Annotated in this window: 149 protein-coding genes; 70 read left to right on the forward strand and 79 right to left on the reverse strand. The window is 58.9% G+C overall.

What is annotated here, in order from left to right; all coding sequences use genetic code 11:
• Positions 1-195 precede the first annotated feature (195 nt).
• The 4 genes from F2P67_RS25720 to F2P67_RS25735 all read right to left on the reverse strand — a co-directional run bounded on the left by F2P67_RS25720 (position 196) and on the right by F2P67_RS25735 (position 6,190).
• Positions 196-564, reverse strand: a complete 369-nt coding sequence (locus F2P67_RS25720) for a DUF6124 family protein (protein ID WP_166225513.1) — start codon at positions 562-564, stop codon at positions 196-198.
• 427 nt (positions 565-991) lie between these two features.
• On the reverse strand, positions 992-1,876 hold the full coding sequence (locus tag F2P67_RS25725) for a hypothetical protein (RefSeq protein WP_166225516.1): 885 nt from the start codon (positions 1,874-1,876) through the stop codon (positions 992-994).
• 323 nt (positions 1,877-2,199) lie between these two features.
• Positions 2,200-4,611, reverse strand: a complete 2,412-nt coding sequence (locus F2P67_RS25730) for a glucose/quinate/shikimate family membrane-bound PQQ-dependent dehydrogenase (RefSeq protein ID WP_166225519.1) — start codon at positions 4,609-4,611, stop codon at positions 2,200-2,202.
• A 217-nt stretch (positions 4,612-4,828) separates the two neighbouring features.
• On the reverse strand, positions 4,829-6,190 hold the full coding sequence (locus F2P67_RS25735) for a carbohydrate porin (RefSeq protein WP_166225522.1): 1,362 nt from the start codon (positions 6,188-6,190) through the stop codon (positions 4,829-4,831).
• A 300-nt stretch (positions 6,191-6,490) separates the two neighbouring features.
• Here F2P67_RS25735 and F2P67_RS25740 point away from each other — a divergent pair, with 300 nt between their 5' ends.
• Together F2P67_RS25740 and F2P67_RS25745 are read left to right on the forward strand one after the other, a co-directional pair.
• Positions 6,491-6,721 carry a VF530 family protein gene (locus F2P67_RS25740; protein ID WP_016773359.1) on the forward strand — a complete coding sequence of 77 codons (231 nt, stop codon included), beginning with the start codon at positions 6,491-6,493 and terminating at the stop codon, positions 6,719-6,721.
• Between the two features lies 1 nt (position 6,722).
• Positions 6,723-7,370: a Pr6Pr family membrane protein gene (locus F2P67_RS25745; protein ID WP_166225525.1), complete on the forward strand. Its 648-nt coding sequence runs from the start codon at positions 6,723-6,725 to the stop codon at positions 7,368-7,370.
• Between the two features lie 166 nt (positions 7,371-7,536).
• Here the strand turns inward: F2P67_RS25745 and F2P67_RS25750 are convergent, their stop codons facing one another.
• Together F2P67_RS25750 and F2P67_RS25755 are read right to left on the reverse strand one after the other, a co-directional pair.
• A complete protein-coding gene (locus F2P67_RS25750) occupies positions 7,537-8,310 on the reverse strand; it encodes a siderophore-interacting protein (protein WP_166225528.1) in 774 nt (257 codons plus the stop codon).
• A complete protein-coding gene (locus F2P67_RS25755) occupies positions 8,307-8,882 on the reverse strand; it encodes a PadR family transcriptional regulator (protein ID WP_166225531.1) in 576 nt (191 codons plus the stop codon). Before F2P67_RS25755 ends, F2P67_RS25750 begins: the two co-directional genes overlap by 4 nt.
• A gap of 548 nt (positions 8,883-9,430) precedes the next feature.
• Here F2P67_RS25755 and F2P67_RS25760 point away from each other — a divergent pair.
• The 6 genes from F2P67_RS25760 (at position 9,431) to F2P67_RS25785 (ending at position 16,413) form a co-directional block, all read left to right on the forward strand.
• A complete protein-coding gene (locus tag F2P67_RS25760) occupies positions 9,431-9,919 on the forward strand; it encodes a CS1 type fimbrial major subunit (RefSeq protein WP_166225534.1) in 489 nt (162 codons plus the stop codon).
• Positions 9,920-10,026: 107 nt separating this feature from the next.
• Positions 10,027-12,549 (forward strand): CS1-pili formation C-terminal domain-containing protein, encoded by a 2,523-nt coding sequence (locus tag F2P67_RS25765; RefSeq protein ID WP_166225537.1) that lies wholly within the window; start codon positions 10,027-10,029, stop codon positions 12,547-12,549.
• Positions 12,550-12,589: 40 nt separating this feature from the next.
• Positions 12,590-13,825, forward strand: coding sequence for a hypothetical protein (locus F2P67_RS25770; RefSeq protein WP_166225540.1), 1,236 nt, complete (start codon positions 12,590-12,592; stop codon positions 13,823-13,825).
• 37 nt (positions 13,826-13,862) lie between these two features.
• Positions 13,863-14,603 carry a molecular chaperone gene (locus F2P67_RS25775; RefSeq protein ID WP_166225543.1) on the forward strand — a complete coding sequence of 247 codons (741 nt, stop codon included), beginning with the start codon at positions 13,863-13,865 and terminating at the stop codon, positions 14,601-14,603.
• A 48-nt stretch (positions 14,604-14,651) separates the two neighbouring features.
• A complete protein-coding gene (locus tag F2P67_RS25780; protein ID WP_166225546.1) occupies positions 14,652-15,161 on the forward strand; it encodes a CS1 type fimbrial major subunit in 510 nt (169 codons plus the stop codon).
• Between the two features lie 61 nt (positions 15,162-15,222).
• Positions 15,223-16,413, forward strand: a complete 1,191-nt coding sequence (locus F2P67_RS25785; RefSeq protein ID WP_166225549.1) for a hypothetical protein — start codon at positions 15,223-15,225, stop codon at positions 16,411-16,413.
• Between the two features lie 61 nt (positions 16,414-16,474).
• Here F2P67_RS25785 and F2P67_RS25790 read toward each other — a convergent pair whose 3' ends face one another.
• The 3 genes from F2P67_RS25790 to F2P67_RS25800 form a co-directional block, all read right to left on the reverse strand.
• Positions 16,475-21,613, reverse strand: coding sequence for an NEL-type E3 ubiquitin ligase domain-containing protein (locus F2P67_RS25790; RefSeq protein ID WP_166225552.1), 5,139 nt, complete (start codon positions 21,611-21,613; stop codon positions 16,475-16,477).
• A gap of 105 nt (positions 21,614-21,718) precedes the next feature.
• Positions 21,719-24,826, reverse strand: coding sequence for a transglycosylase domain-containing protein (locus F2P67_RS25795; protein ID WP_166225555.1), 3,108 nt, complete (start codon positions 24,824-24,826; stop codon positions 21,719-21,721).
• 260 nt (positions 24,827-25,086) lie between these two features.
• Positions 25,087-25,545: an REP-associated tyrosine transposase gene (locus F2P67_RS25800; protein ID WP_166225560.1), complete on the reverse strand. Its 459-nt coding sequence runs from the start codon at positions 25,543-25,545 to the stop codon at positions 25,087-25,089.
• A gap of 606 nt (positions 25,546-26,151) precedes the next feature.
• On the opposite strand from F2P67_RS25800, the gene F2P67_RS25805 reads away from it, so the two are divergent.
• The 4 genes from F2P67_RS25805 (at position 26,152) to F2P67_RS25820 (ending at position 31,373) form a co-directional block, all read left to right on the forward strand.
• Positions 26,152-27,573 carry an amino acid permease gene (locus F2P67_RS25805; protein WP_166225563.1) on the forward strand — a complete coding sequence of 474 codons (1,422 nt, stop codon included), beginning with the start codon at positions 26,152-26,154 and terminating at the stop codon, positions 27,571-27,573.
• A gap of 147 nt (positions 27,574-27,720) precedes the next feature.
• Positions 27,721-29,226 carry a glucosyltransferase domain-containing protein gene (locus tag F2P67_RS25810; RefSeq protein WP_166225566.1) on the forward strand — a complete coding sequence of 502 codons (1,506 nt, stop codon included), beginning with the start codon at positions 27,721-27,723 and terminating at the stop codon, positions 29,224-29,226.
• Positions 29,227-29,367: 141 nt separating this feature from the next.
• Entirely contained in the window at positions 29,368-29,709 is a 342-nt protein-coding gene (locus F2P67_RS25815) for a GtrA family protein (RefSeq protein ID WP_246226559.1), read from the forward strand.
• On the forward strand, positions 29,706-31,373 hold the full coding sequence (locus F2P67_RS25820; RefSeq protein WP_166225572.1) for a glycosyltransferase family 39 protein: 1,668 nt from the start codon (positions 29,706-29,708) through the stop codon (positions 31,371-31,373). Before F2P67_RS25815 ends, F2P67_RS25820 begins: the two co-directional genes overlap by 4 nt.
• Here F2P67_RS25820 and F2P67_RS25825 read toward each other — a convergent pair.
• Together F2P67_RS25825 and F2P67_RS25830 are read right to left on the reverse strand one after the other, a co-directional pair.
• Positions 31,282-32,901 (reverse strand): FMN-binding glutamate synthase family protein, encoded by a 1,620-nt coding sequence (locus F2P67_RS25825; RefSeq protein ID WP_166225575.1) that lies wholly within the window; start codon positions 32,899-32,901, stop codon positions 31,282-31,284. The genes F2P67_RS25820 and F2P67_RS25825 overlap by 92 nt on opposite strands.
• A gap of 37 nt (positions 32,902-32,938) precedes the next feature.
• A complete protein-coding gene (locus tag F2P67_RS25830; protein WP_166225578.1) occupies positions 32,939-33,739 on the reverse strand; it encodes a helix-turn-helix transcriptional regulator in 801 nt (266 codons plus the stop codon).
• 179 nt (positions 33,740-33,918) lie between these two features.
• Between F2P67_RS25830 and F2P67_RS25835 the strand changes: the two genes are divergently transcribed.
• From F2P67_RS25835 to F2P67_RS25845, 3 genes are read left to right on the forward strand one after another with little or no spacing between them, the layout of a single operon-like run.
• The gene (locus F2P67_RS25835) at positions 33,919-34,353 is read left to right on the forward strand and encodes an NUDIX hydrolase (RefSeq protein ID WP_166225581.1); all 435 of its coding nucleotides are present in this window, start codon (positions 33,919-33,921) and stop codon (positions 34,351-34,353) included.
• 24 nt (positions 34,354-34,377) lie between these two features.
• Positions 34,378-35,016 carry a LysE family translocator gene (locus F2P67_RS25840; RefSeq protein WP_166225584.1) on the forward strand — a complete coding sequence of 213 codons (639 nt, stop codon included), beginning with the start codon at positions 34,378-34,380 and terminating at the stop codon, positions 35,014-35,016.
• Positions 35,017-35,018: 2 nt separating this feature from the next.
• On the forward strand, positions 35,019-35,528 hold the full coding sequence (locus F2P67_RS25845; protein WP_166225587.1) for a GNAT family N-acetyltransferase: 510 nt from the start codon (positions 35,019-35,021) through the stop codon (positions 35,526-35,528).
• Positions 35,529-35,614: 86 nt separating this feature from the next.
• On the opposite strand, the gene metR is transcribed toward F2P67_RS25845, so the two are convergent.
• On the reverse strand, positions 35,615-36,532 hold the full coding sequence (metR, locus tag F2P67_RS25850) for a transcriptional regulator MetR (RefSeq protein WP_166225590.1): 918 nt from the start codon (positions 36,530-36,532) through the stop codon (positions 35,615-35,617).
• A 204-nt stretch (positions 36,533-36,736) separates the two neighbouring features.
• Between metR and F2P67_RS25855 the strand changes: the two genes are divergently transcribed.
• Together F2P67_RS25855 and F2P67_RS25860 are read left to right on the forward strand one after the other, a co-directional pair.
• Positions 36,737-37,771 carry an alpha/beta fold hydrolase gene (locus tag F2P67_RS25855; protein WP_166225593.1) on the forward strand — a complete coding sequence of 345 codons (1,035 nt, stop codon included), beginning with the start codon at positions 36,737-36,739 and terminating at the stop codon, positions 37,769-37,771.
• Between the two features lie 134 nt (positions 37,772-37,905).
• Positions 37,906-43,521 carry a dermonecrotic toxin domain-containing protein gene (locus F2P67_RS25860; RefSeq protein ID WP_166225596.1) on the forward strand — a complete coding sequence of 1,872 codons (5,616 nt, stop codon included), beginning with the start codon at positions 37,906-37,908 and terminating at the stop codon, positions 43,519-43,521.
• 20 nt (positions 43,522-43,541) lie between these two features.
• Here F2P67_RS25860 and F2P67_RS25865 read toward each other — a convergent pair whose 3' ends face one another.
• The 11 genes from F2P67_RS25865 to F2P67_RS25915 all read right to left on the reverse strand — a co-directional run bounded on the left by F2P67_RS25865 (position 43,542) and on the right by F2P67_RS25915 (position 56,124).
• Entirely contained in the window at positions 43,542-43,871 is a 330-nt protein-coding gene (locus F2P67_RS25865; protein WP_166225898.1) for a GlpM family protein, read from the reverse strand.
• A 20-nt stretch (positions 43,872-43,891) separates the two neighbouring features.
• Positions 43,892-45,220, reverse strand: coding sequence for a two-component response regulator AauR (aauR, locus tag F2P67_RS25870; protein WP_166225599.1), 1,329 nt, complete (start codon positions 45,218-45,220; stop codon positions 43,892-43,894).
• The gene (gene aauS, locus F2P67_RS25875; protein WP_166225602.1) at positions 45,217-47,118 is read right to left on the reverse strand and encodes a two-component sensor histidine kinase AauS; all 1,902 of its coding nucleotides are present in this window, start codon (positions 47,116-47,118) and stop codon (positions 45,217-45,219) included. Before aauS ends, aauR begins: the two co-directional genes overlap by 4 nt.
• A gap of 251 nt (positions 47,119-47,369) precedes the next feature.
• The gene (locus tag F2P67_RS25880) at positions 47,370-48,104 is read right to left on the reverse strand and encodes an amino acid ABC transporter ATP-binding protein (RefSeq protein WP_007927141.1); all 735 of its coding nucleotides are present in this window, start codon (positions 48,102-48,104) and stop codon (positions 47,370-47,372) included.
• Positions 48,101-48,772, reverse strand: a complete 672-nt coding sequence (locus tag F2P67_RS25885) for an amino acid ABC transporter permease (RefSeq protein ID WP_166225605.1) — start codon at positions 48,770-48,772, stop codon at positions 48,101-48,103. The genes F2P67_RS25880 and F2P67_RS25885 overlap by 4 nt, the downstream gene beginning before the upstream one ends.
• Positions 48,772-49,518 (reverse strand): amino acid ABC transporter permease, encoded by a 747-nt coding sequence (locus F2P67_RS25890; protein WP_166225607.1) that lies wholly within the window; start codon positions 49,516-49,518, stop codon positions 48,772-48,774. Before F2P67_RS25890 ends, F2P67_RS25885 begins: the two co-directional genes overlap by 1 nt.
• A gap of 193 nt (positions 49,519-49,711) precedes the next feature.
• Positions 49,712-50,638 (reverse strand): glutamate/aspartate ABC transporter substrate-binding protein, encoded by a 927-nt coding sequence (locus tag F2P67_RS25895; protein ID WP_166225610.1) that lies wholly within the window; start codon positions 50,636-50,638, stop codon positions 49,712-49,714.
• A gap of 339 nt (positions 50,639-50,977) precedes the next feature.
• Positions 50,978-52,513 carry a glycerol-3-phosphate dehydrogenase gene (glpD, locus tag F2P67_RS25900; RefSeq protein ID WP_166225613.1) on the reverse strand — a complete coding sequence of 512 codons (1,536 nt, stop codon included), beginning with the start codon at positions 52,511-52,513 and terminating at the stop codon, positions 50,978-50,980.
• A gap of 328 nt (positions 52,514-52,841) precedes the next feature.
• The gene (locus tag F2P67_RS25905) at positions 52,842-53,597 is read right to left on the reverse strand and encodes a DeoR/GlpR family transcriptional regulator (protein WP_016986643.1); all 756 of its coding nucleotides are present in this window, start codon (positions 53,595-53,597) and stop codon (positions 52,842-52,844) included.
• 95 nt (positions 53,598-53,692) lie between these two features.
• The gene (glpK, locus tag F2P67_RS25910; RefSeq protein WP_166225616.1) at positions 53,693-55,195 is read right to left on the reverse strand and encodes a glycerol kinase GlpK; all 1,503 of its coding nucleotides are present in this window, start codon (positions 55,193-55,195) and stop codon (positions 53,693-53,695) included.
• Between the two features lie 77 nt (positions 55,196-55,272).
• Positions 55,273-56,124 (reverse strand): MIP/aquaporin family protein, encoded by an 852-nt coding sequence (locus tag F2P67_RS25915; RefSeq protein WP_166225619.1) that lies wholly within the window; start codon positions 56,122-56,124, stop codon positions 55,273-55,275.
• Between the two features lie 361 nt (positions 56,125-56,485).
• Here F2P67_RS25915 and ybaK point away from each other — a divergent pair, with 361 nt between their 5' ends.
• Positions 56,486-56,956, forward strand: a complete 471-nt coding sequence (gene ybaK, locus F2P67_RS25920) for a Cys-tRNA(Pro) deacylase (protein ID WP_166225622.1) — start codon at positions 56,486-56,488, stop codon at positions 56,954-56,956.
• Positions 56,957-57,053: 97 nt separating this feature from the next.
• Entirely contained in the window at positions 57,054-57,836 is a 783-nt protein-coding gene (locus F2P67_RS25925; RefSeq protein WP_166225625.1) for a PhzF family phenazine biosynthesis protein, read from the forward strand.
• Positions 57,837-57,955: 119 nt separating this feature from the next.
• On the opposite strand, the gene F2P67_RS25930 is transcribed toward F2P67_RS25925, so the two are convergent.
• Positions 57,956-59,065 (reverse strand): ABC transporter ATP-binding protein, encoded by a 1,110-nt coding sequence (locus F2P67_RS25930; RefSeq protein ID WP_166225628.1) that lies wholly within the window; start codon positions 59,063-59,065, stop codon positions 57,956-57,958.
• Positions 59,062-59,982 (reverse strand): ornithine carbamoyltransferase, encoded by a 921-nt coding sequence (gene argF, locus F2P67_RS25935; protein WP_166225631.1) that lies wholly within the window; start codon positions 59,980-59,982, stop codon positions 59,062-59,064. Before argF ends, F2P67_RS25930 begins: the two co-directional genes overlap by 4 nt.
• A gap of 405 nt (positions 59,983-60,387) precedes the next feature.
• Here argF and F2P67_RS25940 point away from each other — a divergent pair, with 405 nt between their 5' ends.
• The 3 genes from F2P67_RS25940 (at position 60,388) to grxD (ending at position 63,356) form a co-directional block, all read left to right on the forward strand.
• Positions 60,388-60,678, forward strand: a complete 291-nt coding sequence (locus F2P67_RS25940; RefSeq protein ID WP_166225634.1) for a hypothetical protein — start codon at positions 60,388-60,390, stop codon at positions 60,676-60,678.
• 133 nt (positions 60,679-60,811) lie between these two features.
• Positions 60,812-62,917: a molybdopterin oxidoreductase family protein gene (locus F2P67_RS25945; protein ID WP_166225637.1), complete on the forward strand. Its 2,106-nt coding sequence runs from the start codon at positions 60,812-60,814 to the stop codon at positions 62,915-62,917.
• A 97-nt stretch (positions 62,918-63,014) separates the two neighbouring features.
• Positions 63,015-63,356, forward strand: a complete 342-nt coding sequence (gene grxD / locus F2P67_RS25950; protein ID WP_166225640.1) for a Grx4 family monothiol glutaredoxin — start codon at positions 63,015-63,017, stop codon at positions 63,354-63,356.
• Between the two features lie 132 nt (positions 63,357-63,488).
• On the opposite strand, the gene bfr is transcribed toward grxD, so the two are convergent.
• Positions 63,489-63,965: a bacterioferritin gene (gene bfr / locus F2P67_RS25955; RefSeq protein ID WP_166225643.1), complete on the reverse strand. Its 477-nt coding sequence runs from the start codon at positions 63,963-63,965 to the stop codon at positions 63,489-63,491.
• A gap of 199 nt (positions 63,966-64,164) precedes the next feature.
• On the reverse strand, positions 64,165-64,383 hold the full coding sequence (locus tag F2P67_RS25960; protein ID WP_003227725.1) for a bacterioferritin-associated ferredoxin: 219 nt from the start codon (positions 64,381-64,383) through the stop codon (positions 64,165-64,167).
• A 313-nt stretch (positions 64,384-64,696) separates the two neighbouring features.
• On the opposite strand from F2P67_RS25960, the gene F2P67_RS25965 reads away from it, so the two are divergent.
• On the forward strand, positions 64,697-65,299 hold the full coding sequence (locus tag F2P67_RS25965; protein WP_003227723.1) for a peroxiredoxin: 603 nt from the start codon (positions 64,697-64,699) through the stop codon (positions 65,297-65,299).
• Between the two features lie 74 nt (positions 65,300-65,373).
• Here the strand turns inward: F2P67_RS25965 and rnt are convergent, their stop codons facing one another.
• Together rnt and pyrC are read right to left on the reverse strand one after the other, a co-directional pair.
• Complete coding sequence (gene rnt / locus F2P67_RS25970) at positions 65,374-66,051, reverse strand: ribonuclease T (RefSeq protein ID WP_007916667.1); 678 nt, start codon at positions 66,049-66,051, stop codon at positions 65,374-65,376.
• The gene (pyrC, locus tag F2P67_RS25975; protein ID WP_166225646.1) at positions 66,048-67,094 is read right to left on the reverse strand and encodes a dihydroorotase; all 1,047 of its coding nucleotides are present in this window, start codon (positions 67,092-67,094) and stop codon (positions 66,048-66,050) included. Before pyrC ends, rnt begins: the two co-directional genes overlap by 4 nt.
• Positions 67,095-67,254: 160 nt before the next feature.
• On the opposite strand from pyrC, the gene F2P67_RS25980 reads away from it, so the two are divergent.
• Positions 67,255-68,163 carry an OmpA family protein gene (locus F2P67_RS25980; RefSeq protein WP_166225649.1) on the forward strand — a complete coding sequence of 303 codons (909 nt, stop codon included), beginning with the start codon at positions 67,255-67,257 and terminating at the stop codon, positions 68,161-68,163.
• 129 nt (positions 68,164-68,292) lie between these two features.
• Positions 68,293-69,510, forward strand: a complete 1,218-nt coding sequence (locus F2P67_RS25985; protein WP_166225652.1) for an argininosuccinate synthase — start codon at positions 68,293-68,295, stop codon at positions 69,508-69,510.
• A 100-nt stretch (positions 69,511-69,610) separates the two neighbouring features.
• Here the strand turns inward: F2P67_RS25985 and F2P67_RS25990 are convergent, their stop codons facing one another.
• The gene (locus tag F2P67_RS25990) at positions 69,611-70,213 is read right to left on the reverse strand and encodes a hypothetical protein (protein WP_166225655.1); all 603 of its coding nucleotides are present in this window, start codon (positions 70,211-70,213) and stop codon (positions 69,611-69,613) included.
• A gap of 422 nt (positions 70,214-70,635) precedes the next feature.
• Here F2P67_RS25990 and F2P67_RS25995 point away from each other — a divergent pair, with 422 nt between their 5' ends.
• On the forward strand, positions 70,636-71,262 hold the full coding sequence (locus tag F2P67_RS25995; protein WP_166225658.1) for a response regulator transcription factor: 627 nt from the start codon (positions 70,636-70,638) through the stop codon (positions 71,260-71,262).
• Between the two features lie 87 nt (positions 71,263-71,349).
• Here the strand turns inward: F2P67_RS25995 and F2P67_RS26000 are convergent, their stop codons facing one another.
• The 8 genes from F2P67_RS26000 to metG all read right to left on the reverse strand — a co-directional run bounded on the left by F2P67_RS26000 (position 71,350) and on the right by metG (position 78,363).
• Complete coding sequence (locus F2P67_RS26000; protein WP_166225661.1) at positions 71,350-71,529, reverse strand: PA3496 family putative envelope integrity protein; 180 nt, start codon at positions 71,527-71,529, stop codon at positions 71,350-71,352.
• Positions 71,530-71,637: 108 nt separating this feature from the next.
• On the reverse strand, positions 71,638-72,276 hold the full coding sequence (nth, locus tag F2P67_RS26005; RefSeq protein ID WP_166225664.1) for an endonuclease III: 639 nt from the start codon (positions 72,274-72,276) through the stop codon (positions 71,638-71,640).
• Positions 72,273-72,854: an Rnf-Nqr domain containing protein gene (locus tag F2P67_RS26010; RefSeq protein ID WP_166225667.1), complete on the reverse strand. Its 582-nt coding sequence runs from the start codon at positions 72,852-72,854 to the stop codon at positions 72,273-72,275. The genes nth and F2P67_RS26010 overlap by 4 nt, the downstream gene beginning before the upstream one ends.
• Positions 72,851-73,456: an RnfABCDGE type electron transport complex subunit G gene (locus tag F2P67_RS26015; protein ID WP_166225670.1), complete on the reverse strand. Its 606-nt coding sequence runs from the start codon at positions 73,454-73,456 to the stop codon at positions 72,851-72,853. The genes F2P67_RS26010 and F2P67_RS26015 overlap by 4 nt, the downstream gene beginning before the upstream one ends.
• Entirely contained in the window at positions 73,453-74,436 is a 984-nt protein-coding gene (locus tag F2P67_RS26020) for an RnfABCDGE type electron transport complex subunit D (protein ID WP_166225673.1), read from the reverse strand. Before F2P67_RS26020 ends, F2P67_RS26015 begins: the two co-directional genes overlap by 4 nt.
• Entirely contained in the window at positions 74,423-75,631 is a 1,209-nt protein-coding gene (gene rsxB, locus F2P67_RS26025; RefSeq protein WP_166225676.1) for an electron transport complex subunit RsxB, read from the reverse strand. The genes F2P67_RS26020 and rsxB overlap by 14 nt, the downstream gene beginning before the upstream one ends.
• Positions 75,628-76,197, reverse strand: a complete 570-nt coding sequence (locus F2P67_RS26030; RefSeq protein ID WP_166225679.1) for an electron transport complex protein RnfA — start codon at positions 76,195-76,197, stop codon at positions 75,628-75,630. The genes rsxB and F2P67_RS26030 overlap by 4 nt, the downstream gene beginning before the upstream one ends.
• Positions 76,198-76,311: 114 nt before the next feature.
• Positions 76,312-78,363 carry a methionine--tRNA ligase gene (gene metG / locus F2P67_RS26035; protein ID WP_166225682.1) on the reverse strand — a complete coding sequence of 684 codons (2,052 nt, stop codon included), beginning with the start codon at positions 78,361-78,363 and terminating at the stop codon, positions 76,312-76,314.
• Between the two features lie 337 nt (positions 78,364-78,700).
• Here metG and apbC point away from each other — a divergent pair, with 337 nt between their 5' ends.
• Positions 78,701-79,795: an iron-sulfur cluster carrier protein ApbC gene (gene apbC / locus F2P67_RS26040; protein ID WP_008079385.1), complete on the forward strand. Its 1,095-nt coding sequence runs from the start codon at positions 78,701-78,703 to the stop codon at positions 79,793-79,795.
• Positions 79,796-79,928: 133 nt separating this feature from the next.
• Here the strand turns inward: apbC and F2P67_RS26045 are convergent, their stop codons facing one another.
• Entirely contained in the window at positions 79,929-80,687 is a 759-nt protein-coding gene (locus F2P67_RS26045) for an SDR family oxidoreductase (protein WP_095181795.1), read from the reverse strand.
• A 164-nt stretch (positions 80,688-80,851) separates the two neighbouring features.
• Between F2P67_RS26045 and F2P67_RS26050 the strand changes: the two genes are divergently transcribed.
• The 4 genes from F2P67_RS26050 (at position 80,852) to groL (ending at position 84,373) form a co-directional block, all read left to right on the forward strand.
• A complete protein-coding gene (locus F2P67_RS26050; protein WP_166225685.1) occupies positions 80,852-81,583 on the forward strand; it encodes a HugZ family pyridoxamine 5'-phosphate oxidase in 732 nt (243 codons plus the stop codon).
• A 65-nt stretch (positions 81,584-81,648) separates the two neighbouring features.
• Complete coding sequence (locus F2P67_RS26055; RefSeq protein WP_166225688.1) at positions 81,649-82,125, forward strand: FxsA family protein; 477 nt, start codon at positions 81,649-81,651, stop codon at positions 82,123-82,125.
• A 257-nt stretch (positions 82,126-82,382) separates the two neighbouring features.
• A complete protein-coding gene (locus tag F2P67_RS26060) occupies positions 82,383-82,676 on the forward strand; it encodes a co-chaperone GroES (RefSeq protein ID WP_003227685.1) in 294 nt (97 codons plus the stop codon).
• Between the two features lie 50 nt (positions 82,677-82,726).
• The gene (gene groL / locus F2P67_RS26065) at positions 82,727-84,373 is read left to right on the forward strand and encodes a chaperonin GroEL (protein WP_166225691.1); all 1,647 of its coding nucleotides are present in this window, start codon (positions 82,727-82,729) and stop codon (positions 84,371-84,373) included.
• Positions 84,374-84,452: 79 nt separating this feature from the next.
• Here groL and F2P67_RS26070 read toward each other — a convergent pair whose 3' ends face one another.
• Both F2P67_RS26070 and F2P67_RS26075 read right to left on the reverse strand, forming a co-directional pair.
• Positions 84,453-85,196: a phosphatase PAP2 family protein gene (locus F2P67_RS26070; RefSeq protein WP_166225694.1), complete on the reverse strand. Its 744-nt coding sequence runs from the start codon at positions 85,194-85,196 to the stop codon at positions 84,453-84,455.
• A gap of 54 nt (positions 85,197-85,250) precedes the next feature.
• Complete coding sequence (locus tag F2P67_RS26075) at positions 85,251-87,200, reverse strand: LTA synthase family protein (RefSeq protein WP_166225697.1); 1,950 nt, start codon at positions 87,198-87,200, stop codon at positions 85,251-85,253.
• A gap of 203 nt (positions 87,201-87,403) precedes the next feature.
• On the opposite strand from F2P67_RS26075, the gene colR reads away from it, so the two are divergent.
• The 5 genes from colR (at position 87,404) to F2P67_RS26100 (ending at position 91,133) form a co-directional block, all read left to right on the forward strand.
• On the forward strand, positions 87,404-88,087 hold the full coding sequence (gene colR / locus F2P67_RS26080) for a two-component system response regulator ColR (protein ID WP_065258608.1): 684 nt from the start codon (positions 87,404-87,406) through the stop codon (positions 88,085-88,087).
• The gene (locus tag F2P67_RS26085; protein WP_166225700.1) at positions 88,077-89,351 is read left to right on the forward strand and encodes a sensor histidine kinase; all 1,275 of its coding nucleotides are present in this window, start codon (positions 88,077-88,079) and stop codon (positions 89,349-89,351) included. The genes colR and F2P67_RS26085 overlap by 11 nt, the downstream gene beginning before the upstream one ends.
• A gap of 162 nt (positions 89,352-89,513) precedes the next feature.
• The gene (locus tag F2P67_RS26090) at positions 89,514-90,182 is read left to right on the forward strand and encodes a class I SAM-dependent methyltransferase (RefSeq protein ID WP_166225703.1); all 669 of its coding nucleotides are present in this window, start codon (positions 89,514-89,516) and stop codon (positions 90,180-90,182) included.
• 4 nt (positions 90,183-90,186) lie between these two features.
• Complete coding sequence (locus tag F2P67_RS26095) at positions 90,187-90,903, forward strand: lipopolysaccharide kinase InaA family protein (protein ID WP_166225706.1); 717 nt, start codon at positions 90,187-90,189, stop codon at positions 90,901-90,903.
• A 2-nt stretch (positions 90,904-90,905) separates the two neighbouring features.
• Entirely contained in the window at positions 90,906-91,133 is a 228-nt protein-coding gene (locus tag F2P67_RS26100; protein WP_166225709.1) for a hypothetical protein, read from the forward strand.
• 182 nt (positions 91,134-91,315) lie between these two features.
• On the opposite strand, the gene F2P67_RS26105 is transcribed toward F2P67_RS26100, so the two are convergent.
• From F2P67_RS26105 to F2P67_RS26150, 10 genes are all read right to left on the reverse strand, one after another.
• Positions 91,316-94,342, reverse strand: coding sequence for a multidrug efflux RND transporter permease subunit (locus F2P67_RS26105; RefSeq protein WP_166225712.1), 3,027 nt, complete (start codon positions 94,340-94,342; stop codon positions 91,316-91,318).
• A 13-nt stretch (positions 94,343-94,355) separates the two neighbouring features.
• On the reverse strand, positions 94,356-95,504 hold the full coding sequence (locus tag F2P67_RS26110) for an efflux RND transporter periplasmic adaptor subunit (RefSeq protein ID WP_166225715.1): 1,149 nt from the start codon (positions 95,502-95,504) through the stop codon (positions 94,356-94,358).
• A 260-nt stretch (positions 95,505-95,764) separates the two neighbouring features.
• Positions 95,765-96,865, reverse strand: coding sequence for a DUF1513 domain-containing protein (locus F2P67_RS26115; protein ID WP_166225901.1), 1,101 nt, complete (start codon positions 96,863-96,865; stop codon positions 95,765-95,767).
• A gap of 14 nt (positions 96,866-96,879) precedes the next feature.
• On the reverse strand, positions 96,880-97,944 hold the full coding sequence (locus tag F2P67_RS26120; protein WP_166225717.1) for an imelysin family protein: 1,065 nt from the start codon (positions 97,942-97,944) through the stop codon (positions 96,880-96,882).
• A 27-nt stretch (positions 97,945-97,971) separates the two neighbouring features.
• Positions 97,972-99,399 (reverse strand): di-heme oxidoreductase family protein, encoded by a 1,428-nt coding sequence (locus F2P67_RS26125; RefSeq protein ID WP_166225720.1) that lies wholly within the window; start codon positions 99,397-99,399, stop codon positions 97,972-97,974.
• A 276-nt stretch (positions 99,400-99,675) separates the two neighbouring features.
• Positions 99,676-101,022, reverse strand: coding sequence for an imelysin family protein (locus tag F2P67_RS26130; protein WP_166225723.1), 1,347 nt, complete (start codon positions 101,020-101,022; stop codon positions 99,676-99,678).
• Between the two features lie 138 nt (positions 101,023-101,160).
• Complete coding sequence (locus F2P67_RS26135; RefSeq protein ID WP_166225726.1) at positions 101,161-103,212, reverse strand: putative bifunctional diguanylate cyclase/phosphodiesterase; 2,052 nt, start codon at positions 103,210-103,212, stop codon at positions 101,161-101,163.
• Positions 103,213-103,552: 340 nt separating this feature from the next.
• On the reverse strand, positions 103,553-104,149 hold the full coding sequence (locus F2P67_RS26140; RefSeq protein WP_003227660.1) for a superoxide dismutase: 597 nt from the start codon (positions 104,147-104,149) through the stop codon (positions 103,553-103,555).
• Between the two features lie 345 nt (positions 104,150-104,494).
• On the reverse strand, positions 104,495-105,097 hold the full coding sequence (locus F2P67_RS26145; protein WP_166225729.1) for a LysE/ArgO family amino acid transporter: 603 nt from the start codon (positions 105,095-105,097) through the stop codon (positions 104,495-104,497).
• 5 nt (positions 105,098-105,102) lie between these two features.
• A complete protein-coding gene (locus F2P67_RS26150) occupies positions 105,103-105,504 on the reverse strand; it encodes an ACT domain-containing protein (protein ID WP_166225732.1) in 402 nt (133 codons plus the stop codon).
• A 97-nt stretch (positions 105,505-105,601) separates the two neighbouring features.
• Between F2P67_RS26150 and F2P67_RS26155 the strand changes: the two genes are divergently transcribed.
• The 4 genes from F2P67_RS26155 to F2P67_RS26170 all read left to right on the forward strand — a co-directional run bounded on the left by F2P67_RS26155 (position 105,602) and on the right by F2P67_RS26170 (position 109,540).
• Positions 105,602-106,501 carry a LysR family transcriptional regulator ArgP gene (locus F2P67_RS26155; protein ID WP_166225734.1) on the forward strand — a complete coding sequence of 300 codons (900 nt, stop codon included), beginning with the start codon at positions 105,602-105,604 and terminating at the stop codon, positions 106,499-106,501.
• A 96-nt stretch (positions 106,502-106,597) separates the two neighbouring features.
• Positions 106,598-107,590, forward strand: coding sequence for an NAD-dependent epimerase/dehydratase family protein (locus tag F2P67_RS26160; RefSeq protein ID WP_166225737.1), 993 nt, complete (start codon positions 106,598-106,600; stop codon positions 107,588-107,590).
• Positions 107,591-107,716: 126 nt separating this feature from the next.
• Positions 107,717-108,571, forward strand: coding sequence for an ATPase (locus F2P67_RS26165; RefSeq protein WP_166225741.1), 855 nt, complete (start codon positions 107,717-107,719; stop codon positions 108,569-108,571).
• Positions 108,572-108,691: 120 nt separating this feature from the next.
• Positions 108,692-109,540, forward strand: a complete 849-nt coding sequence (locus F2P67_RS26170) for a cache domain-containing protein (protein ID WP_166225744.1) — start codon at positions 108,692-108,694, stop codon at positions 109,538-109,540.
• 125 nt (positions 109,541-109,665) lie between these two features.
• Here the strand turns inward: F2P67_RS26170 and F2P67_RS26175 are convergent, their stop codons facing one another.
• On the reverse strand, positions 109,666-111,183 hold the full coding sequence (locus F2P67_RS26175) for a DHA2 family efflux MFS transporter permease subunit (RefSeq protein WP_166225747.1): 1,518 nt from the start codon (positions 111,181-111,183) through the stop codon (positions 109,666-109,668).
• A 79-nt stretch (positions 111,184-111,262) separates the two neighbouring features.
• Positions 111,263-112,456 carry a 4-hydroxybenzoate 3-monooxygenase gene (gene pobA, locus F2P67_RS26180; RefSeq protein WP_166225750.1) on the reverse strand — a complete coding sequence of 398 codons (1,194 nt, stop codon included), beginning with the start codon at positions 112,454-112,456 and terminating at the stop codon, positions 111,263-111,265.
• A 178-nt stretch (positions 112,457-112,634) separates the two neighbouring features.
• Between pobA and F2P67_RS26185 the strand changes: the two genes are divergently transcribed.
• Complete coding sequence (locus tag F2P67_RS26185) at positions 112,635-113,519, forward strand: helix-turn-helix domain-containing protein (RefSeq protein ID WP_166225753.1); 885 nt, start codon at positions 112,635-112,637, stop codon at positions 113,517-113,519.
• A gap of 149 nt (positions 113,520-113,668) precedes the next feature.
• Here F2P67_RS26185 and F2P67_RS26190 read toward each other — a convergent pair whose 3' ends face one another.
• Positions 113,669-113,845 carry a hypothetical protein gene (locus tag F2P67_RS26190; RefSeq protein WP_166225760.1) on the reverse strand — a complete coding sequence of 59 codons (177 nt, stop codon included), beginning with the start codon at positions 113,843-113,845 and terminating at the stop codon, positions 113,669-113,671.
• A 63-nt stretch (positions 113,846-113,908) separates the two neighbouring features.
• Entirely contained in the window at positions 113,909-114,814 is a 906-nt protein-coding gene (locus tag F2P67_RS26195) for a LysR family transcriptional regulator (protein ID WP_218583439.1), read from the reverse strand.
• Between the two features lie 114 nt (positions 114,815-114,928).
• On the opposite strand from F2P67_RS26195, the gene F2P67_RS26200 reads away from it, so the two are divergent.
• Entirely contained in the window at positions 114,929-115,807 is an 879-nt protein-coding gene (locus F2P67_RS26200) for an MBL fold metallo-hydrolase (protein WP_166225762.1), read from the forward strand.
• A 45-nt stretch (positions 115,808-115,852) separates the two neighbouring features.
• Positions 115,853-116,467 carry an NAD(P)-dependent oxidoreductase gene (locus tag F2P67_RS26205; protein ID WP_166225765.1) on the forward strand — a complete coding sequence of 205 codons (615 nt, stop codon included), beginning with the start codon at positions 115,853-115,855 and terminating at the stop codon, positions 116,465-116,467.
• Positions 116,468-116,661: 194 nt separating this feature from the next.
• Here F2P67_RS26205 and F2P67_RS26210 read toward each other — a convergent pair whose 3' ends face one another.
• On the reverse strand, positions 116,662-117,543 hold the full coding sequence (locus F2P67_RS26210) for a LysR substrate-binding domain-containing protein (protein WP_166225768.1): 882 nt from the start codon (positions 117,541-117,543) through the stop codon (positions 116,662-116,664).
• A gap of 142 nt (positions 117,544-117,685) precedes the next feature.
• Here F2P67_RS26210 and F2P67_RS26215 point away from each other — a divergent pair, with 142 nt between their 5' ends.
• The 6 genes from F2P67_RS26215 (at position 117,686) to F2P67_RS26240 (ending at position 125,085) form a co-directional block, all read left to right on the forward strand.
• Positions 117,686-119,323 carry a 5-guanidino-2-oxopentanoate decarboxylase gene (locus F2P67_RS26215; RefSeq protein ID WP_166225907.1) on the forward strand — a complete coding sequence of 546 codons (1,638 nt, stop codon included), beginning with the start codon at positions 117,686-117,688 and terminating at the stop codon, positions 119,321-119,323.
• Positions 119,320-120,771: an aldehyde dehydrogenase family protein gene (locus F2P67_RS26220; RefSeq protein WP_166225771.1), complete on the forward strand. Its 1,452-nt coding sequence runs from the start codon at positions 119,320-119,322 to the stop codon at positions 120,769-120,771. Before F2P67_RS26215 ends, F2P67_RS26220 begins: the two co-directional genes overlap by 4 nt.
• Positions 120,772-120,988: 217 nt before the next feature.
• Positions 120,989-122,092 carry an extracellular solute-binding protein gene (locus tag F2P67_RS26225; RefSeq protein WP_166225774.1) on the forward strand — a complete coding sequence of 368 codons (1,104 nt, stop codon included), beginning with the start codon at positions 120,989-120,991 and terminating at the stop codon, positions 122,090-122,092.
• Positions 122,093-122,261: 169 nt separating this feature from the next.
• Positions 122,262-123,170 carry an ABC transporter permease gene (locus F2P67_RS26230; RefSeq protein ID WP_166225777.1) on the forward strand — a complete coding sequence of 303 codons (909 nt, stop codon included), beginning with the start codon at positions 122,262-122,264 and terminating at the stop codon, positions 123,168-123,170.
• Positions 123,167-124,015: an ABC transporter permease gene (locus F2P67_RS26235; protein ID WP_166225780.1), complete on the forward strand. Its 849-nt coding sequence runs from the start codon at positions 123,167-123,169 to the stop codon at positions 124,013-124,015. Before F2P67_RS26230 ends, F2P67_RS26235 begins: the two co-directional genes overlap by 4 nt.
• Positions 124,016-124,029: 14 nt before the next feature.
• On the forward strand, positions 124,030-125,085 hold the full coding sequence (locus F2P67_RS26240; protein ID WP_166225783.1) for an ABC transporter ATP-binding protein: 1,056 nt from the start codon (positions 124,030-124,032) through the stop codon (positions 125,083-125,085).
• A 225-nt stretch (positions 125,086-125,310) separates the two neighbouring features.
• On the opposite strand, the gene F2P67_RS26245 is transcribed toward F2P67_RS26240, so the two are convergent.
• A complete protein-coding gene (locus F2P67_RS26245; RefSeq protein WP_166225786.1) occupies positions 125,311-126,240 on the reverse strand; it encodes an AraC family transcriptional regulator in 930 nt (309 codons plus the stop codon).
• A gap of 337 nt (positions 126,241-126,577) precedes the next feature.
• Here F2P67_RS26245 and F2P67_RS26250 point away from each other — a divergent pair, with 337 nt between their 5' ends.
• The gene (locus F2P67_RS26250; protein WP_166225789.1) at positions 126,578-126,931 is read left to right on the forward strand and encodes a putative quinol monooxygenase; all 354 of its coding nucleotides are present in this window, start codon (positions 126,578-126,580) and stop codon (positions 126,929-126,931) included.
• Between the two features lie 43 nt (positions 126,932-126,974).
• Positions 126,975-127,217 (forward strand): hypothetical protein, encoded by a 243-nt coding sequence (locus F2P67_RS26255; RefSeq protein WP_103305532.1) that lies wholly within the window; start codon positions 126,975-126,977, stop codon positions 127,215-127,217.
• A 4-nt stretch (positions 127,218-127,221) separates the two neighbouring features.
• Here the strand turns inward: F2P67_RS26255 and F2P67_RS26260 are convergent, their stop codons facing one another.
• Positions 127,222-127,851 carry a flavin reductase family protein gene (locus tag F2P67_RS26260; protein WP_166225792.1) on the reverse strand — a complete coding sequence of 210 codons (630 nt, stop codon included), beginning with the start codon at positions 127,849-127,851 and terminating at the stop codon, positions 127,222-127,224.
• A 258-nt stretch (positions 127,852-128,109) separates the two neighbouring features.
• On the reverse strand, positions 128,110-128,385 hold the full coding sequence (locus tag F2P67_RS26265; protein WP_166225794.1) for a hypothetical protein: 276 nt from the start codon (positions 128,383-128,385) through the stop codon (positions 128,110-128,112).
• A gap of 342 nt (positions 128,386-128,727) precedes the next feature.
• On the opposite strand from F2P67_RS26265, the gene F2P67_RS26270 reads away from it, so the two are divergent.
• Positions 128,728-129,483, forward strand: coding sequence for a COG4705 family protein (locus tag F2P67_RS26270; RefSeq protein WP_166225797.1), 756 nt, complete (start codon positions 128,728-128,730; stop codon positions 129,481-129,483).
• A 121-nt stretch (positions 129,484-129,604) separates the two neighbouring features.
• Here the strand turns inward: F2P67_RS26270 and F2P67_RS26275 are convergent, their stop codons facing one another.
• From F2P67_RS26275 to F2P67_RS26310, 8 genes are all read right to left on the reverse strand, one after another.
• The gene (locus tag F2P67_RS26275) at positions 129,605-130,924 is read right to left on the reverse strand and encodes an MFS transporter (protein WP_166225800.1); all 1,320 of its coding nucleotides are present in this window, start codon (positions 130,922-130,924) and stop codon (positions 129,605-129,607) included.
• Between the two features lie 321 nt (positions 130,925-131,245).
• Positions 131,246-132,577 carry a sigma-54-dependent transcriptional regulator gene (locus F2P67_RS26280; protein ID WP_166225803.1) on the reverse strand — a complete coding sequence of 444 codons (1,332 nt, stop codon included), beginning with the start codon at positions 132,575-132,577 and terminating at the stop codon, positions 131,246-131,248.
• Positions 132,577-134,337, reverse strand: a complete 1,761-nt coding sequence (locus tag F2P67_RS26285) for an ATP-binding protein (protein WP_166225806.1) — start codon at positions 134,335-134,337, stop codon at positions 132,577-132,579. Before F2P67_RS26285 ends, F2P67_RS26280 begins: the two co-directional genes overlap by 1 nt.
• Positions 134,338-134,478: 141 nt before the next feature.
• Entirely contained in the window at positions 134,479-137,202 is a 2,724-nt protein-coding gene (locus tag F2P67_RS26290) for an RHS repeat domain-containing protein (protein ID WP_166225809.1), read from the reverse strand.
• A 28-nt stretch (positions 137,203-137,230) separates the two neighbouring features.
• Positions 137,231-139,867, reverse strand: coding sequence for an RHS repeat domain-containing protein (locus tag F2P67_RS26295; protein ID WP_343045183.1), 2,637 nt, complete (start codon positions 139,865-139,867; stop codon positions 137,231-137,233).
• Positions 139,868-139,922: 55 nt separating this feature from the next.
• A complete protein-coding gene (locus F2P67_RS26300) occupies positions 139,923-142,736 on the reverse strand; it encodes an RHS repeat domain-containing protein (RefSeq protein ID WP_166225815.1) in 2,814 nt (937 codons plus the stop codon).
• Positions 142,737-142,749: 13 nt separating this feature from the next.
• Positions 142,750-147,249, reverse strand: coding sequence for a SpvB/TcaC N-terminal domain-containing protein (locus tag F2P67_RS26305; protein WP_166225818.1), 4,500 nt, complete (start codon positions 147,247-147,249; stop codon positions 142,750-142,752).
• 189 nt (positions 147,250-147,438) lie between these two features.
• Positions 147,439-148,962 carry a fumarate hydratase gene (locus F2P67_RS26310; protein ID WP_003205127.1) on the reverse strand — a complete coding sequence of 508 codons (1,524 nt, stop codon included), beginning with the start codon at positions 148,960-148,962 and terminating at the stop codon, positions 147,439-147,441.
• Positions 148,963-149,426: 464 nt separating this feature from the next.
• Here F2P67_RS26310 and F2P67_RS26315 point away from each other — a divergent pair, with 464 nt between their 5' ends.
• From F2P67_RS26315 to F2P67_RS26325, 3 genes are all read left to right on the forward strand, one after another.
• Positions 149,427-150,533 carry a GGDEF domain-containing protein gene (locus F2P67_RS26315; protein ID WP_166225821.1) on the forward strand — a complete coding sequence of 369 codons (1,107 nt, stop codon included), beginning with the start codon at positions 149,427-149,429 and terminating at the stop codon, positions 150,531-150,533.
• Positions 150,526-151,461, forward strand: coding sequence for an iron-sulfur-binding ferredoxin reductase (locus tag F2P67_RS26320; RefSeq protein WP_166225824.1), 936 nt, complete (start codon positions 150,526-150,528; stop codon positions 151,459-151,461). The genes F2P67_RS26315 and F2P67_RS26320 overlap by 8 nt, the downstream gene beginning before the upstream one ends.
• 225 nt (positions 151,462-151,686) lie before the next feature.
• Positions 151,687-152,436 carry an enoyl-CoA hydratase-related protein gene (locus F2P67_RS26325; protein ID WP_166225827.1) on the forward strand — a complete coding sequence of 250 codons (750 nt, stop codon included), beginning with the start codon at positions 151,687-151,689 and terminating at the stop codon, positions 152,434-152,436.
• A gap of 246 nt (positions 152,437-152,682) precedes the next feature.
• On the opposite strand, the gene pyk is transcribed toward F2P67_RS26325, so the two are convergent.
• Complete coding sequence (gene pyk / locus F2P67_RS26330) at positions 152,683-154,134, reverse strand: pyruvate kinase (RefSeq protein WP_166225830.1); 1,452 nt, start codon at positions 154,132-154,134, stop codon at positions 152,683-152,685.
• Positions 154,135-154,305: 171 nt separating this feature from the next.
• Between pyk and F2P67_RS26335 the strand changes: the two genes are divergently transcribed.
• Together F2P67_RS26335 and F2P67_RS26340 are read left to right on the forward strand one after the other, a co-directional pair.
• The gene (locus tag F2P67_RS26335; protein WP_166225833.1) at positions 154,306-154,692 is read left to right on the forward strand and encodes a tetratricopeptide repeat protein; all 387 of its coding nucleotides are present in this window, start codon (positions 154,306-154,308) and stop codon (positions 154,690-154,692) included.
• Between the two features lie 232 nt (positions 154,693-154,924).
• Positions 154,925-155,284, forward strand: a complete 360-nt coding sequence (locus tag F2P67_RS26340; RefSeq protein WP_166225836.1) for a PilZ domain-containing protein — start codon at positions 154,925-154,927, stop codon at positions 155,282-155,284.
• 114 nt (positions 155,285-155,398) lie between these two features.
• Here the strand turns inward: F2P67_RS26340 and F2P67_RS26345 are convergent, their stop codons facing one another.
• Positions 155,399-155,767 (reverse strand): DUF6124 family protein, encoded by a 369-nt coding sequence (locus F2P67_RS26345; protein ID WP_166225839.1) that lies wholly within the window; start codon positions 155,765-155,767, stop codon positions 155,399-155,401.
• 457 nt (positions 155,768-156,224) lie between these two features.
• Here F2P67_RS26345 and F2P67_RS26350 point away from each other — a divergent pair, with 457 nt between their 5' ends.
• The 4 genes from F2P67_RS26350 (at position 156,225) to F2P67_RS26365 (ending at position 172,637) form a co-directional block, all read left to right on the forward strand.
• Complete coding sequence (locus F2P67_RS26350; RefSeq protein WP_166225842.1) at positions 156,225-160,142, forward strand: hypothetical protein; 3,918 nt, start codon at positions 156,225-156,227, stop codon at positions 160,140-160,142.
• A gap of 167 nt (positions 160,143-160,309) precedes the next feature.
• The gene (locus tag F2P67_RS26355) at positions 160,310-165,025 is read left to right on the forward strand and encodes a Tc toxin subunit A (RefSeq protein ID WP_166225845.1); all 4,716 of its coding nucleotides are present in this window, start codon (positions 160,310-160,312) and stop codon (positions 165,023-165,025) included.
• An 82-nt stretch (positions 165,026-165,107) separates the two neighbouring features.
• A complete protein-coding gene (locus F2P67_RS26360) occupies positions 165,108-169,259 on the forward strand; it encodes a Tc toxin subunit A-related protein (RefSeq protein WP_166225848.1) in 4,152 nt (1,383 codons plus the stop codon).
• 78 nt (positions 169,260-169,337) lie between these two features.
• On the forward strand, positions 169,338-172,637 hold the full coding sequence (locus F2P67_RS26365; RefSeq protein WP_166225851.1) for a hypothetical protein: 3,300 nt from the start codon (positions 169,338-169,340) through the stop codon (positions 172,635-172,637).
• Positions 172,638-172,660: 23 nt separating this feature from the next.
• Here F2P67_RS26365 and F2P67_RS26370 read toward each other — a convergent pair whose 3' ends face one another.
• Positions 172,661-173,992: a DUF58 domain-containing protein gene (locus F2P67_RS26370; protein WP_166225853.1), complete on the reverse strand. Its 1,332-nt coding sequence runs from the start codon at positions 173,990-173,992 to the stop codon at positions 172,661-172,663.
• On the reverse strand, positions 173,989-175,035 hold the full coding sequence (locus tag F2P67_RS26375; protein ID WP_166225856.1) for an AAA family ATPase: 1,047 nt from the start codon (positions 175,033-175,035) through the stop codon (positions 173,989-173,991). Before F2P67_RS26375 ends, F2P67_RS26370 begins: the two co-directional genes overlap by 4 nt.
• Positions 175,036-175,348: 313 nt before the next feature.
• On the opposite strand from F2P67_RS26375, the gene F2P67_RS26380 reads away from it, so the two are divergent.
• The 6 genes from F2P67_RS26380 (at position 175,349) to F2P67_RS26405 (ending at position 183,766) form a co-directional block, all read left to right on the forward strand.
• Positions 175,349-176,812, forward strand: a complete 1,464-nt coding sequence (locus F2P67_RS26380) for an efflux transporter outer membrane subunit (protein ID WP_166225859.1) — start codon at positions 175,349-175,351, stop codon at positions 176,810-176,812.
• Positions 176,813-176,830: 18 nt separating this feature from the next.
• Positions 176,831-177,646 (forward strand): MipA/OmpV family protein, encoded by an 816-nt coding sequence (locus F2P67_RS26385; RefSeq protein ID WP_343045184.1) that lies wholly within the window; start codon positions 176,831-176,833, stop codon positions 177,644-177,646.
• 13 nt (positions 177,647-177,659) lie between these two features.
• Positions 177,660-178,778: an efflux RND transporter periplasmic adaptor subunit gene (locus tag F2P67_RS26390; RefSeq protein WP_166225862.1), complete on the forward strand. Its 1,119-nt coding sequence runs from the start codon at positions 177,660-177,662 to the stop codon at positions 178,776-178,778.
• Positions 178,779-178,781: 3 nt separating this feature from the next.
• A complete protein-coding gene (locus F2P67_RS26395; protein WP_166225865.1) occupies positions 178,782-181,838 on the forward strand; it encodes an efflux RND transporter permease subunit in 3,057 nt (1,018 codons plus the stop codon).
• 64 nt (positions 181,839-181,902) lie between these two features.
• Positions 181,903-182,592 carry a response regulator gene (locus tag F2P67_RS26400; protein ID WP_166225913.1) on the forward strand — a complete coding sequence of 230 codons (690 nt, stop codon included), beginning with the start codon at positions 181,903-181,905 and terminating at the stop codon, positions 182,590-182,592.
• 52 nt (positions 182,593-182,644) lie between these two features.
• A complete protein-coding gene (locus F2P67_RS26405; RefSeq protein ID WP_246226562.1) occupies positions 182,645-183,766 on the forward strand; it encodes a sensor histidine kinase in 1,122 nt (373 codons plus the stop codon).
• A gap of 33 nt (positions 183,767-183,799) precedes the next feature.
• Here F2P67_RS26405 and F2P67_RS26410 read toward each other — a convergent pair whose 3' ends face one another.
• Genes F2P67_RS26410 through F2P67_RS26425 form a run of 4 tightly spaced genes read right to left on the reverse strand, consistent with a single transcriptional unit; the run spans position 183,800 to position 188,190 of the window.
• Positions 183,800-184,963, reverse strand: coding sequence for a DUF4350 domain-containing protein (locus F2P67_RS26410; protein WP_166225871.1), 1,164 nt, complete (start codon positions 184,961-184,963; stop codon positions 183,800-183,802).
• On the reverse strand, positions 184,960-186,504 hold the full coding sequence (locus F2P67_RS26415; RefSeq protein WP_166225874.1) for a DUF4129 domain-containing protein: 1,545 nt from the start codon (positions 186,502-186,504) through the stop codon (positions 184,960-184,962). The genes F2P67_RS26410 and F2P67_RS26415 overlap by 4 nt, the downstream gene beginning before the upstream one ends.
• A complete protein-coding gene (locus F2P67_RS26420; protein ID WP_166225877.1) occupies positions 186,491-187,468 on the reverse strand; it encodes a stage II sporulation protein M in 978 nt (325 codons plus the stop codon). Before F2P67_RS26420 ends, F2P67_RS26415 begins: the two co-directional genes overlap by 14 nt.
• On the reverse strand, positions 187,465-188,190 hold the full coding sequence (locus F2P67_RS26425; RefSeq protein ID WP_166225880.1) for an RDD family protein: 726 nt from the start codon (positions 188,188-188,190) through the stop codon (positions 187,465-187,467). Before F2P67_RS26425 ends, F2P67_RS26420 begins: the two co-directional genes overlap by 4 nt.
• A gap of 181 nt (positions 188,191-188,371) precedes the next feature.
• On the opposite strand from F2P67_RS26425, the gene sbcB reads away from it, so the two are divergent.
• A complete protein-coding gene (gene sbcB / locus F2P67_RS26430; RefSeq protein ID WP_166225883.1) occupies positions 188,372-189,802 on the forward strand; it encodes an exodeoxyribonuclease I in 1,431 nt (476 codons plus the stop codon).
• Between the two features lie 98 nt (positions 189,803-189,900).
• Here the strand turns inward: sbcB and mvaT are convergent, their stop codons facing one another.
• Entirely contained in the window at positions 189,901-190,278 is a 378-nt protein-coding gene (gene mvaT, locus F2P67_RS26435; RefSeq protein ID WP_108591331.1) for a histone-like nucleoid-structuring protein MvaT, read from the reverse strand.
• A gap of 338 nt (positions 190,279-190,616) precedes the next feature.
• Here mvaT and purU point away from each other — a divergent pair, with 338 nt between their 5' ends.
• Both purU and F2P67_RS26445 read left to right on the forward strand, forming a co-directional pair.
• The gene (gene purU / locus F2P67_RS26440; protein ID WP_166225886.1) at positions 190,617-191,465 is read left to right on the forward strand and encodes a formyltetrahydrofolate deformylase; all 849 of its coding nucleotides are present in this window, start codon (positions 190,617-190,619) and stop codon (positions 191,463-191,465) included.
• A gap of 86 nt (positions 191,466-191,551) precedes the next feature.
• Positions 191,552-191,746 (forward strand): hypothetical protein, encoded by a 195-nt coding sequence (locus F2P67_RS26445; RefSeq protein ID WP_166225889.1) that lies wholly within the window; start codon positions 191,552-191,554, stop codon positions 191,744-191,746.
• On the opposite strand, the gene gpgF is transcribed toward F2P67_RS26445, so the two are convergent.
• The 3 genes from gpgF to gpgS are packed head-to-tail and all read right to left on the reverse strand — an operon-like array spanning position 191,712 to position 194,597.
• Positions 191,712-192,710 carry a glucosaminyl phosphatidylglycerol flippase gene (gene gpgF / locus F2P67_RS26450; protein ID WP_166225892.1) on the reverse strand — a complete coding sequence of 333 codons (999 nt, stop codon included), beginning with the start codon at positions 192,708-192,710 and terminating at the stop codon, positions 191,712-191,714. The two genes, F2P67_RS26445 and gpgF, sit on opposite strands and share 35 nt — an antisense overlap.
• Positions 192,707-193,483: an N-acetylglucosaminyl phosphatidylglycerol deacetylase gene (gene gpgD, locus F2P67_RS26455; protein WP_166225895.1), complete on the reverse strand. Its 777-nt coding sequence runs from the start codon at positions 193,481-193,483 to the stop codon at positions 192,707-192,709. The genes gpgF and gpgD overlap by 4 nt, the downstream gene beginning before the upstream one ends.
• On the reverse strand, positions 193,476-194,597 hold the full coding sequence (gene gpgS / locus F2P67_RS26460; protein ID WP_178120961.1) for an N-acetylglucosaminyl phosphatidylglycerol synthase: 1,122 nt from the start codon (positions 194,595-194,597) through the stop codon (positions 193,476-193,478). The genes gpgD and gpgS overlap by 8 nt, the downstream gene beginning before the upstream one ends.
• Between the last annotated feature and the right edge of the window lie 247 nt (positions 194,598-194,844).

Genomic DNA, 194,844 nt, shown 5'->3' on the forward strand with positions numbered 1-194,844 from the left:
TGGTGGTGGTGGTGGTGGTGCGAGGAGGGAGCCAATTAGGGCTTTAGAACTTGAGTGCGACTCGGTATCTCACGTCGGCGTACCTCTCCCAAACAACGCGGTCAGTCCCCTCTCCCTCCGGGAGAGGGCTAGGGTGAGGGCAGCGTCCTGATTGACCCACCACAAGCCTGACTCCCGCAGAGACCTCATCCGAATTTACGCCGGATATCGACTGACCTCGACATTATCCAGCACCCGATTCACCGCCAGTTCCGCCAGCATGATCACCTGCTGAATCCCCAGGATCCGATGCCGCTGCGGCGTATCGACAAAAGCCGCTACATCACTGGCCATGACACTGGCGGTGGCCAAAGACTCACAGGCATGGGCCAACAGAGTTTCATCGTCCATGTCCGGGGAGATCTGAAACATCTGGCTCGGTCGGCGGCCAGGGCATTTTTTTGGAATGGGATTGAAATGGTGGTCGAGGGCGCGCTCGGCGGTGTCGTGGAGCTTCTTTGAATCGGCGGATTCGTAGGACGAGGTGTCGTCTGTTTCTGGCGGGTTTGGTGTTGGCTTTTTCATGGTGTAAACATCACCGCGACGCGATAACGGGTGGTAGCTGCACACAGGTTCGCGTACTTAGCCATTCGCCAGTATCGGCATGCCCGAAGGCATTCTCCGCACAACCATCTTCAAACCAAACGAATAGAGCCAGAGCGCTCCAGTTTGGGTCAGCGATTATGCATCAAATCGAATGGGCTACACGGGCCGAGATGCCCGGTCGCCGAATTTGAAGCGACTTCGAGAGCTTATCCACCCGAATTCCGAGGCACGACCAACCCACCCCGTTGGAAAAAACGTCAAAAATGCCTTCGTCTGCAATGCACGATCTACAGTGAGGGCCAGCTCGCTTTCGATCGGGCACTTTCATTTAAGAGAATTTTGAATATTGGAGCGTTATCCTTCGCAAAAATATCTAGTTAAACGCCAGATTTAACTTGGCTCAGAACTAGGGGGCTACTACGCTGTTATCGGTTTCGGAGTGCATCTGATCCACATTGTCCAAGGACTTATTAAGCTCCTCAAGAATTGATTTGGATTCGTCGACCATATGTTGGCTTACTGATGGGTCTGCTCCATGGATTATAGCGTTTCTCAAGGTGATCAAGTTTTTTAGGCGAGAAAATAATTCATTATTGATTTTTTCCCTGCGTAACAGGATCTCAGCAAGCCGGGTATTTGAAGTGTGTTTGTTGTATTTTTTGTTAGAAAAGTCAGTCGTAAGAACGGGGATGTTGGTTTTTGTGTTTAAAATAGATTCTATGTTGTTATAAGATTTGAGAAACTCTGACAAGTCTCCTTGCATTGTTTTTACGTTGTGTTCGGGATCGATTTTGTCTTGAAGGGCTTGGCTCGCAGCTTGGATATTGCCGGGTCCGACAATATCTACAACAAAGAAAGCAATGGCTACAAAAGAAATAGCAAAGAAAGACTGGCTGAAATTCATAAGGTACGTGAGGGGTTCGGTGTTTTTTGAGTTTTCCTGTGCAATAACTAGATTTGTTAGAAGGATCGTAAACATCACGAGAGCGGTAATCACTGCCAGTTGCCAGAAGTATCTACCCTCTAGTTTCTCAATGGATTTGGCTCGAGTTTCGTCGCTTCGTGCTTCGCGGTTCAAGTCACCACGCAAAAAGATATACCCCGTGAGGGTTAAACCGTAGACAGCCGCTAGTACCTGAGCAGATGTAGAGTATAGGTACATGATTTGATTCTCGGTGAGCTCAAATAATGCATGATTCAGGCCGAAATAGGTCGAAGCACAACAAGAAATAAACAATAAGAGAATTATTGTAAGTAGCACGACTGTGTTAGGGATTGAGTGCAAGCGCATGTGACGTCCTTGATTGGGGTATATCCGTAGTTAGGGAGAGATGAAAAAATACGAAAATTTAAAGGTTCTGATGCGCTATTCCTTGGAACTATGCGGGGCATTATGCCATTACTCGTGAGCCTAGGCGACTTGCCATTAGACGTGAGTATGGGCACGGATTACGGTCCCAAGCGACACACCATCAGCATGGTTGTATCAAGCGAAAATGAGCGAAAGATTTTGTCGCTCGTTCCCACAGATTTTTAGTGTTGTCATAGACCCGGACGCAAAAAAAGGCGACACCCCTCACAGGGCATCGCCTTTCTCTTTACCGCCGCTAAAACTTATTCCGGCAGTTTGTACGCAATCACGTAGTCACCCATTTTGGTGCCCAGCGAACCGTGGCCGCCGACAACCAGCAGGACGTATTGCTTGCCGTCCTTGCCGGTGTAAGTCATCGGCGTCGCTTGGCCACCTGCTGGCAGACGCGATTTCCACAGCTCTTTACCGGAGTTGACGTCGTACGCGCGCAGGTACTGGTCGAGGGTGCCGCTGAGGAAGCCGACGCCGCCAGCGGTCACCATCGAGCCGCCCATGCTTGGGACGCCCAGGGTGAAGCCGATCGGGATGGGCGAGCTGTCGCGGCTGGTGCCGTTTTTGTGTTTCCACACGACTTTGCCGGTGGTCAGGTCGATACCGGCGACGTAGCCCCAGGCCGGGGCCTGGCACGGTACGCCGAATGGCGACATGAACGGGTGCATGATCACCGCGTAAGGCGCGCCGGTGTTCGGTTGCACGCCAGCGGTTTCGCTCTCGCGTTTGCTGCCGGCCGCGACTTTCTCGCGTGGCACCATTTTCGAGACGAAGGCCATGTAGTTCGGGCTGGTGAACAGCATCTGGCGAACCGGATCGACCGACACGCCGCCCCAGTTGAACACGCCGACGTTACCCGGGTAGATCAGGCTGCCCTGTTCCGACGGAGGCGTGTATTGGCCTTCGTAACGCAGTTCCTTGAACTGGATGCGGCACAGCATCTGGTCGAACGGGCTCGCGCCCCACATGGCTTTTTCGGTCAGTTCCGGGGCCAGCAGGTTGAGGTCCGAACGGGCCTGGGTCGGTGCGGTGTGGTCGCCTTTCACGGCGCCTTGCGGTACCGGGATTTCGCGGATCGGGATGATCGGCGTGCCGTCACGACGGTCGAGGACGTACAGGCTGCCCTGTTTGGTCGGGGCGATCAGCGCAGGTTTCACGCCGTCGGCGGTTTTCATGTCGAGCAGGGTTGGCTGGCTGCCAACGTCCATGTCCCACAGGTCGTGGTGGGTGAACTGGTAGTTCCAGCGCACTTTACCGGTGGCCAGATCCAGAGCAACGACACCGGCGCTGAATTTCTCGGCGCCCGGGGTGCGGTCAGCGCCCCACTGGTCTGGAGTCTGGTTGCCCAGTGGCAGGTAAACCATGCCGAGTTTTTCGTCGACGCTGGCCAGCGACCACATGTTGGCCGAGTTGCGGCTGTAGGTTTCGCCCGGTGCCAGAGGCTCGGTGGCGTCTGGCTTGTCGCTGTCCCAGTTCCACACGAGGTGGCCGTCGCGCACGTCGAAGGCGCGGATCACGCCCGATGGCTCGTTGGTCGACTCGTTGTCGGTAACGTGACCGCCCATGATCACCAGATCACGGGTAATCGCCGCTGGCGAGGTGGAGTAGTAACCACCGGCGGTGAACGGGCCGATGCCTTGGGTCAGGTCAACCACACCGTTTTTGCCGAAGCCTTCGCAGATCTTGCCGGTGTCGGCGTTCAGGGCGATCAGGCGCGCATCAGCGGTTGGCAGGTACAGGCGACGCGGGCAAGCCTGAGCAACGGCTTTACCGGCTTCGGAAATCACTGCGGAAGCAGCGTTTTCAGTTTTGGCATACGCAGCTTCGTCGTAGTACGACACGCCACGGCAGGTCATGTGCGCGAAGCCTTTGAAGCCGACCGGGCTCTTGATCTGCGGGTCGAAGCGCCACAGTTCCTTGCCAGTGTCCGGATCCAGCGCGAGCACTTTGCTGTGCGCGGTGCAGGCGTAGATCATGCCGTTGGCTTTGAGCGGGGTGTTTTCGTTGGTCAGCTCGACCGGATCATCCGCCGTTGGCAGGTCGCCGGTCTGGATGCGCCAGGCTTCTTGCAGCTTGCCGACGTTGGCCGGGGTGATCTGCTTCAGCGGCGAGTAACGGTCACCGAACTCGCTGCGGCCGTAGGCCTGCCAGTCGCCATCGGGCATGGCTGGCGCAGTGCTGGTCATGTCCGCGGTGTCGCGGCCCAGTTCGCCGAAGGTTTCGCCCGGGTGGGTGAACAGGCTGGCCAGGGCAGTGACGCCGGCCAGAACCACAGCCACGGTCAAGCCGCCAGTGCCCATCGGCGCAGGGCCATTGAGCAGCAGTGGACGACGGAACCACGGCAGCAGCATCACGAAGCCGAGGACAAACCACAGAGCCAGACGCGGCACCAGTTGCCACCAGTCCAGACCGACTTCCCACAGCGCCCAGACGGTGCTGGCGAACAGTACGATGGCGTACAGGCCCAGCGCCGCGCGACGGCGCATCAGCATCAGAATGCCGGTCAGCGTGATGCCGATACCGGCCAGCAGGTAGTACAGCGAGCCGCCGAGCATGCTCAGCTTGACCCCTCCGGCCAGCATGGCCAGGCCCATCAGTAGAAGCAGAATGCCGAGCAGGCTCGGTAGCAGACGGCCCCGACTCGAAGCACTTTCGGTGCTCATAGTGTGATTCTCCGTGACGTTTATGTAGTCCCGCGCTGTAGTCACTGTAGATGACGATTTGGCACGGGCATGGTTCAGATAAAAACTTGTCTAGCTAACGAATTTCATTTGTGGGAGGGGGCTTGCTCCCGAAAGCGCTGTGTCAGATAGCTGGTGTGTTGGCTGACACGACGCATTCGGGAGCAAGCCCCCTCCCACAGGAGAGCAGCGGTGTTGTTTAGAACGAGGACTGGATCTTGATCCCCGCGATCAGCGCGTCGTCGACCTTGTCCACGCCGCCCGGGTGGCGGATGTATTGCAGGTTCGGGCGCACGGTCAGCCAGTTCGTCACGTGCACGCCGTAATACAGTTCGGCGCTGTATTCGGTGTCTTGTGGCGGCAGAAACGATGGATCGTCGTAGTCGTAAACAGCGTGGGTCTGATTGGTCGCTTCGGCGTTTTTGCGGTAGGCCGGGTTGACGTGCACGCGGGCCAGGGCAAAACCGATGTCGTCTTTGGCGCGGGCGTCGAACGGGCCTTTGTAGGTCACGCCGGCCTGCACGTAGTTGTCGATGGCGTTGGTTTTCTTGTCGTGCATCGTGCCGTTGGCGAATACGCTCAGACCACGCGAGTTGTCGCTGGCGACGCTGGTGATTTGCTGCTGAATACCCAGCCACACGCCGTGTTTGCTGGAGGCGCTGCGATAGGCTTCACCGCTCAACGCTGCCGGTTGGCCGTTCTGATCTTTATAAGCATCGGTGGCCTTGGCGTTGCTGTAGTAGTAACCGGCGCGGTATTCGCCTGGCAGGCCGTTGAGTTTCGGCGTCCACACCAGTTCGATCGGCAGGATCGCGCCCTGGGTGCCGCTGCCGCTGAGTTTGAAGCCGTTGCCGCGATCGAGGTTCGACGGGTTCTGCTCATAGGCGCCGACCTGTGCGTACAGCTCTGGGGTCAGGTGATATTTGACACGCAGCGCCCATTGGCTGACCGGCCAGTTGTACCAGATGCCGCCGACCCAGTTGCCGACCTGCGAGCCGCAGAAGGCCAGGTTCTGGAAGTCGCACGGGAAGCTGTTGAAGTCTTCGCCTTCGCCGAAGCGGCCGACCTTGATATCAAGTTTCTGATCGAAGAATTTCTGCTGGTACCACATCTGTGTCAGGCGCGTGGTCTGGCCACGGCCCCAGACTTCCTGGGCCGAGGTGAAACCACCGACGCGCGGATCGTTGATGCGATCGTTGCTGATGTTGTTGCCGCTGCGCTTGGTGATGGTCAGTTGAAACTCGGCGTCGTCCCAACCGAGGATCTTTTGCAGATCCAGGTGCGTGCCGAGGCCGAACTGATCGCTGTAGCGTGCAGTGCGGTCGTGGTCATAGCCACCGTGCAGGTTGCTGCCCATTTCCCCGGTGTAATCGAGTTTGAAGTCGTAGCCTTTTTCCGAGAGTTCGGTGCGTGTGCCGTTCCAGTCACCGAGCATGTACGGTGATTCGCTGTCGAACGCGGGTGCGGCTTGAGCGCTGGTGGCGAGGCTGAGGGCGGTGCAGCCGCCAATCAGGCGCAGGGCTGAGATAGCGCTGTCTCGGGAGAAGGAAAAATCGGGCATGGATAAGTCTTTTTTGGGTGTTTTTCGGGAGCGCGCTGAGTGCTTCAATAAGTCGCAGGCAGTGAAGCGATTCAGCAGAAGGGCGGCAGGATAATGATCTGTTACAAAAAGACAAAGGCCTTTTGTGAACATGCAGCGTTTCGTATTCGGTAACAGTGCGGCAAACGGGCGCATTGTGAGGCGTGTCGCCGGCTGCGATCTTTGCAGGTTGACCTACATTTGAAGGAAGCCCTTCCACCGGCTCACCCCCTCGGCTAAGGTGCGCGGCTTCTGCATTTTCACTTCGCCCAAGGGCCTGGCATGAACGAACAATCCCCCGATCCACTGCACGGCGTCACCCTCGAACAGATTCTCAACGCACTGGTGACCCACTACGAATGGTCGGGGCTGGCCGAGCGCATCGACATTCGCTGCTTCAAGAGCGATCCGAGCATCAAGTCGAGCCTGACGTTTTTGCGCAAAACCCCGTGGGCGCGGGAGAAGGTCGAACGGCTGTACGTGAAGCTGATGCGCACCAAGCGACCGCTCTGAAATGGACGCCGTCCTGCGGCGACGCCTGATCACCTGTGCAGCCGTGCTCGGCTGGGCCGGGCTGGGTATCCAGCTTTACCTGATTTTCTTCGCGCGCCTGAGTGTCGGCGCCAGTCTGCTGGGCGGGCTGGTGAGTTTCTTCAGTTACTTCACGGTGCTGACCAACACGCTGGTGGCAACGGTGCTGACGTGCGCGGTCACGCGACGTGAGTCCGCTGCACGAGGCTGGTTTCTGCAACCGTGGGTGAGCAGCGGGGTGGCGGTGAGCATCGCCGTGGTCGGCCTCGCCTACAGCATTTTGCTGCGGCATTTGTGGCACCCCGAAGGCTGGCAGTTTCTCGCCGATGAACTGCTGCACGACGTGATGCCGCTGCTGTTTCTCGGCTATTGGTGGTTGTGCGTACCCAAGGGAACCCTGCGTCTCTGGCACCTGCCGCTGTGGCTGATTTATCCGCTGGTGTATTTCATCTACGCCTTGCTGCGCGGGCATTTGCTGGGCGCGTATGCGTATCCGTTCATTGATGTGGCGATGCTGGGTTATCCACAGGTGTTCATCAATGCCGGGGGGATATTGGTGGGGGTTGTGGTGATTGGGTTGGCGGTGATTGGCCTGGACCGTTGGCGCGCAACCCGATCTGCAGATCAGTGAGAAACTTGTGGCGAGGGGATTTATCCCCGCTGGGCTGCGAAGCAGCCCTGAAATCTGCAACTGCGGTTTACCTGATACAACTCATTGAATGTTTTGGGGCCGCTTCGCAGCCCAACGGGGATAAATCCCCTCGCCACAGGTAATCATCGACAACAGGGGGGCTGTGTCAAACCTCTTCAGCGCGCCAGTAGCCGACCGCTTTGATCAGTTGCTCATCCAGCCCGTGCTCATCGATCAGCACCCGGCGAATCTGCCGTGAAACCTTGGTCTCCGTCGCCACCCACGCATACAGATTGCCTTTAGGCACCTGCAGCTGTTTCACCGTGGTCAGCAGATTGTCCTTGCCGCCCTCGCGCAGCACCCAGATCACATTGACCTGTGCCGCGCTCTCGAGCATTTGCTGTTCCTTGCCGTTCTCAACTTCGATCACCACCAATGCCTTGCGATTGGCTGCCAGGCCTTCGAGGCGTCGAGCGATGGCGGGAAGGGCGGTTTCGTCGCCGATCAGCAGATAGCTGTCGAAGATGTCCGGCACGATCATCGAACCGCGCGGGCCGCCGATGTGCAGGAATTGTCCGGGCTTGGCCTGCTCCGCCCAGGTCGAAGCAGGGCCATCGCCGTGCAGCACGAAGTCGATGTCCAGCTCAAGTTTGTCGAGGTCATAGCGGCGCGGGGTGTAGTCGCGCATCTCGGGCGTCGGGCCGTCGTTCTTGCCGCCGAGCACCATGGTCTCCAGCGCGGCGGTTTGCTCGGCGTTTTGCGGAAACAGCAGCTTCACGTGATCGTCCGTGCCCAGGCTGATGAACCCGGCCAGTTCCGGCCCGCCGAGGGTGATGCGGCGCATGCGTGGGGTCAGGTCGACCACGCGCAGCACTTCGAGTTTGCGGCGTTTGATTTCGTGCATCACGCGGTGAATGGTTTGGCTATCGACTGCAGTCATTCGGCTTTCTCCGGGGCAGATTGAACGGCGGGGCCGTCGACGATGGCTTTGGCGGTGTCGTTGAGCAGATCGCGTACACGCAGGATTTCCTCTGCGCTCCAGCGACCGTGGTGCATTTGCAGGGCATGGCGCAGGTTGTGCACCGCCTCGTGAATTTCCGGCGGACGGTCATGGCCGCGCAGCGAGCGCTTGCTGACATCGATGCGCATGCGCACGCCGTCCAGCGCCACAGCTTGTTCGCTAAGGGATAAACGTCCGGCGTCGGTGACGCTGTAGCGTTTTTTGCCAGCCTCGGCATCGCCGGTGATCAGGTCGCTTTCTTCAAGGAACGTCAGAGTCGGGTAGATCACGCCGGGGCTTGGGCTGTAGGCGCCGTCGAACATGGTTTCGATCTGGCGGATCAGGTCATAGCCGTGACACGGCTGCTCGGCGATCAGCGCCAGCAGCAACAATTTCAGATCGCCCGGGGCGAAGACGCGCGGGCCGCGGCCGCCGCGTTCGCGGCCGGGCCGTTTCTCGAAGCCGTCGCGGTCGTCGCGTGAATCTCGGTGGTGGGAATGATGGTCTCTCATTTTTGCTTTCTCTCTCGTCGTGTTTAGATACAACTTAAGATATATCTTTACCGCTGAGCAAGTGCAATCGACCAGCGGTCATCCAGCAGGCAAGCGCCTGGAGTGGCTCCGGAAAAGGTCTCGGTGAGGGCGAAATTCTTGTCTTTTCTTTCGCCGGAAAAAATAAGCAGGTATACAGAAAAAGTATTATTTGGTTAATTACTCTAATGTGCTTAGTTAAACCTTTGTATTCGGGGTGTGTAGTAAGTTTCTTACGGAAGTCGCGGTTTCAATTTAATAGTTGAAACAGGATTGATGTAGGGAAGGTCTGACAGTTGGTGTTTTGAATTATTAAAAAAATGCTATTTTTCTTGCAATTAAAAAGGGCGCTTTACTACAACTTCGCAGGAAACGGACTGCTTACTTTGTGGTGGGATTGGGTAATTATTCCTCGGCGTTGAAAGTTCAACTTCTTACGTGTCCGGAAGGCAGCTGGTCTTCTTCAGTGATGGCGTGAAGAGTCATTGGCTTTCAGCCCAATCCCACAACGAAATGACAGGACGTTAATCATGTTCAAGCAACTTGTACTTGCCACCCCTCTGGCTATTCTGGCGCTGAGTTCTTCGGTTGCCTTCGCAGCAGAAGAGGAAAAGACCACCATCAACATCACTGCCGATATCCCGAGCAAAGTGTTTCACGCCCGGCCAGTCGATCCACAATTCGGTAAAGCCGAGCAGATGATCTACCAACTGGGTCTGGGCACGTTGACGCCGGTGACCGGTACCTACGACGTCCAGCACACCAACGGCGCGGTCGGCGCGTATGTCGAAGGTGGCCCGCAGCCGCTTTACAACGGTTCGAATACCATCGCGCTGACTTACACCTTCAACGGCAAAGTACTGACCGGCGCTTCGCAGGAAGTCGTCGGCGATAGCGAGTCCAACGGCGGCATGCGTACCGACTTGGTCATCCGCGCTGCCAAACCGACCGACGGTCAATATGGCCTGTACACCGCCAACCCGGTGGTGATGTTCGACGCGTTGCCGCGTATCCCGTAAGCGCTCGTTGATTACTGCCTGTCATGGGCAAGTAGTGTTTCCGGTCGACGGGCAACAACAGTCGGTCGACCGGAGTTTGGTGCCTATAACAATCGAGTATTGAGTACATGTTCCCGATGACGCCCATCGCGGCGGCGCTAGCACTTTTTTTATGTGCCAGTGCCGTGGCAGCCCCAAATGCAACAACACATACGCCGCGCAGTTTGCTTGCCCAGGCCAAAGGGTTGCCGGCCGAGTTCGAAGAGCACTTCTTTGATGTTCCACTGGCAGTGCGGGTGGAACTTGATCAGGCCTTTCTAGGGGAGGCGATGATCGTATTGTCACGTGACGATCGAATAACCCTGGTGGAATTTACCGACACCGCCGACAGCAACTTCAGCGCATCTGAACGGGATGTCTGGGGTGACTATCTGAAACCCGGCGTGGCTTTGGGCGCCTGTCAGGGCAGTTGCCCGGAGCAAATGCTGGCGGTGCATTACAACCTTGAAAACTCGCTGGTGTCGATCGTGACGCGAAACGCCGAACGCGATCCGCAGGCGCAGCGTTTCTATGCCTTGCCCGAGGGCGGCAGCAGCGGTTTGATCCTGCGCAATCAGCTCAACCTGAACGGTGGCCAGGATCAGGATCTCGGCGGCCGTTACGGATTGGAAGCCAGCAGCAGCCTGGGCAACTGGACGCAAGCGGTGAACGTGCAGTTGTCGCGTCTGGGCGGTCTGGACAATGAGCTGTACCACGCCGTTTACGAGCTGTATTCCCAGCGCGAACTCGAAGGCAACTTCCTGCGCCTGGGCTTTTTCACCCCGAACGCCGAAGGTCTGACACGCCAGCCGCGCACCTTCGGCACCAGCCCGGACACGGCGGTCGGCGTGATGTACGGCAGCTCCGACAGCCTTGCCATCAACAACCCGAAACCGGCGGTGTACCCGATTTACGTCACCGCCAATCGTCAGGGATCGGTGGAAATCTACCGCGACGGCCTGCTGATCAACACGCAGGCAATGCCCGCCGGGTTGCAGACCCTCGACACCCGGCCCTTGCCGGGCGGGATCTACGAGGTGGAGGTGCGTTTGATCGAGGACGGCCAAATCACCTCCAGCACCCAGGAGCTGGTCTACAAGCCGAGCAACTGGCGCAACCATGACGAGCGCTGGCGCTACAACCTCTTCGCCGGACGCGAGTCGAAATTGTGGAGCAACTGGGACGATCAGGCCGACGGCGAGATGACGGCCGGGGCGGCCTTCAACTACCTCCTGCACCCGCGGGTGATCCTTGGTCTGACCGGGCGCCAGGTCAGCGACAGCCTGCAGTTGGGCACGTCGGTGGACTGGGCGGTGGTCAACAATGCCAGCCTCTATGCCAGCGTTTACCAGACCGAGGATTACGGCACCGGCGCCGACGTGCAGGGCATGTACTCCTACGGCAGCGGCAGTGTCATGGCCAATTACACCCGCAGTTGGCTCGATACCCAGCGCCTCTACGACACCTTGCCCGACGGCACTCGGGTCCGTCAGCGCAACGTGTTTGTCGGCCAGACCAGCAACGCCTCGTTGTCCCTGAACCACCGCTTGAGCAGCAAAACCTCGCTCAACGCCCGGGTCTCGCACAGCGAAGGCAACACCGAAGGCATGGGCCTGGATCTGGGCTGGACTCAGCGCACCGTGTTGCTTGGCAGTGACGCCAACTGGCGTCTGTCGCTGTTCGATCGACCGGGCAGTTTCAGCTCGGGCGATGACCGTAATCGCGGCGTAGACCTGAGCCTGAGCATCGCCCTCGGCGCACCCGGTGAACAACTGTCCGGCAGCATCGGCTCGCGCACCGCCCGGGAAGGCGGGCGCGACAACAATGCCTCGCTCACCTATCGCAAAGACCTCAAGGACCACGTTTTGCAAAACGTCTCCGCCACGGTGCTGGGCGACACCTACGGGGTAGGCCTGTCGACGATGGCGTCGATGCAGACCGATCAGGTCAATGGCGACGGATTCCTCCAGCGTTCGTCCTATAACAACAACTTCACCGGCGGCCTTAACCTCAACAGCACCGTGGCCATCGGCGCGCAAAAAATGGTCATGACCAGCCAGTACTCGCGGGACGGCGCCGGGATGATCATCGACGTCGAGTCGGACATTCAGGACATTGCCTTGCGCGCCGACGACCTCAGCGGCGGCAGTGCGATGTTGCGTCCGGGGCGCAATTTTGTGCCGATCACTGCCTACAAAAGCAGCTCCGTGAGTTTCGACTTCGAAGGCACCGATGTCCCCGCTGCGACCATCCAGCCGCCGCGCTCGTCCTACCACCTGAACAAGGGTGGCGTGGACTACCGCAAGATCCGCGTGATGAAAACCCTGACTGTGCTTGGTCGTCTGGTTGACCCCAAAGGGCAGCCGCTTAAAGGGCATCACATCATCAACCACGCCAGCCGTGGCGTGAGCGAAGTCGACGGTTTCTTCTCGATGGAAATGAATGCCGGCTCACCGACGCTGGAAGTGCGTCAGGGCAATCAGTTGCTCTGCCAGTTCCGACTCGATCCGGACGCGGCGCGGGTTGAAAACAATGTGTTGATGATCGGGGATTTGCGGTGTTCGCCGGATACGTTGGCCGGTGCAGTCGAAAACAACGAAGTGGCGATTTAACGGGGGAGCGAACGTGCACGCGTCTAGAACAGTGAAGTGTTTGACTACACATTCGATATTGCTCGCAGCGTTACTGGGTTGTTCGACGATCGCGAGTGCACTCGTCAAGGACATTACCGCTACGTTTCGTCCCGATCCTGCCAAGCCGCATGAAAACAGGTTTCTCAATACGACAGCCAATGAAGGTTACTGCAGTAGATATCCGGGGGCGTGCGAGTCATTCAAGATATTCAGTTTGCAACTGCCGATAAAATTTTCTTCGAACTCGCCGATTCAGGCTAATCATGGTAATCCGCGCCAAGGGGCGATGTTTAAGGTGCCGGGTAACTGGCGGTCGCTACAGGTTATTAATCTCGAGAACCAACAGACGGAAACCGTGGAGGTTCGAATAGCAGGAATCGGTGCCTTATGGAGAACCAGTAGAAGCGTCAGTGAGTTGGTTGGCATTGAGGAAGACAGATGGACCGAAGCCCACCGACTGCTGTGGGATTCGGCAAGTTGGTTGTATCCACCCCCGCCCTGCGGAATCAGCAACTCTGGCGATTGGGGGCCCAAACATTATGCGTCATTCTGGCTGACACCCAATAAGGCCGTGTGTGCCAAGCAGGCATTGTTTGATATTGCGGACTTCTCTTATGACTACATTGATTTCGCTTACGAACTTCGAACGCCAAATCCGTTAGGGATGTCCAGCGGAACCTACAGTGGAGAAATGCACTACACCGTCGGCCCCTCCATGGACTTTGATATGGGCGATGTGATGTTTCCTGATGACAATAAAATTCTGCTCAATTTCAAGCTCTATGTTGAGCATGTTTTAAAGGTTGAGATTCCGCCGGGGGGCAATAAGGTCGAGTTGGTTCCTGAAGGAGGTTGGCAGGCATGGCTGCAACACACTCGCAAACCGACACGCTTGTTTCGTGATCAGACGTTTAACCTCTGGGTTTCTTCAAATTTCAAAATGACCCTGGAGTGTGGGTTAAACATCGGTAATACCTGTGGCCTGGAAAGTCCGGATCATCACCAAGTGCCATTGGATATTCTGGTCAGTTTGCCCAGTGGTTTGACTGATGTTGCCGGAAATCCGGTAAACCGCCGACCCTTGCAACTGGACGGCGTCGGTACCGAGCAGTTTCAGCCCAGGTTCTACCTTGATCGCAAACCTGGCGTCTTGCATTTCGAAGTGCAGAAAGAAGCCGTCAGGCAAATGCTCGATGAGCACCCCGGCAGTACCTACTCCGGCACCGCAACGGTGATCTGGGATTCGGAAGTCTGACCCAATCAGTTATTTGAAAATAGTGAGGTTTAACGCTATGAAACGCTCATGGGCGCTCGGTGGACTATTAATGTTTTCCCAGATGATTTCAGCCGCACCGCAAATACACGTCGGTGTGGTGTATGACTATCTGGACGCCGATAAAAGTACTTACCTGAAACGCGTGTTCAACGGCGGCGAAAGCACCGCATTCATCAAGATCAACATTCTCGAAATTCTCTACGACGCCGATGGCAAGGCCACCGAGGTGCCGCTAAAGGCGCAGGAAGGCGCAACCGTTCGCGATGGCTTGATGGCCAGCCCCGCCCGCTTGATCGTGCCGGCCAACGGCATGCAGGGCTCGCGTCTGTTGTACATGGGCGCGCGGGACAAGGAGCGCTATTTCCGGGTACGTTTCGTGCCGGTCGTGCCGGAAAAGGAAGACGAGTTTGCTGTCACCGCCGAAGAACGAGACACCTACAAAGCTTCGCTGGCGGCCGGGGTCACGGTATTGGCCGGCTATGGCACGGTGTTTTTCGTACGGCCCAAGGACACGCGTTTTGACAGCGTGATCGACGACAGTGCCGGGCAATACCAGATCCGCAACAACGGCAACAGTGTTGTGGTCATCGATGAGTTCAAGGACTGCTCGACCAGTGATGAGAAGAGCTGCCAACCCACCACCAAACATCACATTCTGGCCGGTCGCTCATTTCGCTTCGAAAAGCAGGCCGGGCGCGAATATGCATTCACGTTAATCGAAGGCGCTACGACCAAAAAAATTCAGGTGAAAGGTTAATCACCGGTTTTCTTGAGTCTTGGTTTATCAACTCGCGGGACATTGAATATGAACAGGGAATTGACCACTCGGATATTCCTGAGCGGATGGCTGCTTGCTGCTGATCTGGCTTTTGCTGCGCGGGAAGTTCAGGAGTTTGATGTTTCGGTGACTATTCCGACATCGGCATTTCATGTGCTGCCGGCGGATAACGGCTGGATTCATCTTGAACAGAAACTGCCGTGGAATATGGCGAACTCCACCCTGGGTAGTTTGCGTAAATATTTCGACGTCAAGAGTGAAAGCGGTGCGATTGAAGCGCGCCTCGATAGCGCTGCTTATTTATCCAATGGCATAGCCTCGGACGATATTGCGTTGCAGGTCAGTTTCAATGGCAAGTTACTGAGTGTGGCGAATGCCGCAGAAGTAGTGACTGCCAATGAGGCGAAACAAGGGCAGCGGGTTTTGCTGGAGATAGCACCGCAACCACCCGGTGATGGAGTTTATAAACCGGGCAAGTATTACGGCAACGTCAACATGATGTTCAACGCAGTGCTGCCGGGCAGCCTTAATCAATAAATGAGGGATCATGCTCAGATCATTTGGATTTATTGCTACGGGTATATGGGCGGCGGCGTTCATGTCGTCGACACAGGCGGCGGTCAAGGACATCGAGGCATTGTTTCGACCTGATCCGGCCAACCCGCAAATCAACGAATTTGTTAATCAGACGCCTTCGGAGGGTTTTTGCCTGCAAATGCCCGGCGCTTGTGTCCCTGAAGGTCTGTTTACCCTGATTGCGCCGATCCGCTTCGAGTCAACCGGGCCGGTTCAGGCATTTCACACCGATCCACGCCAGGGCGGTATGGCGAAAGTGCCTTCGCATTGGCAGCGGATTGATATGACTCACGAATCGGGTGCAGTTGAGTCGCTGGAGATACGTATTGCGGGGATTGGCCATGAGTCCGGGGTTTCCGAATACGTCACCCTGTTGGTGGGAGGCAAGATTGATGATCCCCCAGGTCCCGCCTGGGATCAGTTATGGACCGGGGCCGGCTGGAAATACGCGCCGCCTCCCTGCGGCAGTGTTCCCAGTGCAACGCTGGGCTATCACGGCTATAACAGTTTCTGGAGGGTGCCGCTCAATGCAGGTGCTTGCGCCAAACAGGCGCGATTCACCATCCCTTCGTTCATCTACCAGTACTTTGTTTACGGTTATGTGCTGCGTACGCCCAACCCGCTGAACATGCGCTCGGGCAAATACACCGGGAAGATCAACTACACGGTAGGTCCCGGGCAGGATTTCGACATGGGCGATCTGATGATCCCGAGTGACACGATGCTTACGCTCAACTTCACCCTGACCGTCGAGCACATACTCAAGGTCGAGATCCCGCCGGGGGGCAACAAAGTCGAGTTGGTACCCGAGGGCGGCTGGCAAGCCTGGCTGAACAAAGGGCGGCGGCCGACACGGTTGTTCCGCGATCAGACGTTCAACCTCTGGGCGAGCTCGCCGTTCAAAATGCACATGGAATGTCAGTACACCGCCGGCGACACCTGTGGCCTGCGCGATCTCGACGGTAATCAGGCGCCGCTGCAAGTGGCGGTCACCTTGCCAGGTGGTCTGGTGTCGGAAAGCGGAAGTGCAGTGGTTCGCCAACCGTTGCGGGTCAGCGACAGCGCAGCGTTTCGCCCGATCGCATACACCGACCGCAAACCCGGCACGATGCATTTCGACATTCGCAACAACGACGTGGCCGACATGCTCGCCCGCCCGGCCAACACCTATAAGGGGACAGTCACCATTATCTGGGAGTCGGAAGTCGACTGAGTGCCTGCCCGCCGACACGGACAGGTTTCTGTCTCGGCGGGCGTTCACATCGCTCATGCATTCACAGACCGTTTTTCTTCAGGGCATCACGGGTTTGCTGACGGCTGAGTTCTTTCTCCTGATCGCCGAAGTCGGTGATCAGACGTTCATACACGGCGTCCTCCATGGGGCGTCCGGTCAGCACTTGCTCCTGCGGCACGCCCAACTGACTCGCGAGTGTTCTCAAGCGGGAGCGTGCCTCGATCTTGTGCACACTCGCCAACGTTGACGGGGGCGCCAGTTCGGCCATTGCATCGCGCAGATCCTCCAGCTGCGAAGCCTTGAGTTCGAACCGGGATCTGTTGGCGTAGTACTCATCGGCATGCGCTTCGCGCAGGTAGTCCGTCCAGAACGGCTGTTCAAGCATGCCGTTGACCAGTCCGTCGCTGATCTCCATGGCCATCACGGTTTCAAAAGCCTGATCCAGTTGCCATTGCTCGACCCCGGCCGTGAGGCGGTAGCGCATGTTTTTCGATTGCCAAGGCAAGTCCAGACGTTCGGAAAGACCTGTCTGATAGGCCAAGTACACCTCGACGACATCGGGGTTGCCGCCGCGGCTCATGACATCGGCGCGGGCGATTTCATTGACCCGGTCGAGGCGCGCCGCGCCTTTGGCCAGGCTTGCCAGTTTGCGTTCAAGTGGCTCGGCCGAGGTCGAGCTCAAACGAGCCTCGGCCGCCAACACCTTGATGCCCATCTGGTTGAACACCTGAGCGCCGGCATCCTCACATCTGACCGGGGACACGGCCATGTCGAACAGTTCTTCGCGCAAGCCAGTGTCGATATCCATCGCGTGGATCATGCGCCAGACCCGTTCACCCAGTTGTTCGCGTCCCGCCCCGCCATTGCGGTAATCGGCGGAGCCTCTGAGCCCGTCGATAATCTGGAAGAATCGTCGCGAATTCGGCTCCGACCCCAGATCCGGCCAGGCTTCCGGGCGGTAAATCCCCAGACCGGGCGAACCGGTGAACCAGGATCCGGTGCGCACCGGCCAGCGATTGAGCAGGTCGGTGGCTGCCTGCGAATAGACATGCTGCGGTGTCAGCCCGACCGAAACACGGTAGCTCTCATAACGCGTGCGATTGAAGTCGGAGAACTCGACGGCCAGCAATCTCGTCCGCGCAATGATGAAGGCTTGATCGGAACCCGGTACCACCTCCGGGATCAGGTTGATCGGGTTATCCAGCATGTTGAGAAAAAACTGCCTGGGCCGGACCTTGTTGAACAACCCTTCGGGCCAGGTGGTCAGGCCGGTGTTGTTCAACCCCAGAATGCCCAGCCTTGGCATGCGCCCGACGTCCGGCCGCTCCCCGAGCGGGTTGTCATCCAGGCGCAGGGTCTGCATCCGGGTGAGGTTTTTCAAGTGTTCAACGGACTGCGGGGTCAGGCGGATCTGGTTATCGCTCAGGCGCAACGTTTCCAGCAGGTGCATGTGAGCGACACCGTCCGGGAGGGTTTTCAGCTCACAGCCACGGGCACTGAGCTGGCGCAGGTGGCGAAAATCCTTCAGCAGCCCGTCGCTGTTTTCACTGAAGCGCATGTTGTCCAGCGATACGGTGGTGATGCGGTCGAGGTACTTTTTGATGTCCGGAAGTTTTTTCCACCAAAGCTCCAGGTCGTAGCTCATTCGGCGGGAAGACAGGTTAAGGATGTAGCCGCCCTCCAGGCGCATGTTGCGCTCGCCGAATACCATCGAACGGCGCTCGAAACACTCCAGCAGGCGATCGGCAATGTGTTGGCCGCCCTCACGCAGGAAGGCCAGATGGTCGTGGGGTTGTAGCGTGGCGTCCCACTCGACGAGGTATCGATAACGCCACTTGCTGAGGGTCACCCGCAGCTCGTCGAGGTCTTGATTCGCTTGTTCGAGGATGTCCATCGCATTGCCCCGGGCGAGCAGATCCCGCGCGAAGGCATCCACCTCGTTTTCTCTGAAGTGGGGGTACAGCTCCTGAATCTTCTCCTCCACAGTAATGCCGTCCCGGGAGGTGGCCGCACCGCCCAGCAGTGTTTCGGATTGCAGTTGCACAACGGGGCTGACGGGCGGGTCGGCGAGCAAGATCTGGCGAACCTTTGAAGGCTCGGTCTTGGCCATGATCCATTGTTTGAACCGGGTTCCATCATCGCTGGCATAACCCAGATTGCGTCGTTGCTGCGGGGTGAGCGCTTCAAGGATGGCGCGAAAGAGGTCGGCGGGTTCGTGCAACGACTGGCCCTGCTGATCGAAAACGGCGTACTGCCGGTCAGCGCTTTTTACCAACACTTTGACGGTTGCGGCGTCTTGCGCACCGACGCTGCAATTCAACTCGCCGGTAACACTGTCCTGGCGGATTTCGATACGCAGGTCGGCGAGGGCGTCGCTGTGCAGTCGCAATGCATTGAGCGCCAGCCGCTCGGTGTCGGTATTGATCAGCCATTCGTGGTGAAAGCCTTGCCAGGCATGGGTGGTACGCGCTTCACGCTGAAGTTGGCGGGCCTGATTCTTCAAGTGCAGGGGCATGTGCCGATGCTGATTGATCAGGTCCAGCTCGGCTGCGGTGGCGGTAGCGAGCAAGGGTTCGCTGAGGGTCGCCGGCAGATCGGCAACGGCAGCATGCAGCAGCTTTGCCGGCTCGGATTGCACGACCGGATCAGCGGAGTAACGTTGATGGAACAGCGCACGGCGGGATTGTTCAGCCACCGTGGCAATGTGCGCACGTAGCTGTTCGGTGCGAATGGCGACCCCGGTGCCAGCGGGAATGTCGAGCAGGATCGGCGTGTCATTGCCGTCCAGCGTCTGCATGACGGTTTTCAAGGTCAGGCCTTTGCTGATCTGTCCATCAGTAAGCTCAACCACCAGTTTTTTGCCCTGCGCGGTTTTCGCAGCAGCGGATTGCCAGAGGGTATTGCCTCGCTGGTCGATGACGCGCATGGGCACACCGTCGGGCCACAGTCCGTCGGCCTCGATGACCTGCAGTTGGGCGAGTGAGTCGGCGCGGGTGGATGGCTGCAAGTCGCCGCTGCCGAGTCGTTCAATGGCGGTTTGCACATCCTGCGCGATGACGAAACGTTGCACGGTATCGGTCAGCAGCGGCGCAGGTGCGGCATTTTCCCGGTACATGCGGCGCAGTGCTTCGGGCGTCGTGCCGCTGGTTTGTCGGATCTGTTCCAGTTGGCTGTCGCTGAAACGCTCTACTGACGAGCCGAGGCGGCGCATCAAGGTCTGGTTGTCCCAGGTGTGCGGGGTTTCTCCCTCCAGCACATAGCTGCCGGCACCGTTGTGTTTGACCGTCGGAGAGTACGCATCGGGCCGCGATGGATGCGTCATCTTGAGCTCAGCGGTATGCGGATCTTGGGCAACGGCGTACAGATGCTCATCCAGTTTCAGCAGGGTTTTACCGTCGTGTTGATAGAGGCCGTTGGCATCAGAATTGGCCTCCTGCGGCAAAGAACCCTTGTAGCGATAACGCGCCAGATCCGGCTTGTGCAAACGCGTCTTGCCCCCGGGCATGGCCACGGTTTTCAGGCTTTCGATGAATGGGGTCACGGTGAAGTGGAACACTGGCGCGAGCGCGACAGCCGTCGCCAGGTTTTCGATGACATCGGTGATGTGCGCCCATCCGGCCTGCCTGTCACCTTCGCTCAACTCCACCGCGCCTTCGAACACTTCGTAAAGCAACTGCCCGGCGGTGGCGAGCAGCATCAGTTCGCCCAGCCCCGGAACGACCAGCGCGAAAGCGCCCAGTGCGACGAAACCGATATTCAAATAATTGGCCCAACGCTCGGCGCGGGTCTTGGCATCTTCATCGGCGGTAGGCACGGCGAGGACGCGTGCATCGTCGATGATTTTGTCAAGGGCGATATCGTGCAGCAGTGGCCACAGGTCGACGTCCTCCCACAAGCCTTTGCCCTTGAGATTGTGGTCGGTGATGTCGAAATCCGGTGCTTGCTGCGGGTCGAGGCGAATGGCGGTGTCACGCGGTTCGGGCACGTCGACGTGCATGAGCAGACGCTCGCTCAACTTCACCAGTTCATGTCGCCGCCACTTGCTGATCAGCGACTGCGCCGGGCCATCCGTGGCCTGTTTGCTGAAGCGGCGGAAGTAATAAGGGCGATCCCGTTGCGCCACGAAACGGCTGAAGAACAGTTGATACGCCGTTGGTTTGCCGGCGTCCGGGCCGATTGACGAGCCGGCCGGCCGGTCGCTGAGCTGACGCGTCAGCTCCTCGTTGAACTGTTCGAAGGAGGCGTATTTCTTGAGCGGATGCTCGGGGTCGTCGGGGATCCAGGCAATCAGGTAGCCGCCGTGATAGCGATTGCGTTCGCAGGGGATGAATAGCAGGCAGTCGCTCAGGTGCAGACCCATGATGCTCAGGCTGCGCACACGGACCTGTTTGTTGCCGTCCATCACTATGCGTTCGCCATTGACCACTTTCATCAAGTGCTCGAAGTCGGGCGCGTCGATGTCTTTTTTCATCAGCGCCAGATATGCCGCTGTTTTCAACGCCTGCTGGCGGTACTCGGTGGAGTTTTTGCGCAACAGGCTGTCGGCGAGGGCGTTGTTGGCCGGGCGCAGAAAGTCTTTGAGGTAAGTTTGATACTGAGCGCCGACGTCCAGACGCCGACACAGCGTGGTGAATGCTTCGACTGGCACTGACGTGGTGAACCGCTCGAAATGCCCTTGGTGATCGGGTGGCGTGATGAAGCCTGAGCTGGCGTCGTAATAACCCTCTGCGGTTTCCGCGTCTTCAAAGTTGTGCAGCGCCGCTTGCAGCAACGAGAAAGTCTTGACCGTCAGTGCCTCACTTTTCAGGCCGAAAATGCCCAGGCTCTTCGGGGCATACAGGCGCAGCCAGGTCTTGTCGGGATCGAGTTGGCCGTCGAGCTTTTGCAGTTCCGGTAGCAGCAGGTCTTTGGCGAAGTCTTCGATGCTGCGGATCTTGTTGAACAGGGCATCGCGTTCGTTGTGCAGGCGATGCAGGGTGTCGGTGTAACTTTTCAGTTGTGCGCGCTGATCATCGCTGGCCTGCGTGTACCAGTCCGGTAACGTCGGCTTGATTGATTTGAGCGCGGCTCGACGGGAGGCCGAGGCCTTGAGCAAGGCTGGTGGAATGGCATTTTTAACGGTTTGAAAGTGAATGGCCGGCACGTTGGTGGTGACGGCTTCTGGCAGTGATCGGGACATCGGTGGAGTCCTTTTTTGAGAACAAGGACTCCAGCTTGAACCTCGGCGTAACCGCTCAGGTGGTACATAGTTATCGCATGGCTGGCGACGTGTTACCGCACGTGACTAACGGCTGGCCAGGGTTCCCGTGCACTGCGAATCGCTGCCCGGTTGCAGATACGGCATCAGTATTGGCGCCATACCTTTGAGCACTTGCACCGGCAGCGCCGAAGTGAATTTGAAGTTTTCAGCCGAGCGCCCGGGTACGAACGCGGTCAACGTGCCGAAGTGGTGGTCGCCGATGTAGAACACGAACGTTGCGGTGCGGTTGATCGATTTCGAACTGAGAATCCGCCCGCCGGAGCCGATGGCTTCGATGCGGTTGTCACCTGTGCCGGTTTTGCCACCCATGGCCAGAGGCGTGCCATCGGTGAGTTTGAAACTGCCGGACACGCGTTTCGCCGTACCGGCATCGACCACTTGCGACAAGGCCTCGCGCATCGCTCTGGCAACCTCGACCGGCATCACCCGTTTACCGACATTCGGATCGTTGACCAGTTGCGTTTCATACGGCGTGCCGGCAGCAAAGTGCAGGCTGTCGATGCGCAGGGTCGGCATGCGCACGCCGTCGTTGAGGATGGTGCCGATCAGTTCGGCCAGCGCCGCCGGGCGATCACCCGAACTGCCGATGGCGGTCGCCAGCGACGGCACCAGATGGTCGAACGGATAACCGACTTTCTGCCAGCGCTGATGGATTTCAAGAAACGCCTCGATCTCGAGCATGGTGCGAATGCGGCTGTCGCGCGCGCCTTTGTGCTTGCTCTTGAACAGCCAGCTATAGACTTCCTGACGCTCGAACTGACTGGCCTTGACGATGTCCTTGAACGTCGCGTCCGGGTGGTTGAGCAGATAGCCGATCATCCACAGATCCAGCGGGTGCACCTTGGCGATGAAGCCCTGATCGGGCAAGTCATAGGTGCCGGGGCTGTAGGCGTCGTAGAGCCGGATCAGCCGGTCGTCGGTGAGTTTTTCAGTGAGTTTGGCGCCCTTGAGGTGCGAGCGCACGAAGGTATTGAAGTCTTCCTGACTGGCGTTCGGCAGCAGGTAGCGGTGCACGGCGGCCATGCGGATCGGCGTAGGACGCATGCTGTCGAGGAACGTATCGAGTCGCGCCTGAGTGTCTTTGTTTTTGTATTTTTTCCAGAACTTGAGCAGGAACGAGGTGCCTTCGCGGTCGGCGAAATTGGCCAGGTATTCCTGACGGCGTGGGTCGCGGTCATCCTTGAGCAGTTCGGCGCTGCTGTTGGGCCCGGAGTAGGTGGTGTAGCGCACCAGATCGCGCATCAGCCGAATGAACGGCAAGTTGATCGACTCGCGCAGGGCATCGCGCAGGGTCGGCATGCGGCCGTTGTCTTCCTTGCGGAAGTTGTGGAACACGTGCAGCCCGCCACCGGTGAAAAACGCCTCGCCGGGGCTGGCCGAATATTTGCGGTCGAGGGCGGCGCCGAGCATTTTCGACAGATCGCGATCCTTGTTCTGCACCAGATAATCGATGACCCACTGGCTCAGGCGATCCTGATCGGGGACGTCGACTTTTTTCAGTTCGGGGACGCTCATGCCGCCGTACTTGTCGTGCAGCTCGGCGATGATTTGCAGGTACGTGGTCAGCACACGCATCTTCGCCGTCGAGCCCAATTCCAGTTTGCTGCCCTCGTTGATGTCGAACGGCTGATCGGTGCTGTCGGTCTGCACGCGAACTCGCGAGCCGTCCGGGGTCAGTTCGAACAGGGTGAAGCTGTAACGCACCTGGGTGGTGCTGGTCGGCGTCAGCAGGCGTTCGCCGAGCAGGCCGATTTCGGCGGCGTAGGCGGGATCGGCGAGTTTCTTCAGGTACGCGGTGGCCTGGGTTTGCAGTTCGCCTTGCAGGGTGCTGGTCGCTGACAGGTCGAGGCGATCCAGGTCGTACAGCGGCCGGTTGAGCATCGAGGCGAGACGACTGCGGGCGACGCTGATGCCTTTATTGGTTTCGATCGGTTGAATGGTCGGTTGAGTCTGCCAGTCGCGGTAACTGACCTTGCTCGCCAGCGCGGCATCGGCCAGCGCACTGTCGATCACGCCGCTCTGCTTGAGCAGGCGCAAGTGGCTGTCAGTGAGGTCGGCGAGCTCTTCGCGGCCCTTGGTCAGGTAATGCGAAGGGCGACGCTGGGCGATCATCAGCGACAACATTTCGCGCAGGGCCAGGCCTTTGTCGGCCATGGTTTTCGGGTCGGTGGCCGGGCTGTTCAGCTGTTCATTGGCCGTGTTGAAGTCACTGCCGTACCAGACCCGCAAACCTTCAGCCATCCCATGCACTTCGCCATGCCCCGGCACCGCCGACAGCGGCACGCTGTTAAGGTAATCACGGACGATGTTCTGCCGGGCGCCGAGGGTGTCAGGGCCGGGCTGATAGGCGCGCACGCTGGCGGAAATCATCTGGCGAATCTTCTCCGCCCCCGACGTGGTCAAGCCGTCAGGCGAATGGCGGTACTTCTCCAGTTGCGTCGCCAGAGTGCTGCCGCCGGCCGATTGCCCCGGCAAGTGCAGCAATTTCGCCACTTGCGACCACGCGGCCATGCCGAAGCGCGGCCAGTCCACCGCCGGGTTCGCCAATGGTTGCTTTGGATCGAGCAGGAAGCGGTTCTCGATGAACAACAGGCTGTTGACCACCACCGGCGGAATCGAGTCGAAACTCGAATAGAGCTGTTGCGGGTAGTTGTATTTGTACAGCGGCGCGGCGCGGCAATCGGTGATCGACAGCCCGGCCTGAATCTTTTCCGAATAGGGCACGAACAGGCCTTTGTCGGTGTAGCTGAGCAGGGCGGGGGAGAAGCGTGTCTGCTCGGTGACCACGTAATTGCGCTTGAGCAGGCGCGGCAGGAATTCATCGAGAGCGCTGTAGCCCAGACGCAGATCGAACGGCCCGTTGCCCGGATAACGAATCGCCTCGCTGGGGCCCGGCTCCAGCGTATAGGTCAGCGAGGCAGCATAGCGGCTGACTTCACGGGACTGGAAACGCGAGGTGCGCATCTCCTTGGCCGCCGCCAGCCCTACCACGATGGCAATGATCAGCAGCAACAACCAGAAAGCCTTCCACCCATGCCGGTTGCGGCGAGGTTTTTCAGGGACAGGCGCTTCATCCACACGTTCAGTCGGAACCACGGCTTTACTCGAATCGGTTTGCCACAAAGCGCCCATAGTCGATTGATCCATTCACGCAGATTGATCGGACTTGTCTGAAGCTTAGACGGTGGTTGGGGATGGTGAAAAAATTGTGGAGGTGGACTTGAGGCAAATTGTTGTACCGAGTGCACTCCATGTGGCGAGGGGATTTATCCCCGTTGGGCTGCGAAGCGGCCCCGAATCCTGACACCTCGTTCCTCCTGGCAGAACGAATTTGGAGATTTTGCGACTGCTGCGCAGCCGAACGGGGATAAATCCCCTCGCCACAGGTTATTTCAGAGCCAGCACGCATCCCAGAGTGGGTAGTCACCGATTCTGTCTACCAGACCGGCCCGCAAAGGGTTACCCACGATGTAACGCGCGAACGGGAGCAAATCTTCGTTATCACGCAACGCACGGTCGTGATAGCCGCTCTGCCACAGCGGGCCTTGACGTCCGGTCTTCTGATTAACAGCTTGCGTACAGCGCGCCTTTGTTGCGCCAATGGCCTCGCCAAGCGTGCCGCTTTGCAATTGCACCAGCCAGTGGAAGTGGTCAGGCATCACCACCCACGCCATGGACTCTACCCATCCCCGCTCATGGGCCTTGCGAAGTTCTGCCACCAATAATCGGCCTGTCCGCCAATCTGAAAAAACGGGTTGGCGTTCGTGAACAACCGAGGTGATGAAGTAGGCGCGGCCGGGTTCTGAGATTCGGCCTTGGCGCAGACGATGGGAGTTGGGTTGGACGGTCATGCTCGCTTCCTTGCATTGATTGATTGCATCTCAAGGCTAGTGCGAGGTCATCCGAGCCGAATCTGCAAGGACTGAAGGAAATTTCTGAATTGAGTGAAGTACGTGTGGCGAGGGGATTTATCCCCGTTGGGCTGCGAAGCGGCCCCGAATCCTGACACCTCGTTCTTCCTGACAGAACGAATTTGGAGATTTTGCGACTGCTGCGCAGCCGAACGGGGATAAATCCCCTCGCCACAAAGGAATGTCTTCAAGAGTGTTGAGATAGACCGGTCGATGGATCAATTGCACCAAGGCAGGGGCATGACGGTGCACCAATGCTGTGCAATACTCGGCGCCTTTTTCAGTGGCGAATATTCCTACGTCTAGCAGGTAATGCCTCTCCGCAAGACGGGCTTTTGCCGAGAGTTGTCGCTGAATGTTGTGGTTTATAGAGTGAAAAGCCCTGCCCACGGCTTTTTATACTGCACGCCCCGCTGATTTTGCAGGTGTGATCCTGCAAGACGCTTCTGCCCACGAGGCAGAGGCGGTTTCAAGGAAGCCAAGGCTTATCGGCCGACGCTTCGACACTCGGTGGTCATATCCAATAACAAGACGAGGTTGCACCCCATGCCAGTCGGCAATTCCCTGCCTCACGGCGAAACCGCTCAGGGCGGTCCGCTCAAACGCGAACTCGGCGAACGGCATATTCGCCTGATGGCGCTTGGTGCCTGTATCGGCGTCGGTCTGTTTCTCGGTTCGGCCAAGGCCATTGAAATGGCCGGCCCGGCGATCATGCTGTCGTACATTCTTGGCGGTCTGGCGATCCTGGTGATCATGCGCGCCCTCGGCGAAATGGCCGTGCACAACCCGGTGGCCGGCTCGTTCAGCCGTTACGCGCAGGACTATCTCGGCCCGTTGGCGGGCTTCCTCACCGGCTGGAACTACTGGTTCCTGTGGCTGGTGACCTGCGTCGCGGAAATCACCGCCGTCGCCGTGTACATGGGCATCTGGTTCCCCGATGTACCGCGCTGGATCTGGGCGCTCGCGGCGCTGGTCAGCATGGGCTCGATCAACCTGATCGCCGTGAAGGCTTTCGGTGAATTCGAATTCTGGTTCGCCCTGATCAAGATCGTCACCATTATCGCGATGGTGGTCGGTGGTATCGGCATCATCGCGTTCGGTTTCGGCAATGACGGGGTGGCGCTGGGGATCTCCAATCTGTGGGCCCACGGCGGTTTCATGCCCAACGGCGTGACGGGCGTGTTGATGTCCCTGCAAATGGTGATGTTCGCCTACCTCGGCGTCGAAATGATCGGCCTGACTGCCGGCGAAGCGAAGAACCCGCAGAAGACCATTCCTGATGCCATCGGCTCGGTGTTTTGGCGGATTCTGCTGTTCTACGTCGGTGCGCTGTTTGTGATCCTGTCGATTTACCCGTGGAACGAAATCGGCACTCAGGGCAGTCCGTTCGTGATGACCTTCGAGCGTCTGGGCATCAAAACGGCGGCGGGCATCATCAACTTCGTGGTGATCACCGCGGCGCTGTCGTCGTGCAACGGCGGCATCTTCAGTACCGGGCGCATGCTCTACAGCCTGGCGCAGAACGGCCAGGCGCCGGCAGGCTTCGCCAAGACCTCGAACAACGGTGTGCCGCGTCGTGCCCTGTTGCTGTCGATTGGCGCGTTGCTCCTGGGCGTATTGCTCAACTATCTGGTGCCGGAAAAGGTCTTTGTCTGGGTGACCTCGATTGCCACGTTCGGCGCGATCTGGACCTGGGTGATGATCCTGCTGGCGCAACTGAAATTCCGCAAAGGCCTGAGCGCCAGCGAACGGGCCGGCCTCAAATACAAGATGTGGCTGTACCCGGTCAGCTCGTACTTCGCTCTGGCATTCCTGGTGCTGGTGGTTGGTCTGATGGCGTACTTCCCGGACACACGCGTGGCGTTGTATGTCGGGCCGGCGTTCCTGGTGCTGCTGACGGTGCTGTTCTACGTGTTCAAGCTGCAACCGACCAATGCTGCGCAAGGCGCGGTGCGTTCAGCTTCGTAAAATGTGAGCGCTGAAACGACAAAGCCCCGGTCAACTGGTCGGGGCTTTTTCATTTGCGCAAAGCCATTGGTCTGAAAAACCGATACAACAGGCTCGCGCAGACTCAAAGATTTACCCCTCCGCACAGCCGCTTACAGAGGCGCAGCCATGAGGATCAGCGATTATCTCGTGCGTGAACTCGGCCGCCGTCAGGTCGTGCTGTTCTTCCTGCTCGCCACGCTGCTGTACGTCCTGCCGCTGATCCTCGCCGACTTCCGCTACATCGATGACAACTGGCGCGCGCTCGCCGCCGGCAATGCGTGGGCGGGGCAGGGCCGGTTATTCACCGACTGGCTGTATCAGGCGCTGACCTTCACCGCTGCCGCGCCGGACATTTTTCCGCTGCCACTTCTGTTGGCCTGCGTGGCGATGAGTCTGGCCCTGACGCGGCTGACGTTTCACTACTTCGCCGAACCGACACTGGCCTGCTGTCTGGTGCCGTTGCCGCTCTGGTACAACCCGTTTCTTCTGCAAAACCTGTCCTACCAGTACGACGGCCCGGCCATGGCGCTGGGTCTGGTCGCGGTGATTTATGCGATCACGTTCAGCGGCTCATCGCGGGTGCAACGCTGGCTGGTGCCGTCGGTGCTGGTTGCGCTGGCCATCGGTTTGTATCAGATCAGCCTCAATGTGTTTCTAGGTCTGTGCGCCGTCGAGCTGATCCGCTCGGTGCACCGGCAGATGGCGTGGCGAGACATTCTGCGAACGCTCGGCTGGCGCGTTGCCCAACTGTTGTTGGGCGCACTGATATACGCCGTCAGCGCATTGCCGTTCATGGATGTCAGGCGCAGTGAGTTGCTCAACTGGAGTGCCGATCCGCTGCTGCAAATCGGCATCAACATCGGCCGGGTGCTGGAGAAAGTCGCCCTGCTGTTTCATGGCGGATACACCTGGGTTTTCGCCGGACTACTGTTGTGTTCGCTGCCCTTAAGTGTGCGGCTCGGCAGGCAGATTTTCCTGCGCCCGGAATCGCGCGGACAGACCTTGATCCTCAGCCTGATGTGCCTGCTGACTTTGCCGGTATTGGTGCTGCTGGTGCCGGGGATCACCTTGCTGTTTCGCGACTTCAACGAAGGTGCACGCACGCTGATGGGTTTTGGCGTGTTGCTGATGTTTTTGTTCTATCTCGCCCACCTCTGGCTGGCACACAACCACCGTCGCTTGCCGTTGCTGCTGATCATCCCGCTGCTGGCCACGCTGTCATTATCTTTCGCCTGCGGGCGCGTGCTGACGGTGCAGAAAACCTTCGCCAACAACGCGCTCAACAGTTTGAGCCACGACATCGCAGCTCACCGCGAACTGCGTGACGCCAAGCGGATTTATCTGTCGGTGACGTATTCGGATCGATGGCTGGCCGCTGCGGCGGGGTCGTTCGAGCAGCTGCCGGTGTTGCGTTATCTGCTCAACGTCGACTACTTCATGCTCGCCGAAAACCTGCCGTCGGCGGGCATCACCAACGTCGTCGCTGAGCGCGAACGACGCAACGCCTCCCGCGTCGGCTATCAGGGGTTTCCAGCGTTGGTGGACAGCCTCTATTACCGCATCTATCTGATCGGCGACTACGGCTTCATCGTGATGAAAGAGCCGCCCCATGGCCGGTTATTGCAATGGTAACCGTTGGTCGAAAATCATCGCCGACCTGTAATTTCTGACAGTAGACCCCGTCCGCGCCTTGCCCTAGCGTGGAAGCCCCACCCGGTACAGCGACAGCAAGGATTCGCGATGAGGATCTTGTGGAAAGGATTTTCCGCGCAAATGGCAATCGGCGTCGCTGGCACGCTGATTCACTGGCAGATTTTTTTTGTACTCACCAGCGCGATTCAGCTCGACCAGTCAGCCAGCAATTTCGCCGCGTTTTGCATCGCCGCGGCCTTCGCGTTTTACATGAATGCGCTCTACACGTTCGAGACCGGAACGTCGGTGGCGGCGTACCTGATTTTTATCAGTGTGATAGGAGGGCTGAGTTACGGCGTCGGGCTATTTGCTGATGTACGCAACTTGCCGGGCCTGGTGACGGTGACGGTGTTTACTTTGCTGGAAATGTTGCTGGGGTTCGGCTTTTTCCGGTTTGTGCTGTTTCGTGGGCGTCAGACATGAAGAGCTTTGCGAATGTTGCTGCCATCGCCGGGCTACCTTCTCTGGGGATCGAAAGACTGGTTCTGATGGCGGTTGTATCCCTTGCCCTGATCGTGCGGTTCTACGCCATTGATGTACCGAGTATCTGGTATGACGAGGCCTACAGCCTGTTGCTTGCACGTGAAACACCGGCGCGCATCTGGGCGCTGACAGCGCTGGATGTTCATCCGCCGCTTTATTACGTGCTGCTGCATTACTGGGTCATGGTTTGGGGCGACGGCCCATTGCCGGCCCGCGCGATGAGTGCGCTGGCTGATGTCGGGACGTTGCTGCTGAGTATCAAGTTGATGAGCCTGATGGCCACGCGTCGGGCGACCTGGATAGCCGCCTTGCTGTTGGCGTTGCTGCCGATTTCAGTTCGTTACAGCCAGGAAGCACGGATGTATGCCTTGCTTGGGTTCTGGCTGATGGGAGCCACACTGGCGTTGGTGTGTTGGGCCGGAAAGCCGGAACAAACCAGGTTTGCGGCTTTGTATGTGTTGTTGATGACTACAGCGTTTTATACCCACTACTTCGCGGGTTTGTGCGTGTTGGTGCATTGGTTGTTTTGGTGGCAAAGCGCAGTGCAGCGCAACGCAACGAGAATTGCCGGAGAGCAATGGTTAGTCGCGAATGTCGCCATTGTTTTTTTATATTTGCCCTGGATACCTCACCTCTTATCGCAGCTTGCACTCACCGAGGGCTTGGGATGGATCGAGCCTGTGACCTTACAGGGGGCAATGACATTAGTCTGGCAGTTCACCGTAATGGGGGACGGCATCTCCCAACCGAGTCTATGGCATCTGATGCCACTTGCTTTGGTGGTGTTGTGTGCCGCGACAGCCATTATCAATAACGAGGGTGAGCAACGATTCAGGATTCTGCTGGTGAGCTATTTCTTTATCCCGCTGGTTGTCGTTTTCCTGATCTCGTTGTTTCTACCGTTGTTTGTACCCCGATATCTGGTTTTTACCGCGCCAGCTCTGGCGATGATTACCGCGCTCGCTTTGGACATTTGGTGGACGCGTCGTTTTTTGTTGGTGAGTGCGGCATTGCTGCTTTTGATCTTTGCGCAATTGCGTGGGCTGAGTGCGGTGTATTGGCAAACCGATGGATTGAATGGAACCGAGAGACGCAGAGACGTCCAGTTCTCTCAGTTGATGGCGCAACTGAATCAAAAAGTTCGCTCAGGAGACGAAATCGTAGTGGCCAACCCTTTTTGGTACCCGACATTTGCTTATTTCAACGTCACTGGCATCGTTCCCAGGTTTGAGATTCGCTCATCGATGGATGGCTTCTTGAAACTCACCCGTCGCGGCGCCTTGAGCTTGATCCAGGATCCAGTAACGAATACCTATTTCGATGGCGTAACGATTCTGGATTGTCGTAGCCAGAGGATCTGGTGGATCACCGACGCCGATTTACAGGCTGACAGGCCACTTTTCGCCAAGGGCCGCACGCCCTCGTTTACGATTCACGGCACAGTTATATCAGCGTACATGTTTGCTCCAGATCCTTTGTCGACATCTATTGAAGGCAGTACGCAGCGAGGGCTTACGCCGCCGCCACATCCTGCGGCTCAAAACTGTCCGCCCGTGCCATCTGCCACATCCGAGAATAGAACTCGCCATTCACTTCGCCGGTGAGCAATTCGCCCGGTTTGAGGAACACGTGCAACTGCGAGAACAGTTTGATCTCGGTCGCCGACATGCGCCGTACCAGATGCTTGGCCGACAGTTGCGATGGATGCTCAAGACCAGCAGCCGCGAGCATTTCGGCCAGCGCTTTCAGCGTGTTGCGGTGGAAGTTGTAGACTCGCTGCGCCTTGTCCGGGACAACCAGGGCGCGTTGGCGCAAGGCGTCCTGCGTGGCGACGCCGGTCGGGCATTTGTTGGTGTGGCACGACTGCGACTGGATGCAGCCGATGGCGAACATGAAACCGCGCGCCGAGTTGGCCCAGTCGGCGCCGATGGCCAGCACGCTGGCGATGTCGAAGGCGCTGACGATCTTGCCGCTGGCGCCGAGTTTGATCTTGTCGCGCAGGTTCAGGCCGACCAGCGTGTTGTGCACGAACAGCAAGCCTTCGCGCATCGGCACGCCAATGTGATCGGTGAACTCCACCGGCGCTGCGCCGGTGCCACCTTCCTTGCCGTCGACGACGATGAAGTCCGGGAGGATGCCGGTTTCCAGCATGGCCTTGGCGATGCCCATGAACTCCCACGGATGACCGAGGCAGAACTTGAAGCCCACTGGTTTGCCGCCGGACAGTTCGCGCAGTTGCTGGATGAAATGCATCATTTCGATCGGCGTGGAAAACGCGCTGTGGCGGGATGGCGAGATACAGTCCTCACCCATCAGGATGCCGCGCGTGTCGGCGATTTCCTGGGTGACTTTGTGCTTGGGCAGAATCCCGCCATGGCCGGGTTTGGCGCCCTGGCTCATCTTGATTTCGATCATGCGTACTTGCGGGTTCTGTGCCTGCGTGGCGAAGCGTTCCGGGTCGAAACGGCCATCGCTGGTGCGGCAGCCGAAGTAACCGCTGCCCAGCTCCCAGGTCAGGTCGCCGCCGTGTTCGCGGTGATACGGGCTGATGCTGCCCTCGCCGGTGTCGTGGGCGAAGTTGCCGAGTTTCGCGCCCTGGTTCAGCGCGCGAATGGCGTTGGCGCTGAGTGAGCCGAAACTCATCGCCGAGATGTTGAACACCGACGCCGAGTACGGCTGCGTGCACTGTGGGCCGCCGACGGTGACGCGGAAACTGCTCGGGTCGCTCAACGGCGCCGGGCGCATCGAGTGGCCGATGAATTCGAAACCCGATTGATAGACATCGATCAATGTGCCGAACGGTTTGTCGGCGCTTTCATTTTTTGCCCGTGAATAGACCAGCGAGCGCTGGGCGCGGGAGAAGGGCAGGGCGTCGCTGTCGGACTCCAGCAAGTATTGGCGGATTTCCGGGCGGATGCCTTCGACCAGATAACGGATGTTGCCGAGGATCGGATAATTGCGTCGCACCGCGTGCGGACTCTGCAGCAGGTCGAACAGGCCGATCAGGCTCAGCACCCCGGTGACGGCGGTGATCGGCCACAGCCAGTCATGTTCGAGAAAAGGCAGGCTGGCGAGGGTGAAAATCACGCAGACGGCAAAGAAGGCGTAGCGGCTCAGGAGTGACAGGCTCATACGGTTTCCTTGGTTCGGACAGATTTTTTTGCGGCAGTCAGGCGTTCTGCGCCTGCAGGAAGATCGAAAACAGTTCTGACTGGGATTTGATCCCCAGCTTGCTGTACATGTGTTTCTTATGGACTTTCACGGTTTCCACGGAGATTTCCAGCTTACGGGCGATTTCTTTACTGGAGCAACCGCTGAGCATCAAGCGCCCGACATCCAGCTCGCGGGCGGTCAGTTGCGCGCCCTTGAGCTGTTGCACCGACGCCTCCAGTTGCCCGCGCCAGTCCACCGGCTCGCGGGCGGCGGCGAGGGCCACGGTTTCGTTGATTTCATAGGGCAGACGCTGGCGCAGCAGGCCCAGCACCCACGGTTGAATCAGCGACAACAATGCAATCTGCTCATTGCCGAAGCGCTGTTGGCTGCCCAGCGAGAGGCACAACGTGCGGTCGCCCTCGAGCTGACAATTGAACTGGATTTCGTCAGCGACCACATTCAGACGAAAGTATCGCTGGTAATACTCGGTCAGCTCGAAATGCTCCGGCGCGACTTCCGACAGGCGATACAAGCCGGTGCGCGATTGCTCGCGACAGGCAATATAAAAAGGGTCGAGCAGGTACAACCCGCGCAGGTAATCCTGAAACAACGGGTCAGGGCTGCCGTCCGCACTCGGGCATTCGGCGAACACTTGCGGGTGCTGATCGGCACTGAACAGCAGCGCCACCCAGCTATCGAACGGCACGTACTGGTCAAGCAAACGCACCAGTTGCGCCCAGAAATTCGGCTTGTCCAATGCGTCGATCAATTGCCCGACGGCGCGGTGCCAGGTGATGTCGTCAAACGAAACAGTCATGGATCTACCCCTGTCGGGTTTCCGGCTCTGTGTTTCTCTGGCCGGTCGCAGCTCAGCATACTGGCCCACAGACAGCCACCGGGCAATCTTTGCGCGCCCGGCCCTCATCCGGACACGCCTTTGCTCACAAGCGGCCGGCGTGTGATCCTTGGCGTTTTTGCGCCAAAGGTTTTCCCTTTATGTCGACTTCTACCGTTCAAACGCCCGGCCTGATCTGCATTGCCGCCGCTCTGTTGCTCAATGCGGATGGCCAGACCCTGCTGGTACGCAAGCGCGGCACCACGGCGTTCATGCAGCCGGGTGGCAAAATCGAGGCGCACGAGCTGCCGGTACATGCGCTGGCCCGTGAGCTGGAAGAGGAATTGGGATTGCAGATCGACCCTGCGCAGGCAAAGTTTCTCGGGCAGTTTTCGGCACCTGCGGCCAACGAGCCTGGATTTGTCGTACAAGCGGAAATCTTTCAGCTGACGATCGAAGCCGAAGTGTCTCCGGCCGCCGAAATAGAAGAAGTGGTGTGGATCGATCCGGCCACTGACGGTGATGTCGTTCTGGCGCCATTGACACGCGACCTGATCCTGCCGTTTTATCGAGCCTCGCTGACTGCCAGCGCCTGATCTGCCACGCAAAGGATGCCACCCATGATCCCGTTACCTGACTTGCTGATCTTCGCCGCCGCTGCGTTATTGATGGTGCTGACGCCCGGGCCGAACATGATCTACCTGATCTCGCGTTCGATCTGTCAGGGGCGCAAGGCCGGGGTCACATCGCTGCTCGGTGTGGTGGCGGGATTCTTTGTGCACATGTTTGCCGCTGCGGCCGGTCTGACCGCTGTGTTTCTCGCCGTACCGATGGCCTATGAAGTACTGAAATGGGCCGGTGCGCTCTACCTGTTGTGGCTGGCCTGGCAAGCGCTCAAACCCGGCGCGCGTTCACCGTTCGAAGCGCAGCAACTGCCGCCGGACTCCTCGCGAAAACTGATCACCATGGGGTTTCTGACCAGTGCGTTGAACCCGAAAATCGCGGTGTTTTATCTCTCGGTGTTTCCGCAGTTCATCTCGCCCGAACACGGTTCGGTGTTTACGCAGAGCATCATCCTCGGGCTGACTCAGATCAGCGTCAGTTTCTGCGTCAATCTGCTGATCGCGTTGTTCGCCGCCGGCATCGCATCGTGGTTTGTGCGCAACCCGACGTGGCTGGCGATGCAGCGATACATCATGGGTATGGTGCTCGGCGGTCTGGCCGTGCGGCTGATGCTTGAGCAGCGCCGGACGGCTTGAACATGTGGATCGAACGCCTGGACGCCAGTCACGCGCTGGCCTATCGCGAACTGATGCTCGAAGCCTATGACCGCCATCCACAGGCGTTCACGTCCAGCGTGCGCGAACGGGCGGTGATGCCGCTGAGCTGGTGGGAGGCGCGGCTGACCAGCAAACTGGATCTGGTATTGGGGGCGTTCGAGGGCGGGACGCTGGCCGGCATTGTCGGGCTGGCGTTCGAGCCTCGGGAAAAGGCCCGGCACAAAGCCACGTTGTTCGGGATGTATATTTCGGCGGATTTTCGAGGGCACGGCCTGGGTTATGAACTGGTGCAAGCGGCGCTGACCGAAGCGCAAAACCATCCGGCGCTGAAGCTCGTTCAACTGACCGTTACCGCCGGAAATGACGCAGCGTTCAGACTCTATGAGCGCTGCGGTTTCATCCAGTTCGGCCTCGAACCGTTGGCCGTACGCGTCGGTGAAGACTACTTCGACAAGATCCACATGTGGCGCCAACTTCCCCGCGAAGCATAAAGGCCTGGTGAGTCACCTTGTGTTGAGGGGATAAATTCCCTCAGCACAAAATCTCTCTTCACTCTCCATCGTGTTTACGGTGCTGATCAGCGCACCGCACTCACCCCATCCAGCGTCGAGAACGAGGTGTCCTTGGCCGTCAGCAGAAAATCGCGCATATAGGGCGCATCCAGCATGTCTGTGCGAACTGCGGCGTAGAGCGTTGCGAACAGGCCTTTTTCGCCCAGTCGCTTGGCCTTCACGTAACCGCGCGAGCTGTATTCATGCAGCGCCCAGTGCGGCATGCCGCAGACGCCACGGCCGCTGGCGACCAGTTGCATCATCATCACGGTCAGTTCGGAGGTGCGTACCTGCGCCGGTTCAATGTCGGCCGGTTCGAGGAAGCGGGTGAAGATGTCCAGACGATCGCGTTCCACCGGATACGTGATCAACGTTTCCGTCAGCAAGTCTTCGGGAACAATGTACGGCTTGTTCGCCAGCGCATGCTGATTGGCCACCGCGAGCATGGCTTCGTAGGTAAACAGCGGCACGTAGGTGATGCCGGCAATATCCAGCGGATCCGACGTCACCACCAGATCCAGATCGCCACGGGCCAGCGCCGGCAACGGGGCAAACGAGAAGCCCGAGGCGAGGTCGAGTTCGACTTCCGGCCATGCATCGCGGAACTGGTCGATGGTCGGCATCAGCCACTGGAAGCAACTGTGGCATTCGATCGCCATGTGCAAACGCCCGGCGGTGCCGCCGGCCAGACGACTGATGTCGCGCTCGGCGGCGCGCAGCAGCGGCAGGGTCGCGTCGGCCAGTTGCAGCAAGCGCAGACCGGCGCTGGTGAAACGCACCGGTTTGGTCTTGCGCACGAACAACGGCATGCCCATGCGTTCTTCCAGTTCCTTGAACTGGTGGGACAGCGCCGACTGCGTCAGGTGCAGTCTGTCGGCGGCATCCACCAGGCTGTCGGCTTCGCGCAAGGCGTGCAGGGTTTTCAGATGGCGGATCTCAAGCACCAGTGGCTCCATGAATGAAATTTGCTGATTCAGCGATGGTGGTGAGTTTGTCTCATGTTGGCGAGGCTGTCGACCATGGCCTTTCGCACGTGTGCAATGACCGCTCGGCACTCTTCATCAAACTGTCACGCAACTGTGGCAGCGCGCTTGAACAAAGTTCATCAGACTCGCGCTCTACTGGGGTTCTGCGTTTCGGTGTTTTTCATGCTCAAAGGATTTTTTTCAGTCGCGGCCGTTCTGGCCGCGCTTTTATTCGGTTTGCCGGCCTCTGCGGCATCGCGCTGCGACATCAATGTCCCGACTGAGCGGGTTGACCTGGCTCAGGTGAGCCTGGCGTATCAGAGCATCGGCCGCGCCTCGGATCCGGCGTTGTTGCTGGTCATGGGGCTGGGCGGGCAACTGATTCACTGGCCGGATGAAGTGGTGGTTGCCCTGTGTCAGCAGGGCTTTCGGGTCATTCGTTACGACAACCGCGACGTCGGTCTGTCGACCTGGCGTCAGGCGCCGGCCGACGCCAATCTGACCTTTGAAGTGCTGCGCTACAAACTCGGCCTGCCGGTGGCGGCGCCGTACAGCCTGACCGATATGGCCGATGATGCGCTGGGTCTGATGGACGCGCTGCACGTGGAGCAGTTCCATGTGCTGGGCGCGAGCATGGGCGGGATGATTGCTCAGCATCTGGCCGCCATGGCGCCGCAACGGGTCGAGAGCCTGACACTGATCATGACCAGTTCCGGGGCCGAAGGCCTGCCGGCGCCGAGTGCGGCGCTGGTGCAATTGCTGGCGCGTCGCGGCGCACCGAATCGCGAGGTGGCGCTGGAGCAGCAGGCGGACTTGCTCGCCGCGCTCGGCAGTCCCGCCGTCACTGATGATCGTCAGGCCTTGCTGCACCAGGCCGCGATTGCCTACGATCGCGCGTTCAATCCTGAAGGCGTGAAGCGTCAGATCATGGCGATTCTTGCCGAGCCCAGTCGGGTCGCCTTGCTCAATCAGTTGCGGGTACCGACGCTGGTAGTGCATGGCACGGCGGATCCGCTGCTGCCGGTGATGCACGGCGTGCATCTGGCGGCGCACATTCAGGGCAGCCAGCTGAAGTTGATTCCGGGGCTGGCCCACCGTTTTCAGGAGGCGTTCAAGGCGCCGTTGCTGGCGGCGGTGTTGCCGTACCTGCAGGCGCATCGCGAGGACACTTCGCACTGGGCGCAGATTGATCCGGTGGTGGAGCACAATCTGCTGTGATCGCGGCCCGTAATGTGCCGTAACAGGCTGGCGGCATGCGATACATATGTACCACCTTCGACGGGTTGGCTCTGGCTCTAATGGCGGCACCGGGTGATGAGGATTCGCCTCGCCCCAGCACCGAGCCAGGCTTCATGACTGAACACACGCTACCTTCTGCACCAGCCCCTGCCGCGACATCCGACAGCCAATTTGCCCTGCTCGAAGACAGTCATCCGCTCGACGAGAATCTGCTGTTCAATGCCGTGGAGCGCTGGGGTGGTTGTCGTGAGCGATTCCTTGAGTTGATTGCCGATGCACCGTTTGTCCGGGCGTCGATTCATCGAATGGTATTGCAGGAGCTGCAACTGGAGAGCAACCAGGTCGTGCTGGGGTTCAACGCCACCGAAGAGCGCGCGCAGTCCTTTATCACTCTGGCCAATGCCTGTGCCTTCCTGCAGCAATCGCCGGATCTGCACGGCGCCGGCAATCAGCCTGACACCCTCGTCGGGCTGAACCCGACACAACGGCTGATCTACCCGTCGCCAGAACCCTTGCTCAAAGCCCTCAAGGGTCTTGATCTGCACACATTTCTCGGTGAGCGCTGGAAGGTTTTCTGGGAAGCCAGAGCCCTTGGCACGCCCGAGTCTCGCCGCGATCTGGCGCACCGTTTGTGCCGTCAACATCTGGAAGCTGCGGCTCAAATAGCGTTGGCCCGGGGTACCTGCACGGGGCAGGCGCTGCAGCCGGCACTGGCGGTCATCAATTCGAGTTCCGGGGTGATCCGCTTTGAGGAGCAGGCTGTCAACGCCTGGCAATTGTTTTTGACCGATGCGCAGGGCCGCAAGACGTCCTTGCCCGGCGCGTTCGTGATGGCCCTCGAAACGGAGGAACCGGTCAGCCAGTTGCTGTATGTGCCGGGTCACCCGGTGGCACTGAAGTCGTTCGCACAGCGCAGCGCGATGGAACAATGGTTGCTCGAGCAGCCACAGCTTTTTTCCGCTGACGTGCTGATCGATGATCGGTGCTCTCTGGGTTACATCGCCATCGAGCGTCCCGTCGAATCGGCCATCGAACAATGGACAGGTCTGGTCGTGGACGTGCAGATGCGCAGCCTTCGTCCCGGCAAAAACGCGAGCATGGTCACTGACGGCAGTACGGCGCTGACCCTGGCCGATCAACAGGATCGGTTGCGTCAGACTGGCGCTTTGTTTGCAGCACCGCCCGCCGTCGCAGAGTCACCCGTGGACGAGGCAGACGTTCCGGTGTTCGGTTTACTCAATGCCGATATTCCCCTGAGCGTCCGCCGACGGGCCGTGGAGCGGCAGCATGAGTTTCTTGAAAACTTTGTGGGCAACTGGTTTGACGGTCAGCAGGATGACGAACGTTACCGGCAACTGAAAACCGCGATGCAGTCGCTGACAACTTGCGAACAAAGTGCCCATGCCGCCGCCGCTGCATTGCTCACCAAAAAAACGCCGTTGCAGATGCTGGAGCTGCGCCAGCTCCCTAACACGCACTACGACGATCTCTACAAGGCGCGCCGTGATGGTTTACGCGCCGAAGCCAGCCTGCAGAAGTGGCTCGGCAACATCAGTGCCGATGAGCACCGCTTGCTTGAGGCGGTTCTCGATCACCCGATGGCTGCCAACCGTACCTTGGCGGTATCTGTCATGAGCCTGACCTTGTCGGCCACGGTGGTGGGTGAAAACGTCGTCCCGACGCATAGCATTGACGGCGCAGTGCTCATTACAGCACCGGACATGTGGGATGAAACGCAACCGCGACCTGGCGTTTTGCTCTATTGCCCTGGAGGCCACGGTGGCCTGCAACGCTTTGCCTCGGTGGCGGAGCTGGAACACCGGGTGTTCAAAGTCTTGCCGGGCAACAGCGGGCTGACCCTGCATCTGTCGCCCCTGCAGGGTGACCCTTTCGAGTTCGGTTTGCAGAATCAGCTGCACCGCTGCGAGCAGACGGCGGCGGGGCTGATCACGCAGCACCGGGGTCTGGCGCCGGCGCTGCTCGGCACCGAGCTGGAAAAGCTGCAAATCGAAACCCGCGAAGCCTTGCGTGTACCGGTGAACGAGGCGCGCGAGCAGGCTTACGACCAGCTCATCGAGCAACATCGTAGCGGTGTGCTGGTCGGGCAAGTGCCAACGTGGTTGAGCCGGTTGTCGAAGCTCCATCGCGAGCGATTCAAAACCGCCATCACCGCATACATTCAGGCGATGAAACGTGCTCATCAGTTGCTCGAGCGAGAACTGCCGCACCGTGATGAATTCAGCAGCAAAAAAGCCGAAGCGCATATCCGTGAGGATCTCGCCCTCAAACAGCCATTTACGATCACCCTCGATCTGCCGGATTCGACACGGTGGGGACGGACACTGACGGAAGGCGCCGCACCGGGCACGCCGCAAAAGGGCGTTCTGATCCCTAGCGAGAGCCGCAGAAAAATACCGTTGATTGATCTTCTACAGACCAACATCGACGACCCGATGTGGTGGCGCATGCTCTGCGGCAAGATCGAGTTCACCAGCGATTCGCCCGCCGAGCGCGAGACGCTGACCGCCAGGGTGACGATGCGTTATCTGCTGGATCTCGCCGAATCAATGAACCTTGCGCAAAAGTACGACGATCTGATCGTCAGCACATTCGTGGGCAGCGGAAATGCATCGGTATTCAGTAACGAGCATCGCCGTGAGTGCCTGATCGAACCCTGGCGTCAGATGCTCAAATTGCAGGGCGATGCGGCGCTACATCAACAACATATCGATGAAGCTGGCTGGGTTGTGTTGAACAAGGCGATCGATGCCTGCACAGAAGCGATGTTTGCCGCCGATGGCAAACAATTGGTGTTGCTGCCGGCGCGTCTGACCGTGGGTGGTGTCGACACCAATGACGGCCCCAGCACATTGTCCGGCGTGACGTTCATTCATGAGCAGACCAGCGGACTGACGCTGCTCTATCTTCCTGAAAGCCCTGACGGCAGGTTTTTCCACCAGCGCGACAGCCTCGATACGGCACGCAAGAAACTGTTCGAGTTGTGCCTGCACGCTTCGATGGTGAATTACCTCGCTGGTCGCGCCGTTCAGGGCGATTTTGCCCGGCACGTGTTGCGCATCAATCAATCCTTGATCAAACACTTTGACGCTTTGATTGGCGTCGGAACAGCCTGGCCAGCGACGACTTCGCTGGCTGCGCATCAACTCGATGCCCACATGGGGCGGTTGCTGGAGGCTCACCGTTCCACATCGCGCTCCAACACCGATTTGTATCAAGAGGCTTATGCGCTCAAGGGCGGCGCACTGTTCAATTATCTGAAAATGGCGTTGGGTATGGTGCCGTTTGTGGGCACGGCGATTGCCCTGTATGACGCCTGGGCCAGCGCCAATCTTGCGGTCGCCGCGTTTTTGCGTGGAGAAGTCGGTCATGGTCTGGCAGAGCTCGAATCGGTTCTGCTGTCATTGATCGATGCGGCGATGGATATCGCCTCCGGTGTCAGCGTCAATGCTGCCGCTGCGCCGGCCGCCACCCGAAAACTGTCGCGCACGCGTCAGTTGAAGGGGCTGGCCAGGAGCAGTGGTGCGTTGCATCGACCTTCTTTGCGCAAGGCTCGACACGTCGCAGACAGGTTTGAGGGGTATGAGTACGAAAAGGATATTTCTCTGGTCGGTCTGCAGCCGGTATCCGAAGGCCTGTACCGCAATGTCTATCGCCACGCTGAGGGTGACTTCATCATCCGGCAGGGGCGCATCTACCGCGTGACGTTGAAAGACCGGACGTTGCGTTTGTACGGAACACGCCTGAAGAGTTATCAGCAACCGATTGCGGTGGACGAAGCCGGGCATTGGGACACGCATTTTGCGGTATACGGCACCCTGTTCAGTGAAGGACTGGACGCCGGCGGTAACGTGATCGGGGCGGTGGCCGATGGACTCGACCCGCTCTGGCCGCAGGCTTTACGGCAGTGGCTGCCACGCTGGTGGACGGATGCGGCGTACCGACGCCAACGCATGCTGAGTCAGACGGTCGATGCCCTGACCCGGCAACTCGATAACCAGCACCGCGCTACCAATCGTACGTTGGCGCAGTACCACGCCAGTGCACAGCAAACTCGTCTTTCCGGGCAGGCTGTCGTGGATGCGGCGTGCGTCAACGACATTGAGCTGGCGGGCAGGCAGTTCGCGCAACTGGAGCAATTACGGCCACTGAGTACCGGAAACAAACGCGCACTGGTGCGATCGCTGCAGAGCCAAATGGCGTTGATCGTGGTCAATCGCCATGTGCACCGCATCGATCTGGCCAGAGAACGCTGCCTGGCCTTGATCGACGAGATTGGCACGATCACCGAGGCGCTGATTGAAATGCCGGTTGGCGAGGTTCAAGGACGGTTGCGCCAACTGCGAAAAGCCCGGGACGTGCGAATTCGCCTGGTTAAAAAACTGGATCAACTGGACGCTGATGCCGAGCAGATCGGGCAGTGGCGCCAGCGAATTGTTGAAAGTGAGCACAAGCGTTTTGCTGCCGAAGATCTGGCTGGACTGGAAACCGGTTTTACCCCCGCCAAACGCGACTACATCAAGACCCTCAATTACCTGGCGTTGATCAGTAATTTTGACAATGTCGGCGACCCGTCCTGGTCGTATCTGCAGGAGGTCATGCGAAGGGCACGGGGTCTGGTGTATGACGCGCTTCATGCCCAGCAGAACCTTGCCAGCGTCATCGCCACCCGCAACCAGCGCAATCGGTTACTGGAGGAATGCATCGAGGCGTACGAGCAGTTTCGTCGTGATATCAATGTCTGGAGCATCACTGACGCTCAGCACTTCTATCTGAATCAGATACCTGCGCTGGCGGAGCAACTCGACAAAATGACTGCGCATGCCCGGGCCGGGATCAAGCACGGCGTGGTGCAGGGCAAAGAGGCGAGCAGCAGCGGCATGCGGGTGTTTGAAACCGACGGCAACCGATTGATGATCGGTGTCGAAAGCATTGATCCGGTGAGTCGTCAGACCCGCTTCACCACGTTCGGAGAGAGTCGGGCAGAAAACTGGTTACCCAAGTCTGATGGCCGTTATCAGCGTCAGTCTGCACCGGCGATCTTGCAGCCCGCTCCGGCGGACAATCTGAATCATCTGGTGGCTGAGGCGCGAATCAGGCTCGCTGGCCAGGATGACTATGTGGCGAAGGTCAGGGGCTACGCTGATCAGGACATGTTGCCCGCCAGTCTGGAAGACATGTTGGCCCGAGAGGCGGCGGCGCTGACGCAACGCGCCCAGCGAATCACGCAGCTCTCGCCCAACCATGCTGTCGCTGCACAGTTGACGGATCAGGCGCACCTGCTCAGGAAAACGGGGCGCAGCCTGCGTATCACGCAAACGCTGAAAAGCAAAACGCCGACGGCGGGGCATCTGGACTATCTGATGGAGGCCGCGACACCGGACCAGGCATTTGTCGACATTCAAAAGGTCGGCGGGTTGCGGGAACTGAGCCGGAAGAAGGGCGGGAAGCGCGATTTCCTGCAGGAATATCTGGTTCGCGACCTGACGCAAAATCCGCCCGCGCCGCTGTGGTACGCGCACTTTCACTACGAGTCGGATACACCGCCATTCAATGAGTTTGTAAAAGCTCATCTGAAGCTGCCGGAGCAGCGCAACCTCGGCCTGAAGTGGCAGCAATGGCAAGCGGAAAGCGGCGTGCCGGTCGATTCGATCTGGCGGGGAGACATCAATACTGCGTTGGCCGGCAAGCATTTCCAGAGGCTGGATTAAATCCAATTCTGCACGCCGAATCAGGCGTGCAGGCGAACCCAGACGCTGACCAGCACCGTCGCGGCGATTAACCAGGCCACAGCCGCGACGGCCAAGGAAGCTTCCAGACGCATCCGGTCAACCATCACGTACAAGGTCGCCAGATAAACGAAGTACGGAATGATCGACCACATGCCGAACACGATGGTGGTCTTCAGATCGTCCAGCGAGCGGCTTTTGCCGACGATGTAATGGGCGATCAGGGCGAAGGTCGGGAACAGCGGCACGAGGCCGGCGATGTAATAGTTTTTGGTCTTCGACAGCGCGGCGAGGATCACCACCACGGCTGCACCCAATAACGCTTTGAAGATCAGATCCACGTCGTTCTCGCTTAATGGCTCAGGCCGTATTTTTTGACTTTGTCGAACAGCGTAGTTTTGGCCATCCCCAGTTCCAGGCTGGCCTGAGTCAGGTTGCCGCCGCTGCGTTGCAGGGCATCACTGAGCAGATTGCGCTCGAAAGCTTCGACCGCCTCGGCGAAGGCGAGTGTCTGGCCGCCGCTGCTGGCACCGGACTTTTTGAACGCCGGCAGGCCGAGGGCGAAACGTTCTGCGACGTTGCGCAGCTCGCGCACGTTGCCCGGCCAGTCGTGGCTCATCAGGTTCGACAGGGTTTGGTTGTCCAGCTCGGGCAGCGCGCGGTCAAAGCGCAGGGCCGACTGTTGGGTGAAGTGTTCGAACAGTTGCAGGATGTCTTCGCGGCGCTCGCGCAGCGGCGGCAGTTCCAGGGTCACCACGTTGAGGCGGTAGTACAAGTCGCTGCGAAACTCGCCGGCCTTGCTCGATTCGTCGAGGTCGGATTTGGTCGCCGCGATCACCCGGCAATCGACCGCGACGCTCTGGTTCGAGCCGAGGCGTTCGAGGGTGCGCTCCTGCAAGACTCGCAGCAGTTTGATCTGCAGCGGCAACGGCATGCTTTCCACTTCGTCGAGAAACAAGGTGCCGCCGTCGGCGTGTTCGATCTTGCCGATGCGGCGTTTACCGGCGCCGGTGAAAGCGTTGGCCTCGTGGCCGAAGATTTCACTTTCGAAGAGGTTTTCCGGCAGACCGCCACAGTTCAGCGCGACAAACTGCTTGCTGTGACGGCGACTGAAATCGTGCAGGCAACGCGCGACCAGTTCCTTGCCGGTGCCGGTCTCGCCTTCGATCAGTACGTTGGCCGAAGTGTCAGCAACGTTGGCAATCAGTTCGCGCAGGTTCTGCATGGCTGGCGAGCGGCCGATGATCCGGCCCTCCAGAGAATCGCGTTCGGCCAGTTGTCTGCGCAGCGACGAGACTTCACGGGCGAGGCTGCGTTGCTCCAGCGCGCGGCGGGCGACATCGACCAGTCGTTCCGGCGAGAACGGTTTTTCCATGAAATCGTAAGCGCCTTTCTGCATGGCGCCGACAGCCATGGAGATGTCGCCGTGACCGGTGATCAACACCACTGGCAAGCTGCGATCACGGGCCTTGAGACGGGTCAGTAACTCGAGGCCATCGATACCCGGCAGGCGAATGTCGCTGATGACGATGCCGGCAAAATTGTCGCCAACCTGCTCCAGCGCTTCTTCGGCACTGCCGACACCAATACAGGGAATGTCTTCCAGCGTCAGCGCCTGTTGGCAACCCAGCAACACATGGGGGTCGTCTTCGACGATCAACACACTAAGGTCGTTGTTCATATTGGCTCGGCAGGTGTGGGGCTTACCAACGGTAAACTGAGGACGAAGGTGGTGCCACCGCTGGCCGGGTGTTCGACACCCAGATGCCCGCCGGTGGCGGCCGCGAGGCTGGCAGAAAGGGTCAGGCCCAACCCCAGGCCTTGCTCGCCGGGTTTGGTGGTGAAGAACGGTTCGAACAAGTGCTTTCGTGCTTCGGCGTCGACGCCGTGACCGTTGTCGCGTACTCGCAGACGGTATTTGCCATTGAATTCTTCGCCTTCGAGCCACAGTTCCGGCTGCGGTTGTGCCTGCATCGCGTCGAGGGCGTTGCCGACCAGATTGACCAGAATCTGTTCGAGGCGGGTCTGGTCGATTTGCACCTGGACGTCTTCGAACTGGCGATGCAGTGCCAGCGCCGATTGCTCCACGCGCGCGCCGAGTACTTGCAGCGCGGCCTCCACCGCTTTGCCGAGGCTGGCCTGGCCTTTGTTGTCGCCGCGTCGGGCAAAGGAACGCAGGCTGGCGGTGATGCGGCCCATGCGGTCGATCAGATCGTTGATGGTCTTGAGGTTGGTGCTGGCGACATCGAGCTGGCCGCGCTCGAGGAAACGGATGGTGTTGCCGGACAACGTGCGCATCGCTGCCAGCGGCTGGTTCAATTCATGGGCGATGCTGGTCGACATCTGGCCGATGGCCGCCAGTTTGCCGGCCTGCACCAACTCATCCTGGGCGCGGCGCAACGTCTCCTCGGCCTGACGCCGTTCGCGGATCTGACTCTTCAAGCGATCGTTGCTGGCGCGCAGGTCAGCGGTGCGTTCGGTAATCCGACGCTCGAGTTGATTGTTGGCTTCCTGCAAGGCTTCGCGGGCGGCGAGGCGGGTGGCGATGACCTTGCGCCGCTCGTTCCAGGCGATCAGCAGAAACGCCACCAACGCAAAGGCAACGGCGACGAGAATGCCCTGGTTGATCGCTTCGCGCCGCAAATCCTGCAGCGGTGTGAGCAGGGTGAAATTCCACGGTGTGTCGCTCAGCGGCCGGGTCTGTGCCAGATAACTGATGTCATCTTCGTCGGATTGCACTTCGCTATTGGCCGGGAAAGTGAGTTTTTCCACCCCCTCGGCGAGGGTTTCCCGAGCCAGCGGTTGCAATTCGTTGAGCGGAAACCAGTAGTACTGCAGGCTGCGGGCGAGTTTTTCCTTGATCTCGTCACTCAGCGGCACCACGGATTTCAGTCGGCGGGCCGGATCGCTGGAGAGAATGATGATGCCGTTTTCGTCGCTGACAAAGGCTTCGAGGCGCGCGCGTTGCCAGCGTTCTTCCATGGCTTCCAGGCGCACCTTGACCACGGCGACGCCAATGATCTTGCCGTGTTCTTCGAGGCCGTGCGCGAGGTAGTAACCGGGTTCGCCGCTGGTGCTGCCGATCCCGTAGAAACGTCCGGGTGCGCCGCGTATGGCTTTCTGGAAATAGGCGCGAAAGGACAGGTCTTCACCGAGGTAACTGTCGACGTCGCGCCAGTTGCTGGTGGCCATGACGCGGCCGGTGGTGTCCATCACGTAGATGGCCCGGCTGCGGCTGCGCCGGTTCAGGCCTTCAAGGTAATCGTTGACCGATTGCCGGTGTTCCGGGGTCGGGTCGGCCAGCAGCTTCGGAACACTCGATTCGAGTTCCAGCAGGCTGGGCAGGTAGGTGTATTTGCTGATCTCGCTTTCAACGGCGCGGGCGTTCAGTTCGAGCTGGCGCTGACCGTTCTCGCTGAGATTGCGGATACCGAAATGTTCACTGGTCCAGAAGCCGGCATAACCCAGCCCGATCATCAGGGCGATGATCAGCGGTGGCAGGAACAAATGGCGGATCAGACGGGGTTTCACGGCAAGTGATGGCGGCGCTGCGCGATAGAGATTGGGGTCGCATTTCATCACAGATGCCTTGGGTCAACCACAACACTTGTTTGTGAATCACCGCTGGTTTGGAGGTGGACTATGTGGCGAGGGGATTTATCCCCGTTGGGTTGCGAAGCAGCCCCAAAACCATCACTGCGGTTTAACTGAAAGACCGCATGCACAGGTTTTACGACTGCTGCGCAGCCGGACGGGGATAAATCCCCTCGCCACAGGTGATCTCATTGTCATCAGCCCGCTCCCCATAGCCGGGGAGCGGGATGTTGCTTTTAGTGCTGCAGAATCTTCTCGAGGAAGTGCTGAGCGCGTTCGGAGCGGGCGTTGATGTCGCCGAAGAATTCCTCTTTCGGACAGTCTTCGATGATCTTGCCGGCGTCCATGAAGATCACGCGGTCAGCCACTTTGCGGGCGAAGCCCATTTCGTGGGTCACGCACATCATGGTCATGCCTTCGTGGGCCAGTTGCACCATCACGTCGAGTACTTCGTTGACCATTTCCGGGTCGAGCGCCGAGGTCGGTTCGTCGAACAGCATGACGATCGGATCCATCGCCAGCGCACGGGCAATCGCCACACGCTGTTGCTGACCACCGGACAGTTGCCCCGGGTGTTTGTGGGCGTGGGCGGACAGACCGACGCGCTCCAGCAGTTGCAGACCTTTCTTGGTCGCCTCTTCCTTGCTGCGGCCCAGCACCTTGATCTGCGCGATGGTCAGGTTTTCGGTGATGGTCAGGTGCGGGAACAGTTCGAAATGCTGGAACACCATGCCGACGCGCGAACGCAGTTTCGGCAGGTTGGTCTTCGGGTCGGCAATCGAGGTGCCATCGACGACGATGTCGCCTTTCTGGAACGGCTCCAGCGCGTTGACGCATTTGATCAGGGTCGATTTGCCGGAACCCGACGGGCCGCAGACCACGATCACTTCGCCTTTTTTGACCTCGGTGCTGCAATCAGTCAGCACCTGGAAGTCCCCATACCACTTGTTGATGTTTTTGATAGAGATCATACGGCGAACCTTTTTTGCAGACGCTTGACCAGCAGCGAGGCGGAAAAGCTGATGATGAAGTAGACGACACCGGCGAAGATCAGGAACTCGTTGGAACGACCAATGATGTCGCCGCTGGAGCGGGAGGCGTTAAGGAAGTCGACCAGGCCCACGGTGTAGACCAGCGAGGTGTCCTGGAACAGGATGATCGACTGTTGCAGCAGCAACGGCGTCATCTTGCGGAACGCCTGCGGCAGGATGATCAAACGCATCATCTGGCCGTAAGTCATGCCCAGCGCCTGTGCGGCGCCCATCTGGCCTTTCGGGATCGACTGCACGCCAGCCCGGACGATTTCGCAGAAGTACGCCGCTTCAAACATCATGAAGGCGACGATGCACGAAGTGAACGCACCGATCGGGGTATCTTCGCCGGTGATCCAGCGCAGCACGAACGGCACCGCCAGATAGAACCAGGTGATCACCAGCAGCAGCGGGATCGAACGGAAATAGTTGACGTACGCGCCGGCGAGGTTCGACAGCAGTTTGTTATGCGACAGACGGCACAGCGCGAGGATGGTGCCGAGAATGATCCCGCCCACTACGCCCATCGCCATCAGCTTGAGGGTCATCACCATGCCGTTCCACAAACCGGGAATGGCCGGGACGATGCCACTGAAATCGAATTCCATTATTTACCCCCCACGGAGATCAGGCCGGGCACGGCGACTTTCTTCTCGACCACGCGCATCAGCAGCATCAGGCTCATGTTCAGGGTGAAATAAATCAGGGTCGCCAGGGTGAACGCTTCGAACAGGTTGGCCGAGAATTCGGCAGTCTGTTTGGTCTGCGCGAGCAGTTCCATCAGGCCGATCAGTGACGCCACGGAGGAGTTCTTGAACACGTTCAAAAATTCCGAGGTAAGCGGCGGAATGATGATCCGGTAGGCCTGGGGCAGCAGCACGTTCCAATAGATCTGCGGCAGCTTGAAGCCCATCGCACGGGCAGCGGATTCCTGACCGCGTGGCAGCGCCTGGATACCGGTACGCACTTGCTCGCAAACGCGGGCGGCGGTGAACAGACCCAGGCACACGACAACGCTCAGGTAGGCCGAGGTGGTCGGGTTGAGATCCTGTTTGTACCAGTCCTGCAGGTTTTGCGGCAGCAGGTCGGGTACCAGGAAGTACCAGATGAACAGCTGAACCAGCAGCGGCACGTTACGGAACAGTTCGACGTAGCAGGTCGCGATGCCCGATACGAGGCGGTTCGGCACAGTGCGCATGACCCCCAGAATGGAGCCCAGCAGCAAGGCGATAATCCATGCCACGACAGCGATGGCGATGGTCCAGCCCAGGCCGGCGATGTACCAGTCGAGATAGGTCTCGCTGCCAACGCCGGTGGACTTGAAGAACACGCCCCAGTCCCAGTTGTAATTCATTAGGGTCTCCCCTCGAGATCGATCGATGTACAAGCACCCACTTGGGGAAAATCCTTTCCCGTCCGGCGTTGAACGCCGGGCACACGCGATCGGCTCGAAAACCGCCAGGTCGAGTGTTCCACAGTAAAGCCAGCAGGTAGTAACAGACGCCTGAGGGAGGGTTACTCCCTCAGGTGACAAGGTTAGTCAGGAATCAGATTTTTACGTCAGGCGCCGGCTTGTCGCTTGGATTGGCGATCAGCTCTTTGACCTTGTCGCTCATCGGGAAGTTGAGGTTCAGGCCTTTTGGTGGAACAGGGCTTTCGAACCACTTGCTGTAGATCTTGTTGATCTCGCCGGATTTGTACAGGGCAACGATGGCGTCATCGACCGCTTTCTTGAAGGCCGGGTCGTCTTTGCGAACCATGCACGCGTAGGCTTCGAAGGACTGCGGAGTACCGGTGATGACCCAGTCGTCCGGCTTCTTGGCCTTGGCTTCTTCGCCAGCCAGCAGGGCATCGTCCATCATGAAGGCAACGGCGCGGCCGCTTTCCAGCATGTTGAAGGATTCGCCGTGGTCTTTGGCGGAGATGATGTTCATGCCCATCTGCTTGTCGGCGTTCATCGCTTTGATGATGCGCTCGGACGTGGTGCCGGCGGTGGTCACGACGTTTTTGCCCTTCAGGTCAGCGAAGTCGTTGTAGGACGGCTTGCCATCCTTGTCTTTCTTGACCAGCAGACGGGTGCCGATTTCGAAGATGTTGACGGTGAAGTCGACTTGCTGGGCGCGTTCGGCGTTGTTGGTGGTGGAACCGCACTCGATATCCACGGTGCCGTTCTGCACCAGCGGGATACGGGTTTGCGAGGTCACCAGATTGTACTTGGCGTTCAGATCAGGTTTGTTCAGGTCTTTTTTCAGGGCTTCAACGATAGCGACCTGAATGTCGTGGGAGTAGCCGACGGGTTTGCCCGAAGCATCTGCGATGTAGGAAAACGGAATGGAGCTGTCACGGTGCCCGAGGGTGATGGTGCCCGAGTCGTTGATCTTCTTCAGGGTGCCGGTGAGTTCGGCGGCGAAAACTGGCGTGCTGATCAGAGCGGCAGCAATGGCTGCGCCCAGGATATGGGGAACGATGCGCATCAAATTTTCCTCGACATTGTTTTTTTTATGGAGCCAGTTTGTCGGCCCTTTTGTGCTTCGAATGCCTGACGGCTCCTGAAGTGTTGGCACAACAGGCATTCGTCGAGAGAGTGTAGAGCATGAGTCGTGCCAGACCAGTTGCAACTGGTTAACTCGTTGATTTATTTAGTGATTAAAGTTTTGTGATGGTGTTTTTTTACGGTTTTGATCCGGTTATCCGAATTGACTGGAAGGTCGCGTTCGGAAAACCGAACGATCTTTGCTCAGGTCTTTCCTCTCACCCAGCAAAAAGCCCCTGAACCTTGCGATTCAGGGGCTTTCTTTTGAGCAATGGTCAGATCAGGCCGCTTCGATCTTGCGATTCTGCTCGACCTTGCCCAGATAGGCCGCCAGTTTTTCCTGCTCCGCCGCTGTGGTGAACAGGCCCAGCTTGCTGCGACGCCAGAGGATGTCGTGCGCGGTGGTCGCCCACTCTTCGCTGCACAGGTAATCGACTTCACGGGTGTAGAGCCCGCCACCGAGGTGTTCGCCCATGTCGGCGAGGGTTTCCACGCCTTCGAGCATGCGCCAGGTGCGGCTGCCGTAGGTGGCTGACCAGCGACGGGCGATTTCGCTCGGGACGAAGTCGAATTTGTCGCGGATCAGCGCGCTCAGGGCCTGTGGCGTGGTCATGTCTTCGCCGCCGGGCAGGGTGGCGGTGGCCGTCCAGCTCGGACGCATCTGTGTGAAGTACGGCATCAGTTGTGCCATCGCCGACTCGGCGAGCTTGCGGTAGGTGGTCAGCTTGCCGCCGAACACCGACAGCAGCGGCGCTTCTTCGGTGCTGCCGGACAGCGCCAGGGTGTAATCGCGGGTGACGGCCGACGGATTGTCGGATTCGTCGTTGCACAGTGGACGTACGCCCGAGTAGCTGTGCTGGATGTCGTCGCGGCTGATCTGCTTTTTGAAGTGGGCGTTGACCACTTTCAGCAGGTAATCGGTCTCGCCTTCGGTGATCGCCACTTTTGCCGGATCGCCGGTGTACTCCCGGTCGGTGGTGCCGATCAGGGTGAAGTGGTTCAGGTACGGAATGGTGAAAACGATGCGCTGATCTTCGTTTTGCAGGATGTGTGCGTTATCACCTTCGTACAGTTTCGGCACGATGATGTGGCTGCCCTGAATCAGGCGGATGCCGTACGGCGATTCCATTTTCAAGTCGTCACGAATGAACTTGGCGACCCACGGCCCGGCGGCGTTTACCAGCGCTTTGGCAGTGATCGAAAACAGGCTGCCGTCGGCACGTTCCAGGTTCAGGTGCCACAGGCCTTTGGCGCGACGGGCGCTGACGCAACGGGTCTGGGTGTGAACGTGAGCGCCTTTTTCACGGGCAGCCATGGCGTTGAGCACCACGAGGCGGGCGTCGTCGACCCAGCAATCGGAGTATTCGAAGCCTTTCTTGATTTCGCTTTTCAGCGCGCTATCGGCGCCGAACTTCAGGCTTTTCGAACCTGGCAGTTTTTCGCGCTTGCCGAGGTTGTCGTACAGGAACAGGCCGGCACGAATCATCCACGCCGGACGCAGGTGCGGTCGGTGCGGCAGCACGAAGCGCATCGGCTTGACGATGTGCGGAGCCTTGGCCAGCAGCACTTCGCGCTCGGCCAGCGCTTCACGCACCAGACGGAATTCGTAATGTTCGAGGTAGCGCAGGCCGCCGTGGATCAGCTTGCTGCTGGCCGACGAGGTGTGGCTGGCCAGATCATCCTTTTCGCAAAGGAACACCGAGAGACCGCGACCGGCGGCATCCGCTGCGATCCCCACGCCATTGATCCCGCCGCCGATGACGGCGAGGTCGTAGATCTCGGAGATAGGGGGCGTACGCAAGGTAGAGGTGGACATCGGCTGGCCTCGGGCTCTTTTGATTTTCTATATTGGAAATCGAACATGAATGTTCATTTGCGAAAATGGTAGCCCATAAAGACGCGCGCAGCCAGTCGACTTCGATTGAAAATACTCATCGAAGGATCGGGAAAGGAAAATTTTCGAACATGCAGAGGCTTGAGGTGAACAATTGTGGCGAGAGGATTTATCCCCGTTTGACTGCGGAGCAGTCGTCAAATCAGCGAATGGGGTGTATCAGACACACCGCAAACACTGGTTTTGGGGCTGCTTCGCAGCCCAACGGGGATAAATCCCCTCGCCACCGTAGGATTGTTGTCGGGGGGGGTTAAACGACTTCCAGGCGAATCTTGTGCTGAGTCAGCAACTGCGCCAGTGCCGGCACCGGTTGCTGATCGGTCACCAGGCAGTCGATCAGGCTGATCGGGCCGAGGCGAATCATCGCGTTACGCCCGAACTTGCTCGAGTCCGCCGCCAGAATCACCTGCCGCGCATTGGCAATGATCGCCTGTGAAACTCGCACTTCCTGATAATCGAAGTCGAGCAGACTGCCGTCCTCGTCGATGCCGCTGATGCCGACGAGGGCAAAATCAACCTTGAACTGGTTGATGAAGTCCACGCTCGCCTGACCCACCACACCGCCATCGCGGCGCACGTTGCCACCGGTCAGCAGCACATCGAAATCATCCTTGGCGCTGAGCATCGATGCCACGTGCAGGTTGTTGGTGATGATTTTCAGGTGGTTGTGGTTGAGCAGGGCGCGGGCAATCGATTCGGTAGTGGTACCGATGTTGATGAACAGCGAGGCGTGATCGGGAATCTGTGCAGCGATGGCTTCGCCGATGCGTTGTTTTTCATCGCGCATCTGATCGGCGCGCATCGCATAGGCGGTGTTTTCGACACTGGAATCATAGGCAGCGCCGCCATGGTAGCGACGCAGCAGATTGGCTTCCGCGAGCTGATTGATATCGCGGCGGATGGTTTGCGGGGTAACAACGAACAGCGTGGCCATTTCCTCGATGCTCACATAGCCGCGTTCGCGGACCAGCTCGAGGATTTGCTGCTGACGGGGAGGCAGATTCATGGGGCTTCCTTTGGGCTGCCGTGCAAAATTTGCCCATGATGCCGCAGGAATCACCTCCCGACCAGTTAGTTGCCTATCAGTCTCTGAAGGTTGGCTTATTCAGCGTCTTCACGTTCCCAGTCACGGGTACGGCTGACGGCTTTTTTCCAGCCTTTATAGAGCTTCTCTTTTGCCGCTTCGTCCAGGCTCGGTTCGAACTCGCGCTCGATCACGGCCTTGCCGCGCAGTTCTTCCAGGCTGCCCCAGAAACCGCACGCCAGGCCGGCCAGATACGCCGCGCCGAGTGCCGTGGTTTCGCGCATTTGCGGACGCTCGACCTGCGTGCCGAGGATGTCGGCCTGGAACTGCATGAGGAAGTTGTTCGCTACCGCGCCGCCGTCCACGCGCAGGGCTTTGAGGCGTTCGCCGGAATCCTGTTGCATGGCGTCGAGAACGTCACGGGTCTGGTAGGCAATCGATTCCAGTGCGGCACGGATGATGTGATCCACGCGCACACCGCGCGTCAGGCCGAACAGTGCGCCACGGGCATAAGGGTCCCAGTACGGAGCGCCCAGACCAGTGAACGCCGGCACCAGATAAACGCCATTGCTGTCTTTGACTTTATTGGCGAAATATTCGGTGTCGTGGGCGTCGTTGATGATTTTCAGTTCATCACGCAGCCACTGCACGGTCGAACCGCCGTTGAATACTGCGCCTTCCAGTGCGTAAGCCACTTCACCACGCGGGCCGCAAGCGATGGTGGTGAGCATGCCGTGCTTGGATTTGACCGCTTTGTCACCGGTGTTCATCAGCAGGAAGCAACCGGTGCCGTAGGTGTTTTTCGCCTGACCCGGCTCGACGCACATCTGGCCGAACAAGGCCGCTTGCTGGTCGCCGGCGATCCCGCCGATGGCGATGCCGCTTTTGGTGCGACCATAGATTTCCGAAGAAGCCTTCACTTGCGGAAGCATTTCGCGCGGGATATCGAGGATCTCCAGCATCTTCGCGTCCCACTCAAGCGAGTGGATGTTGAAGAGCATGGTGCGCGAGGCGTTGGTGTAGTCGGTGACGTGGACTTTGCCGCCGGTGAATTTCCAGATCAGCCAGCTATCGACGGTGCCGAACAGCAGTTCGCCGTTGCGCGCACGTTCGCGGCTGCCTTCGACGTTGTCGAGGATCCATTTCAGTTTGGTGCCGGAGAAGTACGGGTCGGTAACCAGACCGGTGGTGTCACGGATGTATTCTTCGTGGCCGTCACGCTTGAGCTGCTGGCAGATCTCGGTGCTGCGGCGGCACTGCCATACGATCGCGTTGTACACCGGGCGACCGGTGGTCTTGTCCCATACCACGGTGGTTTCGCGTTGGTTGGTGATGCCGATGGCGGCGACCTGGTCGTGATGCAGACCGGCCTGCGCCAGCGCTTCAACCATTACCGCGCTCTGGGTGGCGAAGATTTCCATCGGGTCATGTTCGACCCAACCGGCTTGCGGGTAGTGCTGGGCGAATTCGCGCTGGGCGGTGCAGACCACGTTCGCGTCGCGGTCGAAAATGATCGCGCGGGAGCTGGTCGTACCCTGATCGAGGGCAATGATGTAGTTCTTATTCTGAATGTCGGTCATGTCGATTGCCTTGGACGAAATAAGGGAGAGTGGGCCGTGGCGCAGACTCTATCTGGCAGGAGTCTGCGCCGACTGTTTCAAGAAGTTCTTGGTTTGCCGTCAATGGCCGGTTCTGCATCCTTTGTAGCAGGTGTGGCGCCAGTCAGGTGACGGGCGATGAGCCCGCGATACCCGGCAGCGCCGAGGCAGGCACCGACAATCGGTGCAAAAATCGGAATCAGGAAGTACGGAATATCGCGGCCGCCAGTGAAGGAAATTTCACCCCAGCCGGCGAAGAAAGTCATCAGTTTCGGACCGAAGTCACGCGCCGGGTTCATCGCGAAACCGGTCAGCGGGCCCATCGAGCTGCCGATCACCGCGATCAGCAAACCGATCAGCAGCGGCGCCATCGGGCCTTTCGGCAAGCCGTTGTTGTCGTCGGTCAGGGCCATGATCACGCCCATCAGAATCGCGGTGATGATCATCTCGACCAGGAAAGCCTGAGCGGTGGACAGTACCGGGTTCGGGAAAGTCGAGAACACCGAGGCCAATTCAAGGCTGGCGGCCGAGCCGCGAACCATTTGGTGAGTTTGTTCGAAATCGAAGAACAGGTTGCTGTACAGCGTGTAAACCAACAGCGCGCCGCAGAAGGCGCCGGCAATCTGCGACAGGATGTAGAACGGCAGTTTGCGCTTTTCGAAGTCGGCGAAAATACTCAGCGCAATGCTCACGGCGGGGTTCAGGTGCGCGCCGGAAACGCCGGCGGTCAGGTAGATCGCCATGCTTACGCCAACGCCCCAGATGATGCTGATTTCCCACAGGCCGAAGCTGGCGCCCGCGACCTTGAGCGCGGCGACACAGCCCGTGCCGAAAAAGATCAGGAGTGCAGTACCCAGAAACTCGGCCATGCATTGGCTCGAGAGCGATGGTTGCTGTAAAGCAGTTGTCATTGAAAACCTCGGTTTTTGTTGTTGTCTGGCGCATTGCCAACAGGGCAGGGCGCGATTTTCACCGGTCAGGAATCCCCATTCCGTTCCCGGTTTACTGCTGGGTGCTGCGGTGACGATAATTCTTACATTATTCAGATTCGAAAAAATATAGACAAGAAACAAACCTGTCAAAGGTCGAAAGTGAACCGTCAGTCACAATAAAACTATTCGTCGTGTGAATGATCGTCCGTGATGGTTCGTCCGCTTTGTTCTCAAAGAGGCGCAGGCCGCAGGAAACGTGGCTTGGAATAGAGCCTTTTACGGTGTGATCACCTAGAATTCCGCGCAGGATTTTTCTCTCGCCGCCGAGCCTGGAGCTGCCATGACCCCTGCGTTGGACTTGTTGAAAAAAGTTCGTGCCGAACATCGCGTGCACAGTTACGAACATGACCCGAAGGCCGCGTCGTATGGGCTGGAGGCCGCAGAAAAACTCGCGCTTGAGCCTGCGCAGGTATTCAAGACATTGCTCGCGGCGAGCGAAAAAGGTGAATTGCTGGTGGCGGTGGTGCCGGTCGTCGGAAGCCTTGACCTCAAAGGTCTGGCGCATGCCGCCGGGGTGAAAAAAGCCGAGATGGCTGACCCAGCAGCGGCCCAGCGTTCCACCGGTTACCTCTTGGGTGGCATCAGCCCGTTGGGCCAGAAAAAGCGCCTGCGCACTTTCATCGACAACTCGGCTCAAGGTTTTGCGACTATTTATGTCAGCGCCGGGCGGCGGGGGCTGGAAGTCGAATTGGCGCCAGCGGTGCTCGCCGAACACACTCAGGCGAAATTCGCCGACATCGGCCGTGTTTAAGCCGACCCTCACTGTATGAAGAAAATTGACCGGTTCTGTCACTGGCGCTGACCAGGCCCGCGCCGCATGCTCTGACCACTGACTTAGGGAGAAAGTTATGCAGCTTGAGTTTCATCAGGTCGACGCATTCAGTGACCGGCCTTTCAGCGGTAATCCGGCCATGGTTTATCGGCTCGATGCGTGGCTGGCGGACGAACTGATGCAGAAAATCGCCGCCGAGCACAACCTCGCGGAAACCGCGTTTCTGGTGCGCGAAGGTCAGGCCTGGCAGATCCGCTGGTTCACGCCGACCACCGAAGTGCCGCTGTGCGGCCATGCGACGCTGGCCAGCGCTCATGTGTTGTTTGAGGTCTACAAGGAAACCGCTGAAAGCATCGCCTTCGTCTGCAAGTCCGGGCCGTTGAGCGTCAGCCGCGAAGGCGGGCGTCTGTGGCTGGATTTTCCGTCGATTGTTCCAACGGAGATTGGCGTGACGCTGGATGTCGAGCGGGCGCTGGGCGTGGAAGCGGTCGATGTGCTGGGTTCGAATGAACTGTTTGTGGTGCTGAACTCGGAACAGGCGGTGCTCGACTGCAAACCGGACATGGTCGCACTGGCCAAACTGCCGTGGCTGGGGGCGATCGTCACGGCGCGCGGCAATCAGCATGACTTCGTCTCGCGTTATTTCGCCCCGGCGATTGGGATCAACGAAGACCCGGTCACCGGTTCAACCCATTGCAGCCTGATTCCGTACTGGTCAAAACGCTTGGGCAAGTCGAGCCTGACCGCGTGTCAGCGCTCGGCGCGGGGCGGCGAGTTGTTCTGTCGGCTTGAGGGTGGGCGGGTGAAGATCGGTGGCAATGCAACGCTGGTTGCCAGCGGTACCCTGATTTTGGGCTGACCGAAACTAAATGTGGGAGCGGGCTTGCTCGCGAAGGCGGTGTGTCATTCAGCCTTGATGCTGGCTGATGGACCGCTTTCGCGAGCAAGCCCGCTCCCACAGTTTTGATCCGGGACGGATCAGTGTGCGGTGCGGTAGCGGCGGACGCCGTTTTCCACTGCTGGAATCTGTGCAGCAGTGCTGCCAGAGGCCTGGAATAACACCAGATGTTCAGCGGCAACGCGAATCCCGACCTCGGCACCCACCTGATGGTCAGCGTGGCTGGGGAAAATCGATTCCAGTTGCGCGCCTGTCGGCAATTGCAAACGGTAAAGCGTCGAAGCACCGAGGAATGTCTTGCCGACGATCCGCGCTTTCAACCCGCTGTCCGGCGCATAAACAATGTCGTCCGGGCGCAGTAACACGTCCACCGCGCCGCCAATCGGCCAGGTATAAGCACGATTGCCGCGCAGCTCACCGAGTTCGGTCTGCACCGATTCCGGGCTGCCGAGTTGGCCGCGAATAAAGTAGCCCTGGCCGATGAAGCTGGCCACGAACGGCGTCGCCGGTTCGTGATACAGGTTGTACGGCGTGTCCCACTGCTCCAGTCGACCTTCCTTGAAAACACCGACGTGATCGCTCACGGCGAAGGCTTCCTCCTGGTCGTGGGTCACCAGAATCGCGCTGGTGCCACGGGCCTTGAGGATGTCGCGGACTTCGTGACTGAGCTTGCGGCGCAACTCGCCGTCGAGGTTGGAGAACGGCTCATCCAGCAACAGCAGTTGCGGCTCTGGCGCCAGCGCGCGGGCGAGGGCGACACGTTGTTGCTGCCCACCGGACAGCTCGTGCGGGAAGCGTTTGCCGAGGTTCTTCAGGTTGACCAGTTCGAGCAGTTCTTCGGTGACGCGCTCTTTGTTCGGGTGCTTGCGGATGCCGAACGCGATGTTGTCCGCGACGCTCAGGTGCGGGAACAGCGCGTAGTCCTGAAACACCATGCCGATCCGGCGTTTCTCCGGCGCGAGGGTGAAACCGGCGCTGGAAATGGTTTCGCCACCCAGGGTGATTTCACCTTCGTGCACCGGTTCAAAACCGGCAATGGCGCGTAACGTCGTAGTCTTGCCGCAGCCGGACGAACCCAGCAGGCAGCCGATGTCGCCGGCATTGAGGTGCAGATTGAGGTTCTGCACCACGCGTTGATCTTGATAGCCGCAAGCGAGGTTGCGCAGGTTCAGCAGTAATTCATGGCTCATGCGTGGTGATATGCCGGTTCGACGAGGAACTCGAGCAGGGCCTTCTGTGCGTGGAGACGGTTTTCTGCCTGATCCCAGGCGACGGAGCGCGGGTCATCAAGCAGGTCGAGACTGATTTCTTCGCCACGGTGCGCCGGCAGGCAGTGCATGAACAGCACGTCCTCGGCCGCCAGGTCGAGCAGGGCGCGATTGACCTGGTACGGTGCGAACAGCTTGAGGCGCTTGGCGGTTTCCTCTTCCTGGCCCATCGAGGTCCAGACGTCGGTGCTCACCAGGTGTGCGCCACGCACGGCGTCCTGCGGGTCGCGGACGATGGTCACGCGATCGCCGGCCTTGGCAACGAATTCAGGGTTTGGCTCGTAGCCTTCAGGGCAGGCAACGCGCAACTGGAAGTCGAACTGGATCGCCGCTTCTATATAGCTGTTGCACATGTTGTTGCCGTCGCCGATCCAGGCCACGGTCTTGCCCTGAATCGAACCGCGGTGCTCAAGGAACGTCTGCATGTCGGCCAGCAACTGGCACGGGTGCAGGTCATCGGACAGGCCGTTGATCACCGGCACGCGCGAGTTGGCGGCGAATTCGGTCAGGGTGCTGTGGGCAAAGGTACGGATCATCACCGCATCGAGCATGCTCGACATGACGATGGCGCAGTCGCCGATGGGCTCGCCACGACCCAGCTGGGTGTCACGTGGCGAAAGGAAGATCGCCTGGCCGCCGAGCTGGATCATACCGGCCTCGAAGGAGATCCGGGTGCGGGTCGAGGACTTCTCGAAGATCATCCCCAGCACGCGGTTTTTCAGAGGCTCGAACAGTACGCCGCGGTTACGCAGGTCCTTGAGCTCAACGCCTCGACGGATCACGCTGACCAGCTCTTCGGGCGTGCAATCCATCAGGGAGAGAAAGTGCCTTGCGCTCATCATTGACTACCTTTTTGCTACAAACCGCAGATGCTCAAAGCCTTGTTTAACGGAACAACGGGCGAGACCTGCGGCGTAAGCCGCACGGGGCGACGAAATAGGGGAAGGCGCGATATTGACATTAAATGTCGCGTTTTTCCAATAGGCTACGGTTTTTGCGGGATTCGGAGGGCGCACCGGCGTTGGCCGATCACGCATTTGAAGCCGGGTTCAGGACAGCAGCGAGCCTCTTTGTACACTGGCCTCGCGGGGCTTGGCAATCCGGCGTGGCGCGGATGACGCTGCTTCGGTCGTTTCAGGACTCGTCGGCCACGGACTCGCTTGGTCGGATGCTCAGGTCGAAACATTTGCTAAAGCAAAGTGCTGGGTTATAACTACCTTTCGAGCGACGCAGGAAGCCACCGCATGGAATCGAGAGAAAAACTGTTAATGGAACTGCTGGGCCACACGGCTCGCTCACTGACCCATCTCACCGCTTCGGTCACTTCAATGTCGTTTGAGCTGTTGCGCAGCGAAGACGAAGTGGTCAAGTCTGCCGGTCGCCACATGATTGATCGCATGGCCACGATCAGTGCCGGGCTCGACGAACACTGGCGGCTGATTGGCGAACTCACCGGCGTACACGTCGCCCACGAGCAAATCGAAACCATCCAGGAAATCCAGTTGCAGGCACCGCCACAGTTGCCGTCGAACTGACTGCGCCAGTCCATCGGCTGGCCTGATGGCCGCCGATTCACAAGACGAACGTCGCTGGCGCCGCCTCGGCGCTCGGGCCATAGTTTTGTTCCCGCAGGCAAGTTACCTGCCCAGAACAAGACAGAGACTGGCCATGACCAAGACTCTCCATCACCGTGCCTGCCACCTGTGCGAAGCCATTTGCGGCCTGACCATCGAGACCACCGAGACCGATGGCAGCGTTGCGATCACCTCGATCAAGGGCGATGCCCTGGATACCTTCAGCAGAGGCCATATCTGCCCCAAAGCCGTGGCCCTGCAAGATATCCAGAATGATCCCGATCGGCTGCGCCAGCCGATGCGCCGTGTCGGCAGTGAATGGCTGCCGATCGAATGGGACGAGGCTTTCGCACTGGTGGCCGAGCGCCTGGCGGCTGTTCAGGAGCGTCACGGACAAAACGCCGTGGCGGTTTATCAGGGCAACCCGAGCGTGCACAACTACGGGCTGATGACTCACAGCAATTACTTCCTCGGTTTGCTGAAAACCCGTAACCGTTATTCGGCAACGTCGGTCGACCAGTTGCCCCACCATCTGACCAGCCATTTGATGTACGGGCATGGCCTGCTGTTACCGATTCCGGACATCGATCACACCGATTTCATGCTGATTCTCGGTGGCAACCCTCTGGCCTCCAACGGCAGCATCATGACCGTGCCCGACGTTGAAAAACGCCTGAAAGCGATTCAGGCGCGCGGCGGCAAAGTCGTGGTCGTCGATCCGCGTCGCAGCGAAACAGCGGCAATGGCCGATCAGCATTTGTTCGTGCGCCCGGGCGGCGATGCGGCGTTGCTGTTTGGCGTGCTCAACACGCTGTTTAGCGAGGGGCTGACCCGCGACAGTCATTTGCCGGTTGATGGCCTCGATGACGTGCGTGCGGCGGTCGCAACGTTCACTGCCGAAGCCATGAGCCCCTTGTGCGCCGTACCCGCTGAACAGATTCGCCAATTGGCCCGCGACTTCGCCGCTGCGCCAAGTGCGGTGTGCTATGGGCGGATGGGTGTGTCGACGCAGGCTTTCGGCACGCTGTGCCATTGGGTCGTGCAATTGATCAATCTGGTCACCGGCAACCTCGACCGTGTCGGCGGCGCGCTCTGCACCGAGCCGGCAGTCGATCTGGTGGCCTCGACCTCGGGTGGGCATTTCAACAAGTGGCAGAGTCGGGTTTCCGGGCGTCCTGAGTATGGCGGCGAACTGCCGGTCTCGGCGCTGGCCGAAGAAATGCTCACCGAAGGCGAAGGGCAGATCCGCGCACTGATCACCGTGGCCGGCAATCCGGTGTTGTCCACGCCCAACGGACGGCAACTGGAACAGGCGCTGGATGGCCTGGAGTTCATGGTCAGCATCGACCTGTACATCAACGAAACCACGCGTTGCGCCGACCTGATCCTGCCGTCGACTTCGGCGCTGGAGAACGATCACTACGACACCACGTTCAATCTGTTCGCGGTGCGTAACGTGACCCGTTTCAATCGCGCGATCCTCGCCAAGCCTGAGGGCGCGCTGCATGACTGGGAGATCTTCGTCGGCCTGGCCAAGGCGTTTGCCGGGAAAACCGGCAAAGAGCTGAAACCGACGATGCCGCCGGCGAAGATGATCGACATGGGCCTGCGCATGGGCATGTATGGCGATGCGTCCGAACACAAGTTGTCATTGAACACGTTGTTCGACCATCCGCACGGAATTGATCTGGGCGCGCTGAAACCGAATCTGGCAAAGCGTTTAAAAACGCCTGATCAGCGTGTGCAGGCTGCGCCACCGGAGATCCTTGCCGACTTGGCGCGCTTCGCCGCATTACAGGCGCCAGCCGCCGATGAACTGCTGATGATCGGGCGCCGCCACGTGCGCAGCAACAACTCGTGGATGCACAACTACCATCGTCTGGTGAAGGGCAAGCCGCGCCACCAGTTGCTGATGCATCCCGACGATCTCGCCAGTCGTGGCCTCAATGACGGGCAGTTGGTGCGGGTCAGTTCGCGGGTCGGGCAGATTGAAGTGGAAGTGCTTGGCAGTCTGGACATGATGAAAGGCGTGGTCAGTCTGCCGCACGGTTGGGGCCACGCACGGCCTGGCGTGCAGATGGCGATCGCCTCGAGTCAGCCTGGTTCGAGTGCCAATGACTTGACCGATGAATGCCAACTTGACGAGTTGTCCGGTAACGCGGCATTGAATGGTGTGCCGGTGACGGTGGCTGCGGCTTGAGCATGTCTGTCGGGGAGACCAAGCAGCGCGCTCGGGATTCCGTTACAATGCGCCACCGTGCCGACCCATGAGTCGGAAAGTTCAGCCGAGGTGCTCCATGGATATCATCGAAACGATTAAAGAGCAGATTGCCAACAACACCATTCTGCTTTACATGAAAGGCTCGCCGAATGCCCCGCAGTGTGGCTTCTCCGCGAAAGCTGCGCAGGCTGTGATGGCTTGTGGTGAAAAGTTTGCGTACGTGGACATCCTGCAGAACCCGGAAATCCGCGCCAACCTGCCGAAGTACGCCAACTGGCCGACCTTCCCGCAATTGTGGGTCGGCGGTGAACTGGTCGGCGGCAGCGACATCATGACCGAGATGGCTGCCGACGGTTCGTTGCAAAACACCATCAAGGCTGCTGTCGAAGCAGCAGCTGCGAACAAGTCCGAAGCCTGATCCGGCTTTTGTGGGAGCGAGCAGGCTCGCTTCCACAGGGATTTCAGCATTGATTGAAATCCGGGCAATAAAAAGCCCCGCGCCTCGAAAGAGGGCGGGGCTTTTTAGTGTCTCGAGTTTAGCGCTCGCTAATTACTCGTCTTCGCCCATCTGCGATTGCAGATAGTTCTCAAGACCGACTTTATCGATCAGGCCCAGTTGGGTTTCCAGCCAGTCGATGTGTTCTTCTTCGGATTCAAGAATGTCTTCAAGCAGTTCACGGCTGCCGAAGTCGCCAACAGTTTCACAATGAGCGATCGCGGCTTTCAGATCCGAATGGCCGGTTTTCTCGATACGCAGGTCGCACTCCAGCATTTCCCGGGTGTGCTCGCCGATGTGCAGCTTGCCCAGATCCTGCACGTTCGGCAGGCCTTCGAGGAACAGGATGCGCTTGATCAGCTTGTCCGCGTGTTTCATCTCGTCGATGGATTCGTGGTATTCGTGCTTGCCCAGCTTGTTCAGGCCCCAATCTTCATACATGCGCGCATGCAGGAAGTACTGATTGATCGCGACCAGCTCATTGGCAAGGATCTTGTTGAGATGCTGGATGACTGTAACGTCGCCTTTCATGATGGGAGTCCTGCCCTAAGTAGCGGTATATAAGGCAGAGTTTGAGCTTGGCAGTTATAAGTGTCAAACCTAAGTTATTGAATAATATATGAAAATTAATCGGAATAAGAATGTTTGTGTTCCGCGTCTGGAGCCTAACCAATTGATTTTCAGGCATAAAAAAACCGGACATAAGTCCGGTTCTTTGAATTTGAGGTCATTACGCGGCAGTAAATTCTACCGGATAAGGAATCGCGGCCTGGGCGGTTTGCAGCTTGGTCAGGGTTTCGCGAACCACTTCCTTGGCAAGGCAGGCACATTTGCCGCATTGGCTGGCGACGCCGGTGGCCTGACGAACTTCTTTATAGCTGCAGCAACCTTCATAGATCGCTTCGCGGATCTGTCCGTCGGTGACGCCAGTGCAGAGGCAAACATACATAAGTGAGAACCGTCGCTGGTTGTGACTCAATTGCGATGGATCTTAATGTTAACGAGAATGATTGTCAAAGTGCTTTCTGAAGGCTTTTCCACAGATCGACGAGTGACTGACGAACGGTGACTACTGGCTGATTGCCTGGCCCCGTAAATGCAGCCGCGTTATCCGCTTCCTTCAAAAAACCGTTAAGGACAGGCCAAAAACGCAGTGTATGATGGTCGGCCCTTGCGAAGGGGGTTCGTGTCACAGGGCTGTCGTCCGAGGATGGCAGGCTGGCACGGACCCTGAACTTCAAGTTATTCACCAGGAGATATCCATGAGCGTACTCGTAGGCAAACAAGCCCCTGACTTCACCGTCCCGGCCGTACTCGGCAATGGCGAGATCGTTGACAGCTTCACTCTGTCCTCGGCCATCAAAGGCAAATACGGCCTGGTGTTCTTCTACCCACTGGACTTCACCTTCGTCTGCCCGTCCGAGCTGATCGCTCTGGACAACCGCATGGCTGACTTCAAGGCACGCAACGTTGAAGTGATCGCTGTGTCGATCGACTCGCACTTCACCCACAACGCCTGGCGCAACACCCCGGTGAACAATGGCGGCATCGGTCAGGTGAAATACACCATGGCTGCCGACATGAAGCACGACATCGCCAAGGCTTACGACGTTGAATCCGAAGGCGGCGTAGCTTTCCGTGGCGCGTTCCTGATCGACGACAAAGGCGTTGTCCGTTCGCAGATCATCAACGACCTGCCGCTGGGCCGTAACATGGAAGAGCTGATCCGTCTGGTCGACGCTCTGCAATTCCACGAAGAGCACGGCGAAGTCTGCCCTGCCAACTGGAAAAAAGGCGACAAAGGCATGAACGCTTCGCCAGAAGGCGTTGCTGCATACCTGACCGAGAACGCTGCTGCCCTGTAAGGCGCAACGTCGAGGTGAAAAAAAACCGGCTCAAGTAGCCGGTTTTTTTATGCGCGGGATTTGTTCGATGCGGATCAGTCGTCGAAATCTTCCCAGCCGCCCATCTGTTTCCAGCGATTGACGATGCCACAGAACAGTTCGGCGGTTTTCTCGGTGTCGTAACGCGCGGAGTGCGCCTCACGGCCGTCGAAATCGATGTCGGCTGCCTGGCAGGCTTTCGCCAATACGGTTTGACCGTACGCCAGACCTGCGAGAGTCGCAGTGTCGAAGCTGGAGAAGGGGTGGAACGGGTTGCGTTTCATGTCCAGACGCGCAACTGCAGCGTTCAGGAAGCCAAGGTCGAAGCTGCTGTTGTGGCCGACCAGAATCGCCCGTTTGCAGCCGTTGGCCTTCAACGCCTTGCGGATGCCGCGGAAGATGTCGGTCAGTGCTGTCTCTTCACTGACGGCCATGCGCAGCGGGTGATCCAGTTTGATCCCGGTAAATTCCAGCGCCGCTGCTTCGATGTTGGCGCCTTCGAACGGCTCAACGCGGAAGAAGTAAGTGTGATCCGGGTAAACGAAACCCTTTTCATCCATGGCGATGGTCGTCGCGGCAATCTCCAGCAGTGCATCGGTAGCCGAGTTGAAACCACCGGTTTCTACGTCGACGACAACCGGCAGGTAGCCGCGAAAGCGTGCCGCCATCGGGTGACGGGAACCGCCGCCGCCACTTTGACCGTCCAGTTCGTCGTCGAAATGGTCTTCACTCACGCGTGTTCCTCCAGCAGGCGCCAGCGCAGTTTTTCACCGGCGCGCAGCGGGATAACGGTCAGCTCGCCAAACGGCAGGCTGGTCGGGGCGGTCCATTCTTCGCGAACCAGGGTGATGCGATCGATGTTGACCGGCAGGCCATAGAAACGCGGGCCGTTGAGGCTGGCGAAGGCTTCGAGCTTGTCCAGCGCGTTACGCTGTTCAAAGGCTTCGGCGTACATCTCGATGGCCGCGTACGCGGTGTAGCAGCCGGCACAGCCACAAGCGGCTTCCTTGGCGTGCTGGGCGTGCGGCGCCGAGTCGGTGCCGAGGAAGAACTTCGCACTGCCGCTGGTGGCGGCGTCGAGCAGCGCTTCCTGATGCGTGTTGCGCTTGAGGATCGGCAGGCAATAGAAGTGCGGCCGAATCCCGCCCACCAGCATGTGGTTGCGGTTGTAGAGCAGGTGGTGCGCGGTGATGGTTGCGCCGACGTTGGCCGAAGCCTCGTTGACGAACTGCACGGCGTCGCCGGTGGTGATGTGTTCGAACACCACTTTCAGCGTCGGGAAGCGCTCGACGACCCGGCGCATGTGCTCATCGATGAAAATCTTTTCGCGGTCGAACACGTCGACATCACCACGGGTGACTTCACCGTGGATCAAAAGCGGCATGCCGACTTCGGCCATGGCTTCCAGCGCCGGGAAAATCTTGTCGATGCTGGTCACGCCGGAATCGGAGTTGGTGGTGGCGCCGGCCGGGTAAAGCTTGGCGGCGTGCACGAAACCGCTGGCCTTGGCTTCACGAATTTCTTCGGGCTGGGTACGGTCGGTGAGGTACAGCACCATCAACGGTTCGAAGCGACTGCCGGCTGGGCGGGCAGCCAGAATCCGCTGGCGATAGCCGTCGGCCTCGGCGGCGTTGCGCACCGGCGGGACCAGGTTGGGCATGATGATGGCGCGACCAAAAGTGCGCGCTACATCGGCAACGGTATTGGTCAGGACGGCACCATCGCGAAGATGAATGTGCCAGTCGTCGGGACGCAGCAGGGTCAGGCGGTCGGACATGAGGGGATTCCAGGCGGGTCAAACTGAGGCGAATGCTACCGGAAAAGACTCTTGCAGGCACTCGCTATCAAGTTTTGCGGGAAGCTTCCGATATCCCGTAGGTATGCCGTAAACATAGTGTGAATCGGTCTTTGTGTTTCAGAAGCCAATGGAGCCTCCCGTGCGCCAGCGTTATTTAGCCTTGCTCAGTGTGTTTGCCAGCCTTCCCGCGATGGCGCTCACGTACCAGACCCGTCTGGAGAACATTGAGTGGACGGTCGCCGGCGACAAGTTCGAATGCCGTCTGACGCAACCGATCACCGATTTCGGCTCGGGCGAGTTTGTGCGCAAGGCCGGCGAACAGGCGATCTTCCGTCTTAACGCCTACAACGCCATGCTTGGCGGTGGTTCGGCGACTTTGCTGGCCGCCGCCGCGCCTTGGCAGCCGGGGCGTGGTGACATCAATCTGGGCAGTGTCAGGCTCGGCAGTGGCAACGTCTTGTTCAGCAGCTCGCAGTCCCAGGCCGGTGGCCTGATCAGCGGCCTGCTCGATGGCCGCAGTCCGGTCGTGCGTCGTGCTTCGGGTGATGGGCGTGTGTCGGAAGTACGCTTGTTGCCAGTCAAGTTCAGCAAGGCGTTTAACGACTATCAGACCTGTGTGGCGAAATTGCTGCCGCAGAATTTCGAGCAGATCAAACAGTCACAGATCGGCTTTCCCGGCGAGGGCGTTGATCTGGACTCAGCAGCGAAGGCCAAGCTGCAAGTGATGCTCGAATACATGAAGGCCGATCCGACGGTCAATCACATCGAACTCGATGGGCATTCCGACAACAGTGGCAATCGTTTGACCAACCGCGAACTGTCGCGCCGTCGCGCATTGGCCGTGGTGGACTTCTTCAAGGCCAACGGCATTCAGGAATCGCAAATCACCGTGCGTTTCCATGGCGAGCAATATCCCATTGTGCCGAACACCAACGCGGCCAACCGCGCGAAGAATCGTCGAGTCAATGTGAAGCTCGCGCGGGTGACACCAGTCGCTGCTCCGGCGCCGCAAGCGAGCATGCCTGCCAGTACTGCCGCAACTTCCTGACTCGCCGGTCATCGTCGCGCTCTCGACAGATTCTGTCGCTTTGTCGTCTTAAGCTGTCGCGCCTCTGTAAATTATCGCGTTTGAGCGGTAGACTCCTCGGCTTTCCGTAGAACCCCGTGGAGTGATGGCATGGCGGACGTAAACAAGGTCGTTCTGGCGTATTCCGGCGGCCTGGACACTTCGGTGATCCTCAAGTGGCTGCAGGATACTTATAACTGTGAAGTGGTGACCTTCACCGCTGATCTCGGTCAAGGCGAAGAGGTCGAGCCGGCCCGCGCCAAGGCTCAGGCCATGGGCGTCAAAGAAATCTACATCGACGATCTGCGCGAAGAATTCGTGCGTGATTTCGTGTTCCCGATGTTCCGTGCCAACACCGTTTACGAAGGCGAGTACCTGCTGGGTACTTCCATCGCGCGTCCGCTGATTGCCAAGCGTCTGATCGAAATCGCCAACGAAACCGGCGCTGACGCCATTTCCCATGGCGCCACCGGCAAGGGCAACGATCAGGTGCGTTTCGAGCTGGGTGCCTACGCGCTCAAGCCAGGCGTAAAAGTGATTGCCCCTTGGCGCGAGTGGGATCTGCTGTCCCGCGAGAAACTGATGGATTATGCCGAGAAGCACGCGATCCCGATCGAGCGCCACGGCAAGAAGAAATCCCCGTACTCGATGGACGCCAACCTGCTGCACATCTCCTATGAAGGCGGCGTGCTGGAAGACACCTGGACCGAGCACGAAGAAGACATGTGGAAATGGACCGTCTCCCCGGAGAACGCGCCTGACAAACCACAGTACCTGGAACTGACTTACCGTAACGGCGACATCGTTGCGCTGGACGGCGTCGAAATGACACCGGCCACTGTTCTGGCCACGCTGAACAAGATCGGTGGCGAGCACGGCATCGGCCGTCTGGACATCGTCGAGAACCGTTACGTCGGCATGAAGTCCCGCGGCTGCTACGAAACCCCGGGCGGCACCATCATGCTGCGCGCTCACCGCGCCATCGAATCGATCACCCTGGACCGCGAAGTCGCTCACCTCAAAGACGAGTTGATGCCGAAATACGCCAGCCTGATCTACACCGGTTACTGGTGGAGCCCTGAGCGTCTGATGCTGCAACAGATGATCGACGCTTCGCAGGTCAACGTGAACGGCGTTGTGCGCCTGAAACTGTACAAAGGCAACGTGATCGTCACTGGCCGCAAGTCCGATGATTCGCTGTTCGACTCCACCATCGCGACTTTCGAAGAAGACGGCGGTGCTTACAACCAGGCCGATGCGGCGGGCTTCATCAAGCTCAACGCGCTGCGCATGCGCATTGCTGCCAATAAGGGCCGCAAATTGTTCTGAGTTTTTCAGGCGCTGAGCAAGTGGCGGCCTTGTCCTTCGGGCAAGGTCGTCACTTTGCAAGAAGTCCCCCGCTGCTGACGTTCGGTCAGCGCATGCCTTTTCAAAACGTCCCCATTACCGTTACGTCCTGTGAGCATACGTTGTAAGAAACACAGTACGTTTTGCCTCCCCCCTTTTTTGTCCGTTCAGCGTGAAATAGCAAATGTCGCTTGAGTGAATTCTCCGAGACATGATCGGACACGAACACGATAATCCGCTGCGCCTGTTTGTCAGTGTGTCGTATCGTTTCCATTGCCTTCCCGAAACAATCCGTACACACCATTTGGCGAATATCAATGAAGTGCAAAGTTTTCACTGAGGCGGATAAGCGGACTTTGTGTTGAGCTCCAGGATTTGCCGCTCCGCGTTCTTTATTCGAAGATGGTATTGAGCCGTTTTTGGTTCGGTTGTTCTGGAATGCGCTAAGAAAGTTCTTTTCGTTGTTGAAGTCGGACGGTGAATACAAGGATCGATAGTTAAAGTTTATTGTGACAAAAAATAGAAAAATCAAATAAAACGGAAAGCTTATCAAGAACCAAATATAAATTTCGCGTTCACCGTTATCCAGGAATGGCAGCGTGACAGTTGCAGATGTTTCCGAGATCACCGCAAATATAGCGATGACTGTCATTGGGTTGGTAATTTTCTTTTTGATCTTCATCATGTTCTTTACTCATGTTCGGGTTTTCTCGATTTTTGAATTGAAGGTTTGAATTAGTGGTGTTTGCTTATAACAAAAAATAAGTAAATTATGGAAGTTCGTTGTTACGGATAATTTACTGGATTAGGCAGTACGGCTTTTTCATGAAAGAGAAAAAACGGGATTGGATTTTTTCCGGAAAGCAGCTCTGGCTCACGTTGAAGTTCAGCTGGCAGAGGGTTATCAATTCAAGATCGGAAACAGAAAAAACGCTATGAAACTGTCCTGCTATTCCTACTGCGTGGGCAAATTTGTAGGATTAATCCTCGATGCTTGTAGGGAATGTCTTTCGCTGCGCATGCACGATAAAGCACCTGTGCCACGGGGGATGTGACTACGCTATTGTGCTCGCTCTAAAAATTCGAACAGCGAAACTGGACTTGCCCATGAATAAAGTGCTGATCGTGGATGATCACCCCGTCATTCGTCTTGCTGTGCGTATGCTGATGGAGCGGCATGGCTACGAAGTTATTGCAGAAACCGATAATGGTGTGGATGCACTACAACTCGCTCGGGATCAAATGCCCGATATTGTCATTCTGGATATAGGAATTCCCAAACTTGATGGCCTCGAAGTTATTGCGCGTCTGACATCGACCGCCATGCCTTTGAAAGTCCTGGTGCTGACGTCCCAGGCGCCCGGCCATTTTTCAATGCGTTGTATGCAGTCAGGGGCAGCGGGGTATGTATGTAAACAGCAGGATCTGACCGAACTGCTCAGTGCAATCAAAGCGGTGTTGTCGGGCTACAGTTACTTTCCCAATCAGGCGTTGCACACGGTTCGAACCAGTTTGGGCAATGCCAGCGAGTCCGACATGGTCGATCGACTTTCCGGTCGCGAAATGATGGTGCTGCAGCAGTTGGCAAGGGGCAAGACCAACAAGGAGATTGCCGACGGCATGTTTCTGAGTAACAAGACCGTCAGTACTTATAAAACCCGTCTGTTACTGAAGCTCAATGCGCGCTCACTGGTGGATCTGATCGAGCTGGCACAACGTAACGGTCTTGTTTGATCTCAAGGTGACTGACAGGATCATGGGCGATCGCAGTCGGTTTTCGGCAGAAAGTAAAAAGCCTCCGTTTCGGGAGGCTTTCATGCATCAGAGATCAAAATCGTAATCGGCCAATTGCTTTTGCAGTCGGCGCTCCTCAAGCAGATTGTCGATGGTGCGGCGCTTGCTCAGGTTGGTCTTGGCTACTTCGACCACCGGATCGGCATCTTCAGGCTCTACGGGTTCGATGTCGTCATCTACGTCCAGTTGTTCTTTGTCGCTACTCATACAGGTTAACTCCCGGCTAAGACTGCCTTTGGCGCTCCTTATATCGGTAATGCAGCGACGGGTAAAAAAGATTTTTTCAATCGACTTATCAATTGTTCCAATAGCGGATCAATCGTCCGAGGTTTTGTGTTTGTATTCACACAAATCTTCGATCCGACAGCTGCCACAGCGCGGCTTGCGGGCGAGACACACGTAGCGACCGTGAAGGATCAGCCAATGGTGCGAGTCGAGCAGGAATTCTTTCGGCACAAACTTCATCAGCTTCTTTTCCACCTCGACGACATTCTTGCCCGGTGCAATGCCGGTGCGATTGCTGACGCGGAAAATGTGCGTATCGACCGCCATGGTCAACTGGCGAAAAGCGGTGTTCAGCACCACGTTTGCCGTTTTCCGGCCCACGCCGGGTAACGCTTCCAGCTCTTCACGGGTTTGTGGAACCTCGCTGGCATGGCGCTCGACCAGCAAGCGGCAGGTCTCGATGACGTTTTTTGCTTTGCTGTTGTAGAGACCGATGGTCTTGATGTATTCGGACAAGCCTTCGACACCCAAGGCGTAGATCGCGGCGGGTGTGTTGGCTACCGGGAACAGTTTCGCCGTGGCCTTGTTGACGCCGACGTCTGTTGACTGTGCCGAGAGAATCACCGCAATCAGCAGCTCGAACGGTGTGGAGTAAGCCAGTTCGGTTTTCGGCTCGGGATTGTCTTCATGCAGTCGGCGAAAGATCTCAAGACGTTTTGCGGCATTCATGGGCGATGCGTTTCCTTGGAAATAGAGTTCGGGCGAGTCCACGCCTGACGGGCTGCGAGCAGCAGGCCCAACAAAATGAAAGCGCCGGGCACCAGTGTGGCCAGGTGCAGCCCTTCACTAATTAGAAGCAAACCGCTCCAATGGTCGGACAGATTTCGACCGAGGCTGCCGTGACCAATGAGTTCACGCAGCGCGCTGAAACCGAGCATCAATCCTGCGAAACAGGAGCCATGCTTGAGGCGATCAGCCAATGCCTGACGAAGGAATCCATTTCGCTCCAGTACCACGCACTGCAAGGCGATCAATCCGGCGTAGAGACTGTAGGTTTGTTGCCACTGAGCAAACCAGCGCTGCATGAAAATTTCCGCGCAACCGGTCAGGGTGGCAGCCAGTAAGACACTGGCCAGCAGTGCACTTGCCCCAGACATTCGCGAGCGCAACGGTGACTTGCATACGGCATACGTACCGAGCACGGCGGCCAACATCAGTAGTGTGCCCAGAGCTGCTGCCAGCGTGTCGGTGGCGCCAAGTAGCAGAACCAACAGCAATGAGTTCGACAACGTCGCATTCCGGTTCATGTTCCACTCCCCTGCAATGCCGCTCGATGCTCATCGAAGTAGCGTAAGGCGTCATGAATGGCGTTGATCACAGCGCGAGAGGTGATGGTTGCGCCGGCGATCTGATCAAACTGCCCCTGATCCTTTTTCAATGCCCAGGCGCTCTCTGCCGGTTCATTGCGGGATTTGCCGGTAAAAGCCGCCAGCCAGGCGTTGGGCCAATCGCCAATCAATCCGCCGAGGGCCGGGGTTTCGTTCTGCTTGAGGGTTTTTACTCCAAGCAATTTGCCGTTGGGGTCGATAGCGATCAGCAATTCGAGGGTGCTGGCATAGCCTTGCGTCTGGCTGCGCAGCAGTACCGCCACGGGCTGACCTTCTCTGCTGGCGCGATAGCCGGCAACAAGATGGCTGTGACTGAGCGTAACCTCAGTCAACGTCAGCGGTTGTTCCAGCGGCTGATTGTCGTAAGCGTCGGGCGCGAGCACGTCGAGCAGTGTGCGACTGTCGAGCTGACGTTGTGCGGCCGCGATCTGCGGTTCATTGCTGCGTTGGACAAGATACGTTGCGCCGAGGCCGATGACGGCCAGCAGCGTCAAAATGGTCACGTTCGCTGTCCGGTTCATGGCGTCACCGCTGACTGACGGCTGGCAGAGAATCGCTCCAGCGCCGGCACACAGAGATTCATCATCAGCACTGCGAACGCCACGCCGTCCGGGTAACCCCCCCACGTGCGGATCAAATAGGTCAGCAGCCCGACGCCCATGCCGAACAGCAGACGAGCGAGGGGGCTTTTCGCTCCGGAGACCGGTTCGGTGATGATGAAAAAAGCGCCGAGCATGGTGGCGCCGCTCAGCAGGTGAAACAGTGGCGAGCCGTGAGAGTCCGAGCCCGAACCGTTCCAGCACAGCAGGCTGACGACAAACAGGCTGGCAAGCATGCCGACCGGGGCGTGCCAGGCGAATACCCGGCGTTGTAACAGGAACAGACCACCGGCAAGAAACGCCAGATTGACCCATTCCACACCACGCCCGCCAAAACGACCGAATGCCTGATTGCTGGCGAAAAGCTCGTTCATGGTCAGGCTTTTGTTGATGCGCAAACTGTCCAGCACCGTCGCCTTAACCCAGGCATCCGGCGCCTCACCGAGGCCAAACACTTGATGCATGGTCGCCGACAGATCCAGGCCATGTGCAGGCCAGTGGGTCATCGCTTGTGGGAACAACACCATCGCCAAAGCGAAACCGAGCATAGCGGGGTTGAACGGATTTTTACCGACGCCACCGTACAGGTGCTTGCCGAATAGCAGCCCCGCCGTAATCGCCGTCGCTGTCAGCCACCACGGGCAATAAGGTGGCAGGGCGGCGGCCAGCAACGTTGCACTGACCACGGCACTGCCGTCAGTGAGTGTGGGTTGCAACGGCTGCCGACGCAGGCGAGTGACAGCGGCCTCAACCAGCAACGCCGTGCCGATGGACAGCATCAGATTGATCAGTACGCCCCAGCCGTAAAGCCAGAACAGCGCGAGTAATCCCGGCAGGGTCGCCAGCAGCACCAGCTTCATCGCCTGTTGCAGGCGATCATCCGGCGTTTCAAGGGGCGACATGATCTTGCACCTGGCGCTCGGCGTCTTGCAGGCGGGCACGGGCCTTGTCGAGGACTTCGTCTGGAATGTCGGCGCGGCGTTCGAGCTTGCTCAGGTCGGCCCGAGCGTAGGCCAATTCGGTTTTGAGCTGACGAAGCTGGCTGTCGATCGGGCGCTTTTCCACTCGCACCAAGTCAGGCACCGCTTGTTCACTTATGGCTTCTGCGGCATGCAGGGCTTTTTCGGCGTCACGCAGGGCTTGCTCCAGAATCGCGATCTGTTCGGGTGCGGCTTCTGCGCTCTGGGCCTTTTTCAGTTCGGCGCGGCGCATGGCCAGCTGGATTTTCGCGCGCTTCAGGTCTGCATCTTTCGCCGGGGCAGGCGCTGCAGGCGCCGCAGGGGCGGGTGTATCGATTTTCGCCAGGGCCCGTTCCGCCGCTTCGAACTGTTGTTGCAGCACGATCAATTGCGATTGCTGCTCAAACGTTGGCGGATGACCGAAGGCCTTCAAAGATTTGTTTAACTGAGCGCGGCTCATCGCGACATCGATCTTGGCTTTTTTCAGGGCGGCGTCGGCGGTGGCGGCCTTCTGCGCGCGAACACGCTCAAGGGCGGCCTGCACCGGATCAAGGGTTTGCACTTCAGGCTCCGCGGCCCGTTTGGCGCGTGCTTCACGTTCAGCCTGTTTCTGCTGCTCTTCACGCAGCAAGCGCTCGTTGCGCCGCTCGAAGCGTTGACGTGCGTGATCACGTTTGGCTGCCCGCGCACGCTGTTCATCCAGACTGAAGGCCAGACCACCGACCACCGGCAGGGTACTTGGCGGCAACGGATGCATTTCGATGCAATCCACCGGGCAGGGCGCCACACACAGATCGCAGCCAGTGCATTCGTCGATGAGCACCGTGTGCATCAGTTTTGCGGCGCCGACTATTGCGTCGATCGGGCAGGCCTGAATGCACTTGGTGCAACCGATGCATTCGGCCTCGCGGATGTAAGCCACTTGCGGCGGTGCCGAGCCGCGACTGATGTCCAGTTCCAGCACTGGTATTTTCAACAATTCGGCCAGCGCGGTGATGGTTTCGTCCCCGCCGGGTGGGCACTTGTTGATCGGCTCGCCAGCGGCGATGCCTTCTGCGTAGGGCTTGCATCCGGGATGGCCGCACTTGCCGCATTGGGTCTGCGGCAGGAGGGCATCGATGCGTTGAATCAGACTCATGTTTTGATCAGTCCACTGAATCCGAGAAAAATCACTGCGATCAGTCCGGCGCCGATCAGGTCGATCGGCAAGCCGCGAAAGGGCAGAGGAATATCGTTGCCGGCGGTGCGTTCGCGCAAGTCGCTGAACAGGCTCAGTACTATCCAGAAACCCAGGCCCGCACCAAGATTCAATGCCGTTGTGTGCAGCAACCCTTGATCATTTTGTGCATTGATCAGCGCTAGTCCGAGCACGCCGGCATTGCCCAGCAACAGCGGCCACAAACCGTCGAACGGTAAACCTGGCAGCCAGCGCGTCAGCCCTTTCAGCAACGGCGCAATCAGCAACACGCTTAATGGCAGAAACACGAACAGGCGCAGTCCCTGCAGTTGAAGCGGCACGAGCAACCAATGCCAGATGAGCTGACCGATGACGCCGACGATCAGCATCAGACACAACGTCGCCAGCCCCAGCGCATGCACTTGCCGGCGACCGCCCGCCAACAGCGGATCGACGCCCAGCGGCCAGTGCAACACGAAGTTGTTGAGCAGCGCGGCACTGATGAGCGTAAGCACAAGTTCGGTCATGGTTCTGCCAGCGAAACGGGCGGGTGTGTCTTAAGGTTAGGCATTATCCGGCCAGATATGAAAAATCCCACAGGCATGCGGAGCACGCCTGTGGGATCGATTCACCGCCGAGTCTTATTTGATGCGTTGACCCGGTTTGGCGCCGCTGTCCGGGCTCAGCAGGTAGATTTCTTCACCGCCCGGGCCGGCAGCCATCACCATGCCTTCGGAAATACCGAACTTCATTTTCCGTGGCTTGAGGTTGGCAATCATCATGGTCAGACGGCCGTCGAGTTTCGACGGATCCGGGTAAGCGCTCTTGATCCCGGAGAACACGTTGCGTTGCTCGTCACCGATATCGAGAGTCAAGCGCAGCAGCTTGTCTGCGCCTTCAACGTGTTCGGCCTTGACGATCAGCGCGACGCGCAGGTCGATGGCGGCAAAGGCGTCGAAGTCGATTTCCGGCGACAGCGGATCCTTGGCCAGTTCGCCATTACCGGCAGGTGCAGCGGCACCGGTATCGGTCTGGCTGGCGGTCAGGTCTTCTTTCGAGGCGTCGGTCATGGCTTGCACTTTTACCGGGTCGATGCGGGTCATCAACGGCTTGAATTCGTTCAACTGGTGGTTGGCCAGCAGGGTGGTGTGGTCGTTCCAGGTCAGCGGGGCGACATTGAGGAACGCCTCGGCATCGGCAGCCAGCAGCGGCAGCACCGGTTTGAGGAAGATCACCAACTGGCGGAACAGGTTGATCGCCGTGGCGCAGACTGCCTGGACTTCATCCTGCTTGCCTTCCTGCTTGTTCAGCGACCAAGGCGCCTTGTCGGCGATCCACGCGTTGGCGCGGTCGGCCAAGGCCATGGTTTCGCGCATGGCACGGGCGAAGTCGCGAGCCTCGTAAGCATCAGCGATGCTTGGCGCGGCGGCCAAAAACGCTTCGGTCAGCTCTGGCGCGGCGTTGTTACCGACCAGCAGGCCGGCGTTGCCCTTCTGGATGAAACCGGCGCAACGGCTGGCGATGTTGACGACTTTGCCGACCAGATCCGAGTTGACCTTCTGCACGAAGTCTTCGAGGTTCAGGTCGAGGTCGTCGACGCCACGGCCCAGTTTGGCCGCGTAGTAGTAGCGCAGGTATTCCGGCGACAGGTGATCCAGGTAGGTACGGGCCTTGATGAAGGTACCGCGCGATTTGGACATCTTCTGACCGTTGACGGTCAGGTAGCCGTGCACATTGATGCCGGTCGGCTTGCGGAAACCCGCGCCTTCAAGCATCGCCGGCCAGAACAGCGCATGGAAGTTGACGATGTCCTTGCCGATGAAGTGGTACAGCTCGGCGGTGGAGTCCTTGCCCCAGAACGCGTCGAAGTCCAGCTCCGGCGTGCGGTTGCACAGGTTCTTGAAGCTGGCCATGTAGCCGATCGGCGCGTCCAGCCACACGTAGAAATACTTGCCCGGCTCGCCCGGAATCTCGAAACCGAAGTACGGCGCATCGCGGGAGATGTCCCACTGTTGCAGGCCGGCGTCCAGCCATTCGGCGATCTTGTTGGCCACGGCGTCTTGCAAGGTGCCGCTGCGGGTCCAGGTTTGCAGCATTTGCTGGAAATCCGGCAGCTTGAAGAAGAAGTGCTGGGAATCTTTCAGCACCGGGGTGGCGCCGGAGATTGCCGACTTCGGATCCTTCAGGTCGGTCGGCGCATAGGTCGCACCGCATTTTTCGCAGTTGTCACCGTACTGGTCTTCGGTGCCGCATTTCGGGCAGGTGCCCTTGATGAAGCGGTCGGCCAGGAACATTTTCTTTTCCGGGTCGAAATACTGGGTGATCGAGCGTTGGGCGATGTGCCCGGCGTCACGCAGCTTCAGGTAGATCTGGCTCGACAGCTCACGGTTTTCTTCGGCGTGAGTGGAGTGGAAGTTGTCGAAGTCCACCAGGAACTCGGCAAAGTCGGCGCTGTGTTCAGCCTGGACGTTGGCGATCAGTTGTTCCGGGGTGATGCCTTCTTTTTCCGCGCGCAGCATGATCGCCGAACCGTGGGCGTCGTCGGCGCAGACGTAAATGCATTGATTGCCGCGATGCTTCTGGAAGCGCACCCACATATCGGTCTGGATGTATTCCAGCATATGGCCAAGGTGAATCGAACCGTTGGCGTAGGGCAGGGCGCTGGTGACGAGGATCTTGCGTGGTTCGGACATGTGGGGCTTCGCTACTTGATGAAACGGAGGTCGGCCACTATAAAGCGCTGGCGCTTATTTTTCACCCCTGAGCCGTCGGGTACTTTGGGAGCACTTGTGGCGAGGGGATTCAGCGAAACGTCGCACCGCCCCGTTCGGCTGCGCACCAGCCGTGAAACCATTGAACGCGGTGTACCTGATACACCGAGGTATCAGGTTTTAGGGCGGCTTCGCCACCCAACGGGGATAAATCCCCTCGCCACAGAGGATTTCCGGCTCAAGTAATCTGTTCGCCTCAAATCTGTGTCCAGCGTACGATACCCGCCATCTTTTCCCAGTCTTGTTATCGGAGTTGCCCATGAGCGCCGTCACTCGCGCAGCGGTGGAAGCCGTCCTCAGCCAATACACCGACCCTTACCTGAACCAGGATCCGGTCAGCGCCGGATGTGTGAAGAACATCGAGATCGTCGGTGACCGCGTCAATGTGCAGCTGGAAATCGGTTACGCCGCCGGTCTGTTCAAGAGCGGCTGGGCACAATTGCTGCAATTGGCCATCGAAAACCTCGATGGCGTAGTGATCGCCAAGGTTGAGGTCAACAGCGTAATTGCCGCACACAAGGCCCAGGCGCAGATTCCGGGTCTGGCCAACGTCAAGAATGTGGTCGCGGTGGCCTCGGGCAAGGGCGGCGTGGGCAAATCGACCACGGCAGCCAACCTCGCGCTGGCACTGGCCCGTGAAGGCGCCAAGGTCGGCATCCTCGATGCCGATATCTACGGCCCGAGCCAGGGCATCATGTTCGGCATCCCTGAACGCACCCGCCCTGAAGTCAAGGATCAGAAGTGGTTCGTGCCGCTCAAGGCGCACGGTGTGGAAGTCATGTCGATGGCGTTCCTGACCGACGACAACACGCCGATGGTCTGGCGCGGCCCGATGGTTTCCGGCGCGCTGCTGCAACTGGTCACGCAAACCGCGTGGGGCGATCTGGATTATCTGGTCATCGACATGCCGCCCGGCACCGGCGACATCCAGCTGACCCTGGCGCAGAAAGTTCCGGTGGCTGGCGCCGTGATCGTCACCACTCCGCAGGATCTGGCGTTGCTCGACGCGCGCAAAGGCGTGGAAATGTTCCGCAAGGTCAACATCCCGGTGCTGGGTGTGGTGGAAAACATGGCCGTGCACATTTGCTCGAACTGCGGGCATGCCGAGCATCTGTTCGGCGAGGGCGGTGGCGAAAAACTGGCCACCCAGTACGGCGTCGAACTGCTGGCCTCGCTGCCGCTGTCGATGCTGATTCGCGAGCAGGCCGATGGCGGCAAACCGACAGTGATCGCCGAGCCGGACAGCCAGATTGCCATGGTCTACCAGGAGCTGGCCCGCCATGTCGGCGCACGGATTGTGCTGCAGGAAGCGGCGACGCCGGCCATGCCGAACATCACCATCAGCGACGATTGATTAGCTGACTAAATGCAATCCCTTGTGGGAGCGGGCTTGCTCGCGAATACGGTGGCTCATTCAACTCATCAGTTGTTTGATCCGCCGTATTCGCGAGCAAGCCCGCTCCCACAGTTGTTTTGTGGTGACGCGTTTAGATGCGCAACCCGCCATCCATCTCCAGAATCCGCCCGGTGTAGTAATCGTTCTCGAAGATGTACGCCGCCGAGTGGGCGATCTCTTCCGGCTTGCCCATGCGCTTGAGCGGGATGCCCGAGGTCATTTTCTCCAGCGCTTCCGGCTTCATGCCCAGAGTCATTTCGGTTTCGATGAAGCCCGGTGCAATGCCCGCCACGCGAATGCCATAACGCGCCAGCTCCTTGGCCCAGGTCACGGTCGCCGCCGCAACACCAGCCTTGGCGGCGGAGTAGTTGGTCTGGCCGACGTTGCCCGCGCGGGAAATCGACGAAATGTTGATGATCGCGCCGCTGTTCTTCAGCTCGACCATTTTCGCCGCGACTTCACGGGTGCACAGGAACACGCCGGTCAGGTTGACGTCGATCACCGCCTGCCACTGTGCCAGGCTCATCTTGGTCATTTCGCCGTCCTTGACCTTCAGCAGCAGGCCGTCACGGAGGATCCCGGCGTTGTTGATCAAACCGTGGATCGCGCCGAAATCGGCAGCGACCTGGGCGACCATGTGTTCAACCTGCTCTTCATTGGCGACGTTGCACAGGTAGCTGCGCGCCTCGACACCTTTGGCTTTGCAAGCGGCCACGGCGGCGTCGAGTTTTTCCTGGTTCAGGTCCACCAGCGCCAGCTTCGCGCCTTTGCCGGCGAAATACTCGGCCATGGAGCGGCCCAAACCCTGGCAACCGCCGGTGATAATGATTACTTTGTCGTTGAGTTGCATTCGCATGCCCCGATAGCAGGTCTGAGTAGTTTTTATTCTCTGCGACTCTCGATCTGCACCGGCCGTGGCTGGGTTGCACATGAGAATTGCCCGATGGCATGGCCGGGACTTGTTCCCGGGTGCCTGTCCGTTTTTTCGACGGATTCTATTTAAGGAGTCATAAATTGAGCGTTGAAGTGGCCAAGAATGCCCGAGAATTGCTTCTCAAGGAATACCGCGGGGTGCTGTCGACCCACTCCAAATCGATGCCCGGTTTCCCGTTTGGCTCCGTGGTTCCGTATTGCCTGGACGAGCAGGGCCGGCCTCTGATCCTGATCAGCCGCATCGCCCAGCACACCCACAACCTGCAAAAAGACCCGAAATGCTCGCTGTTGGTAGGCGAACGCGAGGCCGATGATGTGCAGGCCGTCGGTCGGCTGACCTATCTGGCCGAAGCGCAGAAGCTCGAAGATCCCGCCGCCATCGACGCTGCCGCCGAGCGTTATTACCGTTATTTCCCCGATTCGCAGAACTACCACAAGGCCCATGATTTCGATTTCTGGGTGCTCACCCCGGTGCGTCACCGCTACATTGGCGGTTTCGGTGCGATTCACTGGGTCGATCACCTGACCCTCGCCAACCCGTTCGCCGGCAAGGCTGAAATCAGCATGGTCGAGCACATGAACAGCGACCACGCCAAAGCGATTGCGCACTACGTCGATCTGGCCGGTCTGCCGAAAACCGTGCCGGCGCAACTGGCCGGGATCGACACCGAAGGCATGCACCTGCGCATCGGCCAGGCGCTGTACTGGTTGCCGTTTCAAGGGTCATGTAATACGCCGACACAAGTGCGCGAAGCCTTGGTTTCTCTGGCTCACGCCGAGGTCTGGCCAAAAAATGCAGTGGCCGACGCTTGAATTCACGAAAGGGCGACGTCATCTAAGGCTTACTGCAAGGCATTTCTTGCGTTGAGGAATCTTTGATGCGCCCTTTTTTGTTGCTCTTTCTGCTGTTTCCGGTGCTGGAGCTGTTCGTATTCGTCAAAGTGGCAGGGGCTATCGGGTTTTTCCCGGCCCTGTTGCTGATCATTCTCGGCTCGATGTTCGGCGTATTTGTGCTGCGTATCGCCGGTCTGGCCACTGCACTGCGTGCCCGTGAAAGCCTGAACCGCGGCGAACTACCTGCGCAAACCATGCTGGAAGGTCTGATGCTGGCGCTGGCCGGTGGCTTGTTGATCCTGCCGGGTTTTATCAGCGACGTGGTCGGTCTGGTGATGCTGCTGCCGTTCAGCCGTCGACTGCTGGCGAACAAAATGCGCCAGCGCGCCGAAGAACAGGCCATGCGCCAGCGCGCGTTCGCCGATGACCTGCAACCCCGTGGCGGCCCAGCACCGCGTCAGCCTTTGGGCCGTGAAGGTGATGTGATCGAAGGCGAGTTCGAACACCGCGACACCAAGTAACGTCTGTACCGGCACGGCACCTTCGGGTGCCGTGTTCATTTGTGGGGCGATTTTGTGCAAATCAGCGAAATTTTTTTGCCCTCGCCCTTGTAATAAGCTTATGCGCCCCTATGTAACGGTCACCGAAAGGTTTCCGACATTCGAGTCGGACAGACTTCCGCGGCTCGCTCGACGATCCGCAACCGGCGCAGGCCGGATTTGTTAAACCCGCCGGGACTACACCGGCCGATGAAAACCACAATTAGGAGAGATCGACAATGAAGCTTCGTCCTCTGCATGACCGCGTCGTTATCCGTCGCAGCGAAGAAGAAAAGAAAACCGCTGGCGGTATCGTCCTGCCGGGTTCGGCTGCTGAAAAAGCCAACCACGGTGTGATTGTCGCTGCAGGCCCGGGTAAGACCCTGGAAAACGGTGAAGTGCGTGCGCTGGCCGTTAAAGTCGGCGACAAGGTTGTGTTCGGTCCTTACTCCGGCAGCAACACTGTGAAAGTCGACGGCGAAGACCTGCTGGTAATGGCTGAGAACGAGATTCTCGCCGTACTGGAAGGCTGATTCCCCCGCTCATTTTCCCGCTACTACAAAGTATTTAAGGAATATCGATCATGGCTGCTAAAGAAGTTAAATTCGGCGATTCCGCCCGCAAGAAAATGCTCACCGGTGTCAACGTCCTGGCTGACGCAGTAAAAGCGACCCTGGGTCCGAAAGGCCGTAACGTGATCATCGAGAAGAGCTTCGGCGCTCCGACCATCACCAAAGACGGCGTTTCCGTCGCCAAAGAAATCGAACTCGAAGATCGCTTCGAAAACATGGGCGCGCAGCTGGTCAAAGACGTTGCCTCCCGTGCCAACGATGACGCTGGTGACGGTACTACTACCGCTACCGTTCTGGCTCAGTCGATCGTCAACGAAGGCCTGAAAGCCGTCGCTGCCGGCATGAACCCGATGGACCTCAAGCGCGGTATCGACAAGGCGACCATCGCCATCGTCAAAGAGCTGAAAAACCTGTCCAAGCCATGCGCTGACACCAAGGCAATCGCTCAGGTTGGCACCATCTCCGCCAACTCCGACAACTCCATCGGCGACATCATTGCCGAAGCCATGGAGAAAGTCGGTAAAGAAGGCGTGATCACCGTTGAAGAAGGCACTGGCCTGGAAAACGAACTGTCGGTTGTAGAAGGCATGCAGTTCGACCGTGGCTACCTGTCCCCGTACTTCGTCAACAAGCCGGAAACCATGGTTGCCGAGCTGGACAGCCCGCTGATCCTGCTGGTCGACAAAAAGATCTCGAACATCCGCGAAATGCTGCCAGTACTGGAAGCCGTTGCCAAAGCCGGCCGTCCACTGCTGATCGTATCGGAAGACGTTGAAGGCGAAGCCCTGGCGACTCTGGTAGTGAACAACATGCGTGGCATCGTTAAAGTCGCAGCCGTCAAGGCTCCAGGCTTCGGCGACCGTCGCAAGGCCATGCTGCAGGACATCGCTGTTCTGACCGGCGGTACCGTTATCTCCGAAGAGATCGGCCTGAGCCTGGAAAGCGCCACCCTGGAAAACCTGGGCAGCGCCAAGCGTGTGACCATCTCCAAGGAAAACACCATCATCGTTGACGGTGCTGGCGTAGAAGCCGACATCCAGGCGCGTATCGCTCAGATCCGTGCTCAGGTTGGCGAAACTTCCTCCGACTACGACCGTGAAAAACTGCAAGAGCGTCTGGCCAAACTGTCCGGCGGCGTTGCAGTGATCAAGGTTGGCGCTGGTTCCGAAGTCGAAATGAAAGAGAAGAAAGCCCGCGTTGAAGACGCCCTGCACGCCACCCGTGCAGCCGTTGAAGAAGGCGTGGTACCTGGCGGCGGCGTAGCGCTGATCCGTGCTCTGGAAGCTATCCTGGATCTGAAAGGCGACAACGCTGATCAGGACGTCGGTATCGCTGTTCTGCGTCGTGCTGTTGAAGCTCCGATGCGTCAGATCGCTGCCAACTCCGGCGACGAGCCAAGCGTTGTGGTCAACGAAGTCAAGAACGGCAAAGGTAACTTCGGTTACAACGCCGCAACTGGCGAGTACGGCGACATGATCGAAATGGGCATCCTGGACCCAACCAAGGTTACCCGTTCCGCTCTGCAAGCTGCATCGTCGATCGGCGGTCTGATCCTGACCACCGAAGCTGCAATTGCCGACGCACCGAAGAAAGACGGTGGCGCTGGTGGTGGCATGCCAGACATGGGCGGCATGGGTGGCATGGGCGGCATGATGTAAGCCAGCCTTACCCCCGTAACGCAAAACCCCGCTGGCGCGAGCCAGCGGGGTTTTTTATTGCCTTTGATTCAGTGTCCGATCAAGCACTGACCGGTTGTGCTCTGACGCTGGCCTCAGCCTTCAGCGCCGGGCGATACAGCACCCAGTAATACGACCCCAGGCAAATCAGCCAGCAGAAAATCGCTGTCCACACGTTGTGCGAAAAGAAGTGCGCGCCCTGCATCATCCGGCTGATCGAAAACACCGAACCCAAGGCAAACGCAAAGACAAACGCCTGTCGCGCCAGCCGCGGACGGCGATCACGCAGTACAAAAAACAGCGCAAACAAGGTGAAACCGGTGGCCGCATGACCGCCGGGCCAGCATCGGCCGGGCTTGTCGGTTGGTGGACGATGGTCGAGCAGTTTGCTGTAGGTCTCATGGCCACCGAATTGCTCAAGGCTCCACGGGCACTGCACCGCCGTCACGGCTTTGACCGGTGTGACGAACGAAGTCGCCAGCCCCAGCGACAACACCAGGCAGCCCAGTTCGCGTTTGAACGGTTTCAGCCGCGCAACAGCGAACGAGCCGAGAAACCCCAGAATCGCAAACACCGAGAAGCCGATCACCACTTGCTTGGCGCGGTCGTGAAGAATGTTTTCGAGGAAAAAACTGTGGCGACCGATGAAGTCACCGGCCACCGGGTCGTAAAACATTCGCGCCAGCACCATGTCCAGATCGGTCATTTCCAGCAGGATCAGAGTGATCGCCGCGACGGCGGGAATACCCAGGCATAACCACAGGTTCAGCGGGCGAGGGGTGACACGTACAGCACTTGATGACATGACGGATCCTGAACAAAAGAAAACGCCCCGGGGCATCGGCCCGGGGCGCTTCGATTAACGTTCGCTGACTTGCGGAGCACCCTCCTTGGGTGCTTTCCAGCCAAGCAGCTGTTGCTTGAAGCCATAACTGGCGGTTTGGTAATACGTGATGGCGCGGCTGATCAGCGGGTCATCGCTGCTCGCCCGTGATTCGCGGCTTTCGCTCAAGGCATCGTCATGGCGACGCAAGCCCTGACGCGGGCTGAGGATCGCCAGATCCTTGCCGTCGAACAGCCCCAGATGCTGGTAGTTGCCCACCACTACGCGCGGTGGCAGCGGATTGTCCTGGAGCAGATTGCGTCCGAAGAACGTCGACTGGTAATCCATGTTGAGCAAACCGAGCAGGGTCGGTGCGAGATCAATCTGGCTGGCCAGTTGGCTGTTCTCACGCGGCTCGATCAGCTTCGGTGCATAGATGAACAGCGGGATCTGATAGTTGGCGATCGGCAGGTCTTCCTTGCCGGCGCTGCCCGCCGTGTGGTCGGCGACGAAAATGAAGATCGTATTGTCGAACCACGGTTTGCGCCGCGCCTGTTCGAGGAACTGGCCGATGGCGTAGTCGGTGTACTTGACCGCGCCATCGCGGCCGTTGCCGGATTTGATGTCGATGCGGTTGTCCGGGTAGGTGTAAGGACGATGGTTGGACGTGGTCATCAACTGCAACAGAAAGGGCTGGCCCTTGGCGAAGTCGGCATCGGCCAGTTTCAGCGTCTGTTTGTACAGGTCTTCGTCGGCCATACCCCAGGCATTTTTGAAGTGAATCTCGGCTTCATCGACGCTGCTCTGGTCGACAACGCGATAGCCGTTGCCGCTGAAAAACGCGTTCATGTTGTCGAAATAGCCGCGTCCGCCGTAGACGAAAACGCTGTCGTAACCGACTGCGCTCAACTGCTGGCCAAGGCTGGCGAAACCGCTTTCACGTCCGATGCGCTTGACGATCGAGCGTCCCGGCGTCGGTGGAATGGCCAGGGTAATGGCTTCCAGACCACGGTCGGTGCGCGTGCCGGTGGCGTAGAAGTTATTGAAGTACAGACTCTGTTTGCGCAAGGCATCCAGATTGGGCGTCAGGTTGCGTTCGTCGCCATTGCTGCCCAGGTATTTGGCGCTGAGGCTTTCGATAGTAACCAACACGATGTTCGGTGTACGCGCGGTGCCGGGGTTGTCGATCATCCGGCGAATATCCTGCGGATCCTGACCGATGAAGCGGGCGTTGGGCTCACTCAGTTCAGCACGAATTTGCCGGGCAACCACCTCTGGTGCATGGCTGCTGTAGAACTGGGCGTAATCCAGCTCGTTGTTCCGGAACGCGGCGAAAAACTGGTAAGGGCCATTGCTCGCCAGTTCATTCTGATAGGCGTTGCCGCCCTGAGCGCGAGGTGCGTCCTGGCTAAGCAATTGCAGGCTGAGGCCAGCGACTATCAACAGGCCAAACGCATTCAGCAAGCGTCCGCGCGGGGGCGGCAGCGGAGCGTCCAGCGCGGCGTTGAACGGCTTGCGCAAGGCAACACTGATGGCCATGGCGAGCACGCCGAGGATGCTCAGCAAGGTGCCGATCGGGTAAGACTCCAGCACGTTGTTCAGCACTTCGTCGGAATACACCAGGTAGTCGACAGCGATGAAATTGAAACGCACGCCGAACTCGTCCCAGAACAGCCATTCGGCGGTGGCGGTGAAGAGCATGGCGAACAGGCTGACGGTCAGCAGCCCTTGCAGAAACCAGCGATGACCGCGACGGCGCCACAGCGTCGGTGGGCACAGCAACAAATACAAGCCCATCGGCAGCGCAGCGTAGGCGAGGAAGCCCAGGTCATACAGCAGGCCAATGCCGAACACGGAAAAAGCGCCGCCACCGGCCTCATTCAAATGAGTCAGCAACAGCACCGTTCGAGTGAGGGCAAATATCACCAGCCAGGCACCGGTGATCAGCAGCAGAAGGCGCATGGGCGCCGTCTTGAAAAAGTCCATTGTCTACATTCCTTATATCTAATGGCGCGAGAGTCTCGCGTTGTCACTGTAGTCAGGTTGTGAACCGATAGTGAAAAACTTGTTAAGGCTTGAATTTGGTTGAGCGAGTTGATTTACGAGGCTTTCGGCCCTAGCTCTGAGCTGGCGTTGGCCTTAAGCTGCGCGGGCCATGACGGCCGTTACCGTGTACGGAGGAGGTGCCCATGCGAATTCTATTGGTCGAAGACAACCGCGATATCCTGGCCAATCTGGCCGATTACCTGGGGCTCAAGGGCTATACCGTCGATTGCGCCCAGGACGGTCTGTCGGGCCTGCATCTGGCCGCCACCGAGCATTACGACCTGATCGTGCTCGACATCATGCTGCCCGGCATCGACGGCTATACCCTGTGCAAACGTCTGCGCGAAGATGCGCGCCGCGACACGCCGGTGATCATGCTCACCGCCCGCGATCAGCTCGACGACCGCCTGCAGGGCTTCAAGTCCGGGGCTGACGATTACCTGGTCAAACCGTTCGCCTTGTCTGAGCTGGCGGCACGTGTCGAAGCGGTCATGCGCCGTACCCAGGGTGGCGGTCGCCGTTCACTGCAGGTCGGCGACCTGAGCTATGACCTCGATACGCTGGAAGTGACCCGCGAAGGCAAACTGCTCAAGCTCAACCCGGTCGGCCTGAAGTTGCTGGCGGTGCTGATGCAGAAAAGTCCGCACGTGTTACGCCGCGAAATTCTCGAAGAAGCGCTGTGGGGCGATGATTGCCCGGACAGCGACAGCCTGCGCAGCCACGTTCACCAATTGCGTCAGGTGATCGACAAACCGTTCGCCAAGCCATTGCTGCACACCGTGCACGGTGTGGGTTATCGCCTGGCCGAGGGCCGTGATGGAGTTTAAGCAAAGCCTTTCCCAGCGGATCATCATCGCCTTTGCGCTGATGAGCGCGCTGGTGGCCGGCGCCTTTGCCATGGGCATCGTCGCCACGGTGCACCTGGTCGAGGAGAAGCTGATTTCGGCGGGGCTGGGCGGCGACTTGCAGCGTCTGTTGCTGATGGACAATGTCTCCGACTGGAGCCACCGACCGGAGCCGGATCAGTTGTTTTACTTCAGCGGCGGCCCCGGTGATTTTGAATTGCCGAAAGACTTGCGCCACCTCGATTCCGGCTTCCACGAAGTGTTTCGCGAACAATTGTCGTATCACGCGATGGTCGAAATCATCGACGGTCGGCGTTATGTATTGCTGCAGGACCAGAGCGATTTCGAGGAGCGCGAGCGCGTACTGTTCGCCGTGGTGCTGGTCGGCTTCGTACTCAGTCTGGCGTTGGCGGTATTCCTTGGCTGGGTGCTGGCGCGCAAGGTGATGGCGCCGGTGGTACGGCTGGCGCGGCAGGTTCGCCATCGCGATCAGTTGCTCGGTCTGGCGCCACCGCTGGCGCCGGATTATGCCGCTGACGAAGTGGGTGAATTGGCGGTGGCCTTCGACGCCACGCTCGGTCGTCTGCGTCAGGCGCTGACCCGTGAGCGCTTGTTCACCAGTGACGTCAGCCACGAATTGCGTACACCGCTGATGGTGCTGGCCAGCTCTTGCGAGTTGTTGCTGGAGAACCCGGCCATCGATCAGCGTGGTCGCTCACAGGTCGAGCGCATTGCCCGTGCCAGTGAGGAAATGCGCGAACTGGTACAAACCTTCCTCATGCTTGCCCGCGCCCAGCGCGAAGACGCCGGTTCGGCGCCGCAGCAGAACCTCTCGCAGGTGGCGGACAGCCTGCTGTGCATCTGGCGTGAGCCGATTGAAAGCAAAGGGCTGAAGTTGCAGTTCGAACCCGGCAACCCGCCGGACACCCGTTTCAACGCAACCCTGCTGACGGCGGTGATGGGCAACCTGTTGCGCAACGCCTGTCACTACACCGAACAGGGTTTCATTCGTCTGACGCTGACCCGCAACGGGTTCGTCGTTGAAGACTCGGGGGTGGGCATTCCCGAAGAGAAGCGCGAGGCCATGTTCCAGCCGTTTGTACGCGGCACGGAACAGCGCGGCGAGGGACTGGGGCTTGGCCTGTCATTGGTGCAACGCATCTGCGAAAACCAGGGCTGGACCGTCACGTTGAGCACGATGCAGCCCAATGGCTGCCGCTTCGAAGTGGATCTGGGCAAACTATGAAGCACGGGGGTGGCACCAAGCCACTCCCGCCAACCTGTCTAAATCCTGTATAACCTTGAAATAGTTTGCGGGTTTACCGGACATTTTTTTCACAAATGGATGACCTGACGCTGACACGCCGCTCCTTAAGGTGGCCTCATCAGCAATTCAGGAGTCCTGGTGATGGCCGGCCCGATCAAACTCGATTTTTCCGAAAAGTACGACGACCAGCACGCACAGAAGTATCTGCGCAAGCATAAGGAAAGCCTGGGACGTCGCCTGTCCCACTGGCGCGACGAGCAACTGGCCCGCAAGGCGCTGGCGCTGGTCGGCGAACCGGGACTGGTGCTCGACCTGCCTTGCGGCGCTGGGCGTTTCTGGCCGCTGCTGGGAGAAAAGGCCAACCGGGTGATCATCGGCGCGGACAATTCCGAGTCGATGATCAAGACGGCTTTGCAGGCACAACCGGCCGATGTGGTGAAACGGGTACAACCCTTGCACACATCTGCGTTCGACATTGCCTTGCCGGATAACGCCGTCGACAGCATTTTCTGCATGCGCCTGCTTCATCACATCGGTGAAGCCGAGCATCGACGGACGATTCTGCGCGAATTCGAGCGCGTCACTCGTGACAGCGTGATTGTTTCATTGTGGGTCGACGGCAATTTCAAGGCGTGGAAACGCCAGCGTGCCGAGCAGAACCGTGACAAACGCGAGTACCAGAATCGCTTTGTGTTACCGGCGGCTACGGTCGAAAAAGAATTTGAAGACGCGGGTTTCCGCATTCAGGAACAACTGGACTTCATTCCGCTCTACGCCATGTGGCGGGTTTACGTATTACGCAAGAGGTAACAGGATGGCAGTGCAATTTGCAGCAGAAACGGATGTCGCTCCACAGGATCGCTTCGACTATTACTGGAGTCAGCGCGGTGAGTGGGTGGAAGAACCCAACGTGCGTCGCGGCGGTGAAAGCGGCGTGCAGCGGATCGTCGGCCGGGACGGCCAATTGCTCTATGCCAAACGCCAGACTGGACATATTTACCGTAGCTGGCTGCACCCGTTCGGCCGTCCGACCGTGCTGCGCGAACTCGATGCGCTGACCGGCGTCAGCAAGCTCGGTGTACGGGTTCCGGAAATCGTTTTCTGCGGCGCTCAGCCCGACCCGCAACACAAATGGCGCGCCTTGTTGGTGACCAAGTCCCTGGACGGTTTCCAGGAACTGGAACACTGGCTGGCCGCTGCCGGCGGTCGCGATCAGTGTGGCGATGTGGTTTACGAGCGCGTGCTCAAAGACCTCGCTGAAAATCTGGCGCGCATGCACAAGGGTCGTTGGCAGCACAGCTGCATTTACATCAAACACGTTTTTGTACGGGTGACGGGCGAAGGCGAGTCGGCCAAAGTCGAAGTGGCTTTGATCGATCTGGAGAAATGCCGCCAGCGTCTGACCGCTTACCGCGCCGCCTCCCACGACATGAAGCAATTGCGCCGCCATTCGTCGTTCCGCGACGCGGACTGGAAAAAACTCGTCTATTTTTATGAGACGGCGTTTGGCAGCGCTATCAAAGGTTTATAGCGATGAAACTCGAAATTGCACGAGGTTTGTTTTTGGTTGGAGCCTTGGCAGTTGCTTCATTGGCGGTGGCTGCCTGGGAGCAGCCCCGCATGCAGGTGATCGGCACAACGGATGCCGGTGCACACTGCGCTGTCCCACGGGTGGCGAAAGCCTCCGTGGCGACAAAACCCGATCATGATTTGTTGCTGTTCATGTTCGGACTTTCTCAAGGGATGAGGCCGCAGAGTTGAACCGATTGAAGCCCACATAAAAGACCTCGCCGATGCGAGGTCTTTTTTTATGTCCTGATTTTATGGATACACGCAGGCCAAATGTGGGAGCGGGCTTGCTCGCGAAAGCGGTGTGTCAGGCACCGTAAATATTGACTGAAAGACCGCATTCGCGAGCCCGTTCCCACAGGGTGATTTGTGTGTTATTTGGGATCCGGTTTGGCCAGTAACGTGTAAACGCATGGCAAGACAAACAGCGTGAACAACGTACCAATCGACATTCCGGTCGCGATCACGGTGCCGATATCAAACCGGCTGACCGCCCCGGCCCCGGTCGCCAGAATCAGCGGCACCATGCCGAACACCATCGCCGCCGTGGTCATCAGTACCGGCCGCAGGCGAATCGCCGCCGCTTCTTCCACCGCCTCACGTGCGGTCAGGCCTTTGTCCTTGCGTAACTGGTTGGCGAACTCGACGATCAGAATTCCGTGCTTGCTGATCAAACCGATCAGCGTCACCAGCCCGACCTGGGTGTAGATGTTCATGCTCGACCAGCCGAGGAACAACGGGATCAACGCCCCGCAGATCGACAGCGGCACTGTCACCAGAATCACCAGCGGGTCGCGGAAGCTCTCAAACTGCGCGGCCAGCACCAGAAAGATGATTGCCAGCGCCAAGGCGAACGTCACCCACAAGGCACTGCCTTCCTGAACGAACTGCCGGGACGCGCCGCCGTAGTCGAACGAGAAGCCGGCCGGGGCCTCTTCCTGGGCAATCTGCCGGACGGTTTCGATGGCCTCACCCATGCTCACCAGCGGGAAGCCTGACAGTTTGGCGGCGTTGAGTTGCTGGAACTGGTTCAGCTGTCGCGGTCGTGCGCGGTCGGTCACGGTGATCAGGGTCGACAACGGCAGCAACTCGCCCTGGGTGTTTTTCACGTAATAGTTGTTGAGCCAGTCGGGGTTGTCGCGATAGGCCCGTTCAACCTGTGCGATGACTTTGTAGCTGCGTCCTTCGATGGTGAATCGGTTGATTTCGGCCTCGCCGAGCAGGGTCGCCAGCGTGCCGCCGAGGTCGAGCATCGACACGCCCATCTGCGCAGCTTTCGCGCGGTCGATGTCGACCACCACTTCCGGCTTGTCAAAGGCCAGATCGAGGTCGACAAAGGCAAACTTGCCCGACTCGGCCGCGCGTTTCTTGATCCGGTCGGCCACTTGCAGCAGCAGCTCGTAGTCGTTGGCGGTGTTGATGACGAATTCGAACGGCAGACCTTCACCGGTGCCTGGCAGCGAGGGCAGGTTGAAGCCGAAGATCTGCAGGCCCGGAATGCCTTCGAGTTTGCCTTGCACTTCGGGAAGGATCTGCATCTGCGTACGGCTGCGCTCGTTCCACGGTTTCAGCAGGAAACCGCCGATGCCGGACTGCACACCGTTGTAGCCGTTGATCTGGAACGAGGAGTAGTACTCCGGGAATTCCTTGAAGATTTTGATGAATTCGTCGGTGTAGGTATTCAGGTAATCGAGGTTGGTCGGTTGCGGTGCGTTGGCCATCATGAAAATGATGCCCTGGTCCTCGTCCGGTGCCAGTTCCGATTTGGTGAACTTGAGCAGCACCGGGATCAGGCACAGCACGATCACCGCAAACACCAACACCACCGGCCGCGTATTGAGTGTGCCGTGCAGCATGCTCTGGTAGCGGCGCTTGAGGCTGTCGAAGATCCGGTCGAGACGATGCGCCAGCCCCGTGGGATTCTCCTCGTGACGCAACAGCATCGCGCACATCATCGGCGACAGGGTCAGGGCGACGACGCCCGAGATCACCACGGCGCCGGCCAGCGTCAACGCGAATTCCTTGAACAGTGCGCCGGTCAGCCCGGTTAGGAAACCTATGGGCGCGTACACCGCTGCCAGGGTGATGGTCATCGACACCACCGGCATGGCGATTTCCTGCGCGCCTTCGAGGGCCGCTTCAAACGGCGTTTTGCCTTCCTCGATGTGGCGGTGAATGTTTTCCACCACGACAATCGCATCGTCCACCACCAGACCGATGGCCAACACCATCGCCAGCAAGGTCAGCAGGTTGATCGAGTAGCCCATCATCTGCATGAAGAACATCACGCCGATCATCGACAGCGGGATGGTGACCACCGGAATCACCACCGAGCGCAGGGCGCCGAGGAACAGAAACACTACGACGATCACGATCAGCACCGCTTCGAACAGGGTTTTGATCACCTCATCGATCGAGGCTTGAATGAACAGCGTGGCGTCGTAGGCAATTTCACTTTTGAGGTTGGGCGGTAACTGCGATTCCAGCTCCGGCATCAGCTTGCGCACCTCTTTGATCACGTCCAGCGGGTTGGCGCCCGGCGTGGCCTTGATGCCGATGTACACCGACGGTGTGCCGCCGAACGAGCTGATCGAATCGTAGTTCTCCGCGCCCATCTCGACCCGCGCGACATCGCTGAGCAGCACGCGACTGTCGCCATTGACCTTGAGCGGAATCGCCGCGAAGGCCTCGGCGGATTTCAGTTCAGTGTTGGCGTTGATGCTGGTGACGACGTACTCGCCTTTGACTTCGCCGGCGGCGGACAGGAAGTTGTACTGGCGCACCGCGTTGGTCACGTCGGCGGCGCTGAGGCCGAAACCGGCGAGCTTCACCGGGTCGAGCCACAGGCGCATGGCGAACACCTGATTGCCGAGAATCTCGGCCTCGGCCATGCCCGGCAGGGTCGCCAGTTTGGGCTGGATCACCCGCGACAGATAGTCGGTGATCTGCGGGTTGCTCAAGTCCTTGCTGAAGAAACTGATGTACATCAGCGCCGAGGCGTCGGCGGATTCCTTGCTCAGCACCGGATCTTCGGCGTCCTGCGGCAGTTTGTTTTTGACTTCGTTGGCCTTGGCCAGCAACTCGGTGAACAAACGGTCGGTGTTGGAACCGATGCGCGCGTAGATCGAGATCACCGAGAAGTTCTGCCGGCTGACCGACGTCATGTAATCGATGCCTTCGGCACTGGCCAGGCTCTGTTGCATCGGCTGGGTGATGTAGCCCTGAATGGTTTCGGCGTTGGCCCCGGGGTACGCCGTGGTCACGGTGATCAGGGCGTTTTCCATTTGCGGGTACTGGCGCAGCGGCAACTTGCTCCAGGCCTGAAATCCCAGCAGCACAATCAGCAGGCTGACCACGGTGGCGAGCACCGGGCGGCGGATGAACGGATCAGTAAAAGCCATGGGGATTCCTTGATCAGTCGGCGCGGGGCGGACTGTTCTGCTCGCCGAGGGTCTTGTCGTCGCTGATGGCGATGTGCGCACCGTTGTCCAGTTTGATCTGGCCGGCCGTCACCACTTGTTCGCCGTTCTGCACGCCCTTGTTGATCATCACCAGGCCATCGCGGCGCTCACCGGTTTCGATGAAACGACGTTCGGCGATCAGCACCGGTTGGCCCTTGTCGTCTTTTTCGACGCTGCCGTCCTCGGCTTTTTTCTCCCCGACCACGTACAGCGAGTTGCCGTAGAGGGTGTAGGTGATCGCGCTTTCCGGCACCACGATGTGTTTTTGCGGATCGGGCAACAGCACTTCGAGGCTGGCGAACATCCCCGGCAACAGTTTGCCGTCGGGATTGGCCAGCGTCGCGCGCACCAGAATGTTGCGGGTGGTGCTTTCGACAATCGGGTTGATCGCGCTGATCGTGCCCGGGAAATTCTGCCCGGGGTACGCGGCGACGGTGATGTGCACCGGTTGGCCGATGGCCAGTTTCGGCACCGATTGTTCGGGCACGTAGAAGTCGGCGTAGAGGCTGCTCAGATCCTGCAGGGTGGCGATCATCGTGCCACTGGCGAGGTAGTCGCCGACGTCGACCTGACGGATGCCGATGGTGCCGCTGAATGGCGCGATGATGCGTTTTTTCGCCAGCGATGCGTTGAGCTGATTGACCGTGGCTTTGTTCTTTTGCAGCAAAGCGGAGAGGCGGTCGTATTCGCCTTTGGAGATGGCGCGGCTGTCGACCAGTTGGGCGCCGCGTCCGAAGTCCAGTTGTGCCAGACCCAGGTCAGCCTTGGCGGTTTCCAGCAATGCGGTTTCGACGGCGCTGTCGAGTTGCAGCAGCGGTTGCCCGGCCTTGACCTTCTGCCCCGATTCGAATTTGAGCTCGGTGACGGTGCCGGCGACTTCCAGACTCAGGTTGACGCCTTGCAACGCCTTGAGTGTGCCGACCGTGGGCAAGCGCATTTGCCACGGGCGTTCGGCGGCGGTGGCCACGGCGACGCTGATCGGCGGTTTCGGCCTGGAAAAGCCCTGGATCATCGTATAGATCGAAAAGGCTTTGTACCCGGCCAGCACCAGGACAATCAGCAAAACAACACCCAACATGATCAGCATGCGGCGACGCAGCATATTTCCAGTTCCTTGGATAAATCAGGTGAGACAGGCGGGCACATTACTCCGAGACAGGCAGGGATTCCAACTGCCAGTTTTTACAGGGCATGAAAGGGAGAACTCCCTGTGGCGAGGGGATTTATCCCCGTTCGGCTGCGCAGCAGTCGCTAAACCATCCGACGCGGTATAACAGACACACCGTGATCGCAGGTTTTGGGGCGGCTTTGCCACCCAACGGGGATAAATCCCCTCGCCACAGAGGATGTGGCAATAGACGGTTATGCCATCAAATGCAGATGGTTGTCCCAGAGCCCTGCCGGCAAATCCAGCGGTTTGGCCAGCAGTTCATCCTGACGGCAATCGTAGTACCGGCAGCGGCCCTGACCGGAGGTCACGACGAAGCCATCCTTCACTGCACCGACGCCCGCGCAGTCAGGCAGCGGTGCGTCGAGGCGCACTTCACCGCTGTCCAGATCCCAGATAAAGAAGCGGTTGCCACGCGGCGCCGTCAACGCCACCAGACGCAAATCGCTGTGCACCGCGACGCTGGCGGTGTAGTGCCCCATCGACTGCAACTGATGCTCCGGCACCGGGAATGCCACGAACGATTGACCCGGACGCTTGATCGCCAGCAACTCCGAACGCTCGTGGGACGCGCCCATGAATTGCTGTCCGGCGACGATGGTGCCGTCGCTGGCAATCCCCAGATGACGCACGCTGTTCATCTGCTGGGCGAGGGTTTCCTTGCTCAGCAGCGTGCCGTCGCGCTGCATCAGTACCAGGCTCGGTTCCATGGCGTTGAGGTTCATGTCGACCCGGCTTTCGGCCTCGGTGCGAATCCCGCCGTTGGCCACCACCAGGGTTTCACCGTCGGGCATCCACGACACCTGATGCGGGCCGAGACCATGGGTGGAAATCTCGCCCGTGTGCACCAGCCGTTCGCCTTCGAACCTGTACACGCCGAGCAAACCACGACCGGGATCAGTCGTGTCGTTTTCGGTGGCGTACAGGTATTCGCCGTCCTTGTGCACCACGGCGTGGCCGTAGAAGTGCCGGTTCGGCTGGGAGGCCACGGTCTGCAGCAATTTACCGTCGCGCAGGTCGATCAGGTAACTCTCGGTGCCCGGGCGACGGGCGACGAACAGCGCAATCGGCTGTGTCGGATGGTTGATGATGTCGTGGCAACGCTGGCCGACCTCGGTGGCGAACACCCGCGTGCCGTCCAGGCGATAACCGACGGCGTAGTGCTTGCCGTCGGTGTCATCGCGCGCCGACAACAGCAGCGGGCTCTGATCCTTGCGTTTGAACAGCGTCCAGCCGCCCAGCGTCACTGCTCCCAGCAGCACACTTCCTAAAGTCAGAGCCTGGCGTCGCAGCATGGCACTTGCACTCATCAGTCACCGTCGTTGGCGTTGAAGCCCAGTTGAATGCCCAGCGCCTTGGCCAGTTCGCCTTCGTGCAGGCGATGGACGACGTTGAGGCTGTCGTAGATGTCGTTCAGTTGCTGACGACCGGCGTCGTCTTCGAGCATTTCGCCGAGCGAACGCTGGGTGCTGTCGAACAGTTTCAGCGACGCGGCATAGGCGGCATCGATCTTGTCGGCCAGTGGCTTCTGATCGCTTGGCAGCAGGCTGCGCAGGCCTTTGTTGTCGACGCCTTCCCACACGGTTTTGGCGGCGGCGAGGCTCGCTTCCAGCGCGGTCAGCGACGACTGGCTGCGCCAGGCGTCGGCCTGGAACGGCTGCGGCACGCCTTTGCTCTGGCGGCCCATCGGCGTGCCGAGTTTCTTCTTCAGCGTATCCAGTGCGGTGACCTGCACACGCAGCAGATCGGCGATCGCTTCGTGGGAGTCGGCATAACGCTGGTTCGGGAACTTGGTCATCTGCGCCAGCATGCCGTCGGTGTTGTTCCAGTTCTGCAGAATCTCTTCGGCCAGTTGCTTCTGGCGTTCACCGATGGCGATCAGCAGCGGGCAGTATTTGGCTTTCTGCTCGGCGTTGGCGACATCCGGCTTGGCGTCGAACAGGATGTATTCGTACGCCGACAGGCCTTGAACCACTACGCTGGATTTGGCCAGTGCAGCCGCATCGATCTGCGGTTGGGCGACGACCAGTTGCTCGACCTGACGGCCAACGAGGTTTTTCTTGTCCGGCCAGAACTGCACCTGCCACGAACGGTTGCCTTCGGCCAGCGGCCCGATCAGCAATGGCTGCAGCTCGGCCCAGGCTTTCTGCGCGTGCAGGAAGTCGGCACGGGCGGTCTCCAGGTTTTCTTTACCCTGGCAGTAGGCGAGGGCGCTGACCGCCAGTTGCTTGTCGGCTTCGACCCAGCGGGTGTAGGTCGGCAGGATCACCGATTTGGCGATGGCTGCCGAAGTGACCGCTTGCGGATCCTGCGGCGAGCAAGCGCCGAGGGCGATGGCAGCAAGGCTGGTGAACAGTAGCTTGGGACGGAACATGTCGGGCTCCCGATTCTTTATTAGTGTTTAAAGTGAGTTCAAAAATGCCAGCAGCGCGGCACGCTGTTCGGCATTGAAAGACAAAACCTGTTGCTGCGCAGCTGCAGCTTCGCCGCCGTGCCAGAGCACCGCTTCGAGCAAATTGCGTGCGCGGCCGTCATGCAAAAACTGGGTGTGGCCGCTGACCGCCTGGGTCAGGCCGATGCCCCACAACGGCGGGGTGCGCCAGTCGCGGCCAGAGGCCTGGAATTCCGTGCGGTTGTCGGCCAGACCGTCGCCCATGTCATGCAGCAGCAGATCGCTGTACGGGCGAATCACTTGATTGGCCAGTTCAGGTTCGGCCGCATTGGCGGCGGTGGTGTATTTGGGTGTGTGACACGAATCGCAACCGGCCTGGAAAAACAGGTTCTTGCCGGCCAGCACTTGCTCATCATTGACGCCACGACGGGCAGGCACGGCGAGGTTGCGGCTGTAAAACAGCACCAGACGCAGAATGTTGTCGCTGACTTCCGGCTCGCCGTTCGGGCCATTGCCGTTCGGCGCCTGTTTGCAGGCGGTTTGCGCGTCGGTGCAGTCATCGAAGGGTCTCAAACTTGTCGTGAGGCCCATATCACCAGAAAACGCGTGAACATTTTGTTGATTGAGGTTCGGTTGCCCGGCTTTCCAGCCAAATCGGCCCATGACGGTTTTCTGCAGCGCGTCATCCCAGACCTGATTGGGCCGGCCGTTGATGCCGTTTTTCGCTCTGGCTTGCGCAGCGGCGTTGGCGAGGATCGCTTCTTCAGGGATCGCTTCGAGCAGGCCCAGACCAATCATCGGCGGGGCGACGCGCGCCGAAAAACGCGTGTCCGGGTGCATCGGCCCGTAACCCAGTTGCGTGATCTGTAACACCGGCTTGCGCAGTTCGATTTCGGTGCCGTCCTTGAAGCGCACCGGCACCGGCGTGTACTCGACGCGGACCTTGCCTTCGGGGGCGACACCGGGCACCGCCATGTCCTGAAACTGTCCGCCGTAAACCGGCTCCGGCACGACGCCGACCTGCTCGATGACTTTGGCGAACTCTGGCGCATCGGGAATCGACAGGCGCACCAGCATCGACACAGCGTTGGCCGCGTCGGGCGTCGGCGGATGACCGCGCCCGTCCTTGATGTGGCAACCCTGGCAGGCATTGGTGTTGAACAACGGGCCGAGGCCATCGCGGGCGGTGGTGGTCGACGGTGCGATCACCCAAGGGCTGCGAAAGAAGCTGTTGCCGACGCTGAAATCCACCCGACGCGAGGGCGGCAGGTTCGCCGAGGGCAGAGAAAACGCGTTCTGATCGGTCTTGCGCACCGTCGTCGTGCCGCCCGAGCGTGCTTCGCCAGGTTCGGCCTTGGTGAAGCGCGGGGCGTCATCGCAGGCACTCAGGCCCAGGGCCAGAAACAGTGCGGACAAGCGAAGAGGCAGCGAGGGCATCAGACATCCTGCGGACGGGCAAAAATAAAGGCGCAAAGTCTAACAGGGCGAGGGGGTTTGAATAAGAGGAATTATCGTTTGCTCGACGTAGCGCAAATCCGAAGGCCAATGCAAACCCCTGTAGGAGCGAGCCTGCTCGCGATAGCGGAATGTCAGCCAAGAATTAGCCGACTGATACTCCGCTATCGCGAGCAGGCTCACTCCTACGGGGACTGTGAACATCAGGCATGAAAAAGGCGACCCGAAGGTCGCCTTTTTCTGACACGGACGCTGTGATCAGAACTCGTGATCAGCGTTGTCCGGGTTCAGGTCGCTGATGCCGAGCTTGCCGGCAGCGGCTTCAATCGAACCGGTCTGCTTGACCAGCGAAGCGATGGCGTCGCGCACGATCTGGTTGCCGGCGGTGTTGCCGGCAGCGATCAACTGGTCGTAGTGCTCACCCTTGTTGGCGTGATCGACCATGACCTGGATTTTCGCTTCGGTCGCGGCCAGATCGGCTTTCAGTGCGGTGTCGGCATCCGGGTCGGCCTTGGCTACCAACGACGACAGGCTGGCGCCGGTCATCTTGGTGCCGTCAACACGGGTGTACTCGCCCAGGTAAACGTTACGGATGCCTTTGGCATCGTAGAAGTGCGAGTTGTGGGTGTTGTCGCTGAAGCAATCCTGCTCGTCTTCAGGCGAGTTGGCTTCCAGGGAAACCTTCATGCGTTCGCCCGCCAGTTCGCCGAGGGACAGGCTGCCCATGCCGAAGAGCATTTTGCGCAGACCGGTTTCGCCCGGCTCGGCTTCCAGGGTGGCGCGGTAGTTGTCGGCCACGTTCGGCTTCCAGTTACCGACCATTTCTTCCAGGTCGCTGACCAGCAGTTGGGTCACGGACTTCAGGTAGGCACGACGACGGTCGTTGTGACCGCCAGTGGCGCCGGCGCCTTCCAGGTAGTCCGATGCAGGACGGTTGCCGGCACCAGGGCCGGTGCCGTTGAGGTCCTGACCCCACAGGAGGAATTCGATGGCGTGGTAGCCGGTGGCGACGTTGGCTTCGGAACCGCCCAGCTCATTGAGGCTGGCGAGTTTTTCCGGAGTGATGTCCTTGACGTCGACCTTGTCTTCGCCGACCTGTACTTCGGTGTTGGCGATGATGTTGGCGGTGGCGCCGGGGTTACCCAGTGCGTGCTCGTAGGATTTGTCGACGTAGTCGATCAGACCCTCGTCCAGAGGCCAGGCGTTAACCTGACCTTCCCAATCGTCGATGATGGTGTTGCCGAAGCGGAACACTTCGCTCTGCAGGTAAGGAACGCGGGCGGCGACCCAGGCAGCCTTGGCGGCTTTCAGGGTGTCGGCGTTCGGCTTGGCGAGGAATGCGTCGACGGCAGTTTGCAGGGTTTTCGCGGTGGATTCGGCATCGCTGTAAACGGCGAAGACCATGTCGGCGTAGTGCGCGACCACTGCCTTGGCAGCGGCTTCGTCGACTTTACCGGCAGCGGCTGGCGCGGCCGCAGGAGCGGCGGTGCTGGCGGCTGGAGTCGGCGTGGCCGGGGCGGCAGCCTTGTCTTTGCCTTCGCCGCAACCGGCGAGGGAAATAGCGATGGCCAGCAGACTGGCGGTAGCCAGAGGCATACGAATCATGGCGAACATCCTGCTTCGGTAATTGAATGGACAGGCGCGGGGGTGCGCAAAGCTGCGACATAATGCAAATCTTTCGCATTATGTGTAAAGGGTTGTGGCTGGAAATATTTCTTATTTAGCCGGTGCTTATGCGCTGAATCAAAGAATCGCCGCGTTGCTGCGTTGTGCCTGCTTGAGATAGACGCTCAGCTCGCGGGCCGGCAGCGGTTTGCTGTAGTGGTAGCCCTGACCTTCGTGGCAGCCTTCGGAGATGATGTAAGTCTCCTGTTCGGCGGTTTCCACGCCCTCGGCGATGACCTGCATGCCGAGACTCTTGCCCAGTTGAATGATCGCGCGAACGATGGTCGCATCGTCGTCGTCATCCAGCAGATCCTGGACGAAGCTCTTGTCGATCTTGATCTTGTCCAGCGGCAGGGACTTCAGATAACTCAGCGAGGAATAGCCGGTTCCGAAGTCGTCGATGGCGATCAAGGCTCCGGAACGGCGCAGGCTCAACAGGTGCTGGGCGGCGGTGCTGATGTCTTCCATCAGGCCGGTTTCGGTCACTTCCAGCTCCAGGCTGCGCGGCGGCAGGCGATACATCTGCAGCAGGTTGTTGACCACCCGTGGCAGCTCGGCGTGGTGCAGTTGCACGGTGGACAGATTGACCGCCATGCGCAAATCGACGAAGCCCTGATCGTGCCATTCGCGCAATTGCTTGCAGGCCTGATCGAGCACCCATTCGCCAATCGCGATGATCGTGCCGTTCTGCTCGGCCAGCGGAATGAACAGATCCGGTGGCACCAGGCCGTGTTCCGGGTGTTGCCAGCGGATCAGCGCTTCGACGCCGACCACGCGATGGTCGCGGTAGCTGATCTGCGGTTGATAGACGAGGTAGAACTGATCGCGCAGTAAGGCGTCGCGCAGGTCTTTTTCCAGTTCGCGACGGCGGCGCATCTCGCTGTCGACGCTGGCAATGTAGAACTGATAGCGGTTGCGTGAACGGGTCTTGGCCAGCGTCATGGTCTGCTCGGCCTTCTGCAACAGCTTCTCGGTGCTGTCGCCGTCCTCGGGGAACAGGGTGATGCCGATGGTCGCGCGCAGACGGATTTCCTGATGATCGAGCGCGAACGGCGCCTCCAGGTCATCAAGAATGCTTTGCGCCAGTTCTGCTGCCTCGTAGGGTTGTTCGATATCGGCCTGGACCAGCGCGAACTGGTCACCGCCCAAACGGGCGAGGGCGCCGAGGCGACCGCTGTGAGCGCGCAGACGATCGGCCAGGGCGAGCAGCAACTGGTCGCCGGTCTGGTAGCTGAATTGTTCGTTGACGCCCTTGAAGTCATCCAGGCCTACACACAACACCGCAACCCGGCGTTGCAGCTTGCCGGCGTCCACCAGAATCTTGTCCAGTTGCTGCTGCAACTGCTGGCGATTGGGCAGGCCGGTGAGGAAGTCATACTGGGCCATGCGCAGCAAGCTGTTTTCCGCTTCGTGGCGCAGGTGAGTGTTGCGTTCAATGGATTCGAGCAACTGGTTGGCGGTGTTGATCCAGATCCCCAGTTCGTTCTTTTCGTGGCCCTTGAGCTGCGGAATCTTGTGTTCGCTGGGGCGGTCGGGATTGATTTCGGTGAGGTGTTCGATGATCCGCGACAGCGGCTTGGTCAACAGCCAGTGATAGACAAGGTACAGCACCAGACCCATGGCCAGTGCACGCAGGACGCCGGAAATGAAAATGATCACCGAACTGACGATAAAGCTCTCGCCATAGGTCGCGGTGTCGAGGGTGATACTCAAGTCGCCGTAATACTCGCTGTACGGGCCCCGTCCCACCAGTTGTGTGGTGAAGGTGCGCTCCTGACCGAGGATCAGGTCGGTCAGCCAGCGGCTGTTGGAATGCTGCAGCTCACGGGTTTTCTGCGCGAGCATCGCTTCATTGGGGTGGCCAATGGAGGCCTGACGCACGGCATCGTCCTGGAACAGGCCTTCGATCACCTGCATGCCCATCTCCCGGTCCAGGCTGTAAACGGCCTGGGTGGAGGGATCGCGGAACATGTCGAGGATGCGTTGAGCATCACCGGCGACGGCCTGGCGTGTTTTATAGGCATCGAAAACGATCTGCGCGCAGCTCAAGACCACGCCGACGATCAATGCCGACAGGAGCACGACCCTGAGCAACTTCACCGACAAGCTGTTCTTGAGTTCCAGCTTCAAAGGGTTATTCCTTGTTCCGTGCGGGTAGCGTCAAGTTGCCATGAGTATTGGCAATCCCGTGGTGGCAGTCAAAGGGACAATCAGGCAAAAGGACATTTGCCTGTGGCCTTGGCCGAAGGGCTGCCTGGAGTATTTGCCCTGATTGTACTGTGTCGGTAGTTTCGGCCCTCAACTTGAGCGGTGTGCGACAAATTTCCTCTGTTTGATGGTAGTCCGCTGTGGCTTGGGAGCAAGAGCGCAATGCCTGCTTTCATTGTGGGAAAGTCGCCATGGAATGCCTGCACGAATTCAGGGCATGAAAAAACCCGGCAATTGCCGGGTTTTTTGTCTGGCGCGCAGCTTAAGCGGTGAAGGTTTTGCCTTCGAACTGCTCGGCAACGAACTTCCAGTTAACCAGGTTCCAGAACGCTTCAACGTACTTCGGACGCAGGTTGCGGTAGTCGATGTAGTAAGCGTGTTCCCAGACGTCGCAGGTCAGAAGCGGGGTGTCGCCGCTGGTCAGCGGGTTGCCGGCGCCGATGGTGCTGGCCAGAGCCAGGGAACCGTCAGCCTTTTTCACCAGCCAGCCCCAGCCGGAACCGAAGGTGCCGATCGAGGTTTTGCTGAATTCTTCCTTGAACTTGTCGAACGAACCGAACGCCGCGTTGATGGCTTCAGCCAGTGCGCCGGTTGGTTGACCGCCGGCGTTTGGCGCCAGGCAGTTCCAGTAGAAAGTGTGGTTCCAGACCTGAGCGGCGTTGTTGAAGATGCCGCCCGAGGAAGTCTTGACGATTTCTTCCAGGGTCTTGCCTTCGAACTCGGTGCCTGGCACCAGGTTGTTCAGGTTCACGACGTAGGTGTTGTGGTGCTTGTCGTGGTGAAATTCCAGGGTTTCCTTGGAAATGTGCGGCTGCAGGGCATCGTGTGCGTAAGGCAGCGGCGGCAATTCGAAAGCCATGATGATTCTCCTAATCAGGTCTGTTGCGGTGAGCGCAAGGCCGATCACGGGCGGCCAGAAATGCACCGGCGAGTTTTTACTCTTTGCGGCGCAGGGTTCGGATCATAGCACCGGGGTTGCGGCTTAACCACGCAACAACTGTGTGGGATAGAGGTTCAAGGGGATGCCCTCGCTAAATGACGGATCGCGTTGGAGCTGTGATCGTGCCAAGCAAGGCGCGGGACGAAGAGGATGCTTTTTGCCTCTTCGAGTCCCGCAACGCCGCTTGGCACGATCACAGCTCCAACCCGAAGGGCCGGCGCGACCGTCATTTAGCGAGGGCATCCCCTTAGCTGTTTGGAATAATCAAGAAGCCAGAATGAGCTGACCCGCCACAGTGAACATCATCAACGCCACGACCAGATCAAGAATCCGCCAGGTGCTCGGCCGAGCCAGCCACGGTGCCAGCCATGCCGCGCCCAGCGCCAGAGTGAAAAACCACAACAGCGAAGCACTCGCCGCCCCCACCACATAGGCGCCCGGCACCGATTGTTGTGCACCGAGGGAGCCGATCAGCAGCACGGTGTCCAGATAGACGTGCGGGTTGAGCAGCGTCACCGCGAGTGCACTGAGCATCACCGCCCGCAGCGAGCGCACTGTCTGGTTTTCCCCCTGTTGCAAACTCTGTTTCGAGCAGGCCCGACGCAACGCCTGGCTGCCGTACCAGATCAGGAACACCGCGCCGCCCCAGCGGGCGACCGCCAGCAACGTGGGGTTCTGCGCCAGCACCGTGGCCAGACCGAACACACCTGCCGCCACCAGCAATGCATCGCAGGCGACGCACAGCGCGGCAACCGGCAGGTGATGCTCGCGACGCAGACTCTGGGCCAGTACAAAAGCATTCTGGGTGCCGATCGCCATGATCAGTCCGAAGGCCACCAGCAAACCGTTGGTATAGCTTTGCCACATGACAATTACTCCGCGTTGGCTGCGAGATCGCGCAGCACTTGCATGGCGTGTTCGGCATCGGCCTGACCGACGAACAGATGGTCGTGGTAGTAACCGGCGATCACGTTGCAACTGATCCCGGCCTTGCCCAGTGCGGTGGCGAAAGCGGCGGTGAGGCCGACGGCTTCCAGCGCCGAATGCACGTTCAGGGTGATCCACGCGGCGACGTAGTCGAAGCTGAACCCGGCCCGTTCGGCGTGGGAGCGTTCCAGAATCACCGTCAGGCCTTCCTGTTCGCGGAAGCTGCCCACGAGCTCCAGACCGCTCGGCAACTGGCCGTCGCGCAGAGTGCAAAACACGTATTCGCCGGCGTTGAGCTGCGGACTCATGCTGCGCAGCAAAGTGCTGAGTGAAGTTTCGCCAGCCATTTTGGGTAATCCTTGATAAAGAGTGCTTGCTGGCTATTCTCCGGCCCAACGCTGTATAAGAAAAACCAATAGTGCTGATCGCTCATTAGGAAAACTGATGTTCGACTACAAATTGCTTTCCGCTCTGGCCGCCGTGGTCGAGCAAGCCGGATTTGAACGCGCCGCGCAGGTGCTGGGTCTGTCGCAATCGGCCATCTCGCAGCGGATCAAACTGCTGGAAGCGCGGGTCGGGCAACCGGTGCTGGTGCGCGGCACACCGCCGTCGCCCACGGAAATCGGCCGGCGTCTGCTCAACCATGTGCAGCAGGTGCGCCTGCTTGAGCGCGATCTGCAAACCCTCGTGCCGGCGCTCGATGAAGAAGGGCTGCCGGAACGCCTGCGCATCGCTCTGAACGCCGATAGCCTCGCGACCTGGTGGGCGGAAGCAGTGGGCGATTTCTGTGCCGAACAACATTTGTTGCTGGATCTGATCGTCGAAGACCAGACCGTCGGCCTCAAACGCATGCGTGCCGGGGAAGTGGCGGCGTGTCTGTGCGCCAGCGAGCGCCCGGTGGCGGGCGCCCGCAGTGTGTTGCTCGGCGCGATGCGTTATCGCGCGCTGGCCAGTCCGGCCTTCATCGAACGGCATTTCCCCGATGGCGTGCGGGCCGAGCAATTGCCGCGCACCCCGGCGCTGGTATTCGGCCCGGATGATTTTCTGCAGCATCGCTACCTCGCCTCCGTGGGTGTCGATGGCGGTTTCGAACATCATTTGTGCCCGTCCTCCGAAGGCTTCATCCGCCTGACCGAAGCCGGACTTGGCTGGGGCCTGGTGCCGGAACTGCAGGTGCGCGAGCAACTGGAACGCGGCGTGTTGCGCGAACTGTTGCCAGATAAACCGATCGATGTGCCGTTGTACTGGCATCATTGGCGCAATGGCGGTCAGTTGCTGGGCTTGCTGACCGAGCAACTGGTGCGTTCTTCAGCGCAATGGCTGGTGCCCTGGAAGCAGCCATAAGCGTCAAGCTGCAAGCGGCAAGTGAAGCGCTTGCGCACCGTTTTAAACTTGCAGCTCGAAGCTTGAAGCTCGCAGCTGGTTTCATTGGAGCTTTACATGAAAATTCTGGTCACCGGCGCAAGCGGCTTCATTGGCGGACGCTTTGCGCGTTTCGCCCTGGAGCAGGGCCTGGATGTGCGGGTCAACGGTCGCCGGGCCGAGAGCGTCGAACATCTGGTGCGCCGGGGTGCCGAGTTCGTTCCTGGCGATCTGACCGATCCCGAGCTGGTGCGTGAACTGTGTTCCGACGTTGAGGCCGTGGTGCATTGCGCCGGTGCGGTCGGGCTGTGGGGCCGTTATCAGGACTTTCATCAGGGCAACGTGCAGGTCACGGAAAACGTCGTCGAGGCGTGTCTGAAACAGCGGGTTCGACGTTTGGTGCATCTGTCGTCGCCGTCGATCTATTTCGACGGGCGCGACCATTTCAACCTGACTGAAGAGCAAGTGCCCAAGCGCTTCAAACATCACTACGCAGCGACCAAATACCTGGCCGAGCAAAAGGTGTTCGGCGCCCAGGAGTTCGGTCTGGAAACCATTGCCCTGCGCCCGCGCTTTGTCACCGGTGCCGGCGACATGAGCATCTTTCCGCGTCTGCTCAACATGCAGCGCAAGGGCCGTCTGGCGATCATTGGCAACGGCTTGAACAAGGTCGATTTCACCAGCGTACAGAACCTCAACGAAGCCATGCTCAGCAGTCTGCTGGCCGCCGGTTCTGCACTCGGCAAGGCCTACAACATCAGCAACGGTGCGCCGGTACCGCTGTGGGATGTGGTCAATTACGTGATGCGCAAAATGGAAGTCCCGCAGGTCACCAAGTACCGCTCCTATGGACTCGCCTACAGCGTCGCGGCGCTCAACGAAGGCGCATGCAAAATCTGGCCGGGGCGGCCGGAACCGACGCTGTCGCGTATGGGCATGCAAGTGATGAAAAAAAATTTCACCCTCGACATCAGTCGCGCCCGGCATTATCTGGACTACGATCCGAAAGTCAGCCTGTGGTCGGCACTGGATGAGTTCTGTGGCTGGTGGAAAGCGCAGGATCTTCGCTGAAACGCATTGCAACGATTCGGCCGGCCGGCAATGAACCGCACCGCCGCTTGAGGGTCAATCCCTGCGGCTGCGGCGGTTATACTTCGCAGCATTTAGCCATCACCGCGTTCCACAAAGGTTGCCTCAATGTCCATGCGTAATGATGCCCACGACGATTTTGATGATGTCCCGAGCCTGCGTGCCGACACCTTCGACGACGATGACATCCCGACCACTGCCCGCACCTCCGTGCATTCGCGCACACCGCCGGTGGTCAAGGTCAAAGCCGCCAGCACCGGGCCGTTGTGGGCACTGGTCGGCGCACTGTTCTTTGCCTTCATCGGCTTGGCCTGGTGGAGTTTCCAGCAGATCTCGCTGATGGAGCAGCAATTGGTCGCTACTCAGGAAAGCTTCGCGCGGATCAGCGAAGAAGCAGCAGGGCGTCTGCAGGACATTTCCGGCAAAGTCGTCGCCAGCCAGACCAATGTCACCAGCGACAGCGAAGCCTTGAAACTGCAGATCAAGCAACTGGAGGGCAAGCTGCTCGACCAGAGCAAACAGCAGCAGGGCGTGGCCGGTCAGGCCAGCGATCTGGACAAGCGTCTGGCGCAGATGACCGCCCAGACCACCGAACAGCAGAACGCCAATACCCAGTTGCAGGCGCAGGTCAAAGCCCTCAGTGCAGAACTGGCGACGGTAAAAAGCACACCCGCCGACACCAGCAAGGTCGACGCCCAACTCAAGGGCTTCGATGCGCAGTTCAAGAGCCTCGGCGCGGATATTGCCGCACTGAAGAAACAGGGCAATCCGAGCGCGGCGATCGATCGTCTGGAGCAGGAAATCGTTGTCCTCAAAAGCGAGCAGGACAACCGCCCGGCGGCTGCGCAAAGTGGCGGCAACACAGCCGAATTCGACGCCTTCCGCGCCCAGATGACCCGCAACCTCAACACCCTTCAGGCGCAGATCCAGAACTTGCAGCAGCAGATCAATTCCCGGCCATAGCCAAAAACAGGGTTCTTTGTGGCGACACAGAACCCTGCAATCTCTGGATTCAAGTTCAACTCCCTTATAAGCCCAACCCGTCTACGCTCTTGAAACACCAACAAGAACGAGGGATGCGTCATGGGGTTTTTGCATAAGCTGGCCTGGCTCGGCGCGGTGCTGCTGATGTGTTTCGCTCAGGTCAACGCGGCGACCACGGAAAAGGACGACGGCAAGGCCGCCATTGCTCTGCTGGAAAAAGCGCTGGCCTACTACCACGACAACGGTGACAAGGCGTTCGCCGCGTTCAGCCGCCAGGGCGAGTTCGTCGACAAGGATCGCTACGTGTTCGTGGTCGACACCAAAGGCGTGATGCTCGCCAGCGGCGGGCCATCGTCAGCCTTGATTGGTCGCGACGTCAGCGAGGTGCTCCCGGCGGATTTGCAGAAAGCCTTCAAGGACGCCCTGAAAGTGCCGGAAGGCAACGGCATTCAACAAGCCGAATACCGCTGGCAGAACTGGTCCGACGGCAAAGTCGAACGCAAGCATGTGTTTTATCAGCGCATCGGCCAGCGGATTCTCGCCGTGGGTTATTACCTGCCACGGGCCTCGGCCGAGCAAGCCAAAGCGCTGCTCGACAAAGCGGCGACTGATCTGAGCAAAAACGAAAAGGTCACCCTGACGGCCATCAACTCGCTCAAGGGCGGTTACCTGCAGGATGATCTGTACGTGTTTGTCGTCGATCTCGATACCCAGCGCTACGTCGCTCACGGCACCAACCTGCGTCTGATCAACACCGATTTCAGCAAGATCAAGGATCCGGAGGGAAAACCGGTGGGCGAGCCGATTCTGGCGCTGATCGCCAAGCAGGATGAGGGCGAATACGAGTACCGCTGGAAGAACCCGGTCACTGGCAAGGTCGAGGACAAGCATGCCTACCTGAAGAAGGTCGGGCATTTCCTTGTGGCTGTCGGTTACTACAGCCCCTAAGTGAAGCACTCGCTACTGTGGGAGGGGGCTTGCTCCCGAAAGCGGTTGGTCATTCAACAATGAAGTTGGCTGATCCACCGATTTCGGGAGCAAGCCCCCTCCCACGGGGTTTTATGGTGTTGCGGTTATTTAGCGCCGTGCTCCCGCCCGCGCAGCAGGTTGTTGGGCATCGCTATCGCCGCTGCCAGGCCCAGCAGCGATACTGCCGCACTGACCCATAACAAATGCCGGAAGGTCACCAGCAATTCCCCGCGCAACGCATTCTGTGCGTCGCCCGGCGCGGCGTTCAAGCCGTCCAGCAAAACGTTCCCCGAATGCCCTTCGCTCATCAGCGAACCGCCGGCCAGATGCGCGAAGCTCGAATCCTGCAACAACGCCAGCAACAGCGCCGACATCAACGCCACGCCCACTGCGCCGCCCAGCGAGCGGAACAGGTTGGTGGTGCTGGTGGCCACGCCGATGTCGCGTTGTTCGACAGAGTTCTGCGTTCCCACCAGTGAAGTCGGGAACTGCATGCCGCCGGCAATCCCGCTGAGCAGCATGAACAGTCCGCTGAGCAACGTCGCCTCCGGCGGGCTGAAGGCCATGCCGAGAATCGAGATCGGCATCAGCATCGCGCCGGTCAGAATCTGTGGTTTGTAGCGCCCGGTGATCGACGTGCGCCGCCCGGCGAAATACGCACCAATCGGCAGGCCCATCGCCAGCGGCAGCAAGTGCAACGCCGCGCTGTCAGCCCCGGCGCCGGTGACGCTCTGATAACGCAGCGGCATCAGCACGATCAGGGATATCGCCTGGAAACTGCAGAAGAAAATCGTGCACCAGCACAGCAAGGCGTTGCGGTTGGCGAACAGGTGCATCGGCAGCAACGGCTCCCGCGCACGTCGTTCATGCCAGACAAATACCGCCAGCACCACCACCGCACAGGCGAACAGCCCGAGTACTTCGCTGCTGCGCCACGAATGCCCCTGACCGACCTGGGTGATGCCGAGTAGAAGGGCGGTCAGGCCGATGATCATCAGCAGTGTGCCAAGATAATCGATGATCGGTTTGCGCTGCGGAATCGGCAGCCCGCGCAGGTTGCGCCGCGCCACCCAGTACGCGCCGAGGCCCAGCGGCAGGTTGATGAAAAATACCCAGCGCCACGACAGGTATTCGGTCATGTAACCGCCCAGCACCGGGCCGGCCACACTGGCCACCGCGTACATGCTGCTGAAGTAACCCTGATATCGGCCGCGTTCGCGGGGCGGCACGATGTCGCCGATGATGGCCTGGCTCACCGAAATCATCCCGCCAGCGCCGATGCCCTGAAGAATCCGCGCCAGCACCAGTTGCTCCATACTCTGGGCCATTCCGCAGAACAACGAGGCAAGGGTGAACAGGCCCATGCCGAACAGCATCAGTTTGCGTCGCCCGTACAAATCGCCGAGCTTGCCGTAGATCGGCACGGCCACGGTCATCGCCACCATGTACCCGGAAATCACCCAGGCCAGCAGGCTGACATCCTTGAACTGAGCAGAGATGGCCGGCATCGACACGGCGACGATGGTCTGGTCGAGCGCACCGAGGAAGATCGCCATCATCAGCGCGACCAGCACGCTGCGAATGGCCGGTTTGGGCGTTTCGGGGTGATTGAGATTGGTCACGGGCAAAACCTGCGGGCAGTGTGAGTCCCGCAGATCGCCAGGCGAGCGGGGATGCTCGCCAGTGTAAGTCGGTAGCAGGCTATTCGATAGCCTCATAAGGAAGTCCGACGTAATTTTCTGCAATGGTTTTTCGACCCGCTTCTGAACTGACAAAGTAGTCCAGTTCCGAGGCGCTGATGCGTTGGCTGAACGCATCGTGTTCGTCGAAGCGATGCAGCATCGAGGTCATCCACCAGGAAAACCGCTCGGCTTTCCAGACACGGCGCAGGCAGATCTCAGAGTATTTCTCCAGCAGATCGGTACGACCGTCGCGATAGACCTTGAGCAGAATGTTGAACAGCGTGCTGACGTCGCTTGCCGCCAGATTCAGGCCTTTGGCGCCGGTTGGCGGAACGATGTGCGCCGCGTCGCCGACCAGAAACATCCGTCCGTACTGCATCGGCTCGACGACAAAACTGCGCAGCGGCGCGATGCTTTTTTCAATCGACGGGCCGGTGACCAGTTTCTCCGCCAGCCCGGCAGGCAGACGGGTTTTCAGTTCCTCCCAGAAACGTTGATCGCTCCAGTCATCGACATTTTCATCCGACGGCACTTGCAGGTAATAGCGGGTGCGGGTCGCCGAACGCATGCTGCACAGCGCGAAGCCGCGTTCGTGGCGGGCATAGACCAGTTCTTCATGCACCGGCGGGGTGTCGGCGAGAATGCCCAGCCAGCCGAACGGATAAACCCGCTCGAAGACCTTCAGGCAATTCTGCGGAATCGATTGCCGGGCGACGCCGTGGAAGCCGTCGCAACCGGCGATGTAATCGCAATCGACGCGCCAGGTTTCACCGTCCTTTTCAAAGGTGACGAAGGCTTCGTCGCTTTTCATGCCGTGGGGAACGACATCGCTCACCGCATAAAACGACAGCGCACCGGCCTCCCGACGAGCGGCCATCAGGTCACGGGTGACTTCGGTCTGACCGTAGATCATCACGGTCTTGCCACCGGTCAGTGCGTGCAGATCGATGTGCACCTGACGCCCGTCCAGTGCCAGATCGAAGCCGCTGTGAACCAGCCCTTCGGCGTCCATGCGCTGACTCACGCCAGCCTGGCGCAACAGCTCTACCATGCCTTGTTCAAGCACGCCGGCGCGGATGCGGCCGAGGACATAATCGGGTGTCTGACGTTCGAGGATGAGGGTGTCGATGCCGGCGTTGTGCAGCAACTGACCGAGGAGTAATCCGGACGGACCGGCGCCGATGATGACGACTTGGGTTTTCAGCGTTTTCATTGTTTTTATGACTCGCAAGCTTCACGGGACTATCGCCGGTGAATGATTTTTATGGATCGAGTGCTTGCATTTTTCCCTTGCGGGTCTGTCAATTGAAGGTGAAAACTGAGCCGAACCCTGTACTTTCTGCCAATCGGTGCGATTATCGCCCGCAACCTTCGAGGCCTGGATTGAAGTGATGAACAAGCCCGAACTGCCTTCGATTCCAGTGTTCAAGCTCTACGGTGAAAGCCTGGACTGGCCGACCCCTGACTTGCTGCACTGTGAAACCATTTCCTCACGCAGTCGCGAACATCAATGGGAAATCAAACCCCATCGCCACGCTGATTTGTGCCAGTTACTCTTCGTGTTCAAAGGTCAGGCAGAGCTTGAAATCGAAGGTCAGCGCACGCAACTGCAAACCCCGGCCATTCAAGTGCTGCCACCGTTATCGGTGCATGGCTTCCGCTTTTCCGAAGATGTCGAAGGGTTCATCGTCACCCTCGCTACGCCGTTGATCACTCACTTGCAGGCGCAACTGGGCGAGTCGGTGCACGCATTGGCCCGGGCGGAAAACTACCCGGCGGGCGCGGACGGCGATTATCTGAACAGCCTGTTTTCGGCGTTGCAAGCCGAGTACAACGGCCATCAGCCGGCGCGGGAAATGCTCATGCATTCGCTGGTCAGCGTGATCATGGTCTGGGTCAGTCGCCAGGCGATCGTGCGGCACACCGCCAGTCAGCGTCCGCAGCGTCAGCGCGAATACCTCAACGGATTTATCCAATTGGTGGAGGAGACTTACCGCCAGCATGTGAAGGTCGAAGACCTGGCGCATCGTCTTGGGATTTCGGTGTCGCACCTCAACGGCACGTGTCGTGAACTAGCGGGGCAACCGGCGTTGCAGATCATGCACGAGCGTCAATTGCTGGAAGCCAAGCGCTTGCTGACGTACACCAGCATGACCATTTACGAGATGTCGGAGCTGTTGGGGTTTTCCGATCCGACCAACTTCACGCGCCTGTTCCGGCGCAGGGTCGGCATTTCGCCAAAGGCATTCCGTGACCGTCTCAAAGCCGAGCAGTGATTGTCTAACGCTGCAAAATTTGTGGGAGGGGGCTTGCTCCCGAATGCGGTGTAGCAGTTTTCATCAATGCTGGATGACACACTGCTTTCGGGAGCAAGCCCCCTCCCACAGGATCCCGTTCCAGCCCAGCCAGGTTCAGCTCTGGTCAGTCAGCGCAGCGCATTCAGCGTGGCGTTGTGCGGAATGCAGCGCTCGAAGTTACAGCTCGCGTATTCGCGGGGCAGCTGCCGCAATTGCTCGACCCGCCAGGCCGCCGTGCCGTACAGCGCCAGCGTCGCGGCGCAGGTGATGAATATCGCGAAGTATCTTCTTGTTCTGGTGTTCATGGTGTTCGACCTCTGAACGTATACCCTCCGGTATTACTTTCAGCATAGAACAAGTTTTGCTTTCTACAGGCCATCATCCCACTGCGGATTTTCGGGAAATCTCAGCACCAGAAAATCCAGCATGCTGCGCAGCGCCGCGGGCATGTGTTTGCGTGAGGCATAGACTGCGTAGATGTTCATCTGTCGTGGCTCTGCTTGAGGCAGCAAGCGAATCAATTCTCCCGAATGAATGTGCACCCCGGCCTGATAGGTCGGCAGCATCGCCACGCCCGCGCCGGCCAGTGTCGCGCGCAGCAGGGTGCTGGCCTCGTTGGCGCTGATGTTGCCCTGCACCGGCACTGACACCGGTTCGCCGTCCTCTTCGAAATGCCACAGGCTTTTGCCGAAGTAGGAGTGGGTCAGGCAATTGTGTCGACTCAGATCCTCGACCCGTTGTGGCGCGGCGTGTTCTTGCAGATAGTCCGGCGCGGCGCAGACCACCGAACGGCAAACGGTGAGACGGCGGGCGATCAGGTTGGGGTCGAGATCATTGCTGGTGCGAATCGCCAGATCGATGCGCTCATCGACGAGGTTCACCGTGCGGTCGAGCATTTGCAGATCAATGCTGACACCGGGGTAGCGTTTGACGTACGCCGCCATCGCATCGGCCAGTTGTGCCTGGCCGAACGAGGTGCTGACGCTGATTCGCAGCAGGCCGCGCGGCGCATCGTGGGGTTCGCTGACGGCGGCCTGCATGTCGGTCGAGAGCTCGAGCATCTGCCGGCAGCGCGGGAGGATTTCAGTGCCGGCGGCGGTCAGACTCAACTTGCGCGTGGTGCGGTGCATCAGACGCGCGCCGACCCAGTCTTCCAGCTCCGCCAGATAACGTGAAACCACCGGGCGTGAGAGATCCAGATGATCGGCCGCCGCCGACTGGCTGCCCAGATCCACCACCGTGACGAACACCCGCATTGCTTGGAGACGATCCATGATTTGCCCGCTTTCAGAAACAAACTATGTTCAAGCATCGCATTTTTTGTACTGAGTCTGGCAACTAAGCTCTGTCCCATCGCCAAGCACGGCATTCGCACAACGGAGCAACCCATGATCGGCTTCACCTCGCTCAAACGCGTTTTACTGGCCACCGCCTCCCTCGGGTTCGCCGCCCATGCGGCTGCGGCCAACCTCACGCTCGATGTCTACAACCCGGGCACCCAGGCGATTTTCCCGGTGACTTCGGTGCTGGTCAGTGGTGAGAAAGACGCGATCCTCGTCGATGCACAATTCGGCAAATCCCAGGCCGAGCAAGTGGTGGAAAAGATTCGCGCCAGCGGCAAGCACCTGACCACCATTTACATCAGCCACGGTGACCCGGATTACTACTTCGGCCTCGACACCCTGACCAAAGCGTTCCCGGACGCCAAGGTGCTCGCTTCGCAACCGACGGTGGATCACATCAATAAAACCGTCGAAGGCAAACTGGCGTTTTGGGGCCCGAAAATGGGCGCCGACGTGCCGGCTAAAACCATTGTGCCGGGTGTGCTCAAGGGCGACAGCTTGATGCTTGAAGGGCAAAAATTGCAGGTGGTCGGGCTTGAGGGCAAACAGCCGGATCGCAGCTTCGTGTGGATCCCGTCGCTCAAAGCCGTGGTCGGCGGCGTGGTCGTCGCCGAGAACATTCATGTGTGGATGGCCGACACCCAGACCGCGCAATCCCACGCCGACTGGCTGGAAACCCTTCACTCGATCGAAACCCTGAAACCGAAAACCGTGGTGCCGGGGCACTATCTGGGCGAGAGCAGCCGTTCACTGGACAGCGTGAAATTCACCGCCGACTACATCAAGGCGTTCGATCAGGAAACCGCCAAGGCCAAGGACTCTGCCGCACTGATCGCGGCGATGAAAAAACGCTACCCGACACTGGGCGAAGAAAGCTCGCTGGAGCTGAGCGCGAAAGTCGCCAAGGGCGAAATGCAGTGGTAAGCCGAATCTGAAAACGCAGCACTCTCAAGCCAACTGGAGAATGTCATGAGCAAAATCGCAATCATTGGTGCCACCGGCCGTGCCGGTAGTCAACTGCTGGAAGAAGCCCTGCGTCGGGGGCACAGCGTCACCGCCATCGCTCGGGATACCTCGAAGATCGGCGCCCGTGCCGGTGTGGTCAGCAAGAACGTCGACGTGCTGGATGCGGCGGCATTGCAAGACGCAGTAACGGGTCACGACGTGGTGATTACCGCTGCACATTTCGCCACGGTTCCGGCCAGCGCAATTGTCGGGCCAGTGAAGCAGGCGGGCGTGAAGCGTCTGCTGGTTGTCGGTGGTGCCGGTTCGCTGTTGCTGCCGGACGGCACCCGAGTGATCGACAGTGCCGGTTTTCCGGCCGAGTACAAGGCTGAGGCCAGCGCCGGGGCGGCGTTCCTTGAGGCCTTGCGTCAGGAGAAGGCGCTGGACTGGACGTTCCTGTCGCCGTCGGCGCTGTTTGTCGAAGGCGAGCGCACCGGCAAGTTTCGCGTCGGCAAGGATGACTTGCTGGTGAGCGCCGAAGGCCAGAGCTCGATCACCTTTGCCGACTACGCGATTGCGCTGATCGACGAAGTGGAAACGCCGAAGCATTCGCGCCAGCGGTTTACAGTCGGTTATTGAGCGAATCCTCGCCCCTCACCCCAGCCCTCTCCTGAGGGAAAGGGAGCCGAACGAGTTGTCTGGCGCTGTACATCGACCTGAGTGCTCGAGTCGATTATGGATTCGGTACAACCCTTTCAGGTCGGTGTACTTCCTGAGCATCCCGCAATCGGTCCCCTCTCCCTCGGGAGAGGGCTAGGGTGAGGGGGAAGGCTTCAGCGCAAATGCGCCTGCTCCACCAGCCAGATCATCAATTCCTCCAGCTGCGGCGACGGTTCCGTTGCGTGTGGCACGACCACGTAATACGCCAGCCCCGTCTTCACCTTCAGTTCAAACGGCATCACCAGTCGTCCGGCGCGCAGGTCGTCGCCGATCAACGACCAGTCGCCGATTGCCACCCCCGTCCCGTGCGACGCCATCGACATGGCCTGATCCAGCGTTTCGAAATGCTGACCCATGTTCACATTGTTCAACTGCAACTCGGCGGCGGTCAGCCAGACCTTCCAGTCCTGGGTGTCGCGGGTCGGATGCAGCAGCAGGTGTTGTTGCAGATCGGCCGGCTCGGACAATGCCGGCGGGCCTTTGAGCAGTGTCGGTGAACAGACGGGTGTCAGTTGCTCGTCGAACAGATGCAGCGCCGTGGAAGAGTTGTCCGGCGCTGTTCCATAAATCACTGCAGCATCGAATTGCTCGCGCTGAAAGTCGACGCCATGGGCCAGGGTGGTGGTCAGTTTCACCGGCACGTCCGGCCGTTCTTTTTGCCACTGCAACAGGCGCGGCACCAGCCAGCGCATCACGCAGCTCGGTGCCTTCAGTTGCAGGGTTTCACGCTTGAGGCCGATCTGCTCGGTGGCTTCGCTGATCAGGCCAAACACCTTCTCTACGCGCGGCAACCACTCGCGACCTTCAGCCGTTAGCTCCAGACCCCGGGCCAGACGAATGAATAATTCATACCCCAGATGATCTTCCAGCCCGGCGATCTGCCGGCTCACCGCGCCTTGGGTGATGTGCAACTGCTCGGCGGCCCGGGTGAAGTTGCAGCACTGCGCGGTGATCAGAAACGTGTGCAGGGCGGGCAGGGGAGGCAGTCGTTTCATGTGGATCCAAGGTATGACGTGAGGACATGGCTAGTATGACTTTTAATCGATTGTTGCGGCTACCTGCCCACCGTTCCAATGAGGCCATTCCACGGCTCCCAAGAGGGGCCTTGTGTCTCAAATGAACAAGAAGGGCAATGACATGGCGACGTGTGGCGAAGTACTGGTCAAGTTACTCGAAGGTTACGGGGTCGAGCAGGTGTTCGGCATTCCCGGCGTGCACACCGTGGAGCTGTATCGCGGGCTGGCCCGTTCGAGCATCAACCACGTCACTCCACGGCATGAGCAGGGCGCCGGTTTCATGGCCGACGGTTACGCGCGCACCAGCGGCAAACCGGGCGTGTGCTTCATCATCACCGGGCCGGGCATGACCAACATCACCACAGCGATGGGCCAGGCTTATGCCGACTCGATCCCGATGCTGGTGATTTCCAGCGTGCAGACCCGCAACCAGTTGGGCGGCGGTCGCGGCAAACTCCACGAGTTGCCGAACCAGAGCGCACTGGTCGGTGGCGTCGCTGCGTTCTCCCACACGCTGATGTCGGCGTCGGAATTGCCCGGTGTATTGGCACGTGCTTTCGCACTGTTTCAGGCCGGGCGTCCGCGTCCGGTGCACATCGAGATTCCGCTGGACGTGTTGGTGGAAGAGGCCGATGACTTGCTCGCCAGCGTGCCGGTCAACATTGATCGCGCCGGTGCTGCACCTGCTGCCGTCAGCCGCATGAGCGAGTTGCTGGCCGGCGCCCAGCGTCCGCTGATCCTGGCCGGTGGCGGTGCAATCGATGCCGCCGCCGAACTCACCGAACTGGCCGAATTGCTCGACGCCCCGGTGGCGCTGACCATCAACGCCAAAGGCATGTTGCCGTCCAGCCATCCGCTGCTGATCGGTTCGACGCAAAGTCTGGTCGCCACTCGCGCACTGGTCGCCGACGCCGACGTGGTGCTGGCGATCGGCACCGAACTGGCCGAGACCGATTACGACGTCACCTTCGCCGGCGGTTTCGAAATCCCCGGCAAGTTGCTGCGCATCGACATCGATGCCGACCAGACCGTGCGTAACTATCCGCCACACGTCGCACTGGTTGCCGACTCGCGCAACGCCGCGCAAGCACTGCTCAGCGCGTTGTCGCACAAGCCGCTGGCCGAGCGACGCAACGACTGGGGTCAGGTGCGTGCTGCACGTCTACGGGATGATCTGGCCGCGAGCTGGGATGCGCCGACCCTGGCCCAGACCCGTTTCCTTGAAACCGTGTTGCATGAATTGCCGGATGCAGTATTTGTCGGCGACTCCACGCAACCGGTGTACACCGGCAACCTCACCTTCAACCCGGAGCATCCACGCCGCTGGTTCAACTCGTCCACCGGTTACGGCACCCTCGGCTACGCCTTGCCGGCGGCCATCGGCGCATGGCTCGGTGGCAGCGTCGAGGGCGGCGCTCGTCCGCCGGTGGTGTGCCTGATCGGCGACGGTGGCTTGCAATTCACCCTGCCGGAACTGGCCAGCGCCGTTGAAGCGCGCACCCCGGTGATCGTCCTGCTCTGGAATAACCAGGGCTACGAAGAGATCAAAAAGTACATGGTCAACCGCGCCATCGAGCCGGTCGGCGTCGACATCTACACCCCGGATTTCATTGGTGTGGCCAAGGCGCTGGGCTGCGCTGCCGAAGCGATCAGTTCGGTGGAGCAACTGCGCGGCGCGCTGCGTGCGGCGACGGATCGTCAAGGCCCGACGGTGATTGAAATCGACCAGAACCAGTGGATGCAGGCGGTGAGCAAATGATCAACTTCCCAACCACCCTCGACGGCCTCTACATCAACGGCCAATGGTCTGCCGGCCGAGAACATCTGCGGGTGATCAACCCGGCCACCGAAGCACTGCTGACCACGGTCAATGGCGGTGACGAACTGGCCGTGGATCACGCGGTGACCGTCGCCGTTGAAGCATTTAAAACCTGGTCACAAACCACCGGCGCCGAACGTGCTGTGATCCTGCGCAACATCGCCAATGGTGTGCGCAACGGTCGTGATCACCTGATGAAACTGCAGTCGAGCAACAACGGCAAACCGCAATTCGAAGCGGCCATCGATGTCGATGACGTGATCGCCACCTTCGAGTACTACGCCGAGCTGGCCGAAGGTCTCGACGCGAAACTCGACAGCGACGTGCCGCTGCCCAGCGATGATTTCAGCGCACGTCTGCGCCGCGAGCCGTGCGGTGTGGTCGGGCTGATCGTGCCGTGGAATTTCCCGATGGTCACCACTGCATGGAAACTCGCGCCGGCCCTGGCTGCCGGTTGCTGCGTGGTGCTCAAACCGTCGGAGGTCACGCCGTTGCCAGAGCTGGAACTGGCGGCGATCATTGCCGAAGCCGGCCTGCCGAAGGGTGTCTTCAACGTGGTTTGCGGCACCGGTCTGGCGGTGGGCGCGCCGCTGTCGGCCGATCCGCGTATCGCCAAGATTTCCTTCACTGGCAGCAATGCGGTTGGCGTTCAGGTGATGCAACGCGCCGCTGAAACCGTGAAGGGTGTGAGCCTGGAACTGGGTGGGAAATCGTCGCTGCTGGTGCTGGAAGATGCCGACCTGGAGCTTGCCGTGGAACTGGCCTGTGGCGGCGGTTTCTTCAACGCCGGGCAAATGTGCTCGGCCACCAGCCGCGTGCTGGTCGCCGAAGCGCTGGAAGAGGAATTTCTCAAGCGTCTGCAAAAACGTGCCCAGGCGATTCGGGTGGCTGACCCGTTCGATCCGAATGTGGAAATGGGCGCGCTGGTCAATCAGGCGCAATACCAACGTGTGCTCGGCCACATCGACCGTGGTTTGAGTGCCGGGGCAAAGCTGCTGTGTGGCGGTAATCGTCCGGCAGATTTGCCACGCGGATATTTTTTGCAGCCGACCGTGTTCACCGACGTGCCCCTCGGCAGTGCGTTGTGGTGCGAAGAGATTTTCGGCCCGGTGTTGTGCGTGCGCAGTTTCCGCAACGAGGCCGAGGCCATCGCGCTGGCCAATGACAGCCAGTTCGGTCTGGTCGCCAGTGTGGTGACGCGTAACGCCGAGACCGCCGACCGTGTCGCCAACGCCCTGCAGGCGGGGCTGGTGTGGCTCAACGCGCCGCAGGTGATCTTCCCGCAAACGGCGTGGGGCGGTTACAAGCAGAGCAGCATCGGCCGCGAGTTGGGGCCGTGGGGCCTGGCCGCGTTTCAGGAAATCAAACACGTGATCCGGGCGCTCTGAACGCCCGAAAAAGGTGAGCGCATGCCTCGCAACGAGGCATGCGTCGGCGTCATGGCTTCAATGAGTTTTTATCGATAGTCAGGTGTTTTGCACGACCTCAGGATGAACCCGTCGGCAGCGCTAAAGCCCTTGTAATACGGGGCTTGGCGCGGATCCGGCCGCGCGGATGCAACGGTTGCGACCAACCTCATACTTAAAAGAACAAAGGGAGTCCGTCATGGGCGAGCACGATCTGAACAGGCGTCAATTCATTAAAACCGTCGGCGTGGCCTCGGTGGCTGCGGCCGCCATGAGCATGCCCTTCATCCGGGCCAGTGCCAGCGACACACGTTTCGCCGGCAAGACCTTGCGGTTGCTGACCTGGTCGGATGACACCGGTCTCGCCGCATTGCGCAACATCGCCGCCACGTTCGAGGCCAAGACCGGCGCCAAGGTTATCGCCGACCGCACCGGCAGCACCTCGGAAATGGTCGCCAAACTCAAGGCCGGCGGTGATCGTCCGCAGTACGACATCATCACCCTGGCGGGCGTCGGCGCCGAAGGTCTGGCCGCCGCCGGACTGCTGGAAAAGCCTGATCTGAATCGCATTCCCAATCTGGTCGACGTGCCGGAAAAATACCGCACCGGGGCCAACGGTCACGGCATCGGTTACCTGCTGTGGTGCAACAGTCTGGTCTACAGCACGCGCACCCAGAAGGAAGCGCCGGACAGTTACGCCGCGCTATGGGACGTCGATCTGGCCCCGAACATTTTCCTGCCGCCGCCGAACTGGACCGAGGCGATGGACCTGATCATCATCGCCGCGAAACTCGCTGGCGGTGATGAACACAACATCGAGCCGGGCTTCAAGAAACTCGCCGAACTCAAGGATCGCGTAGTCACGCTCGGCGAGAACCCTAACCAGATCGCCGAACTGTTCCGCACCGGTTCGCTGGACATGGGCGGGCTGTACGCCCCGGCATTTTTCCCGAAACAGATCCGTGATCCGAACTACGGCCTTGGCGCCACGTTCGGCATGAAGGAAGGGTTTTACACCGACCTGATGCTCTCGGTGATGCCGAAAAACCGTCCGGGCGACACCGATCTGGCCTATGCCTTTATCGACCATTCTCTGGACCCGCTGGTGCAGGGCAAGATGGCCGAAGACATCTTCAACGGCCCGGTCAACGCCAAGGCGATCATCTCCGCCGAGGCGCGCAAGAGTCCGTTCATCCTCACGCCGGAGCAGATTGCCGAGAAGGCGATCATGCACGACAACGCCTTCCTGGCGACCGTGCATGACCAATGGATTCGTCGTTATACGGAAATCTTTTCTTCCTGACGCCGTGCTCCCAAACACCACACATTTACTGTGGGAGCGGGCTTGCTCGCGAATGCAATCTGTCAGTCGCCACAGTGGTTGACTGACCCACCGCTTTCGCGAGCAAGCCCGCTCCCACAGGAGACTGCGGTGTTTGAGAGATTTGCTTTCCATTGACGAGATCATTGCTATGGAACATCAATCCCTGACCCAACCGGTCGGCACCGCTGGCGTGCGCCCGGTGCGCGGTGTTTCGCCGACGGCCCGGGCGTGGTTTTTTCTCACGCCGTCGATGCTGTTTCTGGGTGTGCTGATTGCCGCCAGCCTGTTGGTATTGCGCATGAGCGTCGGCACCAAGGGCGCGGAGTGGACGGGGTTCAGCCTCGCCAGTTACGCCCAGTTGCTCGAACCCTATTACCTGAAATCCTTGCTGCTGACCTTGCGGCTGGCGCTGATCAGCGCGGTGATCGCGGTGGTGCTGGCGATCCCGGTGGCCTACACCATGTCTCGCCTGACCTCGCCATTTCTGCGGCGGATTTTCCTCGCCGCCGTGCTGCTGCCGCTGCTGGTCAACCTGCTGCTGCAAAGCTACGGCTGGCTGGTGATCCTCGGTCCCGGCGGCATGCTCAACCAGACGCTGATGGGCTTGGGCCTGATCAAGCGGCCGATCATGCTGCTGTACAACCAGAACGGCGTGTTGATGGGCCTGGTGCAGACTGCGTTCCCGCTCGCCGTACTGCCAATCGCCAGTGCGATGCGCGGCGTCGCGCGTTCGTACGAAGAGGCCGCGGCGACCCTCGGTGCCAGTCGTTTTCAGGTGTTCCGTCAGGTGGTTTTGCCGATGAGCCTGCCGGGGATCATCACCGGGGCAACCTTGGTGTTCGCCTACAACGCCAGCAGCTTCGTGGTGCCGTTGCTGCTCGGTGGTCGGCGCGTGCCGATGCTCGCGGTGATGGTGCATGACCAGATCGCGCCGCTGATGAACTGGCCGGCTGCGTCGGCGGCCGGGGTGGTGCTGATCGTCACCACGCTTGCGATCATGACCTTGTCCGAATACATCACCGGCCGCCGTCGCCGTTTGCTGGAGGCTTCGCAATGAGTGCCCTGACCAAGAAACGCATGGCGCTGCTGCCGGGCGATACCGGCAAGTTCGCCGGGATCCTGTCCGGATTCATTTTGCTGCTGGCGGTGTTGCCGATCCTGACCATGATCGTGATGTCGTTCAGCGGCGCGTCGAACCTCGACTTCCCGCCGAGCAGCTACAGCCTGCAGTGGTACAAAGCGGCGTGGCACACCTTCGTGTCACCGGACGCCAGTGATGTGTTGAGCCTTGGCCAGGCGATGGCCACCAGTCTGTTGGTGTCGTGCCTGACCATGATCTTCGCCACGCTGATTGCGGTGCCGGCGGCCTACGCGCTGACCCGTTGCGAATTCCGTGGCAAAACCGTGGCGCTGCAACTGATGTCGCTGCCGCTGGTGTTCCCGATGGTGGTGCTGGGCCTGGCGTTGCTGCTGGTGTTCGACAGTCTGCCGTTCCACATGACCACCTCGCGACTGGTGATTGCCCACGTGATTCTGGCACTGCCGTTCGTGGTGAAAAACTGCACCGCCGCGATGCTCTCTATCGGCAGCGAAGTCGAAGAAGCCGCGCGCATGCTCGGCGCCTCACCGTTGCGGGCGATTGTCGATGTGGTGGTGCCGTTGATGAAGTCGGGGATTCTGGCGGGCATGTTGCTGGCGTTCATCGTCTCGTTCAACGAATTCACCGTGACCTACTTCCTCTACACCATCGACGTCATGACCGTGCCGATCTGGATGTACAGCCGCACCGTGTCATCGCTCGACCCTACCGTGTTCTCGTTTGCCGTGCTGATCGTGCTGATCGACTTCGTCCTGATCTGGGCGCTGGAGAAGCTGGTGGGCGAGGGCGGCGTTTCCTTTTGATTGTGAGGTGCAACATGACTGGACTGATTCTGGAAAACGTCGAGAAATTCTACGGCTCGGCTTGCGCGGTACAAGACGTCAACCTGCATCTGCCGGAAGGCAAACTGGTGTGTTTCCTCGGCCCGTCGGGCTGCGGCAAAACCACCTTGCTGCGAATGATCGCCGGCCTGGAAACCCTCAGCGGCGGCGAGATCCGCCTGGACGGCGAGGACATCGGCCACACCCCGGCGCATCTGCGCAACTTCGGCATGGTGTTCCAGTCGCTGGCATTGTTCCCGCACATGACCGTCGGCGAGAACATCGCCTATCCGCTGAAACTGCGCGGCGTCAGCAAGGCCGATCAGCAAAAACGCGTGGTCGAGTTGCTGGAGTTGATCCAGTTGCAGGCGATGATCAATCGCCCGGTGGCCAAGCTCTCCGGCGGTCAACGCCAACGCGTGGCGATTGCCCGGGCGATTGCTTCGCACCCGAAAATCCTTTTGCTCGACGAACCGCTGTCGGCGCTCGACGCCAAGTTGCGCGAGTCGATGCAGGTGGAAATCCGCCAACTGCAACAACGCCTGAACATCACCACGATCATGGTGACTCACGATCAGCGCGAAGCCATGACCATGGCCGACATTGTCGTGGTGCTGGGCGAACACAAGGTGCAGCAGATCGGCACGCCGATTGAAATCTATCGGCATCCGGCCAACGAATTTGTCGCCGACTTCATTGGTTCGGGGAACATCTTCCCGGCCACCGCGCTGGGCGACGGCAAGGTCGGCCTGCCGGGTGGCGACGCCTTGCAAGTGCCGATCTGCAGCAGCATTGTGGTCGGGCAGAAAGTGAAAATGCTGATCCGTCCGGAAGACTTGCAACTGTCCGCGCCGCAGGCGACGGCGGGCAATCGCTTGCTGGGCAAAGTGACGTTCGTGCGCGACATCGGCGCGACCATCGAGACCACAGTGGAATGTTCCGGGGTGACGTTCACGGCGCTGAGTACGCCGTGTCAGGGGATTGGACTGGGGATCGGGCATCCGGTGTCGGTGACGTTGCCGAGTGAGGCGTGTCGGGTGTTGGGGGCTTAGAGCGAGGTCTGACTCCGAATTACCCCTCACCCCAGCCCTCCCGAAACGTCGGACCGCCCGGAGGGAGAGGGGGCCGACCGAAGTGTCTGGCGCTATCCATCGACCTGAAAAATCCAATCGATTATGGATTCAGCAGAACACTTTCAGGTCGGTGTACTTCTTGAACGTCTCCCAATCAGTCCCCTCTCCCTCCGGGAGAGGGTTAGGGTGAGGGGCTCTTGACGGTCACACCGATAACCGCAATCGCGCCAGATCTCTTAGCGGCGGCGCGCCAAACAAGCGGCTGTACTCGCGGCTGAACTGCGAAGGACTTTCATAGCCCACCCGATACCCCGCCGCCGACGCTTCCAGCCCTTCGGCCAGCATCAAGCGCCGCGCCTCTTGCAGGCGCAACTGCTTCTGATACTGCAACGGACTCATCGCCGTCATCGCCTTGAAACGGTGATGCAAGGTCGACACGCTGAGGTTCACTTCCCTGGCCAGATCATCAATGCGCAATGGCTGCTCGAAGTTGCCGTTGAGCCATTTGATCGCTTGGCTGATGCGGTGACTCTGGCTGTTGGCAATCGCGATTTCGTACAAACGATGGCCCTGCGGGCTACGCAGCAGGCGATAAAGAATCTCCCGGCGAATCAGCGGCGCGAGCATGGCGATGTCTTTAGGTGCATCGAGCAGCCGCGCCAGGCGCAACACGGCGTCGAGCATGGCGCTGTCGATCTGTTCGACATACAAGCCACGCCCGGTCGGCCGGGTCGGCACGCCCATGGGGCCGGCGTCGGCAATCAGCGCAGTGATCTCTGTCGGGTCGATGTCCAGGCGCACGGCGAGGATCGGCTCCTCGGGTGAAACGTTGACCACGCGCCCGCTCAACGGCATCGAAACCGACACCACCAGATAATTCAACGGATCGTAATTGAAGTACTCATCGGCCAGCCGCACCTCTTTGCGACCCTGGGCCATGATGCACAGCGCCGGTTGCGCGAGCACCGGGGCAAAGTCATGGGACTGGGTATGGCGCGACATGTACAGCGAGCCGATGGCAGTTTCGTAGCTGCCATCGTCGGTGGTGTTGCGGCGGATGATCGCCGCCAGTTCCGCACGCTGTTTTTCCATGTCGGCGTCCGGCGGGGCTTGAAAACGATCGAATGACGTCATGCACGGCATCCTCGGCAGGGGAGGTGGAATGGAGCAGAGCATAAGTTTGTGCAAGCGCCAGCGGTAGACACATCCTGCGAAATGCTTGCCTGATTCTGCATGGCGTTACCGGCGTGCCCAGCCATAACGGGACGCAGACCGGCAAACTTGCATGATCGGCGTATGACAGCGCCGTGACACGGATTTACAGCTTGTTACAGCGGCTGATTGCAGTCTCGCAGGATTGTGCAATGCGGCGGCAGGAATCGACTAACGGCGTCGGTTATCCGGCCCTTAACCTTGGATCCTGTCGCAGCCCGTCCCCCGGCTGCCACGCGACTCCCTGGGAGGGTTGAACATGTCCAAGCAGATTCCCGTCAGTCATATGGCCTTCGTTCGAGCGCGCGCCGGGCGCTCGGCGGAACTCGGTGTACGCCTCAGCGCGTTGATCGAACCGTCCCGCGCCGCCCCCGGTTGCCTGAGCTTCGCCCTGCAGCATTCACAGTGTGATCCCGAGTTGTGGCTGGTTTGCGGGTTCTGGAGCAACCAACAGATGATGACCGCGTACTTCAACAGCCCGTCGATGGAAATCTTCGCCGAGCTGGTGCAGGAGCTGGTGGTCAATAGCCTGGACTTTCATACCTTCAAAGACGTCTCGGCGGCGCAGGCTCTCGGCCAGTGTTCGGCGCCGGTACACAAACTGGCCGGTTGAGGGTTTAATGTCCGGCTTATTCGTCTGAGCCAGGATCTGTGACATGGCACGTAAAGAGTTCGAACACTTCGAAGCAGTCTCCGCAGTCGTCCCCGTCGAACTGGGGGGCAACAAGGGTTATCACGCGGCAATCGCGGTCAAGGCTCTGGTCGATGGCGGTGCACCACGCTTTCACAAACTGCTGGGTGATCAAGTGTTCCCCGGCGCCATCGCTGCCGACGAGGCCGCCATCAATGAGCTGGATAAACTCAAGGGCGTCACTGATGACGCCGAGTTGATCTGGTAACGCGTTACTGGTTGGCGCCCGGTCGCCACATCTTGAACAAGGCCTCAGGCCCCAACTGGAAATAGTCCGCCGGCCCGCCGCCGCGCAGAATCGGTTCTGCTGCGGCGGTGTCGTAGATGCCATCCTTGAGCAGCCACTTGGCGATGTGCACGGCGACCACTTCGCCGAGGATCAGCCAGCTCGGCACCGTCTCGCCGTCGGCTCGCTGCAACTGAATGATCTGCGTGACCTTGCACTCGAAGGACACCGGACTTTCGGCCACCCGCGGCACCGAAATCACCTTGGACGCCACAGTCGTCAGGCCCGCCAGTTCGAACTCGTTGACCTCAGGCGCAACCATTGCGCAGCTCTGGTTCATCTGCTCGGCCAGTGGGCGAGTGGCGAGGTTCCAGGCGAATTCGCCGGTCTGCTCGATGTTGTTCAGGCTGTCTTTGCGCCCGACGCTGGAAAAACCAATGATCGGCGGAATGTAGTTGAAGGCGTTGAAGAAACTGTACGGCGCCAGGTTCAACCGGCCGCTGGCATCCTGCGAGGAAATCCAGCCGATGGGGCGCGGACCGACGATGGCGTTGAACGGATCGTGGGGCAGACCGTGGCCGTTGGCGGGTTCGTAGAAATGGATGTCATCGGGCATGGCGGGTGATTCCTGAGGCTGCGTTTCGGATCAGCCATAGTGCAAGGACGCCCCGCATATTTCCAGCCAGACGAAGATCCCGTGTAGGAGTGAGCCTGCTCGCGATAGCGTCATACCAGCCGACGCATTGGGTGACTGATACACCGCTATCGCGAGCAGGCTCACTCCTACAGGGGTTTTGTGTTGACTTCAGAAATTGTCATCCCGCAGAAATGACTAAGCCCGGCCAAGGCCGGGCTGTGGAGGGACTGCTGATACTTAGCTGATAGCCGCTGCGGTACCGGTTTTATCGAAACCGTCAGCGGCAATGGCGGCCGCAGTACCGGTTTTATCGAAACCATCGGCGGCCACGGCTTTGCCAATGCTGGTTTTATCGAAGCCGTCTGCGGCATAGGTGCCAGTGTGGCTGGTTTCGATGGCGGCGCTGGCACCGTTGATGAAGTCGGCGGATTTGGTTTTGTCCGAGCCATCGGCAGCAAAGGTATTGGCGGCCAGTACGGACAGGGTCAGGGCGAGGATCAGTTTGGTTTTCATGTTCGTTACTCCGGATTCGTTGGCGGGTGTGTCTTGCATGGGGTTCATGCTACGCCAACTAATTTGATTAAAAAGCGCAAAAAAATGCTAAAAACAATCGATTAACTTGATGTTAAGGGCGACGCATCTAAATCGCTTTCGTCGTCTGAGCGAGCGTCGCGCAGGTCATCGATCAGGTAGATGCAGAATGGGGCGTGCAGATTAATCAGCGATTAATCGCTGTTTTTCGTTTCGTGACAGATTTTTCATACATTGCCGACCGCTTTTTCACTTGCGCAACGCCAGTCTGCCCACGGCCAGAAAACCAAGAACCGGCCGTCACACACTGGAGCGTTACCTGCGATGAATAAACTTCCTCAAATCACCCTGGCCTTCTGGGTCATGAAAATCTGCGCGACGACCCTGGGGGAGACCGCAGGGGATTTGCTCTCGATGACCCTCAACGTCGGCTACGCCATCAGCTCGCTGATTCTGATCAGCGTGTTTGTGCTGACGCTGATCACGCAATTAATGGCCAAGACCTACAAGCCGTTGCTGTACTGGATCGTGATTTTGTCCACCAGCACCGCCGGCACCACGATGTCTGACTTCATGGATCGCACGCTGGGTCTGGGGTACGCCACCGGGTCGATGATCCTGATTGCGATTCTGTTGGCGATCTTCGCGGCGTGGCGTTTGAGCGGTGACTCGCTCAACGTCAGCAAAGTGCAGAGCTTTCGCGGCGAAATGTTCTATTGGATGGCGATTCTGTTTTCCAACACCCTCGGCACTGCGCTGGGCGATTACCTGGCCGACGATTCGGGACTGGGCTTTGCCGGCGGTGCGCTGCTGATCGGCTCGACGATTGCCGTGGTGGTACTGCTCAAATACTTCACGAAGATTTCCACGGTGGTGCTGTTCTGGGTGGCGTTCGTGCTGACCCGGCCTTTCGGTGCGACCTTGGGTGACTTGATGACCAAGCCGCACGAGAAGGGCGGTCTGGACTTCGGCACCATCGGGTCGTCGGCGGTGCTGGCGGGGATTCTGTTGGTGATGATTGTCGGGGCTTCGTACGCGCAGAAGCGGTATGGCAAGCAGCAAGCTGTTGAAATGAGCTGATACCGAGTTGCCCTCATCGCGAGCAGGCTCACTCCTACCTTGGAATGCGTTCCCCTGTAGGAGTGAGCCTGCTCGCGATGGGGCCAGAACAGCCACCGTTGCAGTGGCTGTGAAACCTGGATCAGTCAGTCACGATGCGCGAATGTTTCTGGGTGTCCTTCATGGTCACGTACACCAGCAGCGACACGGCAATGCACGCCGTCACATACCAGTAGTAACCGGTTTCCATGCCGATGCTCTTGAACCACAGTGCGATGTATTCGGCGGTGCCGCCGAAGATCGACACGGTCAGTGCGTACGGCAGGCCGACGCCCAGTGCGCGGATTTCAGTCGGGAACAGTTCGGCTTTCACCACGGCGTTGATCGACGTGTAGCCGCTGACGATGATCAGCGCCGCCATGATCAGGAAGAACGCGCCCCACCAGGTCTGAATCGTGTGCAGGGTCATCAGGATCGGCACGGTGAAGATCGTTCCCAACACGCCGAACGCAATCAGGATCGGACGACGGCCGATCTTGTCCGACAGGCCACCGATGATAGGCTGCAGGCACATGAACAGGAACAGGGTCGCGGCGGAAATGGTGGTCGAGTCGGAAATGCTCATGCCGACGGTGTTCACCAGGTATTTCTGCATGTAAGTGGTGTAGGTGTAGAACGCCAGCGTGCCGCCCATGGTCAGGCCGACCACGGTCAACAACTCTTTCGGATGGCGCAGCAAGGTGCGCATGGCGCTTTCCTTGGACTTCTCTTTCTTGGTGAACGACTCGGTTTCTTCCATGCCGCGACGCAGATACAGCGCAACCACTGCGCACAGCGCGCCGATGGCGAACGGAATACGCCAGCCCCACGCGTACAGCTCTTCGGTGGTGAGGAACTGTTGCAGCACAATCAGCACGCCCAGCGCGATGAGCTGGCCCGAGATCAGGGTCACGTACTGGAAGCTGGAGAAGAAGCCGCGACGATCCCTGGTCGCCATCTCCGACAGGTAAGTGGCCGAAGTACCGTATTCGCCCCCGACCGACAGACCCTGCAGCAGACGGGCGAACACCAGCAGGATCGGCGCGCCGACACCGATGGTTTCATAACCGGGGCTCAGTGCGATAATCAGCGAACCGAAGCACATCAGATAGACCGAGGCCATCAACGCTTTCTTGCGTCCGACCTTGTCGGCATACAGGCCCATCAGCCAGCCGCCGATCGGGCGCATCAAGAAGCCGACGGCGAAGATCGCAGCGGTGTTCAGCAGTTGTGCGGTGGTGTCGCCTTTCGGGAAAAAGGCTTTGGCGAAGTACAGCGAGAAGGCGGCATACACGTACCAGTCGTACCACTCGACCATGTTGCCGACGGAGCCGCTGAAGATCGATTTGATCCGGTTGGCGGTGGTTCTTTCTTTGGCGGGCACGGCAGCCGACCCAAGAGGCAGGGCGTTGGAGTTATCCATTGAAGGATCCTTCGTTTAATTGTTTTTGTGGAGCGCGTTGAAACGCAGCCTGCCAGGGCTATAGCAGGAGCTGTGCCAACGAGGGGACGGCCGGTTTAGAGGGGCTGGGGAGATTAAGTGGGCGGAAATCCGCTTATGACTGAATTGTGGTGAGCGGAAAATTGCTCATTTTGGCGGGTAGATCATTTTTGCCTGTACCGGCCTCTTCGCGGGCAAGCCCGCTCCCACAGTGGTCGCTGGTGTACACAAATTCTGCGTTCAGCACAAAACCCTGTGGGAGCGGGTTTACCCGCGAAGAAGCCAGATCAAATACTGCAAAACTCAGCTGCCGGGAACAAACATTTCCCGGGTCAAACCATGCCGCTGCATCTTTTCATTAAAGGTCCGGCGTGGCAGTTGCAGCTCTTCGAGCACCGCTTTCACATCGCCCTTGTGGCGGGTCAGGGCTGCGCGCAAGCACTGCGCTTCAAACGCTTCCTGCTGCGCCGCCAGTGATTGTCCCGGATCAATCGCCGGCGCCGGTTCATCCAGCCCCAGCACCTGCCGTTCGGCGACGTTCGCCAGTTCGCGCACATTGCCCGGCCAGTCGTGGCTGAGCAGGTGGCTCAGTTGCGCACCACTGAGCGGCGGGAAGGTCCGGCCCAAGCGCTGCGCGGCACTCTGCGCGAAGGACTCGAACAACAACGGAATGTCTTCACGACGGTCACGCAGCGGCGGCAAACGCAGTTCGGCGACGTTCAGGCGATACGCCAGATCCTCACGAAAACGCCCGGCCCGGGCTTCGTCGAGCAAGTCGGGTTTGGTCGCTGCGACGATCCGCAGATCAACCCGAATGCTTTGATTGGAACCCAATCGCTCAAGCTTCTGTTCCTGCAACACCCGCAGCAGCTTCACCTGCTGGGCCAGCGGCATGCTTTCGATTTCATCGAGAAACAGCGTGCCGCCATCGGCGTATTCGAGTTTGCCGATGCGCTTGCCGGAGGCGCCGGTAAACGCGCCGCTTTCATGGCCGAACAGCTCGGCTTCGAACAATTGCTCGGGGATCGCCGCGCAGTTCAGCGCCACAAACGGCTTGTCCGCGCGCGGGCCGAAATCGTGCAGGCAGCGGGCGACCAGCTCCTTACCGCTGCCGGTCTCGCCACGGATCAACACGTTGACCGGCAACGCCGCCAGATCCAGCACCTGCCGACGCAGTGTCTGCAAACCTCGTGATACCCCGAGCAACGTTGCATCGAGTCTGGCGCGGTTGTCGGCCTGCTCGTGCAGGGTACGGTTCTCCAGCACCAGACGACGTTTATCCAGCGCACGGCGCAAACTGCCGAGCAGGGTTTCCGGGCTGAACGGTTTTTCCAGAAAGTCGTAAGCGCCGTCGCGCATCGCTTCGACGGCCATCGGCACATCGCCGTGGCCGGTCAGCAGAATCACCGGCAGATCGGCGTCGCGGCGCTGCACCTCGGCCAGCAAGGCCAGGCCGCCCATGCCGGGCATGCGCACGTCACTGAGGATCACCCCGGCAAAATGCGCGGGCAGGGCGGCCAGGCAATCCTCGGCGCGACTGAACAGCTGCACCTCAAACCCCGACAGGCTCAGCCACTGTTCGACCGCGCTGCGGATGCTGCTTTCGTCATCGACCACCATCACCGAATTGAGCATCAGATGTGAGCCTCCAGATCGATCGGCAGGGTCAGGGTGAACACCGCGCCGTGCTCGCCGTTTTCAACGCTCAAGCGCCCGCCGGATTCATGCACGATGGCAAACGACACCGCCAGCCCGAGGCCGAGGCCGTCGCCCACCGGTTTGGTGGTGAAGAACGGATCGAACACCTGATTCAGATGCTCGTCGGCAATCCCGCCACCATTGTCGCTGACGCTCAGACACCACAATTGCTCGTCGGCTTCGAGGCGGATTTGCAGGCGTTTGCACGGTTTGCCCTGCATCGCATCGAGGGCGTTGCGCAACAGATTGATCAGCACCTGTTCCAGTCGGATCGCATCCCCGCGCACCCACGCCGGGCGGGCCAGATGCAGCACCAGACTGACTTGCTCGTCGCGCAGCCGCGCATCGAGCAATTGCAAGGATTGATCGACCACGGTCGCCAGATCCAGACGTTCGCGCAGACCGCTGGGGCTTTTGCGGGCGAAGGTCTTGAGGTGGCCTGTGAGGGCAGCCATGCGCGTGAGCATTTCATCCACCGGTTTCAGCGCTTTGTAAGCATCGTCGACGCGGCCATGGTCGAGCAGCAGGCGCAGGGTGGCCAGTTGCATGCGCTGAGCGGTCAGCGGCTGGTTGATCTCGTGGGCCAGCGCGGCGGACATCTGCCCCAGCGCCGCAAGCTTGGCGGACTGCACCAGACCGTCCTGTGCGGTGCGCAGGTCACGGGTGCGTTCTTCGACCAGTTGCTCGAGCTCCTCGCGATTGCGTTGGCGGACTTTCGACAGGCGCCAGCGCTGATTGAGGAACAACAGCAGAAACACCAGCGCCAGCCACACCCCGGCGGCGGCGAGGCCGGCATTGCGCAAGTCTTCGAAGGCCACTTGCGGATGACGCAACAGGTGTAGCGTCCAGCCTTCGGCCGCCAGCGGCAGCGACTCCCACAAGTAATCGGCCGTGCCTTGCGGGCCTTCGACACGACGCAGGTCGCTGTTGTCGTCGAAGCTGCGCAAGGCAAGATGCGTCAACGGCACCAGCGATTGTTTGTCGTATTGGCGTGTGGCCTTGATCTCGGCCATGTCACTGGCGTTCAACGGGCGCAGCGAGCGATAACGCCAGCCGGGCTGGTTGGCGATGAAGATAATCCCGCGCGCGTCACTCACCAGCAGCGTGTCGCTGCCCTGGCTCCATTCGCGTTCAAGTTCGGGAAACTCCAGCTTGACCACCATCGCGCCGAGGAACTCGTTGTTGTCGCTCAGCACGGCACTGGAAAGAAAATAACCGGGAATGCCACTGGTCACGCCCACCGCGTAAAACCGCCCGCTGCCCTGGGTGCGGGTCTGGCTGAAGTACGGGCGGAAACCATAATTGTGGCCGACGTAACTGCTCGGCAGACGCCAGTTGCTCGCAGCCACGGCCAGACCCGTGCGATCGAGCAATTCAAGGGTCGAGGACTGCGCCGCGCCGTTGATCTTTTCCAGTTTCAGATTCAGGGCGTTCTGTTGTTCGGCGTCGACAGGTCCCGTCAGCGCCGCACGCAATTGCGGGTCCAGCGCCAGCACGGCGGGGAGGGCACGATAGCGGTCGATCAGGGTGTGCAACGAGTTGGCATATAAAGCCAGTTGCTGGTTGGCACGCGCTGCGTCCTCCTCCAGCGCCTGACGTTCAGCATGGCGGATGGCGAGCGTCGCGGCCAGCGCGGCACCGGCGATGATCAGCAGGATGAAGGCCAACAGTCTTAAAGTGCGGACAGATGCATGCATGCTAGGCAACAGGCGAGCAGTAAGGGGCTGGCACGATAGCACGCCATCATCGATGGCTTGCGTCTCGGAAAAAATTAGTGCTTTGAGTGCCCGTACGTTTTCTCCAGAACTGTTGCCCTGCTTCTGACGTCGGGCACCCTCTTAACTGATACTCGCCTGACCTTTATGCACTTTGTAATTGGCAATTCTCCCACGGGCCTTGTGAATCAAAGCGCGAAAATCAGTCCATTCCTGAGTAATGCTTTGTGCGGTGATATGCTTTTCCTTGCTGCGTAAACCTGCAGGTTTGTATATGACTATGTTTTCCGCATCATAGAGGCCCATTACTGCTTGATAGTCTTTCTCTGCGTCTTTTTCCAATTTCACCAATGCGTCGTCCAGACCTTTAAGTTTCATTGGGCTCAGACCGTCTTCACCATCCTGGGCTTCATCGGCAATAAGTTTGAGTTCCATCAATTCAGCAGCGCCGAAGACGATCAGTTTAGATGCGGCTTTCTTTACTACCAATTTTAATAATGGTTTTTGACCTTCACTGGACAGCGGGTTGTTTTCCGTGAATTTACTGGACGCGTAGTCAACAGAGAGGATCGCGAGATTTTTTTCCCTGGCTTTCTGCCAAGAGATGTTTTTCGCCTTGGGTGTAATGGATGTCTCCATGTCTGTCTTTTTAGCAAGGCGCTTCATGCCTTGGGAGGCGGCTTCTTTGGCGGCGAACGCTCCAGCGACGGCGAAGGCAGTTGTGCCTGCACCTGGGAGAAGAAAAGTCCCTGCCACCCCTCCGGCGATGCCTCCGACGAGCCCGGCACCTGTTTTCACAGCGCCAGTCACTATGGTGGATACAGTGCTTTTGGTTATCTGCGCATGCCTGTCCTCCGGATAAAACAGATGGGCGAGCAGTTGGTCTTCTCTGTCGACTATTTTGTAGCCCGCTTTAATGTTTTTCCTCAGTGCTTCAATTTCCTTGCGCTTTTCTGCTTCGCTTTTTTCAAAGCCTGAATCGTCTATGTAGCGCAGTGGATTATTACCGACAAACCCATACAGATTCAGCCCGTCCACATGCCCTGCCGGGTCAGCACTTATCCAGCGTTGCAGCCACGGCGCGTAATAGCGCGCACCGTAGTAATACAAACCGCTGGCATCCATTTCCTTACCCGAATACCGAAGGGTTTTGTAATCGACTGCACTTTTTGAACGTGGCAGCCAGATCGCCGTTTCACCGAAGGGGTAATAGCTTTCCTGGCTGATCAAGCGAGCCAGTTGATCAAGCTCGATGGTGCTTGAACCCAAGTGATCTGTCAGGTTGTAGCGCAATTGATTGTTATCGATGTCGACGGGAAGGCATGCGTGCCAGTGCAGGCACCTTACGTTTCCCGGCAGCGAGATGACATGGAGCTCTTCGCCATTGTCACAGGTGTGAATTTCCAGATCCGGCAGATAACGCACCTGATGAAAATGTGCGGTGCGCGGGGTGTGAGCCTCCCATTGTTTTGAGACTCGCTCGCCCTGACTGTAGAGGTAGGTTTCGCGATCATCCTGTAAGCCGTTGCGGTGTGTGAGCGTTGTGACTTGGTTCAGTTGGTCGCGGGCATTCCAAAGCAAGTCGGCCCCGTGCTGAAGTTTTCGCTGGTTGCCGTGTGCATCGAAAAAACGCTCGAAATCAGGATCCGGCTCATCATCCTGCCAGCGCAACGCGCGGTTGCTCGCAGGAGCAACGCGCATTTTTCGTGTGTAGCCACCCACCTCACGCTCGTGTACCAGCATGATCAGATTGCCAACCGGGTCGTACGTATAACGCTGGGTGTAATTACGTAACTGGTCAGGTTCGCTCGGTTGTGGGCGCCCCGGCAGGTCTGGAGTGGGCAGGGAGTCGTGACCGGTGGCGCTGAGCAGCCGATAAAGCGAGTCGTACGTGAAGTCACGTTGGCCGTCGATGTATTGATTGGCGAAATGCTTCGGTTTGAAGGTGTGATCGATGATCTGCAGGACATTCCCGACGTTGTCGTACGAGTATTCCAGATCCTGAAAGAGAGGCTCGCCAGGCAGACCGGCGCGAGCCTTTGTCAGCCGGTCATTGGCTGGGTCGTAATCCCAACGTCGTACCACGTTGTTACCGTCGCGTTGTTCAATTATTCGCCCGGCAGCATTGAAACGAGTCTCGTGCAGTACGGTTTGCGCCTGGTCGGTTCCGTTTTGCTGTAGAAACACCTGTTTGAGCTGACCGGCAACGTCATAACGCAAATCCTGAACGTGATTTGCGGCATCGATTTGAATCAATACCTGTCCCATCGGGCCAATGGTCTGGCGACTACGATGGGGGCGGGCGTCTGCGAACAGGCGCGTTTGATCGAGCGGTGACCCCAGTAGAGAAAAACTGTCAAAGGTCAGCTTGCCCGACGTGTCATGCAGTTCGCGCATTTGGCCACGCAAGTTGTAGGCGGCATCGATCAGTCCGTTGGCATAGGTATAGCGCTCGGTGTCTGAACCGGTGGACTCTTCCATGACGAGCAGCCGCAGTTGCTCATCGTAGGTCATGCACCAGTGATATTGGCGGGCGTCCCAGCGTTGCAGTATTTCCCCGCCGGGCCCGGGCAGATTCAGGCGCCAGCCACTATCGATGCTGTCGAGCTCAAGTATTTGTCCTGAGAGACTGTACACACTCGCCAGGTTGGGAGGCGAAGCATCATCCCGGCGTTGGTGGTCGCGGCTGGCCACCAGGCGCCCGGCTACATCATGAACCTGTCGTGTGATCAGCGTGACCGTGTTTTGGTCAGTCGGCGTGCGCAGATAATCCACTGCCTTGACGGCCAGACCGCGAGGATCATGGCTCGTCACGTGCGGGGTGCATCGGTGAATGGCTGCCGACATGCTCTTACTCTCCTGTTGTCACCTGGATTTACGCCGCGCGGTGTTTCTGATCCAGATGTGCCGAGACTCTGCCCAGCAGGTTTCTCGATTGTTTGAGTGCACTGCGCGCCACTTTCATTTCCTGTTCGAGCGCCGAGAACTCAGCCGCGTCCTCCACCATGCTGGCGTTGGTCAGAGCCTTGGCTTCTTCGCTGTCGAGGAACACCGTCAGTTCATCCAGTTTCACATTGACTTGATTCAGATCACCCTGGCCCCACGAATCATTCAGCGCTTCGGTCAGGTGGGCCATTTGTCTGGCAATGTTCAACGCCTGTTTCAAGTAGGGCACACCCAGGTGTTTGCCGACGGTTCGTGCGGTGGCTTCGATGCCTGTTTTAATCAGGCCTTGCGATGTGTTCGGGTTGAAGCTGTCAGCGATCTGCATGAGGCTGAAGGAGGTGGAGGCGGCTTTGCTTTTCAGACTTTTCACGGAAAGTGCAGCGGGGTCGGGCATGATCGAATAACCCAGAGTTGTTTCTTCGCCGATTTTTTCCATGACCCGCGCAGTGGCTTCAGCAGCCAGAACTCCCCCGATCGCCGCCGTCACCGGTGCAACGATGGGCGCTGCGGGTCCGGTCACGCTGCCAGCCGCACCGCCGATGGATGCACCGATTGCTCCGGCTTTGATGGCCGCAAAAAACGTCACGACGCTGAACGCCAGTTTCTTTCCGGCGGTTTTGTAAATGTCACGGGTACGCGTGAGATTGTAGAGCTGATAGTTGAGTTTCTTCAGTTCGCCGTTTACCTGTTCCAGCAGATTCGAATACTCGGTGATCTGTTGGCGTGCGGCGCTTTCCTCACGCTCCGTGCCGTGGCGATCGATGTAGCGCATGGGGTTGTTGCCGACCATCGCGTACAGATTCAGCCCGTCGATATCGCCTTGCGGATCGGCGCTGATCCAGCGCCACAACCACGGTGCGTAATAGCGTGCGCCGAAAAAATACAGACCGCTGGCGTCCATTTCCCGGGCGCCATAACGAATGGTTTTGTAATCGGCCTCAACGATTTTGCGCGTTGCTCGCCATGCGGTGCCGCCGTAAGGGTAGTAGAACTCAAGGCTGAGCAGTGCCCCATGGCCGTCCAGTTCGATCGTGCATGAACCGAGGTGGTCGTCGCCGTGGAAGCGCAACTGATTCTGTTCGATTTCCTCAGGTTGACCCGAATGCCAGTGCAGGCAGCGCACATTACCCAGTGCCAGCGGCAGGCTGATCACGTGCAGGATCTGGCCGTCGTTGCGGGTATGGATTTCCAGTCCCGGCAGGTAATGCACATCATGGCAGTGCGAGGTTTTGAATGTATGAGAGACCCGGGATTTGTAGACGCGCTCACCCTGGCTGTAGCGATATGTCTCTTCGTCGTCCGGTAAACCGTTGCGGTGTCTGAGCAGGATGGCTTTTTCCAGTTGATCGTGGATGTTCCAGCCCAGCTGCTGGCCATTGGGGTGCAGGTTTGTCAGATTGCCGTGCGGGTCGAAGTGTTCGTCGAAAATCGGCTCAGGCTCTGCGGTTTTGCAGGGCAAGCCGCGATTGCTGAACGGGTCGATGCACATTCGCCGCGTGTGGCAGTTGCCCTCGCGCACGTGACGCAATTCGATCAGGTTGTTGCCTTTGTCGTATTCGAAATGCTCCACGTAGTTGTAGCGGCGCCCTGTGTCGATGGGGCTGATCAGCTCGGGCAAACCGGGTTGCAGGTGCGGTGCCTGTCCTTCGAAACCGCTGGCCCGGATCAAGCGGTACAGCGAGTCATAGGCAAAGTCGCGGTGACTTTCCACCTGCTGGTTGGCGAAATAAACCGTTGTCAGCGTGTGATCTTCGATGCGCAGGACATTGCCCATCGGGTCATATTGGTAGGTCAAGTACAGACGGGGCTTCTCGCCAGTCATCCCGCTTTTTTGCGACATCAATCGATTGTCGGCCGGATCGTAAGTCCAGGTCGTGATGATGCCGTTGGCGGTCAATTGCTCCACGATCTGACCAGCAGCGTTGTAACTCGCAGCTTGCAGAATTTGTTTTGGCCGGGTTTCGTCCTTGAGTTGAAGACTCACTTGATGCAATTGCCCGGTGACGGAGTAATGCATCTGCTGCTGGTGGCCACCGGCGTCGGTTTGCGTCAGCAACGCGCCGAGAGGGCTGAAGGTGCGACGGCTGATAAATATGTCGCCAAGAATATCGCGTGTTTCGCGCAGCGGCAGGCCAGTCAGGTCATAACTGTCCAGTCGCAAGGCGCCGGAAGGGTCGGTCAGCGCGGTCAATTTGCCGCGCAGATTGTGAGAATGGTCTGCCAGGCCATCGGCGTAAGTGAAACGTTCACTGTCCGCGTGTGTTGATTCTTCGGCGGCAACAAGACGCACCTGCGGATCGTAGTTCATGCGCCAGTGGAACTGGCGCGCATCCCAGCGTTGAAGGATTTCACCAGCAGGCCCGGGCAAGGCCAGACGCCAGCCGGAATCGACACTGTCGACCCTGAGAGGCTGATCACTCAACCCGAATACATTTACAAGATTGGGCACGGGCAGTCGCGGGTCCTGCTGCTCGACCATTCGCCCGGCGCTGTTGTGACGCAGGCGGATGACGAGCGCTTGCACCGGGTCGTCGGCGACAGTGCGCAGATAAGTAACCTGGCGCACAGGAAGGCCTCGCCCGTCATTCACGATGAGCGAGGGTGTATTCCGGTGGATTGAGCTAGCCACCCTTGGTCCACCAGTTGTAAAGCCGGGAGTGTTCTTTGGCCGCTTGCCGGTGCAAGTGCTGATTGTCCGTGGTGCCCATCGCCTCGTACCAGGCCAGGCCTTTTTCCATTCGGTCGATATAGTCCAGCGTTCTTCCGGTCGTCTGTCGCAGCCCTGAGCGGGTGATCGGTACGAGCGCTTCAGGGGACGTCATGTAGTTCACATTGGGCATGTAATCAGTTGGAGCGATGGTGTCGGTGCCCAAGGCATCAAAGGCTGATTCGGCCCAGGCCGCGCGCTGCAGGGTCGCGTCCTTCCAATCACTGAGCGTTGTCTTGATCTTGCCTATCTTCACCGGATCCAGGCGGTTCTTGATGTCTTCGGCTTCCACGGCGTAGCCGAACATATTGATTGCGCCGCCGGTGATCGAGATCCACGCGCCTATCAGACGCTTCATCACGAACTCAGGGTTGAGCACCGAGTTGAGTACCGGGTGGATCAGGTCGTCTTTGATAGTCTGCCAGTTGAGACTGGCGCCATTGGCGGCAGCAGGGATCCCCATTGCCTCGTCGATCGCTGCCAGATTAATGGTGGATGTTCGAGGTATGAGTGCGCCCGTGAACTTGCTCGTGACCACATCAGTAAGCATACCCGCGATGTCACCGCCGGCGTTGCCAGCCGTCACCGCATCGATGAAGGGTAATCGTTGCTGTATTGCGCCGGAGGCAAAGTGCGGCACATCCGGAATAATATTACCGACTGGTTTCGCGACGTGGTTCCCGGATTCATACCCGGCGACGGTTCCGACCACTTCACTCACCAGGTTCGCCGCCAGTTTTCTCTTGATGTTCTTTTGGTGAATGACGTTATCTATCTGCCCCATCGTCTGCTCGGCAATGCCTTCGAGTGTCGAGATAAAGCCCGAGTAAAGAACGATGACGCTCTCCGCCTTTGCGCCTCCCGAAGGGTCGACATAGCGAAGCGGATTATTGGACACGTAGGCGTAAAGGTTCGGCCCGTCCACCGGTCCCGCCCGGTCGGCGCTGATCCAGCGTTGCAACCACGCTGCGTAATAGCGGGCGCCGTAGTAGTACAAACCGCTGACATCCATTTCCTTGCCCGAATAACGGATGAACCGGTAATCCACTTCAATCCACGGTGGCGCCACCATCCACGCGGTGGCGCCGAACGGCAGATAGCCTTCCGCGCTGATCAATTGCGCCTGTGCATCCAGCTCCTTGATCGCCGAACCCAAGTGATCGGCCAGGGTGAATCGCAGCTGATCGGCGCCGATGTTCTGCGGATCTTGCGCCCAATGCAGACAGCGTGCGCCGCCGGGGCCGACGTCGAGTGTGATGACGTGCAGTTCTTCGCCATTGTCTTTGGTACGGATCTCCAGTCCCGGCAAATAGCGTACTTCATGGAAGTGGCTGACTTTTGTGGTGTGGGTCTCGTGGCGTTTGTAGACCCGTTCACTCTGGCTGTAGCGGTAAAACTCTGCGTCGTTGGCGCTGCTGCCGTTGCGGTCGAGCAGGATGACGTTTTCCATTTCACTGCGGGTGTTCCAGCTCATGGGAACACCGGACTGCAGGGCCAGCAGATTGCCGGCCGGGTCGAACAGTCGGGTGAAGTCCGGTATCGGGGTTCCGGACTTCCAGCGCACGCCGCGGTTACTGGCGGGGTCGATGCACATCTCGTCGGTGTGACAGGCGCCGTCGCGTTCGTGGATGGTTTTGACGAGATTGTCACCCGAATCGTACTCGTAGGTTTCGATGTAATTGCGTCGGTCTTTGGGATCGGTCGGTTGTGGCCGGCCGGGGTTGTCCTTTGGTGGCGCATCGCTGTAACCGGTGGCGCGAATCAGCCGGGACAGCGAGTCGTAGCGAAAGTCACGATGGCCATCGACCCGCTGGTTGCGAAAAAACGTCGGCACGTAGGCGTGATCGAGAATGCGGGTGATGTTGCCCATCCGGTCGTAGTCATACTCGAAATCCTGAAGCGTTTCCCTCGACGGCTTCTGCGCGCAGTGGCGATGCAGGCGCCCGTCTGCGGCCCGGTAGAGCCATTGGCTGATCACACCGTTGCCGGCCTGTTGCTCGATGATCTGACCGGCGGCGTTGTACTGAGCATCGTTTAAAACGGTTTGCCAACTGAGCTGGCCGTTGACCTTGAGTTGCGTGTGGATGAGCTGCCCGGCAACGTCATAGGTCGCTTGTTGCTTGTGGCTGCCGGCGTCGGTCGTCTCCAGGATCGCATTCAACGGACTGAAAGTGCGGCGGCTGACAAACGCTTTGCGATCGTGAAAGGTGCGGGTTTCGCGCAGCCCGTTGCCCATGAGCCCGAAACTGTGAAAGTCGACGCTACCGGACGGATCGTGCAGGGCGATCAACTGCCCGCGCAGGTTGTGATCGGGATCGGCCGAGTGGCTGGCGTAAGTGAACGTCTCGATGTCGGGTGTGCCGTTCTCCGTAACGGTTGTCGGGCGCATCTGATTGTCGTAGGCCATGAGGCGGTGATTGCCGTTTGCGTCCCACGACAGCCTGGATTCCCCGGTTGGCCCTGGCAGTGTGACGTTCACGCCGGAGTCGACGCTGATGGTTTGTAGCGCCTGGCCGTTCAGCGCAAACACCATCTGCGTATTAGGCGCAGGCAGACGCGGGTCGAATTGCGCCACGGGCCGTCCGGCAACATCGTGCTGTTGGCGAGCCACGCGCGCCTGTATCGGCCCGTTTGCAACCTCGCGCAGGTATTGGACTTGTCGGATCCCGAGCGAACGCGGATCAACGACCGCCAGGGTGGGTGTTCGCCAATGCGCCTTGGCGTTCATGATTTGACCCTTTTCATGGCCTGCTCTGTTCCTTACTGACGGCAAGCTTCAGTGGCTTCCCGGCAGGTTCCGTCGCAGGCGTATCGTCGGTGTCGTTGAAGTCGTAGCTGAGCTTGAACCACGGGTGCAGGATGTCGAACGCCAGATGCCCCAGGGCATTGATCGTCTGGATCGGCCGCCCCAAGGGGTCGTAGAACATCCGGTCGTAGAAGCCGTGTACGCGCATTGCGCTATCGTTGATGCAGCGATGGGTATCGAGGAAATACGGGCGGTAGACCCGGATGGTTTCGCCTTTGTGGTTGTATTCGACACGACCTTGAACACGCCAGCGTTGAGCCGCCGGCATTTCGACCGGCTTGCCATCTTCACCGATCTCGAGGTCGTCATCGTCCGTGGATTTCAACGCATCGCCAGGCGGGACAAGCTGTTTGCTTTGCAACGCGCGGCCGAAGCCGTCGACGTACGCGATCGTCATCTGAATCAATTGCAGCGGGTCAGTGTGAAAACGATCGGCAACCAGACTGAGACTGTGTACCGGTTGTCGCTTGGCCGTGCGGATGATCTTGAGCAGGTTCTGTTCGCTGATCGTGGGTTTTTCGCGCTGTTCCAGCCAGCGCAGGGCCGAGGCGCGGATGCGGCCATCGGGCAGGATCAGCCCCTTGGTAACCCATTCCTTTCCTTCGGGCGGCAGCGTGTCTGGCGGCACCCATGGCATCCAGCTCCACAGTTCGGTGCGTACCACACTGGCGGCGGATGCCAGCACTTCTTTTGGGTGGGCGAGGGCGTACGCGACGCTCAGATCCGTCTGCTCGGGATACCGGGCCAAGGGTTCGAAGCCGGCTGCCTTGCCTTCTTCGGTACCATGAAAACTGTGCACCATGGGTTGACCGCCCGGTTCGTAGCGCACTTCCTGAATGTTCTCGTTGGCGTCCGTGATGGTCAGTGGCTGCAGCGTGTGCGGGTCATAGGCATTCGTCGTCATGCAGCCATCCGGCAGCGTGATGGCAATGATCAACAGGTGGTCTGCGTCCCAGGTGATGTGCGTCACGCCATGGCTGGCGGTCTGCTGGACATCGGTGACGTGGTAGAAACCATTGGCCTCGGCGTAGGTGAAAATGCCGCTTTTGGCTGACCACAGGTTTTTCCGTTGATCTTCAATCGGATCTGGCGGCAGGAACAGATTCATGGGTTCGTAGCCGATCTTTACCAGCTCATCCCGAATGGCAAATGGCGGTGGAATGTTGGCGTAGGCTGCCAACGCTGTTTCATCGAATACGGCCTGCTCCGCAGGCCCCGCCAACGGTGGGTAAAGGATTTTGCCTTCGGTCTCGAGATAAGTCTGTTGCGAGAGCGAGATCAGTTCGCGTGCCGATGTCCATTCGGGACTGTCTTGATGCCGTTCGAAGTTTTCGAAACTGATCTCCCCCGCGTCCAGCCCACTCGGCAGTGTGCCCTTGGGCAATTTCATTGCATTGCCGCGCTGGCGCAAGGGCAAGCCGAGCAACCAATGGCCGTCCGTTGTCAGGTGACGGTATTCGACAAGGGTTTCCGTCAGGTAAAAACACTGCTGTTGTTCATCGTGGCTGTCCTTCCAGGCTTGTACCTGATCGTCTTGGTCGAAGGGCGGTTCATCGTCCCCGCTAAGGCGACGTGCACAGGCGACCGTGAAACCGTGAATCAGATGACCGAACTCGTCCCAGGCCAGATTGACCGCATGCTGACAGTTCGGGTCATCCATGAAGCGTTCGTATTGATGGCTGCGGTTTTCCAGATCGAGCACCAGCAGGCTGAACGGGTTCTCGTTGACTACCCGAACCAGATAGCGAAATTCGCTCAGGGAGAACAGGCGCGCCGGGGCGGAGTCGTCCGCTTGAGACACTTCTGTGCGCAAGGGGCGACCCGCCAAGGCATAGGCAATCTCGGCGTCGCTGGCATTGCGCTGCTGACAAACTCGCTCTTTGCGCGGTGTTGCATCGAATGCTGTAACAAGGGTGGGCCCAAGTGGCGTGATTGTATTGTCGAGTTCGCAGATACCGTTCAAGACGGGATCGACGGTTTCACCGGTATGAAACCAGCGGGTCACTTGCATGGGCGCCGTATGGCCACTTTCGGCCTTGCCCGGTTCCTGTTCGCTGTCGATCTGACAAATGCGGCCGAAGCCCCGAAATTCGCGTTCGTTTCCGTCGAAATACGCCTCGAAATACTGATTGAACTGCATCAGGTAATTGCCAGTGATTTCATCATCCTGGCGCAACCAGTGGAGCACCATCTGCGCAAACGGCAACCGGCAGACCGGCTGTTTCTGGTCCATCAGCAACCGGCAGACCGGCTGTTTCTGGTCCATCAGCAACCGGCGTTTTTCATCCAGCCAGCATTGTGCGCTGCTGCGATATTTCAGCGTCGCGCTGTACCCCATGTTGTTGTTACAGCCGGTGAGCAAATAAGGCCGTTCACTGAAGAAGTGATATACCCAGTGCGCCGGTTTCTTGTGTGGCACGGTCAACAGCAGGCTGGCGCAGCCAGTGCCTCGCAGGTCGGCGAAGGTCACCTGGCAGAGGTTGTCGTAACGAATGTTTTGGGGCCACTCGACGATGACCGGATCTTGCTCAAAGCTGTTCCCACCGTGGTTCCAGTAGATCTCGAAGTGATCGGAACAGAGGCAGATCAACGCAGGCGCACCGGAACCGTCCAGATCGGCAAAGCGAATCTGATCAGCATTAAAGCGCTGATAGTCGAAGGGCAGAGCGCTGATGACGACACCTTTACCGAATTTGCCATGACCCAGATTGGCCCAGGCTTCGATCCTGTCGTGGCGGACTCTGCACAGTCCCGAGCGGTCACTGGCATGCAGGTTGGCGAACATGACAATCTCGCTGCGAGCATCGCTGAACAGTGGCAAGCGATCCGGGCTATGCGGTACGTCTTTGCCAGGTGCAAAACCCTTTTCCCGCAGGTTGGCATACACCCGCACGCAGTTCGGGCCGACCAGGGCGACGGAGTCCAGACCATCGCCGCTCAAGTCGCCCAGCCGTGCCAACTGGTGGAAAAACTCCACGGGGAACTGGTCGAACGACTTGAACGGCGACCACGTGCCGTCCGGGTCAAGCGTGTAGTACCCGCTGCCGCCTGGTTGCGCGACGATCCAGTCCAGACGTCCGTCACCCGTCAGGTCAGTGAGGATCTGCACCACCGGTTTGCGGGTGTCGGCGTTCGGCATCAGTGGCAGCAAAGTCCAGGGGCCATAAACGATTTCGTCCGTGTCGCGAGTGCCGCGCAAGGGTTCGCGGTAATACCAGGCTTTGTCGTACTGGCAGAGAAATCCGGGCAGCGCTTCGCCGTAAAGATCGACGCAATGATAAGGCTGGCCGTCATTCAGGCCAGGCATGTGCTCGAGTTCCAGGAAGGCCTGGGGGACAGTATCGAGTTTGAACGCCTCATAGAAGTATTCAAGCGGAGGCAGGTGTTTGACGCGGCCCGCAGCGTCGTAACTCATGTAATGCGCGGCTTTCAGGTGGTTGTAACGCAGCGCTGTGGTTTCATGTTCGAGCAACAGACGATTGACCAGCACCGGGGTGGCGCCGGTGTGGTTAAACAACAAAAACTGCCGGCACAGGCGCCGGGTGCCCAGCTCGAAGCCATAGCCATGCATGCGAGACGGGTCGCTGCGCAGCGGCCATTTTGTTTCATCCGGTGCGACATACGGCGGAATGTCCTCCAGCCCGGTGGGACGTTCGCCATAATCAACAATCAGGCGGAACAGCCAGTCCAGTGTTTCGGGTTGTGTATGTTTGAGGCACAACAGCTCGTCAGAGGCGGTCTTGTTGCCATAACAGATCTGCCGCAGATAGCGTTGGGCCGAATAGTCGAATCGTGGATCAGGGTCTGTCTCGTCAGGCTTGTATTCGTAGAGGATGTGCTCACCCACGGCATTCATGACTTCCACCAGTAACCACACGGCAATGTGGGCCGGGGCGTCGGGGTCGTGAATGCATGAGGCGGGAGTGTTGCCGTAACAAGACTGAGAGCCGTCGACGCGTCGGACTATCCAGTAGGAACTGCCGTCTTCACCCGTCCACAACTCATAGCGGTCGAAGCTGTTTTCCAGACGAGGGAGGTAGCGCACCACCGAGAATTGTCTGGCCTGCTTGCCTTCGCCATAGGTGCGTCGGGTTGATTTGATCTCGCCGCGAGGCGTCCGCTCGGGCCGCAGATCGGTGCCGTCTGCCTGCATGACATCGAAAGCGTCAAATCGCGGCGTACCCTTGCTGGTTTTGCGCGAGACGGAGGGCACTGTGAAACCCCAGCCGAGACCGCACTTGGCATTGCCCATGCCGGCATCATAGGAAACCTGCAATTGGGGAGTGAGGCTGCGTACCGCAATGAAGGGCACAGCCAGCGAGTAAGACCGCTGACCGGTCGCGCCGATTTCCCCCCAACTGCGTCCGTGGGTGGCAATGGACGCCGTTTTGGCAATCGAGGGCGGAGTGACGAGCGCATCTGCATCAAGGGCCATGGCAACGCTACCGGTGAACATTGAGGTTGCACGCTAGCAGAGGGCATTGGGGCTACGCACCTGTCAGATCTGACAGGTGCGCTAGATCATTTTGTGTGCCTCACGGGTTTACTTATCGCGTTGAGTGCACAAAAAAAAGGCCGGATCATCCATTGAGGATGTCCGGCCGTTTCAGTTGCACAGAAGCGCTTACTGCACTTCTACCGCCAGGCTTTCGCTGATCTTCTGTTGCCAGATCGCCGGGCCGGTGATGTGTACCGATTCACCTTTGCTGTCCACCGCAACGGTGACCGGCATGTCCTTGACCTCGAACTCGTAGATCGCTTCCATGCCCAGTTCGGCAAAGGCCAGCACTTTCGACTTCTTGATCGCCTGGGCCACCAGGTAAGCGGCGCCGCCAACGGCCATCAGGTACACGGCTTTGTTGTCCTTGATCGCTTCGATCGCAGTCGGGCCGCGTTCGGATTTGCCGATCATGCCCAACAGGCCGGTCTGCTCGAGGATCTGCCGGGTGAACTTGTCCATCCGCGTCGCGGTGGTCGGGCCAGCCGGGCCAACCACTTCGTCACCGACAGGATCAACCGGGCCGACGTAGTAGATGAAGCGACCTTTGAGGTCTACCGGCAGGGTTTCACCCTTGTTCAACATCTCGACCATGCGCTTGTGCGCCGCGTCGCGACCGGTGAGCATCTTGCCGTTGAGCAGGACGGTTTCGCCCGGCTTCCAGCTCTGCACGTCTTCCGGGGTCAGGGTGTCGAGGTTGACGCGACGGGCCGACGGGCCGGCTTCCCAGACGATTTCCGGGTAGGCGTCCAGCGGTGGCGCTTCGAGCGAGGCCGGGCCGGAACCGTCGAGCACGAAGTGCGCATGACGGGTGGCGGCGCAGTTCGGGATCATGCACACCGGCAAGGAGGCGGCGTGAGTCGGGTAGTCCATGATCTTCACGTCGAGCACGGTGGTCAGGCCACCGAGGCCCTGGGCGCCGATGCCCAGCTGGTTGACCTTCTCGAACAGCTCCAGACGCATTTCTTCGATGCGGTTCTGCGGGCCACGGGCCTTCAGCTCGTGAATGTCGATGGATTCCATCAACACTTCTTTCGCCATGACGGCGGCTTTCTCGGCGGTACCACCGATGCCGATGCCGAGCATGCCCGGCGGGCACCAGCCGGCGCCCATGGTCGGAACGGTCTTGAGCACCCAGTCAACGATCGAGTCGGACGGGTTGAGCATGGCCATTTTCGACTTGTTCTCGGAACCGCCGCCCTTGGCCGCTACGTCCACTTCCACGGTGTTACCCGGAACGATGGAGTAGTGGATGACCGCCGGGGTGTTGTCCTTGGTGTTCTTGCGAGCGCCCGCCGGGTCGGCGAGGATCGAAGCACGCAGGACGTTTTCCGGCAGGTTGTAGGCGCGGCGCACGCCTTCGTTGATCATGTCGTCCAGGCTCATGGTCGCGCCATCCCAACGCACGTCCATGCCCACACGCACGAACACGGTCACGATGCCGGTGTCCTGGCAGATCGGCCTATGGCCGGTTGCGCACATGCGCGAGTTGATCAGGATCTGCGCCATCGAGTCACGGGCCGCTGGCGATTCTTCGCGCAGGTAGGCTTCGTGCATCGCCTGGATGAAATCCACGGGGTGGTAGTAGGAAATGAACTGCAGGGCGTCGGCAACGCTCTGAATCAGGTCGTCTTGCTTGATCACGGTCATGAGTCGCGCTCCTCTAAAAGACGGGAACATTCAATAAGGTGCCTGCGGCTTGGTTGCATCGGTCGGTCGCAAGCACCTTTCAAGGCACGCCGGGGCTGCTGGCGCGACGCTAAAAAGGCGCGGCAGTATACCGCGCCTCGGTGGTGGGCACACATTGGCTTTTGGTCGGATAACCATTGTGGCGAGGGGATTTATCCCCGTTCGGCTGCGCAGCAGTCGTAAATACTGTGCACCCGGTTTGCCCGCAGGATTACAGGGGGGCCGCTTCGCAGCCCAACGGGGATGAATCCCCTCGCCACAGGGAGCCTCATAGCGGCAGCGATTCGGGTCAGACGGGCCATGCATTTGACGTCAATTTTCGAGCCTGAAAATCAGTAGTCATTTATCGACTACGCCACTAAAGTGGCAGCCGGTCTGTAGAGTAGGACACTCGGTCAGCCTCCAATCGCACGGTGAGTCAACGATTGACCCATAACGCCATTCAACGTCTTTTGCTTAAACGCTTTGCCCTCGCTGCAGCCACCTATGGATTGGCTTTGCTGCTGCTGTGGCTGGCGTTTTTCACCGGTCACTACGACCAGTCGCTCGGTTCTGTGGCCGTCGGCAGTGCGCTGGTGGTGATCACGCAGGCAGCCCTGTTCGTGATGTTCTGGAGCGGGCGCAACCAGCGCCTCGCTGACCCGAGCCTCACCGAAGTGCAAGTGCTGCTCGGCCTCGGCTGGCAAACCTGGCTGATCGCCCATCTGGATGAAGCCCGTGGCGCCTTTCTGGTGTTCTACGTGCTGATCCTGCTGTTCGGCCTGTTCCACCTGAGTCGACGCGCGTTCATCCGCTGCGCACTGCTGGTGTTTTTCAGTTTCTGCGCCATCACCCTGTGGGACGGCTACCACATGCGCCTCGCCGAGCCTGCGCTCGCAGCATTGCAGGTGTGTATTCTGGCCATGGTGCTGGCGTGGCTAGTGCTTTACGCGCGCTTCGTGCAGACCTCGCGCCTGCGTATGCGCCAACGCCGCTTTGCCTTGCAGGCGCATCAGGACACCTTGCGCGGCATGATGCGACAGCTCGAAGACCTGGTGGCCACCGACGAACTGACCGGGCTGTTCAATCGCCGGCATTTCCTGCGCCTGGCTTCCCGGGAATTGAATACGATGGACGCCGACGTCATGCACGGTCTGGCGTTGATCGATCTCGACCATTTCAAACGCATCAATGACCTGCATGGTCACGCCGCTGGCGATCAAGTGTTGCAGGCGTTCGCCGGGGTGGCCGGCGCCTGCCTGCGTGACGGCGACGTGCTGGCGCGTTACGGTGGCGAGGAATTTGTGGTGTTGCTGCCCGACTGCGATGCCGAGCGCCTGACAGCGTGCTGCGAGCGTCTGCGTATCGCCTTCACTGACGTTGAACTGGTGGGTTTGAATGTGCGCAACCTCAGTCTGTCCGCCGGCATGACCTTGCTGGCGCTGGGCGATGACCTCGACGACGCGCTGCAGCGCGCCGATCAGGCGCTTTACCGGGCCAAGCGTGACGGGCGCAATCGCTGTGCGGCGGCGTGGGAGAACGTCGATGCCTGAACTTCGTGTCGGTGAGCGGCAATGGTCGGTGAGCGCTGGCAGCAACCTGCTCGATGCACTTAACCAGAATGGCGTTGCCGTGCCTTACAGCTGCCGCGCCGGCAGTTGCCATGCGTGTCTGGTGCAATGCGTGCAGGGCTTGCCTGCTGACAGTCGGCCCGACGCGCTGAGTGCCGAGCAGCGCCAGCAAGGTTGGCGTCTGGCTTGCCAGTGTCAGGTGACCGAAGATTTGCAGGTGCACACTTTCGACCCGATCACCGACGGGCGCCCGGCGGTGGTCGACGCGCTGGACTGGCTCAGCGACAGCGTCCTGCGTCTGCGCCTGACACCCCAGCGGCCGTTGCGCTACAGCGCCGGCCAGCATCTGGTGCTGTGGGCCGGCCACGTTGCGCGGCCGTATTCGCTGGCGAGCCTGCCGGAAGAAGACCGCTTTCTCGAGTTCCACATCGATTGCCGCCTGCCCGGCGAATTCAGCGATACCGCGCGGCGCTTGCAGATCGGCGACCCGATCCGCCTCGGCGAATTGCGCGGCGGCGCGCTGCACTATGACCCCGACTGGCACAACCGACCCTTGTGGCTGCTGGCCGCCGGCACCGGGCTTGGCCCGTTGTTCGGCGTACTGCGTGAAGCCTTGCGCCAGGATCATCAAGGCGCCATCCGCGTCATTCACCTGGCCCATGACGTCAGCGAACACTACTTGGCCAAACCCCTTGGCGCACTGGCGGCGCAGCGCGAAAACCTCAGCGTCGAACTGTGGACGTCGGCCGAGTCAGCCGCCGCTTTGGCGCAACTGCGCCTTGTCTCCCGGCAAACCCTGGCCTTAGTCTGCGGCTCGACTGCCAGCGTCGACGCCTTTGCCCGGCGCCTGTACCTGGCCGGACTGCCGCGCAATCAACTGCTGGCCGATGCGTTCTTGCCCCGTGGTTGAGCGCTGAATTCTTTAGCACAAAGTTTTCTGCGGTGATGGACTTTTGTGGTCATGGGACTTTTGTGGCGAGGGGATTTATCCCCGTTTGAGTGCGCAGCGCTCACAAGATTTTGGGGCCGCTGCGCAGCCCAACGGGGATAAATCCCCTCGCCACAAAAGCCACTCACCAAAGAAGCCTCTGACCACATTGATCTTCGTGAAGCCCGACTATCGCCGAGACACGCCATGACCGACGCCATCCTGCTGGAACGCGAACGCGGATTACTGACCCTGCGCCTCAACCGTCCCGACAAGAAAAACGCCCTGACCCGCGCCATGTACAGCCGTCTCGCCGAGGCGCTGAAACAGGCCGACGCCGATCCTGAAATCAACGCCGTGCTGATCACCGGCAGCGCCGAGTGCTTCACTGCCGGCAATGACATCGCCGACTTCATCCAGCAACCGCCGACTGATCTCGACAGCCCGGTGTTTCACTTCATGCTCAACTTGCTCGAATTGCGCAAACCGGTGATTGCTGCGGTGGCCGGCGCTGCGGTAGGCATTGGCACTACGCTGTTGCTGCATTGCGATCTGGTGTACGTCGCCCGTGATGCGCGGTTGCGCATGCCGTTCGTCAACCTGGGGTTGTGCCCGGAGTTTGGCTCCAGCCTGATCCTGCCGCGTTTGTTGGGGCAGGCCAAAGCGTCGGAGTTGTTGCTGCTCGGTGAAGGGTTTACCGGTGAGCAAGCGGCGCAATGGGGCATTGCGACCGAAGCGCTGGGCAGTGGCGAAGCTGCAGTGGCCAGGGCGCGGGAGATGGCGCTGCGGTTTGATGAGCTTCCGGCCGAGGCAGTGCGCATCAGCAAGCAATTGATGAAGGCGCCGGATCGCGAGTTGATCCGCAAGGTGATCGAGGAGGAGGGCGCGCTGTTCACCCAGCGCTTGCGTTCGCCGGAAGCATTGGCGGCGTTGACCGGGTTCATCAAACGGCATTGAGATATCCGCCGACCGCCGACCGCCGACCGCCGACCGCCGACCGCCGACCGCCGACCGCACTCCGTGCACCGATCGTTCCCACGCTCTGCGTGGGAATGCCTCAATGGACGCTCTGCGTCCGCTTCGGCAGGGGACGCGGAGCGTCCCGGNNGAGCGTGGGAACGATCAAACTAGTAACGATCAGTCTGAAATGAAAAAGCCCCGCCATTCACATGGTGGGGCTTTTCGTTTTCAGCAACCGGTCACTCAGACCTGCGGGTCGCCCACGTGCAGGATCTTCATGCCGTTGGTGCCGCCGGTGGTGTGGTAGCTGTCGCCCTTGGTCAGGATGACCCAGTCGCCTTTTTCCACAACGCCGCGCTTGACCAGTTCGTCGATGGCTTTCTGGCTGACTTCGTGCGGTTCCAGCGAGGCCGGATCGAACGGAATGGTGTACACGCCACGGAACATCGCTGCACGCGCCTGAGTCTCGCGGTGTGGCGAGTAGGCGTAGATCGGCACCGAAGAACGGATGCGCGACATGATCAGCGGGGTGTAGCCACTTTCGGTCAGGGCGATGATCGCTTTGACGCCCGGGAAGTGGTTGGCGGTGTACATGGTCGCCAGAGCAATGCTTTCGTCGCAGCGAGTGAATTCCTTGCCGATGCGGTGGCTCGACGTCTTGCCGGTCGGGTGCTTTTCCGCGCCGACGCAGATGCGCGCCATCGCCTGCACGGCTTCCAGCGGGTACTGGCCAGCGGCGGATTCGGCCGAGAGCATCACGGCGTCGGTGTAGTCGAGCACGGCGTTGGCCACGTCGGACACTTCGGCACGGGTCGGCATCGGGTTCTGGATCATCGACTCCATCATCTGGGTCGCGACGATCACAGCCTTGTTGTGGCGGCGTGCGTGCAGAATGATTTTCTTCTGAATGCCCACCAGTTCGGCGTCGCCGATTTCCACACCCAGGTCACCACGGGCAACCATCACCGCGTCGGAGGCCTGGATCAGACCGTCGAGGGTTTCGTCGTCGGCCACGGCTTCGGCGCGTTCGATTTTCGCCACCAGCCAGGCAGTGCCACCGGCTTCGTCGCGCAGTTGACGGGCGTAGTTCATGTCGGCGGCATCACGCGGGAAGGACACCGCGAGGTAGTCGACTTCCATTTCCGCGGCGAGCTTGATGTCGGCCTTGTCTTTTTCAGTCAGGGCCGGTGCGGTCAGGCCGCCACCGCGACGGTTGATGCCTTTGTGGTCGGACAGCGGGCCGCCGATGGTCACTACGCAATTCAGTTCAGTGGCGGTGGCGGTTTCAACGCGCATCACCACGCGGCCGTCGTCGAGCAGCAGCTCGTCGCCCACGCCGCAGTCCTTCACCAGATCCGGGTAGTCGATACCGACCACTTGCTGGTTGCCTTCGGTCAACGGATGGCTGGTGGAGAAGGTGAACTTGTCACCGATCTTCAGCTCGATCTTCTTGTTGGCGAATTTGGCGATCCGGATTTTCGGGCCTTGCAGGTCACCGAGCAGGGCGACGAAGCGACCGTGCTTGGCGGCCAGGTCACGCACCAGCTTCGCGCGAGCCTTGTGCTCGTCGGGGGTGCCGTGGGAGAAGTTCAGACGGGCGACGTCCAGGCCAGCCAGAATCAGCTGTTCGAGAACTTCCGGCGAGTTACTGGCCGGGCCAAGGGTAGCGACGATTTTGGTACGACGGACGGACATGCAAAGACTCCTCAGGTTCAAGCGCTTGCGAAGGCTACTATGCTCCGTGGGTGTAGTCATTGTTCGTTTGCACTACTTATCACTTTCTTTATTGAACACGACAATCGGCGTAAACGGCTCTGAAGATTTCTCACGAGGGGTCGATACAGAGCACAAGACAGGAGAACCCCCATGCGATTGTTGCCCATTGCCGCCCTTGCCCTCAGCGTCCTCGCCGCCTCGGGCTGCACCCGTTGGTCGATGAACCATCATTTGAACAACGCCTACAGCGCCTATGATCGCGGCAATTGCGAGCAGGTCATGCTCGAACTGTCCAAGGTCGAACGCGCCAGCCGTGCCCGCCCGTATGTGTGGCCGGAAGTGTCGATGATGCGCGGCCAGTGCCTGGAACGGCAAAAAATGTTTGTCGATGCGGCGCAGACCTATCAGTTCATCATCGCCTCGTACCCCAACAGCGAATACGCCTACCGCGCCCGCGCGCGCCTGGAAACCTTGCAGAGCCTGGGCCATTACCCCACTCGCAGTGCGGCCGCCGTGGTGCGCCCGACGCGCTTTTGATGGCGGTTGTCATACAAAATCTGGCCGGTTGTACAGCCTGAGCTATAGTCGATGGATCGGGTCCGGCACTGCGTTTGCGACGATCCGTGCAACACCTGCGACTGGTTTGAGATTGACGTGACGGCGTATTGGCGACTGTCACACCGGAAGCGGGGAGAGCGGGCCTGCCGCACAGGCCTGTTCCGAAGCAAAGGTGCGGCTCTGTGATGGAGCCTTGCATGGCGAACTGCGCATGTTTACCGACCGCCGTATCGAACGGCATCAACTGCCGTATTTCCTCAGGGTATTCAACAGCGTCACCGACAAACCCATCGGGTTTCTGGGCAACGTCTCCGAAGACGGGCTGATGCTCATCAGCCAGTTGCCGATGATGATCGGTGTGGATTTTCAACTGCGCCTGAAAATTCCCATGGGTGAAGGCTGCCATCAGGTCATCGACCTGACCGGGTGCTGCCTGTGGTGCCAGGAAGACGCCACCCCCCACCATTACGACGCAGGCTTCAGCCTCCACCGCCCGCCGCCGGAATACGGGCAACTGGTTCTGGCCTTGAAGCAATACTTCAGTTTTCAGGCGCTGCCGGCGTCTGCCTGATTCAATCCCTTCAAGAACATCGCGAGCAAGCCCGCTCCCACAGGGTTGTACATGGATCCTGTGGGAGCGGGCTTGCCTGCGAAGGCGTCAGTACAAGCACCTCAGGATGACCGGTCAGGCCAGGGCAATCGCCCGCTCACTGTCCAGCGTCTTCTCCGCCAGCAACAACCCCATCTCGCTCAACTGATAGATCGCCATCGCCAGATGCCGCGGCTTGTCTTCCAGGCTGTCCGCCAGATCGAGCAAGAGGATGCTCACCGACGAAAACGTTTCGTAGGTCTGGATGGCAATGGCTTCGGGGTTGAGGTCGGGCGCGACCATGAACATCTGCATGGCGCGATCAACGGAATTGCGCGAGGGCGGTTCGGGTTTGAGGTAATGGTCGAGGGCGCGTTCGGCGGCTTCGTGGAGTTTTTTTGAGTCGGGGGATTCGTAGGGGGAAACGGTATCGGTTTCGGGGGGATTTGGTGTTGGTTTGATCAAGGTCATTTCTCCGGTATGGAGCTGCCACCGGCTCGCGACTAAACGATGGGGGTGGCGGCTGGACGCAGGTTAGTCGACCGGTGGAGAAATGAATCCCGGCGCGCCCGAAAGCGCCCTGCGTACAGCCACCATCAAGTGCGGGGACAGGGAAATCCCGACTGGATGATGCTTGTACACATCATTTCAACCACCGAGCGACTAAACCCGACCACTGATTGGCAGCGGCACGGATCAAGTTACGGGGCATCAGCCAAGCGCACAAGCCGGCGGATTCTGGCGGATCTGTAGGCAAAGGCGCAAGGCGTTGTAGCCTCGATTCGCTTGCCTTGAAGGCTCCTGAAATACACCACTGAAGCAGTGTGACCGTTCGTCGGGACTGTCAGATTTTACAGGTGTGGGAATCCTATCGCTTTCGCTAAGTTGGCCATTAACGGTGAATTGCAAATAGGAGATTGGTATGAGTAGCGAAATTTTTGGACCGTCAATTGTCCATCCAAGAGGACATTCGCCTTACTACAACCTTAATCTCTATGTGGAGTTTCGAGGGATTCCGAGTAATAGGATGACGATTGAGATGCGAGGTCCTGGATCTCCGGTCAGAGTCGTCTTGAACGCAAATGGTAATGGTGTAGTGGCGGGGAATATTGGGTATTTTCCTGCTAATACAAATTTGATCAGTGTGAAGCAGGATGGTAATGGCGAAACACTTCATACCATTCGTTTTTCAGTCCCGATCCCGGTCTTTGATCAGGATCAATATTATGCAAAATACATCGATGGTTCCAGTACGTTCAGAGTGACCGGATATATTCCTCTTAATTGGGGGACTGACCACATGCCCGGCGACCTTCAGTACACCGTAGACTTCCACGGCGGCCCAAGTGGTGGGTTTATTAAATCTACCCCTGTCTCAGTGACAGGCAAGTGGGAGGTTGATTTGCCGGTTCCGCATGGCGATCGCTGGTTTTCATGTCGATTCAACGTATACAAAGATAACGGTAATTGGCATTTGGATCAGTCTGACTGGTCTACAAGAATGTCTGTTCTTGGGCTGGGGAAACCCTTTATCAATAGACCGCTAAACGGTGTTGTAGGCCAGAAGCCTGTCCTTACAGGGGGCGGTGGTAATTCGGGTCTCATTGTAAAAATCTATAAAACTTATGACAGCGTTACGGTTTATGGCAGTGGGGGCGTGGGAGTAGATGGCACGTATACTGCCAATATCATCGAGCCATTACCCTTCGGATCCTATGAAATAACAGCTCAGCAAAAATTTAGTAATTTCGAATCTGAGTGGGCCACGCCAGTGGCAATTACTGTGTTGTCTCCTCCCATCATTAATTCGCCCAGCGGCACTGTCGATCAGGGCTCCCAGGCTATTTCCGGCACTGTGGTCAGTGCCAAAGCAGGTACACATATTGATATCTATCGGGATGTAACCAACGTGCTTTTGGGCAGCGGCGTCGTAGATACCCCAACAACATGGAAGGGAACATTATCCCCTGCGTTAGTGCCGGGTATCCATGTCTTTTCAGCAAGACAGAAATATAACAACCAGAGTTTTTCGGAGCGTGGTCCAGCTATTACAGTGCGCGTGCGACCTGCTGTTGTGGCCAACATTAATACCGATTCAGCTCAATTACCCATGGTTGTGTTCTCCGGTGACGGGCACAGCGGCGCAGTTGTCAAGTTTCAGGTACTCGGAGCGGCTCAGCCTACCCAAGCAACAGTAAACGGAGGTACCTGGCGGGCGGCGGCCGTGAGGATGCGTCCGCAAATTGGTGATCAGCAAGTGACGTTCTGGCAGTCCCTCAAGGTGGGGGACAATGACTGGATTGACTCATCCCCCATAACAAAAAATATCCATATCGATACGCCCACGCCTAAAGACACTCTTCGGACTATGAACGGCGACGTTCCTGAGTTTAGCGGCAACTATTATTTTTTTCCGGGGGTTGCAAATACCGGCATTTTGGTTCGCATTAACGACTTGGACTGGGATAGCCACACGATGACGGCGGATGGCCCCTGGAGAACCACAAAAACGACGCCGTTGCCCCCGGGCACTCACACCGTCAAGGTTTTAGGCGGCTCGAATAGTCAGTGGTCCGCCGCCGAGGAGCTGGAGTCGATTGTCATCAGACCCAAAGTGCCCCATGACACCGTCATTAACGTCGAGGGTCTCTTCGCACGCCTCAATGGCAGGTGCTGGCCCTTCGCAACTGTTGCGGTGTTTTTTGACGAGGATGTGACGGCTGTTGTTGTTACATCGGACGCGGAGGGTAAGTGGAAATATGAAGAGAACAGGGAACTCACACCCGGAAATCACACGTACAAATTGTCCCAGACCTTCGGCGGTCAGACCTCGCCAGTCACGACGGCGGTACCGTTCAACATCGCCACACCGGCCGTCACAATCACTGTGCCTGCCGGTGGCGCGCCTGATGTCAGCCTGCGGCCGGAGGTGAAGGGCACTGGCGCTTACGCCGGTGCGGTGATCAAGGTGTATGACGCCAAGATATCCGGAAAGCTGTTGGGCGAGCACGCGGTGACTGTTGCGGGCGATTGGTCGCTGACGTTGAAGGAAGAATTCCTCGTTGAAGGAAACCAGGCCATTTATGCAGTGCAGGAATTCAAATCACAGAAGTCAGCGGACAGCGAGCACATGTCCTTCACCGCAAGGCTGCCCAAACCTACGGTTATCCAGCCGCCAGTGGGTAATATCGAGCGTTTTGCCGAATATTCCGGCAAAGGTTGGGCGCTATCGAAGATCACGTTGAGTCGGGTCGGCTTCCCCGAATGGGGCTACAAAGACATCCCGGTGGACGTGGACGGGAACTGGAAAGTCAGGGTTCAAGTGCACGAGGTTGGACCGCAAACACTGGCAATCAACCAGCAGTACAAGACCTTTACCCGAGATGGAGAAGGTCGCGTTTTCACTGTCATACCGAACATCCCGCTGCTTGAGACGCCTGCTGAAGGCGAGCGTCTGACGCTGCGCCCGATGTTTGCCGGGCATGGGTATGCGCAAGACATTGTTTCCGTGGTCAAAAATAATGAACCGTCGGTGATCCTCGGCACGGCAACGGTGGCGGATGACGGCACCTGGTTCGTTCGCAGCAACATGGATTTACCGTTGGGCGAGGATTACCTTTTTTCCATCCGGCAAGCGCGTGACGGCTATGAATCGGGCTGGTTTCTTCCTACCCGTACTTTCCACGTACTCACTTTTGGCCCGACGGTAGACGAACCCGTCGCCGGTGATTGGACCGGTATTTATCCATGGGGCTGCGGGCGTGATGTGCCGGGCGCCAAAATCACTGTGGCTTCGGTGTTCAATGCTGAAGAGGTGCTGGCGCCAGTTGTAACAGTCGATGAAAGCGGTCACTGGCGTGTGCAGTTGAACAAAGCGTTGCCTGAAGGCGCGAACTGGCTGCAGGCACGGGCCGAGCGCCCCGACGGGCAGGTGTCGGACTGGGCGCGCAGCGGGCGTTTCGTTTGTGAAGTATTGGACGCGGGGTACCTGGCGCCGACGGTGCTTTTTCCGCGGCTGGGCGAAGAAGTCGGCCTGCGGCCGGTTCTGAGTGGCGACGGGCTGGCGGGGGCGGAAGTTTTCGTGACAACACCAGATGACACCGCCACTTATCTGGCTCGGGCCACGGTGGATCGCGAAGGGCGCTGGACGGCGCGCTTCACGTCAGCGCTTACCCCCGGCACCGAGTTTTCCTACGTTGTGCGTTTAGGCCGGGATGCGGTCAGGTCAGCCTATACGTCTGTCAGAACCTTCAAGGTGGTTCAAGTGCCCGCCAACTTTGAAGCGCCCATCGTCACCAGTCACAAGGAAGGCGATGCCGTCGATCAGCGTTTTTGGGTAAGCGGCCGTGGCAGGCCGGGCGCGCAATTGACGCTGCATCAACAGGGTTATGTCAGCGCGCGGGGGACTACCGAAGTCGACGCCAGTGGCCATTGGAAGGTCTGCTTCGACCGTCTCCTGGAGCCTGGCGAGTATATTTTCGGGGCTCAGCAATCCATCGATGGGCAGTTATCGCTGTACAGCGCAGGTATCAAGGTGACGGTGACAGAGGCTTTGCCTGCGCCAATTCTGGACAGCCCGATTGGCGAAACCCAGGTCGCTCGGGTCACCAAAGTCTGCGGTCGCGGTTATCCGCAAGCCACAGTGACGCTGGTCAAATCAGGTGACGCCAATTCCCTCTGGGGTTCCAGCGTGGTCAATGCCCAGGGGTACTGGGAAATCTGGACGCCCCGCTTGCCAGACGAACCAATCAGGCTTAACGCCAAGCAAGAGATCAGCGGCAAACCCGTCAGTGGCTGGATGAAAGAGGTGTTCATTCTTCACGTCGTGAATGCCGGTTAGTGACGTTGGCCCTTGATGAAAACAGCCTGGAAGTTCCGACCAACGGTAGCGTCCACTGTCAGATCTGACAGTAGACGCGAGTGTCCCGAAAGCGCCCAAATAACGCTCAAGGTTTGTAGCCTCACCCAGCTGGAAACGGTGGTGCGGCTTTACAAGGAGTGTCAACGATGACTGCAGAAAACCGTCGTCCCACCGAGCAACTGGTTAACCGGTTGTTCGCCGAGCCACGCATCGCGCAACTGGAAAAACTGCAGTCATTCCTCCAGGACGGCGGCAACGTCTTCGACCTGATTGACCGCGCGCCCGCCTCGCTGTGTGAAGAGTTCGAACTGTCGCGGGCCGAAGCCAGGCTGTTGCTCGACCGCAGCTATAGCCTGGCCCTGAAACTGGCGCGTGTGTTTCGCGAAAATCAATTGACCGCTGGTGCCGGGCACAAGAGAAAAAATCGTGGCGGTCTGCGTGCCATGGTTGACGGACCGACGTTTGATCAGTTGTTTGCCTTTGACTCCGGCAACTTCACTCCGGTCGACAATATCGGCGCGAGCGTCTCACCCGTGGCTTACCTGATCTCGATCATTCAGGAGGCGAAATGGCTGGAGAGCTCGAGCAGCGACACACAGAGAGTCACGCTGCGTCGACGTCGCCCGGATCTGTTCAATCTGTTGATTGATGAAACGGCCGTCAACCGCCAGGCGTCGGTGGTGCTCAACACCAATCAGGTGTTACGCGCCCATCTCGAGACTTATAAAAACCGCGATGACGACGTCGATGCCTTGATGCGCCTGGCGCGTTATCCCAACACACTGCCCTACGACCCAGCGTGGAGAACCATCGATTACGCCACCCAATCCAGAGACCCTTTGTTGTCTCTGGCGGCGGTGGTGCGCGCCACGGACAGTGCCTTTCCCTATTTCATTCGCCCGGACGCGCGCGGTCAGAACTCTGACATTGCCTTGCGCCTGGCTTCTGAGCTTTCGCCCGGACAGCAGGAGTTGCTGCTGGAGGATTTTTATCCCCTGACGTCCAGGCCGTGGGTGCTTGAGGATCGCTGGGTCAATCCGCGTACACGCCAGGCGATCCCGATGGGCGAGCTAAAACCCGAGGAGTTTTATCGAGCTAACTTTGACTGTGATGCCTACACCGCTTTACTGCCGCTCAAGGCCTTTCAGCAAAAGACGCAGTTAAGCCGCGAAGGCATCGAGCGGCTACTGTCCATCGGGGCCTTTGTTCCGCAGTTGTCTGCCAATGCGCCGGCGCAACGAAAGGCGACGAATCCCGACTTGCCAATCGACGATGACAATCCGGCCTTGCCGGTCACGGCCAAGGATTCTGGCTCGGCCTTCATCAATTTCGGGGATGCGCCGGCCATTGGGCTGGAGCGTGTGCAGAATGACCCGCCAAAAGATGAGTGGAAATTTCTGCTGACTCATCTCACTGCGAATAATCAGGAACGATTTGACCGCATCAACCGCATGGTGCGGCTTAACCGCTGGCTGGGGCTGAACGCGCACGAAACCGATCAGTTGGTGGTGGCCGCGATCAGGGCAGAAGATCTCAATGGCTTACGGATTACCGAAAACACGCTTCGGGCGTTGGGGCTTTTCAAGGAGCTTCGCGCTGCTTACGGATGCAGCGCTGAAGATTTTGCTGCGTTCATCGACGTCATGTCGGCGTACGAGTACGGCAAGGAACCGTCGCATTTTGATCGCGTGTTCAATGCCCAGTCGCTGTTCGCGACGCCGCTGCTGATTGATAACGGCGAGTTTTCGGCATTCCCGGTCACGGAGGAGGACCAGAGCACGGCCGACCATATTTGCGCGGCGCTGGGGATCGATTTCGACACTTACCGTTATCTGGCCATCCTGATTGCCGCTGCCCACAGTGCCGGTTCGGTCGACTTCAAAATCAAACTCCATCGCAGCCTGTCGGTGCTGTCCAGCTTTTACCGGTTGGTTCGCCTCCCCCGGCTGCTGGGGATCGGTCCGCTGGAAGGGATCGCACTGATCAATGCGATGGATCTGAAAAACGTCGGCTGGCTGGCGCAACTGGCAGGGCCGACGCGTATTCGCATGCTCAAGACCGCGGGCACCACCGATGTGTTGAGCGTGCTTCATGCCGGCATGTCGATGGTGCAGTGGTGCCAGCGCAATGAACTGTCGCCCAAATGGCTGACCCAGCATGTCGGCCAGGCGGTGGTACCGGTGGTCATGGGCGATTCCGAGCGACAATTGCTGGAGCAACTCAGCGTGCAGTTGCAACCGGTGCGCATGTCCGAGTTGTTGTTGACCGATGCCAGCGTCCCTCCCGACCCCTCCGGAATCGGCTGGATGAACCTGCTGGAAACCGTGGTGGATGCCAACGGGCTGATCATCGGCGTCAGCGACCGCTCGGACGCCGAGTACATGCGGTGGATCGGTGATGAATTGCAGACCATCGTCGAAAACGCGCATATCCCCGTGGCGGATCAGGCGTGGGTGATTGAAGCGATTCTGCGCGTGGTGCTGCGTTCACGTGCGGGGCAGCGTGCGTTGGTTCAGGAAACCTTTGCTGTCTATCTGCAATTGCCCTCCGACCTGGCGTTACCGGTCATCGTCTGGTCGGGCGGTTATGTCTATCAGTTGTTGAGCCAGGCACTCAAGGCCATGGAGCCGGCGCCCGCCGAGCCCGTCGGGTTTGACGATGAACCGGAGGCGCCGGACAGCGAGCAGCGCGAATTTTTACGGCTACTGGTCGAGTTGCAGCGACGCAGCGAAGTGGCCCGGGAACTCAAGCTCAGTTCGGCGATGCTCATCTCGTACCTGGAAAACTCGGCCTGGTTCGGTATCGAGAACGCGAGCGAGTTGTCACTGACCACGGTGTTCTATCTGACCTTGTATGGCCGCGCGGTAAAACTGGCCAAACAACCAGCGCAGAAGTTGCTGGATTACCTCAGTCAGGTCAATGAGCAATTGGGCGACATCTCCGAGGATGAGGTGGCGTTGGTTCGCGATGCGGCGGCGGGCTTGCTCGCCAGTTTCTTCGGGTGCGGGATCAAGGAGGTATTGACGTGTGCCATCCATGCCAACCCGGCTGCGGATGACGACTCGCAGCCCCCCGTGCCGTTGATTCGCGACCTGCAGCAATTGGCGTTGTTGTTGCGCATGCTGGAAACCCGCGATCAGACGGGACTGGACTTCGATGCCTTGCTGATACTGGGCAAATTGACGCCCAAGGACGGTGATGCCGACTATCGCTTTGCTGCACAGCGTGCACTGGAAAGTCTGTCGGAAACCTCAATTGCAGGCATTGACGAAGACGGCAGCGAGCTTGGGCAAAGCCTGAATATAGTTTGTGAGGTGGACCGGGTAAAACTGGTGGCCAATGTGCCAAACGAGATTGCAACTTATCGCCTGACCCTGCGCGATTACACCGGCAAGTTGCTCAAATATGTCACGGTCGAATGGTCACACCAGGGCGAAGGTGTGCTGATGGATCTGAAGACCCAGACCGATAGTAAAGGGCAGACCTTCGCGAGATTACTGGCCGGCAGCACGATGGGCAGCGCCAACGTTGCGTATAAATTGCGCCTGCGCGACGCCGTTGCAGCACCGTCGGTGTTGATTGATTGTGATGATGAGTTAAAGCCTTTGCTCAACTCCCGGTTCGTTTGGCCACAGCGCGATATTCTGGCCGGGCAGGTGGAGTATGCAACCTTGCGCATTCGTTTTCGCGATAATCCCGGCAATGACCCCGTCGGCAAGCGGTTACAGTGGTCGACCGACAACGGCATTATCAAACCGGATGAAACGTTCACCAACGAGAAGGGAGAGTCGTCCGTTCGCCTTTACAGCGACACGGCAGTCGAGGCCATCGTCACCGTGACGCATGTGGAAAGCGGTAATGGCACTGATTTCCCTAAAATTACATTCGTCGATCAGCCCAGGATCACGGAGTTGCTGGCGATCACGCCGGCCGTGAAGGGGCAGCCTTTGACGGTCATGTGCCACGTGATCGGACTCAATGGCAAACCGCTGGCTGGGCAACCTGTTACCTGGCAAATCCAGGACGGTACAACCGGGGAAACGCTGAGCGATCCCGAGGGCAATGCTTACTGGGACGTTCCCGTTATAGAGGCTGGCAAATTGATGATCATGGCCAGCGTCGGCACGGCCGGGCAGGATCAAACTCTGGAGTTGTCGGTATCGGAACGGGTGCTGATCAGCGAATTCGCCAGTAAGTGGATGGTGCCGGTGGCTGACTCGCCAGAAACCACTGATATCTGGATCGAACTCAGTGACGAGTTGGAGGACGGGCAGCCAATTGCTCTTTACCCGGTTGAGTGGACTCAGCAACAGCTGCCGAAGGGGGCACTGACGACCATCATTATCCCCACTGACAAAAATGGCCGTTCCACTTATCCATTCAAGGCCGGAGTTGCTGGCACGTACCAGTTGACGGCCAAGGTGCAGGTGACCAACCAATTCAAGACGTTCGATCTGGAGGTGTTGCCGGCATTCGAATGGAAAGTCGATTTGTTCGAGTACAACGAGAGTTCTCCACCGGACGAGGTTCCCGTCACCGGTGAGTGGATACTGGAAGCGGGCAAAAAATACCGCTTGAAGATTCTGCCAGTCAGCACCTTGCCCGCAGGCGCCATCGCCACCCTTGGCTGGTATCAGCAGGAGGGCAGCAGTGCGAAGACCATCGGTCTTGAGTTCACGCCGAAACTGGCAATGCAATCCCCGTTTCCCATAGACGGATCGCCGTTGACCTGGGATATCGATTGCTCGTCCCGAAACGATCGCACGTTCCGCCTGGATCTCAGATGCGAAGGGGTTCCGTTGCCGCTGTTGCTGGAAGGCAAGGTTCGCAAGAAACCGTTGAGCAAGCGCCGCAAGCGCTAGCCGTCCACTGAAGACATTCGACAGTGCCGCTGCGCCTTAAAGCCTGGCCTTGCCATCTACCCACCGGAACGGGAGTTGAATCGTGACAACATTTTTCGTCAACAAGCTGGAAGAAGAACGAGCACTGGCCCAGGCTGCGCTGGCTTGCAATACCCGATGGATTGATTATCCGGAGGCATTCAAACCGGAGACCATCGACGACGTCGATGAGTACCTGCTGACCGATTCGCGCAGTGCTTCCAGTGTGCTCAGCAGCAAAGTTGCGCAGGCGATCACCAGTGTGCAGCAGTACATCAACCGCATGCTCAGCGGCATGGAGCCGGGTTATACAGGCTCCTTCGATCCGCAGCGTGTCGAGTTCTGGCAGGGCATCGGCGGGCGCTTGAGCCTGTGGCGTGCCAATCAGATGGTCGAGGATTACCCGGAGAACTACATTCAGCCGCAGTTGCGGATCAAGCGCACGCGGCTGTTCCGGGCACTCGAAGACAACCTGAACCAGACGCGGCTCACCGACGATTCGGTGCACAAATGCGTCAAGGAGTATCTGCGTGGTTTTCAGGAAACCTGCGATCTGGAAGTCATCAGCGGCTACGTGGACAGTCATCAGTTCAAGGAGGCGACCTATTACTTCGTGGGGCGAGAGAGGGTTGAGCCGTTTCGGCATTTCTGGCGCAAGGCGGACATCGACCTGTCGCTGGATCCGGATCACGTCAACCCTACGGCCTGGAGTGAGTGGGAGCCGATCAACATCCCGGCGTCGGACCGGTTGCTCGACATCCGCCCGGTATTCTGGGGAGGACGACTGTTTGTGGTCTGGGCTGACTGGGCCGCGCCTGTGTTCGACCCGGACGCCGTGTTGATTCGTTCTGGCGAGATGAAAATCCAGACCGCATCCCTGACCTTGAACGGGGAGTGGTCTACGCCGATTGTGCTCGGCAGTGTCGAACGTAACGAGCGTTTCGACGAGGCGGGCGGGCGTCTGGTGGCGGCCGTGTTCGCTGAAATGAACTCCCGGGACGACCGCTTGGCCGTGTACTTCACCAATCGCGCAACGGCGGCGGTGACGGCTGAACCGTTTCTGGATGTTTTTGACTCCCGCGACACCATGATGCGTAAACGGCCGGTGGATTTGGCCGCACTTTTGGAGATGGCCACTGTCCGGTTCAAGGATGCATCGACGCTGCAGTACAAAATTCTGCCTGATGACCGGCCTTCAATAAAGGTCGAGCGTGTGACCCCACATGAGGATGAAATAGTGGGTGAGTTCAACGCGAAGCTGGGGCTGGAAGCAGTCATCTCTCGGGAGTTGGTCGGCTCTGTTTGGATGGATACTTTGCGCATCAGGGGAACTTGTAGCTACAAGGCGACTTGGGAGAAACCCAAGGCAACATTCACACTGAGCTTTATGGCGAAAGGGCCAAATGATCCGGTGGATCAGGTGGTGGTTCTTGCGCTCGATGGAAACGCGCGCTCCCCGTGGATGGTCATCCGCCGGGAGGCGCTGCCGATTGACGCAGGCATGCCCTTCAAATTTGCCATCACTGAGCCCAATACGACTGGAAAGAACCCAAGTACCAACGTCTACACCGTCAAAAAGTATCAGAACCCACGCGACTACAAACTGCCAAAACTGTTGAAAACTGCGGATAACGCCGCACAGTTTCTCGATTTCAATGAATCTGTCACAGGGCAGAAATTCCGCTACACACGGTTGAATACAGTCATCGGCCCGCAGTTGACGGCGCGAGCAGAGATTTCGGTGGCAGCGGTACTGGACTGGACCACGCAACACCTCATCGAGCCGGGTTGGCCGGGTGACGCACAAGCCGAGGCAAAGGGGCCATTTGAAAGCGCCAACGGCTTGTACCTGTGGGAACTGTTTTTCCATCTGGTTCACCTGGTGACCTACCGCTTGCGCAGTGAGGGGCGCTTTCTGGAAGCGCAGCGCTGGAGCCATTACCTGTTCGATCCGCAACTCATGGAGGAGTCCTTCGAGGAAACCGACCCCGATGTGCCTGACGCGCCGAAGTACTGGCGCTGCAGGCCTCTGGTGGAGGAAGGCGACACGGTTTACGAGTTGGCCAAACCCAACGATCCGGATGCGATTGCCTATGGCGAACCCCGGCATTACCGGATTGCGGTGTTCATGGATTACGTGCGCACGCAGATCGAGTGGGGTGACTGGCTGTACCGGCAACTGAACCGCGATGACCTCGCATCGGCGCAGTTGCATTACTTGCGTGCGCAAGCGTTGATGGGCGAAGAACCGGAGTTCGGTACGGCCAGTGACTGGGTGCCGAAAACAGTCAATGAGTTACAGAACAGCATGGATCAGCGAGAAGTGCTGCGCCGTTTTGAACAGACGTATGTAATGGCGCCCGAGGACTGGCCGAAAGCCAAAGCCATTCGTCCTTATCTGGCGGCGCTGGGTGTGGAGGGCTTCCGCGCACCGGTCAATCAGACGCTGCTCAACACTTACAGCGAAATCCGCCAGCGCCTGTTCAACCTGCGCAATAACCTGACACTCGATGGCCGGCCGATCGACTTGCCGCTCTACAGCCCGGCGGCGGATCCGCGTCAATTGCTGCTGGCCCAGGCGGCGGGTTCTGCTGGACTGTTGCGGCGCATGGGCGGGCAACTGGTGGTGCCGCCGTATCGCTTCAGAGTCATGCTCGATCTGGCTATGAGCGCGCTGGAAACCCATGCACGATTTGGCGAACAGCTGCGTCAGTACCTTGAACAACGTGATCGAGGCCGGCAGGAAGAATTGCAGTATTTGCAAATGAGTGAACTCGGCAGGTTCGCCATTGCAATGCAAAACGAAACCATCAGTCAGTTGCAGGTGGCCCGCGAGGCGTTGGTGCAGAGCCGGGCACAGGTGCAGGCGAGGGCCACGCATTACGAGCAGTTGTCCAATGAGTATGTGTCGAGCGCCGAATACCAGGTGATGGATCAGATACTTGCGGCAAAAATTGCGTCGGCGACGTCTTCTGGCGTCACGAGTGCGGCAGCCGTTCTCAACAGCGCACCCAACATTTTTGGTGTGGCTTCAGGCGGGATGAACTGGGGAGCCATCCTGCATGCCGTCGGAGGCGTGGCACATGTCATTGCTGACGGTCTGCTGATGGACGCAGACCGCAAAGCCAGTTCCGAACAATACCGCCGTCGTCAGCAGGAGTGGAATTACAACGTCCAGCAGGCGCGGCTCGAGCAGGCGGCCATTGATCTGCAATTGCAGGCACAGGATCACGCCATCAGGGCTGCACAAGCGAGTTTGCGCCATACCGAAACGGCCAATGCCCAGACGTTGGCGATGTACGCCTTCCTCAAGCAGGAGCGTGACATTTCCGTGGACTTCAGTGGCTGGATGGTTGGCCAGATGAAAAACCTGTACTTCCCGGCCCACGATGCAGTGGTTTCTCTGTGCCAGACCGCCGAGACCTGCATGCGCTACGAAATCGGCGATTACGAGAGCGAATCGTTTGTCCGCTCTGAAGTCTGGCAGGAGAAGTATCACGGCCTGACTGCGTCGGAATCGCTGAAGCTGGATCTGTTGCGCATGTCGGCCGAATACCACAAGCGCAATGAACGGCGCCTGGAGTTGGTCAAGACTGTTTCGCTCAGAGAGCTGTTCGACCATCAGGATCTCTACGGTAAACAGTCCGACGAGAGCTGGAGCGCTGCATTGGCGGCTCTTGTCAATGAAAGCAAAACCGGCGGTACGCTGATGTTTGACCTGTCGCAGCGATTGTTCGATTACGACTACCCGGGCCATTACTGCCGGCAGATCCTTTCTGTGAGTGTTTCGTTGCCGGTCACCACCGGGCCTTATGAGGATGTGCGTGCCATTTTGACGCAAACCGCCAGCCGGATTCTGACCCAGGCCAATGAGTCATCTTTGAAGTTCATGTATGACGAAAACAGTGGCAGCGGCGGGCCGGACATCAAGGTCAATCTGCGTGTCAGTCAACAGATCGGTATTTCAAAAGGGGTCGATGACATGGGCATGGTCGATTTCTCCGCCACGACCGACCGCTATTTGCCCTTCGAAGGCACCGGGGCGGTATCGCGTTGGATATTGCGCTTCTCTCGCCATAACAAACAAGCGCAAATGAGGCTGCTGAAGTCGTTGACTGACGTCATCTTGACCATCAATTACACGGTCAAGGTGGGCGCCAGTGACTATGCCGAGCTGGCCGAGACGTTAGTCGATACTCCGCCCGTCAAACCCTGAGTCTCTGAACGCAATCACGGCGGCGCCAGGCTGAAAGGGTGTTGCTGGCATTTCCCATATGAGAGAAAGGTTCAAGCCATGGCCAAGCAAGAAGAAAGAAAGGGTGCCGATCTGATTGAAGATGGGAAATTCCTTAAGCCAGAGGGCGTGGCCTGGAAACCTGGAAAACCGCCCAACCATACAGCGGCAATCGGCAGCACTCAATATTTGGGCGACCGGATCAGGATCGGACGCATGCAAAACAACGGTTGGCTTGAACAACACTTCGAGTTGCCGACCCCACGAGGCGAAGATGCCCGGTATGTGCTGACGTTCCTGTATCAGTCTACAAAGTGGGCAAGCTCCTACCAGATCGCTCGAGACGGAGTGTTTGAACCGGCTGAAGGGTTTCCTTTGCCTTCCAACGGCAACGTTGATGAGCCGGAGCCAATGTATTTCGACCCTGCGAAGATCGCTCGAGATGGAGTGTTTGAACCGGATGAAGGGTTTCCGTTGCCTTCCAACGGCAACGTTGATGAGCAAGAGCCAATGGATTTCGACCCTTCGCAGATTACTCGGAATTTAGTGCCGACGAGCGATGATTCGGCGTTCGGTATACGTTTCCGCTATCCAGAAACGGAAGACCCGGACGACATCGGTACGCTGGATGTACACGGAGTCAGTGTGCGGTTGTATCTCGGGCCATTGGAACTGCGCGGCTTCAGGATTGACGACGAACTTTTTGGTGGCATCCCTGCGCTTTATCTGTGCAAGGGTGCCATGGGTGATAAAACCCACAAGCTGAGTTTGCTGGTCGCTGATGGCAACGTGTGGGAAGGCACTGAGGTTGCTCTAAAGGGGATGGATATTGCGCCCCCTCCTGGAGATTTCCACTGTGAACCACACCTGAATAATTTGCAGATGATTGACCGTCAATGGGAGCTGTTTATCAGTCCCAGCATGGCGACAGACAACTTCGCACTGCAGATACAGAGCAAATGGGACACGGATCAGGAAAAGTTGCTAACGCTGGTGTGCAATGTCGGGGATTATCGGGTCGAGGTCGCCGAAGTATTCGAGTCGGCTTACGATCCGATCGTGGGTAAACAAACGGTGTCCGTAGGTCTCGCACTTATCTCTTTTTACACCAAGGTCATGCTCGAAGGCTGTCGCATGACATTCAATGATCAAGAGCGTTTTTCCGATGAGCGTGGCCGGGCAACATTTGATTTTGCACCAGTCGAAGCAGGCCTGCGAAACGTCGAGGTGCTGATTGACAGCCCTTACTACGCAAGCGGAATTGTTCAGCATTCAATACCGGTCAAGGTGCTGGCGAGTAATCCCTTTGAGGACGCGCAGATTTCTCTGGGGGGTAACGCAGCGTATCCGTTGGGTGAGAAAACGGGTTATCCGCATCGCGGGGCGCATGAGTACCGCATCCGCGTAACGGCTCCCCCCGGCAGTGAGTTGTTGAACTATCCCGTGCAGCTGAAGTGGGATGGGCCATCTGATGTAGAGCTGAGGGTGACTGTCGAGCCGCCATTGCCGCAGTACCAGCAATGGCAAGACGGCGCGGTGGAGTGGGTGCTCAATTGCGCTGAGGCGCTGGAGGGCGAGTTCCGCATCGGGTTGCAAGCGGAGCGTTTGCTCGAATCCTCGCTGCAGAACACGCTGTCGCTGGCGTTTAATAGATATAAGTGGGGGGAATGGCGCGAGGCCAATCGCATACCTGTGCTGGACGACGAAGAAACCGTGCGGGTGAAAATCCAGATACTGGCAGCCGAGACTGCCGAGACTGCCGAGACTGCCGAGGGTGTCAGGGGCGTGCTTGTGAATTGGCTGACACCCTCGGGTTCCCGAACGACTTATACGGGACTGGATGGTTGGGCCGAGCTGATTTACAAGCCTGAAAAAGCCGGCGCCGACAAACTGACCGCGCAGATTCGTAATCGTGGGGATGACGAGGATGCGTTGATTGAAAAGGAGTTCCTCTTCACCGCTGTGCAGAGTAATTCGTGGACTGAGCAGGTGGAATTGTCGTTCAGTCCGGCGAATCTGGTTCCCGATGCGCCAATGGATTTTTACTGTCTGCGCGAGAAGTCGCTTGTATTGCACCTCAAACCAAAACCGGGAAGCATACTGCTCGGTCAAAGAATCAGGCTGCGTTGGCGCGATGACAAGGATCCGGGGTTGGCGACGTTTTCACCGCCGGTTGTTGAATATCAGACTTTAACTGCAGGCGGGATTAGCTGGACGATGGCTGCGGCAGGGCGTAGCGGCTGGGTGGAGCTGGATTTCGAAACCGACAGCCTCACCGAGAATTGGCAGCTTTCAGGGCGAGTGGTTTCGGAGAACCCGCTGGATGATGGAGTGTTTGTTTTCGACTCGACTGTACTTAAGCAAAGAGATCCCTATTACCCCTGCCTGGGGGCGAATCATACGCTGGAGTTTCTTCCCAATGCCGATGCGGCCACCACTGGCCTGCAAGTTTTGCTATACAAGAACAACGATCAGTTGACATTTGGCATCAAATTTGTTCCTGGACTTGACAGTAATCAGTTCATCACCGTGGAAGGTGTCAAGTGGGCGATGGATTGCACGATGGCGGAGACGGCCTTTGACTTTACGCTGCGATTGGGGCTGTCAAAACCGCATATAGGTCCAGGTGGTTTCTTTGAATTTCGCATTAGACACAACCGTCTCATGTTCAGCGAATCACGCCCGCCGACCATTCTTCCAGTCATTGATGAAAATGAAGCCGCTTTTGTATGGTATCGCGTGGTCTCCTTTTACACCGGGCAACCGGTTCATCAGGTGCCGGTGATATACAGCTTCAATGGTGAAGAAACGGTGGTTTTCAGTCGCCACGATGGTTGGACCCTCTTCGCCTGCAAGCCGAAAAATGTGGGTGACGCTGTGGTGGAAGCCAGTTTGTTAAACCGTTACGACAATAAGATTGTCAGTGCGCAAGCAATCACGGTAAAGGCACTGGAAAACGATTTCTGGCAAACCGACACGGTGATTACGGTACAGGAATCGCCCGAGCAGAGTCAGCTCGGGGTCAAGACGCTTTTTCCTCGCCACGGTACAGAAATTAACATTCGGATCGCCCCGAACTTTTTAAACCATCCGGCAATAAACCAGTACGTTCGAACAGGCTGGTCCGGTACGCCCGGCAGTGCGCTGGGCACATCGGTTTTACCTCCGCCGGGCACACGCCAGTTGATGTCCAGGACAGGCGTAATGTCCAACTACCTCTTCGGCAGTGCGCGATCTGGTAGTTTCGGTTTGTTTGTCACCTCTGACAACCTGCTCAGATTGTCTCCCGTCAATGCGATGTCTCTGGGGCCGGTGCCTGCCGAACCACCGGTGGCGCGTCATGAGGAGGAGGGCGATTGACAAGGACACGGGCGGATTGACCGTCACAGCGCGACGGCTTTCTTCCAGCTCAGGTATTGCGTCACCAGCCGGGCTCCGAGCTTTTCAGGTGGCGATTGCAGCGTAGCAATACCGTGGGCGTTCAAACGCTCATGGTATTGCGCACTTGAGTTCAGGTAATCGACGGCGCCGCAATAGGTCAGCGCTTCATCGAGTGTCTGCACCGGATGTTGGCGCATTCTGTCGAGCACGCTTTCACGCAGGCTGGCCACCAACACTCGATGCTGCTGGCCCAGACGCTTCATCACCCCCAGCAGTTCTTCATCATCGTCATCGCGCAAATTCGTCACCACAACCACCAATGCTCGGCGCTTCTGTCGCGCCAGCAATTGACTGACCGCCGCCTGATAGTCAGGTGCACGTCGGCAACTGTCCAGGTCGTAGACCCCGTTGAGTAACACGTTGAGCTGCGCATTGCCCTTGGCCGGTGCGATAAAACGCGGCTGATCGCTGGCAAACGTGCTCAAGCCCACGGCGTCGCCCTGACGCAGGGCGACATAACCGAGCAACAAACAGGCGTTGAGCGCGTGATCGAAGTGCGACAGCTCGCCGTCCTGGCTGCGCATCTGTCGGCCGCAATCGAGCAGGAAAATGATTTGCTGATCACGTTCGTCCTGATATTCGCGGGCAATCGGTGTGCGTTGGCGGGCGGTGGCTTTCCAGTCGATCTGGCGCAGGCTGTCGCCTTCGCGAAACTCGCGCAGTTGATGAAACTCCAGACCCTGGCCGCGTCTTTGCCGCTGGCGGACACCGAGCTGGCTGAGCCAGTTGTCCACGGCGAGCAATTCACCGCCATAGAGCCGGGCGAAATCCGGGTAGACGCGGGTGTGATCGGGCACCTCAAGCAGGCGTTTGCCCGACCACAAACCCAAGGGGCTCGGCAGGTTGATCTCGACGTGTGCAAAAGTGAAGTGGCCGCGCTTGAGTGGGCGTACCCGATAGCTGATCCGGCTGTACTGACCGGGTTGCAGTTCGACCTTCAATGGCAGGTTTTCTGTGGTCAGACCGTCCGGTACGTGATCGAACACTTCAATGTTCAACGGCTGGGCGAAATCATGGCTGACCTGCAGGTGCACCTCACCCCAGCGTCCCAGCGCCAGACTGCCGGGCATTTGGCGGGTGATGTGCGGTGAAGGCAGGCGTTTGAGGCGAAGCGCATCGAGGATCGCCAATGCCAGCAGGGCGAGAAGCAAGCCCCAGTTGATCGATAACAGGCTGGACGGCATCTCGACAGCCAGTGCCTGCAAACTGCCCAGCACAATGCCAATGGCCAGCAGCGCAGCCACCCAGATCAGCAGCAGGCGTGACGGTTTCACAGGCGCGGCGCCGGCACTTGATCGAGCAATTGCTGCAGCACCTGATCGACCTGCAAGCCTTCGATGTCCAGCTCCGGAGCGACCCGCACGCGATGGCGCAACACGGCCAGCGCACAGCCCTTGATGTCATCGGGAATGACGAACTCGCCACCGCGCAGCAAGGCGCGCGCGCGGGCGCAACGCACCAGGGCAATCGAGGCTCGCGGCCCGGCACCGAGCGTCAGACCCGGCCAGGTGCGGGTGCTGCGGGCCAGACGCACGGCGTAGTCGAGCACCTGATCGTCCAGCGGCAAATCACTGGCGATGCGTTGCAAGGCCTGCACGTCCTTGGCTTGCAGCACGGTGCGCAGCGGTTGTACATCGAGCATGTCGGCGCGGGTCGAGCGACTGACCTGACGCACCATATTCAGCTCCTGATCGGCGTCGGGATAATCCATCCGCACCTTGAGCATGAAACGGTCGAGTTCGGCTTCCGGCAGTGGATAAGTGCCTTCCTGTTCAATCGGGTTCTGCGTGGCCAGCACCATGAATGGCTGCGCGATCGGCAGGGCGCGGCCCTCGAGGGTGACCTGGCGCTCCTGCATGGCCTCGAGCAGCGCCGCCTGGGTTTTCGCCGGCGCGCGATTGATCTCGTCGGCCAGCAGCAGGTTGGTGAACAACGGGCCTTTGCGCAGTTTGAACTGCTCGGTGTGCAGGTCGTACACCGCGTGACCGGTGACGTCGCTGGGCATCAGGTCAGGGGTGAACTGAATACGCGCGAACTCGCCACCAAAGCATCGCGCCAGTGCGCGCACCAGCAAGGTCTTGCCCAGACCGGGCACGCCCTCGAGCAGCACATGGCCGCCGGCGATCAACGCGGTCAGCACATCATCGATCACGTTGTTCTGACCGATCAGGGCCTTTTGCAATTCGCCGCGCACCGCTTGTGCCAGTTGACTGGCCCGCTGGCGTTGCTGGGCGGCGTGGCTGGCGCTGCCGGGCTCGGGCTGTTCACTGCCGACTCCCGGGATCTTGTTAATCGTTACATTGGGTTTCTCTTCCATAAGTCAGTCACTTACCTAATCAGATTTTTTCCCACTCATTTTTTGAGCGGTGCGCAGTGAGTGGCTGCCAACTTACATCATTGCAATGCCATCGCACTCCTCATTTCTGCGCTCCATAGATGTGCAAGTTATTCCATGCCGGCCTCGGTTGGCATTCTCACGTCGACTTCTGGCAACGGAGGCTTCCTCTCATATCACGTTGATCACACCAACTGATTTTTCGTCTTGATCAAATCTTGAAAAATCCTGAAATCTGTCTTGATGAAGAGCTTTTAGGATCACCTCGTTCGCCTATTTCGGACGTTGAGATCTAATGCCTTTTAATCGCTCTGAACCACACCGTTTTCCATGGATTCGGGTTGCTGCACTTGGGATTGCAATGGCAACGCTTGCCGGATGTTCTCTCGTTCCTCGATATGAGCGGCCTGAACTTCCGCTCCAAATGCTGACGGCCGCCACTGCGCGCGGGCAAGCAAGCGTTTCCTCTCTTACGTTGCTGTCCGAAGAGGAGACAGAACTTCTGGATAGCCTGGATCGCTCCGGCCAGCTCAAGCATCTGACTGTGCAGGCGCTTGAGTACAACCGCGACTATCGAGTCGCAACGCTGCGAGTGGAGCAGGCACGTGCTGAATATGGTATTGCAAACGCCAGCCGGCTGCCGGCGATTCAGGCTACCGGCACGCTTGAGCGTCAAGCGTTCAATGATCGCTCGCTTGACGATAAGTTCGGGCAGCGCTCCAGCATCGCGTCGGTCGGTATCAATGATTTTGAAATCGATTTTTTTGAGCGGATCAAAGCTCTTTCTAAAGCAGCACAGCATCAGTATCTGGCGACTGAGTCAGGTCAGCGAGCGGCGCGCAAGGCGCTGATTTCAGAGGTGGCACAGCGATTTTTGTTGATGCGCGCGGAGGCTGCCCGTCAAGAAAATACTGATGCGTTGTTAGAACACCGCAAGGAGCAGGCAGACCTCGCCAAACGTCAAGTCGACTCAGGCGCGCTCTCGAGGGAAGCGCTTGCGGCGGTCATGAGACTTCGTGCTCAGGCGCAACAACAATCCCGCGAAGCGACCCTTCAGCTCGCGACTGCGCGCAACGCACTAGAGTGGGTCACGGGTTACAAATCACCGGTCAAAATCAATAGCGTTGTACTTGATGCGCGGGATCAGGGTGAGGGCGAGGCGACCTGGTTAACCAACCTCGACTCAACAAAGTTGCTCGAGCGATTTGACGTGCATGCAGCGGAGGAGCAGCTCAAAGCGAACAATGCTTCGATCGGCGCGGCCAGAGCTGCCTTTTTCCCGTCAATAAGTTTGAGCACGTCTGCAGGTGTCGCCAGTGAACATCTGCACGACCTGTTTTCAGGCGGCACTGGCACTTGGCTCTTTGTTCCGCAAATCAATATTCCTCTATTTGATGGTGGTCGTATCCAGGCGAACCTTGATGTCGCCTTGGCTCGTAAGGACATTGGCGTAGCCAACTACGAAAAGGTCGTCCAGAACGCCTTCAGAGACATGGTGGATGGATTCGCTGAGCGTGATGCGCTCATGCACCGCATTCGCAGCCAGTCGGCACTCAATGATCTCGCGCTGGATCAACTCGATATCCGAAAGGCTCAAGCAGCACTTGGTGATGCCAGCAAGCTCGATGAGTTAACGGCACAGATTCAGACCATTGAGACCGGGCGGGCGCTGATTGATACCCAACTGGCCATCCAGTTGAACCTCCTGTCACTTTATCGGGTGCTTTACGGCGCCGACGCATCAGCCATCCCTTCTTAATCCCAAAAGGAACACCCTGTGAACTTCATAAATAATGGACTTGGCAAAGGTTTGATCACGACCCTGGTACTCAATGGCGTGCTTTTCGCTGTTCACGCTCAAGCAGAGGAGCAAACCAGCATCTGGGGCGACACCACAGATGTGTCTTTTGGCCTGGGTGCCAGTTACACACCGCGTTACATGGGCTCGAAAAACTACACATCGGCCGTTCAGCCCATGCTGCGTGTAGAACGGGGAGTTTTCTTTCTCGATTCGGTCGACGGATTGGGAGTGCAGTGGCAATCGAACTCCGGTTTCAGTACCAGCGCTTCGGTGGGTTACGACTACGGTCGAGCTGACGGCGACAGCAGTTATCGCCATGGTTCAGAGGAACTCAAAGGGATGGGGGAGGTTCGTGGCGCTACCGTGCTGAACCTGAATGCCTCCCAGCAAATCACCTCTTGGTTGTCACTTAACGCGCAAGCCGAACTTCGCGTTGCAGGAGAAAAGCGTGGTGACCGGTACTCCTTTGGGTTTGAGAGCACCTTCCTCGACAGTGATCACGACAAGGTTACCTGGAGCGTTGATGGCCATGCAGGCAGCGGCCAATTTAACCAAACGTACTTCGGCGTAACGCAGGCTCAAAGCGCGACCTCTCGCTTCGCGTCCTACAAGGCTGATGAGGGTGTCTACGCCTATTCCACTGAACTGTCCTGGCTCCATGTGTTTGATGAACACTGGTCGACCACCGCCGGTATTGAACTTGTCCACTACACAGACCAGGTCAAGAACAGTCCGATCGTTAGCGACGATACGACTGCTACGAGCTACGTCGGTGTGAACTACATATTCTGAGGTGGTAGTCAGCATGATTTTTCAGTTGTTTGGAAGCGGCAGCCGCCGGTTCGCGCCAGTCATCCTGCTGGCTACTTTTGCCCTCAGTGCATGCACGCGTGAGGATCAACCACGTCCTGAGGTTCTGCGCCCGGTAAAAGTTGAAACTGTCACCTTGCTACCGCCAACAGGCTTGCAAGTGATAGGTACAGTGCGCGCTCCAAAGCGGGCGGATCTCTCCTTTGAAGTCGGCGGGGCACTTGATCAGCTTTTTGTCAGACCCGGTCAGGAAGTACGTAAAGGCGCAGTACTGGCGCAATTGGATCGCGAGCCTGCCGAACTCAAGCTGATTCAAGCCAAAGCCAGGCTCCGGGCGCAAAAGGCGCTCGTGCTACAAATGCGACAACTGCTTGAGAGCAATAAGCGTTTGTTGGAAGACGGCTCGGTGCCCAGAAAAGATGTCGAGCAGGCCGAAGCCGGTTATCAATCGGCACTGGCTGCGCGAGATATTGAGGATTCTGCCGTGAAACAGGCTCAACGCGAATACGCGTTGACTCGCTTGACTGCCCCCTTCGATGGCCGTGTGGTGTCTCATGCGTATGAGCCACACACCCGGGTTTCTCCCGGCCAATCCGTTATCCAGATGATTTCTACCGGGCAACAGAATGTTGTCGCTGAAATTCCCGTCGATCATGCCACGCGCCTGGCCGTGGGAAGTGAGGTGCCAGGTGTCGAGGACCGTCAGCCCGGTGCAACGCTCAAACTGAAAGTGCACAGTATTTCTCCTGAGGCCAGGGGGGGCGTGATTCAGGAGGCTGAATTTGAAATCCTTTCGCAGCAACAAACGCGTCTGGTCGACGGAACCACAGTATCCATACAGCTTGCCGCCAGCGAAACCCCGGTGGTGACACTGCCTCAGCAGGCCTTCCGGTTTTCTTCCGAAGAGGACGGCGCCGAGGTCTTCGTGTACGACGCCGAAACTGCTCAAGTCAAGCGTCGCGAAGTTGAACTGGCCGGTATCGAGGGTTCTCGCCTGATTGTCCGTGCAGGTCTTGCTCAAGGTGAACAGGTGGTAGTTGCAGGCGCTGCGTTTCTCACGGATAGCCAAGTCGTCACATTGTTCAAACCGATCGTCAGTAGCGGTGCCGAGTGATCCATGAACCTTACACGAAGCGCCATTGCGTCGAGCCGTCTGACGTTCGCCGTTGCAGTCATGATTCTTGTGAGCGGCATCCTGAGCTTTCTCAATTTTTCGTCGCAGGAAGAACCGTCAATCACTGTCCGTGAAGCCATGGTCATGGCCTCTATGGACGGGTTGAGCGTTGACCAGACGGAGCGTTTGCTCGCGATTCCTCTGGAAACGAAGCTGCGTGAGTTACCAGAGATCAAGACAATCCAGTCAACCATTCGGTCGGGCAAGGTCTACACCCAGATCACTGCTTATGACAGCGTGGATAACCTCCCTGCGGTCTGGCAGCGGGTACGCAACAAGGTTAGCGAAACTGCTTCTGATTTTCCCGCAGGAGCGGATGCGCCGGTGGTTGACGATGAATACGGCAATGTGGCGGTAGCCACCATTGCTGTTACGGCCTCCGGGTTTACTACCCAAGAAATGCGCCAACCTATTGAAGCGTTGAGCAATCAACTGCGAAGTCTTGATGGCGTTGATCGCGTGTCGATAATTGGCTTGCCTGCGGAGCAGGTCTACATCGAGCTCAATAATCAACGCCTCTCCCAACTCGGCGTATCTCCTGGACAGATTGCCGATCAGCTGCGCAAGCGCAATGCGGTGGTTGCGGCGGGTGTCTCGATCGTAGGCGGCCAGAATGTCTCCATTCAGATCACGGGCACGCTGCAAGGGAGGGACGACATCAGTGAACTCCAGGTGTCTTTGCCCAGTGGCGGAACAATCGCGCTGGGAGAAGTGGCCAACATTCATTCCGGCCCTAAAGACTCACCGGACAGCGCAGCCATTTTCCAAGGGCAAGATGCCATCGTCTTGGCCATTTCGATGGCATCTGGCAAGAACATCGAAGCTTTTGGTGCCTCGCTTCGAGAGCGACTGGCGGAGCTTGAAAAAAGTCTGCCTGCCGGATTCGCTCTGCATGAAATCACATTTCAGGCCGATGTCGTTCACGACGCCATGAGTCGCATGAATCACGTGCTGCTGGAAACCATCGTCGCCGTCATGGCAGTGGTGGTTCTGTTCCTTGGCTGGCGTTCCGGAATGGTGGTCGGCGCGATTGTACCGCTGACGATTTTTGCAACGCTGATTGCTATGAGCTTCCTGGGTGTGCAGCTTCAGACTGTATCGATTGCCGCGATTATCCTGGCACTGGGGTTGCTGGTGGACAACGGTATCGTGATCGCTGAAGACATCGAACGTCGCCTGCATGCTGGCGAAGACCGGCGTCAGGCGTGCGAGGCGGCCGGGAGCACGCTCGCGCTTCCTTTGCTGACTTCTTCACTTGTAATCGTGTTGGCTTTTTCGCCGTTCTTCCTGGGCACGACAAGTACTAACGAGTATCTCCAGTCCCTGGCCATCGTGCTGGCATTGAACCTGTTGGGGTCCTGGCTTCTCAGTCTGACCGTGACGCCTCTACTGTGTTACTTGTTTGCCAGGGGGCCGGCTCAACTTAAAACAAATGAGCCGGGCGAAGAGTCAGCGTTCTACCGTACTTACAGGTCGCTCATTGGAACATTGCTCAATCACAAAACCTCTTTCATTGGCAGTATGGTCTTGTTACTGGGGCTGGCGACCGTCACGATCGTAAACGTGCCGTACGATTTTCTTCCGAAGTCTGACCGCAAACAGTTTCAGATCCCCCTCAGCCTTGAGCCCGGCACCGACTCGCGGAAAACGCTGCAGCGCGTGCGGGAAATCAGCCATTGGCTGGGCAAGCAACAGCAGATCACTCAGAGCATCGGCTACGTCGCAGACGGCGGTCCTCGCATTGTCCTGGGGCTCAATCCACCACAACCCGGTCCGGAAGTGGCTTACTTCACCGTGAGCGTTGGTAAGGATGCAGATCTGGACGAAGTCATCGAGGATGTAGGGGCGTATCTGCGATCACAGTACCCCGACATGCGAGCGCAGCCGCAACGGTTCTCGTTGGGTTCAACCGACACAGGGGTCGCAACCTACCGAATTTCAGGACCGGATGTTGAAGAACTACGCAAACTGGCCAATCAGGTCGCCGATGTGCTCAGGTCATTGCCAGGCACCGTGAACATCAAGGATGACTGGGGGCCGGGCATCTCACGGTTGGTGGTAAGAGTGGACCAGCAGAAAGCGCGGCTCAGTGGCATCAGCCGAGAAGACATCGCAACAGCGCTTCGGCTTCAGAACAGTGGCGTTCAGGCGTCTGTTGTGTATGACGGCTCGACCGCTGTTCCTGTGGTTTTCAAAACAGTGGCGCAAAGTTCCAGCGTCATCGATCTCGGGAGCACTTTGATCTATCCAGAGGGCAGGGGAAAACCTGTCCAGTTGTCGAGCATTGCACGAATTGACGTAGCGTTTGAGCCGGTGTTGATGATGCGCAGAGACAAGGTTCGCAGCATCACGGTCACTGGGAGCAACCCTGCTTTGACTGCGACATCTGTTGTAGAGGCGCTTGCGCCGAAAATGGCTGGATTGCAGCTTGCGGCGGGATATCGGATCGACCTGGGTGGCGAGATTGAAGATGCTGCCGACACAAACAATGCGTTGCTGATGTATTTGCCTCACGCATTCGTTGTAATGCTGTTGCTCTTTATCTGGCAGTTCAACTCGATACGCAAGCTCACCATCATCTTGCTCAGCGTTCCCTTCGCTCTGATCGGTGTGAGTCTGGCTTTGGTGATTACAGGTTATCCCTTCAGTTTCATGGCAACCTTTGGTGTACTTTCTCTGGCAGGGATCATCGTCAACAATGCCGTGCTTCTGCTTGAACGTATCGAGGTCGAACGCGAGGAAGGTCATTCGATCAAAGCCGCGACCGTCAACGCAGCGGTAAAACGTTTGCGGCCGATTGTCATGACCAAGTTGACTTGCATCATGGGTCTAGTACCGCTGCTGCTGTTTGGGGGGGCGCTGTGGGAGGGTATGGCCATCACGATGATTGGCGGTCTGGCCTTGGGCACATTGATCACTCTCGGATTGATTCCGGTGTTGTACGATTTGCTGTTCTCGACAATGCCTGAATGGATGCGTTCACGCCGGAGCAAAACCTGAATCAATAAGATAAACCTTGCCGCAGCAAATCAACGTTGCGGCGAGCAATACTCACGAGGCCTGTGTGACCAACAAATTGATTTTGATCGTTGAAGATGACGCCGACAGTGCGAGCATTCTCGAGGCCTACCTGAAGCGAGACTTATTTGACGTGGCCATTGCCGAAGATGGCCTCAAGGGAGTTGAGCTGCACCACCGGCTTAAGCCAGACCTGATTCTCCTCGACATGATGCTGCCATTTATGACTGGCTCCGAAGTGCTCAATATCGTGCGTAAACGCAGCAACACCCCGGTCATCATGGTCACCGCCATGGGCGATGAATCGGAAAAACTGGGTGCCTTGCGATACGGCGCGGATGATTATGTGGTCAAGCCATACAATCCCAAAGAAGTGGTCGCTCGGGTACACGCGGTTCTGCGCCGAACAGTGATCCACAACGAGACTGACGTGAGACTTCGCTTTGGCGCTCTGTGGCTAGATCGGAGCAGCAGGATGGTTGGTGTCTCTCAAGACGAAGGTTTGGGTGTTCTGATCGACTTGACTCCGACTGAGTTCAACTTGTTGTTGGTGCTGCTCAATGCACCACAAAAAGCATTTACCCGAGAAGAGTTGCTCGCACGCTGCCTGCCAGAAAGCGATGCTCTGTCCAGGGTTGTCGACACACACATCCACAATGTTCGTCGCAAACTAGAGGTTCACGGAGTCGCCGGCATACTGGTGACGGTTCGCTCGATCGGTTACCGATTCCAGTAAGGGGCACGAAATGAGAAGGCACGTCAGTCTTTGGCAGTGGGTCGGATGGCGCATGGGTTTGATTGCTGGCGGCGCGGTCGTTCTGATGTCGCTGGTCATGTGGTTTCGCTTCTTTATGTGGAATATCGAAATTCAGTCGAAGATTCCGACTGCAGCCAGGCTCGAGCTGGAACGACTGTTCGACAATCCAAAGGGGAATGAAGCCCAGCTTTGGTCGTACATGAGTACGTATTACCACTTCGATGACATTCTTCCAGGTATTACCGGAACTGACTGGTGGACGATCGCGCTTCTTCTATTAGCGTCGCTGCCAGTCATCGTCATGGTGGGTTTCTGGCTGCTTAGACCTCTATCCAGTCGGTTCATCGAAATTGCCCAGGCTGCGCAGAAAGTTGCGGGAGGTAATCTGGACGTAAAGCTCTCGATCATCGCGACGATGCCCCTTGAGGTTCAGCAACTCACCTCGGACTTCAACAGCATGACGCGTCGTTTGCAGCTGTACGAGCAAGAGGTGCAAGAGTCGAGCGCTGTTCTCACTCATGAGCTTCGCACACCGCTTAATGCCGCGATGGGTCGTGTCAGGGGGATGCTGGATGATGTGTTTCCTGCCAATCCTGAACAGCTGGGCCTGGTGCTGCATCAACTGGAACATCTCAACCTTTTAGTCGACGATCTTCTTCTGTTGTCGCTGGCACAAGCCGGTCAGCTTCCGCTTACGAAAACCACATTCACTGTGAAGAGTCTGCTGGAGGAGCGAATCGTCTGGTTCAGACCGCATCTCGCTGCGGCTGCAAGGGAGGTCTGTGTCGCACAGCTCCCATCCATGCCAATCCATTGCGATCGAAATCGTGTTGGCCAGGTGATCAACATTTTGTTGGACAACTACGTCCGATACGCCTCCGCCGCTGGGGACTTGGAGGTCGAGGGTAAAGCGGAACGAGGCGGTATCAAGCTCATTTTCAGCGATAGGGGCCCAGGCTTGTCTGAGAGTGAGCTGGAGAGAGTCTTTCAACGATTTTGGCGGCAAGAGCCTTCACGCGGTCGTCGCGCAGGTGGCAGCGGGTTGGGGTTATCCATTGCTCTCGCTATTTGTACAGCCCATGGCGGGTCGATAGCTGCCCATCGTCGAGAAGGCGGGGGCATAGTTTTCGAAGTTTATTTGCCTTACAGCTGACACGGTCAAACCTGATGCTTTCCACGTGTCGGATCATAACGCGTTCCTCAAGGTTTGCAGGTGGGCGACCTGACGGCAGAATTCAGCGCTGGACAAGCGCTGCTCCGGACGCGGGCTCAGGGCCTGGCTGATGGCGCGGGTGGGTTGCCGGGTCAGGCGCGACAGCAGCAGCCATTGCTCGGCAACGTTCAATTGATCGAATCCCGGATGGCGCCGACGGGCGCGGCGTAGCACATCATGTTGCAAGGCCTGCAGCAGCGCGTTCTGGCCGTTGTGACGGAGGATGAAATCGGCACTGGCACGCAGGTGTTCCTGCAATTGCCGGCGACCACTCGCTGCCGGTGCCTGCACGGGGCCATGGCGTACGCCGAAATGCCAGAAACCGAGCGCGATCAGGGCGAGCAGGGCAACAATGGCCTGTGGGAAGTGGCGCCAGAGCAGGGTGAGCAGGTTGTCGTGCTCGGTGTTGAAGATCAGCGTGACGTCGGTATCGGCACTCAGATACCAGAGCAGCCAGGCATTGTCGTGCTGAGCGATGGCGGCGTTTTTCCACAGGTCGGCATCGGTGACCACGGTGATTGAACCGAGGCTGTAAGGCAGCTGCATCATGTGCGTGGCCTTGCCGCTGTTGGCCCAGGCCTGGGCGAGATTCTGCGGGTCTTCCAGATGGAACGCGGTGTCGAAACCGGCATACGCCGGAGCGTCTTCATCTTCCAGATAGAGCTTGGTGAGGTTCGGATAAGGGTCTTCGCCGGCATCGTCCGGCGGTTCCTTGAGGTTTTTGCTCAAGGATTGGTGCAGTTGCACGCGATCGAGCAACAAGTCGTTACTCTGCTTCGACTGCTCATCCCACAGCGATTCCGCGACAAACACCAGGCGCCCGCCGGCCCGTGCCCAGTTCAGGACTTGATCGACCTGACGCGGGGTCATGTGCGCGCGGTCGCCGAACAGCAACAGTGTATGTCGGCGCGGATCGATGTCGGGCAGCACCGCGAGGCTCTCGGCGTGGCTGACATTGATGCCGCGTTGACGCAAAAACATCTCGGCAGCCAGATACGGGTTGGCTTGCGCGGCAGGCGAGGGGCCGTTATCGATCACTTGTTGGTAGGGCCGGGCCTCGCTGTAAAGAAACGCGCATAACGCCGCCAGCAGCGCAACGATCACTGCGCCGATCAGCCACTGGCTGCGCCGGCTCAACGTGCAGCTCCCTGACCGAACAGCGCACGCCAGCCATCGCACAACTGTTGTTGTATCTGCACCGCCGGCACGCGATGCCCGTAGGCCATGTTCTGCCAGTGCGCGGTCAGGTCGCAGCTGTAGTCCAGCAGCTCGGGGCGCTGCAATTGTTCGATGCGCGCCAGTACCTGTTGTTCGGTGTCGGCGGCTTTCAGGGGCAGGTCATGTTCGTGGAGCAAATGGCTGAGCAAGCCGCGATAGAGCAGCCCCAGCGCTGCACGGGGCTGGGTCGGCCAGAGTTGTTCGGCGCTGGCGGCGATGTCATCGGGCAGGGTTTCGCGATTCAGCTCCAGGCCAAAAGCTTGTTGCGGCAAAGCGCTTTTTATACGCGTCGGCAGACGCGGACGCCGACTGACGAAGGTTTGCAAAAACTCGCGATAGCGCCAGATCAGCCAGCCCAGCGCGGCGATCAACGTGCCCCACAAGAGCACTTCAATCACCTTGGCCAAGGCGTTGAAGCGCTGGCCGTCCAGCCAGCCGAGCAGGGTTTTCAACCAGTCTGGCGCCTTGCCTTGCGCGGCTTCGGCGGGCACTGCCGGGTCTTCGCCAAAGCGATAGCGGGTGACGGTCTGCTGGTTTTTAAACGGTGGTTGTTCAAGCAATGCCTTGATGCTGTCGTGGGAGGCCTGGCTGCTCAGCGGCTGGTGCAACAGGCGCGGCGCCTGCGGTGCGCTCGCCGCATCGGCGGCATACACCGGTTGCACACCGGGCAACAACAGACACACCGCCAGCAACACCGCGAGCGCGCTGCTGTTCAGGCGTTGGCGCAGGCGCCTGAACACCAGCTCGATGTCCCACGCTTCCAGCGTTGTGCGCCGGTTCAGATAAAGGCTGAAGCCACAGGCGACATAGACCGGTTCCCAGACCACCAGCACCAGCGCGTAAAAGGCATTGGTCAGGTGTTCCAGCCAGCGCCAGTCCTGATCGGCGGCAAGGATCAAGGATTGCCAGTCCCAATCCGTCTCGATCTGCTGCGGCAGCAACAGGTAGAACAACACCAGCAGACCGATCCACAGCGCCGTTTCCAGATGCACGCCGATCACGGTCAGCCATTGCGCGGCACCGGCATTGCGATGCAACAGCACTTGCAGGCGTTGTTGCCGTGCCGCTCCGTTCAAGCCTTCCAGTTGCACCACGGGCATCAGAAAACTGCGACTCAGGCTCAACCGGCGCCAGGTGAGACTGGCCAGCAGTTGCGGTTTGAGCAGGCGTGGCCATTCGCGCAAGGCCTGTTTCAGCGTCGGTGTTTCACCGAACAGGGCTTTGGACAGGATGTACAGCGGCAGGCGTTCGTAAGCCGGTTTCAACCACCAGAAAATAAACACCGCGAGCGACGGCGAATCCCAAAACACCAGACTGAGCAGGGCGAACAGCGGCAGGGTGACGATGGCCCAGCTGGTCATCAGCAAGCGCCGATGCTGCTGGCTCATGAGCACGCCCAGGTCCATGGCTTCCCAGGTGCTGCGCGGGCGGATCACCACCGTGGCGTCACTCAGGCGCATGGCGTGCCCTTCCGGCGAACAGCAAGTAACACGCGACCAAACCCCAGAGACCGGCGCCGACCAGGTATTTGGTGAGCGGGGCGACGCTGGTTTTTGACGACCAGTAAGCCTCGATGAAGGCCGCAATCAACAGGAACAGCATGACCCCGGCAATCAGCAGCACGCTTTTGCGCGCCGCACGTTTCAGTGCTTCGGCGCGGGTGAGGCGTCCCGGCGCGATCAACGCCCAGCCCAGCTCCAGACCCGCCGCACCGGCCAGGGCAATCGCCGTCAATTCGAACGCGCCGTGGGCAATCACGAATGACCAGAAGGTCTGGCCGAAACCGATTTCGGTGAGATGCCCGGCCACCGCGCCGATGATCAAACCGTTGTAGACCAGGAAAAACGCACTGCCCACGCCCATGAACAAACCGCTTGCGAAAGTCTGAAAGGCGATGCCGATGTTGTGCATCACGTAGTAGCCGAACATCACCCAGTCTTCGCTGGCCGCGCGTTCGGCGGTGCGCCCCAGGTGACCGGCGACCGGGTCGTACATGCCCTGCATTTCACGCACTTGCTCGGCCGGCATCAGGTTGTAGATCAGCTCGGGAAACGCATACACCAGCACCGCGACGCCGAGCAGGCTGGCGAAAAACAACAGGGCGGCGACTGCAACGAAGCGCCATTCGCTGCGCACCAGTCGTGGAAAATCGGCGAGGACGAAGCTCAACAGGTTGGCCCCCAATCGACTGCGATGCCGGTAAAGCTGTTGATGACCACGCAGCACTTGTTGCTGCAACGAGTCGATGAGGAAACTGCTGTAACCGCGCTCCTGCGCCAGCGCGAGGTGCTGGCAGAGGCGGCGATAAGCCTTGGGGAATCCGGCCACCTGCGAAGTTTCCTTGCCGCGTTCCAGGCGTTCGAGCGCGAGGGCGAAGCGCTCCCATTCGGCCTTGTGATGCGTTTCAAAAAGGCTCTGCTTCATGTCGGCCCCAACAAGCCGCGAGCGATGCCGTTGAGTTCACCGACGGCTTTCGGCGCAGAGATGTGCAGCGGTTGGGCAAGCAGCGCAGCCAGTTCGTTGACCCGTGCCGGCGACAATTCAGCCTGGCGTTCGGCGAACCCGAGCAGGGCGCGTTGTTCAATCAGTGTGAGAGGAACCGGCGCATGACGCGGCTCGGCGGCAGGCAGTTGCGGGCGGCTCAGCGGTCGTTCGCTGTAGACCACCAGCGTGCCGGCGGCGAGGTCGCCGAGGCGTTTGAAGGTCGGGTGTTGCAGGCAACTGATCGCGCCGAGGAAGTAGCCGAACGGCAGCAGATCGACGAAGCGCAGCAAGTTACGCAACAGCGAGGCCGACCAGCCGACCGGCGTGCCGTCATCGTGCACCACTCGCAGGCCCATCCACTGTTTGCCCGGCGAGCGGCCCTGACGCAGCACTTCGAACAGCACCATGTACCACCAGCTCACCGCAAACAGCAGCAGGGAACCCAAGCCCATGCCGAGCCGGCCGAGAAACGCCAGAACAATAAACAGCACGCCAAGGATCAGGCCGCGAATGCCCAGATCGATACTGAAAGCGATTGCACGCACCATCAGACCGGCCGGGCGCAACGGCAGGTCGATGCCTTCCGGCGTTTCGACCTGATGCCGCGTATCCAGCGGCGGGGCCAGCGGTGCTTTCCTTGGCGGTGCTGTGTGCTCGAGCATGGGCTACCTGATGTTCGCCTGTTCGGGGTGCAAGTGCGTCCGATGCTAGCAGCCTCTCGGGGGAAAACGACATAACTATGTAATGCCCACGGTTAAACGAACTGTGCCTGAATAATGCCGCGCTGGCCGCGACCGCCGTCGAACGCCTAGACTTCGTCGATCTTCAGTTCAGGAACCGCCCGTGACTTCCATTTTCTGGTACGACTACGAAACCACCGGCATCAATCCGCGCAACGACCGCCCGCTGCAAGTGGCGGGCATACGCACCGATTTTGAACTCAACGAAGTCGATGCGCCGGTCAATCTCTACTGCCAGCCCAGTGACGACATCCTGCCGCACCCGGCGGCCTGCGCGATCACCGGCATCACCCCGAGCCAGCTCGCCGAAAAAGGTTTGAGCGAAGCCGATTTCATGACCCGGGTGCACGCCCAATTGGCCGCGCCCGGGACGTGCGGCGCGGGCTACAACACCTTGCGTTTCGACGACGAAATGACCCGTTACAGCCTTTACCGGAATTTCTTCGACCCGTACGCCCGCGAATGGCAGGGCGGCAACAGTCGCTGGGATTTGATCGATGTCGTGCGCGCCGCTTACGCGTTGCGGCCTGATGGCCTGCAGTGGCCGACCGACGACGAGGGCAAGGTGACCCTCAAGCTCGAGCGCCTGACCGCCGCCAACGGCATCGATCATGGCAATGCCCACGAAGCGCTGTCGGACGTGCGCGCGACCATCGCTCTGGCGCGGCTGATTCGTGAAAAACAACCGAAACTCTACGACTGGCTGTTTCAACTGCGCAGCAAACAGAAAGTCATGGATCAGATTCGTCTGTTGCAGCCGCTGGTGCATATTTCCGGACGCTTTTCAGCGGCGCGACATTTTGTCGGTGTGGTGCTGCCGCTGGCCTGGCATCCGCGCAATCGCAATGCGTTGATCGTCTGCGACCTGCACCTCGATCCGCAGGGCTTGCTCGATCACGACGCCGAAGCCCTGCGCCAGCGCCTGTACACCCGACGCGACGAGTTGGCCGAGGGTGAGCTGCCGGTGCCGCTCAAACTGATTCACATCAACCGTTGCCCGGTGGTTGCACCGTTGTCGGTATTGCGTGCCGACGATCAGCAGCGCCTGGGGCTGGACATGGCGCTGTATCAGGCGCGAGCGCTGCGGCTAAGTGACGCAGAACAAGTTTGGAAAGATAAAGTTGCGGCGATTTATGCCCGCGAAGATTTCACCCCCAGCGAAGATCCCGAACAGCAGTTGTACGATGGATTTATCGGTGATCGCGACCGGCGTTTATGTGAGCAAGTGAGAGCGGCGGATCCGGAGCAATTAGCGCAGGAACAATGGCCGTTCGATGATGAACGTTTGCCGCAATTACTCTTTCGATATCGCGCACGCAACTTTCCCGACACGCTCAGTGTGGAGGAGCAAGAATGCTGGAAAGTATTTTGTCAGCAGCGTTTGTCCGCTCCGGAATGGGGGGCGCCTAATACCCTCGAATCTTTTGCAGAGGCCGCCGGGCAATGGGCGTTAACAGCAACGCCGATGCAGAGTGAGGTGCTCAATGAATGGAAGAATTATGTCCAGGCATTGCGCAAACGTTTGAATCTTTGAAATCGAACATGCCGGGATTAAATCCCGCGCATAAAAAACGCCAGCAAATGCTGGCGTTATTTTTTGTCGCAGAATCGGTCTGTGACAGGCGTTGCGGCTTAGCCCAGCAGGGTAGCCCAGCCTTCAACCACGTCACCGCCCCACTTGGCTTTCCACTCTTTCAGAGTTTTGTGGTTGCCACCTTTGGTTTCGATGACTTCGCCGTTGTGCGGGTTTTTGTATTGTTTAACTTTGCGGGCACGCTTGGTGCCAGTAGTTTTTACTGCGCCGCCACGAGTGGCTTTGGTTTTCGATTCCGGATCCAGCAGCGCGATGATGTCGCGCAGGGATTTGGAATATTCGCCCATCAGGGTGCGCAGTTTGCCTTCGAATTCCAGCTCGGCTTGCAGTTTGTCGTCTTGCGACAGGTTCTTCAAACGCGCTTGCAGCTCTTTGATAGCTTCTTCGGTGGCACGATATTCGTTGATCAAGGACATGATAACTACCTTATGTGTGGGGCTTTTGAATGGCAGGGACAGTGGCGCAATAATAGTCAGGCTGTTTCATCAAGTAAACATTTAACCGGTCTTTTTATTTAAATTAGTTACGTGAAACAGCCATAAATTGAATGTTCAGTTAAATAGTGTGATGCAGTCTTCACCGATATTCACAATCATCTGCCAGTCAAGGCCACTATGGCGCCATCGGTCTGGCGCAAAGCACCGTCAAAAAGCCGTGGATCGCGCAATTGCGCGGCGGATGGACATCAATACTGCAGATTGCGCACACAATCGCTAGAATGGCGGCCTTTGCGAAGTTCTGGAGTTTCCCCCTCATGCGCACCTTTCGGTTGGTGATTTCTTGCCCTGACCGCGTTGGCATTGTTGCCAAAGTCAGTAACTTTCTGGCGTCCCATAACGGCTGGATCACCGAAGCGAGCCATCACTCGGACAATCAGGTCGGCTGGTTCTTCATGCGTCACGAAATTCGTGCCGACTCGCTGCCGTTCGGAATTGAAGTGCTGCGCGAGAAGTTTGCGCCGATTGCCGAAGAGTTCTCGATGGACTGGCGCATCACCGACACCGAGCAGAAAAAACGCGTGGTGCTGATGGCGAGCCGCGAGTCCCACTGCCTGGCCGACTTGTTGCACCGCTGGCACAGCGATGAGCTGGACTGCGAAATCTCCTGCGTGATTTCCAACCACGACGACCTGCGCAGCATGGTCGAGTGGCATGGCATTCCTTATTACCACGTCCCGGTCAATCCGCAGGACAAGCAACCGGCCTTCGACGAAGTGTCGCGTCTGGTCAAGCATCACGATGCCGAAGTGGTGGTGCTGGCGCGTTACATGCAGATCCTGCCACCGGACATGTGCCGCGAATACGCACACAAGGTCATCAACATTCACCACAGCTTCCTGCCGTCGTTCGTCGGTGCCAAGCCGTACCATCAAGCGTCGCTGCGCGGCGTGAAACTGATTGGCGCGACTTGCCACTACGTGACCGAAGAGCTGGACGCCGGCCCGATCATCGAGCAGGACGTGGTGCGTGTCAGCCACAGCGACAGCATCGAAGACATGGTGCGTTTCGGCCGTGACGTCGAGAAGATGGTGCTGGCCCGTGGTCTGCGTTATCACCTGGAAGATCGCGTGCTGGTGCACGGCAACAAGACCGTGGTGTTCTGATCGAACCCTCGCACGCTTGAAAATCGAAGGGCCTGGGCGTTCAATCGCTCCAGGCTCTTCGCCGTTTCAGACCTGAGGAAAAGCCCATGAGCGACCCACTCGACAAAGCCACTTCCAAAGCGCCCGCCACCCTGGGTGAAGGTTGCCTCAGTCGCTACGATCCCGAGGAAATGAGCCCCGAGGACGGCACCGAATTCCCCGGCGCCGCCGAGTTGTGGCAGCAGATCAAGGAAGAGCAGGACGATGCTAAGACGCCTGACGCACCTTCATCAGCTTCTTGAGCAACGGCCGCCCGAGCATCAGCACAAACACCGGGCCGCCGACAAGCAAGTAGAAATAGAACGTCACCACCCGCCAGATCAGAATTGCCGCCGCTGCAGTGGATTTGCCGACCATAGGTGCCAGCAGCGCTGCCGAGGTCAGTTCCGCCGCGCCGGCGCCGCCCGGTAACAGGCTGAATTGCCCGGCGCCCAGCGAGAGCATCTGCACCAGAAAACTCCACGCCCACTGCAACTCCGCGCCCAGTCCGCGCAACGCCAGATACAGCACGCTGTAGCGCAGCAGCCAATGTACGCAGGTCAGGGCGAAGACTGTGCAGAGGGTCTGCCAGGGCAACTTCAGGGTGTCGGTGAACGCGGCGAGAAAGTGCAGAAGTTTGCGTGCCCAGCGCCGACGAGTGCTGCCTCTGATATTCATCGCGGCGAGTAAACGCCCGCTCAAGCGAATCAGCGCGCGGTGATAACGCGCCACCAGCACGCAACTGAACAAGCCGCCGAACAATGAAATGGCGCTGACGCTCAGCAGCCATTCCATGCGATCGCTCACGTGCTGGAACAGCGCGTAAATCAGGATTCCACTCAGCGCGCAGAGGAAAAACAACAGGTCGCTCAACTGATCCATGGCAAACACCGCGCTGCCCCTGGCCGGGCGTACGCCGTTGCGTGCGAGCAGGGCCATGATCGTCAGCGGCCCGCCACTGCCACCGGGTGTGGCGCAGTAGGCGAATTCGGCGGCCATGACCACGCCGAGGCTTTTCACCGGCGTCACTCGATCGCGCTGGTCGCCCAATAACAGGCGCAACCGCAAAGTGTTGATGCCCCAGCAAAGCAGGATCATGCCGAACATGATCACCAGCCATTGCAGCGGAAAACTCTGCAGGCGCGACCACGTTTCGCTGCCGCCCAGCACCACGGGAATCAGCACCGCCGCGAGCAGGCCGATCAATAACAGAATGCCGCGACTCATGCGGCGCGTTCCCCTTGACCGCGCTGTTGAGTCAGCCAGTTGATTTTGGTCATCGGTGTACGTCCATCTGCCAGCAGTCGTTCAAGGGTAGTCATCCAGTAATCACGGGAAAAGCCGTGGCGCATGTCCACGGGGTGCAAGCCTAGACGAAGCACCGGCGCCTGCCTCCAGCGCTGCTCGCGGTGATCGCTGAGCAGTTTCGACAGGCCTCGGCGCAAGGGGCTGCGTGCGCTCCAGACCAGACCCGGGGCGTCGATACGGGTGAAGTCCGGCAAGTGATAAAAATGTCGGGGATCGCTGGTGTAGCTCAAGGGCAGTTCACGCAATGCCTGACGCGTGCCGTCACTCATCAACCATGCCGGGGCGACGAAACCGTGCAGCGGCCAATCGTGATGCCGAAACACCTCGATGCCGGCACGCAGGCGCGACAGGGCGACGGCGAAGGGCAGTTCATAAAACTCACCTTCGTGGGTGTAAACCCGGCGCATGAACCAGTCTCGGGGCGTAGTCGGGGGTGATCTGTCATCGCGGTGGAAAAAACCGTGCAAGGCCAGTTCATCGCCGCGAGCGACCCGTTCGCTGAGTATCCGACAAAACTGCGGATAGGCGTCGAGGGCGTCGTGTCGATGAAAGTCCGGCACCACCAGCCAGGTCATGGGGATGTTGCCCAGCCTATCGACGGCTTCGACGAAGGGGCGATAGTCGGCCCACGTCGAGGGCGCGACATCGTGCAGCACCAGCAGGATTGCGGGACGCGCGCAGGTTTCAGCCATTGGCCACTCTCGGAGTCGAATCGCCGAGGACGGCGTGATAGTGGCCGAGCAGGCTGTCGACCACCGCATCCCAAGCGTAATGCCGTTCGACGTATTGGCGCGCCTGTTGGCCGAGGACGTGGCTGCCGCGACTGAACAACTCACGCACGGCATTGGCCATCGCCTGCGGATTGTCCGGCGCACAGAGCAGGCCGCAGCGTTCGTTGACGATTTCGCTGAACGCACCCGCCGCCACCGCGACCACAGGAATCGCGCAGGCCATCGCCTCAAGGATCACCAGGCCGAAGGTTTCCTGATCACCGGCATGCACCAGCGCATCGGCGCTGGCCATCAGGCGCGCGACGGTGCTCGCCTTGCAGAACTCGTCGATGACGCTGACGTTGTCCGGCACCACGGCGGGCATCGCCGAGCCGACCAGCAGCAGGTGATAACGCGGCCCCAAACGCTGCATGCATTTGAGCAGCACCGGCAGGTTCTTCTCTTTCGAGCCGCGCCCGGCGAACACCAGCAGGCGCGTGTCTTCGTCGATGCCCAGTTCGGCGCGCAGGCCCGGATCCCGGGCGTCGGGGTGGAATGTCTGCAGATCGACACCCAGCGGCTGCACGAAGACGTTGCGCACACCCAGACCGCGCAGCTTGTCAGCCATCACCTGACTCGGCGCCAGCACCCGGTCGAAGTTGCCGTAGAGTTTGCTGACATAGGCCTCGACGTTCGGCGTGACCCAGTGGCCCATGCGATTGCTGACCAGTAGCGGCAAGTCGGAATGGTAAAAGCCGATGACCGGCACATCCAGTTGCCGCCGGGCATCCAGCGCGGCCCACGCGGTGAGGTAGGGATCGCCGACCTCGATCAGATCCGGTTGTAAATCCTGCAAGACGTTGCGCCAGGGCGCCAGACGCACGGGGAATCGGTATCCCTTGCCGAAGGGCAGGGCGGGAGCGGGAACCGTGTATACGCCGTCATGCTCACCGAAATGCGCGCCGGGGATCAGCAGGCTGTGACGAATCCCGGGCCTGACGCCCAACCGACGGTGTTTGGCATCCAGATACGTCCGCACGCCACCACTGGCCGGGGCGTAGAACATGGTGAGGTCGGCGATGTGCACGATGAACATCCCTCCGCTGCGTGGGTCTCCCTTGGTTGACCTTTATCAAGAATAGATGTTCGGTCGGGATTTCGCGGTAGGGGGCGGCAGGGGGATTTGTGGTGGGGGTGAGGGCGTCAGGCCCTCACCCTAACCCTCTCCCAGAGGGAGAGGGGACTGATCGAGTTGTTTTTTCGAGTTACGCCGCCCTGAAATACCGAGCCGAACTCAGTTTTGAAAGGCTTGAAGATCGGCTCCCTTTCCCCTCGTCCCCTTT

The organism is Pseudomonas atagonensis (genome assembly GCF_011369485.1).
In the GTDB taxonomy this organism is placed as follows: Bacteria; Pseudomonadota; Gammaproteobacteria; order Pseudomonadales; family Pseudomonadaceae; genus Aquipseudomonas; species Aquipseudomonas atagonensis.

Excerpts from the sequence above, each read along its gene's own strand:
- F2P67_RS25720 (WP_166225513.1), bottom strand. The coding sequence starts at position 564 with ATGAAAAAGCCAACACCAAACCCGCCAGAAACAGACGACACCTCGTCC.
- F2P67_RS25725 (WP_166225516.1), bottom strand. The coding sequence starts at position 1,876 with ATGCGCTTGCACTCAATCCCTAACACAGTCGTGCTACTTACAATAATT.
- F2P67_RS25730 (WP_166225519.1), bottom strand. The coding sequence starts at position 4,611 with ATGAGCACCGAAAGTGCTTCGAGTCGGGGCCGTCTGCTACCGAGCCTG.
- F2P67_RS25735 (WP_166225522.1), bottom strand. The coding sequence starts at position 6,190 with ATGCCCGATTTTTCCTTCTCCCGAGACAGCGCTATCTCAGCCCTGCGC.
- F2P67_RS25740 (WP_016773359.1), top strand. The coding sequence starts at position 6,491 with ATGAACGAACAATCCCCCGATCCACTGCACGGCGTCACCCTCGAACAG.
- F2P67_RS25745 (WP_166225525.1), top strand. The coding sequence starts at position 6,723 with ATGGACGCCGTCCTGCGGCGACGCCTGATCACCTGTGCAGCCGTGCTC.
- F2P67_RS25750 (WP_166225528.1), bottom strand. The coding sequence starts at position 8,310 with ATGACTGCAGTCGATAGCCAAACCATTCACCGCGTGATGCACGAAATC.
- F2P67_RS25755 (WP_166225531.1), bottom strand. The coding sequence starts at position 8,882 with ATGAGAGACCATCATTCCCACCACCGAGATTCACGCGACGACCGCGAC.
- F2P67_RS25760 (WP_166225534.1), top strand. The coding sequence starts at position 9,431 with ATGTTCAAGCAACTTGTACTTGCCACCCCTCTGGCTATTCTGGCGCTG.
- F2P67_RS25765 (WP_166225537.1), top strand. The coding sequence starts at position 10,027 with ATGTTCCCGATGACGCCCATCGCGGCGGCGCTAGCACTTTTTTTATGT.
- F2P67_RS25775 (WP_166225543.1), top strand. The coding sequence starts at position 13,863 with ATGAAACGCTCATGGGCGCTCGGTGGACTATTAATGTTTTCCCAGATG.
- F2P67_RS25780 (WP_166225546.1), top strand. The coding sequence starts at position 14,652 with ATGAACAGGGAATTGACCACTCGGATATTCCTGAGCGGATGGCTGCTT.
- F2P67_RS25785 (WP_166225549.1), top strand. The coding sequence starts at position 15,223 with ATGTCGTCGACACAGGCGGCGGTCAAGGACATCGAGGCATTGTTTCGA.
- F2P67_RS25790 (WP_166225552.1), bottom strand. The coding sequence starts at position 21,613 with ATGTCCCGATCACTGCCAGAAGCCGTCACCACCAACGTGCCGGCCATT.
- F2P67_RS25795 (WP_166225555.1), bottom strand. The coding sequence starts at position 24,826 with ATGGGCGCTTTGTGGCAAACCGATTCGAGTAAAGCCGTGGTTCCGACT.
- F2P67_RS25800 (WP_166225560.1), bottom strand. The coding sequence starts at position 25,545 with ATGACCGTCCAACCCAACTCCCATCGTCTGCGCCAAGGCCGAATCTCA.
- F2P67_RS25805 (WP_166225563.1), top strand. The coding sequence starts at position 26,152 with ATGCCAGTCGGCAATTCCCTGCCTCACGGCGAAACCGCTCAGGGCGGT.
- F2P67_RS25810 (WP_166225566.1), top strand. The coding sequence starts at position 27,721 with ATGAGGATCAGCGATTATCTCGTGCGTGAACTCGGCCGCCGTCAGGTC.
- F2P67_RS25815 (WP_246226559.1), top strand. The coding sequence starts at position 29,368 with ATGGCAATCGGCGTCGCTGGCACGCTGATTCACTGGCAGATTTTTTTT.
- F2P67_RS25820 (WP_166225572.1), top strand. The coding sequence starts at position 29,706 with ATGAAGAGCTTTGCGAATGTTGCTGCCATCGCCGGGCTACCTTCTCTG.
- F2P67_RS25825 (WP_166225575.1), bottom strand. The coding sequence starts at position 32,901 with ATGAGCCTGTCACTCCTGAGCCGCTACGCCTTCTTTGCCGTCTGCGTG.
- F2P67_RS25830 (WP_166225578.1), bottom strand. The coding sequence starts at position 33,739 with ATGACTGTTTCGTTTGACGACATCACCTGGCACCGCGCCGTCGGGCAA.
- F2P67_RS25835 (WP_166225581.1), top strand. The coding sequence starts at position 33,919 with ATGTCGACTTCTACCGTTCAAACGCCCGGCCTGATCTGCATTGCCGCC.
- F2P67_RS25840 (WP_166225584.1), top strand. The coding sequence starts at position 34,378 with ATGATCCCGTTACCTGACTTGCTGATCTTCGCCGCCGCTGCGTTATTG.
- F2P67_RS25845 (WP_166225587.1), top strand. The coding sequence starts at position 35,019 with ATGTGGATCGAACGCCTGGACGCCAGTCACGCGCTGGCCTATCGCGAA.
- F2P67_RS25855 (WP_166225593.1), top strand. The coding sequence starts at position 36,737 with ATGCTCAAAGGATTTTTTTCAGTCGCGGCCGTTCTGGCCGCGCTTTTA.
- F2P67_RS25860 (WP_166225596.1), top strand. The coding sequence starts at position 37,906 with ATGACTGAACACACGCTACCTTCTGCACCAGCCCCTGCCGCGACATCC.
- aauR (WP_166225599.1), bottom strand. The coding sequence starts at position 45,220 with ATGAACAACGACCTTAGTGTGTTGATCGTCGAAGACGACCCCCATGTG.
- aauS (WP_166225602.1), bottom strand. The coding sequence starts at position 47,118 with ATGAAATGCGACCCCAATCTCTATCGCGCAGCGCCGCCATCACTTGCC.
- F2P67_RS25880 (WP_007927141.1), bottom strand. The coding sequence starts at position 48,104 with ATGATCTCTATCAAAAACATCAACAAGTGGTATGGGGACTTCCAGGTG.
- F2P67_RS25885 (WP_166225605.1), bottom strand. The coding sequence starts at position 48,772 with ATGGAATTCGATTTCAGTGGCATCGTCCCGGCCATTCCCGGTTTGTGG.
- F2P67_RS25890 (WP_166225607.1), bottom strand. The coding sequence starts at position 49,518 with ATGAATTACAACTGGGACTGGGGCGTGTTCTTCAAGTCCACCGGCGTT.
- F2P67_RS25895 (WP_166225610.1), bottom strand. The coding sequence starts at position 50,638 with ATGCGCATCGTTCCCCATATCCTGGGCGCAGCCATTGCTGCCGCTCTG.
- glpD (WP_166225613.1), bottom strand. The coding sequence starts at position 52,513 with ATGTCCACCTCTACCTTGCGTACGCCCCCTATCTCCGAGATCTACGAC.
- F2P67_RS25905 (WP_016986643.1), bottom strand. The coding sequence starts at position 53,597 with ATGAATCTGCCTCCCCGTCAGCAGCAAATCCTCGAGCTGGTCCGCGAA.
- glpK (WP_166225616.1), bottom strand. The coding sequence starts at position 55,195 with ATGACCGACATTCAGAATAAGAACTACATCATTGCCCTCGATCAGGGT.
- F2P67_RS25915 (WP_166225619.1), bottom strand. The coding sequence starts at position 56,124 with ATGACAACTGCTTTACAGCAACCATCGCTCTCGAGCCAATGCATGGCC.
- ybaK (WP_166225622.1), top strand. The coding sequence starts at position 56,486 with ATGACCCCTGCGTTGGACTTGTTGAAAAAAGTTCGTGCCGAACATCGC.
- F2P67_RS25925 (WP_166225625.1), top strand. The coding sequence starts at position 57,054 with ATGCAGCTTGAGTTTCATCAGGTCGACGCATTCAGTGACCGGCCTTTC.
- F2P67_RS25930 (WP_166225628.1), bottom strand. The coding sequence starts at position 59,065 with ATGAGCCATGAATTACTGCTGAACCTGCGCAACCTCGCTTGCGGCTAT.
- argF (WP_166225631.1), bottom strand. The coding sequence starts at position 59,982 with ATGAGCGCAAGGCACTTTCTCTCCCTGATGGATTGCACGCCCGAAGAG.
- F2P67_RS25940 (WP_166225634.1), top strand. The coding sequence starts at position 60,388 with ATGGAATCGAGAGAAAAACTGTTAATGGAACTGCTGGGCCACACGGCT.
- F2P67_RS25945 (WP_166225637.1), top strand. The coding sequence starts at position 60,812 with ATGACCAAGACTCTCCATCACCGTGCCTGCCACCTGTGCGAAGCCATT.
- grxD (WP_166225640.1), top strand. The coding sequence starts at position 63,015 with ATGGATATCATCGAAACGATTAAAGAGCAGATTGCCAACAACACCATT.
- bfr (WP_166225643.1), bottom strand. The coding sequence starts at position 63,965 with ATGAAAGGCGACGTTACAGTCATCCAGCATCTCAACAAGATCCTTGCC.
- F2P67_RS25960 (WP_003227725.1), bottom strand. The coding sequence starts at position 64,383 with ATGTATGTTTGCCTCTGCACTGGCGTCACCGACGGACAGATCCGCGAA.
- F2P67_RS25965 (WP_003227723.1), top strand. The coding sequence starts at position 64,697 with ATGAGCGTACTCGTAGGCAAACAAGCCCCTGACTTCACCGTCCCGGCC.
- pyrC (WP_166225646.1), bottom strand. The coding sequence starts at position 67,094 with ATGTCCGACCGCCTGACCCTGCTGCGTCCCGACGACTGGCACATTCAT.
- F2P67_RS25985 (WP_166225652.1), top strand. The coding sequence starts at position 68,293 with ATGGCGGACGTAAACAAGGTCGTTCTGGCGTATTCCGGCGGCCTGGAC.
- F2P67_RS25990 (WP_166225655.1), bottom strand. The coding sequence starts at position 70,213 with ATGATGAAGATCAAAAAGAAAATTACCAACCCAATGACAGTCATCGCT.
- F2P67_RS25995 (WP_166225658.1), top strand. The coding sequence starts at position 70,636 with ATGAATAAAGTGCTGATCGTGGATGATCACCCCGTCATTCGTCTTGCT.
- F2P67_RS26000 (WP_166225661.1), bottom strand. The coding sequence starts at position 71,529 with ATGAGTAGCGACAAAGAACAACTGGACGTAGATGACGACATCGAACCC.
- nth (WP_166225664.1), bottom strand. The coding sequence starts at position 72,276 with ATGAATGCCGCAAAACGTCTTGAGATCTTTCGCCGACTGCATGAAGAC.
- F2P67_RS26010 (WP_166225667.1), bottom strand. The coding sequence starts at position 72,854 with ATGAACCGGAATGCGACGTTGTCGAACTCATTGCTGTTGGTTCTGCTA.
- F2P67_RS26015 (WP_166225670.1), bottom strand. The coding sequence starts at position 73,456 with ATGAACCGGACAGCGAACGTGACCATTTTGACGCTGCTGGCCGTCATC.
- F2P67_RS26020 (WP_166225673.1), bottom strand. The coding sequence starts at position 74,436 with ATGTCGCCCCTTGAAACGCCGGATGATCGCCTGCAACAGGCGATGAAG.
- rsxB (WP_166225676.1), bottom strand. The coding sequence starts at position 75,631 with ATGAGTCTGATTCAACGCATCGATGCCCTCCTGCCGCAGACCCAATGC.
- F2P67_RS26030 (WP_166225679.1), bottom strand. The coding sequence starts at position 76,197 with ATGACCGAACTTGTGCTTACGCTCATCAGTGCCGCGCTGCTCAACAAC.
- metG (WP_166225682.1), bottom strand. The coding sequence starts at position 78,363 with ATGTCCGAACCACGCAAGATCCTCGTCACCAGCGCCCTGCCCTACGCC.
- apbC (WP_008079385.1), top strand. The coding sequence starts at position 78,701 with ATGAGCGCCGTCACTCGCGCAGCGGTGGAAGCCGTCCTCAGCCAATAC.
- F2P67_RS26045 (WP_095181795.1), bottom strand. The coding sequence starts at position 80,687 with ATGCAACTCAACGACAAAGTAATCATTATCACCGGCGGTTGCCAGGGT.
- F2P67_RS26055 (WP_166225688.1), top strand. The coding sequence starts at position 81,649 with ATGCGCCCTTTTTTGTTGCTCTTTCTGCTGTTTCCGGTGCTGGAGCTG.
- F2P67_RS26060 (WP_003227685.1), top strand. The coding sequence starts at position 82,383 with ATGAAGCTTCGTCCTCTGCATGACCGCGTCGTTATCCGTCGCAGCGAA.
- groL (WP_166225691.1), top strand. The coding sequence starts at position 82,727 with ATGGCTGCTAAAGAAGTTAAATTCGGCGATTCCGCCCGCAAGAAAATG.
- F2P67_RS26070 (WP_166225694.1), bottom strand. The coding sequence starts at position 85,196 with ATGTCATCAAGTGCTGTACGTGTCACCCCTCGCCCGCTGAACCTGTGG.
- F2P67_RS26075 (WP_166225697.1), bottom strand. The coding sequence starts at position 87,200 with ATGGACTTTTTCAAGACGGCGCCCATGCGCCTTCTGCTGCTGATCACC.
- colR (WP_065258608.1), top strand. The coding sequence starts at position 87,404 with ATGCGAATTCTATTGGTCGAAGACAACCGCGATATCCTGGCCAATCTG.
- F2P67_RS26085 (WP_166225700.1), top strand. The coding sequence starts at position 88,077 with ATGGAGTTTAAGCAAAGCCTTTCCCAGCGGATCATCATCGCCTTTGCG.
- F2P67_RS26090 (WP_166225703.1), top strand. The coding sequence starts at position 89,514 with ATGGCCGGCCCGATCAAACTCGATTTTTCCGAAAAGTACGACGACCAG.
- F2P67_RS26095 (WP_166225706.1), top strand. The coding sequence starts at position 90,187 with ATGGCAGTGCAATTTGCAGCAGAAACGGATGTCGCTCCACAGGATCGC.
- F2P67_RS26100 (WP_166225709.1), top strand. The coding sequence starts at position 90,906 with ATGAAACTCGAAATTGCACGAGGTTTGTTTTTGGTTGGAGCCTTGGCA.
- F2P67_RS26105 (WP_166225712.1), bottom strand. The coding sequence starts at position 94,342 with ATGGCTTTTACTGATCCGTTCATCCGCCGCCCGGTGCTCGCCACCGTG.
- F2P67_RS26110 (WP_166225715.1), bottom strand. The coding sequence starts at position 95,504 with ATGCTGCGTCGCCGCATGCTGATCATGTTGGGTGTTGTTTTGCTGATT.
- F2P67_RS26115 (WP_166225901.1), bottom strand. The coding sequence starts at position 96,865 with ATGCTGCGACGCCAGGCTCTGACTTTAGGAAGTGTGCTGCTGGGAGCA.
- F2P67_RS26120 (WP_166225717.1), bottom strand. The coding sequence starts at position 97,944 with ATGTTCCGTCCCAAGCTACTGTTCACCAGCCTTGCTGCCATCGCCCTC.
- F2P67_RS26125 (WP_166225720.1), bottom strand. The coding sequence starts at position 99,399 with ATGCCCTCGCTGCCTCTTCGCTTGTCCGCACTGTTTCTGGCCCTGGGC.
- F2P67_RS26130 (WP_166225723.1), bottom strand. The coding sequence starts at position 101,022 with ATGATTCGTATGCCTCTGGCTACCGCCAGTCTGCTGGCCATCGCTATT.
- F2P67_RS26140 (WP_003227660.1), bottom strand. The coding sequence starts at position 104,149 with ATGGCTTTCGAATTGCCGCCGCTGCCTTACGCACACGATGCCCTGCAG.
- F2P67_RS26145 (WP_166225729.1), bottom strand. The coding sequence starts at position 105,097 with ATGTGGCAAAGCTATACCAACGGTTTGCTGGTGGCCTTCGGACTGATC.
- F2P67_RS26150 (WP_166225732.1), bottom strand. The coding sequence starts at position 105,504 with ATGGCTGGCGAAACTTCACTCAGCACTTTGCTGCGCAGCATGAGTCCG.
- F2P67_RS26155 (WP_166225734.1), top strand. The coding sequence starts at position 105,602 with ATGTTCGACTACAAATTGCTTTCCGCTCTGGCCGCCGTGGTCGAGCAA.
- F2P67_RS26160 (WP_166225737.1), top strand. The coding sequence starts at position 106,598 with ATGAAAATTCTGGTCACCGGCGCAAGCGGCTTCATTGGCGGACGCTTT.
- F2P67_RS26165 (WP_166225741.1), top strand. The coding sequence starts at position 107,717 with ATGTCCATGCGTAATGATGCCCACGACGATTTTGATGATGTCCCGAGC.
- F2P67_RS26170 (WP_166225744.1), top strand. The coding sequence starts at position 108,692 with ATGGGGTTTTTGCATAAGCTGGCCTGGCTCGGCGCGGTGCTGCTGATG.
- pobA (WP_166225750.1), bottom strand. The coding sequence starts at position 112,456 with ATGAAAACGCTGAAAACCCAAGTCGTCATCATCGGCGCCGGTCCGTCC.
- F2P67_RS26185 (WP_166225753.1), top strand. The coding sequence starts at position 112,635 with ATGAACAAGCCCGAACTGCCTTCGATTCCAGTGTTCAAGCTCTACGGT.
- F2P67_RS26190 (WP_166225760.1), bottom strand. The coding sequence starts at position 113,845 with ATGAACACCAGAACAAGAAGATACTTCGCGATATTCATCACCTGCGCC.
- F2P67_RS26195 (WP_218583439.1), bottom strand. The coding sequence starts at position 114,814 with ATGGATCGTCTCCAAGCAATGCGGGTGTTCGTCACGGTGGTGGATCTG.
- F2P67_RS26200 (WP_166225762.1), top strand. The coding sequence starts at position 114,929 with ATGATCGGCTTCACCTCGCTCAAACGCGTTTTACTGGCCACCGCCTCC.
- F2P67_RS26205 (WP_166225765.1), top strand. The coding sequence starts at position 115,853 with ATGAGCAAAATCGCAATCATTGGTGCCACCGGCCGTGCCGGTAGTCAA.
- F2P67_RS26210 (WP_166225768.1), bottom strand. The coding sequence starts at position 117,543 with ATGAAACGACTGCCTCCCCTGCCCGCCCTGCACACGTTTCTGATCACC.
- F2P67_RS26215 (WP_166225907.1), top strand. The coding sequence starts at position 117,686 with ATGGCGACGTGTGGCGAAGTACTGGTCAAGTTACTCGAAGGTTACGGG.
- F2P67_RS26220 (WP_166225771.1), top strand. The coding sequence starts at position 119,320 with ATGATCAACTTCCCAACCACCCTCGACGGCCTCTACATCAACGGCCAA.
- F2P67_RS26225 (WP_166225774.1), top strand. The coding sequence starts at position 120,989 with ATGGGCGAGCACGATCTGAACAGGCGTCAATTCATTAAAACCGTCGGC.
- F2P67_RS26230 (WP_166225777.1), top strand. The coding sequence starts at position 122,262 with ATGGAACATCAATCCCTGACCCAACCGGTCGGCACCGCTGGCGTGCGC.
- F2P67_RS26235 (WP_166225780.1), top strand. The coding sequence starts at position 123,167 with ATGAGTGCCCTGACCAAGAAACGCATGGCGCTGCTGCCGGGCGATACC.
- F2P67_RS26240 (WP_166225783.1), top strand. The coding sequence starts at position 124,030 with ATGACTGGACTGATTCTGGAAAACGTCGAGAAATTCTACGGCTCGGCT.
- F2P67_RS26245 (WP_166225786.1), bottom strand. The coding sequence starts at position 126,240 with ATGACGTCATTCGATCGTTTTCAAGCCCCGCCGGACGCCGACATGGAA.
- F2P67_RS26250 (WP_166225789.1), top strand. The coding sequence starts at position 126,578 with ATGTCCAAGCAGATTCCCGTCAGTCATATGGCCTTCGTTCGAGCGCGC.
- F2P67_RS26255 (WP_103305532.1), top strand. The coding sequence starts at position 126,975 with ATGGCACGTAAAGAGTTCGAACACTTCGAAGCAGTCTCCGCAGTCGTC.
- F2P67_RS26260 (WP_166225792.1), bottom strand. The coding sequence starts at position 127,851 with ATGCCCGATGACATCCATTTCTACGAACCCGCCAACGGCCACGGTCTG.
- F2P67_RS26265 (WP_166225794.1), bottom strand. The coding sequence starts at position 128,385 with ATGAAAACCAAACTGATCCTCGCCCTGACCCTGTCCGTACTGGCCGCC.
- F2P67_RS26270 (WP_166225797.1), top strand. The coding sequence starts at position 128,728 with ATGAATAAACTTCCTCAAATCACCCTGGCCTTCTGGGTCATGAAAATC.
- F2P67_RS26275 (WP_166225800.1), bottom strand. The coding sequence starts at position 130,924 with ATGGATAACTCCAACGCCCTGCCTCTTGGGTCGGCTGCCGTGCCCGCC.
- F2P67_RS26280 (WP_166225803.1), bottom strand. The coding sequence starts at position 132,577 with ATGCTCAATTCGGTGATGGTGGTCGATGACGAAAGCAGCATCCGCAGC.
- F2P67_RS26285 (WP_166225806.1), bottom strand. The coding sequence starts at position 134,337 with ATGCATGCATCTGTCCGCACTTTAAGACTGTTGGCCTTCATCCTGCTG.
- F2P67_RS26290 (WP_166225809.1), bottom strand. The coding sequence starts at position 137,202 with ATGTCGGCAGCCATTCACCGATGCACCCCGCACGTGACGAGCCATGAT.
- F2P67_RS26300 (WP_166225815.1), bottom strand. The coding sequence starts at position 142,736 with ATGAACGCCAAGGCGCATTGGCGAACACCCACCCTGGCGGTCGTTGAT.
- F2P67_RS26305 (WP_166225818.1), bottom strand. The coding sequence starts at position 147,249 with ATGGCCCTTGATGCAGATGCGCTCGTCACTCCGCCCTCGATTGCCAAA.
- F2P67_RS26310 (WP_003205127.1), bottom strand. The coding sequence starts at position 148,962 with ATGACCGTGATCAAGCAAGACGACCTGATTCAGAGCGTTGCCGACGCC.
- F2P67_RS26320 (WP_166225824.1), top strand. The coding sequence starts at position 150,526 with ATGCCTGAACTTCGTGTCGGTGAGCGGCAATGGTCGGTGAGCGCTGGC.
- F2P67_RS26325 (WP_166225827.1), top strand. The coding sequence starts at position 151,687 with ATGACCGACGCCATCCTGCTGGAACGCGAACGCGGATTACTGACCCTG.
- pyk (WP_166225830.1), bottom strand. The coding sequence starts at position 154,134 with ATGTCCGTCCGTCGTACCAAAATCGTCGCTACCCTTGGCCCGGCCAGT.
- F2P67_RS26335 (WP_166225833.1), top strand. The coding sequence starts at position 154,306 with ATGCGATTGTTGCCCATTGCCGCCCTTGCCCTCAGCGTCCTCGCCGCC.
- F2P67_RS26340 (WP_166225836.1), top strand. The coding sequence starts at position 154,925 with ATGTTTACCGACCGCCGTATCGAACGGCATCAACTGCCGTATTTCCTC.
- F2P67_RS26350 (WP_166225842.1), top strand. The coding sequence starts at position 156,225 with ATGAGTAGCGAAATTTTTGGACCGTCAATTGTCCATCCAAGAGGACAT.
- F2P67_RS26355 (WP_166225845.1), top strand. The coding sequence starts at position 160,310 with ATGACTGCAGAAAACCGTCGTCCCACCGAGCAACTGGTTAACCGGTTG.
- F2P67_RS26365 (WP_166225851.1), top strand. The coding sequence starts at position 169,338 with ATGGCCAAGCAAGAAGAAAGAAAGGGTGCCGATCTGATTGAAGATGGG.
- F2P67_RS26375 (WP_166225856.1), bottom strand. The coding sequence starts at position 175,035 with ATGGAAGAGAAACCCAATGTAACGATTAACAAGATCCCGGGAGTCGGC.
- F2P67_RS26380 (WP_166225859.1), top strand. The coding sequence starts at position 175,349 with ATGCCTTTTAATCGCTCTGAACCACACCGTTTTCCATGGATTCGGGTT.
- F2P67_RS26390 (WP_166225862.1), top strand. The coding sequence starts at position 177,660 with ATGATTTTTCAGTTGTTTGGAAGCGGCAGCCGCCGGTTCGCGCCAGTC.
- F2P67_RS26395 (WP_166225865.1), top strand. The coding sequence starts at position 178,782 with ATGAACCTTACACGAAGCGCCATTGCGTCGAGCCGTCTGACGTTCGCC.
- F2P67_RS26405 (WP_246226562.1), top strand. The coding sequence starts at position 182,645 with ATGGGTTTGATTGCTGGCGGCGCGGTCGTTCTGATGTCGCTGGTCATG.
- F2P67_RS26415 (WP_166225874.1), bottom strand. The coding sequence starts at position 186,504 with ATGCGCCTGAGTGACGCCACGGTGGTGATCCGCCCGCGCAGCACCTGG.
- F2P67_RS26420 (WP_166225877.1), bottom strand. The coding sequence starts at position 187,468 with ATGAAGCAGAGCCTTTTTGAAACGCATCACAAGGCCGAATGGGAGCGC.
- F2P67_RS26425 (WP_166225880.1), bottom strand. The coding sequence starts at position 188,190 with ATGCTCGAGCACACAGCACCGCCAAGGAAAGCACCGCTGGCCCCGCCG.
- mvaT (WP_108591331.1), bottom strand. The coding sequence starts at position 190,278 with ATGTCCTTGATCAACGAATATCGTGCCACCGAAGAAGCTATCAAAGAG.
- purU (WP_166225886.1), top strand. The coding sequence starts at position 190,617 with ATGCGCACCTTTCGGTTGGTGATTTCTTGCCCTGACCGCGTTGGCATT.
- F2P67_RS26445 (WP_166225889.1), top strand. The coding sequence starts at position 191,552 with ATGAGCGACCCACTCGACAAAGCCACTTCCAAAGCGCCCGCCACCCTG.
- gpgF (WP_166225892.1), bottom strand. The coding sequence starts at position 192,710 with ATGAGTCGCGGCATTCTGTTATTGATCGGCCTGCTCGCGGCGGTGCTG.
- gpgD (WP_166225895.1), bottom strand. The coding sequence starts at position 193,483 with ATGGCTGAAACCTGCGCGCGTCCCGCAATCCTGCTGGTGCTGCACGAT.
- gpgS (WP_178120961.1), bottom strand. The coding sequence starts at position 194,597 with ATGTTCATCGTGCACATCGCCGACCTCACCATGTTCTACGCCCCGGCC.